Annotated in this window: 179 protein-coding genes and 1 pseudogene; 102 read left to right on the top strand and 78 right to left on the bottom strand. The window is 71.8% G+C overall.

Features of this window, described 5'->3' with window-relative positions; all coding sequences use genetic code 11:
• From ACR3IO_RS15895 to ACR3IO_RS15880, 4 genes and pseudogenes are all read right to left on the bottom strand, one after another.
• Nucleotides 1–543 (bottom strand): annotated as a pseudogene (locus ACR3IO_RS15895) (hypothetical protein); the annotation flags it as partial.
• A gap of 126 nt (nt 544–669) precedes the next feature.
• Nucleotides 670–3921, bottom strand: coding sequence for a GH32 C-terminal domain-containing protein (locus ACR3IO_RS15890; protein WP_434072195.1), 3252 nt, complete (start codon nt 3919–3921; stop codon nt 670–672).
• A gap of 142 nt (nt 3922–4063) precedes the next feature.
• Complete coding sequence (locus ACR3IO_RS15885) at nt 4064–5011, bottom strand: PfkB family carbohydrate kinase (RefSeq protein WP_434072194.1); 948 nt, start codon at nt 5009–5011, stop codon at nt 4064–4066.
• The gene (locus ACR3IO_RS15880; protein WP_434072200.1) at nt 5008–6015 is read right to left on the bottom strand and encodes a LacI family DNA-binding transcriptional regulator; all 1008 of its coding nucleotides are present in this window, start codon (nt 6013–6015) and stop codon (nt 5008–5010) included. The genes ACR3IO_RS15885 and ACR3IO_RS15880 overlap by 4 nt, the downstream gene beginning before the upstream one ends.
• A gap of 219 nt (nt 6016–6234) precedes the next feature.
• Between ACR3IO_RS15880 and ACR3IO_RS15875 the strand changes: the two genes are divergently transcribed.
• From ACR3IO_RS15875 to ACR3IO_RS15855, 5 genes are all read left to right on the top strand, one after another.
• A complete protein-coding gene (locus tag ACR3IO_RS15875; protein ID WP_434072193.1) occupies nt 6235–7335 on the top strand; it encodes a substrate-binding domain-containing protein in 1101 nt (366 codons plus the stop codon).
• A 185-nt stretch (nt 7336–7520) separates the two neighbouring features.
• Nucleotides 7521–8519 (top strand): ABC transporter permease, encoded by a 999-nt coding sequence (locus ACR3IO_RS15870; RefSeq protein WP_434072199.1) that lies wholly within the window; start codon nt 7521–7523, stop codon nt 8517–8519.
• A complete protein-coding gene (locus ACR3IO_RS15865) occupies nt 8516–9412 on the top strand; it encodes an ATP-binding cassette domain-containing protein (RefSeq protein ID WP_434072192.1) in 897 nt (298 codons plus the stop codon). The genes ACR3IO_RS15870 and ACR3IO_RS15865 overlap by 4 nt, the downstream gene beginning before the upstream one ends.
• A complete protein-coding gene (locus ACR3IO_RS15860) occupies nt 9409–9771 on the top strand; it encodes a putative quinol monooxygenase (RefSeq protein WP_434072191.1) in 363 nt (120 codons plus the stop codon). The genes ACR3IO_RS15865 and ACR3IO_RS15860 overlap by 4 nt, the downstream gene beginning before the upstream one ends.
• 95 nt (nt 9772–9866) lie before the next feature.
• Complete coding sequence (locus tag ACR3IO_RS15855; protein ID WP_434072190.1) at nt 9867–10499, top strand: TetR/AcrR family transcriptional regulator; 633 nt, start codon at nt 9867–9869, stop codon at nt 10497–10499.
• Nucleotides 10500–10651: 152 nt separating this feature from the next.
• Here ACR3IO_RS15855 and ACR3IO_RS15850 read toward each other — a convergent pair whose 3' ends face one another.
• From ACR3IO_RS15850 to ACR3IO_RS15830, 5 genes are all read right to left on the bottom strand, one after another.
• A complete protein-coding gene (locus ACR3IO_RS15850; RefSeq protein WP_434072189.1) occupies nt 10652–13333 on the bottom strand; it encodes an immune inhibitor A domain-containing protein in 2682 nt (893 codons plus the stop codon).
• A 464-nt stretch (nt 13334–13797) separates the two neighbouring features.
• The gene (locus tag ACR3IO_RS15845; protein ID WP_434072188.1) at nt 13798–14484 is read right to left on the bottom strand and encodes an HAD hydrolase-like protein; all 687 of its coding nucleotides are present in this window, start codon (nt 14482–14484) and stop codon (nt 13798–13800) included.
• A 90-nt stretch (nt 14485–14574) separates the two neighbouring features.
• Nucleotides 14575–14964 carry a VOC family protein gene (locus ACR3IO_RS15840; protein ID WP_434072187.1) on the bottom strand — a complete coding sequence of 130 codons (390 nt, stop codon included), beginning with the start codon at nt 14962–14964 and terminating at the stop codon, nt 14575–14577.
• Between the two features lie 102 nt (nt 14965–15066).
• Nucleotides 15067–15762, bottom strand: coding sequence for an endonuclease NucS (gene nucS, locus ACR3IO_RS15835; RefSeq protein ID WP_434072186.1), 696 nt, complete (start codon nt 15760–15762; stop codon nt 15067–15069).
• A 9-nt stretch (nt 15763–15771) separates the two neighbouring features.
• Nucleotides 15772–17091 (bottom strand): MFS transporter, encoded by a 1320-nt coding sequence (locus tag ACR3IO_RS15830; RefSeq protein ID WP_434072185.1) that lies wholly within the window; start codon nt 17089–17091, stop codon nt 15772–15774.
• A 413-nt stretch (nt 17092–17504) separates the two neighbouring features.
• On the opposite strand from ACR3IO_RS15830, the gene ACR3IO_RS15825 reads away from it, so the two are divergent.
• The 7 genes from ACR3IO_RS15825 to ACR3IO_RS15795 all read left to right on the top strand — a co-directional run bounded on the left by ACR3IO_RS15825 (nt 17505) and on the right by ACR3IO_RS15795 (nt 25477).
• The gene (locus ACR3IO_RS15825; RefSeq protein WP_434072184.1) at nt 17505–18776 is read left to right on the top strand and encodes an ABC transporter substrate-binding protein; all 1272 of its coding nucleotides are present in this window, start codon (nt 17505–17507) and stop codon (nt 18774–18776) included.
• A 161-nt stretch (nt 18777–18937) separates the two neighbouring features.
• The gene (locus ACR3IO_RS15820) at nt 18938–19762 is read left to right on the top strand and encodes a carbohydrate ABC transporter permease (protein WP_434072183.1); all 825 of its coding nucleotides are present in this window, start codon (nt 18938–18940) and stop codon (nt 19760–19762) included.
• Nucleotides 19755–20663 (top strand): carbohydrate ABC transporter permease, encoded by a 909-nt coding sequence (locus tag ACR3IO_RS15815; protein ID WP_434072182.1) that lies wholly within the window; start codon nt 19755–19757, stop codon nt 20661–20663. Before ACR3IO_RS15820 ends, ACR3IO_RS15815 begins: the two co-directional genes overlap by 8 nt.
• A gap of 3 nt (nt 20664–20666) precedes the next feature.
• Nucleotides 20667–21731 (top strand): LacI family DNA-binding transcriptional regulator, encoded by a 1065-nt coding sequence (locus tag ACR3IO_RS15810; RefSeq protein ID WP_434072181.1) that lies wholly within the window; start codon nt 20667–20669, stop codon nt 21729–21731.
• Nucleotides 21732–21824: 93 nt separating this feature from the next.
• The gene (locus ACR3IO_RS15805; RefSeq protein WP_434072180.1) at nt 21825–23033 is read left to right on the top strand and encodes a Gfo/Idh/MocA family protein; all 1209 of its coding nucleotides are present in this window, start codon (nt 21825–21827) and stop codon (nt 23031–23033) included.
• A gap of 222 nt (nt 23034–23255) precedes the next feature.
• On the top strand, nt 23256–24299 hold the full coding sequence (tdh, locus tag ACR3IO_RS15800) for an L-threonine 3-dehydrogenase (RefSeq protein ID WP_434072179.1): 1044 nt from the start codon (nt 23256–23258) through the stop codon (nt 24297–24299).
• Between the two features lie 2 nt (nt 24300–24301).
• Nucleotides 24302–25477, top strand: coding sequence for a glycine C-acetyltransferase (locus ACR3IO_RS15795; protein ID WP_434072178.1), 1176 nt, complete (start codon nt 24302–24304; stop codon nt 25475–25477).
• A gap of 152 nt (nt 25478–25629) precedes the next feature.
• Here ACR3IO_RS15795 and ACR3IO_RS15790 read toward each other — a convergent pair whose 3' ends face one another.
• The gene (locus ACR3IO_RS15790) at nt 25630–26394 is read right to left on the bottom strand and encodes an SDR family NAD(P)-dependent oxidoreductase (protein ID WP_434072177.1); all 765 of its coding nucleotides are present in this window, start codon (nt 26392–26394) and stop codon (nt 25630–25632) included.
• Nucleotides 26395–26540: 146 nt separating this feature from the next.
• Here ACR3IO_RS15790 and ACR3IO_RS15785 point away from each other — a divergent pair, with 146 nt between their 5' ends.
• On the top strand, nt 26541–27596 hold the full coding sequence (locus ACR3IO_RS15785) for a LacI family DNA-binding transcriptional regulator (protein WP_434072176.1): 1056 nt from the start codon (nt 26541–26543) through the stop codon (nt 27594–27596).
• Nucleotides 27597–27671: 75 nt separating this feature from the next.
• On the opposite strand, the gene ACR3IO_RS15780 is transcribed toward ACR3IO_RS15785, so the two are convergent.
• The 5 genes from ACR3IO_RS15780 to ACR3IO_RS15760 all read right to left on the bottom strand — a co-directional run bounded on the left by ACR3IO_RS15780 (nt 27672) and on the right by ACR3IO_RS15760 (nt 35127).
• The gene (locus tag ACR3IO_RS15780; RefSeq protein WP_434072175.1) at nt 27672–29036 is read right to left on the bottom strand and encodes an MATE family efflux transporter; all 1365 of its coding nucleotides are present in this window, start codon (nt 29034–29036) and stop codon (nt 27672–27674) included.
• Between the two features lie 119 nt (nt 29037–29155).
• The gene (locus tag ACR3IO_RS15775) at nt 29156–29527 is read right to left on the bottom strand and encodes a YccF domain-containing protein (RefSeq protein ID WP_434072174.1); all 372 of its coding nucleotides are present in this window, start codon (nt 29525–29527) and stop codon (nt 29156–29158) included.
• Nucleotides 29528–29614: 87 nt separating this feature from the next.
• Nucleotides 29615–30652, bottom strand: a complete 1038-nt coding sequence (locus ACR3IO_RS15770) for a hypothetical protein (RefSeq protein ID WP_434072173.1) — start codon at nt 30650–30652, stop codon at nt 29615–29617.
• Between the two features lie 10 nt (nt 30653–30662).
• Nucleotides 30663–32534: a substrate-binding and vWA domain-containing protein gene (locus tag ACR3IO_RS15765; RefSeq protein ID WP_434072172.1), complete on the bottom strand. Its 1872-nt coding sequence runs from the start codon at nt 32532–32534 to the stop codon at nt 30663–30665.
• A 76-nt stretch (nt 32535–32610) separates the two neighbouring features.
• On the bottom strand, nt 32611–35127 hold the full coding sequence (locus ACR3IO_RS15760) for a sunset domain-containing protein (protein ID WP_434072171.1): 2517 nt from the start codon (nt 35125–35127) through the stop codon (nt 32611–32613).
• 257 nt (nt 35128–35384) lie between these two features.
• Here ACR3IO_RS15760 and ACR3IO_RS15755 point away from each other — a divergent pair, with 257 nt between their 5' ends.
• From ACR3IO_RS15755 to ACR3IO_RS15745, 3 genes are all read left to right on the top strand, one after another.
• Nucleotides 35385–37430 (top strand): M13 family metallopeptidase, encoded by a 2046-nt coding sequence (locus ACR3IO_RS15755; RefSeq protein WP_434072170.1) that lies wholly within the window; start codon nt 35385–35387, stop codon nt 37428–37430.
• A gap of 106 nt (nt 37431–37536) precedes the next feature.
• Nucleotides 37537–38445: a serine hydrolase gene (locus ACR3IO_RS15750; RefSeq protein WP_434072169.1), complete on the top strand. Its 909-nt coding sequence runs from the start codon at nt 37537–37539 to the stop codon at nt 38443–38445.
• A gap of 181 nt (nt 38446–38626) precedes the next feature.
• Complete coding sequence (locus tag ACR3IO_RS15745; RefSeq protein ID WP_434072168.1) at nt 38627–39352, top strand: hypothetical protein; 726 nt, start codon at nt 38627–38629, stop codon at nt 39350–39352.
• Between the two features lie 32 nt (nt 39353–39384).
• Here ACR3IO_RS15745 and ACR3IO_RS15740 read toward each other — a convergent pair whose 3' ends face one another.
• The 4 genes from ACR3IO_RS15740 to ACR3IO_RS15725 all read right to left on the bottom strand — a co-directional run bounded on the left by ACR3IO_RS15740 (nt 39385) and on the right by ACR3IO_RS15725 (nt 44692).
• Nucleotides 39385–40254 carry a hypothetical protein gene (locus ACR3IO_RS15740; protein ID WP_434072167.1) on the bottom strand — a complete coding sequence of 290 codons (870 nt, stop codon included), beginning with the start codon at nt 40252–40254 and terminating at the stop codon, nt 39385–39387.
• The gene (locus ACR3IO_RS15735) at nt 40254–40658 is read right to left on the bottom strand and encodes an NUDIX hydrolase (protein WP_116080218.1); all 405 of its coding nucleotides are present in this window, start codon (nt 40656–40658) and stop codon (nt 40254–40256) included. Before ACR3IO_RS15735 ends, ACR3IO_RS15740 begins: the two co-directional genes overlap by 1 nt.
• A 111-nt stretch (nt 40659–40769) precedes the next feature.
• Nucleotides 40770–43334, bottom strand: a complete 2565-nt coding sequence (locus ACR3IO_RS15730) for a phosphatidylglycerol lysyltransferase domain-containing protein (protein WP_434072166.1) — start codon at nt 43332–43334, stop codon at nt 40770–40772.
• Between the two features lie 44 nt (nt 43335–43378).
• A complete protein-coding gene (locus ACR3IO_RS15725) occupies nt 43379–44692 on the bottom strand; it encodes an alpha/beta hydrolase (protein WP_434072165.1) in 1314 nt (437 codons plus the stop codon).
• A gap of 148 nt (nt 44693–44840) precedes the next feature.
• Between ACR3IO_RS15725 and ACR3IO_RS15720 the strand changes: the two genes are divergently transcribed.
• Complete coding sequence (locus ACR3IO_RS15720; RefSeq protein WP_434072164.1) at nt 44841–46226, top strand: glycine--tRNA ligase; 1386 nt, start codon at nt 44841–44843, stop codon at nt 46224–46226.
• Nucleotides 46227–46260: 34 nt separating this feature from the next.
• Here ACR3IO_RS15720 and ACR3IO_RS15715 read toward each other — a convergent pair whose 3' ends face one another.
• The 3 genes from ACR3IO_RS15715 to ACR3IO_RS15705 all read right to left on the bottom strand — a co-directional run bounded on the left by ACR3IO_RS15715 (nt 46261) and on the right by ACR3IO_RS15705 (nt 49200).
• Nucleotides 46261–46959 carry a GNAT family N-acetyltransferase gene (locus ACR3IO_RS15715; protein WP_434072163.1) on the bottom strand — a complete coding sequence of 233 codons (699 nt, stop codon included), beginning with the start codon at nt 46957–46959 and terminating at the stop codon, nt 46261–46263.
• 58 nt (nt 46960–47017) lie between these two features.
• Nucleotides 47018–48388, bottom strand: a complete 1371-nt coding sequence (locus ACR3IO_RS15710; protein WP_434072162.1) for a glutamyl-tRNA reductase — start codon at nt 48386–48388, stop codon at nt 47018–47020.
• 62 nt (nt 48389–48450) lie between these two features.
• The gene (locus tag ACR3IO_RS15705; RefSeq protein WP_434072161.1) at nt 48451–49200 is read right to left on the bottom strand and encodes a hypothetical protein; all 750 of its coding nucleotides are present in this window, start codon (nt 49198–49200) and stop codon (nt 48451–48453) included.
• Nucleotides 49201–49555: 355 nt separating this feature from the next.
• On the opposite strand from ACR3IO_RS15705, the gene hemE reads away from it, so the two are divergent.
• From hemE to ACR3IO_RS15595, 22 genes are all read left to right on the top strand, one after another.
• Nucleotides 49556–50704, top strand: coding sequence for a uroporphyrinogen decarboxylase (gene hemE, locus ACR3IO_RS15700; protein WP_434072160.1), 1149 nt, complete (start codon nt 49556–49558; stop codon nt 50702–50704).
• Entirely contained in the window at nt 50701–52212 is a 1512-nt protein-coding gene (hemG, locus tag ACR3IO_RS15695; protein WP_434072159.1) for a protoporphyrinogen oxidase, read from the top strand. The genes hemE and hemG overlap by 4 nt, the downstream gene beginning before the upstream one ends.
• A gap of 100 nt (nt 52213–52312) precedes the next feature.
• A complete protein-coding gene (locus ACR3IO_RS15690; RefSeq protein WP_434072158.1) occupies nt 52313–52753 on the top strand; it encodes a hypothetical protein in 441 nt (146 codons plus the stop codon).
• Nucleotides 52754–52764: 11 nt separating this feature from the next.
• Entirely contained in the window at nt 52765–53169 is a 405-nt protein-coding gene (locus ACR3IO_RS15685; protein ID WP_434072157.1) for a phage holin family protein, read from the top strand.
• The gene (locus ACR3IO_RS15680) at nt 53156–53464 is read left to right on the top strand and encodes a hypothetical protein (RefSeq protein WP_434072156.1); all 309 of its coding nucleotides are present in this window, start codon (nt 53156–53158) and stop codon (nt 53462–53464) included. The genes ACR3IO_RS15685 and ACR3IO_RS15680 overlap by 14 nt, the downstream gene beginning before the upstream one ends.
• 51 nt (nt 53465–53515) lie before the next feature.
• The gene (locus tag ACR3IO_RS15675) at nt 53516–54154 is read left to right on the top strand and encodes a GntR family transcriptional regulator (protein ID WP_434072155.1); all 639 of its coding nucleotides are present in this window, start codon (nt 53516–53518) and stop codon (nt 54152–54154) included.
• 41 nt (nt 54155–54195) lie between these two features.
• On the top strand, nt 54196–54933 hold the full coding sequence (gene hemQ, locus ACR3IO_RS15670; protein ID WP_434072154.1) for a hydrogen peroxide-dependent heme synthase: 738 nt from the start codon (nt 54196–54198) through the stop codon (nt 54931–54933).
• On the top strand, nt 54933–56204 hold the full coding sequence (locus ACR3IO_RS15665) for a ferrochelatase (protein WP_434072153.1): 1272 nt from the start codon (nt 54933–54935) through the stop codon (nt 56202–56204). The genes hemQ and ACR3IO_RS15665 overlap by 1 nt, the downstream gene beginning before the upstream one ends.
• Nucleotides 56201–57169: a hydroxymethylbilane synthase gene (gene hemC, locus ACR3IO_RS15660; protein WP_434072152.1), complete on the top strand. Its 969-nt coding sequence runs from the start codon at nt 56201–56203 to the stop codon at nt 57167–57169. Before ACR3IO_RS15665 ends, hemC begins: the two co-directional genes overlap by 4 nt.
• A gap of 32 nt (nt 57170–57201) precedes the next feature.
• Complete coding sequence (locus ACR3IO_RS15655; protein ID WP_434072198.1) at nt 57202–57978, top strand: uroporphyrinogen-III synthase; 777 nt, start codon at nt 57202–57204, stop codon at nt 57976–57978.
• 190 nt (nt 57979–58168) lie between these two features.
• Nucleotides 58169–59167, top strand: a complete 999-nt coding sequence (gene hemB / locus ACR3IO_RS15650) for a porphobilinogen synthase (RefSeq protein WP_434072151.1) — start codon at nt 58169–58171, stop codon at nt 59165–59167.
• A complete protein-coding gene (gene hemL, locus ACR3IO_RS15645) occupies nt 59164–60510 on the top strand; it encodes a glutamate-1-semialdehyde 2,1-aminomutase (protein WP_434072150.1) in 1347 nt (448 codons plus the stop codon). Before hemB ends, hemL begins: the two co-directional genes overlap by 4 nt.
• A gap of 95 nt (nt 60511–60605) precedes the next feature.
• Complete coding sequence (locus ACR3IO_RS15640; protein ID WP_434072149.1) at nt 60606–62279, top strand: cation:proton antiporter; 1674 nt, start codon at nt 60606–60608, stop codon at nt 62277–62279.
• Nucleotides 62280–62429: 150 nt separating this feature from the next.
• On the top strand, nt 62430–62798 hold the full coding sequence (locus ACR3IO_RS15635; RefSeq protein ID WP_434072148.1) for a hypothetical protein: 369 nt from the start codon (nt 62430–62432) through the stop codon (nt 62796–62798).
• Nucleotides 62799–62992: 194 nt separating this feature from the next.
• Complete coding sequence (locus ACR3IO_RS15630; RefSeq protein WP_434072147.1) at nt 62993–64135, top strand: serine/threonine-protein kinase; 1143 nt, start codon at nt 62993–62995, stop codon at nt 64133–64135.
• Nucleotides 64135–70200, top strand: a complete 6066-nt coding sequence (locus tag ACR3IO_RS15625; RefSeq protein ID WP_434072146.1) for an Ig-like domain-containing protein — start codon at nt 64135–64137, stop codon at nt 70198–70200. The genes ACR3IO_RS15630 and ACR3IO_RS15625 overlap by 1 nt, the downstream gene beginning before the upstream one ends.
• Before the next feature lie 78 nt (nt 70201–70278).
• On the top strand, nt 70279–71244 hold the full coding sequence (locus tag ACR3IO_RS15620) for an AAA family ATPase (protein WP_434072145.1): 966 nt from the start codon (nt 70279–70281) through the stop codon (nt 71242–71244).
• Nucleotides 71241–72629: a DUF58 domain-containing protein gene (locus ACR3IO_RS15615; protein ID WP_434072144.1), complete on the top strand. Its 1389-nt coding sequence runs from the start codon at nt 71241–71243 to the stop codon at nt 72627–72629. The genes ACR3IO_RS15620 and ACR3IO_RS15615 overlap by 4 nt, the downstream gene beginning before the upstream one ends.
• Complete coding sequence (locus ACR3IO_RS15610; protein ID WP_434072143.1) at nt 72626–75142, top strand: transglutaminase-like domain-containing protein; 2517 nt, start codon at nt 72626–72628, stop codon at nt 75140–75142. The genes ACR3IO_RS15615 and ACR3IO_RS15610 overlap by 4 nt, the downstream gene beginning before the upstream one ends.
• Nucleotides 75139–76569: a DUF5684 domain-containing protein gene (locus ACR3IO_RS15605; protein ID WP_434072142.1), complete on the top strand. Its 1431-nt coding sequence runs from the start codon at nt 75139–75141 to the stop codon at nt 76567–76569. Before ACR3IO_RS15610 ends, ACR3IO_RS15605 begins: the two co-directional genes overlap by 4 nt.
• Nucleotides 76569–77402: a PP2C family protein-serine/threonine phosphatase gene (locus tag ACR3IO_RS15600; RefSeq protein WP_434072141.1), complete on the top strand. Its 834-nt coding sequence runs from the start codon at nt 76569–76571 to the stop codon at nt 77400–77402. The genes ACR3IO_RS15605 and ACR3IO_RS15600 overlap by 1 nt, the downstream gene beginning before the upstream one ends.
• A complete protein-coding gene (locus ACR3IO_RS15595; protein WP_434072140.1) occupies nt 77399–78010 on the top strand; it encodes a hypothetical protein in 612 nt (203 codons plus the stop codon). The genes ACR3IO_RS15600 and ACR3IO_RS15595 overlap by 4 nt, the downstream gene beginning before the upstream one ends.
• A 3-nt stretch (nt 78011–78013) precedes the next feature.
• On the opposite strand, the gene ACR3IO_RS15590 is transcribed toward ACR3IO_RS15595, so the two are convergent.
• The 6 genes from ACR3IO_RS15590 to ACR3IO_RS15565 form a co-directional block, all read right to left on the bottom strand.
• Nucleotides 78014–78394 (bottom strand): DUF1304 domain-containing protein, encoded by a 381-nt coding sequence (locus ACR3IO_RS15590; RefSeq protein ID WP_434072139.1) that lies wholly within the window; start codon nt 78392–78394, stop codon nt 78014–78016.
• Nucleotides 78395–78426: 32 nt separating this feature from the next.
• Nucleotides 78427–79566 carry a winged helix DNA-binding domain-containing protein gene (locus ACR3IO_RS15585; RefSeq protein WP_434072138.1) on the bottom strand — a complete coding sequence of 380 codons (1140 nt, stop codon included), beginning with the start codon at nt 79564–79566 and terminating at the stop codon, nt 78427–78429.
• 2 nt (nt 79567–79568) lie between these two features.
• The gene (locus ACR3IO_RS15580; protein WP_434072137.1) at nt 79569–80387 is read right to left on the bottom strand and encodes an ABC transporter permease; all 819 of its coding nucleotides are present in this window, start codon (nt 80385–80387) and stop codon (nt 79569–79571) included.
• A gap of 4 nt (nt 80388–80391) precedes the next feature.
• Nucleotides 80392–81420 carry an ABC transporter ATP-binding protein gene (locus ACR3IO_RS15575; RefSeq protein WP_434072136.1) on the bottom strand — a complete coding sequence of 343 codons (1029 nt, stop codon included), beginning with the start codon at nt 81418–81420 and terminating at the stop codon, nt 80392–80394.
• Nucleotides 81421–81663: 243 nt separating this feature from the next.
• Nucleotides 81664–82437 (bottom strand): isocitrate lyase/PEP mutase family protein, encoded by a 774-nt coding sequence (locus ACR3IO_RS15570; RefSeq protein WP_434072135.1) that lies wholly within the window; start codon nt 82435–82437, stop codon nt 81664–81666.
• Between the two features lie 82 nt (nt 82438–82519).
• Nucleotides 82520–83764 carry a cysteine desulfurase-like protein gene (locus ACR3IO_RS15565; RefSeq protein ID WP_434072134.1) on the bottom strand — a complete coding sequence of 415 codons (1245 nt, stop codon included), beginning with the start codon at nt 83762–83764 and terminating at the stop codon, nt 82520–82522.
• A 40-nt stretch (nt 83765–83804) separates the two neighbouring features.
• Here ACR3IO_RS15565 and ACR3IO_RS15560 point away from each other — a divergent pair, with 40 nt between their 5' ends.
• Together ACR3IO_RS15560 and ACR3IO_RS15555 are read left to right on the top strand one after the other, a co-directional pair.
• Nucleotides 83805–84788 (top strand): LssY C-terminal domain-containing protein, encoded by a 984-nt coding sequence (locus ACR3IO_RS15560; protein ID WP_434072133.1) that lies wholly within the window; start codon nt 83805–83807, stop codon nt 84786–84788.
• Nucleotides 84785–85354, top strand: coding sequence for a hypothetical protein (locus tag ACR3IO_RS15555; protein WP_434072132.1), 570 nt, complete (start codon nt 84785–84787; stop codon nt 85352–85354). The genes ACR3IO_RS15560 and ACR3IO_RS15555 overlap by 4 nt, the downstream gene beginning before the upstream one ends.
• A 5-nt stretch (nt 85355–85359) precedes the next feature.
• On the opposite strand, the gene ACR3IO_RS15550 is transcribed toward ACR3IO_RS15555, so the two are convergent.
• Nucleotides 85360–86340 carry an SIS domain-containing protein gene (locus ACR3IO_RS15550; RefSeq protein WP_434072131.1) on the bottom strand — a complete coding sequence of 327 codons (981 nt, stop codon included), beginning with the start codon at nt 86338–86340 and terminating at the stop codon, nt 85360–85362.
• Nucleotides 86304–87479: a hypothetical protein gene (locus ACR3IO_RS15545; protein ID WP_434072130.1), complete on the bottom strand. Its 1176-nt coding sequence runs from the start codon at nt 87477–87479 to the stop codon at nt 86304–86306. The genes ACR3IO_RS15550 and ACR3IO_RS15545 overlap by 37 nt, the downstream gene beginning before the upstream one ends.
• A gap of 118 nt (nt 87480–87597) precedes the next feature.
• On the opposite strand from ACR3IO_RS15545, the gene ACR3IO_RS15540 reads away from it, so the two are divergent.
• Genes ACR3IO_RS15540 through ACR3IO_RS15525 form a run of 4 tightly spaced genes read left to right on the top strand, consistent with a single transcriptional unit; the run spans nt 87598 to nt 91609 of the window.
• A complete protein-coding gene (locus ACR3IO_RS15540) occupies nt 87598–88689 on the top strand; it encodes a polyamine ABC transporter substrate-binding protein (RefSeq protein ID WP_434072129.1) in 1092 nt (363 codons plus the stop codon).
• A 4-nt stretch (nt 88690–88693) separates the two neighbouring features.
• Entirely contained in the window at nt 88694–89596 is a 903-nt protein-coding gene (locus ACR3IO_RS15535; protein WP_434072128.1) for an ABC transporter permease, read from the top strand.
• The gene (locus ACR3IO_RS15530) at nt 89589–90458 is read left to right on the top strand and encodes an ABC transporter permease (protein ID WP_434072127.1); all 870 of its coding nucleotides are present in this window, start codon (nt 89589–89591) and stop codon (nt 90456–90458) included. The genes ACR3IO_RS15535 and ACR3IO_RS15530 overlap by 8 nt, the downstream gene beginning before the upstream one ends.
• Nucleotides 90455–91609: an ABC transporter ATP-binding protein gene (locus ACR3IO_RS15525; RefSeq protein WP_434072126.1), complete on the top strand. Its 1155-nt coding sequence runs from the start codon at nt 90455–90457 to the stop codon at nt 91607–91609. The genes ACR3IO_RS15530 and ACR3IO_RS15525 overlap by 4 nt, the downstream gene beginning before the upstream one ends.
• On the opposite strand, the gene ACR3IO_RS15520 is transcribed toward ACR3IO_RS15525, so the two are convergent.
• Nucleotides 91588–92199, bottom strand: coding sequence for a TetR/AcrR family transcriptional regulator (locus ACR3IO_RS15520; protein WP_434072125.1), 612 nt, complete (start codon nt 92197–92199; stop codon nt 91588–91590). The two genes, ACR3IO_RS15525 and ACR3IO_RS15520, sit on opposite strands and share 22 nt — an antisense overlap.
• 133 nt (nt 92200–92332) lie before the next feature.
• On the opposite strand from ACR3IO_RS15520, the gene ACR3IO_RS15515 reads away from it, so the two are divergent.
• The 3 genes from ACR3IO_RS15515 (at nt 92333) to ACR3IO_RS15505 (ending at nt 96619) form a co-directional block, all read left to right on the top strand.
• Nucleotides 92333–93667 (top strand): nucleotide disphospho-sugar-binding domain-containing protein, encoded by a 1335-nt coding sequence (locus ACR3IO_RS15515; RefSeq protein ID WP_434072124.1) that lies wholly within the window; start codon nt 92333–92335, stop codon nt 93665–93667.
• Nucleotides 93664–95082, top strand: a complete 1419-nt coding sequence (locus ACR3IO_RS15510) for an NAD(P)/FAD-dependent oxidoreductase (protein WP_434072123.1) — start codon at nt 93664–93666, stop codon at nt 95080–95082. The genes ACR3IO_RS15515 and ACR3IO_RS15510 overlap by 4 nt, the downstream gene beginning before the upstream one ends.
• Nucleotides 95083–95164: 82 nt before the next feature.
• Nucleotides 95165–96619 (top strand): aminobutyraldehyde dehydrogenase, encoded by a 1455-nt coding sequence (locus ACR3IO_RS15505; RefSeq protein ID WP_434072122.1) that lies wholly within the window; start codon nt 95165–95167, stop codon nt 96617–96619.
• Here ACR3IO_RS15505 and ACR3IO_RS15500 read toward each other — a convergent pair.
• The gene (locus tag ACR3IO_RS15500) at nt 96577–97905 is read right to left on the bottom strand and encodes an FAD-dependent monooxygenase (protein WP_434072121.1); all 1329 of its coding nucleotides are present in this window, start codon (nt 97903–97905) and stop codon (nt 96577–96579) included. The two genes, ACR3IO_RS15505 and ACR3IO_RS15500, sit on opposite strands and share 43 nt — an antisense overlap.
• Before the next feature lie 120 nt (nt 97906–98025).
• On the opposite strand from ACR3IO_RS15500, the gene ACR3IO_RS15495 reads away from it, so the two are divergent.
• From ACR3IO_RS15495 to ACR3IO_RS15485, 3 genes are all read left to right on the top strand, one after another.
• Entirely contained in the window at nt 98026–98658 is a 633-nt protein-coding gene (locus ACR3IO_RS15495; RefSeq protein WP_434072120.1) for a TetR family transcriptional regulator, read from the top strand.
• Nucleotides 98659–98706: 48 nt separating this feature from the next.
• A complete protein-coding gene (locus ACR3IO_RS15490; protein WP_434072119.1) occupies nt 98707–99759 on the top strand; it encodes a serine hydrolase domain-containing protein in 1053 nt (350 codons plus the stop codon).
• 117 nt (nt 99760–99876) lie between these two features.
• Nucleotides 99877–100983 (top strand): serine hydrolase domain-containing protein, encoded by a 1107-nt coding sequence (locus ACR3IO_RS15485; protein WP_434072118.1) that lies wholly within the window; start codon nt 99877–99879, stop codon nt 100981–100983.
• A 3-nt stretch (nt 100984–100986) separates the two neighbouring features.
• On the opposite strand, the gene ACR3IO_RS15480 is transcribed toward ACR3IO_RS15485, so the two are convergent.
• Nucleotides 100987–101889 (bottom strand): rhodanese-related sulfurtransferase, encoded by a 903-nt coding sequence (locus ACR3IO_RS15480; protein ID WP_434072117.1) that lies wholly within the window; start codon nt 101887–101889, stop codon nt 100987–100989.
• 156 nt (nt 101890–102045) lie between these two features.
• On the opposite strand from ACR3IO_RS15480, the gene ACR3IO_RS15475 reads away from it, so the two are divergent.
• The 7 genes from ACR3IO_RS15475 to ACR3IO_RS15445 all read left to right on the top strand — a co-directional run bounded on the left by ACR3IO_RS15475 (nt 102046) and on the right by ACR3IO_RS15445 (nt 110430).
• On the top strand, nt 102046–102804 hold the full coding sequence (locus ACR3IO_RS15475; protein WP_434072116.1) for an SDR family NAD(P)-dependent oxidoreductase: 759 nt from the start codon (nt 102046–102048) through the stop codon (nt 102802–102804).
• Nucleotides 102805–102880: 76 nt separating this feature from the next.
• Entirely contained in the window at nt 102881–103636 is a 756-nt protein-coding gene (locus ACR3IO_RS15470) for a TetR/AcrR family transcriptional regulator (RefSeq protein WP_434072115.1), read from the top strand.
• Nucleotides 103637–103686: 50 nt separating this feature from the next.
• Nucleotides 103687–105507, top strand: coding sequence for a glycoside hydrolase family 15 protein (locus ACR3IO_RS15465; RefSeq protein WP_434072114.1), 1821 nt, complete (start codon nt 103687–103689; stop codon nt 105505–105507).
• Between the two features lie 5 nt (nt 105508–105512).
• Complete coding sequence (locus ACR3IO_RS15460; protein ID WP_434072113.1) at nt 105513–106091, top strand: helix-turn-helix domain-containing protein; 579 nt, start codon at nt 105513–105515, stop codon at nt 106089–106091.
• 163 nt (nt 106092–106254) lie between these two features.
• The gene (gene speB, locus ACR3IO_RS15455) at nt 106255–107214 is read left to right on the top strand and encodes an agmatinase (RefSeq protein ID WP_434072112.1); all 960 of its coding nucleotides are present in this window, start codon (nt 106255–106257) and stop codon (nt 107212–107214) included.
• The gene (locus ACR3IO_RS15450) at nt 107207–108844 is read left to right on the top strand and encodes a thiamine pyrophosphate-binding protein (protein WP_434072111.1); all 1638 of its coding nucleotides are present in this window, start codon (nt 107207–107209) and stop codon (nt 108842–108844) included. The genes speB and ACR3IO_RS15450 overlap by 8 nt, the downstream gene beginning before the upstream one ends.
• 32 nt (nt 108845–108876) lie before the next feature.
• Entirely contained in the window at nt 108877–110430 is a 1554-nt protein-coding gene (locus ACR3IO_RS15445) for a sodium:solute symporter (RefSeq protein WP_434072110.1), read from the top strand.
• 115 nt (nt 110431–110545) lie between these two features.
• Here the strand turns inward: ACR3IO_RS15445 and ACR3IO_RS15440 are convergent, their stop codons facing one another.
• On the bottom strand, nt 110546–111184 hold the full coding sequence (locus ACR3IO_RS15440) for a LysE family translocator (protein WP_434072109.1): 639 nt from the start codon (nt 111182–111184) through the stop codon (nt 110546–110548).
• A gap of 54 nt (nt 111185–111238) precedes the next feature.
• Between ACR3IO_RS15440 and ACR3IO_RS15435 the strand changes: the two genes are divergently transcribed.
• From ACR3IO_RS15435 to ACR3IO_RS15415, 5 genes are all read left to right on the top strand, one after another.
• On the top strand, nt 111239–112285 hold the full coding sequence (locus tag ACR3IO_RS15435; protein ID WP_434072108.1) for an enoyl-CoA hydratase/isomerase family protein: 1047 nt from the start codon (nt 111239–111241) through the stop codon (nt 112283–112285).
• Nucleotides 112286–112365: 80 nt separating this feature from the next.
• The gene (locus ACR3IO_RS15430; RefSeq protein ID WP_434072107.1) at nt 112366–113904 is read left to right on the top strand and encodes an MmgE/PrpD family protein; all 1539 of its coding nucleotides are present in this window, start codon (nt 112366–112368) and stop codon (nt 113902–113904) included.
• A 178-nt stretch (nt 113905–114082) separates the two neighbouring features.
• On the top strand, nt 114083–115753 hold the full coding sequence (locus tag ACR3IO_RS15425; protein WP_434072106.1) for a hypothetical protein: 1671 nt from the start codon (nt 114083–114085) through the stop codon (nt 115751–115753).
• An 86-nt stretch (nt 115754–115839) separates the two neighbouring features.
• Nucleotides 115840–116994, top strand: coding sequence for a bifunctional 2-methylcitrate synthase/citrate synthase (locus ACR3IO_RS15420; RefSeq protein WP_434072105.1), 1155 nt, complete (start codon nt 115840–115842; stop codon nt 116992–116994).
• Nucleotides 116995–117153: 159 nt separating this feature from the next.
• A complete protein-coding gene (locus ACR3IO_RS15415; protein ID WP_434072104.1) occupies nt 117154–117717 on the top strand; it encodes an acyl-CoA thioesterase in 564 nt (187 codons plus the stop codon).
• 10 nt (nt 117718–117727) lie between these two features.
• On the opposite strand, the gene ACR3IO_RS15410 is transcribed toward ACR3IO_RS15415, so the two are convergent.
• Both ACR3IO_RS15410 and ACR3IO_RS15405 read right to left on the bottom strand, forming a co-directional pair.
• The gene (locus ACR3IO_RS15410; protein WP_434072103.1) at nt 117728–118822 is read right to left on the bottom strand and encodes an AI-2E family transporter; all 1095 of its coding nucleotides are present in this window, start codon (nt 118820–118822) and stop codon (nt 117728–117730) included.
• A 63-nt stretch (nt 118823–118885) separates the two neighbouring features.
• Nucleotides 118886–119506, bottom strand: a complete 621-nt coding sequence (locus ACR3IO_RS15405) for an SRPBCC domain-containing protein (RefSeq protein ID WP_434072102.1) — start codon at nt 119504–119506, stop codon at nt 118886–118888.
• Between the two features lie 67 nt (nt 119507–119573).
• Between ACR3IO_RS15405 and ACR3IO_RS15400 the strand changes: the two genes are divergently transcribed.
• Complete coding sequence (locus ACR3IO_RS15400; protein ID WP_434072101.1) at nt 119574–119936, top strand: hypothetical protein; 363 nt, start codon at nt 119574–119576, stop codon at nt 119934–119936.
• A 57-nt stretch (nt 119937–119993) separates the two neighbouring features.
• Here the strand turns inward: ACR3IO_RS15400 and ACR3IO_RS15395 are convergent, their stop codons facing one another.
• Entirely contained in the window at nt 119994–120422 is a 429-nt protein-coding gene (locus tag ACR3IO_RS15395) for a winged helix-turn-helix transcriptional regulator (protein ID WP_434072100.1), read from the bottom strand.
• Nucleotides 120423–120573: 151 nt separating this feature from the next.
• On the opposite strand from ACR3IO_RS15395, the gene ACR3IO_RS15390 reads away from it, so the two are divergent.
• A complete protein-coding gene (locus tag ACR3IO_RS15390) occupies nt 120574–120933 on the top strand; it encodes a DoxX family protein (RefSeq protein WP_434072099.1) in 360 nt (119 codons plus the stop codon).
• A 125-nt stretch (nt 120934–121058) separates the two neighbouring features.
• On the opposite strand, the gene ACR3IO_RS15385 is transcribed toward ACR3IO_RS15390, so the two are convergent.
• Nucleotides 121059–122774 carry a phytoene desaturase family protein gene (locus ACR3IO_RS15385; RefSeq protein WP_434072098.1) on the bottom strand — a complete coding sequence of 572 codons (1716 nt, stop codon included), beginning with the start codon at nt 122772–122774 and terminating at the stop codon, nt 121059–121061.
• Nucleotides 122775–123048: 274 nt separating this feature from the next.
• On the opposite strand from ACR3IO_RS15385, the gene ACR3IO_RS15380 reads away from it, so the two are divergent.
• Nucleotides 123049–125490 (top strand): adenylyl cyclase, encoded by a 2442-nt coding sequence (locus ACR3IO_RS15380; RefSeq protein ID WP_434072097.1) that lies wholly within the window; start codon nt 123049–123051, stop codon nt 125488–125490.
• A gap of 82 nt (nt 125491–125572) precedes the next feature.
• Here ACR3IO_RS15380 and ACR3IO_RS15375 read toward each other — a convergent pair whose 3' ends face one another.
• On the bottom strand, nt 125573–126358 hold the full coding sequence (locus tag ACR3IO_RS15375) for an ABC transporter permease (protein WP_434072096.1): 786 nt from the start codon (nt 126356–126358) through the stop codon (nt 125573–125575).
• Between the two features lie 61 nt (nt 126359–126419).
• Nucleotides 126420–127421 (bottom strand): ATP-binding cassette domain-containing protein, encoded by a 1002-nt coding sequence (locus ACR3IO_RS15370; protein WP_434072095.1) that lies wholly within the window; start codon nt 127419–127421, stop codon nt 126420–126422.
• Nucleotides 127422–127481: 60 nt separating this feature from the next.
• On the opposite strand from ACR3IO_RS15370, the gene ACR3IO_RS15365 reads away from it, so the two are divergent.
• Together ACR3IO_RS15365 and ACR3IO_RS15360 are read left to right on the top strand one after the other, a co-directional pair.
• Nucleotides 127482–128471, top strand: a complete 990-nt coding sequence (locus tag ACR3IO_RS15365) for a helix-turn-helix transcriptional regulator (protein WP_434072094.1) — start codon at nt 127482–127484, stop codon at nt 128469–128471.
• A gap of 58 nt (nt 128472–128529) precedes the next feature.
• Nucleotides 128530–128949 (top strand): VOC family protein, encoded by a 420-nt coding sequence (locus ACR3IO_RS15360; RefSeq protein WP_434072093.1) that lies wholly within the window; start codon nt 128530–128532, stop codon nt 128947–128949.
• Between the two features lie 46 nt (nt 128950–128995).
• Here the strand turns inward: ACR3IO_RS15360 and ACR3IO_RS15355 are convergent, their stop codons facing one another.
• On the bottom strand, nt 128996–129394 hold the full coding sequence (locus ACR3IO_RS15355; protein ID WP_434072092.1) for an META domain-containing protein: 399 nt from the start codon (nt 129392–129394) through the stop codon (nt 128996–128998).
• Nucleotides 129395–129439: 45 nt separating this feature from the next.
• Nucleotides 129440–130438 carry a LysR family transcriptional regulator gene (locus tag ACR3IO_RS15350; protein ID WP_434072091.1) on the bottom strand — a complete coding sequence of 333 codons (999 nt, stop codon included), beginning with the start codon at nt 130436–130438 and terminating at the stop codon, nt 129440–129442.
• 156 nt (nt 130439–130594) lie between these two features.
• On the opposite strand from ACR3IO_RS15350, the gene ACR3IO_RS15345 reads away from it, so the two are divergent.
• Together ACR3IO_RS15345 and ACR3IO_RS15340 are read left to right on the top strand one after the other, a co-directional pair.
• Nucleotides 130595–134227 (top strand): proline dehydrogenase family protein, encoded by a 3633-nt coding sequence (locus ACR3IO_RS15345; protein WP_434072090.1) that lies wholly within the window; start codon nt 130595–130597, stop codon nt 134225–134227.
• A gap of 47 nt (nt 134228–134274) precedes the next feature.
• Nucleotides 134275–135657 carry a hypothetical protein gene (locus ACR3IO_RS15340; RefSeq protein WP_434072089.1) on the top strand — a complete coding sequence of 461 codons (1383 nt, stop codon included), beginning with the start codon at nt 134275–134277 and terminating at the stop codon, nt 135655–135657.
• Nucleotides 135658–135741: 84 nt separating this feature from the next.
• Here the strand turns inward: ACR3IO_RS15340 and ACR3IO_RS15335 are convergent, their stop codons facing one another.
• A complete protein-coding gene (locus ACR3IO_RS15335) occupies nt 135742–136227 on the bottom strand; it encodes an ATP-dependent zinc protease family protein (RefSeq protein ID WP_434072088.1) in 486 nt (161 codons plus the stop codon).
• Between the two features lie 17 nt (nt 136228–136244).
• Here ACR3IO_RS15335 and ACR3IO_RS15330 point away from each other — a divergent pair, with 17 nt between their 5' ends.
• Entirely contained in the window at nt 136245–137435 is a 1191-nt protein-coding gene (locus tag ACR3IO_RS15330) for a RimK family alpha-L-glutamate ligase (RefSeq protein WP_434072087.1), read from the top strand.
• Nucleotides 137436–137496: 61 nt separating this feature from the next.
• Complete coding sequence (locus ACR3IO_RS15325) at nt 137497–138648, top strand: SLC13 family permease (RefSeq protein ID WP_434072086.1); 1152 nt, start codon at nt 137497–137499, stop codon at nt 138646–138648.
• 40 nt (nt 138649–138688) lie between these two features.
• Here the strand turns inward: ACR3IO_RS15325 and ACR3IO_RS15320 are convergent, their stop codons facing one another.
• Nucleotides 138689–139075: a GntR family transcriptional regulator gene (locus ACR3IO_RS15320; RefSeq protein WP_434072085.1), complete on the bottom strand. Its 387-nt coding sequence runs from the start codon at nt 139073–139075 to the stop codon at nt 138689–138691.
• 2 nt (nt 139076–139077) lie between these two features.
• Nucleotides 139078–139515: an Lrp/AsnC family transcriptional regulator gene (locus tag ACR3IO_RS15315; RefSeq protein WP_434072084.1), complete on the bottom strand. Its 438-nt coding sequence runs from the start codon at nt 139513–139515 to the stop codon at nt 139078–139080.
• Between the two features lie 229 nt (nt 139516–139744).
• On the opposite strand from ACR3IO_RS15315, the gene ggt reads away from it, so the two are divergent.
• The 6 genes from ggt (at nt 139745) to lepB (ending at nt 146649) form a co-directional block, all read left to right on the top strand.
• On the top strand, nt 139745–141643 hold the full coding sequence (ggt, locus tag ACR3IO_RS15310; RefSeq protein ID WP_434072083.1) for a gamma-glutamyltransferase: 1899 nt from the start codon (nt 139745–139747) through the stop codon (nt 141641–141643).
• A 100-nt stretch (nt 141644–141743) separates the two neighbouring features.
• Nucleotides 141744–142544, top strand: a complete 801-nt coding sequence (locus ACR3IO_RS15305) for an LLM class F420-dependent oxidoreductase (protein WP_434072082.1) — start codon at nt 141744–141746, stop codon at nt 142542–142544.
• Between the two features lie 138 nt (nt 142545–142682).
• Nucleotides 142683–143432 (top strand): hypothetical protein, encoded by a 750-nt coding sequence (locus tag ACR3IO_RS15300; RefSeq protein WP_434072081.1) that lies wholly within the window; start codon nt 142683–142685, stop codon nt 143430–143432.
• An 11-nt stretch (nt 143433–143443) separates the two neighbouring features.
• Nucleotides 143444–145381, top strand: a complete 1938-nt coding sequence (locus tag ACR3IO_RS15295) for a hypothetical protein (RefSeq protein WP_434072080.1) — start codon at nt 143444–143446, stop codon at nt 145379–145381.
• Between the two features lie 63 nt (nt 145382–145444).
• Nucleotides 145445–146110, top strand: a complete 666-nt coding sequence (locus ACR3IO_RS15290; RefSeq protein WP_434072079.1) for a DUF305 domain-containing protein — start codon at nt 145445–145447, stop codon at nt 146108–146110.
• Nucleotides 146107–146649 (top strand): signal peptidase I, encoded by a 543-nt coding sequence (lepB, locus tag ACR3IO_RS15285; protein WP_434072078.1) that lies wholly within the window; start codon nt 146107–146109, stop codon nt 146647–146649. The genes ACR3IO_RS15290 and lepB overlap by 4 nt, the downstream gene beginning before the upstream one ends.
• A gap of 22 nt (nt 146650–146671) precedes the next feature.
• Here lepB and ACR3IO_RS15280 read toward each other — a convergent pair whose 3' ends face one another.
• The 5 genes from ACR3IO_RS15280 to ACR3IO_RS15260 form a co-directional block, all read right to left on the bottom strand.
• On the bottom strand, nt 146672–147430 hold the full coding sequence (locus ACR3IO_RS15280) for an IclR family transcriptional regulator (RefSeq protein ID WP_434072077.1): 759 nt from the start codon (nt 147428–147430) through the stop codon (nt 146672–146674).
• The gene (locus ACR3IO_RS15275) at nt 147427–148902 is read right to left on the bottom strand and encodes an APC family permease (protein ID WP_434072076.1); all 1476 of its coding nucleotides are present in this window, start codon (nt 148900–148902) and stop codon (nt 147427–147429) included. The genes ACR3IO_RS15280 and ACR3IO_RS15275 overlap by 4 nt, the downstream gene beginning before the upstream one ends.
• Before the next feature lie 101 nt (nt 148903–149003).
• Nucleotides 149004–149795 carry a hypothetical protein gene (locus ACR3IO_RS15270; RefSeq protein WP_434072075.1) on the bottom strand — a complete coding sequence of 264 codons (792 nt, stop codon included), beginning with the start codon at nt 149793–149795 and terminating at the stop codon, nt 149004–149006.
• Nucleotides 149796–149911: 116 nt separating this feature from the next.
• Nucleotides 149912–150652, bottom strand: coding sequence for a DUF4097 family beta strand repeat-containing protein (locus ACR3IO_RS15265; protein ID WP_434072074.1), 741 nt, complete (start codon nt 150650–150652; stop codon nt 149912–149914).
• 234 nt (nt 150653–150886) lie between these two features.
• Nucleotides 150887–151720: an alpha/beta fold hydrolase gene (locus tag ACR3IO_RS15260; RefSeq protein ID WP_434072073.1), complete on the bottom strand. Its 834-nt coding sequence runs from the start codon at nt 151718–151720 to the stop codon at nt 150887–150889.
• A gap of 128 nt (nt 151721–151848) precedes the next feature.
• On the opposite strand from ACR3IO_RS15260, the gene ACR3IO_RS15255 reads away from it, so the two are divergent.
• From ACR3IO_RS15255 to ACR3IO_RS15240, 4 genes are all read left to right on the top strand, one after another.
• Complete coding sequence (locus ACR3IO_RS15255) at nt 151849–152346, top strand: CGNR zinc finger domain-containing protein (RefSeq protein ID WP_434072072.1); 498 nt, start codon at nt 151849–151851, stop codon at nt 152344–152346.
• An 85-nt stretch (nt 152347–152431) separates the two neighbouring features.
• Complete coding sequence (locus ACR3IO_RS15250; RefSeq protein WP_434072071.1) at nt 152432–153949, top strand: peptide MFS transporter; 1518 nt, start codon at nt 152432–152434, stop codon at nt 153947–153949.
• Between the two features lie 61 nt (nt 153950–154010).
• Nucleotides 154011–154778: a polyprenol monophosphomannose synthase gene (locus tag ACR3IO_RS15245; RefSeq protein ID WP_434072070.1), complete on the top strand. Its 768-nt coding sequence runs from the start codon at nt 154011–154013 to the stop codon at nt 154776–154778.
• A 121-nt stretch (nt 154779–154899) separates the two neighbouring features.
• Nucleotides 154900–156120: an MFS transporter gene (locus ACR3IO_RS15240; protein WP_434072069.1), complete on the top strand. Its 1221-nt coding sequence runs from the start codon at nt 154900–154902 to the stop codon at nt 156118–156120.
• Between the two features lie 12 nt (nt 156121–156132).
• Here the strand turns inward: ACR3IO_RS15240 and ACR3IO_RS15235 are convergent, their stop codons facing one another.
• From ACR3IO_RS15235 to ACR3IO_RS15225, 3 genes are read right to left on the bottom strand one after another with little or no spacing between them, the layout of a single operon-like run.
• Nucleotides 156133–156681, bottom strand: a complete 549-nt coding sequence (locus tag ACR3IO_RS15235; protein ID WP_434072068.1) for an AraC family transcriptional regulator — start codon at nt 156679–156681, stop codon at nt 156133–156135.
• Nucleotides 156678–156992 (bottom strand): cupin domain-containing protein, encoded by a 315-nt coding sequence (locus ACR3IO_RS15230; RefSeq protein ID WP_434072067.1) that lies wholly within the window; start codon nt 156990–156992, stop codon nt 156678–156680. Before ACR3IO_RS15230 ends, ACR3IO_RS15235 begins: the two co-directional genes overlap by 4 nt.
• A gap of 46 nt (nt 156993–157038) precedes the next feature.
• A complete protein-coding gene (locus tag ACR3IO_RS15225; protein ID WP_434072066.1) occupies nt 157039–157596 on the bottom strand; it encodes a TetR/AcrR family transcriptional regulator in 558 nt (185 codons plus the stop codon).
• A gap of 53 nt (nt 157597–157649) precedes the next feature.
• Between ACR3IO_RS15225 and ACR3IO_RS15220 the strand changes: the two genes are divergently transcribed.
• Together ACR3IO_RS15220 and ACR3IO_RS15215 are read left to right on the top strand one after the other, a co-directional pair.
• Nucleotides 157650–158627 (top strand): SDR family NAD(P)-dependent oxidoreductase, encoded by a 978-nt coding sequence (locus tag ACR3IO_RS15220; protein ID WP_434072065.1) that lies wholly within the window; start codon nt 157650–157652, stop codon nt 158625–158627.
• A 49-nt stretch (nt 158628–158676) separates the two neighbouring features.
• Nucleotides 158677–159189, top strand: coding sequence for an N-acetyltransferase family protein (locus tag ACR3IO_RS15215; protein WP_434072064.1), 513 nt, complete (start codon nt 158677–158679; stop codon nt 159187–159189).
• A gap of 11 nt (nt 159190–159200) precedes the next feature.
• Here ACR3IO_RS15215 and ACR3IO_RS15210 read toward each other — a convergent pair whose 3' ends face one another.
• From ACR3IO_RS15210 to ACR3IO_RS15180, 7 genes are all read right to left on the bottom strand, one after another.
• Nucleotides 159201–159836 (bottom strand): class I SAM-dependent methyltransferase, encoded by a 636-nt coding sequence (locus ACR3IO_RS15210; RefSeq protein WP_434072063.1) that lies wholly within the window; start codon nt 159834–159836, stop codon nt 159201–159203.
• Between the two features lie 22 nt (nt 159837–159858).
• Nucleotides 159859–161106 (bottom strand): ROK family protein, encoded by a 1248-nt coding sequence (locus tag ACR3IO_RS15205; protein ID WP_434072062.1) that lies wholly within the window; start codon nt 161104–161106, stop codon nt 159859–159861.
• A 57-nt stretch (nt 161107–161163) separates the two neighbouring features.
• On the bottom strand, nt 161164–162666 hold the full coding sequence (locus tag ACR3IO_RS15200) for a carboxylesterase/lipase family protein (RefSeq protein ID WP_434072061.1): 1503 nt from the start codon (nt 162664–162666) through the stop codon (nt 161164–161166).
• A gap of 10 nt (nt 162667–162676) precedes the next feature.
• Entirely contained in the window at nt 162677–163993 is a 1317-nt protein-coding gene (locus tag ACR3IO_RS15195; RefSeq protein WP_434072060.1) for an MFS transporter, read from the bottom strand.
• Between the two features lie 158 nt (nt 163994–164151).
• Nucleotides 164152–164670: a DUF805 domain-containing protein gene (locus ACR3IO_RS15190; protein ID WP_434072059.1), complete on the bottom strand. Its 519-nt coding sequence runs from the start codon at nt 164668–164670 to the stop codon at nt 164152–164154.
• Between the two features lie 43 nt (nt 164671–164713).
• Entirely contained in the window at nt 164714–165925 is a 1212-nt protein-coding gene (locus ACR3IO_RS15185) for an ROK family protein (protein WP_434072058.1), read from the bottom strand.
• Nucleotides 165926–165929: 4 nt separating this feature from the next.
• On the bottom strand, nt 165930–166508 hold the full coding sequence (locus ACR3IO_RS15180) for a TetR/AcrR family transcriptional regulator (protein WP_434072057.1): 579 nt from the start codon (nt 166506–166508) through the stop codon (nt 165930–165932).
• Nucleotides 166509–166608: 100 nt separating this feature from the next.
• On the opposite strand from ACR3IO_RS15180, the gene ACR3IO_RS15175 reads away from it, so the two are divergent.
• From ACR3IO_RS15175 to ACR3IO_RS15155, 5 genes are all read left to right on the top strand, one after another.
• Entirely contained in the window at nt 166609–167919 is a 1311-nt protein-coding gene (locus ACR3IO_RS15175; RefSeq protein ID WP_434072056.1) for an MFS transporter, read from the top strand.
• Complete coding sequence (locus ACR3IO_RS15170; protein ID WP_434072055.1) at nt 167919–168704, top strand: phosphatase PAP2 family protein; 786 nt, start codon at nt 167919–167921, stop codon at nt 168702–168704. Before ACR3IO_RS15175 ends, ACR3IO_RS15170 begins: the two co-directional genes overlap by 1 nt.
• 50 nt (nt 168705–168754) lie before the next feature.
• A complete protein-coding gene (locus ACR3IO_RS15165) occupies nt 168755–171037 on the top strand; it encodes a glycoside hydrolase family 3 C-terminal domain-containing protein (protein WP_434072054.1) in 2283 nt (760 codons plus the stop codon).
• Nucleotides 171038–171280: 243 nt separating this feature from the next.
• The gene (locus ACR3IO_RS15160) at nt 171281–171721 is read left to right on the top strand and encodes a hypothetical protein (RefSeq protein ID WP_434072053.1); all 441 of its coding nucleotides are present in this window, start codon (nt 171281–171283) and stop codon (nt 171719–171721) included.
• A gap of 19 nt (nt 171722–171740) precedes the next feature.
• Entirely contained in the window at nt 171741–172088 is a 348-nt protein-coding gene (locus ACR3IO_RS15155) for a hypothetical protein (RefSeq protein ID WP_434072052.1), read from the top strand.
• A gap of 76 nt (nt 172089–172164) precedes the next feature.
• On the opposite strand, the gene ACR3IO_RS15150 is transcribed toward ACR3IO_RS15155, so the two are convergent.
• Nucleotides 172165–172764 carry a TetR/AcrR family transcriptional regulator gene (locus tag ACR3IO_RS15150; protein WP_434072051.1) on the bottom strand — a complete coding sequence of 200 codons (600 nt, stop codon included), beginning with the start codon at nt 172762–172764 and terminating at the stop codon, nt 172165–172167.
• A gap of 75 nt (nt 172765–172839) precedes the next feature.
• Between ACR3IO_RS15150 and ACR3IO_RS15145 the strand changes: the two genes are divergently transcribed.
• Complete coding sequence (locus ACR3IO_RS15145) at nt 172840–173421, top strand: dihydrofolate reductase family protein (protein WP_434072050.1); 582 nt, start codon at nt 172840–172842, stop codon at nt 173419–173421.
• A 163-nt stretch (nt 173422–173584) separates the two neighbouring features.
• Here the strand turns inward: ACR3IO_RS15145 and ACR3IO_RS15140 are convergent, their stop codons facing one another.
• The 4 genes from ACR3IO_RS15140 to ACR3IO_RS15125 all read right to left on the bottom strand — a co-directional run bounded on the left by ACR3IO_RS15140 (nt 173585) and on the right by ACR3IO_RS15125 (nt 180645).
• A complete protein-coding gene (locus tag ACR3IO_RS15140; RefSeq protein ID WP_434072049.1) occupies nt 173585–174979 on the bottom strand; it encodes an alpha-hydroxy acid oxidase in 1395 nt (464 codons plus the stop codon).
• Between the two features lie 32 nt (nt 174980–175011).
• Nucleotides 175012–175797, bottom strand: coding sequence for a FadR/GntR family transcriptional regulator (locus ACR3IO_RS15135; protein WP_434072048.1), 786 nt, complete (start codon nt 175795–175797; stop codon nt 175012–175014).
• A gap of 139 nt (nt 175798–175936) precedes the next feature.
• Nucleotides 175937–179230 (bottom strand): discoidin domain-containing protein, encoded by a 3294-nt coding sequence (locus ACR3IO_RS15130; protein ID WP_434072047.1) that lies wholly within the window; start codon nt 179228–179230, stop codon nt 175937–175939.
• Between the two features lie 281 nt (nt 179231–179511).
• A complete protein-coding gene (locus ACR3IO_RS15125) occupies nt 179512–180645 on the bottom strand; it encodes an NYN domain-containing protein (RefSeq protein WP_434072046.1) in 1134 nt (377 codons plus the stop codon).
• Between the two features lie 134 nt (nt 180646–180779).
• Here ACR3IO_RS15125 and ACR3IO_RS15120 point away from each other — a divergent pair, with 134 nt between their 5' ends.
• Nucleotides 180780–181274 (top strand): DUF1707 SHOCT-like domain-containing protein, encoded by a 495-nt coding sequence (locus ACR3IO_RS15120; RefSeq protein WP_434072045.1) that lies wholly within the window; start codon nt 180780–180782, stop codon nt 181272–181274.
• Between the two features lie 37 nt (nt 181275–181311).
• Here the strand turns inward: ACR3IO_RS15120 and ACR3IO_RS15115 are convergent, their stop codons facing one another.
• Entirely contained in the window at nt 181312–181902 is a 591-nt protein-coding gene (locus tag ACR3IO_RS15115) for a DJ-1/PfpI family protein (RefSeq protein WP_434072044.1), read from the bottom strand.
• Nucleotides 181903–182130: 228 nt separating this feature from the next.
• Here ACR3IO_RS15115 and ACR3IO_RS15110 point away from each other — a divergent pair, with 228 nt between their 5' ends.
• The 3 genes from ACR3IO_RS15110 (at nt 182131) to ACR3IO_RS15100 (ending at nt 185788) form a co-directional block, all read left to right on the top strand.
• Nucleotides 182131–182907: an IclR family transcriptional regulator gene (locus tag ACR3IO_RS15110; RefSeq protein ID WP_434072043.1), complete on the top strand. Its 777-nt coding sequence runs from the start codon at nt 182131–182133 to the stop codon at nt 182905–182907.
• A gap of 132 nt (nt 182908–183039) precedes the next feature.
• Nucleotides 183040–184011, top strand: coding sequence for an aldo/keto reductase (locus ACR3IO_RS15105; protein ID WP_434072042.1), 972 nt, complete (start codon nt 183040–183042; stop codon nt 184009–184011).
• A 100-nt stretch (nt 184012–184111) separates the two neighbouring features.
• Nucleotides 184112–185788, top strand: a complete 1677-nt coding sequence (locus ACR3IO_RS15100; RefSeq protein ID WP_434072041.1) for an alpha/beta hydrolase — start codon at nt 184112–184114, stop codon at nt 185786–185788.
• A 4-nt stretch (nt 185789–185792) separates the two neighbouring features.
• Here the strand turns inward: ACR3IO_RS15100 and ACR3IO_RS15095 are convergent, their stop codons facing one another.
• From ACR3IO_RS15095 to ACR3IO_RS15085, 3 genes are all read right to left on the bottom strand, one after another.
• On the bottom strand, nt 185793–186764 hold the full coding sequence (locus ACR3IO_RS15095) for a serine hydrolase domain-containing protein (RefSeq protein WP_434072040.1): 972 nt from the start codon (nt 186762–186764) through the stop codon (nt 185793–185795).
• 157 nt (nt 186765–186921) lie between these two features.
• Nucleotides 186922–187845, bottom strand: a complete 924-nt coding sequence (locus ACR3IO_RS15090; protein WP_434072039.1) for a 2-hydroxyacid dehydrogenase — start codon at nt 187843–187845, stop codon at nt 186922–186924.
• Nucleotides 187846–188029: 184 nt separating this feature from the next.
• Nucleotides 188030–188638: a TetR/AcrR family transcriptional regulator gene (locus ACR3IO_RS15085; RefSeq protein ID WP_434072038.1), complete on the bottom strand. Its 609-nt coding sequence runs from the start codon at nt 188636–188638 to the stop codon at nt 188030–188032.
• A gap of 127 nt (nt 188639–188765) precedes the next feature.
• On the opposite strand from ACR3IO_RS15085, the gene ACR3IO_RS15080 reads away from it, so the two are divergent.
• Complete coding sequence (locus tag ACR3IO_RS15080) at nt 188766–189260, top strand: pyridoxamine 5'-phosphate oxidase family protein (protein WP_434072037.1); 495 nt, start codon at nt 188766–188768, stop codon at nt 189258–189260.
• 96 nt (nt 189261–189356) lie between these two features.
• Nucleotides 189357–189866 carry a hypothetical protein gene (locus ACR3IO_RS15075; protein WP_434072036.1) on the top strand — a complete coding sequence of 170 codons (510 nt, stop codon included), beginning with the start codon at nt 189357–189359 and terminating at the stop codon, nt 189864–189866.
• Nucleotides 189867–189988: 122 nt separating this feature from the next.
• On the opposite strand, the gene ACR3IO_RS15070 is transcribed toward ACR3IO_RS15075, so the two are convergent.
• The 9 genes from ACR3IO_RS15070 to ACR3IO_RS15030 all read right to left on the bottom strand — a co-directional run bounded on the left by ACR3IO_RS15070 (nt 189989) and on the right by ACR3IO_RS15030 (nt 201006).
• The gene (locus ACR3IO_RS15070; RefSeq protein ID WP_434072035.1) at nt 189989–191443 is read right to left on the bottom strand and encodes a rhamnulokinase; all 1455 of its coding nucleotides are present in this window, start codon (nt 191441–191443) and stop codon (nt 189989–189991) included.
• Nucleotides 191440–193476 (bottom strand): bifunctional aldolase/short-chain dehydrogenase, encoded by a 2037-nt coding sequence (locus ACR3IO_RS15065; protein ID WP_434072034.1) that lies wholly within the window; start codon nt 193474–193476, stop codon nt 191440–191442. Before ACR3IO_RS15065 ends, ACR3IO_RS15070 begins: the two co-directional genes overlap by 4 nt.
• Before the next feature lie 30 nt (nt 193477–193506).
• Nucleotides 193507–194469 carry an alpha/beta hydrolase gene (locus ACR3IO_RS15060; protein WP_434072033.1) on the bottom strand — a complete coding sequence of 321 codons (963 nt, stop codon included), beginning with the start codon at nt 194467–194469 and terminating at the stop codon, nt 193507–193509.
• Nucleotides 194470–194473: 4 nt separating this feature from the next.
• Entirely contained in the window at nt 194474–195640 is a 1167-nt protein-coding gene (gene rhaI / locus ACR3IO_RS15055) for an L-rhamnose isomerase (protein WP_434072032.1), read from the bottom strand.
• Nucleotides 195637–196098: an L-rhamnose mutarotase gene (locus ACR3IO_RS15050; RefSeq protein WP_434072031.1), complete on the bottom strand. Its 462-nt coding sequence runs from the start codon at nt 196096–196098 to the stop codon at nt 195637–195639. The genes rhaI and ACR3IO_RS15050 overlap by 4 nt, the downstream gene beginning before the upstream one ends.
• Nucleotides 196099–196322: 224 nt before the next feature.
• Nucleotides 196323–197312, bottom strand: coding sequence for a rhamnose ABC transporter substrate-binding protein (gene rhaS / locus ACR3IO_RS15045; RefSeq protein ID WP_434072030.1), 990 nt, complete (start codon nt 197310–197312; stop codon nt 196323–196325).
• Between the two features lie 108 nt (nt 197313–197420).
• On the bottom strand, nt 197421–198479 hold the full coding sequence (locus tag ACR3IO_RS15040) for an ABC transporter permease (RefSeq protein WP_434072029.1): 1059 nt from the start codon (nt 198477–198479) through the stop codon (nt 197421–197423).
• Nucleotides 198479–199486: an ABC transporter permease gene (locus ACR3IO_RS15035; protein ID WP_434072197.1), complete on the bottom strand. Its 1008-nt coding sequence runs from the start codon at nt 199484–199486 to the stop codon at nt 198479–198481. Before ACR3IO_RS15035 ends, ACR3IO_RS15040 begins: the two co-directional genes overlap by 1 nt.
• Nucleotides 199487–199515: 29 nt before the next feature.
• On the bottom strand, nt 199516–201006 hold the full coding sequence (locus ACR3IO_RS15030; RefSeq protein ID WP_434072196.1) for a sugar ABC transporter ATP-binding protein: 1491 nt from the start codon (nt 201004–201006) through the stop codon (nt 199516–199518).
• Nucleotides 201007–201173: 167 nt separating this feature from the next.
• Here ACR3IO_RS15030 and ACR3IO_RS15025 point away from each other — a divergent pair, with 167 nt between their 5' ends.
• The 6 genes from ACR3IO_RS15025 to ACR3IO_RS15000 all read left to right on the top strand — a co-directional run bounded on the left by ACR3IO_RS15025 (nt 201174) and on the right by ACR3IO_RS15000 (nt 209821).
• On the top strand, nt 201174–202223 hold the full coding sequence (locus ACR3IO_RS15025) for a LacI family DNA-binding transcriptional regulator (RefSeq protein WP_434072028.1): 1050 nt from the start codon (nt 201174–201176) through the stop codon (nt 202221–202223).
• A 97-nt stretch (nt 202224–202320) separates the two neighbouring features.
• A complete protein-coding gene (locus ACR3IO_RS15020; protein WP_434072027.1) occupies nt 202321–203172 on the top strand; it encodes an urea amidolyase associated protein UAAP1 in 852 nt (283 codons plus the stop codon).
• A 14-nt stretch (nt 203173–203186) separates the two neighbouring features.
• Nucleotides 203187–203885 carry an urea amidolyase associated protein UAAP2 gene (locus tag ACR3IO_RS15015; protein WP_434072026.1) on the top strand — a complete coding sequence of 233 codons (699 nt, stop codon included), beginning with the start codon at nt 203187–203189 and terminating at the stop codon, nt 203883–203885.
• A complete protein-coding gene (gene uca, locus ACR3IO_RS15010) occupies nt 203882–207523 on the top strand; it encodes an urea carboxylase (RefSeq protein ID WP_434072025.1) in 3642 nt (1213 codons plus the stop codon). The genes ACR3IO_RS15015 and uca overlap by 4 nt, the downstream gene beginning before the upstream one ends.
• Nucleotides 207520–209193 (top strand): allophanate hydrolase, encoded by a 1674-nt coding sequence (locus ACR3IO_RS15005; RefSeq protein ID WP_434072024.1) that lies wholly within the window; start codon nt 207520–207522, stop codon nt 209191–209193. The genes uca and ACR3IO_RS15005 overlap by 4 nt, the downstream gene beginning before the upstream one ends.
• Before the next feature lie 4 nt (nt 209194–209197).
• A complete protein-coding gene (locus ACR3IO_RS15000) occupies nt 209198–209821 on the top strand; it encodes a TetR/AcrR family transcriptional regulator (RefSeq protein ID WP_434072023.1) in 624 nt (207 codons plus the stop codon).
• The last annotated feature ends 147 nt before the right edge of the window (nt 209822–209968 follow it).

The raw sequence follows: 209968 nt of genomic DNA, 5'->3' as shown, positions 1-209968 counted from the left end.
GTCGCCGTGCGCGGCGAGCAGGTGCTCGACCGCCGTCAGGATCGCGGCAACGCCCGCCTTGTCGTCGGCGCCGAGCAGGGTGTCGCCCGAGCTCGTGACGAGGTCGTGGCCGACGTGGTCGAGCAGGTCGGGCATGTGCTCGGGGTCGAGGGTCGTGCCGCCGCGAGGCAGCTCGATGACGGCGCCGTCGTACTCGCGGTGCACGATCGGCTCGACGGCGTCGCCGGGCGCGTCGGGGCTCGTGTCCATGTGCGCGATGAGGCCGATGACGGGCACGGGACCGGATGCCTCGTCGATCGTCGCGGGCAGCGTGGCGTAGACGTACCCGTCGCCGTCGAGCACCGCGTCGTCGAGTCCGAGCGCGAGCAGGTCCTCCACGAGCACGCGCCCGAGGTCGAGCTGGCGGGCGGAGCTCGGGCTGCCCTCGCCGTCGCGATCGGACTGCGTGCCGACGCGCACGTAGCGACCGAAGCGTTCGAGCAGCGCGGGCGCGAGCGACTCGGCGAGGGGAGAGGTGAACGGGGCGGGGGATGCGGCGGCCATCCCTCCAGCGTGCCACAGGGCACGGCGAGCACGACGGCGGATGCCTCGGGGCGCGAGCACCCCGAGGCATCCGGTTCTCCGTGATCGCAGCGGTCAGCAGCGCTGCGACCCGGTCTCAACCGCAGATCACTTGGTGACCTTGACCGTGATCGGCGCGCTGGTCGTGACCCCGGCGGCGTTGCGGAACTCGACCGCGTACTCGTAGGTGCCCTTCGGCTTGCCGGTGACCTCGAGCGCTGCGCGCTGCGCACTCGGGGTGGAGGCCGCAAGCTCGCCCTGCTCGACCACCACGCCGTCCTCGAGGAAGGCGTAGGAGGTCGCGTTCTGGCCCCACCAGAGGTTCGCCGTGACGGTGTAGCGGCCGTCGCGGTCGCGGTTGTCGTGGCTGAGCACCGGCTTGGACGGGTTGGCGTCGCGCACCTTCACGGTGAGGGGCTTCGTCGAGGTCGTGCCCTTGGAGTTCAGGAGCTCTCCGACGAAGACGTACTCGCCGTTGCCGAGGCCCTGCACCGGCACGACCACGCGTTGCGCCTTGGGCGTGTGCGGCTCCAGCCGTGCTGTGTGCACGAGTTCGCCGTCGCGGTACAGCTTGAACAGGCTCGCGTTCTCGCCCCACCACAGGTTCATCGTGACGTCGAAGTCGCCGTCGTGCAGTCCGGTGTCCCACCCGTTGTCCGAGGAGAGCGCGCCGGCGCCCGGTGCGGCAGTGGCACCGTCGTCGGTGGGCACCTCGGGCTCGGCCGGGAACATGGCCGTGGCCAGCGGCGTCACCGTGAGGGAGACGAGACCCGCGGTGCCGCCCTCGGCCCAGAGGCCGAGCTCATCGGCGCCCGTGTTCGGGAACACCTGGTCGGTGATGGTCGTGCGGCCGTCGGCCGAGAAGACCTCGACGGAGGAGCGATCGACGTAGACCGTGACGGCGAGCCGGCCGTCGTCGAGCGCAACCGGCGCGTCGTCGAGCGACGCGAACGCGGGATGGAAGTCGGTGTTCCCCGACTGCCGCCGGTCGACGAAGAGCCGGCCGGCGTCGGTGTCGTACCCGATGCGGGTCGACGCCTCGCCGTCGCCCAGCACGCTGAATCCGAACGACTCGGCGTCGCCCGGTTCGAACACCGCGTCGACCTTCAGCACGTCGCCCGCGATCTCGTCGAGCGTCGTGGCACCCGCCTCGATATCGCGCGGGCCGACGGTCACCGCGTCATCCGCTCGCTCGAGGCCCTCGAGCTCGGGCGCGACCCGCTGCACGAGACGCGGCCCGCGGTCGGTCGACGCGAGGGAGACCTCGCGTGGCAGCGCCATGGCGCTGCGCCACGAACCCGTGGGGATGTCGTTCGCGTAGTCCCAGTTGTTCATCCAGCCGAGCATCACCCGTCGGTCGTCGGGGGCGTTCGAGAACGAGACGGTCGCGTAGTAGTCCTTGCCCCAGTCGAGCCAGTCGTAGCCCTCGATGCGCGGCGCGGCCGCGGCATCCGAGAACATCACCTGGTCGACGAGTACGTGCCCCCATCCGAAGCGGTTGTTGTCGACGATGCGAACGGATGCCTCGCGGCCCGCGTACTCCGCGACGTCCCAGCTCACCCAGTCGAGGTTCTCGCTGTTGCGTCCGGTCGCCGTGCGCACGACCTCGCCATCGACGACGAGGTTGACGGAGGTCTCCTCGGATCGGGGCAGCGCCGCTTCGGCGCCGAGCACGAGGTGGTCGATCGTGAGGTGGCCCCAGCCACCGTTCGTGCCATCGTGCACCTGGAACTGCGCGTCGCGGCCGGCGAACTCGGAGACGTCCCACGCCTGCCAGTTGAGGGCGCCGCCGTCGGCGCCGGTGGCCGTGCGCACGACCTCGCCATCGACGACGAGTCGAGCCTCGAGCGTGCCGTCGAGCCGCTTGCCGCCGCCCAGGAGGAACGAGAGGTGGTCTTCGCCCGGCTGCACGGTGAACGCGGGCGAGGTGAGGTCGCCGAGGTTGTCGTCGCCCCTAGGACCCGACTCGAAGGTGTTGATCCGCTTCGCACCGAGGTAGTAGTCGCCGCCCTGCGTGGAGGGGCTGCGGGTCGGGTCGGTCGCGAAGTCGCCGGTAGCCGTCCAGCCGGTGTCGGCGAGCGTCGTGCCGTCGGGGAACTCGAAGCCGTCGAAGAGCAGACGTCCGGCGGGTGCCTCGTTGCCCAGCCGGGTGCCGTCGACGTGGGGGTGGTTGCCGCCGCCGACGAGCAGGTTCACGAAGGGATCCTCGATCGTGAGGGTCGGGGACTCCACGGTGCCGACCGGCCAGTCGAAGTCGTTGAATCCGTTGACCAGCCCGGCGCCGACGTACCCGCTCACCGCGTTCTGGCCGGGCAGGGTTCCGGCCGCCGGGGTGTCCGCGAACGGGCCGTTCTTCCAGTTGCCCGGTTCGTTGGCCACGGTCCAGCCGTCGTAGGTGCCGTCGTCGAACCCGGCGAAGACCTCGCCGGCGGGCAGTGCGTCATCGGTGACGGTGCTCTCGGACGTGAAGGTGGTGCCGTCGAAGTCGCCCACGAAGTACTGGCCGCCGGAGCCGCCGGCGACGCTGCCGGGGTTGAGGTTCACGACGAGCACCCACTTGGTGTTCGCCGGGTCGCCGTCGACCGCGAGTGGGAAGAGGTCCGGGCACTCCCAGATGCCGCCGGTCGCGTTGGCCGGTCCGAAGTCGCTGAGATGGGTCCAGGTCTTCAGGTCGTCGCTGCGCGAGAGCACCACCTGGTACTGCAGCGCCTCGACGGCCGCCATGACCCAGTAGGACTCGCCCGTCCCGGGGTTCGTGTAGCGGAAGACCTTCGGGTCGCGAAAGTTCGCCGACCCGCGGTCGTACACCGGGTTGCCGTCGTACTTCGTCCAGGTCTGGCCGTGGTCGGTGCTGTACGCGAGCGATTGCGCCTGCCGGCCCGCGAGCGTCGGATGCGCCGCCGTGTAGGCGCTCGTGTAGACGGCCACCATGGGCGGGTTCTCGGCGGTGCCGAAGCCGCTCGTGTTCTGCTCGTCGACCACGATCGAACCGGAGAAGATGTCCTCGATGGCGACGCCGTCGGCGTCGAAGGTCTGGGGGATCGCGAGCGGCTGCTCCTCCCAGTGCGCGAGGTCGTCGCTGGTGGCGTGGCCCCAGCTCATGTTGCCCCACCGCGTGCCGGACGGGTTGTGCTGGAAGAACAGGTGCCAGGTGCCGTCCTCGTAGACGAGCCCGTTCGGGTCGTTCATCCAGTTGCGCTCAGGTGAGAAGTGCACCGCCGGCCGGTACTGCTCGGTCGCCGGGTCGGGTGCCGCGTCGTCGCCGGATGCCGCCGCAGCCGGTCCTCCGAGGAGGGAGGCGGTGAGTGCGGCGATCGCGGCGATCGCCGCTGCCAGCCCGCGCGTTGATATCGTCGTCATCGATCGATTCGCCTTTCATCACGTGGCTCTCAAGCGAGCCATGACATCGTTGTCAATTGACGAGCGCGACACTACGCAGTGTCCGGCGGACATTGCAAGCCTTCGGTCAGCTCGCGATCGGCGGCCGGCCGACTGCCGGCGGTCAGCTGGTGAAGGCGGGCCCCGCCGACGGGCGGCGCAGCAGTGCGCCCTCCCGCCGCACAGTCGCGGCGGCGATCGCCATGGCGTCGGCGAGTGCGGCGGACCACGCGGCATCCGACTGCGGCATGCCATCGACCGCGATGCGGTGCACGACGGCCGAGAGCGTCGCGTCGCCGGCTCCCATCGTGTCGACGACCGGGCCGGGGAGGTCGACGATGCCGGCGCGGACCTCGATGGCCCCATGGTGCACGCGGGCTCCGTCGCTGCCCGCCGTCGCCAGGACGGCCGGTCCGGATGCCGTGGTGTCGGCGCCCGATCGGAGGCGCCCGACGAACTCGTCCAGCGGTGCCTCGAGCAGGAGTGCCGCGTCCTCGTCGCCGACCTTGACGAGCAGCGCGTGGCTCGCGAGCCGCTCGAATCCGGCCAGGAACCCGGCACGGTCGTGCATCATGCCGTCACGCGGATTCGCGTCGATGACGAGCCGCTCGTGCGGGCGAGCAACGGCTGCGCGGAGCTCCGCCGCCTGATCGGCGTCGTCGAACGGGAAGCAGCTGACGACGACCAGGTCGGCCGCGTCCAGCGCTGCACGGGACTCCTCGCCGAACGAGATGCGCCTCGCCCGGGCGGCGTCGTTGAACTCGTACCGCGGTTCGCCGCCGGCCGTGCGGTCGGACACCGCCCGAGACGTGCCCGATGGCGACGGACTCGCGACCAGTCGCACCCGGTGATCGGCGAGGTACTGGCGGATGCGGCGACCGGGCTCGTCGTCGCCGACCATGGCGAGCAGCGTGACGTCCTCTCCGAGGAGGGAGAGGCCGACGGCCACGTTGAGTGCGGCCCCGCCGACGAACTCGCGGGTGCCCGACGGGCCGCGGAGTTCATCGATGAGGGCGTCGCCGATCACGACGACGCGGGGTGTGCGGGTGTCGGCCGTCGCCTCGGGCGTCATCGGGCGCTCGCCCGCGGCGGCAGTTCGCCGCTTCCGCGCTCGATCAGCCGAGTGGGGACGATCGTGCGTTCGGCGGGGGACTCGTCGCCGTCGAGGCGCGCGAAGATGCGCTCGGCGGCGATGCGGCCGATGGCGTGCGGATCCTGGGCGACGACGGTGATTCCGGGCACGATCAGGTCGCCGAGCGGCACGTCGTCGAAGCCGACGAGCGCGGTGTCGAGGTGGCGGTCCAGCTCGCGCAGCGCCCGGATCACGCCGATCGTGACGAGGTTCTGCGCACTGAAGATCGCGGTGGGCGGTTCGTCGGCATCGAACAGCGCGAGCGTCGCCCGCCTCGCGGTCTCCTCGTCGTGGAGGCCCTCGATGACGGGGGCGTCGCCGGTCGCGATGCCCGCGCGACCGAGCTCGTCGAGGAACCCGCGCCGGCGCTCCTGCGCGGTGCGGATGTCGTGCCGGTCGCCGAGGTAGGCGAGGCGCCGATGCCCGTGGGCGATGAGGTGACGGGTCGCCAGCGCAGCGCCGGCCGTGTTGTCGCTCACCACGGAGTCGGAGGCGATGCCCGCGGGCTGCCGGTCGACGAAGACCACCGGCGTGCCGCGCCGGAGCTCGGGGGCGAGGTAGGCCTGGTCCTCGGAGACGGTGGTGAGGATGAGCCCGTCGACCCGGCGGCGCAGGAATGCCGAGACGGCGGCCTGCTCGCGTTCGGGGTCGTCGTCGAGGCTCGAGGCGAAGACCGCGACGCCGCGGGCGAGTGCGGCATCTTCGACCGCCCGGTGCACGGCGCCCGCGAACGGGTTGTCGACGCTGCCGACGAGCAGCCCGAGCGTGCGCGTGCGGCCGTCGGCGCGCCGGAGGTTGCCGGCGTGCAGGTCGGGTTCGTAGTCGAGCGACCGTGCCGCCTTCAGCACTCGCTCGATGGTCGCCGCCGAGACGTTGGGCTCGCCGTTGATCACGCGAGAGACGGTCTTCACCCCGACGCCCGCCAGCGTGGCGACGTGGCGCATCGTCGGCCGGGCCCGGGAACGCGCGTCGGCCGGGAGGGACTCGTCCGTGCGCCCGGCGCCGCGCTCGGCTGACGTCGGATCCACGTTTGACAACGGTGTCACGATTTGATCTCCAATGTGCGGTGTCGGCTTGACTATACACACGGGGATGGGCTAGACCTAACGCTGACATCGTTGTCAATTGGGCAACGGTTCCCAGACACCAGAGGAGATTCACCGATGAATCACGCAGCATCCGTCGCACTCCGGCGCCGCCTCATCGTCGCCGGTTCGCTCACGGCGGCCGCGGCGCTCGCCTTCACCGGTTGCGCCACGTCGGGCGACAGCGCCGATGGCGGCTCGGGCGGCGACGAGGCGATCGGCGTCTCGCTCATCGTCAAGACGACCACCAACCCCTTCTTCGTCGCCATGCAGGAGGGCGCCCAGACGGCCGCCGAGAAGCTCGGCGTCGAGCTCACGCTCGCCGCAGGCAAGGAGGACGGCGACGAGGACACGCAGATCCAGGCCGTCGAGAACGCCATCTCGAAGGGCGACGCGGGCATCCTGATCACCCCGAACGGCCCCGGTGTCGAGGACGCGCTCGTCAAGGCCCGCGACGCCGGCCTCTACGTGATCGCCCTCGACACGCCGCCCGCCGACCCGGAGGCCGTCGACATCACCTTCGCGACCGACAACTTCGAGGCCGGCCAGGAGATCGGCGCGTGGACCGCCGCCAAGCTCGGAGGCGAGAAGGCCACGATCGCGATGATCGACCTCTTCGACGACAAGATCGTCTCGGTCGACGTGCAGCGCGACCAGGGCTTCCTCGACGGCATGGGCATCGACCTCGGTGACGACGCCGCCAACGGCGACGAGGACCCGACCGGCAGCTACAGCGGCGGCGACTACGAGATCGTCGGCAACGAGGCGTCGCAGGGCGCCGAGGACGGCGGCCGCACCGCAGCAGAGACGCTGCTCTCGAAGAACCCCGACATCAACGTCGTCTACACGATCAACGAGCCGGCGGCCTACGGGGCCTACGAGGCCTTCAAGGCGGCGGGCAAGACCGACGGGCTCATCGTGGTCTCGGTCGACGGCGGCTGCGCGGGCATCGACGCCGTCGAGCAGGGCATGATCGGCGCGACGAGCCAGCAGTACCCCGTCAAGATGGCCGAGCTCGGCGTGCAGGCGATCTTCGACCTCGTCGACACCGGCACCACGCCGGAGGTCTCCGAGGGGCTGGACTTCTTCAACACCGGAGTCGCCCTCGTCACCGACGACCCCCAGGACGGCGTCGAGTCGATCGACACGGCCGAGGGCGCAGAGATCTGCTGGGGCTGATCGCCGCAGGCCGCATCGCGCGGTGATTCCGGGAGGGCGGATGCCTCGATCGGGGCATCCGCTCTCCTGAACCTCCATCCCGCCCCACGAAATCGGAGCACAACGTGAGTCAGCACACGACCCCTTCGCCGGCAGCGCCGGCGAATCGCACCCCAGAGGGCGAGCCGCCGACGTCGGCCCTCGACCTGGCCGAGGAGTTCCTCGACCGCACGACCCCGCTCAGCCGCATCCGGAACACCCTGCATCGCTACCCGGCCATCAGCCCGGCCATCGTGCTCACGCTGTCGATCATCGTCTTCGGCCTGCTCAACGACCGGTTCCTGAACCCGGCGAACCTCTCGCTCATCACGCAGCAGGTCGCCGTGGTCGGCACGCTCGCCGTCGCGCAGACGCTCATCATCCTCACGGCGGGCATCGACCTGTCGGTCGGCGCCGTCATGGTGCTGAGCTCCATGGTCACCGCGCAGACGACCGTGCACCTCGGCGTGCCGGCCGTGATCGGGCTCCTGCTCGGCCTCATCGTCGGGCTCGGTGCCGGAGCCCTCAACGGACTGCTCGTCACCAGGCTGAAGCTGCCACCGTTCATCGTGACGCTCGGCACGCTCAACATCTTCATCGCGCTCACCCTGCTCTACTCGAGCGGCGCCACGGTGCGCGGCGGCGAGATGCCGCCGCTGCTCACCTGGACCGGCTCCGTGATCGCCCTCGGCGGCGTCAACATCACGGTCGGCGTGCTCATGATGCTGCTGCTCTACGTCGTGATCGCGTTCATCCTGCAGAAGACGGCCTGGGGCCGTCACGTGTACGCGGTCGGCGACGACCCCGAGGCGGCCCGCCTCGCCGGCATCAGCGTGAACCGCGTGCTCATGAGCGTCTACCTCGCCGCCGGGGCGATCCTCGCGCTCGGCGCCTGGATCCAGATCGGACGCACGAACGCGGCCTCGCCGAACGCCGGCGCCGACCTCAACCTCGACTCGATCACGGCCGTCGTCATCGGCGGCACGAGTCTCTTCGGCGGTCGCGGCACCGTCTGGGGCACCCTGCTCGGCGCGCTCATCGTCGGGGTCTTCCGCAACGGGCTCTCGCTCGCCGGACTCGACGTCCTGTGGCAGACCTTCGCCGTGGGCGTGCTCATCATCGTCGCCGTCTCCGTCGACCAGTGGATCAGGAAGGTGCGGAAATGACCACCGAAGACCAGGGCGCGGTGCGCCCCGACCAGCCCTCGCACGCCGGACACCCCGACCCGTCGGCCATCGGCGCGCTCGCGGACGGCACGGCACCAGGGCGCGACGCGACATCCGCTCGCGCCGCGGTCGCGGAACGCGAACCGATCCTCAGGGCGCGACGGCTCGTGAAGACGTTCGGCCGCGTCGTCGGCCTCGACGGCGTGAGCCTCGAGCTGTACCCGGGCGAGGTCCTCGCGATCATCGGCGACAACGGCGCCGGAAAGTCCACGCTCATCAAGTGCCTCACCGGCGCGGAGATCCCCGACGAGGGGGAGATGTGGCTCGAGGGCAGGCCGGTGAGCTTCAAGCGTCCGCAGGACGCCCGTGACGCGGGCATCGAGACGGTGTACCAGAACCTCGCCGTCTCACCCGCGCTCGACGTCGCCTCGAACCTCTTCCTGGGGCGCGAGCTGCGAAAGAAGGGCGTCCTCGGCTCGGTGTTCCGGATCGTCGACCAGAAGGGCATGCGACAGCGCGCTCGCGAGGAGCTGCGTGCACTCGGGATCTCGACGCTGCAGGACGTCACGGTACCCGTCGAGAACCTCTCGGGCGGTCAGCGCCAGGCGGTCGCGGTCGCGCGCGCCGCGGCCTTCGGATCGCGCGTGGTCGTGCTCGACGAGCCGACCGCCGCGCTGGGCGTTCGCGAGTCGAACCAGGTGCTCGAGCTGATCCGTCAGCTTCGGGAGCGCGGGATCCCGGTCATCCTCATCTCGCACAACATGCCGCACGTCTTCGACGTCGCCGATCGCATCCACATCCAGCGGCTCGGCAAGCGGGCGGCGACGATCACCCCGCAGTCGCACTCCATGACCGACGCCGTCGCGATCATGACGGGTGCGGCGACCGGATGAGCGAGACCGTGCGAGCGGATGACCCGCAGCAGGTCGTGCGGCTCGTCGCCGAGTTCACGGCTCGTTCGGGTCGCGAGGAGGAGGTCGCGCGCCTCCTCCTCGCGCTCGCCGACGACGTGCGACGCGAACCCGGATGCCTCGAGTTCGCCACGCATCGCGTCGTCGCGCCGCCGGCCTCGATCGACATCGCCCACGGGCCGGCGCCGATCGGTGCGCGCTTCATCGTGACCGAGGCCTACCGCGACGAGGCGGCGTTCGCAGCGCACCTCGCGGCGCCGTACGGCGCGACCTTCAACGCGGCGCTCGGCCCGCTCATCGTCGAGGACGGGTCTGTGCTCACGTTCCTCGCGCGCGACTGAGCGAACCCACCGGCACGGAGGCCGTGCGCCGGCCGCGCGCGGCCTCCGCGGCGCGGGGCGGGTAGCGTTGTCGCGACCCCGAGGAGCACCACCGCATGAAGCCCGGACCCAGGCGCAGCATCAGCCAGGCCGACATCGTCGACGCCGCATTCGAGATCTTCGAGGAGAAGGGCGGCGACGCCGTCTCGATCCGCGGCGTGGCGGCGCGCCTCGGACTCACGCCGACGGCCATGTACACGTACTTCACCTCGAAGAACGCCCTGCAGCGAGCCATGGTCGAGCAGGTGTTCTCGGGGGTCGACCTCGCCGGGGCGTCCGACCCGTCGCTGCCGTGGCGCGCCCGCGTGCAGCGTCTCGCCGCCGATGTCCGTGCGCGCTTCGCGGAGCATCCCGGCGCGATCGTGCTCGTCGCGAGCGGCCCGCTCGACGGACGGAACGCCCTGTCGTTCGGGGAAACCCTGCTGGAGGGTTTCACAAGCGGTGGGATGCCGCTCGCCGACGCCGCCCGTGCAACGGCCGTCGTGCGCGCCTACGTGCTCGGCGCCGTGACGCTCGACGCCTCCGATGCGGGTCGCGACACGGATGCCGCCGACGCGCCGGCCCCGCTCTGGACCGAGGCCACGCAGCATCCGCTCACCGAAGCCGCCCGGTTGCTCGACGCAGACAGCGCCGGCGACCCGTTCGCGACGGGCCTCGACCGCCTGCTCGACGGCTGGTCGGTCGCGTAGGTCACCATCGCGCCCCATCCGGCATCCGGCGAGACCGCGGCGACCGGCGGCCCGCTCGCCCGCTCGCCCGCACGCCCGCTGGAACGACACCGTGACATGCGACGAGGCGCCGACCCCGAAGGGTCGACGCCTCGCCGTGGCATCCGCTCGGATCAGCCCTGGGGAGGAGTGATCTTCACGAGTGCCGCGCGGTTGCCGAGAAGCGGCAGCTGCACGTCCATTCCTGTGCCGTACGCGACGCCGGAGTCGGCCGGGTTGCCGGTGCCGAGCACCGAGAATCCGAGGTCCGTCCCGTAGACATCGGTGGCGGGGGTGCCATCGGGGTTCACGACGCGCGTCGTGTACGGAGCGCCGGCCACCGAGGGCACGACGACCGAACCGTTGGCGTAGCGCCAGAACAGGCCGCCGTCACGGAACTCGAGACCCGGCACCCAGCCCTGCTTGTCGGTGAAGGACTTCACCGCGGGCAGTGCCGGCACGTCGGTGCAGTACTCCGTGTAGGCCGCGTCGGTGATGCACTCCTTGAAGGGGTACGTCTTCACCACGCCGAATGCCGCGTTGGAGGACTGCGTCCGCGACGGCATGTTCTTCAGCCTCGTCGGGTCGACCGTGGCGGCTTCACCGGTGCGACGCAGCGGGTCGAAGTGGCTGTCGACGATCAGCAGGCCGCCCTTGGCGCCACCGCTGGGCAGTGCCGTGAGGTTGGTCTGCACCTGGTTCGAGTCACCGTAGGTGGTGTCGCGGTACCAGACCAGCGCGCCGGGGGCGTTGTACTTGATCTTGTCGACCTTCCACGCGCCCTCCTCGTCCTGGTAGACCGTGTCGTACGCGTACTTCAGGCCCTCGTCGAAGCCGTCGAAGTTGCGCCACTCGACCAGGTAGTACTGCGCCTGCGTCGAGGTGCCCGAGTCGATGCGCCAGCCGGGACCGGTCGTTCCGGCCCACGAGGCCACGGTCTTCGTCCAGCCGTTCTCGCCGGCCTCGACGTCGTCACTCCACGGAGTGGCGCCGTCGGCGACGAGCGAGAAGTCGTCGGCGAACCAGCCGCGGTCCTGGTAGGCCGCATCGGTCGCGAGACGCAGGCGCACGCCGATCGTCTGCCCGGCGTAGGCCGAGACGTCGATGTAGTCGTGACGCCATCCGTCGGACGAGCCGGTGAGGCCGTACTTCTTGCCGCCGAAGGTCGCGAGGTTGCCGTTCGGGTCGGGGTAGCCGTCGGGCGTCGTCACTTCGCCGCCCGCCTCGGTGAACACCTTCTGGTCGGTCCAGGTGGTGCCGCCGTCGGTCGAGACCTCGACGAAGCCGAAGTCCCAGTCCTCCTCGATGATGTAGTCGTTCCACATCCAGAACTTCGCGTCGGTCGCGCCGGCCGGCACGTCGACATTGCGCGAGAGGCGGATGTCGCCCCAGTCCTGGTCGGCGCCCGTGTACCAGGCGTTCTCACCGCTGTGCGGCTCGGACAGCACGGTCACCTTGTCGGGCAGGTTGATCTTGACGCCGTCTTCAGTGCCCTTCAGCGGACGCGAGTTCTGTCCGAGCAGCACGGACTTCGCCTTGTCGCCCGGGTTGAACTCGACCGGGTCGGCCCAGCCGAGCACCCACTTGTCCCAGAGGCCCATGTGCGTCGGCATCGACTGGAAGATCGGTCCGGAGTGCGAACCCGAGGACATGAGGTCCCAGAAGTCGACGTCGGAGTCGCCGACACCCGAGGTGTCGTAGAGGTCGGGCAGGCCGAGGTCGTGGCCGTACTCGTGCGCGAACACGCCGACGCCCGAGTCCTCGGGCTGCACGATGTAGTTCGACAGCTTGAGGTCGGTGCCGGGGATGGCCGCGCCGCCTGCGACAGCGGAGGAGTGCGCCCAGATGGCGTACGTGCCCTCGTCGCCGCCGCCGCCGGACTTGTCGGCACCGGCGTGCACGAGCACGACGTGGTCGATCACGCCGTCGGGCTCGCTGTAGTTGCCGTCGCCGTCGCGGTCGCCCTGGTCCTCGATGTCGTAGTCGGCCCACGGGAAGTCGGGCTGAGCGGAAGCGAGCGCCTGGACCGCGTCGATCGGCAGCTGGCCGGGGCCGAGCGGGTTGTCGGGGTGGCCCTGCATGTCCTGGACCGCGCCGGCCTCGTAGACGCCTTCGTCGTTGAGGTGGCAGACGCTCGCGCCGTAATAGGCCTCGGAGTGCGGGACGGTGACCCACGGGGTCGCCGTGCCGGTGACCGTGTAGGCCCCCTGCGACATCTCCTCGTACATGGCCTTCATCGTGTAGCCCGAGATGTCGACGCCCTTCTTGCCGTCGGGGCCCTTGAGATCCTTGCGGACCCGCTCGGTGATGCCCTTCTTCGAGAAGAGCATGTCGTTGTAGTGCTTCGGCGAGAAGTCGGGCACCCACATCGAGTTGTTGTCGGCCCGCGACAGCGTCGCCGGGTCGGGGAGGCCGTTGTGCAGCGGGCCGCTCTGGACGTCGCCGGGCTTGCAGTCGGCGGCGCCGAAGGCCGTCGGGACCTGCACGTCGGAGAAGTCGTCGGTCGCGTTCGGGTCGAACTCGACGAGGATCGTGAGCAGCTTCGCGGTCTGCGTCTCCTTCGCCGACTTGTAGAGGCTCTTGAGCCACTTGGGGCTCTTGCCGGTCTGGATCGACTTCGACTCGAGCTTCGCCAACCCGTTCGCGGCGACCGGGTTGCCCGAGGTGAACTTGCGTTCGAGCGCGTCGGCCTTGATGAGCGCGGCCTGCTGCTGCTGGGCGGCGACGGCATCTTCGGAGACCTGCAGATCCGTGCCGAACGCCGCTTCCGCGCGGGGTTCGACGTAGTTCATGTAGTACTCGGAATCGCTGATCACGGGTGGTTCGTACTTCGGTGCTGCTGTGGCCGCGCCCACCGTTCCCGTTGCCGCCAATGTGGCTGCAGCGAGAGCGAGGATTGGAACGACCGCCAATGCGCGCCGCCTGGCGCGCTTGGAGATTCCAGACATGCTTCTCCCCTCGATGCGACCGCGGGGGGTGCCGTCGGTCGCGACGTCGCCCGTCGGGTGGACGGACGTAAGGGGGAATCTAGCCGTGCCCCGAATGAGGGGTAAACCCTCCACCTATGAATTCGCAGAATATTTGCGTGGAAGGCCCTGTGGCGTTGATCGTGCGCGTGAAATCGTGTGCCCACGCACGACCCATGTTGTGATACGGGCAGATCGAACATGCCGCGACATCCGCTCGCCCGCGGATGCCGCGATGGCGGGCGCGACGGGGTGCGGATGCCGCGATCAGCGGAGGCGGCCGCCCGCGGATGCCGCGGGTCGGCCGGCGCGCGTCAGCCGACGAGCAGCGTGCGCAGCTGGTCTGCGCTGTGCACGACCGCGATGGCGCCGTCGGCCTCGGCGGGGGAGCCGTAGCCCCACTCGACGAGGATCGTCGGCACGCCGTTGGCCTCGGCGCCGAGGGTGTCGTACCCGCGGTCGCCCACCATGACGGCGTGGGTCGTGTCGACGCCCTCGGCCTGCAGGCGGCGCAGCGCCTCGGCGACGACGTCGGCCTTGGTGCTGCGGACCTCGTCTTCGCTGGCGCCCGCGATGACCGTGAAGTACTGGGAGAGTCCGGCGTGGTCGAGCACGATGCGCGCCATCGACTCGGGCTTCGAGGTGGCCAGGGCGATGGGGATGCCGGCGGAGTGCACGCGCTCGAGCACTCCCGCGACGCCCGGGAACACCGGCGACTGGGTGAGTCGCACGGCGTAGTCCTCGCGGTAGACCGAGAGGGCGTGCTCGGCGCCGGCGTCGTCGAAGCCGGCGAGGAGGCGCAGGCTGTCGAGCAGCGGCGGGCCGACGTACGCGAGCAGCTGGTCGCGGGTCGGAACCTCGAGGCCGAGCGACGCGAACATGTGCGCGAGCGAGTCGGTGATGTCGGCGGCCGAGTCGACGATAGTGCCGTCGAGGTCGAAGAGTACGGCGGCCCACGTCCTCGTGGGCGCGATGGTGCTGGTGTGGCTGGGGGAGATCACCGTGACATCATATGGCCCGATAATCCGAGTGCCACTCAGGTTTCGCTGAGGTCGCTCGGGCCCCGGGTTGCGCCGCCGCCCGCGACGGGCTCAGGACTCGGCGGGCGCGAGGATCTCGACCCGGTTGCCGAAGCCGTCCCTGGCGTGGAACCGGACGTACCCCTCGAACGTGTCGCGGTCCTCCCAGGACACGTCGAATCCCGCGTCGGCGACGCGGCGGCCGACCTCCTCCAGCTCTCGAACCGAGTCGAGGAGCAGGGCGGGGTGGGCCTTCCTCGCCGGGACGAATGGATCGTCGACGCCCACGTGGATCTCGGCGGTGATCACCTCGCCCGTGAAGGACCGGAACCAGCATCCGCCGCGGCCGGCCAGCGACGGCGCCTTCGGCACCTCGACCATGCCGAGGGCCTCGCCGTAGAAGCGCCGCGCCTCCTCCTCCTGGCCGCGCGGCATCGAGACCTGGACGTGATGAAGGCGCACGTTACTCTCCCTTGGAACTCGCAGTCGCGCCGACCGCGACCGCGACCACAAGATATCGCGCGTCCGCTGCCTCGAAGGGTGCCGTCGCCGCCCGCGGGCGCATCAGAACAGGCGCGAGTCGCTGTCGTCGAGGCCGCGCATCGCGTCGTAGTCGAGCACGACGCAGCGGATGCCGCGGTCCTCGGCGAGCGTGCGCGCCTGGGGCTTGATCTCCTGCGCCGCGAAGATGCCGGTCACGGGCGCGAGCAGCGGATCGCGGTTCATGAGCTCGAGGTAGCGCGTGAGCTGCTCGACGCCGTCGATGTCGCCGCGACGCTTCAGCTCGACCGCGACCGACGCGCCCGCGGCATCCGTCGCGAGGATGTCGACCGGGCCGATCGCGGTCATGTACTCGCGGCGCACGAGCCGGTGGCCCTCGCCGAGGAGCTCGATCTGCTCGGCGAGCAGCTTCTGCAGGTGCGCCTCGACGCCGTCCTTCTGCAGGCCGGGGTCGATGCCGAGCTCGTGATTGGAGTCGTGCAGCACCTCGTGGATCGAGACGATGAGCTGGTCGGCGGTCTTCTTGTGCGTGACCTTCCAGACCTCGGTGACGCCCGCGGCGGCCTGGGCCTCATCGGGGAGGACGGTCTCGAGCACGCACGGCGGGCTCATCCAGTTGAGCGGTTTGTAGCTGCCGCCGTCGGAGTGCACGAGCAGCGAGCCGTCGCCCTTGACCATGAGCAGGCGCTGGGCGAGAGGGAGATGGGCCGAGAGCCGCCCCGCGTAGTCGACGGAGCAGCGGGCGATGACGAGACGCACCCGTCGAGTTTAGGCGTCGGATGCCGCGGCGGACGCCCCGCCCGACGTGCCCGTCGCATCGGGGTGGTCCTCGACGCCCGTCGCACCCGGCTTGTTCGACCGCTCGCGCGCCGCGGGGGCCGCGAGTCCGGCGATGACCATGAGCACGAGGACCACGAGCAGCGCGTTCAGCAGCCCGAACTGCTCGCCGAGGAACCCGATGAAGGGCGGCCCGACGAGGAACGCGCAATAGCCGATGATCGCGACGGCGCTCACGCGAGCCGCGGCCCGGGCGCGGTCGGGAACATCGGCCGCGGCGGACATGCCGACCGGGAAGCCCATCGATGCGCCGATGCCCCAGAGCACGGTGCCGATGATGATGACCCAGAGCTCGCTGCCGAAGATGAACATGCTGAGGCCGATGACCCCGGTCGCGGCGAGCACGCGCAGCGTGAGCACGCGCCCGAAGCGGTCGATGAGCGGCCCGCCGAGCACGCGTGCCGTGGTCATCGACACCGCGAAGACCGTGAAGATCGCGGCGCCCGCTGCGGGCTCGAGGCCGTGCCCGTCGACGGCGGCGAGCGTGAGCCAGTCGTTCGCCGATCCTTCGGCGAACGACATGCCGAGCATGATGACGCCGATGAGGAGCAGCTGCACGTCGCCCCACACCTTCAGGCTGTCGCGGAGGCGCTCGGTCCAGGGGCGAGCCGGTGCGGCATCCGCTCGCCCTGCTGCGGCCGCGTCGGCCGGGTCGCCGAGTTCGGTGCGATGCGGCACGAACCGCACCGCGACCACGGCGCCGACGGCGATGAGGGCGGCGATGACGCCCAGGTGGGCGAAGACGACGATGTCGAGGGCCGCCGCGGCGGCCGCGATGCCGGCGCCGGCGACCGTGCCGAACGAGAAGAACGCGTGCATGAGCGGCATGACCGTGCGGCCGATCTCGCGCTCGGCCTCGGCGCCCTCGACGTTCATCATCACGTCGACCGCGCCGTTGCCGAAGCCGGCGAACGCGAGGCCGATCGCGATGAGCGGCACCGAGGGGGCGAGCGACCCGCCGATGCCGATGAGCACGAGGCCCGTCGAGACGGCGATGAGCGTGCCCGCCATGCCGATGCGGGCGCCGAAGCGGGCCATCAGCGGGGGAGCGGCGATGAGGCCGATGACCGAGGCGATGGAGCCCGAGAGGATGACGAGGCCGACGCCCTGGGTGCTGAGCCCGGTCTCGTCGCGCACCTCGGGAAGCCTGGCGACCCAGCTCGCGAGGCTGAGCCCCGAGAGGAAGAAGATCGCGAAGACGGCGTTGCGCCACGCGGTGAGGCCACGGCGGGTCGTGGTGGGTGCGGTCATGGTGCTCGGCTTCATCGTCGGGGTGGGGCTGGGAGTCCTGCGCGTGTGTGGGTCGCCCCTGTGCGCGGACGGGTCGAATCGATTCGACCCGGCTTCAGAAACCCTACCCACCGGCTCCGGATGCTGCAACACGAGGGGGACGGCGAGCCGGTCGTCCCGATTTCGGATCGAGCGGATGCCGCGGCCCGCGGAAACGCGCAGGCGGGCTGCGCGCGGTGACGCCCCGTGTTCCCGGCCCGAGGCGGCGTCGACGGGTGATCGCGAGCAGGAAAACGCGCAGCCGGAGTGCGCGAAACTGCGGTTTTCCCGCAGTTGCACGCAGCGCCGAACCGTGGGTATGGTCCCCTGCTAAACGATTAACAATCCGGGTGAAAGCCCTGACCGCTCGATCGAACCGCGTCCAAAGGAGGACCATGCGTCACGTCCCGAAGTCCCGCATCACGGTGTCACTCGCCGTCACGGCCACCGCGCTCGTCGCGCTCGCGGGGTGCTCCGCCCCGTCCGGATCGGCCGACGCCGACGGTGACGTCACCCTCACCTACGCGATCTGGGACCAGAACCAGCAGCCCGCGATGGAGCAGATCGCCGACGCGTTCACGGAGGAGCACCCGAACGTCGACGTCGAGATCCAGCTCACGCCCTACAAGGAGTACTTCACCAAGCTCCAGACCGCGGTCTCCGGCGGGGCGGCCGCCGACGTCTTCTGGATGAACGGCCCGAACTTCCAGCTCTACGCCGGCAACGGCGTGCTCGCGCCCCTCGATGGCGACGGTCTCGACCCGGCCGACTACCCCGAGGGCCTCATCGACCTCTACAGCTACGAGGGCGACCTCTACGGCGCACCCAAGGACTTCGACACCGTCGCCCTCTGGTACAACAAGGCCCTCTTCGACGCAGCCGGCGTCGAGTACCCGAACGCCGACTGGACCTGGGACGACCTGAAGGCCGCCTCCGCGAAGCTCACCGACCCGGCCAAGGGCCAGTACGGCATCGCGGCGAGCCAGTACGGCCAGGAGAACTACTACAACTCCATCGCGCAGGCCGGCGGCGAGGTCATCTCGGCCGACGGCACGACGACGGGCTACGACACCCCCGAGGCGCTCGCCGGCATCGAGCTCTGGACCGACCTCATCGCCGACGGCTCCTCGCCGACCGCGCAGCAGATGACCGACACGAACCCCGAGGACTTCTTCCTCTCGGGCAAGGTCGCCATGTTCCAGAACGGCTCGTGGGCCGCCATCGCCTACGCCGACAACCCCGACATCGCCGACACGGTCGACGTCGCGCCCCTGCCCGCCGGCGCCACCGGCAACCAGAGCGTGATCCACGGCGTCGCGAACGTCGCCAACGCCAAGAGCGCGCACGTGGACCTCGCCAAGGAGTTCGCCGAATTCGCGAGCTCGAAGGCCGCCGCCGACATCCAGGCCGACTCGGGCACCGTGATCCCCGCGTTCAACGGCACCCAGCAGGCCTGGGTCGACGCCCTGCCGCAGTTCGACCTGCAGGTGTACATCGACGCCCTCGAGACGGCCGTGCCCTACCCGGTCTCGAAGAACACGGCCGCCTGGACCTCCATCGAGAGCGAGGTGCTCTCGCAGGTCTGGGCCGGCAGCGTCACGCCGGAGGACGGCCTCGCGCAGCTCGCCGAGCAGATGCAGGCCGCACTGGACGCAGAGTCGGAGTGACCCGATGACCGACCTGATCGCGCAGCGCACCGCGGCGCCGATCTCCGAGCTCGACCGGGGCGGTCCGCCGCCCCGGCGGGCCAGCCGCCCCGCGCTCCGGCCGCCGTCGCGGCCCCGCCCAGTCGGCCTGGTGGGCGCTGCTCTTCATCGGCCCGACGGCCGTGGGCCTCCTCGCCTTCTACATCTGGCCCACCATCCGCACGTTCATCCTGTCGTTCACGGAGTCGGGTCCCTTCGGCGGCTCCGAGTTCGTCGGGCTCGACAACTACGTGCGCCTGTTCCAGGACCCCGAGCTGCTCGGCGCGCTCCGCAACACCGCCCTCTACACGGTGATCGCCCTCGTCGGCATCCCGATCGCGGTCGCCATCGCGGCCCTGCTCAACACGGCGGGCCTGCGCGGCCGCAGCGTGTACCGCACCCTCTACTTCATCCCGGTCGTGACGATGCCGGCCGCGATCGCGCTCGTCTGGCGCATGATCTACAACGGCGACTACGGCGTGCTGAACGAGATGCTGGCCGTCTTCGGCATCGACGGCCGCTCGTGGCTGACCGACCCGAGCACCGCGCTCGTCGCCATCGCCGTCGTCGGCATCTGGGCGGGCCTCGGCACCAACATCGTGATCTTCCTCGCGGGCCTGCAGGGCATTCCCGACACGATCATGGAGGCGGCCGACCTCGACGGCGCCGGTCCGGTGCGCAAGTTCTTCTCGATCACCATCCCGCTGCTGAGCCCGAGCATCTTCTTCGTGAGCGTCATCAGCGTGATCGGCGCGCTGCAGGTGTTCGACCTCATCTACATGATGCTCGGCGTCAGCAACCCCGCCATGCCGAACACCCGCACCATCGTCTACCTGTTCTACGAGGCCGGGTTCATCGACAACGAGCGCGGCTACGCGGCCGCCATCGCGTTCCTCCTGCTGATCATCATCCTGCTGCTCACGGTCGTGCAGTTCCGGCTCCAGAAGAAGTGGGTGCACTATGAGTGACCTCTCGCTCGACACGAGGGCGATGACGGGCGCGGATGTCGAGCTCGAGACATCCGCGGACCTCCGACGCCCAGCGGGGCGGGGCAAGCGCCGTGGTCACTGGCTCGTGCACCTGCTCCTGGCACTGGGGGCGATCGTCATGGTCTTCCCGTTCGTCTGGCAGACCCTGACCGCGTTCAAGACGTTCCAGGACTCGGTGCAGGTGCCCCCGGTCGTGATCCCCGACCCATGGGTGTTCACGAACTTCGCCGAGGTCTTCGACTCGATGCCGTTCGGGCAGATGTTCCTGAACTCGGTGCTGCTCACGGTGGGCCGTACGGTCGGCCAGGTCGTGCTCTGCACGATGGCCGGCTACGCGTTCGCCCGCATCCCGTTCCGGGGCCGCAACGTGCTGTTCGTCGTGTTCCTCTCCGTGCTGATGGTGCCCTCGCAGCTCTACCTGCTGCCGCAGTACGAGATCATCCAGACGCTCGGATGGCTGAACACCCTGCAGGCGCTCATCGTGCCCGGGCTCTTCAGCGCCTTCGGCACCTTCCTCATGCGCCAGTTCTTCATGTCGATGCCGTCGGAGCTCGAGGAGGCCGCGCGCATCGACGGCGCCAACCCGTGGCAGACGTTCTGGCGCATCATGGTGCCGCTCGCGAAGCCCGGCATCATCGCGCTGACGGTGTTCACGGTGCTGTGGTCGTGGAACGACCTGCTGTGGCCGCTCGTGGTCACGACCGACCCCGAGAAGATGCCGCTCTCGGTGGGCCTGTCGCAGCTCGTCGGGCTGCACGGCACTGACTACCCTGTGCTCATGGCGGGCGCCCTGCTCGCGACGCTGCCGATGCTCGTCACGTTCATGATCCTGCAGAAGCAGTTCATCCAGGGCATCGCATTCTCCGGGTCGAAGGGGTGACGGATGCCGCAGACAGCTGACTCCGGCGCGGCGAAGCGCCGCCCCACCCTCCGCATGGTCGCCGACCTCGCGGGCGTCTCGACCGCGACCGTCTCGTACGTGTTCTCGGGGCGCTCGGGAGCGAACGGCTCCGGCGTCGCCGAGGACACCGCGCGGCGCGTCCACGAGGCCGCCGACGAGCTGAACTACCGTCCGAACCGGTCGGCGCGGGCCATGCGCACCGGGCGCACGGGCATGATCCAGCTCTCGCTGCACATGCTGAGCGACCCGTGGTCGCTCGCCGTCGCCGACGCGGTCAACACGGAGGCGAACCGGCACGGCCTGACCACGCTGATCCTCGCGGACGGCGACTGGCACACCGCGCTCGACCGGGTCGAGAGCGACGTCGCGTACCTCGACGGCGCGGGGCACGACGACCTCTCCCGGCGTCACCTCGCCGACCTGGTCGGCCACGGCCAGCGGCTCATCGTGTTCTCGGAGCACCTCGAGCCCGAGGGCTTCGACGTGGTGCGCTCCGACGCGATCCCCGGGTGCCACCTCGCGATGGAGCACCTGCTCGAACGGCACACGGACATCGGATGCCTCGTGGCGGAGTCCGCGATCGCCGGCGCCGAGCACGGGGTCACGAGATACACGCCGTACCTCGAGCGCCTGCGCGCGCACGGCATCGAGCCCGACCCGGCGTTCACGGCGCCGTTCGCCGACACGCAGGCCAGCGCGTTCCAGGCGGCCGTGCGGCTGCTCTCGGGCGGACGACGGCCGACGGCGATCTACGCGTCGACGGACTTCGCGGCGATCGCGGCGATCAACGCGGCGCACATGCTCGGGCTGCGGGTTCCGCACGACGTCGCCGTCGTCGGCGTCGGGAACACGCCCGACGCGCAGCTCGTCGCGCCGACGCTGACCACGGTCGGCCCGACCGACTTCTACGAGCGCCAGGCGGAGCTCATCGTCGCCCGGGCGCTCTCGCCCGAGCCCGCACCGGGCGAGCTCCACGAGTTCCCGTGGTCGCTGTTCCCGGGCGGATCGACCGACCTCGACGCGCCCGCGGTGCGACCCGTCGCCTGAGCCCGGGCCTCGCAGCACCGGCGCTCGCCGCGCGGCATCCGCCCGCGGCATCCGCGTCTTCACCTCAATCACGACCTGTAAGGAGCACCACCCGTGGATCTCAAGATCGGCATCGTCGGCTTCGGCGCCCGCGCCACCCTCCGGCACGAGGCGCATCGCCCCGGTGAGGGCAGCCGCGTCACCGCGGTCTGCGACCTCTCCGAACGCGCGCGTGCCGCCGCGCACGCCGAGTTCCCCGACGCCCTCGTCACCGACTCGCTCGACGAGCTGCTCGCATCCGGCATCGACGCCGTGATGGTGCTGACGCCCGACGACCGGCACGCGAGCATCGCCATCCCGGCCCTCGAAGCCGGGGTCGCGGTCTTCTGCGAGAAGCCCCTGGCGATCGACCTCGCCGACGCCGACGCCGTGCTCGAGACGGCGCGCCGCACCGGCACGCGCCTCTACGTCGGCCACAACATGCGCCACATGCCCGTCATCGCGCTCCTGCGCCGCCTCATCCTCGACGGACGCATCGGCGAGGTGAAGGCGATCTGGTGCCGGCACTTCGTGGGCAACGGCGGCGACTACTACTTCAAGGACTGGCACGCCGACCGCCGGCGCACCACGGGCCTGCTGCTGCAGAAGGGCGCGCACGACCTCGACGTCATCCACTGGCTCGCGGGCGCCTACGCCGACCGGGTCGCCGCGATGGGTTCGCTCAGCGTCTACGGCGACATCGACGACCGCCGCGACCGATCGGGCGAGCGGATGCCGGACTGGTTCAGCCTCGACAACTGGCCCCCGGCCTCCCTCACCGGGCTGAACCCGGTGGTCGACGTCGAGGACGTGTCGATGGTGAACCTGCACCTGTCGAACGGGGTGCTCGCCTCGTACCAGCAGTGCCACTTCGCGCCCGACTACTGGCGCAACTACACCGTCATCGGCACCGAGGGGCGCATCGAGAACCTCGGCGACACCGCCGGCTCGACCGTCGCGCTCTGGAACCGTCGCCACCAGGGCGCGGCCGAGCCCGACGAGTCCTTCGTCGTGCCCGAGGTGGCCGACGCCGGGCACGAGGGCGCCGACGCGCTGCTCATCGCCGAGTTCCTGCGCTTCGTGCGCGACGGCGGCCTCACCGAGACGTCGCCCGTCGCGGCCCGCGAGGCGGTCGCCGCCGGCATCCTCGCGACCGAGTCGCTCCGCGGCGACGGCTCGGCGCTCGCCGTGCCGGCCCTCGACGACGACCTCGTCGCGTACTTCGAGCGCGGGCAGGTCGAGGCCGACGCCGAGGCCCCGGCGGAGGCATCCGTCACCGTCTGACCGCGTGCAGGAGATTCGGCTGCGTCCCCGCCCACAGCGGGGATGCGGCCTGATCTCCTGCACGGCGAACCGGCCCCGGGCGGAAGGCGTCGGGCCGGCGCCGGCAGGCCGCACACGCCCACCCGCGCCCGATACGATGGCTCTGCCATCCGGCGCACCCACCGGACCACTTCGCAGTGGCCGCCGCACCCAGCGGCCCCTGCACCGAACAACGAGGTATCGATGAAGGCCCTCTTCAAGCGCGCTCCCGGCGCAGGTTTCGAGTACACCGACCGTCCCGAGCCCGAGCCGGGCCCCGCAGACGTGAAGATCCGGGTGCTCCGCACCGGCATCTGCGGCACCGACCTCCACATCGAGGCATGGGACGACTGGGCGGCGTCGAACATCGCCACCCCGCTCGTACCCGGACACGAGTTCTACGGCGAGGTCGTCGAGGTCGGCGAGCTCGTGCACGACGTCGCCGTCGGCGACAAGGTGTCGGGCGAGGGGCACGTGGTGTGCGGCATGTGCCGCAACTGCCGGGCCGGTCGTCGCCAGATGTGCATCCGCACGCTCGGCGTCGGGCTCCACCGCGACGGCGCCTTCGCCGAGTACATCGTGATCCCCGGCGAGAACGTCTGGGTGCACCACTCGCCCGTCGTGCCCGAGGTCGGTGCGATCTTCGACCCGTTCGGCAACGCCGTGCACACGGCGCTCGCGTTCTCGGTCATCGGCGAAGACGTGCTCGTCACGGGCTGCGGCCCCATCGGCCTCATGTCGATCGCGGTCGCCCGTCACGTCGGCGCCCGCTACATCGTGGCGACGGATGTCTCGCCCGCGCGCCTCGAGCTCGCGGTGTCCATGGGAGCCGATGCCGTCGTCGACGTGTCGAAGGAGCGCGTGGCCGAGGTGCAGGGACGGCTCGGTATGCGCGAGGGCTTCGACGTCGGCTTCGAGATGTCGGGCTCGCCCCGTGCGCTGCCAGAGATGATCGAGAACATGAACCACGGCGGCCGCATCGCGATGCTCGGGCTGCCGAGCGAGCCGTACGCGATCGACTGGGGCAAGGTCGTGACCCACATGCTCACCGTGAAGGGCATCTACGGGCGCGAGATGTTCGAGACGTGGAACTCGATGAGCGCGATGCTGCAGACGAGCCCGGTGCTCGGCGAGCGGGTCGCGTCGATCATCTCGGAGCGGTACCCCGCGCACGAATGGCGGGCGGCGTTCGACACGGCCAGGTCGGCCGGCGTCGGCAAGGTCATCCTCGATTGGACGGAGGCGTAGGCATGTACGCATCGATGAAGGAGCAGCTGCGAGCCGAGCTCGACGAGATCGAGCAGGCGGGGCTCACGAAGCGGGAGCGCGGCATCCGCGGCCCGCAGTCGTCGGAGGTGTCGGTCGGCGGCGCAGAGGTGCTGAACTTCTGCGCCAACAACTACCTCGGCCTCGCGAACGACCCGCGCATCGTCGCGGCCGCGCACCGCGGGCTCGACGAGTGGGGCTACGGACTCGCGAGCGTGCGGTTCATCTGCGGCACGCAGGAGCAGCACCTCGAGCTCGAGCGCCGCGTCTCCGAGTTCCTGGGGTACGACGACACGATCCTCTTCTCGTCGTGCTTCGACGCGAACGGCGGCGTCTTCGAGACCCTCTTCGGGCCGGATGACGCGATCATCTCCGACGAGCTCAACCACGCGTCGATCATCGACGGTATCCGCCTCTCCAAGGCGAGCCGGTACCGCTACAGGAACCGCGACATGGCCGACCTCGAGGCGCAGCTCGTCGCCGCAGCGGATGCGCGTCGACGCGTGATCGTGACCGACGGCGTCTTCTCGATGGACGGCTACATCGCGCCGCTCGCCGAGATCTGCGACCTCGCCGACCGCTACGACGCGCTCGTCTTCGTCGACGACTCGCACGCCGTCGGGTTCGTCGGCACGCACGGGCGGGGAACGCCCGAGCTCTGCGGCGTCGAGGGCCGGGTCGACATCACGACCGGCACGTTCGGCAAGGCGCTCGGCGGGGCATCCGGAGGGTACGTCGCGGCACGCCGGGAGATCGTCGACCTGCTGCGCCAGCGCGCGCGCCCGTACCTGTTCTCGAACACGCTCGCGCCGGCCATCGTCGCCGGCACGCTCGAGGCGCTCACGCTCGTCGGCGAGTCGGGCGAGCTGCGCGAGCGGCTCAACGCGAACGCCGCGCTGTTCCGCACGCTGATGGCGGATGCCGGGTTCGACCTGCTGCCCGGCGAGCACGCGATCGTGCCCGTCATGTTCGGCGACGCGGTCGTCACGGCGCGCATGGCCGAGGCCCTGCAGGAGCGCAGCGTCTACGTGACCGCGTTCTCGTTCCCGGTCGTGCCCCGCGGGGCCGCCCGCATCCGCGTGCAGCTCTCGGCCGCGCACTCCGAGGACGAGATCCGTCGATGCGTCGAGGCCTTCGTGGGGGCGCGCGCCGCGATCTGAGCGGATGCCGCGAGGCGCTGCTGGCGCCCCTGGTTCAGCGGGCGCTGGTCAACGTGCCGAGGTGCAGGAGATTGGGCTCGATGTGCCGCCACAGCCCGGATGACGCCTGATCTCCTGCATTTCGACGGGCGGTCGCGGTCGGCGGGCCCGGGTCAGCGCCCGCGCTCGCCGAACCGGATCGCGACGGACGCCGGCACCAGCCGGGTGAGGGCGATCAGCGCGCGATAGCGCAGCGACGGCACCGAGACGGCCTTGCCGTGCGCTGCGTCGCGGAGCCCCTCGGCGACGACCGTGCGCGCGTCGAGCCACATCCAGGCGGGAACGCCCTCCTTGCCGGGCGCGAGTCCCATGCGCTGGTGGAAGTTCGTGTGCGTGTATCCCGGGCACACCGCCGTCGTCGTGACGCCCCGCGCCGCGTACCGGTCGTTCGCCCAGCGACTGAAGCTGATGAGCCAGCCCTTGCACGCGCCGTACGTCGCCCGGGGGATGAACCCCGCGACCGAGGCCACGTTGATGATACGCCCGCGGCCGCGCGGGAGCATCTGTCCGAGCGCCGCATGGCTCAGCCGCATGGGCACCTCGACGTGCAGGTGCAGGTGCTTCACCTCGTCCTCGATGTCGTTCGCGGCGAAGTCGAGCCGCAGCCCGAAGCCCGCGTTGTTCACGAGCAGGTCGATCGGACGCTCGGCGTCGGACACCCGGGCCACGACCCTGGCGAGGTGGCGGCGCTTCAGCAGGTCGGCCGGCAGCACCTCGACGGCGACGCCGTACCTGGCGCGCACCTTCGCGGCGACGCGGTCGAGCGCCTCGCGATCGCGGGCGACGAGCACGAGGTCGGCTCCGGTGGCGGCGAGCTGGCGGGCGAACTCGGCGCCGAGCCCCGAGCTCGCGCCGGTGATGAGTGCGGTCTTCGGCATGCGGCCAGCCTAGGCGGACGTGCGCCGGGAGCGCTGCGCCGCGGCATCCGCGGCTCTCGAATCGATTCGAGATCGATGATCTATGATCGGGCGTGTCGGTGACCCCTGCCGACGAGCCCGACCGCCCCACCTGAGGACCGATCCGCATGACCGAGACCGCGCGACCCACTCTCGCCGACGTCGCCGCACGCGCCGGCGTCTCGGCGTCGACCGCGTCGCTCGCCTTCAGCGGCTCGGGCCCCGTGTCGGATGCCACGAAGCAGAAGGTGCACGCCGCCGCGGCCGAGCTCGGGTACGCCGGCCCCGACCCGCGGGCGCAGTCGCTGCGCCGCGGTCGCTCCGGCATCGTGGGCGTCGTGCTCGAGGAGCGGGTCCGTGCGGCCTTCCTCGACCCCGTGAAGATCCAGATGCTCGACGGCATTACCGAGGGCATCGGCTCGCTCGGCGCCGGACTGCTGCTGCTCACCGACACCGGCGAGGCCGGCGGTCACGCCGTGGGCATCGAGAGCGCGCCCGTCGACGCCGTCGTGCTCGTCGGATGCAGCCCGAGGCTCGGCCAGTCGGTCGAGGTGCTCCGACGACGCGGCATCCCGGCGGTCGCCATCGAGGGCGATGCGGGCGACGGCATCCCGAAGATCTCGATCGACAACCGCGAGGCGACCCGCCGAGGCGCCGAGTACCTGCGCGAGCTCGGCCACGCCGACGTCCAGGTCGTCACGCTGCCGTTCGACCCCGCCCGCACGCGCGGCCCGCTCACGCCCGAACTCGAGCACGGCAGCGCCTCCGACACCGCGAGCGAGCGCCTCGCCGGCGCCCGCGACGTGTTCCCTCACGTCACCGGCCGCGTGGCCGGCGCGAGCTCGATCGAGGAAGGGCTCGAGGCGGGGCGCGCGCTGCTCGCCGACCCGGCGCGGCGCCCCACGGCCGTCATCGCGCAGAGCGACCTGCTCGCCGCCGGCGTCATCCAGGCGGCCGACGAGCTCGGCATCGCGGTGCCCGCAGAGCTCAGCGTGCTCGGCTTCGACGGCATCCGCGTCGACGGGCTGCAGCACGACCTCACGACGCTCGTGCAGCCGTCGGTCGCGAAGGGCCGCGCCGCCGGCGAGGCCGTCGTGAGCCTGCTCGCCGGCGATTCGCCCCGCTCGGTGTGCTTCACGAGCGTGCTGCACGTCGGCGACACGACGGCGCCGCCGCGCGCCTGATCCGCGTCGCTCGCGATCACGCGCGACGACACGGCCGTGCGAACGCACTTCGGGATTCAGGCATTCGCCCGCGCGTCAGGCCGGGGCGCCGGTCACCATCCACGTCGCGCCCCGGGCACGCAGCGACAGCGTCACCGCACGGGCGGCGAGGTAGCCGATCGCGAACGCGCCGGTGAGCAGCGCGAGCGAGGTCGCGCTCGGCAGGCCCGCGGCATCCGACCACCACACCGTGCCGAGCGCCAGCGGAACGAAGACGACGAGGTTCACGAGGCCCGTCCAGGCGAGGTAACGCGCATCGCCGGCGCCGATGAGCACCCCGTCGAGTACGAACACGAGGCCGCCGAGCGGGGCCGAGAGTCCGAGCACCACGAGCGAGGGCGGCAGCAGCGCCGCGACCGCCGCAGAGGATGTGAACAGCGCGGGGAGCACCCAGGCCGTCGCGATGATCAGGCCGCCGAGCACGACGCCCGACCAGATGCCCCACTGCACGCAGCGGCGCAGCACGGCGCGCACCTGCTCGACGTCGCCCTCGCCGAGGCCCTTGCCGATGAGGGCCTGCGCGGCGATCGCGAGCGCGTCGAGGGCGAACCCCAGCGTGAAGTAGACCGTGATGGCCACCTGGTAGGCCGCGAGCTCGTCGGGGCCGAGCGAGGTCGCCGCCCAGGTCGCGAGCAGCAGCGCGGCGCGGAGGCTCGCCGTGCGCAGGAACAGCCAGCCGCCCGACACCGCCCCGCGGAGCACGCCCGCATGGTGCGGCCACGGGCTCGCGCCGGCGCGCGCCGCGTGGCGGGCGACCACCACGAGGTAGACGAGCACCATGCCCCACTGGGCGATGACCGTGCCGACCGCGGACCCCGCGATGCCCCAGCCGAGGCCGTAGATGAACACGAAGTTCAGGCCGATGTTGGCCGCGAACCCGATGCCGGCGACCCAGAGCGGGGTGGTCGTGTCCTGCAGGCCGCGCAGCAGTCCCGTGGCCGCGAACACGAGCAGCATGGCCGGGAGCCCGGCCATCGAGATCGACAGATAGATCGACGCCTGCTCGGTGACCTCCGGCGAGGCGCCGAACACGCCCACGAGCCACGGCGTGGCCAACCACCCCAGCAGGGCGAGCACGGTGCCGAGCCCGAGTGCGAGCCACAGCCCGTCGACGCCGGATGCCACGGCACCGCGCTCGTCGCCCGCGCCGAGTCGCCGCGCGACGGTCGGTGTCGTGGCGTACGCGAGGAACACCATGAGCCCGATGATCGTCTGCAGCACGGCGCTGGCGAGCCCGAGACCGGCGAGCGGCGTCGCCCCGAGGTGCCCGACCATGGCCGTGTCGGCCAGCAGGAACAGCGGCTCGGCGATGAGCGCGCCGAGCGCGGGCACCGCGAGGCGCAGGATGTCGCGGTCGACGGTGCGGGCCGGGGGAGCTGGGGGCGGGGTTACGGCGTCCATGTGCGGACTCGAGCCTATGCCGGACGGCCGACGCGGCATCCGCTCGCTCGTGGACCCCGATCTTCGGTCGGCATCGGCGTGCGGCTCGCGCTCGACGCCGGCCCGCGGCATCCGCTTCGTCAGATGTCGACGATCTCCTTGCCGAGCGGGGCGAGTGAGACGGGGATGAGCTTGAAGTCGGCGATGCCGAGGGGGATGCCGATGATGGTGATGCAGAGCAGCACGCCCGAGATCAGGTGGGCGATCGCGAGCCAGATGCCGGCCAGCAGGAACCAGATGACGTTGCCGATGAACGACCACGCGCCGCTCGTCGGCTTGGCGACCACCGTGCGGCCGAACGGCCAGAGCGCGTAGAGGCCGATGCGGAACGACGCGATGCCCCACGGGATCGTCACGATGAGCACGCACATGATCACCCCGGCCGCCAGGTACCCCAGGAACAGCCAGAAGCCCGAGAGCACGAGCCAGATGATGTTGAGCACGGTGTTCATGCGTCGATTCAATCAAGTCCGGCCGTGCCACCGCCATCCGCGCGTCGGCGACGCCTGTCGTTCACGCCTGTCGTTCACGCCCGTCGTTCACGCGGGCGGGCGCTCGCCCTCGTCGGCCGCACGCTCGAACGCGCGTTCCCACTCCTGCAGCTCCGAGCGCTTGCCGATGAGGCCGTCGAGCGAGACCTGGAAGTGCAGCCCGCGACGGGCGTTCACCTGCCTGATGTTCTGCACGAGGTCCGCCGACACCGCGGTGACGGCGTTGCGCACCTCGCGGATGCGCTCGTCGGGGTCGTCCCAGAGGTGCGGGTGGGTGAGGATGTCGAGCAGGTAGTCGCGGTCGAGTGCCGCCGTGAGCTTGCGGAGCGTGGCGTCGAGCTCGATCGCGGCGAGCCCGCGCTGGTCGGCGCCGCTGCGCTGGTCGAGTCGGGCGAAGAGCTCCTCGACGTTGACTGCGATGCCCGCGACGTCGGTCGCGGTCTGCGCGGCCACCGCGTTGCCGGTGGCGCCGACCTGCGCGTAGGCGGAGCTCAGCGAGCGCAGCGTCGCGACGTGCCGCCGGATCGGGTCGGGCAACCGTGCGTCGATCGAGCCCCGGCGACGTCGCGCGCGGATCACGCCGACTGCGGCCGCGGCGCCGGCGACGATCACGGCCGCCCCGATCGCGAGCCCGAGGACCAGCGAGCCGCCGCCGTCGGCTCCGCCCGCACCGGATGCCGCCGGCTCGGCCGCTTGCACGTCCTGAACCGTCGTGGTGAGCGCCGCCTCTACGCTGTCGGAGTTCTCCTGGGCCACGTTCGCGATACGCATCGCCTCACCGCCAGCCAGGGGGCTGACCTTCGACGCGGCTGAAAGGTCGTCGCCGATAGCCACGATGATCGTGTCGTAGCCCGTTTCCTGACCCAGCTGGATGGCGATGTTCAGCCCGGTGTCCTCCAGCTCGGCGTTCGGGGAGAGCACAGCGATCCCGATCGAGTCGCTCCCGATCTGGCCGACGAGCCGTGCCTGAAGCGCCTGCGCGTCGATGCCGGTCGCGTCTGGTGCGACATAGACCGTCGAGGTCTGCAGTGCCTCCACGGCATCGTCGACGTACCCGCCGTCGGATGCGGAGAGCGAGACATCCATCCGTCGCCCCTTAGAAGTTGTTGATGACCGACGCGAACACGAGGTCGATCTTCGCGGGGTCGGAGGCGTCGAACCACTGGCCGCCCGTCGCCTCGGCGATGCGCTGCAGCGCCCCGGTGTCGGCGCCCTCGCCGTACGCGATCGGGAAGATGCGCACGGGCGCGTCGTCGCCGCCCTCGCCGCTCGCCTCGCCGATCTTCGCGATGAGCGAGTCGATCGAGATCGACGAGTCGGTGTCCTGCCCGTCGGAGAGCACGACGACCGCGTTGATGCGGCCCGGTTCGGCGCGCGCGGTCATCTCCTCGTACGTGGCGGCGACCGCGTCGTAGAGGGGCGTGCCCTGCCGGTTCGCGTAACGCAGGTCGGCGATCGAGGAGCGCAGCGTCTCGCCGTCGGAGCCGAGCGGCGAGACTCCCCGCAGGTCGATGAGGTTCTTCCCGGCGGCGGATTCGACGTCGGTCGTGAACGCCCAGACGCCGACCTCGTCGGTCGGCCGGAAGTGGCCGAGCGTCGCCTGGGCGCCTTCGATCGCGCCGTCGAGCTTGGATCGGCCGTCGCCGATCGGGTCGTCCATCGACCCCGAGATGTCGATGACCTCGAGCACCGAGGAGGGCTTGCGGATCTGTGTCCACTGGTCGAGCGCCGCCGAGACGACGTCGACGCCGGGTCGCGGCAGCGTGGTCGCCGGGCCGGCCGGGTCGACGCCGTACTCTGCGGTGAACAGGTCGCCGAGCGGCACGGACTCGTCGAGCGGTCGGAACCCGTACTCGGGCAGGATCTGCTGCGCCTTCGCGGTGGCGAGGAAGGCGATGAACGCCTCACCCGCGGTCGCCTGCGCCTCGGTCACCCAGTCGGCGCCGAGCACGGTCACCGGGTTGTCCGACCAGATCGAGCCGCCTGACGGGTACACCGCGACGAGCTTCTCCTTCGGCGGGGTCAGCGTCTCACCGGGCTGCACGGTGTGCGAGTCGGGGTTGCCCTGGTTGTAGTTCAGCAGCGAGGTCTCCTCGAGCGCCACGGCCGAGACGTAGCCCGAGCCGCCCGAACCGTGCTGCGTCTCGTCGTAGAGGGTCGTGAGCACCTTGCCCGTGGTGTCTCCGTAGTGGATCACGCACTCTTCGAACACCCGCGAGAACTCCTCGGCCGCGGCGACGTCGTCGGCCGAGAGGTCGGCGGTCTTGCCGGATGCCTCGTACGACTGCATCAGGATCGCCGACAGCCCCGTGGTCGACGTGTTCGGGTTCGTCTTCGAGATCTTGAACGAGCCCCAGATGGGCTTGCCGACGCTGCCCCATCCTGCGGGATCGGCGCACAGCTTCTCGAAGTCGGCGATGCCGATCTCGGCGTCGGGCCAGCCGAGCGCCTTCGCCATGGTCTCGGGCACGCCGAACACGACGGGCGTGTGCGTGAACGACACCGGCTCCCCGACGAGCGAGGCGGATGCCGCGGCCGCGACGCGCTCGGTCCACACCGTGGATGCCGGCGACCACAGGGTCGGCCAGCGCCGCGGGTCTTCGTCGGGCCAGTCGCCGCCCGCCGTGAGGAAGCGGGTCGCGTCACCCGAGGACACGTTCACGGGCCGCACCGTCGCGCACTCGTCGAGCGCCTCGTGCTCGGGCGACTGCTTGAACGCGTCGGCCAGCGCCTCCAGCATGTTGACCTTCTCCGATGACGTCGCGACGACGACGCTCGTGCAGCCGTCGTCGGCGAAGTCGCCCCCGTCGACGGGCGACCCGTCGACCGTGTTCTCGCCGAACGTGCACGCGCTCAGGGCCACCGCGGCCACCGCGACGATCGAGATCGCGAGCGACGCGCGCACACCCCGCCTCGAGGTCGTCGGGAACGGGGAGCGGGCGGCCGTGCGCCGCGGAACGGGTGCCATGGGAACAGGGTACGTCTCCGGCTCGCGCCGTGGGGACGCTCGGATCCGGACGGGACGGGGAATGCTCGGCGACGCCCTAGAGCTTCGACTTCCGATACCCGGCATTCACAGCCGCAGACTCCGAGGAGAAGCATTCCTCTGGGTTCGTCCGGGTGTAGTAGGCGCCACTGGGCACGTGGTAAATCATCGAGTCGGCATTGCCCTTGATCGGTGCCCAGCTCGGGCAGTTCCACGTCCCGCTGATCGGCGGGGCGCTGTCGGGCGGGCGCACGGCGGCCGTGGCACCGGAGCGGGCCGTCAGCGTTGCGTACCCCGCCTTGCGGGCCGTGATGGCGACGGCGAGGGTCTTGCCGATGTCGGAGTTCGACGGGTTGTAGGTTCGCCCGGTCGCGCCACTGATCAACACGCCGCTGCGGTACCACTGGTACGACAACGTCGCCCCGGACGCTGCCGTGGCCGTCGCGGCGACGGTGTAGCCGACCTTCGCCGTGCCGCTGACGCCTGCCGTCAAGGACATGGTTCCGGCGACGACGTTCGTGATGGCGCCGGAGGTCTTGGTGAGGGCGTTGTAGCCCGCCTTCTTGCCGGTGACGATCACGGTCAGGGACTTGCCGAGGTCGGACGCGGTGAGCACGTAGGTCGACTTGGTCGCCCCGGTGATCGCGATGCCGGCGCGCTTCCATTGGTAGGTGAGTGCGACACCGGACGGGCTCCAGGTTCCCGGGGCGGCGGTGAGGGTCTTGCCCACTGTGCGGGTGCCCGAGATCGTGGGCGTGGAGGCTGCGAGCGTTCCTGCGGCGACAGCGGTCGTCGCGACTGAGGTCTTCGCGAGGGTCGAGTAGGCGGCCTTCTTGCCCGTCGTGGTGACGGTCAGGGTCTTGCCGAGGTCGGCTGCGGTGAGCACGTAGGTCGACGCGGTCGCTCCGGTGATCGAGACGCCCGCGCGCTTCCACTGGTAGGTGAATGCGACGCCGGAGGGGCTCCAGGTTCCGGGGGCCGCGGTGAGGGTGCGACCGACCGCGCGGATGCCCGCGATGGTGGGCGTGGGTGCGGTCAGGGTGCCGGCGGCGACGGTGACCGGGGTCGAGGTCTTGGAAGCGGTCGTATAGGCGGTCGCGGTGCCGGTGACGGTCACGGTGAGGGCCTTGCCGAGGTCGGTCGCCGTGATCGGGTAGGTCGATTTCGTCGCGCCGGTGATCGGCACGCCGGCGCGCTTCCACACGTAGGTGAAGGATGCGCCGGGCTTCCACGTGCCGGGCACGGCCGTGACGGTGCGGCCGACCGCGACCGTGCCCGACACGGTCGGGACGGGAGCGACGAACGTGCCGACGGCCACAGTTGCGGTCGAGGCCGACGTGAGGGTGACGGCCGTGTAGCCAGTGAGAGCGCCCCTGACGGTGACGGTGAGCTTCGCGCCGAGGTCGGCAGAGGTCGGCGTGTAGGTCACCTTGGTCGCACCGGTGATCGCGGTACCGTTGCGCTTCCACGTATACGTGTAGGCGATGTTCGAGGGCGTCCATCCGGGCGCTGCCGTGAGGATGGATCCGACCTTCACAGCGCCGGTGATCTTCGGCGTCGCCGTCGTCAACGTGCCGCTCGCGACGAGCGCGGTTGCCGCCGAAGTCTGCGTGGTCGTGGTGTGGCCTGCGAGCGCGCCGGTTGCGCGCACCGAGATGGCCGTTCCGAGATCGGCTGCCGTCAGGGTGTAGGTCGACGCGACTGCGCCGCTGATCACGTCGCCATTCCGCAGCCACTCGAACGACAGGACCGTCTCGACGGGCGACCATGCGCCGCCGGCGGCCGTGAGCTGCTGGCCGACCTTCGCCGTGCCGGAAATGGTCGGAGTGTTCGACGTGATCGGGAGCGCGGTCACTGGCGCGCTCTCGACGGACGTGGCCGTGGCAGCCTCCCATCCGATTCGGGACGCGGTGACGGCGACGGAGAGTGTCGCGTCGATATCCTCCGCGGTGACGACGTACGTGTCGCCCTTCGCGCCGACGATGGGCGCGCCGTCGCGAAGCCACTGGTACGTGAACTCCAGGTCCTTCACGCTCCAGATGCCGTGGTCGGCAGTAAGCGTCGCCCCGAACTGCGCGCCGCCCGAGATGGTCGGGGCAGCGAGTGCTTCGACCGCCGCCGGCAGCACTTGGATGTCGGCCGTGGTGGTCGAGTCCGCCGAGACGACGATGCCGTCGGCGGCGACCGTGCCGTCGCTGATCGCAGGCTGTGCCGCGAGCGACGGGGCCCAGGTGCGGAGCGTTTCAGTGGAAGCGGTGCACGAGTCGGCGCTGACGGCGTACGTGCCGGTGCCGAGTCCGGTAAGGATGTACGCGCCCGTGGCATCCGTGCGCACCTCGACGCCGAGGTCGACGGGTGCCCATGCAGCGTCGTCGAACACCTCCGCGGTGATGCAGAGGGCTTCGGCTGGAGCACCGGCGGGATCGGTGACGACGCCGGCGATGGAGCCGACGGGCGTCGTCGGATCGTCTTCATCGGCGAACGCGGGCGACGCCGGGATGAGCGCGGCGATGACGAGGGCAGCGGCGGCGGTCGCGACGAGCGAGAGCCCTCGAGATCTGAGCAGTGTGTTCAACGTTCTCCAATTCCGGGCGGACCGATCGAGCCTAGGCGGAACACCTGATGAAGTGCCGGAAACACGCCTCCCCAGAACGGGGGTGGTGTCCTGCAATGCGCACCATCGGATCGGGTCACCAGTTCAGAGGTCATGAGCATCTCGGACTGGGGAGTGGGCGCTGGACATCGGTGCCCGTACGGGCCACGCTGCGAGTGCGCCATGAGACCGGCCCCGGGGCATCCGCTCGGTCGGCGGGCACGCATAGGGTGGGACGCATGACCGACGTCTCGCTCACCTCCGGCATCGCGCACGACGAACTCGACGATGCGGTGCGACCGCAGGACGACCTGTTCCGTCATGTCAACGGCAAGTGGATCGAACGCACCGAGATCCCGGCCGACAAGGCGCGATTCGGGTCGTTCATCGAACTGCACGAAGAGGCCGAGAAGGCCGTGCGCGAGATCATCGAGGAGTCGCAGGTCGCCGAGCCCGGCACCGAGGCGCGCAAGGTCGGCGACCTGTACGCGACCTTCCTCAACGAGGAGCGGGCGAACATGCTGGGCGCCACGCCGATCGCCGGCCAGCTCGTCGAGGTCTCGCTCATCAACGACGTGCCGTCCTTCCTCGACGCGCTCGGCCGCCTCGAGCGCCAGGGTGTCGCGGGGCTGCTGCAGCTCTTCGTCGACAACGACCCGGGCGACCCCGAGCGCTACCTCGTCTTCTTCGAGCAGGGCGGCATCGGCCTGCCCGACGAGAGCTACTTCCGCGAAGAGCGCTTCGCGCCGATCCGCGAGGCCTACCGGGCGCACCTCGAGCGCATGTTCGGGCTCGCCCGGCTCGACGACCCCGCCGGTCGCGCGCAGCGGGTCTACGACCTCGAGACCGCGATCGCGGCCGCGCACTGGAGCAACGTCGAGACGCGCGACAGCGAGAAGACGTACAACCTCACGAGCTGGGCGGATGCCGCGGCCGCCGCATCCGGCCCCTCGTCGTCCGTCGACCTCGACGTCTGGCGCGACGCCATGGGCGTGCCCGCGAGTGCCTTCGACGAGGTCGTGCTGCGCGAGCCGTCGTTCGTCGAGGCGATCGGCACCCTCCTCACGGCCGACTCGCTCGACGCCTGGAAGGACTGGCTCGCGTGGCAGGTCATCCGCTCGAGCGCGGCCTACCTCTCGAACGACTTCGTCGAGGCGAACTTCGACTTCTACGGCCGCACCCTGAGCGGCACGCCGCAGCTGCGCGAGCGGTGGAAGCGCGGCGTCTCGCTCGTCGAGGGCGCCATGGGCGAGGCCGTCGGCCGCATCTACGTCGAGCGGCACTTCCCGCCGACCGCGAAGGAGGCGATGGACGACCTCGTCGCCAACCTCGTCGAGGCGTACCGGCAGTCGATCGACGCCCTCGAGTGGATGGGCGACGAGACGCGGGCGAAGGCCCTCGAGAAGCTCGCGAAGTTCACGCCGAAGATCGGGTTCCCGGTGAAGTGGCGCGACTACTCCTCGCTCGAGATCGTCGCCGACGACCTCGTGAGCAACGTGCGTGCGACCGCCGAGTTCACCTTCAACCGCGAGCTGGGCAAGATCGGCCGGCCGATCGATCGCGACGAGTGGTTCATGACCCCGCAGACGATCAACGCCTACTACAACCCGGGCTTCAACGAGATCGTGTTCCCCGCGGCGATCCTGCAGTACCCGTTCTTCGACGAGTCGCGCGACGCCGCGGCGAACTACGGCGCCATCGGCGCCGTGATCGGGCACGAGATCGGCCACGGATTCGACGACCAGGGCTCCAAGTACGACGGCGACGGCCGCCTCACCGACTGGTGGACCGAGGCCGATCGCGCCGCCTTCGAGCAGCGCACCAAGGCGCTCATCGCGCAGTACGACGCGCTCGTGCCCGCCCAACTGGTCGGCGTGACGGTCACCGACGCCGACGCCGACAGCGTTGCCGAGGCCGAAGACGACGACCAGGCCGCCGATGCGAACCACGTCAACGGCGCGCTCACGATCGGCGAGAACATCGGCGACCTCGGCGGTCTCGCCATCGCCTGGCGTGCCTATGTCATCTCGCTCGCGGGCGAGGAGCCGCCGGTCATCGACGGGCTCACCGGCGTCCAGCGGTTCTTCCTCTCGTGGGCGCAGGCCTGGCAGATGAAGGGCCGCGATGCTGAGGTCATCCGGTTGCTGGCGATCGACCCGCACTCGCCCAACGAGTTCCGGTGCAACCAGATCGTGCGCAACATCGACGAGTTCTACACTGGATTCGAAGTGACCCCGAATGACGCGCTCTGGCTCGACCCGGCCGACCGCGTCACGATCTGGTAGCCCCGGCCGCCGACGACCCGCTTCATCCGACCCGTCCGACCCACCCGAGCGTGCCGACCGCCGTGGCCCAGCACGCCGACCAGCCCAGAGAGTTCGTGCAAGCACCGTGGTGACGCCGTCGCAGGGATCGGAGCGCCGAGCGCGCCATTCCAACGTGCACCGCGGCAAGCACCGCGGCGAAGAGGTCAACGAGAACTTCGCGCGCGGGTTCCAAGCGCTGAGCGACCTCGCACTCGCGGGCGTGCAGGTCTCGGCCCGCGCGACCGACCTGGCGACAGGCAAGGAGCTGTTCTCGGTCGACGACCACGTGGTCATGCCCACGGCCTCGATCGGCAAGGTGCTGCTGCTCGTCGAGGTCGCGTCCCGGCTCACGGGCACGAGCGCCGAGACGTTCACGGTGCTCGATCGCGCACCGCGCGACGCCGTGGGCGACTCGGGCATCTGGCAGCACCTGCAGTCGCCGTCGCTGCCGCTGGCCGACCTGGCGGCCATGATCGGTGCGACGAGCGACAACCTGGCCACCAACGTGCTGCTCCGGCATGTGGGACTCGAGTCCGTTCGTGCGCGTACCGAGGCGCTGGGGCTCACCCGCACGGCCCTGCTCGATCTCGTGCGCGACCACCGCGGTCCCGACGACGCACCGCAGCTCTCGATCGGCTCGGCCAAGGAGCTCACCTGGCTGTTCGCGTCGCTCGCGCGCGGCGAGATCGTGAGCCCCGAGGTCTCGCAGCGGGTCATCGGATGGCTCTCCCTGAACTCCGACCTCTCGATGGTCGCCAGCGCGTTCGGCCTCGACCCGCTCGCGCACCGCACGCCCGATCACGGTGTGCTGCTCGTGAACAAGACGGGCACCGACGGCGGCGTGCGCAGCGAGGTGGGCGTGCTTCGCGGGCCGCGCGCGAGCGTGTCCTACGCGGTGTCGACCTACTTCGCCGACACCGGCCTGTCGTCGCGCCTCGCGGTGCTCGACGGCATGCGGCAGCTCGGCATGGACCTGCTCGAGTACGTGCACTGACGCGCGGCTCGGCGTGCCGGTCGCGTTCGCGACCGTCCGCCTCGCGACCGACCGTCCGCGACCTGAGAACACCGTTCTCGAATCGTGATCGGGCGGGTTCGGAAGGGTTCCTTTCGTGTCTTAGAGTCTTCATCGTCCTGCCCCTCGGCGGACGATGGCGTCCGACCCGAAGGAACTCCCCGTGCGTGTGAACCCCTCCCGACTCGGTGCCGGCGCGCTCGCCCTCACCGCCGGCCTCATGCTCGTCGCACTCTCGTCCGCTCCGGCGACGGCCGACGAGCAGGTCGTGCCCGCGACGGGCCCGGCGGTCTCCGAAACCGACCCCGCGCTCGACCCGAGCGCCTTGCCCGAGGCCGAGGCCGAGACCGAGGCCGATGCGCCGGCGTCGCCGGCTGCTGCCGAGGTCTTCGAGCCGGTCATCCAGGTCGAGAACACCGTCTACCCCGAGGGTGACTGGCTCGACGGCATCCACGTGACCGGCTCGGGATTCGTCACCGACGCCCCGCTCACTGGCATCGGCGTCCGGGCCGGGCAGGGAACGGTGGGCTGGGAGCTCATCGACGTCGCACCCGACGGCACGATCGACGCCGTGATGACGCCCGGCGACTTCGCCGCCGCGGATTCCCCCGACCGGCTTCCCTTCACGGTGAAGGTCACGCAGGGCCTGGCCGACGGCTCGAACGTGTTCTCGAACGAGGTGCAGCTGACCATCACGGCCGCCGTCCCTGCGGAGCCGGTCGATGGCCCCCCGGTCGTGGCGCCGTCAGCAGAGACCGAGAGCGAGGCGGGGCCCCGGCTCGCCGAGACCGGAGTCGAAGGCGGCATCCTCACTGCTGCGCTCGCGCTGGTGGCCGGCGGACTCCTCGTGACGATGGTGGGTGCGCGCCGCCGCCTCGCCGCCGACTGACGAGCCGACGCGCAGCGCGCCGCCTCGGCCGCCTATCCCTCGGGCAGCGCTCGCTCGGCGAGCAGGGCGATGCCGTCGCGCACCGCGGCGAACGTCTCGGGCGCCCGCAGGATGCGGAAGTGCCCGGCGACCGGCACCTGCACGTTGGTCGCGCCGATGAGCTCGCTGCCCTCGGGCACGTGCGGATCGAAGATCCCCGAGATCGAGACGATGCGACCGTTGACGGATGCCGCTGCGGCGAGCCGCACGATGGTCTCGTCGCGGGGCATGAGCGCCCGGATGGTCGGGTCGACGAACAGCCTGGCGTAGCGGGACCCGGCGAACGGCGTGCAGATCGCGACGAGCCCGAGCACTCCGGGGCCCTCCGTGCCGTCGATCACGTCGGCGGCTCCGGCGGTGTCGGCGATCCCGGGGGCCACGGCGGTGTCGGCGACCTCGGTCGAGGCCCCCGTGACCCCGCCGCCGGCGGTCGAGTCCGAGAGTGCCGGCGACGCCAGCAGCTCGGCATCCCGGTCCATGAGCAGGTGCTTGCCGACGAGCCCGCCCTTGCTGTGCGCCACGATCACGAACCCCGAGGCCGGGGCGGTGACCTCCGCGAGGGCGAGGGCGGCGCGCCGGGCGGTCTCCGCGATCGGGATGCGGTTGGTGCCGAGGCCGCGCACCACGCGCACGCGGTGGCCGGCCGCGTTCATCGCGTTGCCGAGCGGCCGCAGGAACGTCCAGTGCTCGTAGACGCCGGGCAGCAGGACGACCTCGGGCAGTGCATCGTCGCCCTCGCGCCACGCCTTCGGCCGGCGATTGCCGCCGAGCAGCGCGAGCTGGCGCCACCCGGCGTAGAGCTCGTCGGCCAGGGTCCACCCGATGAGTCGGAGGATCGACGGCCGCCGGGCGGGCTCGGACATCAGTCGATGGTTCCGGATGCCGCGAGGAGCCGGAGCACCTCTGCGCCCGCGGGCGGGCATCGGTGGGTGTCGGCCGAGGTGACCCAGTGCAGGGCGCCGACCTCGGCGGATGCGACGGGCGCGGCATCCGTCTCGGCCCGGAAGACGCGCATGCGCACCAGGCGGCCGTCGGGTTCGCCGTGGGCCTGGGTGACGACCTCGAAGAGTTCGACGAGGCCGTCGGGGTCGAGGTCGAGGGCGACCTCCTCGAACGCCTCGCGGGCGGCGGCCTGCGCGGGCGTCTCGCCCGGATCGATCTTGCCGCCGGGCATGTAGTGCACGTCGCGGCCGCGCGCCGTCACCATGAGGACTCGGCGGTCGCGCACGAGCGCGATCGCGGCGACGAGCAGGTCTGGCAGCGGCATCCGTTCCACCCTATGTCTCAGGTCGTCGCCCTTGAGCGCGCGGCGCGCAATGCGGCGTCGGCCGAGATCGGTCGCGACTCGCTCGCCCCGGCCGGGTAGGCGCGTTGCCGGCTACTTCGTCAGCGTGCGCACGAGCGCGACGGCCTCCTTCGGCGAGACCTCGGGCAGGTACGCCCGGCCGATCGCGAGGCCGATCGTCGGCAGGGCCAGCGGATCGGGGTAGGCCATCGAGATGGTCTCGTAGTCGGGGTTGAACTTCGCCTTGAAGCGGAAGAGCGACGAGAACCCGTAGGCGGGCTCGAGGGTGCGCGCGAGGAACTCGAGCAGGCGCGACATGACCGTCGGCTCGGGAGCCTCGGCGCCCGGCGCCAGCGGCTTCGTCGCGAGCGGTGCCCCCGAGAGGCTCAGCACCTCGGCGCCCTCGTCCTTCATGCGGAGCGCGGCCGAGGCGATGAGGAACTCCATGATGCCGTTCATGCTGTCGTCGGCCCGTCGCATGAAGTCGATGGTCCACCCGATGACGGCGCCGTCGCGGTACACGGGCAGCCAGCTCGTCACCGCCTGCAGGCGCCCGTCGGGCCCGACCGCCAGCATGAGCCGCACGTCGGGGTCCTTCAGCTCCTCCATGCCGCCGAGGGTGAAGCCCATCTCGGGCATCTCCTTCTCGGCGACCCATTCCTCCGAGATCGCGTTGATCTCGGCCACCGTCGCGCGGGGCAGCTCGTCCCAGCTCGCCCAGACCGTGGTCATGCCCTCCTTGACACCCCGGTTCAGGGCCTGGCGCACCTTCTGCCACGGCTTGCCGGTGAGCTCGAGGCCCTTCGTGCGCACGATCGTCTCCTCGCCGACCGACATGTGCTGCCAGCCGAGCTCCTCGAAGATCGGCAGGTACTGCGGGTGCACGCTGTAGAAGACCGGCACCCAGCTGTTCGTGTCGCAGAAGGCGGTGAACTCGCGGATGACGCGGTCGGCGTCCTCGTCGCGGCAGATCGGGTCCGACAGGGTGATCGCGATGCCGTTGATCACGCGGTACGCCACGGCGGCGTCGGCCGTGGGCGAGGTCCAGATCACGTTGCCGGGCCAGGTGGCCATGAACCCGAGGGTGCCGCCGCCGTTGCGTCGGAGGAGCTCGCGCAGGCGCGCGGCATCCGCCCCCGCCCCGACCTCGGTGCGGGTCATGAGCCAGACGGCCGCGACGATGAAGACCAGCCAGAAGACGACGCCGACGCCCTGCCAGAGCACGCTCGTCAGGTCGTGGCCCGGCACCACGATCGGGTCAACCACCGCGAGGAAGTGCGGGGGCACGAAGCGCTTGAGCGTGTCGACGACGAGGTCGACTTGCGTCGTCGCGGGCCAGAACTCGTCGATGGTGGCGAGGGCGACCACGAAGTAGACGCCCGCGAGCACGACGAACGTGCCGGCGACGACCGCGAGGAACCTCCGGAACGCCCGTCGGGGGGAGCGGATCCCGAAGTGGCGGCGGGTGACCGTCAACAGGACGATGAGCCCGATCGGCAGCGCGAAGGCCGCGACCACCCAGACGAGCAGTTCGCCGATGTCGAACGCCGACCAGTCGTCGTCGATGTCGTTGGCGGTGAACGTGGCGTCGAGCGAGGTGCGGGCGAACAGGATGATCGCCAGGTTCACGGCGATCGCGAGCCACCGGGCGAATCGACGTCCGCGGTGCAGCCCCCACGAGGCGAGCAGCAGGAGCACCACGGGCACGAACGAGAGCAGGAACATGCCGAAGCCCTGCGACGTGAGCACGGCGAGGTCGCCGAGGCACGCGGCGCTCAGGGACGACGCCGTGTCGCCGCATCGCGAGACGAGGTCGTCGAGCGAGACCGGCTGCTCGGTGAAGAGGTACGAGCTGAAGGCGAACGGGGTCAGCTCGGTCGCGTTGACGAGGGCGACCACCGGGCCGACGGCCGTGACCGCGACGACGGCCGCGACGAGCGTGCGGGTCTCGGCGTGGGAGCTGCGCCGCACCGAGAGCTTGGACGCGTCGCCGGCCAGGAGGGCGCCGAGCAGGTACCCGGCGACGGCCGCGATCAGGCGGTACGCGTTCGAGGAGTCGCCGTCGTAGAGCACGAACGTGAGGATCGCGGCGAGCGTCACGAGGCGCACGCGTCGGCGCCACAACGCGCCCATGAACGACGTCGACGCGATGAGCGCCCCGACGATGCCCGCGAGCGGATCGAGCGTCAGGTCGGCGGACGTGCCGGTGGCCCACCACTCGCCGACCTCGGCGCCGAACCACTGGAGCCACGCGCCGAGCGCGGTGCCGATCACGCCGGTCACCGTGAACGCCACGATCGCGCGCCAGGTTCCCATGCGGCGTTCGGCAACGCCCAGGAGCGTGAGTGCGGCGAGCACGCCGAAGACGAGCTGGAACGGGTCCTGCGGAATCACCACCGAGGTGCCGACCGTCCACCACTGCGCGCCGTCGAAGGTGCTGATGACGCCGGCCGCCCAGAACAGGAGCGTGTCCTGCCCGGCGGGTCCGAACATCGTGCCCGTCACAGCGGAGGTGACGACGAGCAGAACCGCGACCACGATGCTGAAGGGGATGCGCCGCACGAACGCGCCGAGGAGTTCGCCCGTCGTGCGCAGGCGTCCCTTCGGCTCCACGTCGCCTGGGGCCTGCGGGTCGGCGGGGGCCGTGTTCTCGGTCATCGTCGCTCCATGAGGTCTGGGGTGAGGGCCGTCGTCATCCGGGGTCAGTTCTCGGGAGGGGGCGCGAGTCCGAGTCGCGGGTACAGCGCCTCGAATCCCGCCTCGAGTCCGGCGGTCAACGTGGACGCGCCGTGGTCGCCGTCCGGCACCTCGACGTAGGTCGCGGCCATCCCGGCGGCCGTCGCGGCCTCGGCCAGGCGCTCCGTGCCGGGCGCGAAGGCATGGTCGTCCTCGCCGACGGCGAAGATCGCGGCCGAGTCGGCGTACGGTGCCTTCGCGTCCATGATGGTCGCGGGCTTCACCGCGTCGTAGGCCGCCTGGTCGCCCTTGAAGACCGTCGTGAGCACCTCGCCGCGGTGCTCGACCCCGGCGTACTCGGTCGGCGCGATCGCGATGATGTTGCCGAAGGTCTCGGGGTACTTCGCACCGAAGTAGGCCGCGCATCCGCCCCCGTTCGAGTACCCGGCGACCGTCGTCGACGTCGCGCCCTGCAGCACGTTCAGGTGCAGCTTCGCCCACGGCACCACGTCCTGCATCACGTAGGTCTCGACCATGCCGAGGTCGGTGTCGAGGCAGAGCGGGTCCTCGGAGGGGTCGCCCAGCTGGTCGATCACGAGGGCGATGGGCGCGAGGCCGTCGTGCTCCGCGGCGAACCCGTCGAGCACCTGGGCGATGAAGGTCGCATCGGGATGCCCCGGCTGGCCCATCATCATGATCACGAGCGGGAGGCGCGGCGGGTCCTCGACGAGCGCCGCCGGCGGCAGGTAGAGCTCGGCCTGTCGCGCGGGGAAGCCGGAGATCGTGTTCGGCACGGCCGGGACGGGTGTTCCGATCAGCCCGGTCTCCGGCATCCCAGCCGGGGCCTTCCACGTGGCGTACAGCGCCTCCGCGGGGTCCGCGGGAGGCGGATCGACGCCGGGGTCGCGGATGTCGAGGTCCTTCGCCGTCGAGATGCCGAGCACATCGCCGACCGTGCGATCGATGCCGTACGCGGCGTTGACGCCGAGCACGGCCGTGAGCACGAAGACGGGGATCGCGAGCACCGCGATGAGCTTGCGCCACCACCGCGAATGCCACAGGTTCCACACCGCGAGCGTGATCGCGGCGAACGCTGCGGGCACCCACAGCCAGGCCTCGTCGGCCACCGGCCCGCCGAAGAGGTCCAGCACGTGCACCGCCGCCCAGAGCGCCGCGCCGCCCACCATCGCGCCGACCACCAGCACCACGATCGCGGTGAGGGCCCATCCGCCCGATCCGCCGCGGAAGAGCAGGTACACGAACAGGACGGCCGCGATCACGTACACCGTGAGGAGCGCCGGCCCCTCGACGATCACGACGTCGAGCACTGCATCGGGCATCCGCCACCTCCGCCCCCGGCCGCCGATGGGCACAGCGTAGCGCCCGTGCGGGCGTTCGCGCGGATGGCGCACCCGATCGCCGCACGTAGGATGGAGGCACCGTTTCTTCCGGGCCGATCGGCCCGAACTCTCGACCATTGGAGCCACCGTGGCCGCTGCCAGCCGTCTCGAATCCGTCATCGCCCTCGCTCAGCACCGGGGCTTCGTCTTCCAGGCGGGGGAGATCTACGGCGGATCCCGGTCCGCGTGGGACTACGGCCCCCTCGGCGTCGAGCTCAAGGAGAACATCAAGCGCCAGTGGTGGCGCTACATGGTGCAGAGCCGCGACGACGTCGTCGGCCTCGACTCGAGCGTCATCCTCCCGAAGGCGGTGTGGGAGGCATCCGGCCACGTCGACGTCTTCACCGACCCGCTCATCGAGTGCCTGAACTGCCACAAGCGCTACCGCGAGGACCACCTCATCGAGGCCTACGAGGCGAAGAAGGGCCGCGCCCCCGAGAACGGCCTCGCCGACATCGTGTGCGCCAACTGCGGCACGCGCGGCCAGTGGACCGAGCCGCGCGCGTTCTCGGGCCTGCTGAAGACCTACCTCGGCGTGCTCGACGACGAGTCGGGCCTGCACTACCTGCGTCCCGAGACCGCGCAGGGCATCTTCGTGAACTTCGCGAACGTGCTGCAGGCGGCCCGCATGAAGCCGCCGTTCGGCATCGGCCAGATCGGCAAGAGCTTCCGCAACGAGATCACGCCGGGCAACTTCATCTTCCGCACCCGCGAGTTCGAGCAGATGGAGATGGAGTTCTTCGTCGAGCCCGGCACCGACGAGCAGTGGTTCGAGTACTGGCTCGACCAGCGCTGGAACTGGTACGTCGACCTCGGCATCGACCCCGAGAACATCCGCCGCTTCGAGCACGCGCAGGAGAAGCTGTCGCACTACTCCAAGCGCACCGTCGACATCGAGTACCGCTTCGGGTTCACGGGCGGCGAGTGGGGCGAGCTCGAGGGCGTCGCGAACCGCACCGACTTCGACCTGTCGACGCACACCAAGCACTCCGGCAAGGACCTCTCGTTCTTCGACCAGTCCAAGAACGAGCGGTGGACGCCGTACGTCATCGAGCCCGCGGCGGGCCTCACGCGGTCGCTCATGGCGTTCCTCGTCGACGCCTACCACGTCGAAGAGGTGCCCAACGCGAAGGGCGGCGTCGACAGCCGCACGGTGCTCCGCCTCGACTCGCGCCTCGCGCCGGTCAAGGTGGCGGTGCTGCCGCTCTCCCGCAACGAGAAGCTCTCCCCGCTCGCCCGCGAGGTCGCCTCGAACCTGCGCAAGAACTGGAACGTCGACTTCGACGACGCGGGCGCCATCGGTCGCCGGTACCGCCGCCAAGACGAGATCGGCACCCCGTTCTGCATCACGGTCGACTTCGACTCGCTCGACGACGACGCGGTGACCGTGCGCGAGCGCGACACCATGGCGCAGGAGCGCGTGCCGCTCGCCGAGCTGCAGGCCTACCTGGGCGCTCGGCTCGTCGGCGCCTGACGCCCACCGCGTTCGCGACAGCCCCGTCGCCGGCTCAGCCGGCGGTGGGGCTGTTCCGTTGCGCCCACTCGCGGTGCAGGATGCCGTACATCGCGGTGTCCTGCCACTCGCCGTCGTCGTACTGCTCCTCGAGGATCGTCGCCTCTCGGCGCATCCCGAGTCGCTCGCAGAGCGCGGCGGATGCCGCGTTGCGGGCGTCGAGCAGGGCGTGCACCCGGTGTGCGCGGAGCGTGTCGAACGCGAGGCCCATGACGGCGGCGGCCGCCTCGCGCGCGAAGCCGCGCCCCTGGAAGTCGGGGTGCACGACCCACCCGATCTCGAGCCGGCCGTGCTCGATGCGGTCGGTGCGCAGCATGACGTCGCCGATCACGCGTCCGCCGGCGGCATCCGCTCGCCCCGCGGCATCCGCTCGCGCGTCGGCGGCCGGGGCGACGCGGGGCTCGCCGACGAGCTCGATCGCGAGGATGATCGCGTCCTCGTCCTTCTCGAGTCGGCGCAGTCGTGACCGCTTCACGGTGTGCGCCCGGCCCTCCTCGTACGTTCGCTCTGGCCACGGGATGTAGCGCAGCACCTCGGGGAGGCGCTGGTACTCCCACACATCGTCGGTGTCGGATGCCTCGAGCGGGCGCAGCACGAGGCGATCGGTCTCGACGGGTGCGAACGGCGGGTCGTCGAGGTCGAACGGGAGGGCGAGCTGCGGGGGCCCGTCGAACGGGAGCGGCGCGTCGGTCATCCTCCGACGCTATCGCGCCGAGCGCTCGACCTGGAGAGGTGCCCGCCGTGCCCCGGTGTCAGCCGGCCGAGCGGGCGTCGCGCGCGACATCCGCAGATGCGGGGTCGACCGCGGACGCGCCGGCGGCCTCGTCGACGGGGGTGATGCCGAAGATGGCCTCGAGCCCGTCGATCCAGGACTGCTGGTCGCCGGAGCGGGCGAGCTCGCGCGAGCGGACCATCGGGGTGTGCAGGAGGACGCCGGCCATGTGCCGCAGCGCGGCCTCGGCGCGGCCGTCGTCGTCGCCTCGGGAGGCGGCGCGCTCGATCTCGGCGTCGAGGATGTCGAACACGTGCTTGCGCAGGGCGACGACGGCAGGCGCGAGCCGCTGCTCCTCACCGGACTCGCCGAACGCGCGGGCGTCGCGCAGCACGATGGCACGGGCGGCGTCGGTGGCCCCGAACTCCTCGAGCGGCGCGTGGATCTTGATGGTCTCGAGGTCGAGCAGTTCGACGCCGGGGACCTCGATGACATCGGGCGCCACGTTGCGCGGCAGGCCGAGGTCGATGACGAGCTGGCGGCGCTCGGGCTCCGCGGGCTCGGGCACGAGTCCGATCGTCGGCAGGGCCTCCGCGGCCGCGAGCGTCGCACGCCCGGTGAGCAGCAGGTCGCGGTCGACGACCTGCCGGTCGGCGGTGGTGCACGTGACGATGAGGTCGACGGATGCCGCGACGCTCGCGTATGCGGCGGGCGCGACCGGTTCGAGGTCGTGGCCGACCGCGAACTTCTCGGCGCGACCGGAGGGTGAGTGCACGACGACGTCGGTGACGCCGCGGTCGCGGAGCGCCGCGAGGGACGCGCCGGCGAAGCGGCCGGTGCCCACGAGGAGCACGCGGGTCTGCGCCCAGTCGGTGATGCGGCTCTCGGCGAGGTCGAGCGCGAGGCGCACGAGCGACCGCCCCTCGCCGCCGAGCTCGGTCTCGTTCTTGACGCGGCGCGAGGTCTGCGACGCCCGCTGGAAGAGCCGCTCGAGTTCGGGGGTGGTGGTGCCGTCGGCGCGGGCCTGCTCGAGCGAGCGACGGACCTGGCCGGCGATCTCGCCCTCGCCGACGACGACGGACTCGAGGCCGGATGCCACGGAGAACAGGTGCCCCGCCACGGCGTTGCCGTGCACGAAGCCGAAGGTCTGGCGGAGCTCGGCCGCGTCGAGGTCGGCGACGGCGCCGACGGCGCGGACCGCCTCGTGCACGACCTCGACCGGCGACGTGTCGTCGGGCGCGTCGAGGTCGAGGTAGGCCTCGAAGCGGTTGCAGGTGGCGACGACGACGGCACCCTTCACGGCGTCGTGGCCTTCGAGGATGCGCGGTGCCGCTTGGTTCGCGTTCGCCGAAAGACGCTCGAGCATGTCGAACCCGGCGTTCTTGTGACTCGCGGAGAAGCAGATGAGCACGGAGAGATTCTACCCGCCGCCGGAGGAGGTCCTGATCAGCGCTGGCACTGAGGCCCCTTCGGCTACCGCGAGGCGAGTGCGAGGGCGCGCGCTTCGGCGTCTTCGCGGGCCATCGCGGCGGTGATCACGGGGATCGGCGCGGTCAGCGGCGGCACCTCGAGGCCTTCGGCCGCGAGGGCGACGCGGTGCTTCGCCTTCCAGTCGCGCACGACCGCGAAGAACGCGGCATCCGACATCGCGTAGCGTCCGGGGCGACCTGACGCGAGCACGACCGGCAGTTCGACGCTGTTCTTGTGGCGGCGCACCCGCAGCACCAGCACGCAGAGCACCGTGGTGCCGGCGATCATGGAGTCGGCACGGATGTTGCGCACCTCGCGCCACGGGTAGGCGTCGACCCGTCGTGGGCGGCGACCGCCGTCCCAGAAGGTGACGCCGTGCTCGTCGGCCACGATCGAGTAGCGGCGGCTGAGCCGCAGCCGCTCGGCGTCGTCGAGCCGGAGTTCGTTCATCTGCCGCGCCATCGGGCCGACGCGGATGGCGCAGGCGAGCCCTTCGGGGTGCAGTCGGAGGAGTGCGGTGCGGCGTGCCCGGATGCGCGCGTCGCGCACGAGCAGGGTGATCGCCGACACCACGGCGCCGACGAGGCAGACGACGGCGACCACCGACGCCATCGCCTCGGACGGCACCGACGGGAGTCGGGACACGAGTCGGTGGATGACCGGTGACCCGGCGATGAGCGCTGCCACCACGAGGGTGGCGGCGACGGCGACGAGCACGGTCAGGACCGTGCGGTGCCGCACATCAGCGCTCATCGCCGAGCTCCGCTCGCGTCGAGGCGGACTGCAGGCGAACGCCTGCCCGGTTCGGAGGACCCTGCTTCGATCGAGTGCGCGCGCGCGGCGGAACGGCCACGGCTCGCACGGTCGAACATCGGCGAGGGGGACAGAGGGGGACACACGAACCAGGACACGTCGTCAGTTTCTCCGGGGGGACGGAGGCACGCCGCCTTCGGCGCGTCGTCGTGCGAGGGGGGCGCACAACGTGTCCGACTGTAGACCCTTCGCGCGGTCCTCGACAAGCGCGGTCCTGTGCTTTGCTCATGTGCGCATGGGGTCGCCGCGACGGCCGGCCGGAACGCCGCGAGGCCTCCCAGCCCGATGCGGGAGAATGGCCCGCGTGATCCTCTCCTCGCAGCATCCCCTCTCCGCCGGCCTCACGGGTGACTCGCGCCTCGTGCGCGCATATAGAGGAGAGCGCGCCGACACGACGCCGGTGTGGTTCATGCGCCAGGCCGGTCGCTCGCTGCCCGAGTACCGCGACCTGCGTGTGGGCACCCGCATGCTCGACGCGTGCCTCGATCCGGCCATGGCGAGCGAGATCACGCTGCAGCCGGTGCGTCGGCACAAGGTCGACGCGGGCATCTTCTTCAGCGACATCGTCGTGCCCCTGAAGCTCGTGGGCGTCGACGTCGAGATCCAGCCGGGCCGCGGTCCCGTCTTCGGCAGGGGCTACGCGGATGCCGCGGGCGTCGCCGAGCTGACCGCCATCGATCCCGCACGGCTCGACGAGGCATCCGCCCCCATCGCCGAGGCGGTGGCGCTCACGATCGCGGAGCTGAACCGCACCGACAACGGATCCGGCACCGCAACCCCCTTGATCGGTTTCGCCGGCGCCCCGTTCACGCTCGCCGCGTACCTGGCCGAGGGCGGCCCGTCGAAGGACCACCTCGCGGCCCGCACGCTCATGCACGCCGACCCCGGCGCGTGGCGCGCCCTCATGGACTGGACGGCCGAGCTGACCGGGCGCTTCCTGCGCGCACAGGTGCTGGCCGGGGCATCCGCCGCACAGCTCTTCGACTCGTGGGCGGGCGCGCTGTCGCTGGCCGACTACGAGACGCACGTCGCGCCGGCCTCGGCGAACGCGCTCAGCCACGTGCACGACCTCGAGTACGAGACGACGGATGCCGCGGGCGCGTCGGTGACCCGAGCGGTGCCGGTCGTGCACTTCGGCGTCGGCACGGGCGAACTGCTCGGCGCGATGCACGCCATCGGCGTGGACGCGGTCGGCGTCGACTACCGGGTGCCGCTCGACGTGGCTGCCGAGCGCATCGGCGAGGGCGTGCCCCTGCAGGGCAACCTCGACCCGGCGCTGCTCAGCGCGCCGTTGCCGGTGCTCGAGTCCGCGGTGCGCGAGGTGCTGCGCCGCGGCGACGCCGCCCCGGCGCACGTGTTCAACCTCGGTCACGGGGTGCCGCCCGAGACCGATCCGACGGTGCTGACCCGCGTCGTCGAGCTCGTGCACGAGGCGGGCGCATGACCGAACGGCCGACCGCGTCGCCTGCGGACGCCTCCGCCCCGAGCGAGCACCGCACGACCGACGTCGTCGTGGTCGGCGGCGGCGTCGCGGGGCTGGTCGCCGCGCTCGAGTGCGCGAGGATCGGCCTGGGCGTCACGGTGCTCGAGCGCCGAGAGCAGCCCGGCGGATGCGTCGGGCGCATCGAGCTCGCCGGCATCACGCTCGACTCGGGGGCGGAGTCCTTCGCGACGCGCGGGGGCGCGGTCGCCGACCTGCTCGACGGGCTGGGCCTCGCCGACGCGGTCGAGAAGCCGAACCCCGCAGGAGCCTGGCTCGTCTGGCCCACCGGCCGCGGCGGTGCCGGGCTCGACGCCGCACCGCTCCCGCGCACCGGCGTGCTCGGCATCCCGGCCAATCCGCTCGGCGATGACGTGCGCCGCATCATCGGCTGGAGCGGGGCCTCGCGCGCCTACCTCGACCGGCTGAAGCCGATCCTCAGCATCGGCCGGGCGCACAGCCTCGGCAAGCTCGTCCGCGATCGCATGGGCGACCTCGTGCTCGACCGGCTCGTCGCACCCATCTCCTCGGGCGTCTACTCGACCAACCCCGACGACCTCGACCTCGACGTCGTCGCGCCCGGCCTCAACGAGGCCATGACGCGCACCGGATCGCTGTCGGGCGGGGTCGGCCAGCTGCTCGAGGAGCGCAAGGCCGGCGGCGCCGTGCTCGGGCTCGACGGCGGCATGCACCGCCTCGTCGACGCGCTGCTCGCCGAGCTCGCGCGCTTCGGCGCCGAGGTCGTGACGGATGCCGCGGTCGACTCGCTCGTGCGCCCCGACGCCGACGGCGGCGACGCCGGATGGCGGGCGACGGCCCTGCGCGACGGATCCGAGCTCGTCGTCGACGCCCGGTTCGCGATCATCGCCGCCCCGGCCGAGGCCGCCCGCGGCCTCCTGTCCGGCGCCGTCGACGGATGGGTCGACGACCTGGCCGGCGGCCCGTCCGCGGCCTCCGTCGAGATCGTGACCCTGGTGCTCGACGCGCCGGCACTCGACGCGGCCCCTCGCGGCACGGGCGTGCTCGTCGCGACCGGGGCACCCGGGGTGACCGCGAAGGCGCTCACGCACTCGACCGCGAAGTGGCCGTGGCTGGCACGACGCACCGACGGACGCCACGTCGTGCGCCTGTCCTACGGTCGGGCGGGCGAGGCGAACCCGCTCGACGGCCTCGACGAGGACGCGGTCCGCGAGACCGCGCTCGCCGACGCATCCGCCCTGCTCGGGGTCGACGTGCCCACCACCGCCCTGCTCGACCTCGGGCGGGCGAGCTGGCGCGACGCCCTCTCGCAGGCCACGATCGGGCAGCGCGAGCGCGTGCAGGAGCTCGAGGCCGCGCTCGCCGCGGAGCCCGGGCTCGAGGTCACGGGTTCCTGGGTCGCCGGTACCGGGCTCGCCTCGGTCGTGCCGCACGCGACCGAGGCCGCGGCGCGCATCCGGCACCTCGTCGTGAACCCGGGCGCCGACGCATAGCCGGAACGGCATACTTTCTGCGCAACCCCCTTGCGCGAACCTTCACGGGGTCTACGCTGGAATGACGTCGCGCTCTCGCGCAGTGGGGAATGGGGTGCACATGAAGGGCAAGGTCCTTTTCGTCGTCGGTCTCGGCGTCGGCTACGTGCTCGGCACTCGTGCCGGCCGGCAGCGCTACGAGCAGATCAAGGGTGCCGCCGAGAGCGTGTGGAACACGCCGACGGTGCAGAACGGCGTCTCCACCGTGAAGGACTTCGCCATGGCCCGCGTCGGAGACGTGAGCGACTCGGTGCTCGACGGCGTCAAGTCCCTCATCGGCAACGCCACCAAGGGGTCGGGCGCCACCAAGCAGGACGTCCGGTCGTCGGCGCAGTCGGCGAAGTCGAACGTGTCCAAGGCGGCCGATGCCGCGCGCGACGTGATCGACGACACCGCCTCCAAGCTCGAGGAGGCCATCGACGACGCAGCCGATGTCGCCGCGAAGTCGGCCCCGGCCAAGAAGTCCGCGAGCAAGCCGCGCACGGCGAAGTCCGGTTCCTGAGGGGAGCGATCATGGCTGTCCCCACGAACGACGACCGCTCGCTCTTCCAGCTGATCGGCGAACTGCCCGACACGGTCTCCACGCTGATCAAGGCCGAGATCGACCAGATCAAGGCCGAGATCTCCTACAAGATCAAGCACTTCGGCATCGGGTCCGGCCTCGTCGCCGGGGCGCTCGTCGTCGCGGTGTTCCTACTCTTCACGCTCATCACCGCGGCGATCTTCGCGCTCGCGCTCGTGATGCCGGCCTGGGCGGCCGCGCTCACGGTGTCGGGCATCCTGCTGCTCATCATCGCGGTGCTGCTCTGGATCGCCTACGTCAACTTCAAGCGAGGCGCGCAACCGCTCGAGTCCGTCGAGAGCCTCAAGGCCGACCTCGACGCGCTGAAGGGAACCGGTGACTATGACCGCCGCTGACGCCGCGCAGATCTCCAAGCGCACCGAGAAGGAGCGCGAGCGCAACCTCACCCGCGTGCAGGCTCGCGTCGCGTCCGAGCGCGCACGGGCCGACTTCGCCGAGACCCTGAACGCCCTCGAAGACAAGCTCAACCTGCCCAAGCAGGCCAAGCGCAAGGCGGGCCAGCTGAAGGTGAAGCTGCGCCGACTCGCCGACGAGCAGCCGGGCACGGTCGTCGGCGGTGCCATCGGTGCGGTCGCCGTGGTCGGCGTCGTCGTGTGGCTCATCGTCCGGTCGGCGGCATCCGACGACTGACCCCGAACGTCACGCCGAGCGCATGCACGCCGCCATGGTGAGCGACGCCGCATGAGGAATGCGGATGCCGCGCCCAACGCCACGGCCGTCGAGCGGGTGGCCGGAGCGCTGCGCGACGAGATCCTGAGCGGACGTCTCGCGGCCGGGTCCCCCCTGCGCGAGGAGCCCGCGGCCGCGCGCTTCGGGGTCTCGCGACACACCGTGCGAGCCGCGTTCCAGCGCCTCGCGGCCGACCGCCTGGCCGTGGCCGCCCCGTATCGCGGCGTCCGCGTCGCCGCGTTCGACCGCGATGCGATCACCGCCATGCAGCAGTACCGGTCCGCGCTCGAGGTCGAGGCGGTCCGCCTCGCGCACCTGCGGTACGGCACGGGCTGGCCGGCCGAGGTGCTCGCCCCGGCGCTCGATGCGCTCGACCGTCTCGCGGCATCCGAAGACTGGCTCGAGGCCGAGCGCGTGCACCTCGAGCTGCACCGGGCCCTCGTCGCGGCATCCGAGAGCCCCCGCATCATCGAGGCGCACGCCGCCATCGGCAGCGAGATGCTGCTGTTCGTGCTGCACATCCGCCCCCACTACACGGTCGAGAGCCTGGTGGCCGAGCACCGCGAACTCGTCGAGCAGGTGCAGGCCCGGGGGCCCGATGCGATCCGCGAGCACCTCGCGCACTCCCTGGCGCTGCTGGTCGACGACTGAGTACTTTTGGCCGTTCGCCGCGAAAGGGGGAGACTAGGAGCATGTCTTCCCCCGCTGCCGAGGCGGCAGCCGACGCGCTCCAGACCGAATCCGACGCCGAGCAGTCTCCCGAGGGTTACACGGTGTTCGCGGTGCTCCGCCGCGACCCCGCCCGCCCCGACGACCTCGACGGCCACGACGTGCCCCGTTTCGTCGAAGAACTCGACGGGATGATCGCCCTCGTCGAAGAGGAGGGCGTGACCCTCCGCGGCATCTACGACGTCTCCGGCCTCCGCGCCGACGCCGACGTGATGCTGTGGCTGCACGGCGACACCGCCGAGGGCCTGCAGTGGGCGTTGCGCGAGCTCCGCCGCGCGCGACTGCTCCGTGCGCTGCTGCCCACGTGGAACGCCATGGGCGTGCACCGCGACGCCGAGTTCAACAAGGCGCACGTGCCGGGGTTCCTCCGCGGCATCGAGCCCAAGGAGTGGCTCACGATCTACCCGTTCGTGCGCAGCTACGAGTGGTACCTGCTCGACCCGGCCGAGCGCGGGCGCATGCTCGCCGAGCACGGCCGCAAGGGCGCCTCGTTCCGCGGCGTCGTCGCCAACACGGTCTCGGCGTTCGCGCTCGGCGACTACGAGTGGCTGCTCCCGATGGAGGCCGACGAGCTCACCGACCTCGTCGACATGATGCGCGAGCTCCGCGCCACCGACGCCCGCCGCCACGTGCGCGACGAGCTGCCGTTCTACACGGGCCGCCGCATCTCGACCGCCGAGCTCGTGGAGGTGCTGCAGTAATGGCTGCCGTGAACCTCGGTTCGACGGGCGCGGATGCCGCGGGCACGACGCCGCGCGGCCGCAAGCCGGCGCCCGCGGCATCCGCACCGTGCGTGGCGGGTGCGATCGTGCCGGGCGCGACGCCGGCCGCGCAGGGCGGCGCCGAGCACGTGACCGAGCCCGTCGCGTACGACGCGATCCTGCTCGCCGGGTTCGGCGGGCCCGAGGGCCAAGACGACGTGATCCCGTTCCTCCGCAACGTCACGAGCGGGCGCGGCATCCCCGACGAGCGCCTCGAGGAGGTCGCGCACCACTACCGGCACTTCGACGGCACCAGCCCGATCAACGAGCAGAACCGCCGGCTGAAGGCGGCCCTCGAGGCCGAGCTCGCGGGTCGCGGCATCGACCTGCCCGTGCTGTGGGGCAACCGCAACTGGGATCCGTACCTCAACGACGCGCTCGACGAGGCGAAGACGGCGGGCTACACGAAGCTCATCGCCATCGCGACGAGCGCCTACAGCTCGTACTCGAGCTGCCGCCAGTACCGCGAGGACTTCGCCGACGCGCTCGCCGACACCGGCACGGGCGAGGGCGAGCACGTGATCCAGATCGACAAGGTGCGCCAGTTCTTCGACCACCCCGGCTTCGTCGCCCCCTTCATCGAGGGTGTGCGCGACGGCATCGCCGGCCTCGTGGCCGACGCGCCGGGGCTGAACCCCGCGACCGACGTCGAGGTGCTGTTCGCGACCCACTCGATCCCGTCGACCGACGCCGCGAAGTCCGGCCCCGCCGAGCGCGGGTTCGGCGAGGGCGGCGCGTACGCGGCCCAGCACCGGGCCGTGGCCGAGGTCGTCATGCGCGAAGCGGGCGCATCCGACGTGCCGTGGCAGCTCGTCTACCAGTCGCGCAGCGGCCCGCCCTCGATGCCGTGGCTCGAGCCCGACATCAACGACGCGATCGCCGAACTGCCCGCAGCCGGCCGCAAGGCGGTCGTGATCGTGCCGCTCGGATTCGTGAGCGACCACATGGAGGTGCTCTGGGACCTCGACAACGAGGCGCTCGAGAGCGCCGCCGAGCACGGGCTCGCCGCAGTGCGCGTGCCCACCCCCGGCACCCACCCGGCCTACGTGGCGGGTCTCGTCGACCTGGTGCTCGAGCGCGTCGACGGCACGCCGGTGGCCGAGCGGCCCGCGATGACCGACCTCGGCCCGTGGTACGACGTCTGCCGTCCCGGATGCTGCGAGAACGTGCGCCTCGGCTTCCGCCCGGCGCTGGCCGGGATCGCGCCGTGAGTGCCCAGGGCGGTTCCGTCATCCGCGTCGGCACGCGGGCGAGCGCGCTGGCGATGGCCCAGACCCGGCAGATCGCCGATCGCATCGCGACCGCCGCGAAGGCGGAGGTCGAACTCGTTCCGGTCACGACCGAGGGTGACATCTCCCGGGCGTCGCTCGCCTCGCTCGGCGGCACCGGCGTGTTCGTCACCGCCCTGCGCGAGGCGCTCCTCGACGGCCGCTGCGACCTCGTCGTGCACTCCATGAAGGACCTGCCGACCGCGGAGCACGAGGGGCTGCGCCTCGGCGCCGTGCCCAAGCGCGCCGACGCCCGCGACGCGCTCTGCGCCCGTGACGGCCTCACGCTCGCGACGCTGCCCGAGGGTGCTCGCGTCGGCACCGGGTCACCGCGTCGCATCGCCCAGGTGCGTGCCGTGCGACCCGACCTCGAGGTGCTCGACATCCGCGGCAACATCGACACCCGGCTCGGCAAGGTCGAGTCCGGCGAGCTCGACGCGGTGCTGCTCGCGGCCGCGGGCCTCGGCCGCCTCGGACGAACGGATGCCGTCACCGAACTGCTCCCGCTCGACGAGTGGCCGACGGCCGCGGCCCAGGGCGCGCTCGCGATCGAGGTGCGACGGGCGCGCGGCGACCGGGCGCTCGAGCAGGCGCTCGAGGCGGTCGACCACCGTTCGAGCCGGGCCGCCGCGCTCGCCGAGCGGCTCGTGCTCGCCGGCCTCGAGGCCGGATGCGCGGCCCCGGTCGGCGTGACGGCGTTCCTCGACGACGAACTTCTGTTCCTGAGCGCGAGCGTGTACAGTGCCGACGGGACGCGGCGCATCACCAGTTCGCATGCCGCGACCCCCGAGAGTCGCTCAGCCGCCGATCTGGCGGAAGCGGCTCGTGATGTCGCCGATCGCGCCGTCGCAGAACTCCTCGGCAATGGTGCCGCTGAACTCGCTGCCGCCATTGAGGAGACGCCGTGACAGAATTCGAACCGGTCACCGGGGCCATCGGCCTGCCGTCGCATGCGGGCAAGCCGCTGGCCGGATGGCGCGTGCTCGTGCCGCGCGGCGGGCCCTGGGGAGACGGCGTCGCCGGCGCGCTCCGCGCTCGGGGGGCGACCCCGATCATCGCCCCGCTCATCAACTTCGCGCCGACCGACGACCAGCCGGCCCTCGAAGCCGCGCTGGCCAGGCTCGCCGCCGGCGCATTCGACTGGCTGACCATCACGAGCGCCACCACGGTCGACGTGCTCTCGTCGTACAACGCCGTGATCCCGGAGACCACGAAGGTCGCCGCCGTCGGTGAGACGACCGCGGCCGCCCTCGTGGCCGCCGGATACCACGCCGACATCGTGCCGTCCGAGGAGAACTCCGCCAGGGGCCTGCTCGAGGAGTGGGATGCCGCGACCGGCGGCGCTCGCGGGCTCCGCGTCCTCGCACTGCGCTCGGCCATCGCCAAGCAGGTGCTGTCGATCGGCCTCGCCGAGGCGGGCCACACCGTCGAGGCGGTCGTCGCCTACCGCACGGTGGGCGTACCGGTCGAGCAGAAGGTCGTCGACGACGTGCGATCCGGTCGGGTCAACGCCGTGCTCGTCACCTCCGGCAGCGTCGCGGAGCAGGTGCAGGAGCAGCTCGGCCCGATCCCCGAGTCGATCCTCGTGGCCGCCATCGGCCCGCAGACCCAGCGCGATGCCGGCGAGCTCGGGCTCCGCGTCGACGTCGTGGCGCGCGAACGCAGTGCGGAGTCGCTCATCGACGCCGTCGTCGACGCGGCCATCGCCCACGCCTGATCCGCTCCGCCGCGTCCCGGCCACCTGGGCGGCCGCTGCCATTCGTGCTGCAGGAGATCAGCCGGCATCCTCGCTGAGCGCGGGCATCGGAGCCGAATCTCCTGCACGGGCCGAGGTGTCAGGCCGTCGTGAAGCCCCGCCTTCACGCGCTCCCGGCGCCTCCCCAACCGGGGCGACGTAGGCTTGTGCGGTGACTTCCACGCCTGCCCCCCGCATCCGCCCGCGACGCCTCCGCGAGACCCCGGCGCTCCGCCGCCTCGTCTCCGAGACGCGCCTCGACCCGGCCGAGCTCGTGCTGCCCGTGTTCGTGCGCGAGGGGGCGAGCGCGCCCCTGCCGATCGCCTCGATGCCGGGCGTCGTGCAGCATTCCCTCGAGAGCCTCCCGCAGGCCGTGGCCGAGGCCGCTGACGCGGGTCTCGGCGGCGTGATGCTCTTCGGCGTGCCCCAGGAGCGCGATGCGCGCGGATCGGGCGCGACCGACCCCGACGGCATCCTCAACGTGGCCACGCGCGTCGCGGTCGAGGCATCCGCCGGCTCGCTCGTGGTGCAGACCGACCTCTGCCTCGACGAGTTCACCGACCACGGGCACTGCGGCGTGCTCGACGACCGGGGCCGCGTCGACAACGACGCGACGCTGCAGCGCTATACGGCCATGGCCCTCGAGCAGGCGCGGGCGGGCTCGCAGCTCCTCGGGCTCTCGGGCATGATGGACGGCCAGGTCGCCGCGGTGCGCGACGCACTCGACGCCGGCGGCCACGAGGACGTCGTGCTCATGGCGTACTCGGCGAAGTACGCCTCGGCGTTCTACGGCCCCTTCCGCGACGCGGTCGAGTCCACGCTCGAGGGCGATCGCCGGTCGTACCAGCTCGATCCCGGCAACCGCCGCGAGGGGCTGCGCGAGGCGATGATCGACATCGACGAGGGCGCCGACATCGTCATGGTCAAGCCCGCCGGCAGCTACCTCGACGTGCTGGCCGACGTCGCCGCCGCATCCGACGTCCCGGTCTGGGCGTACCAGGTGTCGGGCGAGTACGCGATGATCGAGGCCGCCGCCGCCCACGGCTGGATCGACCGCAAGCGCGCGGTGATCGAGTCGGTCCGCGGCATCCGCCGTGCCGGCGCCGACGCCGTCCTCACGTACTGGGCCGTCGAACTGGCCGAGTGGATCCGCAAGGGGGACCTCGCATGACCGCCCGCCACGCCGAGGAGTCGGTCGCCTCCGGCAACGCCGAGGCCTTCGCCCGCGCGCAGGCCGCGATCCCGGGCGGCGTCAACTCGCCCGTGCGCGCGTTCCGCTCGGTGGGCGGCACGCCCCGCTTCCTCGTTTCGGCACGCGGCGCGTACGTCACCGACGTCGAGGGTCGCGAGTACGTCGACCTCGTCGCCGGCTGGGGCCCCGCGATCCTCGGGCATGCCGACCCACGCGTCATCAGGGCGGTGACGGATGCCGCAGCTCGCGGCCTCTCGTTCGGCTCGTCCACGCCCGCCGAGACCGAGCTCGCCGAACTCGTCGAGGCGCGCGTGGCCCCGGTCGAGAAGCTCCGACTCGTGAGCACCGGCACCGAGGCGACCATGAGCGCCATCCGCCTCGCCCGCGGATTCACGGGCCGCGACCTGCTCGTGAAGTTCGCCGGGCACTACCACGGCCACTCCGACGGCCTGCTCGCCGAGGCCGGTTCCGGCCTCGCGACGTTCGCGCTGCCAGGCTCGGCCGGCGTGCCCGCCGACATCGCGGCGCTCACGCTCGTGCTGCCCTACAACGACCTCGACGCGCTGCGTGCGGCGTTCGCCGAGCACGGCGACCGCATCGCGGCCGTCATCGTCGAGGCCGCCGCCGCGAACATGGGCGTCGTGCCGCCGCTGCCCGGCTTCAACGCCGCGCTCGTCGAGCTCGCCCACGCGAACGGCTCGCTCGTCATCAGCGACGAGGTGCTCACGGGCTTCCGGGTGTCGGAGGCCGGGTGGTGGGGCCTCGAGTCGGGCACCGAGCACGCGTACACGCCCGACCTGCTCACGTTCGGCAAGGTCATCGGCGGCGGCATGCCCGTCGCCGCGCTCGGCGGCCGCGCCGAGATCATGGAGCAGCTCGCCCCGCTCGGCCCCGTCTACCAGGCGGGCACGCTCTCGGGCAATCCGGTCGCGGTCGCCGCGGGCGTCGCCACGCTCCGGGCCGCGGATGCCTCGGTGTACGCGCACCTCGACGAGGCCGCCGCGACGATCAGCGGCGCCGTCTCCGAGGCGCTCGCCGCCGAGGGCGTCGCGCACGGGGTGCAGCGGGCGGGCAACCTCTTCAGCTTCGTGTTCGGCGAGGAGGTCGCCGGCGGCGTTCGCGACTACGCGAGCGTGCAGCGCCAGGAGGCCTTCCGGTACGCGCCGTTCTTCCACGCGATGCTCGACGCGGGCGTCTCGCTCCCGCCGTCGGTGTTCGAGGCGTGGTTCGTCACGGCCTCGCACGACGAGGCGGCGATCGCCCGCATCGTCGACGCGCTGCCCGCGGCGGCGCGCGCTGCGGCATCCGCTCATCCTGGCTGAGCCGGTGTAACCGGCATCACCGGAATCAGCTGGACGACGGCGTGGCCGAGCCGCGGTGCTCGTCAATGCGGCGGACTTGCTGACAGTCTGGACGCATGGACGAACTGATCATCCTGGGCGTGATCGCGTTCGTGGTGATCGCCGCCGCGACCGTCCTCGGCCCCAGGCTCGGCATCGCATCACCGCTCGTCCTCGTCGCGATCGGCATCGCGGCGAGTTTCCTGCCGATGTTCGACTCGATCGAGATCAATCCCGAGCTGATCCTGGCGGGCGTCCTGCCGCTGCTGCTCTACTCGTCGGCCGTGTCGATGCCGACGATGAACTTCCGGCGGGAGTTCGGCGCGATCAGCGGGCTCTCGGTGATCCTCGTCGTCGCGAGCTCACTCGTGCTCGGCGTGTTCTTCATGCTCGTCATCCCCGACCTCGGGTTCGCGTGGGGCGTCGCGCTCGGCGCGATCGTCAGCCCGACCGACGCCGTGGCGACCTCGATCATCAAGCAGACGCCCGTGTCCAAGCGCGTCGTGGCGATGCTCGACGGCGAGAGCCTGCTGAACGACGCGACCGCGCTCGTGCTGCTGCGCACCGCGATCGTCGCGACCGCCGCATCGTTCTCGTTCTGGGGCACGGTCGGCACCTTCGCGTACTCGGTCGTCGTCGCGGTCGTCATCGGGTGGCTCGTCGGCTGGCTGAACCTCGTCGTCCGAAAGCGGGTCACGAACCCTGCCGTGAACACCGTGCTCTCGTTCACGGTGCCGTTCTTCGCGTCGGTGCCGGCCGAGCTGCTGCAGGCGTCGGGGCTCGTCGCCGCCGTCGTGGCGGGGCTGGTCACCGGCATCCTCGCGCCGCGCCGGCTCTCGCCGCAGAACCGACTGTCGGACTCGCAGAACTGGCGCACGGTCGAGCTCGTGCTCGAGGGCGCGGTGTTCCTGACGATGGGCCTGCAGATCCAGGCGATCGTCGCCGACGTGCAGCGCGACCATGCCGGTGTCGCCCCGGCGATGCTCGTCGCCGCCGGCGCCCTCCTGCTGACGATCCTCGTGCGGGCGGCGTACGTCGCGCCGCTGCTCGGCGTGCTCGGCCGGCGTGCTCGCCGCAACGAGCGGATGCAGGAGCGGCTCGAGGGCATGCAGGAGAAGATGACCACGCCCGAGGGTCAGCAGGAGTTCCTCGAGCGGGCGAACACCGGGCGCGGTCGGTCGGTCACGACCCGCGACCTCGATCGCTTCGCCCGCCGGGTCACCCACGCCCTCGGCGACATCGAGTACTTCCGGCGGCAGCCGCTCGGCTGGCGCGAGGGCGTCGTCGTCGTGTGGGCCGGCATGCGCGGCGCGGTGACCGTCGCCGCGGCGCAGACCCTGCCCGAGGACACGCCCCAGCGCTCGGTGCTCGTGTTCATCGCGTTCGCCGTCGCGGTGATGTCGCTGCTGCTGCAGGGCGGCACGATCGGCCCGCTCGTGCGGCGCATCGCGCCGAAGGTCGACCAGGCCGTGCTCGACGCGCAGGCCCTCGACGAACGAAGGCGGCTCATGATGACCCTGCGCGAGAGCGCTGAGGGAATCACGCAGCCCGAGCGCACCGAGGGCGAGCCGCGCATGGAGGCGTTCCTCGCCGAGCGGCGATACCGGCTCGACGTCATCTCCGAGCAGCGGTCGGCCCTGCTCGATGCCCGCGACAACGGCACGTTCGACGCCGACGTGCTCGCCGACGAACTGGCGAACCTCGATGCCGCGCAGATCGCGCTCGAGATGCGCGCCAAGACGGCCGACTGACGGGGCGACGGCTGCCGCGGCATCCGCTCGCCCGTCCTGAGGTCGGTGTAACCGCGATCACCGGTTACGGAAGGATAACGGTATCGAACCGTTTCCTCCTTGTGGAGCGTCGGCACCCATCGGGCGAGACGACTCGGGCAGGATGGATGCATGGCTCAGCTTCGCGTGCACCCCGACCGGATCGAGGTTCACCTGACCCCGGCCGAGAAGGCGCTCGCCCTGCGTGCCGACGACATCGTGGTGCAGCGCGACGACATCCGCTCGGCGACCATCACCGATGACCCGTGGGTCTGGATCCGCGGCATCCGCACCCGGGGCAGCGAGCTGCCGCTCGTGGTCGCCGTCGGCGCCTGGAAGTACCACGGCGGGCTCGACTTCGTCATCGTCAAGGGCAAGCGGCAGGCCGTCGTGCTCGAGCTGGCAGGCGGCGAGTTCGCCCGCATCATCCTGAGCACCAACCACGCGGCCGCCCTCATCGACCGGCTGAAGCTCGGCGAGACCCCGGTCGACGCCGACTAGGCGTGCGAGCGTCCGCCCGCGGCTGATTCGGACCAGCGCGCGGCGTCGCTTAGGATATCCGCGGATGCCGCGGCGCGGCCGTTCTCCGCTCGACCGGGTCGCACCCGGGCCCCGCGATCGCACGCATCCGGTATTCCGAATCGAACCGCTTCGCCGGTGACTCGACGCAACACCGGCAGAAGGGGGCCACGTCCGTGCCGAAACGCCTGCCGTCCGCGCCGCCGGTGATCGCCGGCTACAGCTACGTGCGCCCGCTCGGGGCCGGCGGATTCGCCGACGTCTTCCTCTACGAGCAAGATCTGCCGAGGCGGGTCACCGCGGTCAAGGTGCTGCTCGTCGACGTCGTCGACCCGGCGGCGCGCCGCGCCTTCACGGTCGAGGCCGACGCGATGGCGAGGGTCAGCGCGCACCCCTCGATCGTGACGATCCACCAGGCGTCGATCTCCTCCGACGGCCGCCCGTACCTGGTCATGGAGTACTGCCCCGAATCGCTCGGCGCGCGCGTCAAGCGCGGGCCCATGCCGGCCGGCGAGGTGCTCGACATCGGCGTCCGCATGGCCGGCGCCCTCGAGACGGCCCATCGCTCGGGCCTGCTGCACCGCGACATCAAGCCGTCCAACCTCCTCGTCAACTCGCTCGGAGCCCCCGTGCTCGCCGACTTCGGCATCGCGGGCGCGATCGCCGACGGCGGCGACGGCGGCGACACGTTCGCCATGTCCATCCCGTGGAGCGCCCCCGAGGTCCTCGGCGAACGCACGACCGGCACCGTCGCGACCGAGGTGTGGAGCCTCGGAGCGACGCTGTACACGCTGCTCGCCGGCCACAGCCCGTTCGAGCTCGCCGACCGCAGCCGCAACTCGGTCGACCAGCTCTCGCGCCGCGTGCTCGGGGCCAAGTACACGCCGCTCGCACCGCGCGGCGTTCCCGCCCGCATCGACACCGTGCTCTCGACGGCGATGCAGCGCGACCCGGCCCGGCGGTACGCGTCGATGGCCGAGTTCGGCGAGCAGCTGCGGTGGGCGCAGTACGAGCTCGGCGTCGCCCCGACCAGCCTCGAGGTCGCGTCCCCCGAGTGGGCCTCCGCGGCGCACATCTCGTTCGGCGACGCATCCGACCGCGGGCCGATCGTCACCACCGTGAACGCCGATTCGCGTCGCGCAGGGCGCGCTGCCGCCCGGGCCGAGGCCCGCCCGAGCGCACCGGTGGTCGACGCCGGCGGCCTCGCGCCGGCGCGGAGCCGGAGCGGATGGGTCGCGCCGGTGCTCATCGGCGTGGGGTCCGCCGTCGTCGTGCTCGCCGCGGGCGCCGGCGCACTCCTGCTCGCGGGCGGGATCTGATGGCCGAGCGCAGGCCCGCGGCGCGCACTGGCCGCCGGAGCGCGATCATCGCGTCCGTCGCCGGGGTCGCCGCCGTCGCGGTCGTGGCCACGCTCGCGGTCACCGCGAACGGCTACGAGGCGCAGGAGGTTCCCCGTGTCGAGACCTCGGTGTGGGTCACGCGCGACTCCGGCCAGTACGCGCGGGTCAACACCGACCTCGCCGAGATCGACGTGGTGCGCGACGTCGACGACCCGAGCACGGTCGTGCAGGCGGGCGCCGAGGCATCCGTCTACAACCAGGGGGCGCGCCAGCGCTGGCCGATCGACCCCGCCGACCCCGCCGACCTCGTCTCCGACGACGGCGGCGGATCCCTGCCGACCCCGGCGGGCACGCGCGACGTCGTCACCGCCGGCGAATGGATCGCGTATCGCACCGACACCGGATCGGTGCACACGGGCCGACTCGACGGCGACGACGTGGCGCCCGTGGACCCGTACGCGGAGGACGCCCCTTCTGACGGCGACGAGGAGGGCGACGACGGCGGCGACCAGACGTACGCGGCCGCGGCGGTCGGCGTCTCACCCGACGGGCTCCTCGCGCTGTACTCGGCCCGTGAAGAGGCCGTGCGGCTGTACGACGCCGCGACCGGCGAGTTCGAGGGCGACGCGGAGGGCATCTCCGACGCTCCCGCGGCGGACGCCCGCCTCGACCTGACGGTGGTCGGCGGGCGATGGGTGCTGCTGGATGCCGCCGACGGCCGCGTCTGGATCGCGGGCTCGTCCGAGCCGGTCCCCGTCGACGTCGCGGCCGACGCCCGACTGCAGCAGGGCGCCGGCACCGCGGCATCCGTGGTCATCGCCGACTCCGACGGCCTCGTCGAGCTCGCGGTCGACGGCAGCACCGCGGCCGAGCGCATCGTCGACGCCGTCGGCACCCCGGCGCAGCCGATCGTCGTCGACGGCGCGGTCCTGGCCGCCTGGCTCTCGCCCGACGGCGGCACGGCCTGGTCGAGCCGCACCGGTGACACGGTGCCGCTCGAGCTCCCGGCGGGCGACCGCGACCAGGACGGCGCGCAGTCGCTCACGCCGGTGCTGCGCGGCAACGGCGATCGTGCGGTGCTCAACGAGACCTCGACGGGCGTGGTCTGGACGGTGCCCGACGGCCGGCTCGTCCCCATCGAGCAGTGGGAGCTCGACGACGAGGTCCAGGACCGCGTCGGCACGGAGGAGGTCGAGGACCTCGCCCGCCAGGAGCCGCCGGTCGCGGTCGCCGACAGCTTCGGCGTGCGGGCGGGCCAGCAGGTGGAGCTCCCCGTGCTCCTGAACGACCACGACCCGAACGCGAAGGACGTGCTCACCGTCGACCCCGCGTCGATCACCGGCGGGCTCGCCGACCCGGCGTTCGGCGAGCTCGCCCTCGTCTCGAACGACCAGACGCCGACCGTCCGCGTGCGGGCGACGTCGGGATCGACGACCTTCAGCTACGCGGTGACGGATGGCGCCGCGAGCTCGGCGACCGCCACCGTGACGCTCACCGTGATCCCCGACGACGTGAACAGTGCGCCCGCGTGGTGCGGCGTCGCCGACTGCGTGCAGCGCTGGCCCGCGCCCGAGCTCATGCCCGGCGGCACCGCGCTCGTCTCGGTGCTCAACGGGTGGGTCGACCCCGAGGGCGACGCGTTCGTCCTGGCCGATGCGCAGCCGGTCGACCCCGCGGCACCCATCTCGGTCGTGCCCATGGCCGACGGCCGCGTCGCGGTGCGCCACACCGATCCGAACGCTGCCGCCGAGAAGGTCCAGGTCCGCCTCACCGTCGCCGACGAGCGCGGGGCGACCGCCGAGGCCACGCTCGACCTCAGGGTCACCTCCAGCGCGGCCCTCGACCTCGCTCCCGTCGCGGTCACCACCGGTGCCGGCGAGGCGGCGACCGTGCAGATCGCCGACCACGTGAGCGGCGGCTCGGGATCCCTCCGACTCGTCGACGCGGTGCCGACCGCGGCGGCCGCGAGCGGCGGCCTCTCCGTCGTCCCGAACGCCTCGTCGGGCGAGATCGAGCTCTCGGCCGAGGCGCCGGGCGCCTACCTCGCCACGTTCACCGTGCAGGACCTCGTGACCAGGGCCGAGCAGACGGCCTCGATCCGGGTCACGGTCGCGGCGGCCGGCGCGCCGCTCGGCATCGCGCCCATCACGGCGTTCGTCCGTGCGGGCGAGGACGCGCTGATCGACATCCTCGACGCGGCGCAGAACACGACCGGCCGGGTCCTCATCGTCACGGGTGCGGTGTCGACGACGCCCGAACTCGGCGTCGGCGTCGTCTCGCAGTCGCTGGTGCGCGCCACCGGCACGACCGCCGACGGGCAGCCCGGACTGGTCGGGCGGGCCAAGGTCACCGTCGCCGACGGCTCGGGCGGCACCGCCGTCGGAGATCTCGCGGTGTTCCTCGTCGCCCCGTCGGTCGGTCTCAGCCCCATCGCGATGCCAGACACGGTCACCGTGCGCGTCGGCGAGCTCGTCGACATCCCCGTCACCGCCAACGACGTGAGCCCGCGCGGTGAACGCCTCGTGGTGCATCCCGAGGTCAGCTCCTCCGGCGCCGACGGCGAGCTCGCGTTCGCCTCCGGCGACCGGGTCCGCTACCTCGCCCCCTCGACGCCCGGCACCTACGAGCTCGGCTACGCCGTGGGCCTCGAGCAGGCGCCCGAGCGGCTCGACCACAGCACGGTCACCGTGACCGTCCTCCCCGACGGGGCGAATCGGGCGCCCGAGCCGCGACTGCTCCTCGCGCGCGTCCTCAGCGGGCAGAGCGTGCACGTGCCGGTCCCCTCGGTGGGCATGGACCCCGACGGCGACCGCACGGTGCTCACCTCGGTGACCCAGCCCGCGGCCGGGCTCGGCATCGCCACGATCTCCGCCGAGGGCGACGAGATCGTCTACACGGCGCCCGAGAACGGCACGGGCGCCGAGCAGCCCGCCTTCGAGTACACGGTGCGCGACGCCTCGGGAGACGAGGGCACCGCGCGGGTCCGCATCGGCGTGCTCACGGCCGCGGTGACGGATGCCGCACCGGTGACCTTCAGCGACTACGTGCGCGCGCAGCAGTCGGCCGCCTCGCCGGTGACGGTGCAGCCGGCCGGCAACGACGTGGACCCGGCGCAGGGCGAGCTCGCGCTCGTGGGCCTCGTGCCGAACGCCCCCGAGGGCAGCACGGAGTACGCGCGGCTCGAGGCGCTGGTCGATGCCTCGACCTCGCTCGACGAGGGCCGCGTGGTCCTGCATCCGGGCGACGTCGCCGGCACGAACTCGTACCGGTACACCGTGAAGTCCGCGCGCACGTCGAGCACGGCTGAGGGCCTGGTCGTCGTGAACGTCACCGAGGCCGAGTCGCCCGACGCCCCGGTCGTGTCCGACACGATCGTCACCGCGCGCACGCGCGCACAGCTCCCCGACGGCGGACTCGACGTCGTCGCGGGGCATGTCGAGTGGGCGTCGGGCGAGCTCGGCGAGCTCGAGGTCGAGATCTGGGGCGACGGCTCCGCCGACTACCGCGTCTCGGGGCAGCGCATCGTCGGTCCGACGCCGGCCGCCGGGGCGCTCGTCCCGTTCCGGGTGCACGGGACCGATCGGGCCGGTCGCGACGCGGAGGCGTTCGGGTTCCTCGTGGTCCCGGCGTCCGACGACCTGCGCGTCCAGCTGCGCCCCGACGTCGAGCCGATCGAGGTCGGCGAGGAGCAGTCGGCGACGTTCGACGTGCGGGACCTGCTCGACCTCCCCTCCGGCGACGCGGTCGAGGTCGATGCCGCAGACCAGTACGCCGTGCAGCGTGCGGCGGCGACCTGCCGCCCGGCCACCGGCGACGAGGTCGAGTACGCCGCCGGGCGCGAGGCGCCGTGGAGCGACCACTGCCTGGTCCCGGTGCGCCTCGACGGCCAGAAGCGCTGGTCGTGGGTCGGCGTGCCGATCGCGATCATCCCGAAGGATCCGCAGGCCATCCTCTCTGCCGTGAGCCGCACGATCGCGCCCGGGGCATCCGAGTCGGTCGCGCTCTACGACGAGATGACCACCTGGGAGGGCGGCCGTGAAGGCGACCCCGGGAAGCTCGACTACTCGGTCTCCTACTCGGGCACCGCGTTCACCGTCGAGCAGGCCGGCGACCACGTGACCATCGCGGCCCGCGCCGACGCCCGGCCCGGCACCCGGGAGACCGCGACGGTCGCCGTCGGCGCGTTCGGCGGGCTGACCTCGGCCATCTCGCTCGTCGTCGGCTCCGCGCCGGCGGATGCCCCGCGCGGTGCCGTGCTCACGCAGCAGTGCTCGGTCGGCGACGGCACCTCGTGCTCGGTCGCCGTGGTCGGGGTCGGCGGGGAGTACGACCCCTTCGCGGGCAAGACCGGGTCCGGCCTCAAGCTGACCGGCCTCGGGGCGGGTGCCTCGTCGTGCCAGGTCGCGAGCGTCCGCGCCGCCGACGACCGGTCGATCGTGGTCACCTGGCCGAGTGGACAGGACGCCTTCGGCGGCGAATGCGTCGTGCCGTTCACCGTGGCCGACGCGCAGGGGCGCACCGGCACGGGTCGCCTCACGGTCGACCTGCTCGGCCTTCCGCAGGCACCGGCGGCCGTGTCCACGGCCGACTACACGGCCTCCAGCGTGACCCTCGAGGTGTCGCTCGGCGAGGCGCTGCGCGCCCACCCGGCGATCACGGGCCTCGAGGTCCTCGAGGGCGGGCGCACGGTGCCGGCCGACTGCGGGCCGCGTGGCCCGGGCGCCTGGTGGTGCACCGTCTCCGGCCTCACGCCCGGCGACCGGCACGACCTCGCGGTGCGCGCCGTCAACAGCGTCGGCGTCTCGACGAGCACGAACGCGGTGACGACCTGGAGCTACGAGGCGCCCGACATCGCCTCCGCCTCCGCCGAGCCCGTGTACCGCCAGGGCACGACCTCGCCGAGCAGCGGCGTCGCCCTGCTCAGCATCACGGCCGACCGCGATGCGCGGTCGTTCCGCGTGCTCGAGACCGGACAGGTCATCGACCGCCGCGGTGTCACGACGACGGCCGAGCTCACGCTCGCGCCCGGACCCCAGATGCTGACCCTCGTGCCCGTCAGCATCTTCGACCCGCCCACGGGTCGCGGCGGCAACGAGGGCGGGGCGACGTCCGTCCCGGTCACGGTCGCGGGCGCACCGACGTTCAGCCCCGACGCGATCACCGCGGCCTCCGCCTCGAACACCTCGATCTTCGTGTCGGGCATCGGGCTCGACCCGAACTCCAGCGCGCGCGCATCCGACGTGCGCTACCTCGCGTGGCGCAACGGCGACGTCCGGTGCTGGGCCGACGGCGACGGCGGGCTGCAGACCTCGGGCGCCGACATCGAGTCGACGTCGGCGACGATCTCGGGGCTCACCGAGCGCGAGCGGTACTACGTCAAGGTCTGCGCGTCGAACGGCTTCGGCGTGGTGGAGTCCGGCACGGTGCGCGCCGACACCATCCACGACGTCGACCTGCCGAGCGGCACCCTGAGCTACACGGTGGCCACCACGCCGTCCGGGGGCGGCAGCCACTTCGAGTACCGCCTGCAGCAGGCGCCCGTCGTCCAGGCGAGCGGCGGGTTCAGCCCCGTCTACTGGATGTACGGCGACTGGCGCGGCGACTTCGTGCTGCAGACCGGGGACTCGCCGGGCGACGTGCGGGTGAAGACCTGCAAGCAGTCGTGGTTCAGCACGAAGTGCTCCGACGAGGTCGCCGTCACGGCGGCCACCGCCCCGACCGAGGTCACCGTCGACTTCGCCGAGCAGTGCCTCGCCCAGCCGGCGAACACGGCGGCGCCGTCGCTCGACGAGGTCTTCGCGACCGTGTCGCCTGCGGCGGCGGGCTCGGCCGAGATCCGCAACTGGCGGGTGCCCGACGCCGTGAACGCGCCGCTCGCCGTCGCGTACGACCTCGTGTTCACCGGCGACTACGTCGACCTCGCGCCGATCGCGCGCACCGGCTCGCTCTGCCCGCCGCCCGAGCCGACCGACCCGCCCGAGTCGACCGACCCGCCGACCGAGTCGCCCGACCCGACGGACCCGGCCGCCCCGCCCGGCGGCTAGCCGGTGGGCCGACACCGGCCCGCGGCATCCGCCCATCGCCCTGAACCCACCGCAGACCCCTTCCGAGAGGAACACCCCGTGACGATCGCACCGGAGCAAGCCGCCTGGTTCGCCGAGACGTTCTCGCTCATCGCCGACAACATCGAGCAGGCCGTGCTCGGCAAGCGGCACGTCGTCGAGCTCGTGCTCGCCACGGCCGTGAGCGGCGGCCACGTGCTGCTCGAGGATGCGCCGGGAACGGGCAAGACCGCGCTCGCGCGCGCGATGGCCGAGACGATCCACGGCACGTCCTCGCGCATCCAGTTCACGCCCGACCTGCTGCCCGGCGACGTCACCGGCATCACGGTGTACGACCAGAAGGCGGGGCGCTTCGAGTTCCACGCCGGGCCCGTGTTCGCGAACATCGTGCTCGCCGACGAGATCAACCGCGCGAGCCCGAAGACGCAGTCCTCGCTGCTCGAGGTCATGGAGGAGGGCAACGTCACGATCGACGGCGTCACGCGTCCCGTCGGCAACCCGTTCCTCGTGATCGCGACCCAGAACCCGATCGAGCAGGCGGGCACCTACCGCCTGCCCGAGGCCCAGCTCGACCGCTTCTCGGTGAAGACCACCATCGGATACCCCGACGAGGCCGCGACCATGCGCATCCTCCAGGCGGTCGGCGCGCCGAAGCCGAAGCTCGAGGCGATCGTGGGCACCGACACGATCGTCGCGATGAACGAGCTCTCGCGCGGGGTCTACGTCAACCCGCTCGTGTCCGACTACATCATGCGGCTCGTCGACGCCACGCGCCGCGCGTCCGAGGTGCGCCTCGGCGTCAGCGTGCGCGGGGCGATCGCCCTGTCGCGCCTGGCCATGACGTGGGCCGCGGCCGCGGGCCGCACGTACGCCACGCCCGACGACGTGCGCTCGCTCGCCGTGGCGGCGCTCGCGCACCGCCTCGTGCTGGAGCCCGAGGCCGAGTTCGACGGGGTGACCGCCGTCGCCGTGATCAACCAGATCCTGCTCGACGTGGCCGCGCCTCGGGAGAACGGCGTGGCGTGACCCCTCAGAACGCCCTCCTCCGCGAACCCGCGACCACCGACACGGTCACCTCGACCCGTGGCGCGACGGTCACGCGTCTCGCGCGCACGCGCCGCGGCCCGGTGGCCGCGGGCGCCGCACGGCTGCGCCGCACCGCGCGCGTCGCCGGCGGCCTCGCCGCGCGCGCGGGCGCCTGGGTGCGGGAGACCGTCTCGCCGGCGGGCATGCTGCTCGTCGGGGTGATGGTCGGCGGCGCCGTCGCGGGGGCCGCGTTCGGGTGGTTCGAGGCCTGGGTCGTCGCCGCCATGGCGGCGGCGCTGCTCCTCGTCTGCGTGCCGTTCCTGCTGGGGTCGCACGAGTACCGCGTGCGGCTGGAGCTGGACCGCGAGCGCGTCGTCGCCGGGTCCGAGATCCGCGCGACCCTCGACATCGTCAACGACGGCTCGCGCCCCTCGCTGCCGGGCGTCGTCGACATCCCGGTCGGCCCGGGCCTCGTCGAAGCGCACGTGCCGCTGCTTCGCGGCGGCGGCCACCACCGCGAGGAGCTCGTCATCGCCGCGCATCGGCGCGGGGTGATCGACGTCGGCCCGATGACCGTCTCGCGCGGCGACCCGCTGCGCGTGCTCCGGCGCGCGATGAGCTGGCCCGAGGTGCAGCGGGTGCACGTGCACCCCGTGACCACCGCCCTGCCGTCCTCGAGCGCCGGCCTCATCCGCGACCTCGAGGGCGCCCCGTCGAACCGGCTCGTCGACGCGGACCTCTCGTTCCACGCCGTTCGCGACTACGTGCACGGCGACTCGCAGCGCCACGTGCACTGGAAGTCGACCGCGCGCACCGGCAAGCTCATGGTGCGCCAGTACGAGGAGTCCAGGCACGCCCGCATCGCGGTGCTGCTCGACCTCGACCTCGAGGGCTATTCCGGCGACGACGAGTTCGAGGCCGCGGTGAGCGCTGCGGCATCCCTCGGCGTGCGGGGCGTGACCGAGGGCCGCGACGTGCTCGTGGCCGTGAGCGCGAGCCTCGACACCGCCGATCGCGGTGCCGTGCAGTCGATGCGGTCGCTCCCGACGATCACGCCGAGGACCCTGCTCGACGCCGTCTCGGCGCTCGAGGGCGGGCCGGCGTCGGGCACGGAGGCGCGCGTCATCCGCCTCGAGTCGGTCGCCGCCCTCGTGGCCCAGTCCTTCGGCGACCTCTCGATCGCCTACCTCGTCACCGGGTCGCTCGTGCCCCTGCAGCGGCTGCGGAGGGCCGCCATCGCCCTGCCGCTCGGCATCGCCGTCGTCGCCGTTCGCGTCGAGCCCGGAGCGGAGCCAGGCGTGCGGCGTTCCGACGACCTCACCGTGCTCACGCTCGGCGAGCTCTCAGACCTCCCGCAGCTGCTCGCCCGCGGAGCCGCACGATGAGCGCCGCCCGCCGCCGAAGCGACCGGGCCGCGTCGGCACCGGACGGAGACCTGCGCCGCACGGCGCTCGGCATCGGCTACGTCGTCGTCGCCGGCGTGCTCGCCACGGTCGCCGCGTGGCCGATCTACGGCTCGGCCCGCACGCTCCTGGTCGCGGCGGTCGGCATCCTCGCCGGCCTCGGCCTGGTCGCGATGTCCCGCGCCCTCCCGTTCCGGGGCGTGCTGCGCTGGCTGACCGTCGTCGTGGCCGCCGCAGCGGCGTACCTCCTGCTCGTCGTGCCGATCGCGATCCCCAGCGCCATGGCGAGCCCGCAGGCGTGGCTGCGCGGCATCCGCGACGGGGCCGTGGGCATCGTGGTCGGCTGGAAGCAGGTGCTCACGCTGTCCCTGCCGCTCGGCGAGTACCAGGCCGTGCTCGTGCCCTTCCTGCTCGTGATCCTCGTCGGCACCCTCGTGGCCGGGCTGCTCGTCGTCCCCGATCGCCGGTCCTCGCCGGCGGCCGTCGTGGTCGGCCTCGCGATGTCGGGGTACGGCCTCGCGTTCGGCTCGAGCGCGGTGAGCGGATCGCTGGCGGTCGGACCGGTGGTCGTCCCGGCCCCGCGCGAGCTCCTGGTCGCCGTCGGGGGACTGGTGGCGGCGCTCGCCTGGCTGCTGCTGCGATCGCGCTCGAGCAGGGCCACGGCACTGCGACGGGCGACCGCAGGCACCGTGCAGCGTGCGGGCCTCGCGGGCTGGCCCGCACTCCGCAGGCGCTCGCTGGCCGCCGTGCTCGTGGCCGTCGCCCTCGTCGTGGGCGCCGTGGTCGCGCCCGCCGCGGCCGGCATCGTCGACCGGTCGGCGCTCCGAGACGCCGTGGCGCCCGAGGTCGTGCTCCGGCAGACGCCGACGCCGCTCGCGAGCTACCGCGGGGCCTTCTCGGCCGAGCGCATCGACGAGACCTGGTTCGCCATCGAGGGCGACACCGAGGGCGTCGAGCGACTGCGGCTGGCCACCCTCGACGCGTACGACGGCGAGACCTTCCACGTGGCGGCCGCCGAGGACCCCGAGGGCGTCGCCCGCTTCAGCCGGCTGCCTCGCGCCGCGGTCCGAGCGCCGGGCGACTCCGCATTCGCGCTCCGGGTCGGCGACGGGTACGCCGGGATCTGGGTGCCGGTGCCGCTCGGCCTGCGCGCCGCGCCCGACTTCTCCGGTTCGCGTTCCGCCGCCCTCGACGACGGGTTCCACCGGGCGGCCGACGATGCAACCTCGATCGACATCGCCGCGATCCCGGATGCCTCGGGCGATGCCCACGGCCTGGTCGCGGGCGACGAGTACGCCGTCGTCGCGGCGCCCGACGAGGCGCAGGACCTCGACGAACCCGGCACCTCCGTGCTGCTGGATCCCGAGGAGTACCCGGCGCTCACCGCCTGGCTCGACCTCCAGGGGCAGCCGCGGACGGCGGCGGGGTTCCAGGAGCTCGTCGAACGACTGCGGACCCGGGGGTACCTCAGCCACGCGGCCGCCGACGGACCCGACGCGGCGGGGTGGATCGGTCGCCTCGGCGGCGGGTACGCCTTCCTCCCGAGCTACTCCGGGCACTCGAAGGCGCGCATCGAGGCCCTGTTCACCCAACTCGCCGACCAGCAGCGACTGGCCGGCCCCGAGGCATCCGATGCCGCGCTCGTGGCCGGGATCGGCGACGACGAGCAGTTCGCGGTCGCGGTCGCGCTGATCGCCCGCTCGCTGGGATACGAGTCGCGGGTCGTGCTCGGGTTCCGCCTGCCCGGCGCACCCGACCTGCCCGGCGTGGAGACCTGCTCCGACGTGTGCACGGGCGGGGCGCTGACCGCGTGGACCGAGGTGTCCGGCGAGGCCGACGTGTGGGTGCCGGTCGACGCGACCCCGCAGTTCGCGGTGGCGCCGAGCCTCATCCAGCAGGGCGAGCAGCTGCCCGAGCACCCGACGACGCCGGAGCGCCCCGACGCCCCGGTCGTCGATCCGCCGTCCGCGCAGAGCGAGTCGAACGACGCCGCTGCATCGCCCGAGAGCGACGGCGCCGCGATCCCGCCGACCGTTGCCAACTGGCTGCGCTGGGCGGGCCTCGGCACCGCGACGGTGCTGCTGCTGGTGCTGCCGCTGGTCGTGCTGCTGGTCGCGAAGGCGCTGCGGTCCCGTCGTCGCCGCCGCGACCCGTCGCCCGAGGTCCGCATCGTCGGCGCGTGGGAGGAACTCGTCGACCTCTACGCCGACCACGGCCTGCTCGCCGCCGAGCCGGTCGCGCGGGCCGACACCGCGCGCACGGTCGCACGCCCGGCCGCCGCCGCGCTCGCGGCGCTCGTCGATCGCGCCGTCTTCGCGGGCGACCCGCCGACGTCCGACGCGGCGGATGCCGCATGGCGGCTCGTCGACGACGAACGCGCCGCACTCCGGGCCGAGGTTCGTGCGCGCCGCCGACTCGCCGCGCGACTCTCGTTCGCCTCGCTCGCCCGATCCTTCCGCCCCGCACGCGCATCACTCGAGGAGCCCGCACGATGACCCCCGACGAAGCCCAGCAGATCGCAGCTGCCTCCCTCATGGTGACCGGGGTGAGCCTCCTCGTCGCCATCGGCGTGTACGTCTGGTACGCGCTGATGCTCGCGAAGGTGTTCGCCCAGTTCGGGCAGCCCGCCTGGTCGGCGTGGGTCCCCGTGTACAACGAGATGCAGGTGTTCCGGATCGGCGGGCAGCAGCCGTGGCTCGCCCTCCTGCTCTACGTGCCGCTCGCGCAGGTCGTCGGGCTCGTCTTCAAGGTGTTCGCGCTGCACCGCATCAGCAAGCAGAGCTGGCGAGGCGTCGGCACGACGGTGCTCGGCGTGCTGCTGCCGGCGGTCTGGGCCACGGTGCTCGCGCTCGGCCCCTCGCCCGACCCCGAACGAGGGCGGATGCCGCGGGGGCCCGTCACGGGTCCCATCCCGCCCGTGCAGCCGGGCGGACCGCTGGCGAACCCGTATGCGGCAGCCCAGCCCGCAGCGCCGGGGGCGACCCCGCTCCCGGGCTGGCTGGTGCCGGGCGCCGCGGCGGTCGCCGCGCCGGCCGCCGCAGTGGCGGAACCCGTCGCGCCCCCCGCTCCCGTCCAGTCCGTCCAGGCGGCGCCCGCTCCTACGGCGAACGCCCAGGCGACGCCGCTGCCCGCGGCCCCGGATCCCGCCTCCTCGCCGTTCGCACCGCCGTCGGCATTCGCCGCGGCGGAGCCCCAGCGGGTCCCGGGTCGCATCGAGCCGCTCCCGCCGATGCCGGGTTCCGCGCCCACCCCGACGCCCGCTCCGGAACCGGACCAGCACTGGGTGCAGGCCCAGCAGCCGGTGCCGGCCCAGCCGCTGGCGCCCGCCCAGCCCGTGGCCCCCGCCACGCCGCGGGCCCCCGTGTACGGAACCGTGCCGAACCCGTTCATCGCGCCCCAGCACACCGAGGCATCCGTCCCGCAGCCGCTCGTCCCCGCGTCGTTCGCCCCGGCTCCGCCCGGCGCGCAGGCGGTCGCGACGCCGCTCGGCGCGTTCGAGGTCGACTCCGACGAGACCGTCGTCACGGGTAACGACGATCCGTTCGATCGCACGGTCGTGGTCGATCGGCGGCCGGCGTTCGAGTGGCGACTCCTGCTCGGCGACGGCACCGCGTTGCCGCTCGAGGCGCCGACGATGCTGCTCGGACGCAACCCGCGGTCCGGCGATGCGGGCGAGCGCTCACTCGTCGTGCCCGACCCGAGCCGCACGCTGTCGAAGACGCACGCGATGATCCACTTCGACGGCCAGCAGTGGTGGATCACCGACCTCGACTCGACGAACGGCGTGCTGCTGGCCGACGGGTCCGGCACCGATCACTTCGTCGAGGTCGGCGTGCCCACGCCGTTCTCGGGCCGCTTCGTGCTCGGCACGCTCGAGGTGCGGATCGAACCCGATCCGCACGCCGCGGAGGCGCTGCGCTGATGTCCCATCCCCGTGTGCAGCTCACGGCCGCGGTCGCGACCGACGTCGGCCTCGTCCGCCAGGCGAACGAGGACTCGGCGCTGGCGGAGTGGCCGGTGTTCGTCGTGGCCGACGGCATGGGCGGCTACGAGGCCGGCGATCGGGCGAGCGCCGCGGTCGTCGCCGCGTTCCGCGAGCACGTCGCGGGGGCGGATGTCGCGAGCGTGAGCCACGTGCGCACGGCGCTCGCCGCCGCGGGCACCGCGGTCGCGGCCGTCGCCGCGAGCACGGATCGGGGCGCCGGCAGCACGGTCGCCGGGATCGCGCTCGTCGAGGACGAGGACGGGCCCGCGTGGCTGGTCTTCAATGTCGGCGACTCGCGGGTGTACCGCCATCACGGCATCGAGCTCGAGCAGCTCACGGTCGACCACTCGCTCGGGCAGGAGCTGGTCGAGCGCGGCGAGCTGCGTCCCGACGAGCTCGCCACGTTCACGCGCCGCAACGTGATCACGCGCGCGATCGGCGCACCCGACAGCACCGCCGACAGCTGGCTGCTGCCCGTCGTGAACGGCGAGCGGCTGCTGATCTGCAGCGACGGCCTGACCTCCGAGGTCAGCGACGAGGGCATCCGGGCGACGCTGACGATGAGCGGCCGGCCGGAGTCCGCCGCGGCGGCGCTCGTGCAGCGCGCAGTGCAGGCCGGCGGGCGCGACAACGTCACGGTCGTCGTCGTCGACGTGATCGCCGGCGGCATCGACGACCAGTCGGATGCCACGACGGGCGTCCCCTCGCTGGTCGGCGTCGCCGACGTCGAGGACTCGACGACGATCCCGGTGCCGGGGAGGACCCGATGAGCGAGCCCGACCGCGCCGTGCTGGATTCCCTGGCGGAGTTCGACGACCCGGATGAGGCGACCGTGGTCGTCGATCGCGGCCGCGACGCCGATGCCGACGCAGGCACCGACGTCGATGCGACGGTCGTCGTCGACCGGGCCGGAAGCCGGAGCGAGCCCTCCGACGTCGATGCGACGATCGTCGTCGCGCGTCTCGAGGACGCCGACGACGACGAGGCCACTCGCGTCGTCGCCCGCGAGGCGTCCGCGCCGGCGCTGACCCACGCCGCGGAGCAGATCATGAAGGCGCCGACGCGGCGCGACCGCCGCCGGCCGGCCCCGGCCCCGGTGTCCGACGACGTGCTCCGCACGGCCGAGCCGGGCATCGGCCCGGGCCTGGCCGACCACTACGCCGCGCGCGAGGTCGCGGTCGCACGACCTGCGCCGCAGCCGGTCCTGCCCGCCGGTCCGCCGCCCACGCGCGACACCGCCGCCGGCCTGCCTTCGGTCGCGCGGCGTTCGCGACGGTCGGCCGCCGTGGTGCTCGCGGCGTTCGTCACCGCGTGCTCGGTCACGGTCGTCGGCCTCGCGGTCGTCGTCGTGGCGGCGGTCGCCGCGCTGCTCGGATAGCCGTCAGGCGAAGAGGAAGAGCACGAAGCCGATGAGCGGCAGCGTGCCCTGGGTGAGGGCGGCCCGCAGGTAGCCGCGCCCCGTCGTCGTCAGCACGGCCGCGGCGAGGAACATGCAGGCCGTGCTGAAGAGCACGAGCGCCCGCCCGGCCTCGTCGACGCCGGTCCAGACGAGCACCAGGCCGATCGCGGCGCCGATGCCGAGGAACAGGTTGTAGAAGCCCTGGTTGTACGCCATCGGCCGCGTCGTGTCGGCGGCGGCCTGATCGGCGACGCCGAAGCGCTTCCACGTCGCGGGCCTGGTCCACCAGACGCTCTCCATGAGGAAGATGTAGCCGTGCAGCAGGGCTGCGAGGGCGACGAAGACGCTGGCGATGACGAGCATGCCGTGATCGTATCGCGCGCCTGTCGGGTCGCTCAGCCCGGCGCGGATTCGGGTTCGACGGCGACGGCGAGGTCGGTGCCGAGGAACCGCTCCAGTTCGACGACGGATGCCGCGAGCGCGGCCTCCTCGTCGGGCGTGGACGCGACCCAGGGGACGATCCGCACCGTCGGCGTGCCCGATGCGACGGGCGGCGCCCATCGGCCGACCATGACGCCGTCGAGCATGAGCGCGTGCAGGGGGAACTCCGCGTGGACGACCTCGTCGCCGGTCCGGTGCAGGTACGTCCGGGGTGACGCGTAGCCCATGATGTACTCGTCGTACGCCTGCAGGAGGTCCACGCGCGGCGACGGGTCGGGGTGGCTCGGGTCGGATGCCGGCGCTTCGAGCGCGGCCGCCTCGACGAGGTGGTCGACGCCGTCGACGTCGACGGTCGCGAGGGGACGGCCCGCGGCATCCGCTCGCTCGATCGCGTCGGCGAAGGCGCGTCGCGTGTCCGTGAGCGTGAAGCCCGACCATGCGGCGAAGTCGCGATCGGTCACGGGGCCGCGCGAGGCGATGAACCGCATCGCCAGTTCGACGAGCGCGTCGGCGCGGTCCCGGGGCGGCGACGGTGGAACGCGTTCGTCGAACGCGGCGTACGTGCGCTGCTTCCCGGCGTTCGCGCCGCTGATGACGACGCGTTCGAGCTCGGCGCGCATCACCACGTAGGCCATCGGCACGCCCGTCGACGGCAGGCCGGCGGCGGCGAGGGCGACGCTGAGCTCCGCCCTCGTGCGGTGGCCGCCCTCGACCGCCCCGGCCACGACGTCGAGGGCCCTCGCGGCGACGTCGCCCTCGACGCCGGTCGTCCGGTACATCGAGCCGCTCGCCCGGTGCACCCGCTCGGCCGAGAGCTCGAGCACCCACCTGGCGTCGTCGGGGTGCAGGAAGTGCCACGTCGGCCGCAGCACGTGCGTGCGGAGGATGCGGCCCGCGTCGAGGTCTGCGAGGGTCGACGCGGCATCCGGCCGGCGCTCGGCGGGCACCCGCTGCGCGAGCCCCCACTGCGCGGGCAGGAACTCCTGCGCCTGCACGGCGACGAAGCGCCGTACCGACTCGGGGGCGGATGCGTCGAACGGATGCCGCAGCCCCTGCACGCGCAGCCGCAGGTCGCGCAGCGCCGCGAGGTCCATCGCTACGAGACGTCCCGCCGCCAGGTGGTCGCGCCACCGATGAGCGTCGTGACCACGCCGATGCCGAGCAGCACGAGCCCGCCCTGCCACCACTCGAGCATCGTCGAGGAGCCGATCGCGGCGACGCTGTAGAACGACGCGCCCACGAGCGCGTCGCTCGCCGCACCGGGGAGGAACCGGCCGATGTTCGCCGTGACGTCGTTGAGCGAGGCGGCCAGGCGCAGGATCGGCTCGACGAACTGGGTGAACGCGATCACGATGACGATCGCCGCGACCTGGTTCGGCACCAGCGACCCGAGGCCGACGCCGATCGTGCCCCAGAGGGCCATGGCCAGCACGCCGCGGCCGATGAGCGCCCACGTGTCGGAGGAGTCGAGTTCGGTGTCGATGCCGAATGCCGCGAGCGCGCCGGCGCCCGCGGCCACGGACGTCGCGAACGCGGCGACGCCGAGGCCCGCGCCGAACAGCAGCTGCGAGACGAACTTCGCGCTCAGCACACTCGTGCGGTGCGGTTCGGCGAGGAACGTCGGTGTGAGCGTCTTGTGCCGGAACTCGGTGGTGACGGCGAGGGCGCCGAAGAGCACCGGGAACACGTAGCCGATCGAGGACGCGAAGCTGTAGACGAGCGGGGCGAGTCCCTCGGTGGGAAGCGGGGTCCCGGACGAGGCGGCGGCGGCATCCGGATTGTCGATGGACCAGCCGAGGAACGCGCCGAAGCCGCCCGCGAGGAACGCGACGTACCCGACGAGCAGGAGCGTGAGCAGCCACCACATGCGGGTGGTGAAGACCTTCTGGAACTCGGAGCCGAGTGCGCGCATCATGCCATCACTCCTTGGCTCCGTCGGTGGGCGCATCCGGCGCATCGGGGGCGGGTTCCGCCGATGGCGTGTCCGCCGTCGGGCCACCGGGCGGGGCATCGTCGTCGGGCACACCGCCGGCCTCGGGCTCGATCTCGTGGTGGTCGACCTCGCCGTTCACGAGGGCGAGGAAGGACTCCTCGAGTCCCGACTTGAGACGGTGCAGCGACTTCAGCTCGACGCCACCGACGAAGGCCGCGTGGCCGACCAGCCCCGGGTCGGACTCGGCCACGATGAATCCGTTGCGCCCCTCGGTGTACTCCAGCCCCGCCTGCGCGAGGGCCGCGGCGAGCTTCTGGCGGTCGGGGGAGTCTGCGATCGTGCGCGGGGCCGACTCGAGCTCGAGGCTCGAGAGGGTGCCCGTCTTGGCCAGTCGCCCGCGGGAGATGATGACCACGTCGTCGACGCTCTGCTGCACCTCGCTCAGCAGGTGCGAGCTCACGAGCACGGTGCGCCCGTCCTGGGCGAGGCGCTGCAGGAACAGGCGGATCCACTTGATGCCCTCGGGGTCGAGGCCGTTGATGGGCTCGTCGAGCACGAAGACCGCGGGATCGCCGAGCAGCGTGAACGCGAGCGCGAGCCGCTGGCGCATGCCGAGCGAGAAGCCGCCGACGCGACGGTCGGCGAACTCGGCGAGCCCGACCTGCTCGAGCACGACCGGCACCCGCGCCGAGGGGATGCCCGCCGCGGTCGCCGTGATCCTGAGGTGGTTGCGGGCGGTGCGCCCGGGATGGAAGTTCGCGTCGAGCGCGGCGCCGACCGTCTCGAGCGGCTTCTTCAGCGCGTGGTACGGGGTGCCCCCGAAGGTCGCCGTGCCGCTCGAGGCCTTGACCAGGCCGAGCAGCACGCGCAGCGTGGTCGTCTTGCCGGCACCGTTCGGGCCCAGGAACCCGGTGACCCTTCCGGGCTGCACGGTGAAGCTGAGGTCCTCGACCGCGGTGACGCTGCCGAAGTGCTTGCTGAGCCCCGTGATCTCGATGGGGATGCCGCTGTCCATGCGTTCTCCTCGTACCCGGGGGCGTACGGGCCGCGCTTGACCGCACCCCCGTACGGCCCGGCGACGAGTCGCCACACGCTCACCCTAGCGAGGGACGGTCGCGCGCGGCATCCGTCACGCGGGGGATTCGCGAGATCCCGCGCCGGTCGAGTCGGCGCGCAGCGCCGTACCGAGACCTCGATGCGAACGCCGATGGGTCTCGATACGCTTCGCTACTCGACCGGCTACTCGACCGTCGTCGCGTCAGTTCAGCGGCCGGATGCCGTCGGGCAGCACGCCCCCGAGGTAGAGGTCGGTCGCGAGGTCCTGCAGGGCGCCGAGCGCCACGCGCTGCGTGGTCGGGCCGTACGAGAGGCGGGCGACGCCGAGCTCCTGCAGGCGTGCGGGCGCGGGCACGCCGGGCAGGCCGATGAGCGAGACCTTCAGGTGTCCGATGCCCTCCACGAGCTGGGACACGACCTCCTCGCCGAACATGCCGGGCACGAACACGCTCGTGGCACCGGCGTCGAGGAAGGCGCGGCCGCGCGCGATCGCGTCGGCGATGTTGGCCTCGAGCGAGCGCTCGCGCCCGCGGACGAAGGCGTCGGTGCGGGCGTTCAGCGCGAACGGCACGCCCTCTGCCTCTGCAGCGGCGACGGCGGCGCTCACGGCCGCGACCGACTCGTCGAGCGGCTTCAGCTGGTCTTCGATGTTGGCGCCCGAGACGCCCTCGCCGATCGCGCGCCGCACGGTCTCGCCCGCATCGCCGTACCCGGCGTCGAGGTCGGCGCTCACGGGCACGTCGACGGCGCGGGCGATGCGGCCGACCATGTCGAGCATGAGGTCGAGGGGGATCTGCTCGCCGTCGGGGTACCCGAAGCTCGCGGCGATCGAGTGGCCCGCGGTCGCGAGGGCGCGGGTGCCCGGCACGGCGGCGACGGCCTTGGCGGAGACGACGTCCCAGACGTTCACCACCTGGAGCAGTTCGGGGGCGGCGTGCAGGCGGCGGAGTTCGGAAGCGCGTTCGGCGGTGGTCATCGTCCCAGCGTATGGCCGCCGGGAGGGGTGCCGGGCCGGTCGCGCGGATGAGGTCCGGAACTCACAGGTCTCGTCGGTCGCGTCAGGCGAGGGCCGCGGCCAGGCCGGCGAGCAGCCGCTCGACGTCGTCGTCGTCGGTGTACGGCGCGAGCCCGACCCGCAGGCCGCCCTCGTCGCCGAGCCCGAGCCGGCGCGACGCCTCGAGCGCGTAGAAGTGGCTGCTCGGCGCGAGCACCCGCTCCTCGGCGAGCCTCGCCGTGACGTCGGATGCCGCGCGCCCGGCGAACGTCAGCAGCAGGGTCGGGGTGCGGCGTGCCGCCCGCGAGTGCACGGTGACGCCCGGCAGGTCGGCGAGGCCGCCCTCGAGGCGCGCGAGCAGGCGTCGTTCGTGCGCATGCAGGGCCCGATAGGAGGCCACGAGCCGCGCACGGCGCGAGCCCGCGGCATCCGCGTGCAGGGCGTCGATCGACGCGATGCCCGTGCTCGACGGCGCGACGAACGCGGCGAGCACCTCGACCGCGGCCGTCACCCCGGCGAGCTGCTCGTACGGCAGCGTGCCGAACTCGAAGCGCTCTGGCACCGCGTTCGTCGACGCGAGCAGCTTGTCGGGCGAGATCGACTCGAGCAGGTCGGGTCGTGCGGCGAGGACCCCGCAGTGCGGGCCGAGGAACTTGTACGGCGAGCACGAGAAGAAGTCCGCCCCCAGCGACGCGAGATCGGGCAGCTCGTGGGCCGTGGCGTGCACGCCGTCGGCGTAGACGAGCGCGCCGGCATCGTGCGCGGCGGAGGCGATGGCCGCGACATCCGGAATCGTGCCGATGAGGTTCGACGCCGCGGTGACCGCGACGAGCCGGGTGCGCTCGGTGAGCAGCCCGGCCACGGCCTCGACCGGCAGCTCGCCCGTATCGGGGTCGAAGTCGGCCCAGCGCACGGTCGCCCCGACCCGTTCGGCCGCCTGCACCCAGGGGCGGATGTTGGAGTCGTGATCGAGGCGCGTGACGATGACCTCGTCGCCCGGGCCCCAGTCCTTGGCGAGGTGCCGGGAGAAGTCGTATGCCAGCTGCGTCGCGCTGCGGCCGTGCACGATGCCGCGTGGATGCACGTTCAGGAGCTCGCCCATCGCCGTGCGGAACCCGTGCACCGCGGCCTCGGCATTCCGTTCGGATTCGCCCGTCGAGCCCCGGTTCGAGAGCGGACCCGTGAGCACGGCCGCGATGGCGTCGCCGACCGCTCGGGGCGTCTGCGTGCCGCCCGGTCCGTCGAAGTGCGCCCAGCCGCTCGCGAGCGACGGGAAACCGGAACGGATGCGCGCGACGTCGTAGCCCATGCCGTGAGCCTACGGCGAAGGCCGCCGCTACGATGCACTCATGAGCGGGGAGGGCTCCGAGACATCCGGAGCGGGGAGCGAACCGGCGCCGCGTCCGCGTCGGTTCTCCGTCAACGCGCTGCTCGACGGGTTCTTCTTCGTGTACGCCGGCCTCGCCGCGGTCTGGCTCGCATGGCTGGTGTTCACCGAGTCGTTCACGTTCGGCTGGTGGGGCATCGCGTTCTTCCTCGCCTTCTGGCTGCTGCTCGCCTACCTCGTGCTGCCGCGACTGCACCGCATCCTCACCACGATCTACGTGCCCGACTACTTCATGGGGCGGGCTCGCACGAGCGACGGCCTGCTCGGCGACCCCGTGAACCTCGCGATCGACGGGTCCGAGGAGGCGCTGCACGCCGCCATGCTGCGGGCCGGGTGGACGCGCGCCGACGACATCACCCTCGCGACCAGCCGGCGCATCATCACCTCGACGATCACCCGCCGCAGTTACGACGAGGCGCCCGTGAGCCCGCTCTTCCTCTTCGGCCGGCAGCAGGACTCGGCCTACCAGCAGGAGGTCGAGGGCAACCCCGCGAGGCGCCATCACGTGCGGTTCTGGCGCACGCCCGACGGCTGGCTCCTGCCCGGCGGACGCCGCGTCGACTGGCTGGCCGCCGGCACCTTCGACCGCGCGGTCGGCTTCTCGCTCTTCACCCTGCAGATCACGCACAAGATCGACGCCGACACCGACGTCGAGCGCGACCACATCGTCGCGACCGTGCTCGCGGCCAATCCCGCGGCGCGCGTCGACGTGCTGCGCGACTTCTCGACCGGCTACCACTCCCGCAACGGCGGCGGCGACTCGATCACGACCGACGGCGACCTCCCGGTGCTCGAGCTCGATGCGGTTCCGGATGCCGCGATCCCGGCGACCCCGGGGGCGCCTGGCGCCGTGGCCCGCCCCGACGCCGCGGTCGCCGCCGGCCCCGACGCCTCGGCCGTCGAGCCCGCGGGCGCGACGTCGGCGGACCCGGGGGAGGCGACATGACCGGGGAGCCGGAGTCCGTCCCGCGCAAGCGCTCGGCGTTCGAGTCGCCGGCCGTGCTCGCCCGGCGCGAGCCGACGGCGCCCCCGACGATGCGCCGCCCGGTGGCGACCTCGCTCGGCGCGGTGCTCGTGATGCTCCGCGTGCTCGCGGGCGTCATCTGGCTGACCGCGCTCGCGGTCTCATGGCGGCAGGTGATCGGCGAGGAACTGGGGCTCGACTACCCCGCGGGCAGTGCGGAGGACCAGGCGTTCACGTTCGTGCTCGTGCTGATCCTCGTGGTGGGCAGCCTCGGACTGCTCGTCGTCGCACTCTTCGGCTTCGCGGTGTACCGCGGCAGCAACGTCGCGCGCCTGCTCGTGATGACGTTCACCACGTTCAGCATCACGGCGGCGGCGATCGACTACTTCGCCGGCGGCGAGGAGATCACGGTGCGCACGACGCTGCTCACGCTCTCGCTCGACATCCTCGTCATGCTCGCCCTGTCGAGCCGCGCGGCGCGGGCGTACGCGCGGCGCCCCAGGCCGAAGCGCGCGGCGCGGCGCCGCCGTCCCGCGCCGGTCGAGTAGCTTCGCTACCCGACTGGCGGCTCGCGCAGCCAGTGGTCGGCGACGAGCTCGGCGACCAGCAGCTCGGTGAGCGCGGCGATCGAGTCGTCGTCGTCGCCCGCGAACCGCACGGTGCGCTCGGCGCCCGGCAGGTCGCGTCCGATCGACGCGAAGCGGGACCCGCGCTGCGCCATCCAGTCGAGCGCCTGGGCGTCCCATGCCGAGCCGCCGAAGACGAGGGCGCGGTAGTCCTGCGTCTTCGTAAGGTAGACGTCGACGTGCGACCAGTCGCCGGTCTCCGACGCGAAGGCGCTGCGCCGCGGCACCTCGCGCAGCATGAGCGCCGACTGCTGGGCGCTCGACGCGCGTTCGGCGGGCGCGAGCGCCCAGGTGCCCATCGGGCCCGCGAGCAGGTCGGCGAGGGGCGGCATCCATTCGCCGGATGTCGCGAGCAGCTCGGCGTTCGCCGCGGCGGCCGCCCGCACGGCCCTCGCGTCGAACCGCGCCGCCGGCGCCGTGCCGAGCAGTTCCTCGAGCACGGCGTCGAGCACCGCGAACGTCGCGCGGAACGTGCGACATGCGACGCCGGATGCCTCGACGCCCGCGAGCAGCGGCACGACGACGTCGGCGAGGCGACCGAGTTCGGAATCGGGTCGGTTCGTCACGGCGATGAGCCGCCCGGTGCCGCGGTAGCGCCCGACGGCGCGCAGCACCTCGACGCTGCCGCCCGTGGCCGAGACGGCGACGACCGCGAGGTCGGGCGCTGCGGGAGGCAGCAGCTCGGCGCTCGCGAGCTCGACCACGACGTTCGCGCCGACGCTGCGGTAGCGGCGCGCGACGACGTCGGCGGCGTAGCGGCTCGAGCCCATGCCGAGCACGAGCACGCGCGCGGCGCCGAGCATCGGCAGGCGCTCGAGCCCGGGAAGGCCCTGCTCGAGCGCGTCGGCGATTCGCTCGAGCGTCGTGGGGATCAGGTCGAGGTCGGCTCGAAAGGCGGCGGTGTCCACGGGTCCTCCGGGGTCTCGTTCGTCGAAGCGTAGCGGTGCGCGATCGCCGCGTCGGGGGCGTAGCGCCACCCCGGGAGGAACCCGGCCGCGTAGTGCAGTTCGGCGGCGAGCTGCTCGGCCTCGAAGCCCGGCAGTAGGTGCGGGTCGAAGAGCTCGGCCCGCGCGAGCGCGGCGAGGTACGCGTCGAGCAGGGCGGCACGCGCGCGGTCCGCCCACGCGAACGCCGCGGGGTCGGCCCGGCCCAGGCGCTTCTGCGCCACGGCGGCGACGAGGTCGAGCGAGACGAGCAGGTGCGCCACGTCGCGGGCCGCGGCATCCGCTCGCTCCCGGTCGGCCGCGTCGAGCTGGGGGTCGCCGTCGAAGTCGATGATCGTGTAGCGGCGGCCGTCCGGGGCCGCAGCGTCGGGGGAGGCGAGCACCTGCCCGAGGTGCAGGTCGCCGTGGATCGGGAACTCGAGGCCCGGCCGTGTCTTCGGGAGCGAGCGGATGTCACGCGCCAGTGCCTCGCGGCGGTTGCGCAGTCGCACGCCGGTGGGTCCGTCGGTCGTCGCGATCGCCCGGGTCAGGGCGTCGTCGGCTCGGGCGAGGCGTGCCGTCGCGGCATCCGCACCCGCACTCGAGGCGGCGTCGCCGAGCACGTCGTGCATGCGCGCCACCTTGGTGCCGAGCTCGGCCGGCCAGGCGGGGTCGGGTGCGCCCGCGACGGCGGCGACCACGTCGTCGACCGCCCAGGTCCAGCCATCCTCGGCGCCGGGGAGGTACTCGGTGACGATCGCGAGCGTCGAGTCGCCGAGCTGCGGATGCCGCCAGCCCACGCGCCCGTGCAGCCGCGCCACGTCGTGGGAGCCGCCCGCGGCCAGCCGCTCGAGCAGGAGCCCGGCGCGGTCGGCCGCGGCCCAGCGGCCCACGATCTTCACGACGAGGCGTTCGTCGACGATCACGGACGTGTTGGTCTGGTCGACGGCGATGGCGCGCTCGGGGGCGTCGGCCGGCAGGTCGCCGACCACGAGGGCGGCGATGGCGCGGGCGACCCCGTCGCCGGCCGCGGGCCGGGCGCCGTCGACGAGCACGCGACCGTCGTCGGCGACGGACACGCGTCGTCCGCCGACGACCGGATGGGAGCCGTCGAATGAGTTCATTGAATTCGGATTGTAACTATTGTGCAAACTCCTCGCCAGTATGTCCGCACATCCATTGCGGTTTCTTCAGTGCCGGTGCAACAATCGCTCAACCTTTCGACGCCCCAGGAGGAACAGCATGCCCACCACACGACGCATCGTCGCCGTCGCGGCCGGCACCATCGCCGTCGCACTCGCCGCAACATCCTGCTCCACCGGCGGCGGAGAGGTCGATCCGTCCGCCGACATCTCCGAGCAGACGCTCACCGTCTCGATCTGGTCGGACTACTACCCCGAGGACCTCGCCGAGCAGTTCGAGGAGGCGACCGGCGTCAAGACGACGATCGTGAACCACACCACGAACGAGGACATCGTCGCCAAGCTCACCGCGAGCGCCGACTCCGGCATCGACGTCGCGTTCGTGTCCGGCCAGTACGCCCAGGCGCTCGGCGAGCAGGGCCTGCTCGCGAAGCTCGACAAGTCGCTCATCCCGAACGAGGAGAACCTCTACCCCGAGGCGCTCGAGCTCGACTACGACGAGGGCAACGTCTATTCCGAGCCCTACGCCTGGGGCACGACGGGCCTCTGCTACCGCCCGGACCTCACGGGCTACGACCCCACGTCGTGGAACGACCTGCTCACCCCGAAGCCCGAGCTCGAGGGCAAGACCACGATGCTCTCGACCGACCGCTGGCTCGCGATGCCCGCGCTGAAGGCCGAGGGGTACTCGCTCAACACGACCGACGACGCCGAGCTCGACGAGGCGAAGGCGCAGCTGCTCGAGACCAAGCCGACGCTGCTCGCGTACGACGACACGACCTTCTACTCCAAGCTCGTCTCGGGCGAGGCAGCCCTGGTCGAGGCGTGGGACGGGTGGTGCAACTACGGCATCGCCGAGGACCCCACGATCAAGTTCGTGGTGCCCGAAGAGGGCTCCGACCTCTGGGTCGACACCATGACCGTGCTCGAGTCGTCGGAGAACAAGGAGGCCGCCATGGCCTTCATCAACTACATCCTCGACCCCGAGGTGCAGACCTGGGTCGCCGAGAACATCCTCTACAAGGTGCCGAACCAGAAGGCGATGGAGGCGCTCGACCCGTCGCTCATCGAGTCCTACCCGACGCTCGGCATCACGGTCGACGAGCTCTTCGACCAGGAGGTCATCGTCGACCTCGGCGAGGACTCGCTGAAGTACGTCGACCTGAACGCCGAAGTCCTGGCCACCAACTGACGCCGTGACCTCGACGTCCCACCCGACGACCCCCGTCGTGCGCGCGAGCCGCGCGCGACGGGGGTTGGCCCCCGTTCCGTTCCTCGCCCCGGGGATGGCCTTCCTCATCGTCTTCATGGCGATCCCGGTGGGGCTGCTCGCGTTCTACACGTTCTTCAAGCGCGGCCGCTTCGGCGGCCTCGTGTTCGAGTTCACGCTCGACAACTGGGTCAAGCTGTTCGAGCCGCTCTACCTCGGCGTCATCGCCCAGTCGATCGGCATGGCGCTCGTGGTCACGCTGCTCGCCCTGCTGCTCGGCTACCCGATGGCGTACGCCATCGCGGGCCTGTCGCCCAAGTGGCGCACGGTCGCGCTCGTCGCCGTCGTGCTGCCGTTCTGGACGAACTTCCTCATCCGCACCTACGCGTGGATCCTGCTGCTGAACAACGCCGGCTGGGTGAACCAGTTCCTCCAGGGCATCGGCGTCATCGACGATCCGATCAGCATGCTCTACACGCCGCAGGCCATCATCGTCGGCCTGCTGTACATGTACCTGCCCCTCATGGTGCTGCCGCTCTACGCCTCGCTGCAGCAGCTCGACCCGTCGCTCCGCGAGGCGGCGACGAACCTCGGTGCGACGCCGTGGCGGGCCTTCCGCACGGTGACCCTGCCGCTCTCGGTGCCCGGCGCGCTCACCGGCTGCGTCTTCGTGTTCGTGCCCGCGATGTCGAACTTCGTGATCCCCGAGCTCATCGGCGGCGGCAAGACGATCATGGTCGGCAACCTCGTGCGCGACCAGTTCTTCGAGGCGCGCGACTGGCCCTTCGGGGCGACGCTCGCGCTGCTCCTCACGATCATCCTCGTCGTCGTGATCGTGCTGCAGTCCGCGGTCTCGCGCCGCATCACGGAAGGACCCCGCCGTGGCTGACCCCGCCGTCGTCGCGAATCCGGATGCCGCGGCGAACCCGAGCACGACCGCGATGCGCGAGCTCGAGCCGTCGATCCGCCCGCGGCCGGTGCGCCGGCCCCGCGGCATCCTCGTGCCCCTCTGGCTCGGGTACGTCTTCCTCTACCTGCCGATCCTCGTCGTCGTGATCATGAGCTTCAACGACTCCGAGAACCTCTTCATCTGGCGCGGCTTCTCGCTGCGCTGGTACCCCGAGGTCTTCGCCGACGAGAAGCTCATGCAGGGCCTCGGCAACACGCTCATCGTCGCGACCGGTGCGACGGCGATCGCGACCGTGCTCGGCACGCTGCTCGCGTACGGCATCGCCCACTACACGCGCGGCGGGTTCGTGCGGGCGTTCGCGATCGCCCCGGCGATCCTGCCCGACCTGCTGCTCGGCATCGGCCTGCTGACGTTCTTCTCGCTGCTCGGCATCACGCTCGGGCTGCACTCGGTGATCCTGGCGCACTCGGTCTTCGCGACGGCGTTCGTGACCGCGATCGTGCTCGCCCGCATGGCGAGCCTCGACCCGAGCCTCGAGGAGGCCTCCCGCGACCTGGGGGCGAGTCCGACCCGCACGTTCCTCCGGGTCACGCTCCCGCAGCTCGCACCCGGCATCGTGGCCGGCGCCCTGCTCGCCTTCACGCTCTCGCTCGACGAGTTCGTCATCGCCTTCTTCACGACGGCGCCCACCCAGCCCACGCTGCCGATCGTCATCTACTCGATGGTGCGGTTCGGCGTGACGCCCGAGGTGAACGCCCTCGCCACCCTGCTCCTGTTCGTGAGCGTCGTGACCGTGATCGCGGCGCAGAGACTGACCCGACTGACTGGATCCTCGAAATGACCACTGCCCCACTGCTCCGGGTCGAGGGCGTTCGCGCCGTCTACGGCGACACCGTCGCCCTGCACGACGTGTCGCTCGACATCGGCGACAACGAGTTCTTCGCCCTGCTCGGTCCGTCGGGCTGCGGCAAGACCACCCTGCTGCGCTCGATCGCGGGCTTCGAGACGCCCGCCGCGGGGCGCATCGAGGTCGACGGCCAGGACCTGCTCCGGATGCCGCCGCACAAGCGCCCCGTCAACATGATGTTCCAGAGCTATGCGCTCTTCCCGCACATGAGCATCGAGAAGAACATCTCGTACGGGCTCGAGGCCGAGGGGCTCGGCCGAGCCGAGATCCGGCGACGAGTCGACGAGGTGGTCGAGGTGGTCGGCCTGGGGCAGCTCGCGAAGCGCCGGCCGTCGCAGCTCTCCGGCGGCCAGCGCCAGCGGGTCGCCCTCGCCCGCGCGATCGTGAAGCGCCCGCGCCTGCTGCTGCTCGACGAGCCGCTCTCGGCGCTCGACCGCCAGGTGCGCGCGTCGATGCAGCTCGAGCTGAAGCGCCTGCAGCACGAGGTCGGCCTCACCTTCGTGGTCGTGACGCACGACCAGGAGGAGGCCATGTCGATGGCCGACCGCATCGCGGTGCTCCGCGACGGCCGGCTCGAGCAGCTCGCGACCCCGCAGGAGCTCTACGCGAATCCGGCGTCGCGGTTCGTGGCCTCGTTCATCGGCTCGGCCAACCTGCTCGACGGCATCGCCACCGCGACCGGGCTCGACGTGCCCGGCGTCGGCTCGCTCGACGTGTCGCACGCGCTCGCCGCGGGCACGCCAGCGACTGCCGTCGTGCGACCTGAAGACGTGGAGCTGACGGATGCCGCGACCGCGGCACGGCTGCGCGGCACGATCATCGACACGTACTTCCTGGGCGGCGCCTCGACGATCTCCGTCGAGGTCCCGGGCATCGCGGCGCCGATCCTCGCGACCGTGCACGGCGCGAGCCGGCTGGGCCGTGGCGACGCGGTCGGCCTGCGCTTCGGTCGCGTCGCGGTGGTCGGGGCGGATGCGCCCGCGGCATCCGTCGACGAGGGCGGCGCGCCCGCGGCATCCGCAGCCTCTGCCGGGCCGACGGCCGGGCAGGCCGCCGACCAGTCTCAGGAGGGGGTCAGCGCGTGACCCGTGGCGAGCCGCGCGTAGGCCACGATGAGTTGGAAGGCTCCCTCGTGGTCGATCGTCGGGTGCCCCGCGATGATGCGGTAGCCGTAGGCGTCCTCGAGGGCGACGAGGTTGCGGGCCGTCACGAGCGACGGCTGGGCGAGGGTGAACAGGCCGCGCGCGGCGCCCTGCTCGAGCACGACCTGGTACATGCCGACCTGGCGGTCGTAGAGCGTCGTCAGGAGCGAGGCCATGAGCGGGTTGCGGCCGGCCGAACCGCCGAGCTCGCAGAGCAGGCGCACCTCGGTGTCGCCGGGGCCGCTCGGCAGGCCCGACCTCGCGAGGGCGAGCAGGCGCGTCACGGGGTCGTCGTCGAGCTGCTCGAGCATGCGCACGCGCCCCTCGTAGAAGCGCTCCATGCCGGCCCGGTTGGCCTCGAACATCAGCTCGTCGACATCGGGGTAGTAGTAGAGCACCGCGCCCGACGTGAGGCCGGCCTCTTCGGCCACCCGGTTCAGTCGCGCCCCCTCGGGGCCGTGCGCGGCGATCGCACGCTGGGCCGCCGCGACCAGCTGGCTGCGACGCTCCTCTTGACGCTTCGGCCTGGCCATGCGGCTCCTCTCGGCGGACAGATTGTCTGCAACTTCGCTCAATCTTAGGGCTTTGAAGCGAGTTATCGCATAAGTCTTGACCGATCAAATTCGCTATAGCAGTATTCAAAAAACTCAGACGAACGGAGCCAACATGACCGAGGAACGCCCAACCTTCCTCTTCATGCCCGAGAGCGCCTACGGCCCCACGAACAACTGCATCGGCATCGGCAACGAACTGCTGAAGCGCGGCCACCGCGTCGTGTTCGCGGCCGAGCGGTCCTGGCAGGGCAAGCTCGAGGCGCTCGGATTCGAGGAGGACCTCGTCGACCTCGCGCCCGCGCCCGAGCCCGACGAGGGCGAGGCCGGCGGCGACGGCGGAGGCGACGAGGAGCAGGACGCCGGAGCGTTCTGGAAGGAGTACATCAAGGCCGTCTCGCCCGAGTTCCGCAAGACCACGGCCGAGCAACTCGAGACCGTCACCCTGCCGATCTGGGAGGAGCTCGCCACCGGGGCGAAGTACTGCGAGCCCCAGCTGAAGGCGATCATCGAGCGCGTCGCCCCCGACGTGATCATCGAGGACAACGTCATCGCGTTCCCCGCCCTCGTCACGGCCGGCGTGCCGTTCGTGCGCATCACGAGCTGCAACCCGCTCGAGGTCCCGGGCGACGAGGTCGCCCCGGTGTTCTCCGGGCTCGCCAAGGACGACCGCGCCGCGTGGGCCGCGTTCCGCGCCGAGTACGAGCGCACCCACCGCCCGCTCTGGGAGTCCTACAACGCATGGGTGCAGGAGCAGGGCGCCCCCGCGCTGCCCGACCTCGAGTTCATCCACCGCGGCGACGAGAACCTCTACGTCTACCCCGAGGTGCTCGACTACGTCGACGAGCGGCCGCTCGACGAGACCTGGCACCGCCTCGACTCCTCGGTGCGCGAGACCGAGCAGGCGCCCGCCGACCTGCCCGCGTCGTTCACCGACGGCTCACGGCCCCTGATCTACTTCAGCCTCGGTTCCCTCGGATCCGCCGACGTCGAGCTCATGCAGCGCGTCATCGCCGCGCTCGCCGACCAGCCCGTGAACGTCATCGTCTCGAAGGGGCCGCTGCACGACGAGTTCGAGCTCGCCGACAACATGTGGGGCGCCGAGTTCCTCCCGCAAACCAAGATCCTCCCGCTCGTCGACCTCGTCATCACGCACGGCGGCAACAACACCACGACCGAGGCGCTGCACTTCGGCAAGCCGATGATCCTGCTGCCGCTGTTCTGGGACCAGTACGACAACGCCCAGCGCGTGCACGAGCAGGGGTACGGTCTCCGCCTGGCCACGTACGGGTTCACCGCGCCCGAACTGCAGCAGGCCGTGGCCGGGCTGCTTGCCGACACCGGCCTGCGCGAGCGCATCGCCGCCGTCGGCGCCGACATCCGCTCGCGCGACGGCGTCTCCGCGGCGGCCGACCTCATCGAGCGCGTGCGCTCCAGGGAGACCGTGTGAGCCACGACACCACGGTGGCGGATGCCGCGGTCGAGGCCCTGCGCGGCGCCGCGCCCACGGCGTACTGGACCGATCGCGTCGAGGCGCCGGGCGCCCGCGCGAGCCTCGACGGAACCATCGAGGTCGACCTCGTCGTCATCGGCGGCGGATTCACCGGACTCTGGGCGGCGTGGCAGGCGACCGAGCGCGACCCGTCCCGCTCGGTCGTGCTGCTCGAGGCCGAGCACATCGCGCACGGGGCGACCGGCCGCAACGGCGGCTTCGTCGCGGCCTCGCTCACGCACGGCCTGACGCACGGCGAGGCGATCTGGCCGACGCAGGTCGCGGCGCTGCAAAAGGAGGGCGACCGCAACCTCGCCGACCTCGTCTCGGCCATCGAGGGCGCGGGCATCGACTGCGACCTGCGCCGGGCCGGCAAGACGACGCTCGCCATCGAGCCGTGGCAGGTCGACGGCCTCCGCGACGCGCAGGCGCTCGGCGAGAAGTACGGGGTGCCGCTCGAACTGCTCTCGCGAGACGAGGTGCGGGCCGACGTGCACTCGCCCACCTACCTCGGCGGACTCCGCGACCGCACCGGCACCGTGCTCGTCGACCCCGCGAAGCTCGCGTGGGGCATGGCCGCCGAGCTCGAGCGCCGCGGGGTGCGCATCTTCGAGGCATCCGCCGCCACGGGCCTCGCGCGACGCGGCGCGGGCCTTCGCGTGTCGACCGAGCACGGCGGCGTCGACGCCCGCGACGTCGTCATCGCGACGGCCGCGTACCCGGCGCCCCTGAAGCGGCTGGGCAACTACATCATGCCGCTCTACGACCACGTGCTCATGACCGAGCCGCTCAGCGAGGCGCAGCGCGCATCCATCGGATGGGCCGACGGCCAGGGCCTGACCGACGCGGGCAACCAGTTCCACTACTACCGGCCCACGGCCGACGGGCGCATCCTGTTCGGCGGCTGGGACGCCGTGTACTACTTCGGCGGCAAGGTCGATGCGAGCCTCGAGCAGCGCGACAGCTCGCACGAACTGCTCGCCCGGCACTTCTTCGAGACCTTCCCGCAGCTCGCCGGGCTGCGGTTCGCGAACCGGTGGGCGGGGCCGATCGACTCGACCACGCGGTTCACCGCGGCCTACGGCACCGCGCTCGGCGGGCGGGTCGCCTACGCGGTCGGGCACACCGGCCTCGGCGTCGGCGCCTCCCGATTCTCGGCGGATGTCGCGCTCGACCTGCTCGCGGGCGAGCCGACCTCGCGGCTGCGCTACGACATCGTGCGCAAGCGGCCCTTCCCGATTCCGCCCGAGCCGTTCCGCAACCCGATCATCCAGTTCACGCGGCACTCGATCCTCGCCGCCGACGCCGATCAGGGCCGCCGCAACCTGTGGCTGCGCACCCTCGACCGCTTCGGCCTCGGCTTCAACTCCTAGCCCCGGGCGGCGCCCGCCGCCCCGACCGCACGACCGCGACGCGGCATCCGCCACCGGGCCCGTCACCTGAAAGGACCACCTCATGACCACCGGAACCTTCATCGGCGACTACCGCGCCGGCACGGGCGGCGACACCGTCATCACGAACCCGGCGACCGAGCAGGAGGTGGCGGCGTTCACGGCATCCGGCGTCGCCGACGTCGACGAGGCCGCCGCCGCAGCGCGTGCGGCCCAGCCCGAGTGGGCCGCGAAGACGCCGGGGGAGCGCTCGCTCGCCCTGCTGAAGCTCGCCGACGCCCTCGAGGCCGATGCCGAGAACCTCGCCCGCCTCGAGGTCGAGGACTCCGGCAAGCCGTGGACCACCGCCTACGACGGCGAACTGCCGTTCGGCATCGACAACCTGCGCTTCTTCGCGGGTGCTGCGCGTTCGCTCGACGGCACGGGAGCCGGCTCCTTCTCGAACGGCTACACGTCGATCCTCACGCGGCGCCCGGTCGGGGTCGTCGCGGGCATCACGCCGTGGAACTTCCCGCTCATCATGGCGATCTGGAAGGCCGGCCCCGCGCTCGCCGCGGGCAACGCGGTGATCGTGAAGCCCGCGCCCGCGACCCCGCGCACCACGCTGCGCTTCGCCGAGCTCGCGCTCCAGTCCGGCCTGCCCGCCGGGCTGTTCAACGTCGTGACCGGCGACGCGGAGGTCGGCCAGGCCCTCGTGACGCACCGCGAGGTGGACATGGTCAGCGTCACGGGCTCCACCCAGACCGGCAAGGCCGTCATGCGCGGCGCGGTCGAGGGCGTGAAGCGCGTGCACCTCGAGCTCGGCGGCAAGGCGCCGGTCATCGTGTTCAAGGACGCCGACCTGGGGGCCATGGCCCACGCGGTCGCCCTCGGCGCGACGTACAACACGGGCCAGGACTGCACGGCCGCGACGCGCGTGTACCTCGAGCGCTCGGTCTACGACGACGGCGTCGCCGCCCTGCGGCACGCGATCTCGCAGATCACGGCCGGCGACCCGATGGACGCCGAGACCCACATCGGGCCGCTCATCTCGCACGCGCACCGGTCGCGCGTCGAGGGCTTCGTCTCACGCGCCGTGTCGGAGGGGGCCGAGGCCCTCGTCGGCGGCCACGCCCTCGACCGCGTCGGCTCGTACTTCGCCCCGACCCTGCTCGTCGGTGCCGCCCAGTCGTCCGAGATCGTGCAGGGCGAGGTCTTCGGCCCGGTGCTCGTGGTGCTGCCCTTCGAGGGCGAGGCCGAGGGTATCGCCCTGGCGAACGACAACGCCTACGGCCTCGCCTCGTCGGTGTGGACCTCTGACGTCTCGCGCGCCCTGCGCGTCAGCCAGTCGCTCGACGTGGGCGTCACGTGGGTGAACGACCACCTGCCGATCGCCTCCGAGGCGCCGCACGGCGGGGTGAAGGGCTCGGGCTTCGGCAAGGACATGTCGATGGAGCCGCTGCTCGACTACTCGGTCACCCGCCACCTCATGATCCGTCACGCCGCTCCGCCTGAGACGACCGGCTTCCGTCCGGCCTGAGCCGGCGTCTCGGCCGGCAGGGGCAGCTCGTCGCCGTCGGGGCCGGCGAAGAGCTTCTTCGCGAGCGGCCGCATGGGCCGCGACAGCATGAGCCGCACGTTCAGGCGGGCGAGGGCCGACATGATCCGCGTGCGCGGAAGCATCATCGACACGCTGCCTCCGGGGATCTGCCGTGACCTCGCCGTGTGCGGCGAGAGCTGCTCCTCGAACCGGGCGAGGGCCGCCGCCAGCGCGACGGGGTCGCCGAGTCCGTCTTCGGACGACGACGAGGCGGCGGCCGCGGCATCCGCGATCTCCCGTGCGAGCAGGTACGCGGCGAGGATCGCCATCGCCGTGCCCATGCCGGTGAGCGGCGACCCGCAGGTGGCGGCGTCGCCGATGAGCACGACCCGGCCGTTCGACAGGCTCGGCATGTCGACGCGCGCGAGCTCGTCGAAGTAGAAGTCGTCGGCGCGCTCCATGGCGTCGAGGATGAGGCCGGCGTGCCATCCGCCGGCCTCGACGGCCGAACGGATGAGCGCCTGCTGCGCCGCGCGATCGCCGCGGAGTGCAGGGTCGGGCTCGGCGCGCAGGTTGATGATGGCCTTCGAGGTCGACGGGTCGCGGTCGGGTCGCACCCCGAACATCGCGCCGGGCACGAGCCGCATCGCGAACCAGCCGGGCTCGATGCCTGCGGGTGTCGGCATGGTGAAGAAGGCCGCGTAGCCGCCGATGTTCGTCACGAACTCCCCCTCGGGGCCGAAGGCGAGTCGCCTCGTCGCCGAGTGCACGCCGTCGGCGCCGACCACGAGGTCGTAGCGCTCGCGGCGGCCCGAGGCGAAGGTCGCGTCCACGCCGTCGGCGTCCTGCACGAGGGCGGTGAGGTGGTCGCCGTATCGGAGGTCGAGCAGGCCCTCGACCGGGCTCGATCCGGGTGCGGATGCCGCGGCCGCGCCGAGCGCGTCGAGCAGCACGTCGTTCAGGTCGCCGCGCGTGATCTCGACCTCGGCGACCGCGCCCTTGCCGTCGAAGTCCTCCATCGACATGCGACCGTAGACGCGCCCGCGGGCGTCGACGTAGTCCAGGCCGCGCTCGTTGAGCTGGTGGTGGCGGATGCCGGGCATGAGGCCCATGCGCTCGGCGGCCTCGCGGCTCGCACCTCGCAGGTCGACGGCCTGGCCGCCCGGTCGAGGTTCCGCCGCGCGTTCGACGACCGTGGTGCGGATGCCGGCCCGCACCAACTGGAGGGCGAGGGCGTTGCCGGCGATGCCGCCGCCGGAGATCAGGATGCGGGGTGACGTGCTCATGGGTTCGCCCTTCGTGGTGCGCGGAGTCAGAAGTAGTACAAACGTCTTACACGAATGTCTAACAAACGGTTGCACGAATGTCTAGTACATATGTCTCAGACGTTCGGCTATCGTGAGCGCATGGGTAATCGTGAGGACCTCCTGGCCGGCGCTCGCAAGGTGATCGTGGAGCAGGGGGTGGCCAAGGCGACCGCGCGCGACATCGCCGCCGCCGCCGGGGTGAGCCTCGCCGCGATCGGCTACCACTTCGGGTCGAAGGAGCAGCTCATCACCGAGGCGCTCATCGATGCGCTCGGCACGGCGATCGGCGACGGCATGGGCGACCTCATCAGTGCCGGCGCGGGGGAGTCGCCGCTCGACGCGTTCGTGCGCCTCTGGAACGGCATGCCCGAGATCTTCGCCGCGAACCGCGAGGCGCTGCTCGCGAGCCTCGAGAACACGCTGCGCATCGTGCGGAACCCCGCCGGACAGCAGCAGATGCAGGCCGCGGTCGACGGTGCGTTCGAGGGCATCGCCGAGGACTACACGGCCGCGCATCCGCAGCTCGACGACGAGCAGGCCAGGGCCCTGTCCGAGCTCAGCTTCGCGCTCGTGCAGGGCATCGCGATCATCTGGCTGCTGAACCCCGAGGGCACGCCGACGGGCGATCGGCTCGCCTCGGCGATCCGGGCGCTCGCGCCGGCTGCGCGGGTCGAGGTGGCGGGCGCCGCCCCTTCGGCGGACGACCTGACGGACGCGGGGTCATCGGCGTAGCATGCGGTCATGCCCGCGCGGCAGGTGTCGGCTCGAGACGCCCGGGGGATGGCAGCCCTCCTCGCTGGCCTCCTCGCGGTCTCGCTCACCGCCTGCGTCACCGGGGATGTCCTGGAGCTGGACGGCGCGACCCCCAGCCCTACCGAAACGGCACTCGAGCGTGACGTGCACCACGCGTTCTACAACGAGTACGAGCGCGCCGCGGTCGCCGTCATCGACGACGGCGACGTGGAGATCGTCTACCAACGCGCCGACGAGGACACCTTCTACGAGATCGCCTCCATCACGAAGGTCCTGACCGGCGAGCTCCTGGCGATCGCGATCGAGCGCGGCGAGGTCGGGCTCGACGACCCGCTCGGCGCCTACCTGCCGCTCGGTGACGCGCCCGCCGCATCCGTCACGCTCCGCTCGCTCGCCACGCACCGCAGCGGCCTGCCGTTCGAGCCGACCGACCCCGCCTGGGCCGCCGAGTCGGAGTCCGGCGGCAACCCGTACACCGCCACGCTCGACGAACTGCTCGCCTTCGCGCGGGTCGAACCCGTCGCACCGGCGCCGGAGTTCGCCTACAGCAACCTGGGTGCGGCGCTGCTCGGCCACGCATTGGCCGCCGCAGCCGGAACCGACTATCGCACCCTGCTCGAGGAGCGCGTGCTCGAGCCGATCGGCATGGACGACGCCGTGCTCGCCGAGACGCCGGAACAGGTTCCCGAAGGTCACGCGGGGGGTCACGACGTGTCAGGCGACCCCGTCGACCCGTGGTGGGGCGAGGGGTTCGGGCCGGCCGCGATGGTGCACACGACCCTCCCGGATCTCATCGCGCTGGCCGAGGCCGTGCTCGACGGGCCGCTCAGCGACAGCGTCGCCCTGGAGCCGATCGCACCGGGCACCAACCGCTTCGAGCAGATCGGCTACTTCTGGTGGATCATCGAGGAGCGCCCCCGCACGTTCACCGAGCATCCCGGGACCACCGACGGGTTCCGGAGCCACCTGCTCATCGATCGCGCCGCCGGCATCGCCTCGATCGTGCTCGTGAACTCGCAACGCGACATCTCCCCGCTCGCGTTGCGGTACCTCGTCGAGGCCGACACGCACGGAGACTGAGCCCGGACGGAGTGCGTGCACCGCTCGCGAGCCGACGACTCGCCTCGCCCTCAGTGGTTGCACTGAAATTCCCTCCGACCAGCGCATTCCGAGTTGGTTCGCTCGTATCCTGCTGGCATGTCGATCTCGAGGAGAAGCCGTTGGGCCGCGCCCGTCGCACTGGCCATGGGCGGATGCCTCGCGTTCGGCGTCGCGGGCTGCACAGTGCCGACTCACGCTGCCGTCGACGCGCCGACGGCGACTGCTGCGCAGCCCGGCGGCGCCTCGGGCGACGAGGCGCTCGCCAGGCTCATCCGCCCGTCGTTCACGGGTGACACCGACCGCGTGGCCGTGGCCGTGATCGAGGCCGACGGCGACGTGCGCACGGCGTTCCTCGACGCCGATGCGACCACCGCGTTCGAGATCGGGTCGATCACGAAGGCCTTCACCGGCGAGATGCTCGCCCAGGCGGTCGACCGCGGCGAGGTCGAGCTCGACGACCCGATCGGCGAGTACCTCGACCTCGGCGACTCGCCCGCGGCATCCGTCACGTTCGCCGCGCTCGCGAAGCACCGGTCGGGGCTGCCGACCTTCCCCGTCGACGACCCCGAGTGGGTCGACCGGGTGACCACCGCGGTGGAGGCCGGCGAGGACCCGTTCGACGAGACCCTCGACGAGCTGCTCGCCGAGGCGAGGTCGGTCGCCCTGGCGCCCGATCCGGGATTCGAGTACTCGAACATCGGAGCCGCCCTCACCGGCCAGGCGCTCGCTGCGGCGGCCGGCACCGACTACGCGAGCCTGCTTCAGCGGCGCCTGTTCGACCCGCTGGGCCTCGAGCACGCGATCCTGGCCCTCGACCCCGACGACGTGCCGGCGACGCACGCCGGCGGGCACGAGGCCGACGGGCGATCGGTCGAGCCGGCGACCCTCGCGGCCTACGCGCCGGCCGGAGGCATCCACGCGACCGTCGACGACCTCGTAGGCTTCGCGCAGGGCGTCATCGACGGCCCCATCGCCGACAGTGCCGCGCAGCAGGGCGTCGACGACATGGGCTACTTCTGGGGGGTCTCCGACCACGACGGCCGAACCGTGGTGTCGCACAGCGGCATGACCGCCGGGTTCTCCAGCAGCCTGCTCGTCGATCGCACCACGGGCACCGCGGCGGTCGTGCTGTGGAACGGCAACGGCGGGGTCGACGACGTCGGCGAGACGCTGCTCGAGTCGGTCGCGCCGCCCACGGACTAGGGGTTATCGGGCCGGCGTGCCGGCGTGCACGGCGCACTCCGTCGTGTCGCACGACTCGCAGACGACGAGCTGCGTGCGGCACGAGGCATCCGTGCAGTTGACGGTGCGCTTCGTCGCCGTGCCGCACACCGTGCACGTGCCGATCACGGCCGCGTGGTCGCTGAAGTCGATCGAGCCGCGCCCGTCGAACACGTAGAGCGACCCGTTCCAGAGTCCGTCGTCGCCGTAGCGCTCGCCGTAGCGCACGATGCCGCCCTCGAGTTGGTAGACCTCGCCGAAGCCGCGACTCGTCATGAGGCTCGAGAGCACCTCGCAGCGGATGCCGCCCGTGCAGTACGTGACGACGGGGCGCCCCTTGAGCTCGTCGTACTCGCCGGAGTCGAGCAGCTCGACGAAGTCGCGCGTCGTCTCGACGTCGGGCACCACGGCCCCGGCGAAGCGCCCGATCGCGGCCTCGAGCGCGTTGCGGCCGTCGAAGAAGACGACGTCGTCGCCACGCTCGGCCACGAGCTCGTGCAGCGCGTCGGGCGTGAGCCGAGTGCCGCCGCCGATGACACCCGCGTCGTCGACCTGCAGCTCGCCCGGCGCCCCGAACGAGACGATCTCGTCGCGCACCTTCACGCTGAGCTTCGGGAAGTCGAGCGTCGTGCCCTGCTCGTCGAGTCCGGTGCCCTCGCTCCACTTGAAGTCGATGTGCTTGAACGCCGGGTACTCGCGGGTCTTGCGCACGTACCGCTTCAGCGCGCCCATCTCGCCGCCGAGCGTGCCGTTGATGCCGTCCTTCGACAGCAGGATGCGCCCGCGCAGGCCGAGCGACTCCGCGAGGTCGCGCTGCCACAGGCGCACGGCATCGGGGTCGGCCAGGGGCGCGAAGGCGTAGTAGAGGAGGATCTTGGCGAGGGCCACCCGGAGATTCTACGAGCGGATGCCGGGAGCAGGCCGTGCGGGCGCCGTGGTGCTTGGGCGAGGGCGGCGACTCGGGGGTTGCTTAACTCGTAGCTTCATATACTGTTTATGACAGTACGAGTAATACTCCACGCATCACGACGAAGGTGAACCTCGATGACCGCACGCATTCCCGGTCGCTTCAGCGGCCGCACCGCCATCATCACGGGCGCCGGCTCCGGCATCGGCCGAGCCGTGACCCTGATCCTCGCCCGGGAGGGGGCGACCGTGGTCGCCTCCGACATCGCGGCCGACCGCTTGGGCGACCTCGCCGCCGAACTGCCGGGCCACGACCTGCGCGTCGTCGTCGGCGACGTCACCCGCGAGGACACCGTGCACGAGCTCGTCGACGCAGCGAGCGGCCGGATCGACGTGCTCGCCAACGTCGCCGGCGTCATGGACGGCGTGCTCCCCGCCGACGAGGTCGACGACGCGACCTGGCAGCGGGTGTTCGACATCAACGTCACCGCGGTGCTGCGCACCACCCGGGCCGTCGTCCCGCTGATGCGGGCGCGGGGCGCGGGCGTGATCGTCAACATCGCCTCCGAGGCCTCCTTCCGCGGATCGGTCGGCGGCGCCGCGTACACGGCTTCCAAGCACGCCGTCGCGGGGCTGACCAAGAGCACGGCCTTCATGTACGGCCCGCAGGGCATCCGCACGAACGCCGTCGCCCCGGGTGCCGTCGTCACGGGCCTCGATGTCTCGTGGCGATCCGAGTACGGTGCGGCGCGCACCGGCCCGGTCCTCCAGGCGACGATGTCGGCGCCCGCGACGGCCGACCAGATCGCCGGCACCGTGGCCTGGCTCGCGAGCGACGAGGCCGCGAACATCAACGGCGTCATCCTCGCCTCCGACGGCGGCTGGTCGGCGGCCTGAGCGGTCTGACGCGGCGTCACCCGCCCGCTCCGGCCCGCGCCCTAGGCTGGCGGGAGCGGATCGGAGAGGGGCGAGGGTGATCGACGACACGGCGCAACCCGACCTGCCGAGGGCGCTCGCACTGGCCTGGGGGGCGACGCCGTCGCCGCAGCGCGGGCCGAAGCGCGAGTTCAGCCTCGACCAGGTGCTCGACGCGGCCCTGGCGATCGCCGATGCCGACGGCCTCGACGCGGTGACCATGCCCGCCGTCGCCTCGGCGCTCGGACTCACGGCGATGTCGCTGTACCGGTACGTGGCCTCGAAGGACACGCTCGTGCTCCTCCTCCAGGAGCGCGGCATGGGCCTCCCGCCCGCCTCGATCGGCGCGGCGAACGGATGGCGGGCGGGGCTGGAGGCGTACGCCGAGGCATCCGGCGCCGTCTACCGACGCCACCCGTGGATGCTGGACATCCCGATCGAGGGCATCACGAGCACCCCGAACAACCTCGCGTGGCTCGAGGCCGGACTCGCCGCCCTCGCGGACACCGCGCTGACCCGGGCCGAACGCGTCGCCGTCGTGCTCCAGGTCAGCGGCCATGCGAGGTTCCGCGGCGTGGTCGAACGCGGATACGCCGTGCGCGCCGACGAGGCCGGAGCCGGGCTCTCGACGTTCGTGCTCGCCGAGGCGCGACTGCTCGACCGGCTCGTCACCGAGCAGCGCTTCCCCGAGTTGCACGCCACGCTCGGCAGCGGCGCCCTGACCGACGACCGCTTCGAGAACTTCGACTTCGGCCTTGCGCGCCTGCTCGAGGGCATCGCGCAGTACGAGGCCCGCGCCGCCGATCCGACCTGATCGGCTCGCGCCCCCGGCGTCGTGACGGTCGACGGGGGTAGCGTCCAAGCATGAGCGAGTTCCCCGCGATCGAGGAGTACGCGCTGCTCGCCGACGGCCGCACGGCGGCGCTCGTCTCGCGCGACGGCGGCATCGACTGGCTCTGCCTGCCGCGCTTCGACTCGCCGTCGGTCTTCGCCGCGCTCATCGGGGGTGAGGATGCCGGTCACTGGAGCCTGCGCCCCGCCGACGTGCAAGCGACGAGCAGTCGCGAGTACGACCGCGGCACGTTCGTGCTCCGCACCCGCTGGCGGAGCGCCGACGGCACGGCCGAGGCCGAGGTCGTCGAGTTCATGCCGCTGCGCGACCACGGCTCCGCGATCGTGCGCCGGGTCCGCGGCATCCGCGGTGAGATGGCGTTCCGCGAGACCGTGCGGTTCCGCTTCGACTACGGCTCGGTCGTGCCGTGGGTCCGCCGCGTGCACGACGATCGGCACGGCCACGGGCTCCTCGCGGTGGCCGGTCCCGACTCGGTCGTCCTGACCGGCCCGGGCCGCAGCGCCGACGACCGCTCGCACGTCGCGGAGTTCACGGTCGCCGAGGGGGCGACGATCGACCTCCGGCTCGCGTACGCGCGCTCGTGGCGGCATCCGTCCGCACCGGTCGACGTCGACGCCGAGCTCGAGGCGAGCATCGCCGGATGGCGGGACTGGGCCGAGCAGGCCTCGCTGCCGGCCGGGTTCGAGCGCGAGGTCGAGCGGTCGCTGCTCGTGCTGCGCGCGCTCACCCACGAGGACACCGGCGGCATCGTCGCCGCGGTCACGACCAGCCTGCCCGAGGTGATCGGCGGTGAGCGCAACTGGGACTACCGGTTCGTGTGGCTGCGCGACGCGGCCCTCACCGTGCAGGTGCTCGTCGACCACGGATACGTGGAGGAGGCCCAGGTCTGGCGGCGATGGCTGCTGCGGGCGATCGCGGGCGACCCGGCCGACCTCCAGATCATGTACGACGTCGGCGGTGGTCGACGGCTCGCCGAGGTCGAGCTGCCCGGCCTGTCGGGGCACCGCGGGTCCAAGCCGGTGCGCGTCGGCAACGCGGCATCCGAGCAGAGCCAGTGGGACATCTTCGGCGAGGTCATGGTGGCGCTCGACCATGCGCGCGAGGCCGGACTCGACGAGACGGCGTTCTCCTGGCCGCTGCAGCGCTCGCTGCTCGACTTCCTCGCCGAGAACCGGCGTCGCCCCGACCACGGCATCTGGGAGATCCGGGGGCCCGAGCGGGAGTTCACGCACTCGCGCGTCATGATCTGGGCGGCGTTCGACCGCGGCATCCGCGCCGTCGAGCGGCACGGCTTCGACGGCCCGGTCGAGCGGTGGCGCGGCATCCGCGACGAGGTCCGCGACGAGGTGCTCGCGCACGGCTTCGACGCGGACCGGAACACGTTCACCCAGTACTTCGGCGGCCACGAGACGGATGCCGCGCTGCTCCAGTTGCCCCAGGTCGGGTTCGTCGCGGCCGACGATCCGCGCATGCTCGGCACGGTCGCGGCGATCGAGGAGGACCTCCTGCGCGACGGGCTCCTGCTGCGCTACCGCACCGAGACCGGGGTCGACGGCCTCGACGGGGCGGAGCATCCGTTCCTCGCCTGCTCGTTCTGGCTCGTCGAGCAGTACGCGGCGACGGGTCGCCTCGACGAGGCGGAGGCGCTCATGGCGAGGCTGTGCTCGTTCGCGAACGACGTCGGCCTGCTGAGCGAGGAGTACGACGTGGCCGGGCGCACGCAGATGGGCAACACCCCGCAGGCGCTGTCGCACCTCTCGCTCGTGCGGGCGGCCGATGCGCTCGCGAAGGCCGGGTCGCCGGCCGACGTCCGGCGGTCGGGTAGCGTGTGAGCATCATGCGCCCGATGCCGCTCGAGCCCAACAGTCGCCGTGTCGCGATCGGCTCGCGCCTGCGCGCGGCGAGGCAGGCGCAGCAACTCACGATCGACGAGGTCGCCGGGGTCACGGGGCTCACGAAGGGGTTCCTCTCGCGGGTCGAGCGCGACATGACCTCGCCGAGCGTGTCGTCGCTCATCACGCTCTGCGACGTGCTGTCCATCTCGGTCGGGTCGTTGTTCGAGGCGCCCGATGTGCAGTTCGTGCCGGCCGGCACCGGCCCGCGCATCAATCTCGGCGGCATCGACACCGAGGAACGGCTGCTCTCCGCGCGAGGCGAATCGAGCGTGCAGGTGATCCGGTCGGTGATCCAGCCGGGTGGGCACGGCGGCGACGAGCTGTACGCGGTCGCCGCCGAGGTCGATGTGCTGCACGTGCTCTCGGGCGCGATGCTCGTGCGCTTCTCCGACCAGGACTGGGAGCTCGGCCCGGGCGACAGCCTGACGTTCAACGGCCATGAGCCGCACAGCTGGCGGGCCCTCGGCGACCACGGAGCCGAGGTCATCTGGGTGCTCGCGCCCGCGCTCTGGAGCGCGTGAGGCCGGTTCGCCCGTGAGGTGACGGATGTCGCCCGCCCGTGACATCCGCTCACGGATCACTTGACGCGCCCGCACGGCGCGGCTATCTTGGCTCCAGTCGCAGATGCCTGTGGCGAAACAAAAGATTCCCTGCAAGCAACACAAGCAACGAGGAGGTTGCGAGATGACGCAGCCGATCGGTCCCGTCGACAGCTCCAAGACGCCGCGCTACGCCGGCCCCGCGGGATTCGCGCGCCTGCCCCGCCTCGACCAGGTCGAGCACGCCGACATCGTCGTCGCGGGCGTCCCGTTCGACAGCGGCGTCTCGTACCGCTCGGGGGCGCGGTTCGGGCCGACGCACATCCGCGAGGCCTCGCGCCTCCTGCGTCCGTACAACCCGGCGCTCGACGTCTCGCCCTTCGAGGTCGCCCAGGTCGCCGACGCGGGTGACATCGCGGTGAACCCCTTCAACATCGGCGAGGCGATCGACTCGATCCAGGCCGCGGCCCTCGAGCTCACCGAGAACGGCACCCGCCTCGTCACCCTCGGCGGCGACCACACGATCGCCCTCCCGCTGCTGCGGGCGGCGGCCGAGCGCCACGGCCCGGTCGCGCTGCTCCACTTCGACGCGCACCTCGACACGTGGGACACCTACTTCGGCGCCGAGTACACGCACGGCACGCCGTTCCGCCGGGCCTTCGAAGAGGGCATCATCGACACCGAGGCGCTCAGCCACGTCGGCACCCGCGGCCCGCTCTACGGCAAGAAGGACCTCGAGGACGACCGCCGCTTCGGCTTCGGCATCGTCACGAGCGCCGATGTCTACCGGCAGGGCGTCGACGAGGTCGTCGCGAAGCTCCGCGACCGCATCGGCGACCGCCCCCTCTACATCTCCATCGACGTCGACGTCATGGACCCGGCGCACGCGCCCGGCACCGGAACCCCCGAGGCCGGGGGCATCACGAGCCGCGAGCTGCTCGAGATCCTGCGCGGCTTCGTCGGCCTGAACCTCATCGGCGCCGATGTCGTCGAGGTCTCGCCGCCCTACGACCACGCCGAGATCACCGGGGTCGCGGCATCGCACCTCGGGTACGACCTCGTGTCGCTGCTCGCCCTCCGCCACGAGGCATCCGCTCATGGCTGATCGCGAGCACGTCCGCAACGGCGGCGACGTCGTCGTCGAGACCCTCGAGGCGCTCGGCGTCGACCACGTCTTCGGCATCCCCGGCCAGCACGCGCTCGGCCTGTTCGACGCGATCCGCCGCAGCGGGCTCGAGTTCGTCAGCTCGCGCGTGGAGAACAACTCGGCGTTCGGCGCCGACGGGTACTCGCGCGCGACCGGCGAGGTCGGCGTGCTGTTCCTCTCCACCGGGCCGGGGGCGCTCACCGCGCTCGGCGCGCTGCAGGAGGCGTACGCGACGGGCGTGCCCCTGCTCGTCATCACGAGCCAGGTGCCGCGTCGCGGTCTCGGCGGTACGCGCAAGGGCCTGCTGCACCAGCTCGACGACCAGCAGCGCAGTGCGCAGAACGTGACGAAGAGCACCGCGGTCGTCCGCGAGGCGGCGCAGATCCCGTCGGCGCTCGCCGATGCCTGGGCGCTCGCGCAGGCTGCACCGGCCGGGCCGACGTGGGTGGAGATCCCCGAAGACGTGCTCCTCGAGGCCACTGACGTGCCGCCCGTGCGTTCGGCGGTCGTCTCGATCGCCGAGCGGATGCCGCGGGCCGAACTCGTCGACGAGGCGGCGGCGCTCCTCGCCGGGGCGCGCAGGCCGGTGATCCTCGCCGGAGGAGGTGTGCGTCGATCCGAGGGAGGACGTGCCGCCCTCCGGCGTCTCGCGGAGGCGCTCGATGCCCCGGTCGTGTCGACCGTGGGCGGAAAGGGGGCCATCGCCTTCGATCACCCGCTCTCCGCCGCATCCTGGATCGAGGATCGGCACACGACGGAGCTCCTCGAGGAGGCCGACGTGCTCCTCGCCGTCGGCACCGCGATCGGCGAGGTCACGAGCAACTACTTCACGCTCGCGCCGCGCGGCAGGCTCGTCCAGGTCGACGCGGAACCGCGGGTGCTCGGCTCGAACTTCCCGGGACTCGGCATCCACGCCGACGCCGCGCTCGCGCTCTCGGCCATCGCCGACCGGCTTCCTGCACGGCCGGCGGATGCCCCGGCGCGCGGCGCCGACATCGCCGCGCGACTCCGGGCCGACGTCGAGGCACGTCTCGCCGCGCAGGACCTCGGCCCCGAGCTCTCGCTCATGGCCGACGTGCGGGCGGCGGTGCCGGCCGACGCGCACACCTTCTGGGACATGACGATCGCCGGCTACTGGGCGTGGTCGGCGTGGGACCCGAAGGACGGCGAGTTCCACTCCGCGCAGGGATCGGGCGGCCTCGGCTTCGCGTTCCCGGCGGCGCTCGCGGCGGCGATCGGCTCCGGCCGTCGCACGCTCGCGGTCTCGGGCGACGGCGGGGCGATGTACTCCATCGCCGAGCTCGCCACCGCCCGCCAGCACGAGGCCGACGTGACCTGGCTCATCATCGACGACGGGGGATACGGCATCCTCCGCGAGTACATGACGGACGCGTTCGGACAGGCCACCGCCACCGAGCTCGCCCGTCCAGACTTCGGGGCCCTGGCGCGCTCATTCGGCGTGACGGCCCACGAGTCGACCCTCGAAGACGTGGGTGCGACCATCGCCCGCACCTTCACCGAGCCCGGCCCCGCCGTCGTGGTCGTGCCCGCCGTGCTGCGCATGTTCGCGCCGACGCACCTGCTGTAACCCGACCCTTCCCTGACGCAAAGGATCCAACGATGGATATCGCGATCATCATCATCTACCTCGCAGCGATGCTGCTGTTCGGCTGGTGGGGCAAGAGCCGCACCAAGAACTCGGCCGACTTCCTGGTCGCCGGCCGCCGCCTCGGCCCGGCGCTCTACACGGGCACCATGGCCGCGGTCGTGCTCGGCGGCGCCTCCACGGTCGGCGGAGTCGGCCTCGGCTACAAGTACGGCATCTCGGGCATGTGGCTGGTCGTCTCGATCGCCGTCGGCCTGTTCCTGCTCAGCATCCTGTTCGCCTCGCGCATCCAGAAGCTCAAGGTCTACACGGTGGCCCAGATGCTGAAGCTCCGGTACGGCGTGAACGCGACGAGCGCCTCGGGCATCGTCATGATGGCGTACACGCTCATGCTCTCGGTGACCTCGACGATCGCCTACGCGACGATCTTCAACGTGCTCTTCGGCACCGACCGCACGATCTCGGTCATCATCGGCGGCGGCATCGTCATGCTGTACTCCTCGATCGGCGGCATGTGGTCGATCACGCTCACCGACATGGTGCAGTTCGTGCTCAAGACGATCGGCGTCTTCTTCCTGCTGCTGCCGTTCGCCTGGGCCAACGCCGGTGGATACGAGGGCATCGTCGACCGCCTGGGCAGCGCGGCCTTCGACCTCGGCGCGATCGGCGTCGACACGATCATCACGTTCTTCGTCATCTACACGTTCGGCATGCTCATCGGCCAGGACATCTGGCAGCGCGTGTTCACCGCGCGCTCGCCGAAGGTCGCGAAGTGGGGCGGCACGGCGGCCGCGGCGTACTGCCTGCTCTACGGCGTCGCCGGCGCCCTGATCGGCATGTCGGCCGCGGCGTTCCTGCCCGGCATCGAGGCCAGCGACGACGTGTACGCCGCGATCACGCAGCAGATCCTCCCAGTGGGCCTCAGCGGCATCGTGCTCGCTGCGGCCGTCGCGGCGATGATGTCGACCGCGTCGGGTGCGCTCATCGCGACCGCCACCGTCGCCCGCGCCGACGTCATGCCGCTCGTGAAGCGCCTCTTCGGCCGCAGTGAAGCGGATGCCGCGGCGCACTCGAACCCCGAGCACGATGTGCGCTCGAACCGGCTCTACGTCGTGGTGCTCGGCATCGCCGTGATCATCGTCGCCGCGTTGCTCAACGACGTGGTCGCCGCGCTGACGGTCGCCTACGACATCCTGGTCGGCGGCCTGCTCGTCGCCATCCTCGGTGGATTCGTGTGGAAGCGCGCCACGGGAGCCGGAGCACTCTGGTCGATGGGCGTGGGCACGGTCGTGACGCTCGGCACCATGGCGGTCATGGGCAACGTGCTCGCGAACGAGCCGATCTACTTCGGCCTCGCTGCGAGCCTCCTCGTCTACGTCGTCGTCAGCCTGGTCACGCCCCGCACGCCGGCCTCGGTGCTGAAGATCTGGACCGACCGCCTCGCCGGCCGGGACGAGGTCGAGGATGCGGGGACCGCTGCTGCCGTGGAGCCCGCCGCGACGCCGGCCCCGGGGGAGGTTCCCGCTCGGGCCGGGACGCCGAGCGCGACGAACCCGACCGCGGAGTAGCGGCACCGAGCACCCGAGTGGGCCGCGAGGCGGCCGTATCGAGATCCCGTGGGGGCGGGCTCGGTACGGCGCCCTCGCGGCCCACTCCCGTGCGCCGGCCGAGTGGTCCCGACGGTCAGTGCTTGTTGCCGCTGAGCGCGAGCACGCCGCCGAGGCCGATGAGCATCACGCCGCCGCCGGCGGAGAGGTGCTCGATGCGTTTCGGGGAGCGGGCGAACCAGTCGCGGGCCGCGCTCGCCGCGATCGCCCACACCGAGTCGAACGCCAGCGCGAGCACGATGAACACGACGCCGAGCTCGAACAACTGGAGTGGGATCGACCCCGCGGGGAACGACACGAACTGCGGCAGCACGGCCACGAAGAACGCGATCGTCTTGGGGTTGGAGATGCCGACGATGAAGCCCTCGCCGAGCTGGCGCCAGTGCGAGCGGGGAGTCGCGCCGTCGGTCGCCGCGCTCGCGGCATCCGCTCGGTGTCGGATCGCCTGGATGCCGAGGTAGACGAGGTAGCCGGCGCCGGCGAACTTCACGATCGTGAAGACCACGACCGACTGGGCGACGATCGCGCCGACGCCGAGCGCCACGGCGATCACGAGCGGGATCATCCCGATGGCGTTGCCGAGCACGCTGAGCAGGCCGCCGATGCGGCCGAGCGCGAGTGAACGGCCGATCACGAAGAGTACGCTCGGGCCGGGGATCACGATCAGCACGATCGACGTGACGACGAACGCCCAGAGCGACTCGATGGGGACCATCCCCGGATGCTACCCCGTCGTCGTGATCGGCGGTCGGGCGGGTACGGTGGCACGGTGAGCGACCACATCTCCGCGAGCGTCGCCGACGGTGTCGGCCACGTCACGCTCAACCGTCCGAAGGCGCTCAACGCGCTGAGCTACGAGATGATCCTCGCGCTCACCGAGGTGTTCGACGCGTGGCGCGACGACTCCGAGGTCGCACTCGTCGTGCTCGACGGCGCGGGCGACCGCGGCCTCTGCGCCGGCGGCGACATCCGCGAGCTCTACGAGTTCGCGACGAGCGGGCGGGCCGCCGACGCGCGCACGTTCTTCCGCACCGAGTACCGGCTGAACGCGGCGATCGCCCGGTATCCCAAGCCGGTCGTGGCGATCATGGACGGCATCACGATGGGCGGCGGCATCGGCCTCGCCGGCCATGCCTCGATCCGCGTCGTCACCGAGCGCTCGCGCATCGCGATGCCCGAGACGCGCATCGGCTTCACGCCGGATGTCGGCGGTTCGTGGCTGCTCGCGAACGCGCCCGGCGAGCTCGGCGTGCACCTCGCGCTGAACTCCCGCACGATGGATGCCGCCGACGCGATCCACGCCGGATTCGCCGACGCGCTCGTGCCCTCCGAGAACCTCCCGCACCTGCTGCAGGCGCTCGCCGAGCGGGCCGACCCCGGCAGCCCGGCCGAGATCGTCATGCTCTTCGACGAGACGCCGGGAGCCTCGGCGCTCGCCGCGAGGCGCGAGTGGGTCGACGCCTGCTACTCGGCGCCGACCGCGGCCGAGATCATCGCGCGCCTGCGGGAGCGGCCCGAGCCCGATGCCGCGGCCGCCGCGGACGAACTCGAGGAGCTCTCGCCCACGGCGGTCTCCGTGACGCTCGACGCCGTGCGTCGGGCGCGCACGCTGCCGCGCCTCGAGGACGCGCTCGAACAGGAGTTCCGGCTCGTCTCGTGGTTCGTCGAGCAGCCCGACCTGCACGAGGGCATCCGGGCGCAGGTCATCGACAAGGACCGCGATCCGAAGTGGGATCCGGCGGTGCTGGCCGACGTCGAGCCGGGTCTCGCGGCGCGCGTGCTCGACGGGCCTGGCCCCGACCCGGTCTTCGCGTAGCCGGACTCGGCAGCGGTCGCGGGCGCGACGGGTATCGGAATGCCCCGGCATCCGTCAGCCGCATTCGATAGCGTTGCAGGATGAAGACCCACCACCTGCGCACGCACCGGAGCGACGAGAACCTCGCGCGTGAGGGCCAGCTCGCCTGGCAGCTCGCGGCGATCGCCACCGATCCGGTCGAACTCGACGACGACGTGGTCGACATGGTCGTCAACCGGGTCATCGACAACGCGGCCGTCGCCGCGGCATCCCTCGCGCGCGGGCCGGTCGTGTCCGCGCGCAGCCAGGCCCTCGCCCACCCGGTCTCGATCGGCGGCGACGGCGCCACCGTCTTCGGTGCCGATGCCGCGCGCCGCACGAGCCCCGAGTGGGCAGCGTGGGCCAACGGCGTCGCCGTGCGCGAGCTCGACTTCCACGACACCTTCCTCGCCGCGGAGTACTCGCACCCGGGCGACAACATCCCGCCCATCACGGCCGTGGCGCAGCACCTCGCCGCGACGCGCGGACTCACGGGTCGCGACGTCCTGCGGGGCATCGCCACGGGGTACGAGATCCAGATCGACCTCGCCAAGGCCATCTCGCTGCACGCGCACAAGATCGACCACGTCGCCCACCTCGGGCCGTCGGCGGCCGCGGGCATCGGCACGCTCCTCGGCCTCGACCAGGAGACGATCTTCCAGGCCATCGGCCAGGCGCTGCACACGACCACGGCGACGCGCCAGTCGCGCAAGGGCGAGATCTCGACGTGGAAGGCGCACGCCCCGGCGTTCGCCGGCAAGATGGCCGTCGAGGCGGTCGACCGCGCGATGCGCGGGCAGACCAGCCCCGTGCCCATCTACGAGGGTGAAGACGGCGTCATCGCGTGGCTCCTCGACGGGCCGGATGCCTCCTACGACGTGCCGCTGCCCGACGCCGGAGAGTCCAAGCGCGCCATCCTCGACTCGTACACGAAGGAGCACTCGGCCGAGTACCAGGCGCAGGCCTGGATCGACCTGGCCCGCAAGCTCCACGAGGAGTACCCGCTGATCCTCGACGAGCCCTCGCGCATCGAGTCGATCACGCTGCACACCTCGCACCACACGCACTATGTCATCGGCTCCGGGGCGAACGACCCGCAGAAGTACGACCCCGACGCCTCGCGCGAGACGCTCGACCACTCGATCCCGTACATCTTCACGGTCGCCCTGCAGGACGGCACGTTCGATCACGCCGAGTCGTACACGCCCGAGCGCGCGCACCGCGCCGACACCGTCGAGCTCTGGAAGAAGGTCTCGACCGTCGAAGACGAGGAGTGGACCCGCAGGTACCACTCGAACGACATCGCCGAGAAGGCGTTCGGCGGCCGCGTGGTCATCAAGCTCGCCGACGGCGGCGAGATCGTCGACGAGATCGCCGTGGCCGACGCGCACCCGCTCGGTGCCCGCCCGTTCGAGCGCGAGCACTACGTGGCGAAGTTCCGCACGCTCGCCGAGTGGGTGCTCGAGGAGGCCGAGATCGAGCGCTACCTCGACCTCGCCCAGCGACTGCCCGAGCTCGGCCCCGACGAACTCGGCGGCCTCACCATCACGGCGGCGCCCGGCTCGCTCGTCGGCGCGGAGATCCCCACGGGGCTGTTCTAGCCCGATGGCGGGACATCCGCCCGAAACCTGACGGAAGCTCAGAATTCACGTCGCATCGACGTGAAGGTCGATACCGTGGTCGCAGTCGAACCCGACTGCCGATCCGACCTCGACGACGTGGAGCGATCCCATGCCAGTTCAGCAGTCTCGTCGTCCGTCCCCCTTCCGGAGGAGCCGGATGCTCGGCATGGCGGTGGCGCTCGTCACGGTGCCGCTCGTCGCCGTGCTCGGGCTCGCATCGCCGGCCGCGGCGGCGGAGGCCGCGCACCTGCATGGCACGGTCACGGGAGTGCAGGCCGACTCCGACCTCGGTCTCGCGGCCGCGATCGTGGCGGCATACCGCTCCGACCAGCCGGCCTCGCCGGTCGCGATCGAGCTCACCTCGGCCGACGGCGCCTTCGACCTCGCGCTTCCGGCCGGCTCGTACCGCCTCTCGGCGGTGACCGAGTCGCGCGCCACCGAGTGGTCCGGGGGCGGCACGTCGTTCGCGTCCGCCGCCGTGGTCGAGGTGGGGGCCGGGGCGAGCTCCGTCGTCGACTTCGACCTCGACATCCCCGCGCTGTCCTTCACCGTCGACATCGACGATGCCCCGAGGGTGACCGGGCTGGGCGAGCAGGGGTCGATCTCCACCGTGCACCCCGGGTCGTGGTCGCCCGCACCCGACGCCTTCGCTTATCAGTGGCTCTTCGGCAGCGTGCCGATCCCGGGTGCGACCTCGGCGACGTACCGCCTGGGCGTGCCGCCGCAGTCGCTGCTCGTCGCCGTCATCCCGAAGAAGGCCGGCTACAGCGAGTGGCCGAGCATCGGCGGATACACCAGCAGCGAGCCTGTGGCGGGCATCGGAGCCCTGCTCGAGTCGATGGATCCCGACGACGAGACGCACATCAGCGACCGCCTCGACGGGTTCCTCCCGGTGCCGTTCGTGAAGCCCGAGGCGATCGCGGTCGGCACACGCCCGATCCGCGGCTTCCCGACGGCCGGCGACAGCTACGCCGTGCTCTCGACCGGCGTCGCGGCCGAGGCGATCGAACCGGGTGACGCCGCGATCGAGCTCTCGACCGACATCGACTCCGCCCCCTTCGAGTTCTTCGACCAGAGCGATGAGACGCGCCTCCGGTTGACGGTCGCGCCGCCTCCGGGTGCGGCGTGCCTCGCGCTCGACGTCATGTTCGGAACCGAGGACTACCCGAGCGCGCTCGACTACCCGTTCGAACCGGGCTCCATCGACTACTTCACCGTCGAGAGTCCCGTCTTCGACGACGCCGAAGACGGGAACCCGCCGAACAACCACGCCGCCAGCCCTGCAGGTCGCGTGATCGACGCCCGTACCCCGCTCGGGCTCTCGCCCGAACCCGGTTGGCGGGTGAACGGCTGGTCGCCGCCGCTCGAGGTGAACGTGCCGCTCAGTGGCGCCGGGTCGGTCGCGGGCGACGGGTACACCGACGTCATCGTGTCGGTGATGGACATCAGCGACGACTTCTTCGACTCCGTGCTGCTCGTCGACAACCTCCGGTTCATTGCCGCGGCGGAATGCCGCACCGACGGCGTCGCCGTGCCGATCGTCGACGAGTCGCCCGTCATCGAGGGCTCCGTTCCGGTGATCGCGGGCGCGGCCAGGTTCGGCGCACGGCTGACCGCCGACGCCGGAGCGTGGACTCCCGACGGGGTCTCGCTCTCCTACCAGTGGGAGCGCAACGGCAAGGCGATCCCCGGCGCGACGGCGTCGACCTACCGCCTCGGCATCCGCGACCTGTACTCGAAGATCTCGGTCCGCGTCACCGGAACCCTCAGCGGCGCCGACCCGGTCACCCTCGAGAGCGCCCCGACGGCGCGCGTGCGGCTCCGCTGACCATCGGCCCCCCGCGTCCCCGTGGTCGTAGGCTTGGGTGGCGTGCGCATCGTGGCGCCGCCCCGCCAGCACTCACGAGGAGCACGATGAGCGATCAGCAGCAGGCACCCGAGATCTACAAGGGACTCGCCGGAGTCCCCGTCGACTACACGGCGGTCTCGAAGGTGAACCCCGACACGAACTCGCTGCTGTACCGCGGGTACCCCGTGCAGGAGCTCGCGGCGTCCAGGACCTTCGAGGAGGTCGCCTACCTGCTCTGGCACGGCGAACTGCCCGACGAGCGCCAGCTCGCCGAGTTCGAGGAGCTCGAGCGCTCCCAGCGCGGACTCGACCACGCCATCAAGCGCGTCATCGATGAACTGCCCCTCACTGCGCACCCCATGGACGTCGTGCGCACGGCCGTGAGCGTCATCGGCGCCATCGACCCGCTGACCCCCGACGACTCGCGCGAGGCGAACCTCGAGAAGTCCATCCGCCTGTTCGCGAAGCTGCCCTCGATCGTGTCCTACGCCCAGCGGCGCCGGCACGAGCTGGAGTTTGTGGAGCCGCGCGGCGACCTTGGCTACTCGGCGAACTTCCTCTGGCAGACGTTCGGCGAGCTGCCCGAACTGCCCGTGGTCAGCGCATTCGACGTGTCGATGATCCTGTACGCCGAGCACTCGTTCAACGCGTCCACGTTCACGGCCCGAGTCATCGCATCGACGCTCGCCGACCTGTACTCGGCCGTCACCGGGGCGATCGGCGCGCTCAAGGGCCCGCTGCACGGAGGCGCGAACGAGGCCGTCATGCACGCGTTCGAGGAGATCGGCCCGGGCGAGGGCGGCGCCGACCGCGCCGTCGCCTGGCTCGACGCGGCCCTCGCCGAGAAGCGCAAGATCATGGGCTTCGGCCACCGCGTGTACAAGAACGGCGACTCGCGCGTGCCCACGATGCGCGACGCGCTCGAGCGCATGGTCGAGTACTACGACCGGCCCGACCTGCTCGAGCTCTACGTCGCCCTCGAGACGACGATGGGCGAGCGCAAGAACATCAAGCCGAACCTCGACTACCCGGCGGGCCCCACGTACCACCTCATGGGATTCGACACCGAGACGTTCACGCCGCTCTTCGTCGCCAGCCGGGTCACCGGGTGGACCGCGCACATCATGGAGCAGCTCGCGTCGAACGCGCTCATCCGCCCGCTCTCGGTCTACAACGGGCCCGACGAGCGGCACGTGCCCGCCTCGACCGACGACGCCTGACGGCCGCGAACCCGCCGGCCTCGGGCAGCTCGGGCCGGCGGGTTCGCGTCGCGGACGTTCCCAGATCCCACAAGCCGGGCGCGCGGCATCCGCTCACGCGCTGTGGCGACCCGCCAATGTCGGGGAATCGACCACGGAATCGTCGTACAGTCGTCGACCATGCACATGTTCTTCCGCACGCTGCTGCACGTGTTGTTCCTCTCGCGCCGCAAGTCCGACCTGGAGCACTACGAGGTCGCGCGCACGGACTTCATCACGCTGCCGACCGATCTCGACATCAACCGGCACATGAACAACGGCGTGTACTTCTCGATCATGGATGTCGCGCGGTTCGACATGCTCGTGCGCAACGGGGTCTGGCGCATCATGCGCGAGAAGGGCTGGTACCCCGTGGTCGCCAGCGAGACGATCACGTTCCGCAAGTCGCTGCAGCTCTGGCAGCGCTTCACGATCGAGTCGCGGATCCTCGGATTCGATGACAAGGCCGTCTACGTCGAGCAGCGCTTCGTGCGGCCCGGTGCCGACGGGACGCCCGAGATCTACGCGACCGGCTTCATCCGCGGGCGGTTCCTGCGCAAGTCCGGCGGGATCGTGCCGGTGCCGGAGCTCATCGAGGCCTTCGGCACCGTCGAGGGCGACGGGCTCCCCGAGTGGATCGAGCGATGGGGCGCGGATGTCGCGCTGCCGGCCACCCGCGCCGAGGCGCCGTCGACCTGGGCCTAGCGGGACCGGCCTAGAGCCGCTGCTGCTTCGGGATCACGATCTCGCGGATGATGAGCAGGATGCCCGCCGAGATCGGGATGGCGACGAGGGCGCCGAGCAGGCCGAGGAGCGTGCCGCCCGCGAGCGCCGAGATGAGCACGATCGTGCCCGGCACCTGCACGGCCTTGCCCATGACCTTCGGCGTGAGGATGTAGGCCTCGACCTGCATGTACACGAGCATGAAGATCAGGACGATGAGGCCGGCCGTCGGCGAGACGAACAGCGAGATGATCGTCATGAGGATCGTGGTGAGCACGGTACCGATGAGCGGGATGAGCGTGACGAAGAACGCGACGACGCCGATGACGAGGGCGTAGGGGACGCCCACGAGGACCAGCAGGATCGTCGAATAGGTCGCGTTCATGAACGCGAGGATGACCATGCCGCTGAGGTACTTGCCGACCGAGAGCATGATGCGTTCGGCGAGGTCGGAGATCTGCGCCCGGTTCGACTTGCGGATCAGCGTGTAGCAGGCCTGCTTCGTGGAGTCGAGCGTGGCGATGAAGTAGATCGACAGCACGAACACGAAGAAGCCGGTCGAGATCGCGCCGATGACCGAGGCGCCGAATGCGAGCGCGCCGCCGCCGATCGTGGCCCAGAGGTTCGGGTCGGACAGCGCGTCCTCGACGGCCTTCACCACGGTCGCCAGCACGCCGTTCGTCGCGTCGTTGACCTGGTCGTACCAGCCGGCGTCCTGCGCGTTCTTGACCATCGCGGGGATGTTCTTCACGAGGCTGACGGCCTGCTCGACGACCGGCGGCACCAGGATCCACACGATCGCGACGGCCACGCCGACGAAGAGCAGGATCACGACGAGGATCGCCATGCCGCGTTTCAGCCCGCGTCGCTCGAACCACCGGATGAGCGGGTCGAGGCCGAGCGCGACGAAGGCGGCGATGAACACCGAGAGCAACACGCTCTGCAGGTTCGAGATCGTGATGCCGAGCAGGAGCGCGAGCAGCACGCCGAGTGTGACGATGAAGCCCCACCTCAACGGATGGTTCGCGAAGAACGAACCGCTCGAGTCGGAAGGTTCGCGCCGCCGCATTCGCTCTACCGTGTTCACGGCGTCAGTTTAGGGGTGCGGATGCCGCGCGCGGCATGCCCCGCGCCGAACGGATTTCGGCGATCAGGCGTTGCCGACGGAGGCCGCCCCTTCGGCCTCGGCGACCGGCGACACGCCGGAGGCCTCGTCGCCGGCCACGTCCGGTGCGTCATCGGCGTCCGTGGCGCGTGGTGGATGCGGCACCGGCAGGTCGCGATAGTACGAGGTGAAGGCCGGATGGTAGGCCGACCAGTCGGGCATCGGCGCGCCGGTGCGCGCGGCGGTGAGCCGATCGAGGTAGTAGTCCCATCCCGGCCCGATGCTCGCGACATCCGTGTCGGGGTAGATGCGCTGGCCGAACGAGAGCGCGGTCATGCCGCCCCGCTCGGTGAGGTTCGAGAGGAGCCGCATGCGCTGCCCGGCCCCGCCGCCGCCGTCGACGACGAAGTGGTGGGGCGGGTCGCAGAAGAGGATGCTGACGGCCTCCCAGCCCTCGTCTTCGGCGTAGCCCTCCTCGGCGTTCATGCGGAACCGCACGGCGCCCGTGGCCGGGCTGCCCGTGTACGTACCGATCCACGCCTTCATCGCGGTGCGATTCGTGAGGCTGTACCAGACGTCTTCGATCGGGGCGTGGAACAACCGGTCGAACTCGATGTAGAGCCCGTCGCCCCTCAGCTGATAGTGGCCAGTCGGCTTCACGGTCATCTTCGCCCCCCGATACTCGGTGTTTTCAGGCTAAACCCGCGAGCCTCCTACTACTAGAGTTGGCGGCATGAGTTCGAAGACGCAGCACCACGAAGAGGCGATGCACGTCGACGAGGGCAAGTCGGGGCTGTGGGGGTTCCTTGCGGGGCTCGTCGTCGCGGCCTTCATCATGATCCCGCTCTCGGGTGCCTTCGCCTTCGCCACGCATCCCAGCACGCAGCAGCTGTTCTCCGGCCGGCTCGACGAGACGAGCCAGGGCGGGTACACCGCCTTCTGGTGGATCGTCACGATCTTCCTGGTGGCGCTGCCGTTCCTCGTCGGCTACGCCGTCGCGCACCTGTCGGTGAAGACGCTGTCGATCGTCGGCGGCATCATCGTCATCTTCATCATCGCGGCCCTCGTCTTCGGGCAGCTCTTCCTCGTCGTCTGATCTGGCTGGTCGCCGATGCGGCGCCGGTCTCGTCGGCGTCGCTCCCCGTGGCAGGCCTCAGTCGCGCGCCGCGTCGAACGCGTCACGTGCGGTCGTGATGCTCGCGTGGTTGCCCGAGGCCCACTCGACCAGTCCGAGCACGGGCAGCGCGAGCGAGCGGCCGAGCTCGGTCGCCGCGTACTCGACGCGCGGCGGGATCTCGGGGTAGCTCGTCCGCGACACGAGCCCGTCGCGCTCGAGGTTGCGCAGGGTCTGCGTGAGCATGCGGTGCGAGATGCCGTCGATGCTGCGCTGCAGCTGCGTGAAGCGCAGCGGCCCGTCGTGCAGCATCCGGATGACGAGCAGGCTCCACTTGTCGCCGACCCGCGAGAGCACGTCGCGGATGACGCGCGCCTCGCTGCTCTCGGCGCCGCACGGGTCGATCGGCGCGGTCGAGCAGGCGTCGAGGTCGGGGTCGAGGCGGAGCGCGGCATCCGTGATCGTCATGGGGGCCTTTCGGGTCGGGCGTCGGCGGGTGCCGCAGGGGGTCACGCACCTCGAGGTGCGTGACGCACGGTGAAGTGCGGGGCGGCGCTGGGTTAGAGTCACCGATCGTGCGTCACGCACTGATCGTAACCGACTTTCTTTGGAGAACCCCATGATCATCGCCCTCTGGATCGCCACCGGGCTGCTCGCCCTCGTCTTCCTCGCCGCCGGCACCATGAAGAGCCTCACCCCGCGCGAGAAGCTCGTCGAGAAGATGGGCTACATGGAGGACCTCTCCGACGGCCAGGCGCGCACGGTCGGCATCCTCGAGTTCCTCGGCGCGCTCGGGCTCATCCTGCCCGCCGCGACCGGCATCCTGCCGTGGCTGACCCCGGTCTCCGCGTTCGCCCTCGCCCTCACGATGGCGGTCGGCACCGGCATCCACGTGAAGCGCCACGAGACCGCCGTCCCGAGCATCGTGCTCGGCGTGTTCGCCCTCCTCGTCGGGCTCGGCTGGGTCTTCCTCGGCTGATCCGGCCGGTTGCGCGCGCCGGTGCAGGAGATCGGGCGATGTCCTCGCTCACAGGCGGGATGGCGCCTGATCTCCTGCAATCCGATGCACGCGGGCTGCGGATCAGCGCTTGAGCGGACGGTCGATCAGCCGGCGGACGCTTCGAGCACCGCCATGGCGGCGTTGTGCCCGCCGATGCCGCTCACGGCGCCGCCGCGCACGGCTCCCGAGCCGCAGACGAGCACGCGCGGATGCCGCGTCGCGACGCCCCACCGCTGCGCGGGCGTCGCGAGGGTGTCGCCCGGCTCGGCCCACGGCCACGACAACGGGCCGTGGAAGATGTTGCCGCCGGGCATGCCGAGCGCGTGCTCGAGGTCGAGCGTCGTCTTCGTCTCGATGCAGGGCCGGCCCGCGGCATCCGTCGCGATGAGCCCCTCGATGGGGTCGGCGAGCACCGAGTCCAGCGAGGCGAGCACCTCGCGCTGCAGCCGCTCCCGGAGCCGGTCGTTGCCGAGGCGCTCGACGAGCCGGTGCGGCACGTGCAGCCCGAAGACCGTGAGCGTGTGCCAGCCGGCCTCGGCGAGCTCGGGCGCGAGGATCGACGGATCGCTCAGCGTGTGGCAGTAGATCTCGCACGGCAGCGGAGAGGGCACCTCGCCGCGAGCCGCGGTGCGATACGCGGCGGCGAGCTGGCTCTCGAGCTCGTTGATGTGGAAGGTGCCCGCGAACGCGGCCTTGGGCGCGACCGACGCGTCGCGCAGGCGCGGCAGGCGGGTGAGCAGCAGGTTGACCTTCACCTGTGCTCCCTCGGGCTCGGCGAGGTGCCTGAGCCGCTCGCGCACGACCGCCGGCAGCCCGACGGGCACGTCGGGCACGAACGGGGACTGCACGGCGGGGGCGATCGCGGATGCCGCGAGCGTCGCCTGCGCCGCTGCGGCGGCGGCCGCGGCCGCCGCGTCGGCGCCCGCGTCGAGCAGGCGGTCGAGCACGGCGGGGGCGACGTTGGCGAGCACGGTGCCGGCCGTCGCCTCGTGGTCATCGCCGTCGAGCCGGTAGCGCACGACGCCGGCGTCGGCGTCGACCGCCGTCACCTCGGCGCCCGTGACGAGCTCGGCGCCCGCCGCGCGTGCGGCGCGTGCGAGCTCGCCCGTGACGGCGCCCATGCCGCCGACGGGCACGTCCCAGTCGCCGGTGCCGCCGCCGATCACGTGGTACAGGAAGCAGCGGTTCGCGTCGAGCGCCGGATCGTCGAGCTCGGTGAACGTGCCGATGAGGCCGTCGGTCGCGACGACGCCACGCACGAGGTCGTCGGCGAAGCGCGCGTCGATCGCGCCACTGAGCGGCTGCTCCACGAGCTCGGACCAGATGCGGTCGTCGTCGATGAGCGCACGGGCCTCCGTGCGCGTCGGCAGCGGTTCGGTCAGCGTGGGGAAGAGGCGCTCGGCGACCCGGGCGGTGTCGGCGTAGAACGACGCCCAGGCCGCGGCATCCGCTTCGGCCCCGACGCGTGCGAAGGCCTCGGCGGATGCCGCCGGGCCCGCGTCGGCGTCGATGAGCAGTCCGCGCGACGGATCGCGGGGGTCGGGGGTGTACGACGAGAAGCGGCGTCGCACGAGGCGGATGTCGAGGTCGAGGTCATCGATGACGCGCTGGGGGAGCAGGCTCACGAGGTACGAGTACCGCGAGAGGCGGGCGTCGACCCCGTCGAACGCCTGCGCCGACACGGCCGCGCCGCCGAGGTGGTCGTCGCGTTCGAGCAGCAGCACGCGCCGTCCGGCGCGGGCGAGGTAGGCGGCTGCGGTGAGGCCGTTGTGTCCGCCGCCGACGATCACGACGTCGTGCTCGGTGCTGGAGAGGGGCATCTCACGAGCGTAGGCGAAACGGGGGCGGCTGCTGCTGCGGCATCCGCTCCTGGTGGCGTCGAGACGTGCGCCCGCGGCATCCGGTGTCATGTTCCAAACTGCTTACTGACAGGTAAGTAACTTTTCGCTAGGGTGACGAATGCGACCGCGCCGACGACGGCGACGGCGTGCACCATCGCAAGAGATCCACCGGTCGACCGCGGGGCACCGCCGACCGCCGTTCAAGGGAGAACATGTGACGACGCAACGCACGCGTCATGCCGGGGTCGCCGGCATGACACGACGAATCGGATCGGGTGTCGCCATCGCGGCCCTGGTCGCAGGAGGAGTGACCGTGACGGCATCCGCCGCCGCCGCAGCAGAGCCCGACTTCGGGCCCAACGTGACGATCTTCGACGAGACCTGGTCGGTCGACGACATCAACGCGGCGCTCATGGCCGCCTCGCAGGAGGAGGAGTTCAGTGCCGACCGGCACCAGTTCTTCTTCAAGCCGGGAACGTACGGCAGCGCCGCGGGCCAGAACGATCCGTCCACCGCGACGGGCATCGTCAACTCCGAACTCGGGTACTACCAGGCCGTCGCCGGCCTCGGCGCCTCGCCCGACGACGTGACCATCAACGGCGCGATCCACGTCGAGCCCGTGCGCCAGTGCGAGGCGAACCCCTGGGACTGCCAGCAGCCCGGCTCGCTCACGCGGTTCTGGCGCTCGCTCAGCAACGTGAGCATCAACCCCATCCAGCGGCCCGTCGGCGTCGACGCCGACCGTCCGTTCCCGAGCGGCGTGACCGACCCGCACCAGATGCGGTTCGCGGTCTCGCAGGCGGCACCCCTGCGCCGCGTGCACATCCAGGGCGACCTGACGCTGTTCGGCCGCGTGGGCGAGTACGCCTCCGGCGGATACCTCGCCAACTCCAAGGTCGACGGCAAGATCGTCACCGGGTCGCAGCAGCAGTGGTTCACGCGCAACTCCACCGTCGGCACGTGGGACGGCGGCGTCTGGAACATGGTCTTCTCGGGCGTCGAGGGGGCCCCGGCCCAGGACTTCGGCCCCACGGCGAACGGCGGCACCGGCAACAAGACCGTCGTCGACGAGACGCCGATCAACCGCGAGTCGCCGTTCCTCTACCTCGACGGCGACGACTACAAGGTCTTCGTGCCCAAGGCGAAGGCCGACACCCGCGGCCACGACTGGTCGACGGATGCCGCGGCCGGCGACAGCCTCGACCTCTCCGACTTCTTCATCGCGAAGCCGGGCGACACCGCCGCCGACCTCAACGCGGCGCTCGCGAGCGGCCTCGACCTGCTCGTCACGCCGGGCGTCTACGAGCTCGACGAGGCCCTGCAGGTCGAGGACGCCGACACCGTCGTGCTCGGCCTCGGCTACGCCTCGCTCGTCCCGACCGCGGGCAACGCCGCCATCGAGGTCGCGGATGTCTCGGGCGTGAAGATCGCCGGCCTCACGGTCGACGCGGGCACCACGAACTCCGACGTCCTCGTGAAGGTCGGTCCCGACGGGGCATCCGTATCCGACGCGTCCGACCCGACCACGCTCACCGACGTGTTCATCCGCGTCGGCGGACCATGGGCTGGCAAGGCGACCACCTCGATCGAGGTCAACAGCCCGAACACGCTGCTCGACCACATCTGGGCCTGGCGCGCCGACCACGGCGACGGCGTCGCGTGGGACGCGAACACCGGCGACCACGGCGTGATCGTGAACGGCGACGACGTGACCGCACTCGGCCTGTTCGTCGAGCATTACCAGAAGAACCAGGTGATCTGGAACGGCGACGGCGGACGCACGATCTTCTACCAGAGCGAGATCCCGTACGACCCGCCGACCCAGGCGGCCTACATGGACGGCGACCGCAAGGGCTTCGCGTCGTACCGCGTCGCCGACGGGGTCACCTCGCACCTCGCACAGGGGCTCGGCGTCTACTCGTTCTTCGACCAGACGATCAACGGCGGCCAGGACATCCGCGTCGCGAGCGGCATCCAGACGCCGAAGTCGGCCGACGTGCGGTTCGAGTCGATGACGAGCGTGTTCCTGAACGGCACGGGCGGCATCGAGCACATCGTGAACGACGCCGGCGCTCCCGCGGTGGGCTCGTTCGCCTCGCCGCAGCTCGTGTCCTACCCGCCGGCCGACACCACGGCCCCGACGGTCGCGATCGCGGCGGACCCGGGTGCGCCCGGCCCGAACGGCACGTACTCGTCGAAGGTCGTGCTCACGATCACGGGCACCGACGACTACACGCCGCCGCCGTCGCTCGAGGTCAAGGTCGACGCCGCCGCGTGGCAGGCCGTGACCGGCCCGATCGAGGTCGGCAACGGCGCCCACACCGTGCTCGCACGGGCCACGGATGCCGCGGGCAACGTCTCGACCGAGGCGTCCTGGACCGGCACGGTCGCGATCGTGGTCGTGCCCGACGTGCCCCTCGACGTCGCGGCGCACACGCAGTGCCTCGACGAGAAGGCGTACATCGTCGTCTCGGCGGTGAATCGGGCGGCGCTCGCCGCGGACATCCGCCTCACCACCGACGAGGGCACCGTGAAGTTCACCAAGGTCGCACCCGGTGCGACGGTGACCTACCTGTGGAAGGTCGGCAAGAAGGTCGCCGACGGCAAGGCGACCGTCGCCGGCTACACGTGGAAGGACGGCGTGGGCAAGTACTCCACCTACCCCGCCCCGTACACGGGCAGCACCTGCAAGTAGTGCGCTGACCCCGACAGGGGCCCCGCACCGACGAGGGGCGAGCGGATGTCGCATCCGCTCGCCCCTCCGTCGTTCGCGCAGGTCAGCGCGCCCGGCGCATCGACCGCACGCCGACGAACACGCCGATCGCGCACGTCACGACGGCCGCGATCACGCCGCCGAGCACGTTCGGGTCGGTGAAGTCGCCGCTGAGCAGTGCGCGTTCGGCATCGACGAGGTAGCTCAGCGGGTTGATCGCCGCGGCGACCTGCATCCACTCGGGACCGTCCTCGAGCGGCAGGAGCATGCCCGACAGGATCATGAGCGGGAACAGCAGGGTCTGGTGCACCATCCAGAACATCCAGTCCCGGTTGCGGCACGCGAGGGCGAGCGCGTAGCTCAGCGCGCCGAAGCCGATGCCGAAGACCGCGAGCACGGCGAGGCCGGCGACGAGCCCCGGCACATTCAGGCTGAAGCCGAACGGCACGGCGACGAGCACCACGATCGTGCCCTGGATGACGAGCGGCACGACCTCCTTCAGGGCCCGGCCGACGAGCAGCGCACTCCGCGAGAGCGGGGCGACGAGCGTGCGCTCGTGCGATCCGGTCTGCATCTCGAAGAGCAGGTTCGCGCCGGTGGACGCCGTGCCGAACAGGGCGACCATGACGAGGATGCCCGGCACGAACCACTGCAGGGTGCCCGCGACGTCGCCGCCCGAGGCGCCGACCAGCAGCGGGCCGAACAGACCGAGGAAGACGAGCGGCTGCACGAGCGAGAACATCACGCTGAACGGGTCGCGCACGAGCGGACGCGTCTCGCGCACGTAGACCGCGGCGGTGTCGCGGAGGAAGCCCGTCGGGCGGGCGGTGGGATCGATGGTCGTGGTCATGAGACTGCTCCTTCGTGATTCGTCGGTCGAGTGGCGGCGCCGGAGGTGACGCGGCTGCGGTTCATGCGGCGACGGCCTCGGCCGATTCGGGCGCGGATGCCTCGGCGTGGGCCGCCTCCTCGCGGAGGCTCCGCCCCGTGAGGGCCAGGAACACGTCGTCGAGCGTCGGCTGCCGATGCGTCGCCGCGACGACCTCGAGGCCGGCGTCGTCGAGCTCGCGGATCCACGCGGGGAGCGCACGGTCCCCGCCCTGCGCGACGAGGGCGATCGTGCGCGGGTCGCCCGCCACGAGCTCGCCGCCGACGCGGGCGGCCGCCGCCGCGGCATCCGCCGTCGAGGGGAACGACAGGGTGACCCGGTCGCCCGCGAGGGACGCCTTCAGCGCGGTCGCGGTGTCGTCGGCGATCACGGCGCCGTGGTCCATGACCATGACGCGCTCGGCGAGCTGGTCGGCCTCGTCGAGGTAGTGCGTCGTCAGGAAGATGGTCGTGCCGGTCGAGCGCCGCAGGTCGACGATGTGCTCCCAGAGGTTGGCCCGGCTGTGCGGGTCGAGGCCCGTCGAGGGCTCGTCGAGGAAGAGCAGCGCCGGGCGGTGGATGAGCCCGAGCGCGATGTCGAGCCGGCGCTTCTGCCCTCCGGAGAGGGCCTGCACGGTGCGGCCCGCGACCTGGCCGAGCTCGAGCGACTCGATGAGCTCGTCGGCGCGGACCCGGGTCTCGCGGCGGCCGAGGCCGTAGAACGCGCCCTGCGCGAGCAGCTCGTCGCGCACGCGCTGGGTGTGCCCGCCGGAGTTGCCCTGCCCGACGTAGCCGATGCGGCGGCGCACGCCTGCGGCATCCGAGCGGATGTCGCAGCCGGCGACGGTCGCATCGCCCGACGTGGGCGGGAGCAGGGTCGTGAGCATGCGGAGCGTCGTGGACTTGCCGGCGCCGTTCGGGCCGAGGAACGCGACGAGCTCGCCCTCTCGCACGGAGAGGTCGAGCGGACGGACGGCCTCGACGGTGGCTCCCTTGGAGCGGAACGTCTTCGTGAGGCCCTGCGCGGTGATCATCTGGTTCGTCATACCTGCACTCTTCTCCGCAATGCGGTCACCTTCTGTCCGCATTGGCGAGATACTTCAGATATGGCCGCAACCACCTCGAGAACGCTCGAACTGCTCTCGCTCCTGCAGAGCCACCGGCACTGGACGGCGCGCGAACTCGTCGACCGGCTCGACGTGAGCGATCGCACGCTGCGCCGCGACGTCGAGCGGCTGCGCGTCCTCGGCTACGGCATCGAGTCGCTGCGGGGGAGCGCCGGGGGCTACCGGCTCGAGGCGGGCACCGGCCTGCCGCCCCTGCTGCTCACCGACGACGAGGGCGTGGCCATCGCGGTCGGCCTCCGGTCCCAGGCGACCGCGGGCCTCCGCGGCGCCGAGCACACGACGCTCAGCGCGCTCGCGAAGATCGAGCAGGTGCTCCCGGCGGCGCTCCGTCGTCGCATCGAGGCGCTGCAGTCGCACGCCGCGGTCGGCACCGGCGGCGTCGGGTCGGCGCGCTCGGCCCGCCCCGCGCCCGAGGTCGACTCCGAACTGCTCGGGCTGCTCGCGCTCGCGTGCCGTGACGCCGAGCGGCTCCGGTTCCGGTACACGGATGCCGCGGGCGAGGCATCCGCCCGGGTGGTGGAGCCGTACCGCCTCGTTCCCGTCGCCCGGCGCTGGTACCTGCTCGCATTCGACCGCGACCGCGACGATTGGCGCACCTTCCGACTGGATCGCATGAGCGACGTCTTCCAGACCCGCGTGCACTTCGACGCGAGGCCGATGACCGACGAGGCCGCGCGCGAGCGCGTCGAGCGGGCGCTGCGCTGGCGCGTGCGGAGCGTGTCGGCGACCGTGGTGGCCGAGTTGCCGAAGGAGGAGCTCGTCGCGCACCTCGGCTGGTACGGCCGCGACGTCGTGGCCGTCGACGCCTCGACCTGCGCGTGGCCGCTCGAGGCGGACTCGGTCGAGAACCTCGTCATGGCCCTCATGTGGATGCCGCGCGGCGTCGCCTACCGGGTCGAGGGGTCGCCCGAGGTGCAGGCGTTCCTCGCCGAGCAGGCCGGGCGCTTCGCCGCGGCCGCCCGGTCGTGAGCCCGGCGTCCGATCGGGACGGGTGGCGGATGTCGGCGGGCCGGGGTTTCATGGCCGCATGGACATCTCGTTCGTCGCGGGCTTCGGCCCCATCGGCACGGCCGACTCGGCATCGCTCGACTTCTGGCGCGGTGCGCTCGGCATCGGCTTCCACGAGAACGCGCCCGGCTACTTCCACACCGAAGACCTGCCGGGCGTCAAGGCCTTCGCGATCTGGCCGCTGAGCCAGGCCGCCGAGGCGACGTTCGGCACCACCGAGTGGCCGGCGTCGCTGCCGACGCCGCAGGCGTGGGTCGAGTTCGACGTCGCCTCGCCGGCCGCGGTCGCCGAGGCGGTCGACGAACTGCGCGCGGCCGGACACGAGATCCTGGTCGGCGCGCACGACGAGCCGTGGGGGCAGACCACGTCCCGCCTGATGAGCCCCGAGGGGCTGCTGGTGGGCGTCAGCTACACCCCGTGGATGCACGAACAGGCGTGACGGTTCGCCCCGGCGACCGCCATTGCCGGGTCAGGAGCCGGCGAGGTCAGTCGTCGTCGGTGCGCTGCAGGGTGCCGATCTCGGAGCCGTCCTGGCCGAGCACGGTCATCGTGTCGTCGGAGACCGTCGCCTGGCTCAGCCCGACGAGCCAGGTGTCGACGCCGTCGCACGCCATCATCGTCGAGGAGACATCCTCGAACTGCACGTGATCGGCCTCGTCGACGCTCCACGAGCCGTTCAGCTGGTTGCACCCGTCGGTGCCGCTGAAGCTGCCGTCGTCCTCGAGCTCGAGCGACGGCGCCGTCGTGTCGGACGTGTCTCCCCAGGTGCCGGCCGGGTCGATCGACCCGCCCCTGGCCGAACCGTCCTCACCCGCGCATCCCGACAAGAGGAGCAGCCCCAGAACCGCACCCGCGGCGATCGTGATCTTTCGCATCCCACCCATGATCGGAGGGTAGACCCGATGGTCGGCGCGGCGCCAGCGTTCCGGTCAGCGGGCGGCCGGCGTCGCGGTCGCGGCGGCCGCCCGGGTCAGGGCGTCGCGGCACGCGACCACGGCCGGTCGGGCGGCGGCGGCCAGCCTGGTCGACGTGAAGACCTCGCGCTGCGGATGCCCCGGCAGGTCGACGAGCGCGACGCTCGGCGCCTCGCCCGCCCAGACCAGGTCGGGCAGGAGGCCGACCGCGTTGCCCGTGCGGATGAGGCGGATGTGCGCCATGAGGTCGGCCGTCTCGAAGCGCACGTCGGGTTCGAACCCGGCCTCCCGGCAGAGCTGCTCGGCCCAGTCCCGTGAGGCCGTGCCCTTCGGCTCGAGCACCCACGGCATGCCGCTGGCCGCCGCGAGGGCCGCGCGCGGTTCATGAGGTCGCGCGAACCGCTCGCTCGAGCCGTCGGAGGCGTCGCTCCGCGTGACCTCGCGCGTGCCGGGGGACGGGGCGCCCGACGGGTGGGACGGGTGCGGCGGCAGCGCGAGGCGGATCGCATCGGCGGCGAGGTGCACCCGGTCGAGGTCGTCGCGGTGCGCGCGGGTGTGCGCGGGGTACTGCTCGGCGATGACGAGGTCGAAGTCGCGCGCGGCCACCTCGAACAGGCCGGCGTCGGGTTCGCGCTCCGTCACCTCGACGCGCAGGCTCGGGTGCTCGGCGCGCAGCAGCGTGAGCGTCTGCGGCACCATGGCGTGGGCGGCCGACTGGAAGACCGCGATGCGCACGGTTCCGCCGACGTCGGTGAGCGAGCGCGCGACATCCGCCTCGGCCTCCTCGAGCCGGTCGAGCACGGCCCTCGCGTGCCCGACGAGGAGTTCGGCCTGCGGGGTGAGCTGCACGCGCCGCCCGACCTGCACGAGCAGCGGCACCCCGGCCTCGCGCTCGAGCTGGCTGAGCTGCTGCGACACCGACGAGGGGCTGTAGGCGAGCGCCTCGGCGACCGCGGCGAGGGTGCCGCGCTGGCTCAGCTCGACGAGCAGGCGCAGGCGTCGCACATCGAGCATCGGCGGCCTCCGGCATCCATTCGATCATTCGGTTCTGCTGAACAGTATCCGTCAGATTCATTCGCTTTACCGAATGGATGTCGCCAGCGCACACTTAACCCGACAGGCGCAGCGATCCCCGGAGCGCCCGAAGAAAAGGACACTACCCTCGTGACCATGCCGGACCCCGTCACGCTCGCCGCGCCCACCACCGATCGGGTCGTCGCCCTCGTGCGACGCTGGCTCGCCGAGAGCGCCGAGCACCCCGCCGAAGTCTCGGCCGAGCGCCTCGCCGGCGTGCTGAAGGACCCGAACGGCCTCGCCTTCACCGTCGGATTCGTCGACGGCGTCATGCGTCCCGAAGACCTCGGCGTGGCCGGACGCAACCTCGCGCAGGTCGCGAAGCTCACCCCGGCGTTCCTGCCCTGGTACCTGCGCGCGGCGATCCGCGTCGGCGGCGTCGTCGCCCCCGTGCTGCCGTGGGTCGTCGTGCCCATCGCGCGCCGGGTGCTCCGCGCCATGGTCGGCCACCTCGTGCTCGACGCCACGCCCGCCAAGCTCGGGCCCGCGATCTCGCACCTGCGCGAGTCGGGCAACCGCCTGAACCTCAACCTCCTCGGCGAGGCCGTGCTCGGCGAGGACGAGGCCGATCGGCGCCTGCGCGGAACCACCGAGTTCCTCGCCCGCGACGACGTCGACTACGTCTCCATCAAGGTGTCGAGCGTCGTCAGTCAGCTCTCGATGTGGTCCTTCGACGAGGCCGTCGCCAAGGTCGTGGCCAAGCTCACGCCGCTCTACGAGCTCGCGGCGCAGAACGAGGCCAGGGGCAAGGCCAAGTTCATCAACCTCGACATGGAGGAGTACCGCGACCTCGACCTGACGATCGCCGTCTTCACCGCGCTGCTCGACCAGCCGCAGCTGAAGGGCCTCGAGGCCGGCATCGTGCTGCAGACCTACCTGCCCGACGCGCTCGGCGCGATGCAGCACCTCAACGCCTGGGCGACCGAGCGGCGCGCGCAGGGCGGCGCCCCGATCAAGGTCCGCGTCGTCAAGGGCGCGAACCTCGCCATGGAGCACGTCGACGCCGCGGTCCACGGCTGGCCCCTCGCCACGTACGGCACCAAGCAGGACTCCGACACCAACTACAAGCGCGTCCTGCGCTGGGCGATGACGCCCGAGCGCACCGACGCCGTGAAGCTCGGCATCGCCGGGCACAACCTGTTCGACGTGGCCGACGCCTGGGTCACCGCCGTCGATCGCGGCGTCACCGGCCGCATCGAGTTCGAGATGCTGCTCGGCATGGCGACCGGCCAGGCCGAGGCCGTGCGCGGCGACGTCGGCAACCTGCTCCTCTACACGCCCGTCGTGAACCCGAGCGAGTTCGACGTCGCGATCGCCTACCTCGTGCGCCGCCTCGAGGAGAACGCCAGCCAGGACAACTTCATGTCGGCGGTGTTCGACCTCGCCGCGAGCGAGCCGCTCTTCGACCGCGAGATGCGCCGCTACCTCGCGTCGCTCGCCGCCCTCGAGGCCGACCCGACCCCGCCGGCCCCCAACCGCACGCAGAACCGCCGCACCGAGTGGACCGAGGAGTCCTACGCCGCGGCCATGGAGCCCAAGGACGCGCCCGCGCCCGGCAGCGAGCACGGGGGCGACGAGTCGCTCACGAGCGTCGTGCTCGGCATCCGTCGCGGGAGCCTCGGCGACGGCACCGACCTGTTCGACGGCGCCACGGCACTCGACAGCGCCCCGGCGCCCGCGGGCTCCGGGGTGACCCCCGGCTTCCGCAACGAGCCCGACACCGACCCGGCCCTCGCCGCGAACCGCGACTGGGGCCGCCGCATCCTCGCCAGGGTGCCCGACTCGAGGCTCGGCATCGACACCGTCGCGGCCGCCGCGATCTCCGACGCCGCGACCCTCGACCACGTGATCGCCGTCGCCGCCGAACGCGGACGCGCCTGGGGCGAGCGCTCCGGCGACGAGCGCGCCGCCGTGCTGCACCGCGCGGGCCTCGCGCTCGCCGCGAACCGCGACCGCCTCATCGAGGTGATGGCGGCCGAGACCGGCAAGACCATCGCCGAGGCCGACCCCGAGATCAGCGAGGCCATCGACTTCGCGCACTACTACGCCGAGCGCGCCCGCGAGCTCGACCACGTGCAGGGCGCCGAGTTCGTCCCGTCCAGGGTCACCGTCGTCACCCCGCCGTGGAACTTCCCGGTGGCGATCCCCGCGGGCGGCGTGCTCGCCGCGCTCGCCGCGGGTTCGGCCGTCATCATCAAGCCGGCCAAGCTCGCCCAGCGCTCCGGCGCGGTCATGGTCGAGGCACTGTGGGAGGCCGGCATCCCGCGCGACCTGCTCGTGCTCGTCGACCTCACCCAGCGCGAGCTCGGCAGCCGCCTCGTCAGCCACCAGGCGGTCGACCGGGTCATCCTGACCGGTGCGTACGAGACGGCGCAGCTCTTCCGCTCGTTCCGCCCCGACCTGCCGCTGCTCGCCGAGACGAGCGGCAAGAACGCGATCATCGTGACGCCGTCGGCCGACCTCGACCTCGCGGCATCCGACGTCGTGAAGAGCGCGTTCGGGCACGCCGGGCAGAAGTGCTCTGCCGCCTCGCTCGTGATCCTCGTGGGCTCGGTCGCGAAGTCCGAGCGGTTCATGCGACAGCTCGTCGACGCGACGATGTCGCTCAAGGTCGGCTACCCCGAGGACGCCACCAGCCAGATGGGCCCGCTCGTCGAGCCCGCCGGCGGCAAGCTCGAGCACGCCCTCACGCAGCTCGGCATCGGCGAGGAATGGCTCGTCGAGCCCAAGCGCCTCGACGGCACCGGCCGGCTCTGGTCGCCCGGCGTGCGCACCGGCGTCACTGCTGGGTCGTACTTCCACCTGACCGAGTTCTTCGGCCCGGTGCTCGGCGTCATGCACGCCAAGGACCTCGATGAGGCGATCCGCATGCAGAACGCCGTCGACTACGGCCTCACGGCCGGCCTGCACTCGCTCGACTCCGACGAGGTCGCGCTCTGGCTCGACCACGTCGAGGCGGGCAACCTCTACGTCAACCGGGGCATCACGGGGGCCATCGTGCAGCGCCAGCCGTTCGGCGGCTGGAAGCGGTCGGCGGTCGGCGCGGGCTCCAAGGCCGGCGGTCCCAACTACCTGTTCGGCCTCGGTGACTGGATGCCGCGCCACGACGTCACCTCGGAGTCGCTGCACCTGCGCGGGCTCGAGAAGCGCGTCTCCGATCTCATCGAGGCGTCGCAGTCCTCGATCGGGTTCGAGGCGTTCGAGGTGCTGCGCCGCTCGGCGCTGTCCGACCAGATCGCGTGGGCCGAGGAGTACGGCACGGTCAAGGACGTGTCGGGCGTGGGCGCCGAGCGCAACGTGTTCCGCTACCGTGCGCTGCCCGTGACGGTGCGCATCGGGGAGGCGGCGACGCTCGCCGAGGGCATCCGCGTGATCGCCGCCGGCCTGCTCGCCAACGCGCCGCTCACCATCTCGACCGCGCACGAGCTTCCGAAGCGGGCGCGTCAGCTGCTCGCGACCAAGGGTGTCGACATCGTCCGCGAGGGTGACGCGACCTGGCTCTCCCGGGTGTCCAAGCAGGGCGTGGGCGCCTCGCGCGTGCGTCTCGTGGGCGGCGAGCCGTCGGGCCTCGCCGTCGCACTCGACGGGACCCCGGATGTCGCGGTGTGGTCGCACCCCGTGACCCCGTCGGGCCGGGTCGAGCTGCTCCCGTTCCTGCACGAGCAGGCGATCTCGATCACGAACCACCGGTTCGGCAACCCGACGACGATCACCGACGGCGTCATCTGACGCGTCGGGCGGCCAGGCGGCCGGGCGCGCTGGGGCAGAATGGGCCGATGCCCGTCACCATCCAGCGCCTCGGCGCCCCCGTGCGGCGTTCACCGCGCACGCTCCTGCTCATGTCGGTGCTCGTCGGCCTTCCGGCGACGGGCCTCGTCGTCTGGGTCTTCCCCGAGTCGTTCGCGTGGCGCTTCGTCGCCGCCTGGGTGCTGATGGCCGTCGCCACGGCCGTGATCGTGTCCGTCGTGATGCTCCTCATGTTCCCGGGGGTCGTCGTCGACGTCGAGCGGGGCACCGTGCGCATCCGTTCGACGGAGGTGCCGCTCACGAGCATCGCGCGAGTGACGCGATCGATCTCGGACAACGGCGCGGCGCAGGCCCTGCTGTACCGTCTCGTCTCCGACGCAGGCCCGTCGGCTCGGCTGCTCGTGGTCAGTCGGCCGTTCCGGGGCCTCTCCCTCGACGAGGTGCGCGCGCTGCGAGTCCTCGTCGAGCGATCCGGCCTGCCCTCCACCGAATCCGGCGGCAGCGCGCAGGCGGAGCTGCTGCGCGGAGACACGCACGCGAACCTCGCTGCGGCCGCGGTCGGACGCGAGGCGCTGCTCATCGAGCTCGGCCACATCATCGAGGCGCTCGAGGACGTGTCCACCGGAGCCGTCGTCGCCGAGCGCGAGGGTGTCGAGCCTCATGCCGCCGCGACCCCCGCGTCAGCCTCCGCCGCCGCGCCTGCCGAGCCGGGCTCGCGGTCCGTGGTGGCCGCCGCCGTCCTCGACGCGGACACCGGCGCCCCCGAGACCGACGACGGACGGCGCCTGCTGGCCCTCGTGTCCGCGCTGGATGCCGACGACGAGGACGCGCGCCGCGTGATCGCGGATGCACCGGATGCTGCCGGGCGGGTCGCCGTGACGGCGGTGCTCGTGCTCGTGCTGGCCGTCGTTGCCTTCGCCGTCGCGTGCGTCTGGGCGGTGGTCGGTGCCTTCTCCGGCCCGCCGGTCGGCGCGCTCTCGCTCATGGGCTGGTCGCTGCTCATCGGATTCGCCGCGCTCCTCGTGTGGGCGGCGGCAGCCGACCGACGGGTCCGGCGGTTGAGCGAGCTCGGTGCACGCTGGCTCGACGCCGATCCGGCACGGCGACCGCGGGGGCTGGCCGCTCCATTCCTCGAACTCGCCCTCGACCCGTCGAATCGGCTGCTGATGATCGGGGCATTCACGGGGTCGACGCTCGGCGGCATGGGGCTGCTCCTCGGTGTCGCGATGATCGCGACCGAAGCCGAGGCCGGCCTGATCCCGTTCGCCACGACGATCGCGGTGGTCGGCGCGGTCGCCCTGGGCCTCTCGATCTGGGGCTTCGTCGCCGCGCGGCGGCGCCGGATGCGGCTGGTCGCCCGGTTCGCCGAGCTCGCGGGCCAGCGGGGCGAACTGGCCTACGGCCGCTTCTGACGGCTTCGGATGCCGCGGGCCTCGCATGAGCGTCCGGCGTGCGCCGCAGGCCGCTGCACCCACCGGGCCGGGGCTCTCGAACGGTCAGCGGCCGCGGTTCTGACGGCGGATGACGCGGGGTGCGCGCCCGCCGAGGAAGGACTCGCCCGCCGCGACGAGGAAGCCGTGCTGCAGCGCCTCGCGGCCGATGAGCATGCGGAAGCCCATCTCGTCGCGGTTGCTGAGGGTCACCTCGGATTCGACCTTGCGCCCCAGCAGGACGAGGTCGAGCAGCACCACGATGCGCTCCTCGGAGTGACCCGACGAGCTGCGCACCTGCCGCCGGTCGTGCACCCTCGACTCGACGACGACCCCGTCGTCGTCGGAGTTCTGCCACGGGCGCACGCCGAAGCGGACCCAGGCCTCGCCGTCGCGCTCGAACTCCTCGACGTCGAAGGCGTGCAGCGAGGACGTTCGCGCTCCCGTGTCGAGCTTCACCTTGATCCAGTCGACGCCGATCTCGGGAAGGCTCGCCCACTCGCGCCATCCTGCGATGGTGCTTGAATGGTCTGGCTCTCTCACTCGAACCATCATGGCAGGGGCTGACCTTGAAACTGGCGATTCTCTCGCGTGCCCCGCAGGCGTACTCGACCCAACGACTCCGCGCTGCGGCCGTGCAGCGCGGGCACCGGGTCAAGGTGCTGAACACGCTGCGGTTCGCGATCGACCTCACCGGCACCGACCCCGACCTGCAGTATCGCGGCCGCCAGCTGAGCGACTACGACGCGATCCTGCCCCGCATCGGCAACTCCATCACCTACTTCGGCACCGCCGTGGTGCGCCAGTTCGAGCAGATGGACGTCTACACGCCGAACACCGCCAACGGCATCACGAACGCGCGCGACAAGCTCCGCGCGAACCAGATCCTCTCGCGCCACAACATCGGCATGCCCGCGACCGCGTTCGTGCGCGACCGTGCCGATGTGCGCCCCGCGATCGAGCGCGTCGGCGGCGCGCCCGTCGTGATCAAGCTCCTCGAGGGCACCCAGGGCATCGGCGTGATCCTCGCCCCGCAGGTCAAGGTCGCCGAGGCGATCATCGAGACGTTGCACTCGACGAAGCAGAACGTGCTGATCCAGCGGTTCATCGCCGAGAGCCGTGGCCGCGACATCCGCGCCCTCGTCGTCGGCGACCGCGTGGTCGCGGCCATGCGCCGGGTCGCCAGCGGCGACGAGTTCCGCTCGAACGTGCACCGCGGCGGCACGGTCGAGCCCGTCGAGCTCGACCCCGAGTACGAGCTCGCGGCGGTGCGCTCGGCGCAGATCATGGGTCTCAAGGTCGCGGGCGTCGACATGCTCGAGGGCAACGACGGCCCGCTCGTCATGGAGGTCAACTCCTCGCCGGGCCTGCAGGGCATCGAGACGGCGACGAACCTCGACGTCGCCGGCGCGATCATCGACTACATGGCCAACCAGGTCGCGTTCCCCGAGATCGACGTGCGCCAGCGCCTCACGGTCTCGACCGGCTACGGCGTGGCCGAGCTCCTCGTGCACGGCAACGCCGACCTCGTGGGCAAGCCGTTGCGCGAGTCCGGCCTCGCCGACCGCGACATCAGCGTGCTCACGCTGCACCGCGGCGCCAACGTGATCCCGAACCCGCGCGGCAGCGTCGTGCTCGAGTCGGGCGACCGCCTGCTGTGCTTCGGCCGGCTCGAGGAGATGCGCTCGATGATCCCCGAGCGCCGCAAGCGCCGCGCGAAGGTGCGTCGCCTGCCCAAGGAACCGATCCCCGAGAGCTGAGCGGATGCCGCGACCCGGCGACCCGTCCTCGACGCACGCCGGCACGGGGTAACGTCGTCCGGTGCGCATCGCGATCGTCGGCGGAGTGCTGCTGGCGGTCGGAGCCGCGGCGGCGATCCTCGGCGTCCTCACGCCCGAGGCCCTGGCCGAGCTCGCCGGTCGGGTGCTGCCGATCCTCGGGTTCGTGGTCGCCGTCACGATCGTGGCCGAGCTCGCGGCCGAAGCCGGGCTGTTCCGGGTGATCGCCGAGCGCCTGGCGGCCCTGGCGCGCGGACGCGCGATCGTGCTCTGGCTGCTCGTGCTCGTGCTGGCGACGGCGTCGACGATCTTCCTCTCGCTCGACACGACGGCCGTGCTGCTCACGCCCGTGGTCGTGGCGCTCGCGGCGCACGCGCGCATCTCGCCGATCCCGTTCGCGCTCACGACGGTGTGGATCGCGAACACGGGTTCGCTCCTGCTTCCCGTGTCGAACCTCACGAACCTGCTCGCCGCGGAGCGGCTCGACCTGCATCCGCTGCAGTTCGCCGCCCTGGCCGCGGCGCCGGCCGTCGTCGCGATCGCGGTGACGGCGGTCGTGATCTTCGTCACGCGCCCGCGGCAGCTGCTCGCCCGGTTCGAGCCCGAGACGGCGCATCCGCCCGAGGACCGGGTGCTCTTCGGGGTCGCCGCGGTCACCCTCCTGCTGCTCGTGCCCCTGCTCGTCTCGGGCATCGAGGTGTGGATCCCCGCGTCCGTCGCGGCGGTCGTGCTCGTGCTCGCGTTCGCGGTGCGCCGCCCGGAGGTGCTGAACGTCGGGCTCGTGCCGTGGCAGCTCGTGGTGTTCGCGTCCGGGCTGTTCCTCGCGGTCGAGGCGCTGCACGCCGTACGCGCGACCGACGTGCTCGCCGCCATCGCGGGCACCGGCGAGGGACCGCTCGACCTCCTCCGCCTCGCGGGGGCGGGGGCGGTCTCGGCGAACCTCGTCAACAACCTGCCCGCCTACCTCGCCTTGGAGCCCTTCGCCGAGGACCCCGTGCGCATGATCGCGCTGCTCATCGGCGTGAACGCCGGGGCGATCGTCACGCCGTGGGGCTCGCTGGCGACGCTGCTCTGGCACTCGCGACTCGTGTCGACGGGCGTCGAGATCTCGTGGCCGAAGTTCATGCTGCTGGGCCTCGTGGTCGCACCCCTCGTCGTCACGTCGGCGACGCTGGCGCTCGCGTTCACGTCGTGACGCGGGGCGCCGTCGGTCGTGCCCGCGGTCTCAGCCGCGGTCAGCGCTTCGCGCGGAGGGCCGCCTCGACGAGTGCGAGCGCGTCGGCGTCGTCGAGCCCGAGGTGGTGCACGCGGTCGGCGTAGGCGATCGCGGCGAGCTGGGCCTCGCGTGTGGCGGGGTCGCCGGTGGCCGAGATGAAGGTTCCGGCGCGGCCGCGGGTCTCGATGACGTGGTCGGCCTCGAGCGCCCGATACGCCTTGGCGACGGTGTTCACGGCGAGCCCGAGGTCGGCGGCCAGGGCGCGGACGGTCGGCATCCGAGTGCCTGGGGTGAGGGAGCCGTCGGCGACGGCGTCGACGACCTGGCGCCGCACCTGCTCGAAGGGCGGTGCGGATGCCTCGGCGTCGATCGTGACGGCGAGGCGGCCGCCCGCGGCATCCGTCATGCTCAGTCCCGGTTGCGGTTGACGAGTCGCGACAGCACGATCGCGCTGCGGGTGTGGTCGACGTTGGGCGCGACGCGCACACGTTCGAGCGCGTCCTCGAGGGAGGCGATGTCGCGCGCACGGATCTGCACGATCGCGTCGGCGCTGCCCGTGACGGTGCCCGCGTAGACGACCTCGGGAACGCCCTGCAGGATGCGCTGCAGCTCGTCGGGTGCGACCGTGCCGCGGCAGAACAGCTCGACGTACGCCTCGGTGGACATGCCGTCGACCGCCGGGTCGACCTGGATCGTGAACGAGCGGATGACGCCGTCGGCGACGAGCCGGTCGACCCGGCGCTTGACCGCACTCGCGGAGAGTCCGACGGAGGACCCGATGTCGCCGTAGCCCGCACGCGCGTTCTGGCGGAGCAGGTCGAGGATGGCGCGATCGAGGTTGTCCATCCTCGGAGTGTACGACGATCGGTTGCGCGGGAACAGGCCTTGACGCGGGAATGTTGCGTGCGATTTGCCGCGGGTCCGTGGGCCCGGCCGGCGCGCCCCAGATGGTCGCCCGATTGCCGAACGGCGAAGCCTTCCACGGCCGTGCCCGAGCGGCAACCCCTCGCGGTCCGCGGTCGCCGGCCGTAGCGTGACCGCATCGGCCAGTGTCGTGTGAATCGAGGGGGACTCCATGCACCAGGTGACGGCGCGACGCGCGCTCACGTTCTCGATCGTGGGGGTCGCCGTCGGCGGCCTCCTCGCGGTCGGGACTCCGGCCACCGCGGCCATCCAGCCCGTGTCCGCCCCGGCGATCGGAGCCGATGCCGGCGCTGCCGGCGTGCCGGTAGCCGGCTCCCCGCGGTGGTCGCCGCAACCGCAGGCGACCTCGGTGGGATCCGGCGGCGCGGTGTCCTCCGTCGACGCCGTCGCCAGCCGCATCGGCGTCGAGGTGCTGCGCCTCGGCGGCAACGCGGCCGATGCCGCCGTCGCGACCGCGGCCGCGCTCGGGGTCACGGAGCCGTACAGCGCGGGCATCGGCGGCGGCGGGTACTTCGTCCACTTCGATGCGGCGACCGGCGAGGTGACCACCATCGACGGACGCGAGACCGCGCCCGCCGAGATGCCGACCGATGCGTTCATCGACCCGGCCACCGGCCAGCCCTACCGATTCACGCCCGAGCTCGTGTCATCCGGTGTCTCCGTGGGCGTGCCCGGCACGCTCGCGACCTGGGAGGCGGCGCTCGACCGGTTCGGCACGAAGCGGCTCTCGACGATGCTCGCCCCCGCGATCGCGGTCGCGGCGACCGGGTTCACGGTCGACGAGACGTTCCGCAGCCAGACCCTCGACAACAAGGCGCGGTTCGCCGCCTTCCCCGACACCGCGAAGCTGTTCCTCCCGAAGGGCGATGCCCCCGTCGTCGGCTCGACCTTCCGCAACCCCGACCTCGCGAAGACGCTCGGGCTCATCGCCCTGCGGGGAACCGACGCCTTCTACGAGGGGCGCCTCGCCCGCGAGATCGCCGACGTCGTGCAGCATCCGCGCAAGGACCCGGCGTCGCCGCTGCCGGCCCCGCCCGGTTCCCTCACGGCGGCCGACCTCGACGCGTATGAGGTGGTCGAGCAGGCCCCGACCCATGTCGAGTACCGCGGGCTCGACGTCTACGGCATGGCGCCGAGCTCGTCGGGCGGCACGACCGTCGGCGAGTCGCTGAACATCCTCGAGAACCACGACCTGTCCGGCGACACCCCCGAGGCCACGGCGCAGAGCCTGCACCTGTTCCTCGAGGCCACCGCCCGCGCGTTCGCCGACCGCAACGCCTACGTCGGCGACCCGGCCTTCGTCGACGTGCCCACCGAGACGCTCCTGAGCCAGGGCTTCGCCGACGCCCGCGACTGCACGATCGACCCGTCCGCCGCCTCCGCGCGTCCGGTCGCGCCCGGCGCGCTGGATGCCGTCGGCTGCACGACGGCGGATGCCGCGGAGCCGGCCGACACCGAGAACGTGTCGACCACCCACCTCTCCGTCGTCGACCGGTGGGGCAACGCGGTCGCGTACACGCTCACGATCGAGCAGACCGGCGGATCCGCGATGACGGTGCCCGGTCGGGGGTTCCTGCTCAACAACGAGCTGACCGACTTCTCGACCGTCTACAGCGAGACCGACCCGAATCGCATCCAGCCGGGCAAGCGACCGCGGTCGTCCATGTCGCCGACCATCGTGCTCGACGGCGGCGACGTGCGGTACGTGCTGGGTTCCCCGGGCGGCGCGACGATCATCACGACCGTCACGCAGATCCTGCTCAACCGCATCGACCTCGGGATGACCCTCCCCGAGGCCGTGGCCGCACCACGCGCCTCGCAGCGCAACGCCGCGGTGACGCCGGCCGAGCCGGAGTTCATCGACGCCTACGGCGCGGCGCTGGGCGCGTACGGCCAGACGTTCACGCCGTCGGGCGATCGGTTCACGTCGGCCGCGCAGATCGGCGCCGCCGCGGCGATCGAGGTCGCTCCCGACGGCACGATGACGGCGGCCGCGGAGCCCGTGCGCCGCGGCGGCGGGACCGCGCTGGTGGTGAGGCCGCGCCGGTGAGGGCGAACCGCTGAGGGGCGTGCCACGCGGCATCCGGTCGGGCGCACCTGATCGGCTCCAACCGGGTGGTCGCCGTCGCACGCGGACCTAGGCTTGGAGGATGAGCCCTACCTCTCCCGTGCGCCTCGGCATCCAGGTGCAGCCCCAGCATGCCCAGTACACCGCGATCCGCGACACGGTGCTCCGCCTCGAGGAGCTCGGCGCCGACGTCGTCTTCAACTGGGACCACTTCTTCCCGCTCAGCGGCGACCGCGAGGGCCTGCACTTCGAGGCCTGGACCATGCTCGGCGCCTGGGCCGAGCAGACCGAGCGCATCGAGTTCGGCACGCTCGTGAACTGCAACTCGTACCGCAACGCCGACCTGCAGGCCGATATGGCCCGCACGCTCGACCACATCAGCTCCAAGGGCGGCGCGGGCCGGTTCATCTTCGGCACGGGGTCCGGATGGTTCGAGCGCGACTACGACGAGTACGGCTACGAGTTCGGCACGGTCGGCGGGCGACTGAACGCCCTCGCCGACGCGCTGCCGCGCATCGAGGCGCGCTGGGCGAAGCTCAACCCGGCGCCGACCCGGAAGATCCCCGTCATGATCGGCGGCAAGGGCGAGCAGAAGACCCTCCGCATCGTCGCGCAGCACGCCGACATCTGGCACTCGTTCGTCGCGCCCGACGAGCTCGGTCGCAAGCTCGACGTGCTGAAGCGCTGGGGCGACGAGGTCGGCCGCGACATCTCCGAGATCACCGTGTCGAACGAGTTGCACCGCGGCACCGCCGACCTCGAGCAGGCCGACGCGCTGTACGAGGCCGGCGTGCGCCTCTTCACGCTCGGCATCAGCGGCCCCGACTACGACCTCACGGCGGTGCGCGAGTACCTGGCCTGGCGCGACGCGAAGAACGGCTGAGCGCTCGGCCCACCAGCTCCGCTGCGGTGTCCCAACGCGATTCACGCCGACGAAACACACCGCTCCGAACCGCTGAAACACGGACTTCCTAGGTTCGCGCTGTTCGCATTTCGCGAATGACAGTGTCCAGGAGGTTCGATGCAATCACCACCGAGCAACACCCGAACGAGACGACTGCCGTACCTGATCCTCGGGGGCGGCGTCGTCGCCGCGGCCGCGGTCGTGGGCGGCTTCATGGCGATCCCCGCGGTCAGTGGCGCGTCCGGCGCCGACAACTCCGAGACCCGCGAGCTCGAGGCCGTCACCGCGAAGCCCGAGCTCGGGGAGCCTCGCGACCCGCTCAGCCCCGACGAGCTCAGCTACGCGATCCACCTCGCGAGCACCGATGCGAGCGTTCCTGAAGACGTCACCTCGGTCGACGGCTCGTCGGCGCCGCAGGTGCTCTCCGTCGACATCTCGACCCGCGACGTCGACGCCGCCGACCGGCTGGTCGACGTCTTCCTGTTCGACTACACGTCGAACCAGACGTTCCTGCAGACCGTCGACCTCACCGACGGCAGCGTCGAGAGCACGGCCAAGGGCGGCGTGCAGCCGCCGACGAGCCCCGACGAGGTCGACTACGCCTTCGGCGTGTTCCTCGGCGACCCTGCCGCCAGCGCCGCGGTGCGCGCCGAGTTCGCGGCCGTGACGGGCGACGAGCTCGATTCCATCGACCAGCTCGCCGTCACCGGCGGCGCGTTCGTCCCCGACGCCGGAACCCTCGGCGCCGAGGCCTGCAGCATCGACCGGTGCGTGGAGATGCAGTTCCGCGTGCCGGGCGGCGGATACCTCGACACGACGGCATTCGTCGTCGACCTGTCCACCGAGTCCGTGATCGGCATCAAGTGAGGGGCGCGACCATGAAGAGGATCTCCCGCGCGATGGCCGTCGGAGTGGCGGCCGTCGCCGTCGCCGCGGGCCTCGCCGTCATCCCGGTGACGTGGGCCACGGCTGCGGCGCCGACCGTCAACTGCTCGGGCGACGCCCGCATCGAGAAGTCGTTCGACAACGGCACCGAGTGGCAGATGTGCTGGCGCATCGACAGCAAGCACGGACTCATGCTCGAGCAGGTGGCCGTGAAGGCGCCCGGCGAGGACTCGTTCCGCCGCGTGCTCGACTCGGTGAGCCTCGGCCAGCTCAACGTGCCGTACGACACGGGCAAGAACGTGTGGAACGACATCACCTCGTACGGCTTCGGCAACCAGTACCTGCAGAAGCTCAGCGCGGCCGAGTGCAGCACCGGCACGCTCCGCGACTACGGGCAGGCGTGGAGCATCACGCGCCGCGGCGAGACGACGAACTACCTGCGCACCATCCCGGCGCTCTGCATCACGGACACCACGCGCGACCTGGCGTACCGCTCGCACGAGCAGACGTGGGGCTCGATCGAGGATGCTCCGCTGTTCACGACGACGGGCCAGGCGTTCAACCTCAGCATCATCTCGAAGGTCGACTGGTACGAGTACGCTACCAAGGTCGAGTTCACCGATGATGGCGCCATCTCGTTCAACCTGGGCGCGACGGGCGACATCTCGTACGAGGACTTCGACGCCGACGCCACGACGGGCTGGCCCGTCGGGACGGATGCCGCGAACTACGCGGCCTCGCACTGGCACAACGCCTTCTGGCGCCTGGACTTCGGGCTCGACGGCCAGGCCCTGCAGCAGGTCGAGCAGTACGACTCGACGCTCGGCGAGGCGGGCGAGAAGGCCCCGCTGATGCACACGACCGCCACGACGATCGAGCACCCGGCGAACCTCGTGCCCGCCGCCGACACGACCTGGTGGCGCGTCGTCGCACCCGAGAGCCGCAACGCCGACAACCACGCGCGCTCCTACGAGTTCGTGTTCCCGGGCTCGCAGCTCTACCAGGGCAACCCGATCACGCAGCCGCTCATCAGCGTGACGAACTACGCCGCCTGCGAGGAGTACGCGAGCAACAACCTCAACCCCGCGTGCCCCAACCTGAGCGTGCTCGACTACGTCGCGAACAGTGCGGATGCCGCGTTGACCGACCCGGTCGCGTGGGTCAACAGCGGGTTCCACCACGTCGTGCGCGACGAGGACCAGAGCCCGATGCAGACGCACTGGCAGTCGTTCTCGATCATGCCGCGCGACTGGACGGCGCAGTCGATGAGCACGCCCGAGGGCCGCTCGTGCATCGACGGCGACCCGGGCGGGGAGATCCACAGCGACGAGTCGCCGTGCGAGGTCGTCGTGCCGACCGATCCCGAGCCGACGGAGACCGCCGAGCCGACGGAGCCGCCCGCGACGACCACGCCGACCGACCCGCCCGTCACGACCGAGCCGACCGACTCCCCGGAGCCGACCGACCCGGCCGAGCCCGGCGAGGGCGGGGACCCGGATGCGCCGAGCCTCACGATCTCGTCGACGGAGCTCTCGCCCGGCGAGGGCTTCGAGCTCGAGGGCGCGGGCTTCGCCGCGGGCGAGCAGGTCGAGGTCGTGCTGCACTCGGACCCGATCACGGTGGGAACCCTCGCCGCCGACGAGGACGGCGCGATCGCGGGCACGCTCGAGGTGCCCGCGACGGCACCGTCGGGTGCGCACACGATCGTCGTCACGGGCGTCGATTCGGGCCTGAGCGCCGAGGTCGAGGTCACCGTGGCGGCCACGCCGGCGGCAGCGCCCGCGGCCGCGTCGGGCGATGACGGCGGCATGCTCGCCTTCACCGGAACGGCGCTCCCGATCGGCGCGGCCTCGGCGGCCGTCGTGCTGCTGGCGGCCGGCGGACTGCTGCTGGCCAGGCGCCGGCGACGCGCGGGCGTCGCGTCGGCCTGATCCACCGGGCGGCGGTCCGGCATCCGCCGGGCCGCCGCCTCCGATCCACCCCGAAGGAGCGCCATGCGACGACCTGTCGCCACGACCATCGCCCTCGCCGCGATCCTCATGAGCGGCGCCGCCGTGCTCGGACCGTGGCTCGCGGCATCCGATCGCGCCCGGGCCGAGGAGCTGGTCGACCGCGCACCGGGCAGCACCGTGATGGCGGCATCCGCGCGTGAGGACGGGAGCGTGCAGCCCGTGCTCGGCGAGCGGGCGTCGGGCGTCGACGACGTCCCGAACGACGCGGACATGCTGTTCGCGATGATGATGATCCCGCATCACGAGCAGGCGGTCGAGCTCTCCCGGATCCTCGCGGCGACGCCCGGCATCGACGGGTTCTCGCGGTCGCTCGCCGATTTCATCGAGACCGACCAGACCCGGGAGATCACGGCCATGCAGGCCTGGATCGACGCATGGCACGGGGTCGGCGTCATGCACCACGGCGGCGGCCTGATGTCGGGCATGGCGACGCCGGAGCAGATCGCCGAGTTCGACGCGCTCTCGGGTGCGGAGGCGGAGGCGCGCTTCCTCGACCTCATGATCGCCCACCACCGCGGCGCGCTCGAGATGGCCGACGCGGCGATCGCGGACGGCGCCAACAGCTACATCCGCACCCTCGCCAAGCACATCGCCGCCGAGCAGGAACGCGAGATCGAGGCCATGATCCTGCGGCGCGGCGACCTGTGAGGCGCCGCACGTTCGTCCCGCTCGCGTCCGCGGTGCTCGCGGTCGGCCTCGCGGCCGGCGCGGCGGTCGTGGCGAGCGGCGCGGCGGCGTACCGGGCGGACTCGGACTCCATGTCGCCGACGATCGACGTCGGCGACCTCGTCGTCGCCGCGGGGCAGCGCGGAGGAGACCTGCACCGCGGCGACGTCGTCGTCTTCGCCGACCCGGGCGGATGGGGCGACCGCGTCGCCCGACTCCTCGGCCGGGGCGAGGCCTCGACGACCTTCGTCAAGCGCGTGGTCGGTCTTCCGGGCGAGCGCATCGCCTGCTGCACTGCGGGCGGCGAGCTCACGGTCGACGGCGTGCCGCTCGAGGAGGACTACCGGGTTCCCCACGAGGGGCTCGCGAGCGTGCTCGCGTTCGACGAGACGGTGCCCGACGACGCCGTGTTCGTGCTCGGCGACGCCCGGGCCGCGTCGATCGACTCCCGCTACCTCGGCAGCGTCCCGGTGGGGTCGGTGCTCGGCACGGTGCGGTTCGTCGTTCCGTTCGGCGGCTGAGCCGCGGCATCCGCCCGCAGGCTCAGCCGGCGGTCGAGCCCACCGGGTACGCGATCGCGGCGAGTTCGCCGCACGCGGCCTGCAGCGCGGCGAGGTGGCGCTCGGCGAGCGAGAGGTCGTCGCCCGCGATCGTGAGGGCCACCGCGGCGACGAGGTCGCCGTCGGGCGAGCGCACCGGCACCGCGATGCATGCGCGGGCCACGGGCTCGGGCTCGGTGCTGCGGGCGTAGCCGAGCCGCGCGACCTCCACGGCGATGCGCCGTCGCTCCTCGATCGAGATGCCCGACGCGCGTGCGGACTCGGCGACCGCCTTCGCCGCCGTCGGGTCCGACGTCGGCTCGAGCGGCGGGAACTCGGCGATGAGCAGCCGGCCGATCGCGGTCGCACCGAGCTGGCGACGGGTGCGGTCGATCGAGGTGAGCGGGAGGTCGGGGTCCTCGTCGACGATCGTCACCCGGCCGCCGGCGTACCGCACGAAGTGCACGGCCTCCCCGGTGCGCTCGCGGAGCCCCGCGATCACCTCGGGCAGGGGATCGGCCCGGCGAGGGGCGATCAGGTGCGCGAGCTCGACCACGCGCACGCCGAGCACGAAGCCGTCGAGCGTCGGATGCCGCAGCAGGTACTCCTCGCTCGTGAGCGAGTTGATCAGGCGGTAGGCGCTCGCCCGCGGCATCCCGAGCAGCTGGGCGATGCGGTTCGCGGACAGGGTCGGCCCGCCGCGGGCGACCTCCTCGAGCACGGCCAGCGCGAGGGCGACGCCGCCGCCCGACGTCCCGCTCACGAGCGCGGGGGTGGTGCGACCGGGGAGGAGATGGCGTCGGATGCCACGGGCGTGTCGTACGCCCCCACCCGCGCCGCGAGCACCGAGCCCGACCGCACGCGGAGCAGGTGCGCGAGCGTCGCGACGGCGATGACCGCCAGGAGGACGCAGAGCGCCGTCGGGTCCTCGCTCGCCTCGGCGAGGACCTCGGTGCCCGCGACGCCCGCGAGCGCCAGGGTCCCGAGCACGGCGGGCCAGGCCTCCCGGAGGCTGAACTCCCCGATGCGCACGAGGTACGGGACGGCCGCGGCGCAGACGGCGAGGTAGGCGATGATGAACGCCATGCTCTGGGAGAGGTGCACGACGTCGCGGTAGAGCGATTCCCGGCCCGCCCAGACGAGCAGCAGCGTGCCGGCGATGATCACCGTGCCGACGGCGAGGGCGGCCACGTGCGGTGTCGCGAACCTGGCGGACGTGCGTCCGAGCGCCGTGGGCAGCACACCCTCGCGGGCCATCGTGAACACGAGCCGCACGAGCGCGTTCGTGCAGGCCAGGGTGCAGGCGATCCAGGATGCCGCGACGACGGCCTCGATCAGGGAGCCCAACCAGGGGCTCGCGACGAGGTCCGCATCCGTCAGCAGTGCGGCATCCCTCCCGTCGGCGACGGCGGAGAGCTGGGCGAGCATCCCGAACAGGTAGACGGCGGCGACGGCCGCGATCGTCCAGACGAGCGCCCGGGGCACGGTGGCGAGCGGGCGGCGGCTCTCGGGGCCGAGCGCCGCCCCGCTCTCGAAGCCCACGAAGCAGATGAGGGCGAAGCCGATGCCCTCCGCGAACGAGGAGAGCGACGGTGCGGCCGCGAGGTCGGGCAGCACGTCGGGCGCCTTCCAGCCGGTCGACGCGAGCACCGCGACCGACAGCCCGACGAGCGCCGTGACCACGACGGCCTCGACCACGAGCATGACGCGCGTCGACGTCTTCGCGCCGAGGCCGATGATCGCGGTGATCGCCGCGCCGATGCCGACGACCAGCACGACGGTCGCGACGCTCCCGGACGCCCACTGCCCGTCGTCGCCGAACGCGACGCCGAGCCGGCGCACCGCGCTCCGCAGCGTGTCCATCGAGACCCCCGCGTAGCCGAGCAGCAGGGCCACGCCCGCGATCATCCCGGCGACCGGCCCGAGGCCGCGCGTGACGAACGTGTAGATGCCGCCCGCCGCGGAGATCCGCCGGGCGAACACCGACATCGACAGCGCCACGAGGATCACGGCCGCGGCCGTCAGCAGCAGCGTCACGAACGCGAAGGATCCCGTGCGGTCCACGAGCCCGCCGGTCAGGATGAGCAGGCCGCCGGCGGGGGCGACGGCGGCGACGGACTGCGCGACGAGGTCGAGGGTCGTCACCGAGCCGCGTCGCAGGCCGTGCAGCGGCGACACCTGGCCGAGGCTCGAGTCGGGCATGCGCCGCGCGATCGCGTCGCTCAGTGCGCTCATCGGTGCCTCCTCGGTGACAGAACGGTATTCTGCGGCCGTTTCACCGTGGTCAGCGCCGTGTTACGCCGATGTGACCCGCACTGAGACGTCGAGCGCCGAGCTCATCGGGTGTCCGACGTGACGGAGACGGTGCCGTCGGGCGCCCACGTGACGTCGAACCAGCCCTCGCCCTGCATCGAGATGACCCGGATCCCCGTCTCGGGGAATCGACCGTTCTCCGTGCACCGGCTCTGGCCGCCCTCGGAGGCGGAGGCGACGATCAGGCACACCTCCGCCTCGCGCCGTGCGGCGAAGACGCCGGTGCCGTCGGGAAGGGCGACCAGGAGGCGCGCCTGGAAGAAGCCGTCGCGGACCCATGACGCAGGGAGCTGATCGCTCGGGACCGCCACGCGGGCGAAGGCCTCCGACGCCTCCGCGTCGGCGACGAGCGGGAGGGTCTCGAGGTACTCCGCGTACGTGAGCTCCTGCTCGGCCGATCCCGTGGGGAGGAGCGCGGCCGGTTCGAGGGCGGGCTCGCGCGTGTCCAGCTGCCAACCGATGAGCAGGCCCGCGGCCAGCGCGATCGCGCCGGCGATGATCGCCCACCGGATCCGCGTCGGGGCCTGTTCGGCGACCGCGGATGCGGCGGCGACCGGGGCCGCGCCGGCGGATGAGGCGTCCTCCGCCGATCGGGCCATCGTGGGTCCTGCCGATCGGGGCACGGCGAGCATCGGCGAGCCGTCGGGCGAACCCGCCTCGGCGAGCTCGCGGACCGCGGCCTCGCGCTCCGCATCCGTCGCTCCGGAGCCGAAGGCGATGCGCTGCAGGCGGGCGATCTCGGCATCGTGCTCGTCGAAGGCATCCGGAAGCGAGTCGTCGTCCTGACCGCCGGTGCCCACCATGACGTCCTCCATGCCGGTCGTCTGTGGGGCGGCGACCGTCGCGGTGTCGGGTCCCCTTCAGGATCCCGCACCGGTCGGGCTGCGGCAACCTTCTGGGCGCGGCACCTCGGTGCCCGAGGAGCCGGCCGTCAGCGACCGGTGACGGTGATCGACCCGTTCGACGTGGCGAGGTCGAGCGCGAACTCGCCATCGGAGTCCTCGTCGATGTCGACGTCGACCGACCCGTTCGACGTCTCGGTCGTGACCCGGTAGCCGGTGCCCTCGGTCGGGACCACGAGGTCGATCGCCCCGTTCGAGGTGCGTGCCTCGACATCCTGAGCGGCGGAGAGCCGCAGGTCGATCGCCCCGTTCGAGGTCGACGCCCGGATGCCGGTTCCGGCGAGGCCGCGCCCCTCGATGCGGCCGTTGCTCGTCTCGACCTCGATCGCGCCGGTGACGTCGTCGAGTTCGATCCGCCCGTTGTTCGTCGAGACGTCGACCTCGTTCACCCCGGTGAGCTCGATCGCGCCGTTCGAGGTCGCCCCGCGCACGTCGACGCCCGCCGGCAGTTCGATCGTGTAGTCGACGACGCAGTTGCGGCCGCATCCGCTCAACACGAGCACGCCGTCGTCGACCTCGAAGGTCGCCCCGACGGTTCGCTCGCCCCGGTAGGAGACCGTGCGCTCGACCTCGAGGTCGGCGCCCTCGCCGGAGCCCTTCACGATGACGCTGCCGGCAGGCTCGTCGATCTCGACCGTGTGCACCTGGGCGTCGAGGGTCTCGTCATCGCTGAACCGTTCGGGCGGGGCCAGGAGCCCGCATCCGCTGAACGTCAGGGCCGCGGCGACGGCGACGGCGCCGATCGCGATCGTGCGTGCTGTGCGAATCATCGTCGTCCCCCTCGTGGGCTTCCCGCCCTGTCTCAGACCATAACGAGGCCTCCGTCCCACCCGCACGGGGGCATGCCCCCGGAGTCCGCAGTGGGGGAGCACCCGCCGGAGCGAGGCTCGCGACATCCGACCGCCCGGGTCGAGGCCGACCCGCATGGGCGAGGTCACCGAACCTGCCCGGGCACGCCCCGGACATGCCGGGACGTGCTCCGTGGCGAGGGCCGGCCGGCCCGACTACTTGGCGAGGAAGGCCAGGAGCGCCTCGCTGACCTCGGCGCCGTGGGTCCAGAGCAGACCGTGCGGCGCGCCCTCGATCTCGACGTAGTCGGCCGAGGGGAGGCGCTTGACGAACTCGCGGGCGGTCGCGTCGATCGGGAGGATGCGGTCGGCCGTGCCGTGCAGGATGAGCGCCGGCACGTCGATCTTCTCGATGTCGCCGCGGAAGTCGGTCAGCCAGGACTGCACGACGGCCGAGGAGGCGAACCAGGAGGCGCTCGCCGCGACGTTCCAGCTGGCGCGTACGGCGGCCTCGCTGATGCGGCTGCCGAGGGTCTCGTCGAGGTTGTAGAAGTTCTGGTAGAAGTCGTCGAACCACGCGTAGCGATCGGTGGTGGCGGCTTCGAAGATGCCGTCGAAGACCGACGCCGGCACGCCCGTGGGGTTGTCGTCGGTCTGGAGGAGGAACGGCTCGAGCGACGCGAGGAAGCCCGCCTTGGCGACGCGCTCGCTGCCGTACGTGCTGAGGTAGCGGCCGACCTCGCCGGTGCCCATCGAGAACCCGACGAGCACCGCGTCGCGGAGGTCGAGGGTCTCCATGATGACGTTGAGGTCGGCGGCGAAGGTGTCGTAGTCGTACCCGGTCGTCGGCTGGCTCGAGAGCCCGAAGCCGCGGCGGTCGTAGGTGATGACGCGGTAGCCGGCCGAGAGGAGCGCCGCAGCCTGCTTCTCCCACGAGCGCCCGTTGAGCGGGTAGCCGTGGATGAGCACGACGGGCTGGCCGCTGCCGTGGTCTTCGTAGAAGAGCTCGATGGGAGTGCTGTTCTCGGTTCCGACGGTGATGGTCGACATGTGCTGCTCCTCGTTCGTTCTAACCGGTTTCTCCGGCTGAAGTGGTTATGACGAAACCATAGCGCCAAGATTCCAACTTGTCTAGTGCGCTGATATGGTTAGAACGAACAGATTCGAATCGAGACCCCATGACCGACTCCCTGCTCCTCGACCTCGTCAACTCGCGCCTCCTCTACCCCGATGGCGTGCGCGATGAGCTCGGCGACGACGCCGCGGCATCCGAGTGGCTGCGATCGCGCGGGCTCCGCGGCACGGCCGACGAGGTGCGCGACGCGCGCGCGGCCAGGGCGGCATTCGTCGGGTTCCTCAGGGGTGAGACGGATGCCGCGCAGCTCGAGCCGTGGGCCGGCGCCATGCGCAAGCGCGCCCGGCTCCGGGCCGACGGCCTCGACTGGGTCGACGAGGTCGACCCCGCTCGCGCCGTCGGCGCCAGGGCGATCGCCGAGTGGGCTTCGCTGCAGACCGAGCAGGGCTCCCGCATCCGGGCGTGCGCGGCATCCGACTGCCAGCACTTCCTCATCGACGAGAGTCGTGCGAACGCCCGCAAGTGGCACTCGATGGAGCTCTGCGGCAACCGCGAGAAGGCCCGTCGGCACTACGCCAAGTCGAAGCTCGCCGCCGGCTGATCGTCGCGGCCCGTGCTCGACGCGGGTGGCCCCCGCGTGCAACGCTGCTCGCGACATCCGACCGCCCGGGTCTAGGCTGACCCGCATGGGCAAGGTCACCGAACCTGCCCCGGGGGAGTACGGTCCGCCCGAGCCTGCCAGTGGGGGCGCGAGCGAGCACGACACCCGGGGGGACCACGGCTTCTTCGGGCAGCCGCGACCACTCGTGCACATCTTCGGCGTCGAGATGTGGGAGCGGTTCAGCTTCTACGGCATGCAGGGCATCCTGCTGCTGTACCTGTACTACACGGTCGCCGACGGCGGCCTCGGCATGGACCAGGCCGCCGCGGCCGGCATCGTCGGCGCGTACGGCGGGGCCGTCTACCTCTCGACGATCCTCGGCGCGTGGATCGCCGACCGACTGCTCGGCTCCGAGCGCGTGCTCTTCTACAGCGCCATCGTGATCATGGGCGGGCACATCGCGCTCGCCGCGCTGCCCGGATTCCTCGGCGTCGGCGTCGGCCTCGTGCTGGTGGCGTTCGGCTCGGGCGGGCTCAAGGCCAACGCCACGAGCGTGGTCGGCACGCTCTACTCCGAGCGCGACCCTCGCCGCGACGCCGGATTCTCGCTGTTCTACCTCGGCATCAACCTCGGCGCCTTCCTCGGCCCGCTCATCACGGGCCTCGTGCAGGACACCTGGGGATTCCACTGGGGCTTCGCCGTCGCCGCGGTCGGCATGGCGCTCGGCCTCATCCAGTACGCGTTCGGACGCAAGGGGCTGCCGGCCGTGGCATCCGTCGTGCCGAACCCGCTGCCCAAATCGCGGCGGGGGCTCGTGATCGGCGTCGCCATCGCCGCGGTGCTGCTCATCGCGGTGCTCGTGCTCACCGGACTCGTGAACGCCGGCAACCTCGTGACGTGGGTCATCGGGGCCACGGTGGTCGCCGCGATCTCGTACTTCGTGGTGATCCTGCGCAGCCACCGCATCACGGCGACCGAGCGCAGCCGGGTCTACGGGTTCATCCCGCTCTTCATCGCGAGCGTCGCGTTCTGGTCGCTGTACCAGCAGCAGTTCACGGTGCTCACCATCTACTCCGACGAGCAGCTGAACCGCAGCATCTTCGGCTGGGTGATGCCGGTGCCGTGGGTGCAGTCGATCAACCCGGTCTTCATCATCGTGCTCTCGGGGGTGTTCGCCGCGATCTGGACGAAGCTCGGCGATCGCCAGCCGTCGACGCCCATCAAGTTCGCGTTCGGCACGGTGCTCATGGGCGTCGCGTTCCTGCTGTTCCTGCCGTTCGCCGACGGCGGGCCGAACTCGACGCCGCTGCTGTGGATGGTGCTCATCCTGTTCGTGTTCACCGTCGCCGAGCTGTTGCTCTCGCCGGTGGGCCTGTCGGTCGCGACCAAGCTCGCGCCCGGGGTGTTCCACACCCAGATGGTCGCGCTGTTCTTCCTCTCGGTCGCACTCGGCTCGTCGATCGCAGGACTGCTGGCGGGCTTCTACACGGTGGTGAACGAGGCGACGTACTTCGGCGTGCTCGGCGCCATCGCGATCGTGCTGGGCATCGCGCTCTGGCTCGGTCGCAAGCCCGTGCTGCGACTCATGGCGGGCGTGCGCTGACGCGGCGAAACCGTTCTCCTCGTCCGGATACGATTGGCGGGCACGCACGAGGGGAGTTCGGATGTCGCGCGCCCTCGTCGTGATCCCGACGTACAACGAACGCGAGAGCATCGCCGAGACCGTCGCACGGGTCAGGGCCGCCGTGCCCGAGGCCGCCGTGGTGGTCGTCGACGACAGCTCGCCCGACGGCACCGGATACATCGCCGAGGGCCTCGCCGCCGATGACGGTGCCGTGCACGTGCTGCACCGCACCGCGAAGGAGGGGCTCGGAGCCGCCTACCTCGACGCCTTCGGCTGGGCGCTCGACCGGGGCTTCGATCCGATCGTGCAGATGGACGCCGACGGCTCCCACCTGCCCGAGCAGCTGCCGTCGCTGCTGGCCGCGCTCGAGGCGCCCGATCCCGCGGGCCGTCGGGTCGACGTCGTCATCGGTTCGCGGTGGATCCCGGGCGGTGCGATCGAGAACTGGCCGCGTCACCGCGAGCTCCTCTCGAGGTGGGGCAGCGCGTACGCCCGCCGGATGCTGCGCCTGTCCACGCGCGACGCGACGGCCGGGTACCGGGTGTTCCGGGCATCGGCGCTGCGGGCCATCCGCCTCGACGACGTGCACACGCGCGGCTACGGGTTCCAGGTGGACATGCTGTGGCATGCGAGCCAGGCCGGCCTCGTCGTGGTGGAGGTGCCGATCACGTTCGTCGAGCGCGCACTTGGCCGATCGAAGATGAGCCCCGTCATCGTCGTCGAGGCGATGATGAAGGTCACCGGGTGGGGCATCGCGGGGCTGTTCCGTCGCTCGCCGCGGACCGGAGCCGACGCGCGCACGTCCTGACGACGGGTGCGACATGGGCCGCCCGCGTCGGCTGTCAGACGAACCGTCGGGTACCGACGACGAACGGTCGGGCGCGCGCGCGGGCGCTCCGCGAGGGTGGAGATCCACCTGAAGGAGCGACATGTCCACGAACACCGCGAGCACCAGCGCCATCACCCGATCACCCGCCGGGTCGCCTCCCGCCTCGGGAGCGCAAGGCCCGCGCCGGGCCGCATGGGCCGGCGTCGTCTCGCTCGGCCTCGGCATCTTCACGCTCGTGGCGAGCGAGTTCCTGCCGGCGAGCCTGCTCTCGCCGATCGCGGCGGACCTCGGCATCACCGAGGGCGTCGCCGGGCAGCTCGTGACGGCCACGAGCCTCATCGGCATCATCGGCGGTCCGCTGGTCGTGTCGGCGCTGCCGCGCGTCGACCGGCGCACGGTCATGGTGGGGCTCACGACGCTCGCCGTGATCTCGAACGTGCTCGTCGCCATCGCGCCGGTGTTCGGGCTCATGCTGGCCTCGCGGCTCCTGCTGGGCCTCGCGATCTCGGGGTTCTGGGCCATGTCGCTCGCCGTGACCTCGCAGCTCGTGCCGGCCGATCGGCTGGGCCGCGCGATGACGATCGTGAACACGGGACTCTCGCTCGCGACGATCGCCGCCGTGCCCGCGGGCGCCGTCCTCGGCGACCTCGTGGGCTGGCGCACGGTGTTCCTCGGCGCCGCGGCGGTCGGGGTCATCGCCCTGACCGTGCAGATGGTGACCCTGCCGTCGGTGCCGCCGACCGGAGCGCCGGGCTTCCGCACCCTCGTGCGGACCGCCGCCCGACCGGTGGTCGCGCTCGGGATCCTCTCGGTCGTGCTCATCTCGGGCGGGCACTTCGCCGGCTTCACCTACCTGCGCCCCGCCTTCGAGTCGATCGGCGCGGTCACACCCGCGACGCTCGCCCTGCTGCTGGCCGTCTTCGGCCTCGCGTCGTTCGCCGGCAACCTGGCCGCGGGCCCGCTGGCCGATCGCCGCTTGGGCGTGCTGCTCGTCGCGGCGCCGACCGCGATCGGCGCCTCGATGGTGCTCTACGCACTGTGGGGCGCGAACCCCGTCGTCGCGGTCGGCGTCGTGGGCGTGTGGGGCGCCGGGTTCGGGGCGGTCCCGACGATGATCCAGACGTGGATGGCGCGCGTCGCCCCCGACCGCCTCGAGAGCGCGGGCGGACTCATCGTCGCCGCCTTCCAGACCGCGATCACGATCGGCGCGGCCGTCGGCGGACTGCTCGTGGACTCGGTGGGCGTGCAGGTGGCGTTCCTCGGCGGCGGCGTCGCCGCCGTCATCGGCGGCATGGTGCTCGTCTCGGCGAGGGGCCGGTGACGGGTCGCGCGGTCAGGCGACGGGCTGCAGGGTGGTCCGTCGCCAGAGGCTCGGCGCGACGCCGCTGTGGCGGCGGAACGCGCGGCTGAACCCGTCTTCGCTGTCGTAGCCGAGGCGGTAGGCGATGACCGCGACGGGATCGCCGCTGCGGAGCATCCGCTCGGCCTGCGCCATCCGGATGCGGGTCACGTAGCGTGCGGGGGTGTCGCCGACGGTCTCGCGGAACTGCTCGGAGAACTGCGAACGCGACGCGCGGGCGATGCGGGCGAGCGACTCGACCGTCCACGGCGTGCCGGGGCTCTCGTGGATCGCCGCGAGGGCGTCGCCCACGTTCGGATCCTGCGCGGCGGCCAGCCAGGCTCGCGCGGTGCCGCAGCCGTGCTCGAGCCAGAAACGCACCGCGGCCGAGATGACCACGTCGGTGAGCCCCGCGAGCACGGTGCCGGAGCCCGGCCTGGTGCCGGAGGCCTCGCGGTGCATCGTGTCGAGCAGGCTCGAGAAGCCGGGTTCGCTGCGTCCGAACCCGCGGGCGGCCAGCACCGGCGGCATCGCACGGGTCATGGTCGGGTGGGGTCCACGAGCGCCACCGTCGCGCTGAGCAGCCGCGCGTCGTCGGAGGCGCTGAGCCGGGTCGGACCGCCCTGCGGCAGCAGTGCGACGTCACCTCGGTCGAGTTCGACCACCTCGTCGCCGTGCGAGAGCCAGATGGTCCCGGAGAGCACCACGTGGAGGCGCGTGCGGTCGTGCTCCTCGTGTCGTGCGTCGCCCGCGGCGAGATCGCGCCCCGCGGTGTCGATCACCGACCACCTCAGGTGCTCGAGGAACCGGCCGATCGTGCCCGCGTCGTCGACGAGGCCGGTGGCCTGCGGCAACGGCGTGATCCTGCACATGAGAGGTGCAATCGCCGAGCGGCGCCGATCATTCCCGGATGCCGCGACGCGCCGGGCGGACGCCCGCCAGGAGGACGTCGAGGAAAACCTGGCGATCGGCCGGATCACCGACGCGGACGGCGTGCTCGATGCCGCACACCAGGTGCTCGAGTTGCGCGATCGACAGGTCCGTGCGCACGAGGCCGGCAGTGCGGGCGCGTTCGAGGATGCCCTCGAACGCGGCGAAGACCTCGGCCTTCATGGCCCGCACCGACTCGTCTTCGTCATCGGGTGAGAGCAGCACGGACTGGAGTCCGCCGTCTTGGAGTTGCAGGGCCAGTGCGCCGTCGAGGAAGTCGACGAACGCGGTCTCGTCATCGACCTCGCTCATCGCGGCCTGTGCGATCGACCTCATCCGCTCGAGCGTGTGCAGCGAGAGCGCCTCGACGAGCGAATGCACCGTGGGGAAGTGGCGGTACACCGTGCCGACCCCGAGGCCGGCATCGCGGGCGACGTCGTTCAGGCGCAGGGCGCGGGCGTCGTGCCCGCGGGCGGCTTCGATGATCCGGGTCCGGCTGCGCAACGCATCGGCGCGGAGTGGTCGCATGGCTCCATCGTAGCCGAAACGGATGAGTCATCCGAATGTGCTACTTTAACCGGATGAGTCATCCACTTAGCGACCTGACAGGTCAACCCCTGGCCTGGGATCCCGAACGCCTTCCCGATCAGACGGGACGGACGATCGTCGTCACCGGGGCGACCGCCGGCATCGGCTACTTCGCGGCCGAGCAGCTCGCCGCCGCGGGAGCCGACGTGGTGCTCGCCTCCCGATCCGAGGCGAAGCTGCGCCTCGCCGAGGCATCGATCCGGCGGGAGGTCGCCGGCGCCGCCGTGCGGAGCGTGCTGATCGACCTGGCCTCCCTCGACTCGGTGTCCCGCGCCGCCGACGAGGTGCAGGCGCTCCCTCGCCTCGACGGCATCCTCCTCAACGGCGGAGCGATGGCCTTGAGCCGTAGCGAGACCACGGTCGATGGACTCCCGCTCCTCGTGGGAACGCACGCGGTCGCGAACGTCCGCCTGCTCGCCGGGCTGCTCCCCGCCCTCGTCGACACCGGCACGCGATCCGGGACGCCGACTCGAGTCGTGCACACCTCGACGGGATTCGTGAAGCAGTTCCCGATCCGCGTCGATGATGTCCTGCGCACTCCCGCGTCGGCGATCGGGGCGTACACGAAGGCGAAGACCGTGACCGAGGTGTTCGCGTTCGAGCTGGATCGCCGGCTGCGGGCGAGTCGCCGACCGGTCGCCTCCCTCGTGGTCCGACCCGGCGTGGGCGTGGACGCGAAGACCCCGGAGCGGCGCGGTGTCCGAGACTCCTCGACGCCGTACCAGCGCAACCCGTACACGCCGTGGGCGCAGGGCAAGGACACCGCCGCGTGGTCCGCCGTGCGCGCCCTGACCGATCCCGACGCCCAGGGCGGCGAGTACTACGCGCCGGCCGGCAGGCTGCGGGGCCTGCCCGTTCGCGTCGACCCGCTCGCCCGCACGCAGGCGCCCTCCGCCGACACGGCCGCCGAGGTCTGGCGCCAACTCGAGGAGCTCGCCGGGGCACGCCTGCCGTTGCCCGAGACCGCATGAGTGCGCCCGGAGCTCGCCGGGCCTCTCCGGGCTGGATAGGGTTTCGCCCATGGATGCTCCGGTCACGGTTCGCGCAGCCCGGGTCGAGGACGTCCCCGCGATGGCGCGCGTGCTCGTCCGCTCGTGGCAGGAGACGTATCGTGGCCTGATGCCCGACCGGGTGCTCGACGACCCGGGGTTCGTCGGCGCTCGCGAGCGGTTCTGGACCGCCGCCCTCGTCGACGAGCGCTACCGAGCGAACACGGTCGCGGTGGCCGAACGTGATGGCGCGGTGATCGGGGTCGCGATGGCGGGCCCGCCCGAGACTCCCGGGCCCGCATCGGACCTGCACCTGTTCGTGCTGTACGTCCTCGCGGAAGCCCACGGAACCGGTGCCGGCGCGGCCCTCCTGAACGCGGTCATCGGCACCGACCGGTCGGCGTCGCTGTGGGTCGCCGATCCCAACCCGCGGGCGCAGGCGTTCTACCGGAAGAACGGATTCGTCCCCGACGGCACCGTGCAGGTCGACGATGGCGTGCGCGAGATCCGCATGGTGCGGATCTCCCGCGACCAGATCTCCTGATCGCCGGGCCGTCAGCGGGCGGCGGGCGTTCGTTCGACGTTCATCGGGTCTGTGCCCCGTCGGGCGATGACGGCGGCCTGCGGCCGCTGGCCGACGGTCTTCCTGACGTGGGACTCGACCACGTCGAAGCCGACGGCCTGGAGTTCTGCGCTGAGGTCCTCCACCGGCCAGCGGTATGCCGGGGCGACGGCGTGATCGAACTGCTCGACCTCGGCGCCCTCGAAGAACCCGATGAGCAGCGTGCCGCCCGGGCTGAGCGCGCGATGGAACTCGGCCAGGGGAACCCCGATCGTGCCGGGCTCATGGTGGATGAGGGAGTACCACGAGAGGATGCCGCCGATCGTTCCGGTCTCGCAGTCGAGCGTGTTCAGGTCGCCGACCGCGAAGGGCACGCTCGGGTATTCGCGGCGGGCACGTTCGATGAACTCGGGCACCAGGTCCACGCCGCGGGCATCGAGCCCGTGTTCCGTGAGGAAGTCGGTCCAGTGGCCGGGGCCGCAGCCGGCGTCGATCGCCCCGCCGTCGATGCCGCGCGCCCACGTCGAGACGAGCTGGCGGTCCGAGGGGTGCGCGGCGCCCACCCACCCGAACAGCTCGATGTACTCCGCCGCCCGCCGCGAGTACGCATCGCCGACCCTGCTGTTCACGCGGTCGAGTCCAGGGAAACGGTCATCCCACGAGCAGGAGGGGGTCGGCGACGAGTCGTTCGCGCGCGAGCCGTCGCGCACCGACGAGTGCGGCATCCGCCCCTCCGGATGCCGGTGAGAAGACCGGGATCGCGCTGATCGCGCCGTTGCCGACCGTGGGCCGATTGCCCTGCATGGCGCTGCGGATGTCGCCGGCGAGGCCGGACCAGTAGCCGCCGACGACCACGACGGCCGGGTCGATCGTGGGAACCACGATCTGCAGGGTTCGACCGATCCAGTGCGCGGCGTCGAGCCAGGCCCACCGCGCCCGGTCCTCGGCCTCGGCGATGCGCAGGACGAGCTCGTCGAGGGCGTCGGAGCGGCCGTCCGACTCGGCGAGTGCGGCGAGCCCGGCGCGTTCGAGGACCACCTCGGGGGCCGCGACCGTCGCGAGGCAGCCCTGCTGGCCGCACCGGCATCGCAGCCCGCCGGGCACGATCGGCAGGTGGCCGAAGGTCGCGCCGAGTCCGTGCGCCCCGCGCAGCGGATGGCCGGCGGCCACCGCGGCCGCCGAGACCGCGGTGTCGCCCTCGAGGTAGAGCACGTCGGCGATGCCGGGCAGGGCGTCCAGCTCGACGCTCGCGGCCGCGCTCGCCGCCGGCACGACGCGCATGGGCAGCGGCAGGGAGGCCTCGACCTCGGCGAGGGCGGGGATCATCGCCCGCAGTTCGCCGAGCACGTCGACGGGCTCCGCGCCGAACCGGGCATCCATGATGACGACCGCGGGCGAGCCGACCACGGCTCCGTCCACGAGCACGGTGATGTCGGCGATGCGATGGCCCGAACGCGAGGTGCGGGCGATCGCCCGCGAGATCACCACGGCGAGCGGCGTGACGGGGTTCGCCGCGAGTTCCGAGCCGGGGATCGCCGCCTTCGTCGCGATCCGCTCGCTGAAGCGCGCCTCCTCCTCGCCGCCGAGGGTGGCGATCGTCGCCACGGCCTCGTCGAGCGCCAGCCGCGCCGTGACGAGCACGCGGTCGCCGCCGGCGAGCGTGAGCGGCGTGGACCTGCCGTCGCCGTGCGCGTCGCCGGACTCGCGGATCACGCCCGCGTCGAGCAGGCGTGCCGTGAGCCCGGCGATGGTGCCGCGCCCCAGGCCGGTGGCGTTCACGAGCTCGCTCCGGGTCGCCGTGCCGTGCGTCACGAGATGCTCGACGACGAGGGCGGACTGTTCGCGATGGGTGTCGAGGGGGCCGGTGATGGTCGGGACCGTCGTATCGCCGGGTGTCATGTCGCAAGCATGCTGCCCGAACGTCCCGCGGTCACGTACCCCAACCGGGGGGTCGTGTCATCCCGCCGTCGTGAGCAGCGGGCGCACGGACGCGTAGCCGTCCTGCACCACGGTCGACGGGGTGTCGTAGACGCGGGTCTGACGCGCGGCATCCGTGTACCGGGGCCATCCGGGGTCGCCCGTCGCGATGAAGGTCACGGCGCCGCCGTGCACCTCGTCGGCGAGCGCCTGCGGGGGATTGGCGCCGGCGAGCGGCTCGATCGCGATGGAGTCGAGGCAGTCGAAGAAGAACGGGACGTCGAGGCAGTGCTCGGCGAAGCCGAACGTGCCCGACGGCCACGAGAACCGGTACACCCAGGTGGGCGCGTCGCCGCGCAGGGCGACGATGCCGACCAGCGCGGTGCGGAACATCCGGTCGGTGAGGAACCGGCCCGCGATGCGCGCGGTGCCCTTGCGGGCGACCTCGGCGTTCGCCGCGAGGTAGGGCTTCAGCTGCGGCTTCTGCATGCCGAGCTTCTTCAGCATCAGGGACTTCGGGATCCAGCGGAGCTTCTTCTCGACCTCGGCGAAGGCCATCGTGAACTCGTCGTCGGTGGCGCCGATGACGAGCGGCTTGTCGGCGCCGACGCCGGCCGCGAGCGACTCCCTGGTCGAGCGGAGCAGCAGTTCGCCGTCGATGCTCGGCCCGAGGGCGAGCCCGTTGTCGATCATGCTCTCGAGGGAGTCGGGGCCGAGCTCGGTCGCCTTCTTCTGCAGCTCGAGGATGCGGTCCTCGCTCAGGCTCGAGAAGCCGGCGCGAGTGGGCTCGACGCCCGCGGCAGCGGCCAGCTCGCGGCCGAACGCCTCCCCGCGCTCGGGCGTCACGTCGGCGAGAGCACCGGAGATCGCGTAGACACCCTGGAAGAGGTGCTGCGCGCGCTCCATGCCGAGCAGGGTGAGCACGGCGCCGCCGCCGGCCGACTGACCGGCGATGGTCACGCGCGACGGGTCGCCGCCGAACGCGGCGATGTTCTGCTGCACCCACTCGAGGGCGAGCAGCCAGTCGCGCACGCCGCGGTTCGACGGGGCATCCGAGATCCAGCCGAAGCCGTCGAAGCCGAGGCGGTACGAGATCGTCACGGTCACGACGCCGTCGCGGTTGAAGCGGCCGCCGTCGTACCAGAGGCTCGCCGGCGAGCCGGCGAAGAAGCCGCCGCCGTGGATCCAGACCAGCACCGGCAGGCCGGCATCCGTGGCGGGCCCGGCCGTTACCGGGTTCGGCGTGAACACGTTCACGTTGAGCGTCGACTCGCCGGGCACGCTCGGCTCGGGGATGAGGGTCACGCCGGGGTCGCCGCGCTGCGCGGTCGCACCGAACTCGAGCGCGTCGCGCACGCCCTCCCACGGCGCCTTCGGCACGGGGGCGGCGAACCGGAGCTCGCCGACCGGTGCCTCGGCGAAGGGAATGCCGAGGAAGGCGGCGGATGCCTCGGGCGTGCCGGGTTCGCCGCGCCAGGCGCCGCGGACGCGGCCCGCGGCGGTGTCGACCTCGACGAGGGTGCCGGTGGTGGTCTGGGTCATGCTGGAGCTCCTATCGAACGCTCTTGATGGGGATGAGGACGAACGCGGCGGCGACCACGGCGACGATGCCGAAGACGAAGAGCATCGGGTATCCGCCGAAGACGCCGATGATCACGCCCGCGATCGCCGGGCTCAGCGCCTGCGGGATGTTCGTCGCGATGTTCAGGATGCCGAGGTCCTTTCCGGCGCCGGCGCCGCCGCCGGGCAGCACCTCGGTCATGAGGGCCGCGTCGACCGACATGTACACGCCGAATCCCACGCCGTTGATGATGCTCATGACGATCATGCCGGTCATGTTCGGCATGATCACGGGTGCGAGCAGGCCGAGCACCATGATGGCGGATGCCGCGTAGATGAACACCTTGCGACGGCCGATGCGGTCGCTCCACCAGCCCGAGACCCCGATCGCGATGAGGGTCGGCACGAAGGCCGCGAGCGTCAGCGTGAGCACGGCGCCCGGGGCCTCGGCGACCGGGATCCGGATGTAGTCGGTGAGGATGTACAGCTGGAACGCGGTGACGACGAAGTAGCCGAGCACGAGCAGGAACCGGGCCGCGAACGCCCAGGCGAAGTCGGGGTTCTTCCGCGGGTCGATCCAGAAGCCGGCGAGGAACTCCTTCCAGCGCCACGCGGGCACGACGGCCGCCTTCGACGACCAGTCGCGGTTGACGAGCACGAAGAGCAGGGTGACCACGATCACGGCGATGCCGAACACCGAGTAGCCGATGCCGATGTTCGCGGCGAAGATGCTCGCGACCATGATGCCGAGGGTCATGCCGACCTGGGTGCCGATGCCGAACATCGCACTCGCGACGCCGCGCTTCTCGCGGGGGAAGCGGTCGGGGGTGAGCGCGGTGAGCGGACCCTGGAGCCCGTTCAGGGCGACCTGGATGACAACCCAGAACACGGTGATCCAGAGCAGCGAGGTGAGCGAGCCGAGCCCGAGCAGGAAGATGCCGCCGATGAGCGCGCCGCCGACCATCCACGGGGTGCGCCGGCCGAAGCGGGAGCGGGTGCGGTCGCTGAACGCCCCGACGATGGGCTGTGCGAAGAGCGTGAAGACGAACGAGACCGTCGTGACGATCGCGAGGTTCGCGACCTTGTTCTCCTCGTCGAGGAGGGCGATCTGGGTCGGCAGCAGGATCGCGATGAGTCCGCCGTAGGTGGCGAACAGGGTGAGGGCCGTGACGAGGATGCCGGGCAGGAGCGCCCGCGTGGGCGGCGGGCTCTGGGGCGGTTCACCGGCGACGGGCGCGTCCGCGGAGATGGCGCCGGTGGGCGCGACGAGGGCGGCGGGGTCGCCGGAGGCGGCGGGTTGGATCGACATTGGGGCTCCTCTTCGTTGAGAACGACCTGGGGGAGGGAGGGTGAGCGCGGTCGATGAAAACCGAACAACGCTCGGCGATGAGTATGCGCTGTTTCGGGAAAGAATTCAACCGTTGAACTAAATGGGAGCGCTTCCCCGCGCATCGCGGACCGCGACGGTCATCGCGCGTCGAACCGCGCGCCGTCCGGGTCGGACTCGAGGATCGTGAACACCAGGACCACGTACCCGGCCATCGGAATCAGCGAGAGCAGGTACCACCATCCGGATCGGTTCGTGTCGTGCAGTCGGCGCACGGTGACCGCGATCCACGGCAGGAGCAGCGGAAGCGAGAGCAGGAGACTGACGAGGATCGGCGCGCCGACGGCGACCACCAGGTCGGTGGCCAGGGCCGGCACGCCGAACGGGCCCGGGGCCTCGCTGTCGCCCTGGACGGCGGCCGCGAGCACGGCCGCGAGCCCGAAGACGAGCGCGATGCCGAGCACGAACCCCAGCACCCCGCCGAGGAGCGACAGGAACAGGTACGCCCACCAGAACTCCGACCTGCTCGCCCGGCCGGAGAACCGCGCGTAATTGCGGAAGAACCTCGAGACGGACTGCCCGAACGTCGCGCCGTACAGCGGGCGGTCGAGGGGAGCGGCTTCCGCGGCCAGAGGCTGGGATGGTGCGAGGGTGGTCAAGCGTGCTCCTGGTCGTCGTGCTGCGCGGGCGGGGGTGAGTGGTTCAGACGCCGAGGCGTGCCGGGTCGGCGAGGAGTCGGTCGCGAGCGGCCCAGGCGGCGCCGAGCAGGGCGGCGTCGGCGCCCAGCCGTCCGGCCGAGACGCGCGGCACCTCGGATGCCGCACCGAGCGCAGCTGCGACCGTCGGGCGATTCGCGCGGAACGCCCGCTCGATCGAGGTCGTGTGCGCCGCCCAGAATCCGCCGATGACGATCGCCGACGGGTCGGTCGCGAGCGACGTCACCTGGAGGGCCCTGGCGATCCACGGCAGCGCGGCGGCCCACGCCGCGGTCGCGGCGGGCTCGCCCGTCTCGATGCGACGCGAGAGCTCCTGCAGGGCGCCGGCCAGGCCGCGCTCGCCGACGAGGCCGGTGAGACCGGCGCGTTCGAGCAGTGCGTCGGGGCCGGCGATCGTGACGAGGCATCCGCGCTGCCCGCATTCGCACGGCGGCCCGTCGGGGATGAGCGCGAGATGGCCGAGCGCGGCGCCCACTCCGTGCGCCCCCTCGACGACGCGTCCGTTGGCGATGATCGCGCCGCCGATGCCCGAGTTGGACTTGAGGTACACGAGGTCGTCGACGCCGTCGAGGAGCGATCGCTCGGCGCGGGCGGCCAGCCAGCCGTCGGAGGCGAGGGTCATGTTCGCGGGCAGCTCGGGCATCCGCGCGCGGAGTCCGCCGAGCACGTCGACGACGCCCCATCCGAGGTCGGTGTCGGCGAGCACGACCGGCGGCTCGTCCCCGACCGGGGCGAAGACGACCACCGGCAGCTCGAGCACGCGGCGTCCGAGTCGGGCCGCGGCGTCGAGCGCGTCGCGGGTCACGTCGGCGAGCACGTCGAGCACGGCGTCGGGGTCGCCCATCGGGCGCCCGTGCCGGCGCTCCACCCGATGCAACTCCTCGCCGGCGAGGTTCGCGAGCAGGGCGGTCGCGGCATCCGCGTCGACCTGCGCGACGAGGACGGCGATATCGTCGGCCGCCAGCTCGAGGCGGGTGATCGGTCGGCCACGGCCGGTCTGCGTCGGCTCCGTCGCGCGCACCACGCCCGCCTCCGAGAGTGCGGTCGCAAGCGCCGTCACCGCGCCGCGCGTGAGTCCCGTCGCCCCGGCGATCTCGCTGCGCGCGCTCGCGCCGGAGCGCACGAGGTGGTCGAGCACGAGGTTCAGGTTGTGCCGCCTGACGTCGCCGGAGACGAGGGAACGCGGCTGGCGGGGCATCCGCTCAGGCCTTGCGGGTGAGGAGCTGCCAGAGGTAGCGGACGTGGTCGGCCATGTCGATCTGCGGATCGAGCATCCACTGGGTCTGCATGCCGTCGGAGACGGCGAGGAACAGGTTCGCGACGCGTTCGACGTCGAGCTCGGGGTCGAGGTTGCCGGCCGCCTGCTCCTCGCGCAGCATCGAGCCGAACAGTGCCCGGAACTGCTCGTAGCGCTCGATGAAGAACTCGCGTGCGGGGTGGTCGGGGTCGCCGGCCGCGGTCGAGAGCTGGGCGTAGAGCTGCACCAGTCCCGGAACGTCGGTGTTGTGCCGCACCACGTCGAAGAACGATTCGATCGGTCGGTCGCGTTCGAGCAGGAACGTCGCGCTGTCGACCTCGTCGCGCTTGCGGAGCACCTCCTGGAACAGCTCCTCCTTCGAGCTGAAGTAGTGCAGCAGTCCGGCCTGGCTGAGGCCCACGGCGTCGGCGAGTTCCTTCACGCTGGTGCGGCGGTACCCGTTTCGGGCGATCACCTCGAGCGCGGTCGTGAGGATCTCCTCGCGCTTGGCGATGCCCTTCGCATACGAACCCCTTGGTGCCATAAGGGGAATGCTACGGACTCGGTGTTGCAAACCAAAACCGAGCGATGTATGGTTTTGCGATCAGCCTCGACGGAGAGGCTCCGAAAGGACCCCACAGCACATGACGATGGCGTCGACCCCCGCAGCAGATCATCGCCCAGACGAACCCGAAGAGCCCCTCGCCTTCATCGAGGAGGCCGCCGGCAACGAGGACCCGCCCGCCCCGATCAAGGGCGTGCGCCGGCTCCTCGGCTGGATCATCCCCGCCAACCTCGGCATCTTCCTCATCTGGGGAGCCGTGCCCGGCATCCTCCTGCCCGCGCAGATCACCGCGCAGTTCGGCGAGGCCGACAAGGTCGCCAACCTCGCGATCGTGATGACGATCGGCGCGTTCTTCTCGATGCTCGCGCAGCCGATCGCCGGCCAGATCTCCGACCGCACGCGCTCGCGGTTCGGGCGTCGCGCACCCTGGATCTTCATCGGATCGCTCGCCGGCGGCCTCTCCCTGGTCGGCCTCGCCTTCGCGAACAGCCTCGTCGGCGTCGTCATCGCCTGGACCCTCGTGCAGATCACGTACAACTTCGCGCAGGGCCCCCTCAGCGCCGTCATGCCCGATCGCGTGCCGGTCAAGCGCCGCGGCACGTTCGCCACGCTCTCGGGCATCGGCCTCATGGTCGGCGCGCTCGGCGGGCAGATCATCGGCTCGGTCTTCTACGGCAGCATCGCGGCCGGGTACGTGACGTTCGCGGTGTTCTCGCTCGTCATGCTCACGCTGTTCATCGTCTTCAACCCCGACCACTCCTCGAAGGAGCTCGAGCCCGAGCCCTTCAAGTTCGCCGACTTCCTGCGCACCTTCTGGGTCAGCCCGATCAAGCACCCCGACTTCTTCTGGGCGTTCACCGGCCGGCTCCTGCTCTACACCGGCTACTTCGCCGTCACCGGGTACCAGCTCTACCTCCTCACCGATTACTTCGGCATCGAGCGGCCGCAGGACGTCATCCCGGTGCTCGGGCTCATCAGCCTCGCCGGCATCCTGATCGCGACCATCGTGTCGGGCCCGCTGTCCGACAAGCTCGGCCGCCGCAAGATCTTCGTCTTCGTCTCGTCGGCTGTGACCGGCCTGGCCTTCCTGCTGCCGTGGATCTGGCCGGACATCACCGCGTGGATGGTCATGACCTTCATCGCGGGCCTCGGCTTCGGCATGTTCCAAGCCGTCGACACCGCGCTCATGAGCGAGGTGCTGCCGTCGGCGAAGTCCTTCGCGAAGGACCTCGGCGTCGTCAACATCGCCGCCACGCTGCCCCAGACGCTCGCCCCCGGCGTCGCCGGCGTGATCGTGATCGCGTTCGGGTACGCAGGCCTGTTCCCGGTCGCGATCGTGCTCTCGGTCCTCGGCGCCTTCGCCGTCTGGCCGATCAAGGCGGTGAAGTGATGACGGATGCCGCAGCCGGCGCTCCCGGCGTCGCCACGTCCGCGCAGCCGGGGCCGGCGCCCCAGGCCGCCTCGAAGCGCCCGCGCGCGCTGCTCGTCATCGGCCTCATCGGACTCGCGCTCTTCGTCCTGTTCGGCGTCGCGGTGTTCCAGAACGTCGACGCCCCCCTCACGCAGCCGCTCGACGACGCCTGGCGTCGCCTCGTCGGCGCGAGCGCGGTCGAGAACGTCAGCTGGGTCGTGCCGATGTTCTTCCAGTACCTCGGCGAGCTGCCCGGCTTCGCGCTGACGATCCTGCTGATCCCGATCTGGCTGTTCGTCATCCGCCGCTGGCGCTCGGCGCTGTTCTGGATCACGGCCGAGCTCGTCGGCAACATGGTCGTGTCGCAGGTCACGAAGAACCTCGTCGACCGTCCCCGACCCGCCGAGGACCTGGTGAACGCCCTGTTCGGCCCGCTCTTCCGGGTCGACCACGGATCCTTCCCCTCCGGCCACGCCGTGAGCGCGGGCATCCTGATCATCGCGGTCGCCGCGGTGCTGCCTCCCGCCAAGCGCCGCGTGTGGTGGTTCATCGGCGCCCTCATCGGCCTTGGCATGATCTGGCAGCGCACCCTCATCAACGCCCACTGGTTCTCGGACGCCGTGTTCGGCGTCCTCGGAGGCGCCAGTGCCACGCTCATCATCTGGTGGGCGTTCTCGACCCTCCTCGCGAAGGACTACGGCAAGCCGCTGTTCCGACGCGCGGACCCGACCACGGGTGCGCCGCAGGCGCTGCCCGCCTCGTAGACCTCAACCCAGAGAGGCCGGCGCCGAACGCCGGCACGTGAAGGAGCACCATGACCGACACCCTGAACACCGCCACCGAGGCGTCCGCGGCGGAGGTCGTCGCCGGCCTCACCCTCGAGGAGAAGGCGTCGCTCACGAGCGGCGCCGACTTCTGGACCACGAAGTCGATCGACCGGGTGGGACTCCCGTCGATCCTGATGACCGACGGCCCGCACGGCGTGCGCCTGCAGGCCGCCGACAGCGACCACCTCGGCATCGGCGACAGCGTGCCGGCCACCTGCTTCCCGCCCGCCGTGGCGCTCGGGTCCTCGTTCGACCCCGAGCTGCTCGAGCGGGTCGGAGCGGCGCTCGGCGAGGAGGCGCAGGCCGAAGGCGTCGGCGTGCTGCTCGGCCCGGGCATCAACATCAAGCGCTCGCCGCTCTGCGGCCGCAACTTCGAGTACCTCTCCGAGGACCCGATCGTCTCGGGCGTGCTCGGCTCGGCGCTCGTGCGCGGCCTGCAGTCGCAGGGCGTCGGCGCTTCGCTGAAGCACTTCGCGGCCAACAACCAGGAGGCCGACCGCATGCGCGTCTCGGCCGACATCGACGAGCGACCGCTGCGCGAGATCTACCTGCGCGGCTTCCAGCGCGTCGTCGAGGACGAGCAGCCGTGGACCGTCATGTGCTCGTACAACCGCCTCAACGGCGTCTACACCTCCGAGGACCCGTGGCTGCTCACGAAGGTGCTCCGCGACGAGTGGGGCTTCGAGGGCCTCGTCGTCTCCGACTGGGGCGCCGTCAACGACCGCGTCACCGGGCTCGTCGCCGGCCTCGACCTCGAGATGCCCGCGAGCGGCGGTCGCACCGACGCGCAGCTCGTCGCCGCCGTGCATGGCGGCTCGCTCGCCGAGTCCGACCTCGACCTCGGGGCCCGTCGCAACGTCGACCTCGTGCAGAAGGTCGTGCGCAACGCCAAGGCGGATGCCGCGTACGACGTCGACGCCCACCACGCACTCGCCCGCGAGGTCGCCGCCGCGTCGATCGTGCTGCTGAAGAACGAGGGCGGCGTGCTGCCGGTCGCGTCCGGCGCATCCGTCGCCGTGATCGGCGAGCTCGCCCGCACCCCGCGCTACCAGGGAGCCGGCTCGTCGCAGATCAACCCGACGAAGCTCGACAACGCGCTCGACGAGATCCGCCTGCTCGCGGGCGCCGAGGTGCCGTTCGCCGCGGGCTACGCCGCCGATGCGACGACCTCCGCCGAGCTGACCGCCGAGGCCGTCGCCGTGGCATCCGCCGCCTCGACCGTGCTGCTCTTCCTCGGCGTGCCCGCCGAGCAGGAGTCCGAGGGCTTCGACCGCGACGACCTCGAGCTGCCCGCCGGGCAGACCGAGCTGCTCGACGCGGTGCTCGCCGCCAACGCGAACGTCGTCGTCGTGCTCTCCAACGGCGGCGTCGTGCGCCTGTCGGGCTTCGCCGACCGCGTGCCCGCGATCGTCGAGGGCTGGCTGCTCGGCCAGGCCGGCGGCGGAGCGGTGGCCGACGTGCTCTACGGCGTCGTGAACCCCTCGGCACGACTCACCGAGACGGTGCCCGTGCGCCTCGCCGACAGCCCCGCGTACCTCGACTTCCCGGGCGAGTTCGGTCACGTGCGCTACGGCGAGGGCCTCTTCGTCGGCTACCGCTGGTACGACGCCCGCGAGCTCGAGGTCAGCTACCCGTTCGGCCACGGCCTCTCGTACACGAGCTTCTCGTACGCGGATGCCGCGGTGTCGTCGGATGCCACGGGTCTCACGGTGCGCGTCACGGTGACGAACACGGGCGACCGCGACGGCGCTGAGATCGTGCAGGTCTACACCTCGCTCGCCGGCTCGGCCGTCGTGCGGGCGCCGCGCGAGCTCAAGGCGTTCGCCAAGGTCGCACTGGCCGCGGGCGAGTCCCGCGTCGTCGAGGTGCCCGTGCGCCGCGAGGACCTCGCGTACTGGGACACCCGCGTCGACCAGTGGGTCGTCGAGGGCGGCGAGTACGCCGTCGAGGTCGGAGCGTCGAGCCGCGACATCCGCTCGGTCGTGACCGTCGCCGTCGAGGGTGACGCCGTGAACGTGCCGCTCACGGCGAACTCGTCGATCGGCGAGCTCATCGCGCACCCCGTCGCGGGCCCCATCATCATGCAGGCGCTCACCGCCGGCAACCAGGGCGACGGACCCGATGTCGGAGGGGCGCTCCTCGCAGACCCGTCGATGTTCAAGATGATGGCGTCGTTCCCGATCGGCCGACTCGCGTCGTTCCCGGGCATGCCGATCGGCGCCGAGCAGGTCGAGCAGCTCATCGCGGTCTCGAACGGACAGGGCGCCTAGCCCAGGCTCGCACGATCCGACGCCCCGTCTCCCCTTCGAGGGAGGCGGGGCGTCGTCGCGCGGTCCCGCCCTGCATCCGCGGATGCAGGAGATCAGGCGGCATCCTCGCTGGTGAGCAGGATGGAGCCGAATCTCCTGCAACGCGGTCGGCAGACCGGGTGTGCCGAGCCCGCGTCGCGCAACCCCCTGTCGCGATGGGCCGACCGGGTGCGAGACTGGCGGGACAGACGGAGGGGGAACCGGATGTCGCTGAAGTCGTCAGCCGAGAGGGCCCGCGCCGAGGCGCGGCACGAAGCGAAGCGGGCCGTGCGCGAGGCGCGTCGCGCGGCGAAGCACGCCCGCAAGGTGGGCGCGAGCCTGACCCGCGCGGGTGCTCAGCGGTTCGCGGCGATCACCGCCGATGCGCAGGCCGACGTGCGCCTCGCCCGCGAGCTGCGCAAGAGCCGCCCGCACGAGTCGCTGCGCCTCGCGCACCGCGCCACCCGGCGGTTGGTCGGGGCCTCGATACGTGCGGAGGCATCCGGCGACGCCGACGATCGCAAGCGGGCGGATGCCACGGCGAAACGCACCCAGGCTGCGCTCGTGCTCGCGACCAGGCAGCGCCGCGATGCCTCCAAGAAGATCGGGAAATGGGCGGACACGGCCGCGAAGTCCTGGGAGAAGCACGCCGCCGCCGCCAAGTGATGCGGAACGGAGGAGGACCATGGCGACGAGGCTCAACGAGACGGCACTGCGTCACGCGCGCTCGCTCGTGCGCGACGGCGACGTGAGGCGCGACGAACGCGACGACTGGAGCGAGCATGCGCCGACCGCCGACGAGGAGAACGCCTTCATCGAGGAGCACGGCTGGACCGAGTACCGGCACTGGCACCTCGGGTTCGACGACGACGCGAACCCCGAGACAAAGGAGGCGTACTCGTTCCCCTATGGCGACTTCCGCGCGGTGCACCGGTGCGCGGTGATCTCGCTCGAGAGCCGGGCCGGCCAGCACGATCACGACGACATCCGCGATGCGTCGAAGAAGCTGCTGGAGCTGGTCGACGCCGACTGAGCGTGCCGCCGGCCCGCCGTGCCGCCAGCCCGCCGTCCGTCGCCGGTCACGCCTCGGGTCGACGAGGCGGCCGGGCTCAGGCCAGAGGGGTACCTGGTGCGTCGGATGCGTCGGCCAGGAGGCCGTTCACGAGCGCGTCGACGATCTCGTCGGTGGAGGTCTCGGGGTCGATCGACGTCGTGAGCCGGTCGAGCATGAGTCCGTCGATGGCGTAGTGGAGGAGCGCGATCTCACGGGCGCCTCCGGGAAGGCCGGCCGACTCGTTGAACGCGACATCGGCCGCGAACCCGGCGCGCTGCCACGTGCCGAGCACCTCGGCGAGTTCGGGGCGGCGGCTCGCCTCGAGGCGGAGCTCGAGGAGCGCGATCGTGACCTCCCGGTGCTCGCTGAGCCGGCGGACGATGTCGCGCACGTAGTCGGCGAAGAGATCGCGGCTGGGTGGCTGTGAGGCGCGGCGCTCGAGATCGTCGGGGGCGGGCGCGAGGCGTTCGCCGATGCGATCGACGAGCCCCGCGATGAGCGCGTCCCGGGTGCGGAAGTAGTTCGACGTGGTGCCGGGCGGCACGCCCGCCGCCTCGTCGACGGCGCGATGCGTGAGCCCCCGGGAGCCGACCTGCGCGAGCACGGCGAGACCGGCGTCGCTGATCGCCCGACGGCGCGTCTCGTTCCTGGCCATGCGAGCAAGGCTAGCGCATTCACTACACCTGTTGTAGATTCTCAATCACTACAGATGTTGTGAACAAGGAGCACCATGCGAGAACTCGTGTACTACGTCGCCGTCACGCTCGACGGATTCATCGCCGGCCCGAACGGCGAGTTCGACGCGTTCCCGATCGAGGGCGACCACGTGGACGCCATCAACGAACGGTTCGCCGACACCATCCCGACCGACCTCGCCGCCGCGCTCGGAATCCGCCAGGACGGCACGCGGTTCGACACCGTGCTCATGGGGTGGAACACCTACGCCGTCGGCCTGCCGATGGGGGCGACGAGTCCCTACCGGCACCTCCAGCAGGTCGTCTTCTCGGCCTCGAACGAGGCCGAGGGCGAGAACCTCGAGGTCACGTCCGAAGACCCCGTCGACGTCGTGCGGCGGCTCAAGGCGCAGCCGGGCGCATCGATCTGGCTCTGCGGCGGAGGTGCGCTCGCCGCGACCCTCGCCGGCGAGATCGACCGGCTCGTGCTGAAGCGCTACCCGCTGCTGTTCGGCGCCGGCATCCCGCTCTTCGGCGCGCGACCGTATGCGCCCGAGCAGTTCGACGAGGTGTCGACGACGGCGTTCGAGACCGGCGTGGTGTTCTCGGAGTACGTGCGCCGGCCCGCGATCGGGTAGCGCCCGCGACCGAACGCCGGAGGGGCGTCGCCGGGATCTCCTTGCGACGCCCCTCCCGCGCCTGCGGCTGCTGGGCTCCGGCCCTTGCAGCGCCCGCGGAACGCTGGAGGGGCGTCGCCGGGATCTCCTGGCGACGCCCCTCCGGCGCTTGCGGCTGCTGGGCTCAGGCCTTCGCAGCGCCCGCGGTCGAGCGCGGCTTCGTGGCCGAGGACTTCGGCTTCGCGGCGGCGCCGGTCGCGGCGGACGGCTTCGGCGTGGTGGCGCGCGGGTTGCGCACGGTCTTCGGCTTTGCCGCGACCGCCTGCTCGGCGGCATCCGCCAGCGGCCGGGCGATCGGCACCATGCGCGTGAGCTGCGTGACGTGCTGGGGGCCGAGCTCGTCGAGCGTGGCGACCTCGAGCAGCTTCATCGTGCGCTCGACCTCGCCCTTCAGGATCGCGATGGTCCGGTCGACGCCGCGGCGTCCGCCGGCCATGAGGCCGTAGAGGTAGGCGCGGCCGATGAGCGTGAAGCGCGCGCCGAGCGCGATGGAGGCCACGATGTCGGCGCCGTTCATGATGCCGGTGTCGACGTGCACCTCCATGTCGGCGCCGACCTCGCGCACGACGTGCGGGAGCAGGTGGAAGGGGATCGGCGCTCGGTCGAGCTGGCGCCCGCCGTGGTTGGAGAGCACGACGCCGTCGACGCCGCGGTCGGCGAGGAGCTTCGCGTCCTCGACGGTCTGCACGCCCTTGACGACGATCTTGCCCGGCCACATCGAGCGGATGATGTCGAGGTCGTCGAATGAGATCGTCGGGTCCATGGCCGAGTCGAGCAGCTCGCCGACGGTGCCGCCGGTGGTGCTCAGCGAGGCGAACTCGAGCGGCGGCGTGGTGAGGAAGTTGATCCACCAGGCGGGCCGGGGGATCGCGTTGATGATGGTGCCGGGCGTCAGCTGCGGCGGGATGGAGAAGCCGTTGCGCTTGTCGCGCAGGCGCGCGCCGGCGACGGGCGTGTCGACCGTGAAGAAGATGGTGTCGAATCCGGCCGCGGCCGCGCGGCGGGTCAGCTCGTAGGAGATCTCGCGCTCGCGCATGACGTAGAGCTGGAACCAGTTGCGTCCGGTCGGGTTCGCGGCCTTCACGGCCTCGATCGACGTGGTGCCGAGCGTGGACAGCGTGAAGGGGATGCCGGCCGCACCGGCAGCGCCGGCGCCCGCGATCTCGCCCTCGGTCTGCATGAGCCGGGTGAAGCCGGTCGGTGCGATGCCGAACGGCAGCGCGCTCGTGCCGCCGAGCACCTCGCGGGTGGTGTCGACCACGGGCACGCTGCGCAGGATCGACGGGTGGAACTCCACGTCCTGGAAGGCCTGGCGCGCTCGCGCAAGCGACAGCTCACCCTCGGCGGCGCCCTCGGTGTAGTCGAAGGCCGCCTTCGGAGTGCGCCGCTTCGCGATCGTGCGCAGGTCGGCGATCGTGAGCGCCTTCTCGAGCCGACGATCGGTCGGGTCGAGGGTCGGCGTCTTGAACCGCATGAGCTGGGCGAGCTCCTTGGGATTCGGGAACTGGCGCTGGACCATCTTCGGTTCTCGCTTTCTGGTGGTTCCGGTCGTCAGGCGGTGACGACGTCGGTGAGCTGGGCGGTGGGTCGTCGAGTCGGAGGCGTCTGCGAGGGCGCCGCCGACTCGGGGAACGTCTCGGCGTAGTACCCCGAGATGTGATCGTGGATTCGGGTGCGGGCGGATGCGGCATCCGCAGCCCTGATGGCCTCGACGACGCCGCGGTGCTCGCTGCGCAGGCGAGCGGATGTCGCGCGCCAGTCGTCGATGCGCGCGAGGCCGTCGAGCGCGTAGCCCTCGATGCCGCTGCGGAGGCCGGCCATGGTCGCGGTGACGACCTGGTTGCCGGATGCCTCGGCCAGCGCGAGGTGGAACGCGGCGTCGAGCGCGAGGAACTCGGCGGGCGCGAGGTCGGGGGAGTCCATGGCGTCGAGGAGGCGCTCGGCGGCGGCGAGGTCGGGTTCGGCGGCGGATGTCGCGTCGGCGAGCTCGACCGCGACCGCGGACTCGAGGATGAGCCGGGTGCGCACGATGTCGGCGACCGGGAAGCCGTGGGCCGCGACCTGCAGGCGCATGAGCGCGCTCATGGCGCCGCCGGGGGTGGCGACGATGATCGCGCCGGCGTTCGGGCCCGAGCCCGACGCGGTGCGGATGAGGCCCATCGCCTCGAGCACGCGCAGGGCCTCGCGCACGCTCGAGCGGCCCACGCCGAGATCGGCCGCGAGGGCGCGCTCGCCCGGCAGGCGCTCGCCGGGGAGCAGGTCGCCGTCGAGCAGGCGCCGTTCGACGTGCTCGAGCACGGCGCGCCAGGCGCGGGGGCTCTCGGCCTCGATCGTCACGCCGGCTCCTTCCGCGCTGCATGTGGTCTGACCACAGTAGCAGGTGTGGTCAGACCACATGGAGAAGGGCCTCCGCGCCCGATCGGACCACTCGTCCGATCGCGCGCAGAGGCCCGATGATGTGCCGAGACGCAGACAGCTACCGCAGCACGAACTCGACCCGGGTCGTGTTGCCTGCGACATCGTGAACGATGAGCACGTTGGCGCCGGCCACCGCGCCGAAGACGCCGGGCTTCACGAAGTTCAGGTCCGACCACGGGTTATCGGTCAGGTCCTTCACGACGCCGTTGAGCTCGACGCGGTCGACCTTGCCCGGGTCGGCGAGCTTGAAGCTGACCTTCTCGTAGCCCGCCGTCGCGTCGCCGCTCGTGAACGAGGCGCCGTCCTTGACCGTCACCGTCGGCGCGGTGGCGTCGACCGTGAAGTCGAACGTCGAGGTCTTCGAGATGTTGCCGGCAGCATCCTGCGCGTTGTAGCGCAGCGTGTACGCGCCGTCGGGGAGCGTGAGGGTCGCCGTGTGCGATCCGCTCCTGCCCGTGGCCGGCGACTGCGTGCTCTTGACGAGCTTGCCGTCGCGGTAGACGTTCGCGACGATGCGGGCGAGCCCGACCTCGTCGGTCGCGTCGACCTGCACGGCGACCTCGGGCGACGGCCCTGCCGTGGTCGGGCTGACCAGCGTCACCTGCGGACGCGTCGTGTCGGGCGCCGGCGCGGTGGCCGCGTCGTAGCCGGCGACCACGTTCCGCGTCACCGATTCGCCCCCGATCGACGCCGTGAGCTCGGCGACCGCCACGCCGGCGTCGACGGTCGACTCCCCGGTCGGGAACGGGTGCGAGACCGACTTGCCCGGCTGAACGTCGTCGAACTCCTGCACGCCGAAGGCGGTGAGCAGCTTCACGTCGGCCGGGACGGTGTCGTGGTTGGTCGCGGCGACCGTCAGCGTCAGCTTTCCCGCCGATGCGGCCGTGGTGGCCGTGACCTCCACGTCGGGCTGCTGCGAGGCGAGGTGCCCCAACGGTGCCAATTCGGCTGCCGCACCGAACTGGAGTCCGTTCTGCGCATTCAGGCCGGTCAGTCGGATGTAGCGCCCCTTCGTCTCCGTGAAGTCGACCTGCTTCCAGTCGATGCCGCTGGAGAACGAGCCCGTTGCGACGGGGTCGCCCCACTCGGTGCCGTTGCTCGACACGTGGATCGAGTAGGCCTTGAGATTGCCGTTGGTGCCGACCTGGCGAGGCAGGTAGCGGTAGCCGTCGAGCAGGTACTCGGAGCCGAGATCCAGCGTGATCCAGTGCGGGAAGGACGCTGCCGGCGTGATCGCGTACTGGCTGTGCCACAGCGACTGCGGGTCGCCGTCGATCGCGTTCGTCGCTGCCTCCGACGCGTCGGCACCCTGGCTGGAGACGCCGGCGATCGAGAGCCGCGAGCGCGGAATCGTGCCCTCGGGGATCGTCGTCAGCGTCGTACCGCGGCTGATCGAGCCCGGTCCGTCAGCCGAGGTGAAGGTCGCCTCGGCGGTCACCGAGTGGGCGCCGGCCTCGGTGCCGGCCGGTGGCACGACGACCCAGTCCGTCGTGCGCACGTCACCGGCGGCGATCTCCGCGAACTGCGAGCCGGTCGCGGCGAATGCGTGCCAGCCATCGGGAGCGTTCAGCGAGACGGATGCCCCGGTCATCGGCGCGTCCGTCTGGTTGGTGAAGGTCGTGGTGACCGTGGTCGCCTCGCCGGGAATCACCTCGGGTGCCCTGGTCGACAGCTTCAGGCGCCCGGGCAGCGCCGCGGCATCCTCTCCACCGACGAACTCCACCGACTTCGTCTGCGACCGGTTGCCGTACATGTCGACGGCGGTGACCTCGGCGACGTACTCCGTGCCCTCCGTCAGGGTGACCAGCGGCGCGTCGGCCTGACGCCCGTTGCGGATCGCGAGCGGGATGTCCAGGATGCTGGGGCGCGGCGCGACCTGGAAATCGGAGAGTACCTTCTTGCCGGCGGCGATGGGGAGCGCGAGCGCGCCGGTCGCGGCATCCTTCACCCGTACGTCGTAGCCGTAGACCGACTCGTCGTCGCTCGCGGCGGGAACGCGGAGGATGTCCTCGCCGTCGACCACGAGGTGCTCGGGCGTCCCGTCGAAGGTCGGCGCCACGTTGTCGCGCGCTGCCGAGGTGAAGTCGTAGTTCGAGCGCACCTCGGCAGGCGTGCTGCCGTCGAGTCGGACCGTCCACGTCGGACCGGCGAGCGTGCCCGCGCTGTCGAACGGATAGCCCGACTGGTACGTGCCCCACTGGGCATTGGTGTACGTTCGCTCGTTCTCGGCGGCGTAGTTGACGCGGTCGATCTCGGTGCGGTCGGCGTAGACCTCGACGTAGAGCGACTGCGCGGTGGCGATCGTGGCCTCTTCCCACAGGGCGTTGCCGAAGACCTGGTACGCGTCGTGCGGGATCTCGGTGTACGACATGGAGCCGTCGTTGACCGCAGTGAAACCGCCCTGCCAGATCGACCGCTCGTCGTTCAGGTTCAGGTGCGAATGACCCGAGAAGTACACGGCCTGCGGGTACGCGGAGAGGTCGGTCGTGAGCGTCGCGTTGGAGGCCTGGGCGCCGTCGTGCACCGTGTTCGTCGCGGGCCGGTGGCCGACGACGAAGATCGGCCGGTTGAGCGAGTCCGGCTCTGCAGACAAGGCGGCCAAGCGCCCCTGCAGCCAGGTGCGCTGCGCACCCGAGTAGGCCTCGGTGTCGATCACGAGGAACGTGCTGTCACCGAACTTCCTCTCGTAGTACCCGCCGGTCGCGTTGGGGAACCAGTCGCCGTAGTACTTCGCCATGTCGGCATTGCCGACGTCGTGGTTGCCGTGCGTCATCATCACCGGGGTGTCCTGGATGCCGAGGCGGTCCAGGTTCTCGTCGAAGAGGGTCTTGACGACCTGGTGGTCGGACGCGGTGTTCCAGTTGTTGTCGTTGATCTGGTCGCCGTTGGAGATGATCAGGTCGGGCGACGGGTTGATCGTCGCCATCGTGTCGAAGTGGCTCTTCCAGATGCCGCGGTTCTTCTCGTCGAGCACCGACGTGTGCACGTCGCTCATCATGAAGAACGACAGCAGCGGCTTCTCCTCGGTCTTGATGAGGTAGCCCTCGATCTCGGCCGGCGAGGCCACGCCGTCGACGATGGACACCGCCGCGAGGTTCGTGGTCTCGTCGATGGTGATCGGGCCCGTGTACTCGGCGCTCGCATCGGTCGGCACTGAGCCGTCGAGCGTGTAGCGGATCTCCGCTCCGGGGTCCGCCGTGAGTTCGACGGTCGTGGCGCCGATGTAGCGCCCGCCGGGCTGGCTGAACGCGGGCGCGTCGGGTCCTTCGTCGGCTTGTGCGGCAGTGGTGGGCAGGGCCACTCCCGCCACGACCGCAAGCAGCGCGCAGGCGCTGGCGATCCTCGTTCTCATCTCAACTCGCTTTCGGTTCCGTATGCATCCATCTGCTCCGGTGGAACGGAGCAGTCGGAGGCAAGTAGACCGACGCGACGGGTATGGCTCGGGGCGATCACCCGAAGTTCCCGTGAACGGCGCACGAGAGGCGCCGCCGCTTGTCCGGACAACTCGGCAGGGAGCGCTGCCGGGGACGCGTGTTGCGACCGCACGGCACGCGGGGTCGCAACACGCGTCCCCGCTGCGGGATGCTTCGGCTCCGGTATGCGGCGCGGCGCGGGTGGCGCGGTGCGGCGGACTCAGTCCTTCTCGGGCCGGATGCGGATGCGGTTCGAGTCGCCCTCTTCGAGCTCGACGACGCCGCCGCGGGACTTCACGAAGTCGGTGAACGAGCTGAAGCCGAGGCGCCGCTCCTGGAACGACGGGTCCATGCGCATCATCTGGTTCTTCACGGCGCCCGACGACTGCCATTCGTCGTCGTTCTTCGAGCGCAGCAGCTCGAGCGCCTTCACGAGCAGGCGCCCGGGGTTGCGCGTCGGAGGGGCCGCCTCGGGCGGCATGAACGCCACCGTGGGCACACCGCGGGGGCCGGAAGCCACCGGCTCGATGACCTCGTCGTCTTCGGGCGCGGATGCCGCGGCCGCCGCCTTCGCGGTGCCGCCCGACTTCGCCCGGCGGTTCGTGCGCCTCGGCGCGGTCGTCGCAGCCTCGGCACCGGCCTCGGCGCCGCCGTCTCCAGCAGCGTCGTCTGCGGCATCCGCTGCGGTCGGCTCGTCGACGGACTCCTTGGCGGGAGCCGCCCTCCTCGAGCCACGGCGCCCGGACGTCGCCTGCGCGACCGGCGGCGTCGCGGTATCGGCCTCGTCGTCGACCGTGTCGTCGGTCGAGAGCAGCGCGTCGTAGTCGGCGTACTCGTCGCAGGCCGCGGTGAGGGCCCGGCTCGTGCCACCCGCGACGCCGATGCCGACGACGTAGCGGCCGAGGCGCTTGGCCTTCTGCGCCAGGGCGACGTAGTCGGAGTCGCCGGCGACGATGACGATGTGCGTGAGGTCGTCGATGCGGAACATGTCCTCGATGGCATCGACGGCGAGGCGGATGTCGGCGCCGTTCTTCGTCGCCGAGAGCGGGAACAGTTGCACGAGGTCGACCGCCCGGTCGATGAGCTGGCCGCGGTAGCTCGCGTTCACGGGCGTCGACCAGTCCGCATAGGCGCGCGCGATGGCGATGGTGCCGAAGGTCGCCGCGAAGTCGAGCACGGCGTCGACGTCGACCGTGGCCTGCGCGAGGCGCTCGGCGATGTCGGGCGTCACCGTCTTGCGGCGCGACGTGTCGCGTCGGTACTGGCTGTCGCCGTGCAGCTGGTCGTAGCGCGAGATCACGATGTTGTCGAAGTCGAAGTACAGGGCCACGCGGGGTTCTGCCGAGATGGGCATGAAGACCTTCCATCGGGGGTGTGCCTCCGATGCTACGCCCGTGACCTGTGCAGGCACCGGATGCCGCTGTCCGGGCGGGCTCTCGGCGGCACGCGGGTCTGGTCTGCGACGGGAGGCTCGGCCACACTGGGCGTATGACCGATCACGCCCACCCCGATCGTCCGGAGCTCCGCCTGAGCGACGCCGAGCGCGATGCCGCCGTCGCGGCCCTCGCGGAGGCGCACTCGGCCGGTCGGCTCACGGCGGCCGAATACAGCGAACGGGTGATCGCCACGCGCGCGGCCGTCACGCGGGGCGACCTCGTTCCGCTGTTCGCCGACCTCCCGGCGGCCGAGACGCCCGCGGCGGCCTATGACGCGAGCTCGCTCACCCCGCCCGCGGCGGCGGGCACGGGCTACGAGGGCTACGCCGCGCCGCGCCGACGGGGTGACGGCACCGGCGGGGCGCTCGGCGGTGCGGCGGGCGCGACGATCATGGCGCTCGTGCCGTTCGTCGCCCTCATCCTCTTCCTCGTGAGCGGATTCAGCGGCGGGTGGGCGTGGGCCTGGGCCTGGTTCCTGCTCGTGCCCATCGCGGGCATCATCATCTACGGTCCCGGCTCCGACGAGCGTCGCCGCCGCGGGCGCTGAGGCCGCGACGGTGACGCCGTTCGTCGTCGAGTCTCCGTCAGGCGGATGCCGCGGCGAGCTCGCCCTCGGCGCGCACCCCGGCGGTCGCCAGCACGCCGAGGAACGCCTTCATCCACGTGCCGTTGTCGGGCCACGCCCGTGAGGTGACGAGGTTGCCGTCGACCACGCCGCCGCCGTTCTCGAAGATGCCGCCGACGACCTCGACGTCGATCGCGAGCTCGGGGTAGATCGACGACGTTCGCCCGGCGAGCACGCCGGCGGCCGCGAGCAGCAGCGGGCCGTGGCAGGTGGCCGCGACCGGGGCATCCGCCTCGAAGAAGTGGCGCACGATGCGCTTCGCGTCCTCGTTGTTGCGCAGGTACTCGGGCGCGCGGCCGCCGGGGATCACGATCGCGGCGTAGTCGGCCGGGTCGACGTCGGCGAGCGCGACATCCGCGGGCCAGGTGTGGCCGAGCTTCTCGGTGTAGGTGTCGAAGCCGTCGACGAAGTCGTGCACGACGAACTGCAGCTTGCGCACCTCGGGCGCGCCGATGTGCACCTCGAAGCCCTCCTCCTTCAGCCGCTCGTACGGGTAGAGCACCTCGAGCGTCTCAGCGGCGTCGCCGGTGATGATGAGGATCTTGGTCATGAGGGGTACCTCCGGGGGTTGCACGTCGCTGTACAGGCGAGCTGTTCGGATGCCGCGGGTCGGAGACTCGGGCGGCCGCCGCGGTCGGCGGCGACGGGGCCAACTCTGCGCCGCCGCGGCATCCGTGTCACCCGTCGTTCGCACTATGTGCGAAACGCCCCGCGATCCGTCGCGCTCGCCGCCGTGCAGCCGTTCCGCGGGCCCGAGGCCGGGCGTAGCATCGGGGGCATGAGCGCAGAGGAGCGCCACGGCGGCGCGGGCATCCAGTCGGCCGAGCGCGTGCTGCGCATCCTCGAGCTCGTGGGCGCGGCGCCCACCGGCCTCACCGCCGCCGAGATCGCACGGCGGCTCGGCCTCGGCCAGTCGACCACGTACCGCCTGCTCGCGACCCTGCAGAAGCAGGACTACCTCGCGCGTCAGTCCGGCGAGCACCGCTACATCCTCGGCCGCACGGTCGACCAGCTCGGGCGCGCGCTGCAGTACCAGCTCGTCGCGACCGATCCGGTGCGCCAGGTGCTGCGGGCCATGCACGACGCCGTCGGCGCGCCGGCGTACCTCACGGTGTTCCGGGGCGACGACATCGCCGTCGCGCACATCGAGGACTCGGCCGCGCATCCGCGCATCGGGCAGCTGCACGTCGGATTCTCCGAGGCGTCGCACACGACCGCGTTCGGCAAGCTCATGCTCGCCTCGCGCGACGACGCGGCGGTCGCGCGGTTCCTCGAGCGGCACTCACCCGGCCGCCTCACGGCCTCGAGCATCACGGATGCCGCGGCGCTGAACGACCAGCTCGACGAGATCCGCGCGCAGCAGATCGCCGTCGAGATCGAGGAGTACCTGCCGAAGCTCGCGTGCATCGCGGCGCCCGTGCGCTCGGCCGCGGGCCGCACGGTGGGGGCGGTGTCGGTCTCCGTGCAGGCGAAGGACTTCGCAGCACGGTCCACGCAGCTCGAGCGCGCGGTGCGCCGGGGCGCGTGGCAGGTGTCGGCGCGCCTCGCCGGCTGAACCTCACGTCACACGCGGTGATCTCGCGTCATCCGGGAACACCCGTGCGCTGGGTGCGGTTGGCTTCGGATGTCGGCCGCAGGCGTACGCCCGCACCGAGCCCAGCATCCGAGAACCCTGCGAGGAGCCACCATGACCGAAGCCGCCCAGACCGCCGACCGCGCCCGCATCGGCGCATCCGACCTCGAGATCGCGCCGCTGTCGCTCGGCACCAACGTCTTCGGCTGGACCGCCGACCGCGACGCCACGTTCGCCGTGCTCGACGCGTTCACGGCCGGCGGCGGCAACTTCGTCGACACCGCCGACGGCTACTCGGCCTGGGTGCCCGGCAACACGGGCGGCGACAGCGAGCGCCTCATCGGCGAGTGGATCGCGTCGCGCGGCTCGCGCGACGACGTCGTCATCGCCACGAAGGTGAGTACGCACCCCGACTTCACGGGCCTCTCGGCCGCGAACATCCGCGCGGCGGCGGATGCGTCGCTCCAGCGTCTCGGCACCGACGTCATCGACCTCTACTACGCCCACTTCGATGACGCCGAGGTGCCGCTCGAGGAGACCGTCGCGGCCTTCTCGTCGCTGGTCGACGCCGGCAAGGTGCGCGCGATCGGCATCTCGAACTACACGCCCGAGCGCATCGACGAGTGGTTCGGGGTGACCGAGGCGAACGGCCTGCACCGCGCGGTCGCCCTGCAGCCGCACTACAACCTCGTCGAGCGCGACTTCGAGACCAACGGCCCGCGCGAGCGCGCCGAGCGCGAGGGGCTCGCGGTCTTCCCGTACTTCTCGCTCGCGAAGGGCTTCCTCGCCGGCAAGTACCGCTCCCAGGCGGATGTCGCCGCCGAGGGCGCGAGCGTGCGCGCCGGCGGTGCGGCGCCGTACCTCGGGGAGCGCGGCGACCGGGTGCTCTCCGCGCTCGACGAGGTCGCCGCCGCGCACGGGGCATCCGTCGCCTCGGTCTCGCTCGCGTGGCTCCGACAGCAGCCGACGGTCGTCGCGCCCATCGCCAGCGCCCGCAGCGTCGACCAGTTGGGCGACCTGCTCGCGTCGATCACGCTCGAGCTGACGGGCGAGGAGCTCGCCGCGCTCGCGGCCGCCTCGGCCTGAGTCGATCGCGGGTGACCCCGGGCGAACGTGGCGACGCGGCGACACGGCACGCGGAGGGCGGTGTCGCCGCGGTCCGGCGTCGGCCGCGTGCCATGATGCGGTGACGTCGCCCGAGCGCGACGGCGGGATGGGGGTCTGCGTGCACGCTCGCTGGTGGAGGCTCGACCCGGGAGGCGCTCTCGTCGGACTGCTCGCGGCCGCACTCTCGATGACCCCTTCGCTGCTGCCGCGTCCGGCGCTGTTCCAAGGGATCATCACCGCGTTCGCGTTCCTCATCGGGTACGGGGTCGGGGTCGGCGTGTGGTGGCTGGTGCTCCGCTTCGTGCGATGGCGTCCGACGCCCGAGGGGCGACGCATCGCCTGGTGGGTGTACATCGGGGTCGCCGTGCTGCTCACGATCGTGCTCGGCTTCGCCTCGGTCGGATGGCAGAACGAGGTGCGCACCACGGTCGAGCTTCCCGAGATCGACGGGTTCGACGGCCTGCTCTTCTTCGCCGGCTTCGTGCCGGTCGTGCTCATCGGCCTCGCCCTCGCCCGCGCCGTGCGGCGGCTCGGCACCCGCCTCTCGGCCCGGCTCGGCCGGGGATGGGGCTCGACGATCGCCACCGCGATCGTCGTCGGCTCGACGGTCGTGGTCGTCTCCGTCGTGATGTTCGGCCTCGACCGCCTCTACCTCGCGAACAACGGCCCGGCCGCGCCGTGGGTCACCGAGCCGATGAGCGCCTTCCGCTCGGCGGGACCCGACTCCGAGGTCGAATGGGATCTCGTGGGTCGGCACGGCACCGCCTTCCTCGGCGGCGGTCCGAAGGCCGCCGACATCGAGGAGCTCACCGGCAGGCCCGCGCTGGAGCCCGTGCGGGTCTACGTCGGCCAGGCGAACGCACCGACCGTCGAGGAACGCGCCGCCATCGCGGTGCGCGAACTCGAGCGCACCGGCGCGTTCGAGCGCGACGTGCTCGTGGTCGCCACGACGACCGGCTCCGGGTGGCTGGAGCCCCAGGCCGTCGACGCCGTCGAGTACCTCCACGGCGGCGACACCGCGATCGTGTCGATGCAGTACGCGTACACGCCGAGCTGGGTGTCGTTCGTCTTCGACCCCGATGCGCCGGTCGCGTCATCCGTCGCGCTGTTCGACGCCGTGCAGGCGAAGTGGGAGACCCTGCCAGAGGCGACGCGTCCGCAGCTCGTGGTCTACGGCCTGAGCCTCGGCGCGCACGGCACGCAGGAGGCGTTCGACGGCCTCGACGACCTGCGCGCGAACACCGGGGGCGCGCTCCTCGTCGGCAGTCCGAACGGCGCGACGATGTGGCGCGAGCTCACCGAGGGGCGCGACGCGGGCAGCCCGCAGTGGCAGCCCGTCGTCGACGGCGGCCGCGAGGTGCGCTGGCTGTCGGTGCCCGGCGACTTCCACGCGCTCGGACCGGACTGGGCCGCACCCCGCGTCGCGTACCTGCAGCACGCGAACGACCCGGTCACCTGGCTCGGCCTCGAGCTGATCTGGGCCGAGCCCGATTGGCTGACGCCCGAGGAGCGCGCCGATGAGGTCAGCGACTCGATGCGGTGGATTCCCGCCGTGACCGCACTGCAGGTCGTCATCGACATGTTCATGGGTGAGAGCGTGCCCGCCAGCCACGGCCACAACTACGGCGACGTGGTGCTCGACGGCTGGCAGGCGATCACCGGCGACGGCGGCCTCGACGACGCGGCGCTCGCGCGCGTCCAGGGCGTGCTCGAGGGGTACGCGGAGGTGCAGCCCGTCGGCAGCGTCAGCGAGTAGCCGCTCAGGCTCCCGCGGCCACGGCGTTGTGCAGTTCGTCGACGTCGACGCCGTAGCGCCCGATGCCGCCTCCGACGTTCGTGAGCAGCACGAAGCAGATGCCGAGCGAGGGCGTGATCCCGAACTCGGTGCCGGCCCAGCCGCCGTGGCCGAACGTGTCGCTCGCGAGCAGCCCGGGCGCCGAGTGCCGCAGGTTCCACGTGAAGCCCCAGTCCTGGCCGCGCGACGCAGTGTAGGGCTCCAGCTTCGGCAACCCCGCGGTGAGCGGCCGCAGCATGGCCGCCGTCGTGACGCGGGAGACGAGCGACCCGTCGTCGCGGAGCAGCGCGCTGCCGACGGCCAGCAGGTCTTCTGCACGACCCAGGAGACCGGCGCCCGGATGCCGCTGGGCGGCGAACCTCGCGTAGTCGAGGCCCTGCTCGGCGGCCTCGATGGGATCGTGCGGGCTGGCGTCGGCGTCGAACGTGAAGCCCGTGGCGCCGACGCGCTCGCCGACCTTCGCGACGGAGTGCTCCCACGGCGCGCCCGAGGCGTGCTCGATGAGCGCCGCGACGCCCTCGAACGCGATCGTCGAGTACCGGCTGGCCGTGCCCGCGGCGAAGTCGCGGCCGGGCTCGAGCAGGCCGCGACGCAGGCCCTGCGGGTCGTCCATGGCCGGCTCGACGATGCCCGACGTGTGGCTGACGAGGTGCCGCAGCCGCACGACGTCGTCGCGCCCGGCGCCGAACTCCGGCACCGCGTCGGTCAGCGGGGTGTCGGGCGTGAGCCGCCCCTGCTCGACCTGGTGCAGGGCCGCCAGCCCGACGATCGGCTTCGTCACCGAGAACAGCGGGTAGTGGTCGTCGACGGATGCCGCGCCGAACGCCTCGAGCACGACGGTGCCGTCGGCGGTGGCGATGCCCAGCACGGCCGAAGGCATCGGGCCCTGCTCGACGTGGCGGCGGGTCCAGGCGAGGGCGTGGTCGAAGTAGGACATGCGATCCTTCCGGGGTGTGCGAGCAGGTGGGTGCGGGTGGGGGTGCGGGTGCGGGTGCGGGTGATCCGGAATGCAGGAGATCGGGAGGCCTGTGCCGCACAGGCGGGGATGCCGCCCGATCTCCTGCACCGGCATCGCGGCGGGCCGGCCGCGGGGCTCAGCTGCGCAGCACGACGTTGCGCGGTTCGTCGCCGCGGAGCATCCGCTCGACCTGGTCGCGCACGAGGCGGGCCATGCGGGGCATCATCGCGGTCGAGGCGCCGCCGACGTGGGGCGAGACGAGCACGTTCGGCAGGGCGAAGAGCGGATGTCCGTCGGGCAGCGGCTCGGGCTCGGTGACGTCGAGGGCGAAGCGGAGGCGCCCCCGGCTCGCGTGGTCGAGGATCGCGTCGGTGTCGGCCACCCGGCCGCGCGCGATGTTCACGACGAGCGCACCGTCGGGCAGCGCCGACAGGAACGCATCGTCGACGAGCTCCGTCGTGTCGTCGGTCAGCGGCACGCCGACGATGACGATGTCGGCGTCGGGCAGCAGGTCGGGCAGCTCGTCGATGCCGTGGATACGGCCGCGCTCGTCGTCGCGCGCGCGGCTCGCGACGCGGGTGACCTCGACCTCGAACGGCAGCAGGCGCTCCTCGATGGCCTGGCCCACGCCGCCGTAGCCGACGAGCAGCACGCGGCGGTCGGCGAGGCTCGCGTGGCGGGCGGGCGCCCACCGGCCCTCGCTCGCCGCGCGCACGAAGTCGGGGATGCCGCGCTGGGCCGCGAGCACGAGGGCGAGCGTGAGTTCGGCGGTCGAGGTCTCGTGCACGGATGCCGCGTTCGCATAGACGTGGCCGGGCGGCAGCGCCGCCGCGACGTCGTCGTACCCGATCGACTGCGACTGCACGAGGCGCGTGGTGACGCCCGCGAGCGCGCCGAGCTTCGCCGAGGCGCCCATGTACGGCGGCACGACGAGGTCGAGGTGGTCGGCGGGTGCCGGGCCGGTCAGGTCCCACAGCACGACGTCGACGCCCTCGGGCAGTTCGCCGACCGCGTCGCGGAGGGTAGCGCCGGGCAGGGACACGAGCAGTCGGTCGGTCATCCTTCGATCCTCTCAGAGCGCTCGCGCGCGGCATCCGTCACGTCGTGGTCAGCTCCCACGTGGTGCAGGAGATCAGGTGGCATCCCGGCTGTGAGCGGGGATGGGGCCCGATCTCCTGCACGACGGAGGGGTCGTCGGGGCGTGACGCCCACGGCAGCCCTCACAGGGGCCCTCACGCCAGCCCTCACGGGAGCTGCTCGACCTGGGCGCGGATGATGCGCTCGGCGACGTCCATGGCGCCGTCGCTCGGCGCGAGCTCGTCGAAGCCGTGCAGCAGGCCGTCGACCGCGAGCGAGGCGATGCCGTGGCTCATGGCGCAGAGCTGCAGGAACGTGGTCTCGACGTCGCCCGTGATGTCGCCGGCCGCATGCACCTCGACGACGAGCGCGCGCAGGCCGCCGAGGGCCGCGAGCCTGGCCCGGTCGAGGGTGTCGTCGCCGTGCGCGATGCTCGGCGTGCGGAACATCGCGTCGAAGTGGGCCGGGTTGCGCTGGGCGAACGCCACGAACTCGAGCGAGTCCTGGACGAGTCGTTCGCGCCCGGGCAGGTGCGCGGCGCGTTCCTGGGCGGTGCAGAGCTCGTCGTCGAGCAGCGCGAGGCCCTCGAGCGCGAGCGCGCGGATCATGCCCTCGCGGCTGCCGAAGAAGTGCGTCGGGGCGGCGTGCGACAGGCCGGCCCGGCGGGCGACCTCGCGGAGGCCGACGCCGTTGACCCCCTGCTCGCGTGCGAGCTCCTCCATGGCGCGGAGCAGGGCTGCGCGCCCAGGCGCCCCCGTGGGGATGGTGTCCGTCATCGTGGTTCCCATCGTCGTTCTCGAACGGGCTTCGGGCAAGTGCCGCACGTGCTGCGAACGGATGCTTGACATTGTAAAGTCCTCGCTCGTACACTCGCTTTGCATTGTAAAGCGATGGAGGTTCGACATGGTCGACATCACCCGCGGCGACGTCTGGAAGGCGATCACCGCCGAGAACTTCATGGTCATCGGCATGGTGACCGCGCGCGGCGAGGCGCGCACCGCCGGCGTCATGCACGCCGTGCACGACGAGCGGCTCTGGTTCACCACCCACGACCGGGCGTGGAAGACGAGGCACATCTCCGCCAACCCGGCGGTCGGCGTGACGGTGCCCATCGCGAAGCGGGTGCCGCTCCTGCCGTGGATCAAGATCCCGGCCGCGACCGTCACGTTCGCCGGCGAGGCCGAGGTCGTGTCGCTCGCCGAGATGCCCGAGCACGTGCGCGACGCATTGCTGCACGGCCTCGACGTGTCCGACGGCGAGGAGCACGGCCGAATCGTCGGCATCGGCGTTCGCCCGACGGGCGACTTCGTCACGTACGGCGTCGGCGTCTCGGCGATGGGCATGCGCGACACCGAGCAGGCCCAGGGGCGCGTGCGCGCGGCATCCGTCTACGCCTGACCTCGCGGCGCACTGGCTGATACCGTAGCGCTCATGGATGACGCGGGGGCCGGATCCAGTTCCGGAGGCCAGCACGACGCAAGCGTCGGGGGCGCAGTGGACGACCATCGGGTGAAGCCCGAGAACGTGCGCGCCGAGGCGCTGAAGGAGCGCGTCTACGCGACCTTCACGGGCCTCGCCATCGTGCTCGTGCAGGTCACGAACGTCGATCACCTCGTCGCCGGTCGCGTCGCGATCGAACTCGTCGTCGGCATCCTCGCGATCACGGCCGCCGGCCTGGCCGCCGACGTCATCTCGTTCCTCTCCGTGCACGCGAGGTTCCCCGACGGCCACGAGGTGCGCGTCATGCTGCGCATCGCTGCCTCGGCGCTCGCCTCGGCCGGCGTGCCCGTGGTCGTGCTCGTGCTCGCGGCCATCGGCCTCGTCGAACTCGAGACGGCGCTGCGCATCGTCTCGATCGTGTACGTCGTGACGCTCGGCGTGATCGCCTACCTCGGCGTGCGACGCACGCATGCGCCGTGGTGGAAGCAGTTCGTCGCGCTCGTCGCGCTCATGGCGGTCGGGCTCAGCGTCGTGCTGATCCAGCTCGCCGCGCACGGCCACTGACCCGAGCCCGGCCGCCGACCCGAGCCCGGCCGCCGACGCGAGCCCGGCCGCCGACCCGAGCCGGTCACGGACCAGACCGCGCGACCTCGACGCGCACTGAACCCGCGCGCGCCGACGCCGGATCAGCGGGCGCGCGGCTCGAACCGGCGCGGCTCGAACGCCGCGGCGACGAGTTCGCGCAGGTCCTCGAGCGATCCCTGCGCGAGGCCCTGCGCCCTCGCCTGCACGAGCACGTTGCCGATCGCGGTCGCCTCGACGGGTCCCGCGAGCACGGGCAGGCCCGAGCGGTCGGCCGTGCGCTGGCAGAGCAGCGAGTTGAGCGCCCCGCCGCCGACGACGTGGATCGTCGCGACGTCGACGCCCGAGAGCACCGATGCCTGCCGCACGGCCCCGGCGAACGCCTCGGCGAGCGATTCGATGATCGAGCGGGCGAACTCTGCGCGGCTCTGCGGCGCGGGCACGCCGTGCTCGGCGCACCACTCCGCGATGCGGCCGGGCAGGTCGCCGGGCGACATGAACCTCGCGTCGTCGGCGTCGAACACCGCGACGGGTCCGGTGACGGATGCCGCGGCCGCGAGCAGCTCGGACAGCACGATCGTCTCGCCGTCCCGCTCCCACCACCGCACCGACTCCGACAGGAGCCAGAGGCCCATGACGTTGTGCAGGAACCGCACGCGCCCGTCGACGCCGCCCTCGTTCGTGAAGTTCGCCTCGCGCGCGGCATCCGTCGTCACCGGGTGCTCGAGTTCGACGCCCACGAGCCCCCACGTGCCGCACGAGATGTAGGCCGCGGACTCGGCCAGCATCGGCACGGCCACGACCGCCGACGCGGTGTCGTGCGAGCCCACGGCGACGACCTCGACACCGGCCGGCGCCCCGAGCTCGTCGGCGACCGAGGGGCGCAGCGCGCCCAGCGACTCGCCGGGCGCCACGATCGGGGCGAAGACGGATGCCGGGAGCCCGAGCTGCTCGATGAGCTCGTCGTCCCACTCGCCCGAGTGCACCCCGAGCAGCCCGGTCGTCGAGGCGTTCGTGCGCTCGGCGACGCGGCGCCCCGTGAGCTCGAACCCGATGAGGTCGGGCACGAGCAGCAGGGAGTCGGCGAGGGCCAGGCATCCGTTCGGCTCGTCGCGCTCGGCGGCGAGCTGGTACAGCGTGTTGAACGGTAGGAACTGCAAGCCGTTTCGCCGGTAGAGCTCGGCGAACGGCACGACGTCGTGCACCCGGTCGACGGCGCGCGCGTTGCGCTCGTCGCGGTAGTGGAACGGCTGGCCCAGCAGGCGGTCGCCGCGGAGCAGCCCGTAGTCGACGGCCCACGAGTCGACGCCGATCGACGCGACCGCCGGATCGCGGCGGAACGCGTCGGCGAGGCCGCGCGTCAGGTCGCGGTAGAGACCGGTGAAGTCCCAGTGCAGGCCGGACGCGAGGCGCACCGGCCCGTTCGGGAAGCGCGCCACGTGATCGAGCTCGAGCCGGCCCGCCGCCTGGTCGACGTGCCCCAGGATGACCCGGCCGCTGGTGGCGCCGAGGTCGACCGCGGCGACCGTGCCCGCGCGTCGCGCGCTCCCCGTGCTCATCGCAGGAATGCGGCCGCGACGCCGGCGTCGACCGGGATGTGCAGGCCGGTCGTGTGGCTGAGCTCGGGACCGGTGAGCACGATCACCGCGTTCGCGACGTGCTCGGGCAGCACCTCGCGCTTCAGGATGGTGCGCTGGGCGTAGAACTTGCCCAGGTCCTCCTCCTCGATGCCGTAGGTCTTGGCGCGGTTGGCACCCCAGCCCGAGGCGAAGATGCCGGAGCCGCGCACGACGCCGTCGGGGTTGATGCCGTTGACCTTGATGCCGTACTCGCCGAGCTCGACCGCGAGCAGGCGAACCTGGTGGGCCTGGTCGGCCTTCGTCGCCGAGTAGGCGATGTTGTTGGGGCCCGCGAAGACCGAGTTCTTCGACGAGATGTAGATGATGTCGCCGCCGAGGCCCTGGTCGATGAGCACGCGCGCGGCGGCCTTCGACACGAGGAACGAGCCCTTGGCCATGACGTCGTGCTGGAGGTCCCAGTCGGCCTCGGTCGTCTCGAGCAGGGGCTTGGACAGCGAGAGTCCGGCGTTGTTCACGACGAGGTCGAGGCCGCCGAAGGCGAGCACGGCGTCGTCGATCGCGCGCTGGATCGCCGAGCCATCCGTCACGTTCGCCTGCACGCCGATCGCGACATCCGCGGTGCCGAGCTCTGCGGCCGCCGCCTGCGCCTTCTCGAGGTCGAGGTCGGCGATGACGACGCACGCGCCCTCGGCCGCGAGCCGGGTCGCGATGGCCTTGCCGATGCCGGACGCGGCGCCCGTCACGAGGGCGATGCGGCCCGCGTGCGGCTTCGGCTTCGGCATGCGCTGGAGCTTGGCCTCCTCGAGTGCCCAGTACTCGATCGCGAACTTCTCGGCGTCGCTGATGGGGGAGTAGGTCGAGAGCGCCTCGGCGCCGCGCATGACGTTGATCGCGTTGACGTAGAACTCGCCGGCGACGCGCGCGGTCTGCTTGTTCGCGCCGTAGCTGAACATGCCGACGCCGGGCACGAGCACGATGAGCGGGTCGGCGCCGCGGATCGCGGGGCTCTCGGAGGTCGCGTGCGCGTCGTAGTACGCCTGGTAGTCGGCGCGGTACGCCTCGTGCAGTTCCTGCAGGCGGGCGACGGAGTCCTCGATGCTGGCGGATGCCGGCAGGTCGAGCACCATCGGCTTGACCTTCGTGCGCAGGAAGTGGTCGGGGCAGCTCGTGCCGAGGGCCGCGAGCGGGGCGAGCTTCTCGCGCGAGAGGAAGTCGAGCACCTCGGGGGCGTCGGTGAAGTGGCCGACCATGGGCTTGTCGTGGCTCGCGAGACCGCGGACGGTCGCGGCGAGGGCGGCGGCCTTCGCGCGGCGCTCGCCGGGCTCGAGGGGCTCGAAGCCCTCGACCACGGGGCCGAACGGCTCGGCCGCGCCGTGCTCGGCGATGTACGCCGCGGCGGTGTCGATGATCCAGAGCGAGTTCGCCTCGGTCTCCTCGGACGTGTCGCCCCAGGCGGTGATGCCGTGCCCGCCGAGGATGCAGCCGATCGCGGCGGGGTTCGCCGCCTTGATCGCCGCGATGTCGAGGCCGAGCTGGAAGCCGGGCCGGCGCCACGGCACCCAGACGACCTTGTCGCCGAAGATCTTCGCCGTGAGCTCCTCGCCGGCGGCGGCGGTCGCGATCGCGATGCCCGAGTCGGGGTGCAGGTGGTCGACGTGCGCCGCGTCGACGAGGCCGTGCATCGCGGTGTCGATCGACGGCGCCGCGCCGCCCTTGCCGTGCAGCGTGTAGTCGAACGCGGCGACCATCTCGTCTTCGCGCTCGAGGCCCGGGTACACGTCGACGAGCGCGCGCAGCCGGTCGAGGCGCAGCACCGCGAGGCCCTGCTCGGTGAGGGTGCCGAGGTCGCCGCCCGAGCCCTTGACCCACATGAGCTCGACGGGCTCGCCCGTGACCGGGTCGGTCTCGGTGCCCTTCGCCGACGTGTTGCCGCCGGCGTAGTTCGTGTTCTTGGGGTCGGCGCCGAGGCGGTTCGACCGCGCGATGAGGTCGGCTGCTGCCTGGTTCGTCATGGGAGATGTCCTTCGGTGGTGGGTCTGCGGTCAGTCGGTGATGGTCTGGAGGAGTTCGGTCGCCGGTCGAGCAGGGCGATCCGCGCCCGACTCGAGTCCCCGGATCCACCGCGCGAGGCGATCGATCGAGGCGGATGCCGCGGCCTCGTCGGGTCGGTTCAGGTGGCCGTGCTCGGTGCCGGGCTCGAGGTGCAGCTCGAGGTCGACGCCTGCGGCGGCGAGCGTGGCCGCGTAGGCCTCGCCCGAGACGCGGAGCTCGTCGGCCTCGCCGTTGATCATGAGCACGGGCGGATGGCCGGCGAGGTCGTGCGTCGTCGCGAGGCCGGGAACCGCCGCGAGCGGCGGGGCGTCGACCGGTGCGCCGAGGTAGCCCTCGTACATCGCCAGGACCTGCGCCGGGCCGAACCGGTCGGCGCCCGGATTCGCGTCGAGCAGCGCCCGCAGCGCGGCATCCGGGGCCGGCTGCACGGCGAGGAGCGTCGGATACGCGAGGAAGAGCCCCGCGGGCAGGGGTGCGGAGGGGCCCGTCGGCGGCGCGAGTTCATCGGGAGCGGCCCCCACCGCATCACCGGATTCAGCGCCGCCGACGGGGTCTGGGGTGCTCCGGACGGCGAGCATCCGCAGCACCGCGCCCGCGACGAGGTTGCCGCCGGCGCTCGCGCCGCCGAGCGCCGTGCGGGCCGGGTCGATGCCGAGCTCGGACGCGTGGTCGATCGTCCACCGCCACGCGGCGAGCACGTCGTCGGATGCCGCCGGGTAGACGTGCCCCGCGCTCGCGAGCCGGTAGTCGACCGAGATCACGGCGATGCCGCGGTCCGCGAGCGAGCGGGCCACCCAGTCGGCCTCGGGCATGTCGAGGTCTCCGGCGACGAATCCGCCGCCGTGCGCCCAGACGAGCGCGGGCGTCGGACGGCGCGTCGCGGCATCCGCCGTGCTCGCCGGGTAGACCCGGACGAGCCAGTCGGCTGCGCTGTACGCCGTCAGGTGCGACATCCGCTCAGGCTCCCCAGCCGGCCTGCACGCCGCCGACGCGGTCGGCCGCGATCTGCTGCAGGTAGCCGGATGCCGCGAAGGCGGCCATCGGGTCGGCGGGGAGTCCGCGCGACTCGCGCCATTCGGCGAGGGCCGGGCGAACGTCGGTGTAGAACGCGTCCATGAAGACGCGGTTGGCCTCGAGCACGTCGCCCGACAGCTGCGCCGCGCGCAGCGCCTCGGCGTCGACGAGCAGGGCGCGCGCGGTCATCTCCTGCACGTTCAGCACCGAGCGGATCTGGCCGGGCACCTTGTCTTCCACGTTGTGGCACTGGTCGAGCATGAACGCGACGTCGGGGTTGTTCAGGCCGCCGCCGCGGATCACCTCGAAGAGGATGCGGAACAGCTGGAACGGGTCGGCGGCGCCCACGATGAGGTCGTCGTCGGCGTAGAAGCGCGAGTTGAAGTCGAACGAGCCGAGCTTGCCGAGGCGCAGCAGCTGCATGACGATGAACTCGATGTTCGTGCCGGGCGCGTGGTGGCCGGTGTCGAGGCAGACCATGGCCTTGTCGCCGAGGGCGGCCACCTGCGCGTACGAGGTGCCCCAGTCGGGAACGTCGGTGTGGTAGAACGCCGGCTCGAAGAACTTGTACTCGAGCACGAGGCGCTGCTCGTCGCCGAGGCGCGCGTAGATCTCCTGGAGCGAGTCCTGCAGGCGGTCCTGGCGGCCGCGCAGGTCGGCCTGGCCGGGGTAGTTCGAGCCCTCGGCGAGCCAGATCTTGAGGTCGCGCGAGCCGGTCGCGTGCATGATGTCGATGCACTCGAGGTGGTGGTCGATGGCCTTGCGGCGCACCGCGGCGTCCTCGTGGGTGAGGGCGCCGAACTTGTAGTCGTCGTCCTGGAAAGTGTTCGAGTTGATCGTGCCGAGCTGCACCCCGAGGCCCTCGGCGTGCGCGCGCAGGTCGTCGTAGGAGTCGACCTTGTCCCACGGGATGTGCAGCGCGACGGTCGGCGCGAGCGCCGTGAACTTCTGCACCTGCGCGGCATCCGCGATCTTCTCGTAGGGGTCGCGGGGCGTGCCCGGCGTCGCGAACACCTTGAAGCGGGTGCCCGAGTTGCCGAACGCCCAGCTCGGGAGTTCGATGGCCTGCTGCTCGAGCTGGGCGAGCTGGTCTGCGGAGAAGATGCTCACGAGTGGCTGCTTTCTGCGGTCGGGGCGGTGGCGGATGCCGCTCGCCGGTCGTTCTCGGCGGCGGATGCCGCGTGGTCGGTGGGCTCGGGGGCGAGGCCCGCGAGCTGGTCTTCGAGGTTGAACACCTCGTCGAGGCGCGGTGCGCCCTGGTCGGGGCGGGAGCCGTCGAGTGCGACGAAGAACTCCGCCATCTCGGCCTCCCACGCGGCGGTGCGGGGGTCGACCTCGAGGGCGCGCTGGGCGGCCTCGTCGTCGTCGGTCTCGTAGTAGCCGATGAGCAGGCCGTCGGCCCGCAGGAAGAGCGAGTAGTTGCGTCGTCCGGATGCCTCGATCGCGCGGAGCATCTCGGGCCAGACGGCCGCATGGCGCTCGCGGTACTCCTCGAGGCGGGCGGGGTCGACCTGCAGTTGGAAGCAGACGCGCTGCGTGGCCGTGGCCGCGCCGGTGTGGCTCGTCATCGAGCTCGCCGTCCTCTCTGGGTGGTGCGTGGGGGTCCATTCGCAGACCCGTTCATGAATCGTTTCAATACTCTACATCGAACCGAGGGATCGCGCAACGGGAATGCGCTTTCCGTGGGTTCAGCCTATGCGGCGTCCCGTCCGAGCGGAAGGGCGGCGGCGGCGGGAAGGGCAGGGGCCCGGACCGGCATGACTGCCGACCCGGGCCCCGTGGCGGCATCCGATCAGAAGTCGAAGTCGCCGATGTTGTCCGCGTTGAACTCGAACGGGTCGCCGAGGAGCACGACGCCGTCGGCGCCGACCGTGTACTCGCCGAGCTTGCCCGCGTCGAAGGTGTCGCCCTCGGCACCGGTGATGTCGCCCTCGATGAGCGCCTTCGCCCCGTAGGAGGCGAGGTAGCCGAGGTCGGCCGGGTTCCAGAGCGCGAACGCGGTGACGGTGCCGTCCTCGACGTACTCGCGCATCTGGTTCGGGGTGCCGAGGCCGGTCAGCGCGACCTTGCCCTTGTACTCCGAGGTGGAGAGGTAGCGGGCCGCGGCCGAGATGCCGACCGTCGTGGGCGAGATGATGCCCTTCAGGTCGGGGTGGGTCTGCAGCAGCGCCGCGGTCTTATCGAACGAGGTCTGGTCGTCGTCGTCGCCGTAGACCGTCTCGACGAGCGTGATGTCGGGGTAGTCGCTCGCGAGGTACTCCTCCATCATCTCGATCCAGGCGTTCTGGTTCGTCGCGTTGGCGGATGCCGAGAGGATCGCGATCTCGCCGGCGCCGCCGATCTGGTCGGCGATCAGGTCGACCTGGACCTTGGCGATGCCCTCCGCGTCGGCCTGGTTGATGAACAGGTCGCGGCAGTCGGCGTTCGTGTCGGAGTCGAAGGTGACGACCTTCACGCCCGCGTCGCGAGCCTCGTTCAGCGCGTCGCAGATGGCCTCGGGGTCGTTCGCCGAGACGGCGATCGCGCCCACGCCCTGCTGCGTGAGGGTGTTGATGTAGCTGACCTGCGCGTCGGGCGTCGCCTCGGCGGGGCCGACCTCGGCGAACGTGCCGTCGAACTCGCCGATGGCCTCCTTCGCACCGGCCGACGAGGTGTCGAAGTACGGGTTGCCGAGGTTCTTCGGCAGGAACGTGATGGCGAGGTTGCCGCTGTCGCCGCCCTCGCCTCCGCCCGAACCGGAGTCGCCTGCGGCGCAGCCGGTCGCGAGGAGTGCGACGCTCATCGCGACGGCGGCTACGGCCGCGACGCGGGACTTCTTGTGAAACATCGTTGTTTTCCCTTCATCGGTTTCGGTCGATGGGTGATCGCATCGACACGCGTGCGCGGGCGGTCACCCTGCTGCGGAAGCCTTCGCGCGCGCGGTTCCCCCTGGTGCCCTGCGCTTCGTGCGCAGCCAGGCCAGGAAGCTGTTGGACACCACGGAAGCCACGAGCAGCACTCCGGTGATGATGTTGATGACGTCGGAGGTGACGTTCGCCAGGCGCAGGGCGCTCGCGAGGATGCCGATCAGCAGCACGCCGGCGATGACGCCGTGGATCGCACCGCGGCCGCCGAACACCGAGACGCCGCCGAGCACGACCGCCGCGATGACCTGCAGTTCGAGGCCGGTCGCGTTGTCGCCGCGGGCGCTGCCGAAGCGGAGCGTGTAGTAGACGCCGGCGAGCGCCGCGATGGTGCCCGAGAGCACGAACAGCACGAGCTTCGTGCGCTCCACGTGCACGCCGGAGAAGCGCGCAGCCGACTTCGAGAGGCCGATCGCGTAGATGCCGCGGCCGAACGGCGTGAAGTGCAGCAGCACGACGAAGACCACGAGCAGCACGAGGAAGAGCAGCAGCACGGCCGGCACGTTCGAGCCGCCGAGCTTCATCTTCGCGAGGTCGGTCCAGAAGTCGGGGAAGTCGGTCACGGCGGTCGTGCCGAGCAGGCCGACGGCGAGTCCGCGGTAGAGCGCGAGCGTGCCGATCGTGACCGCGAGCGAGGGCAGGCCCACGACGGTGACGAGGAACCCGTTGATCGCACCGGCGACGGCGCCCGCGACGAGCGCCACGACGATCGCGAGCTCGAACGGCGCGCCGGCCTGGGTCAGCACGCCGATGAGCACGCTCGACAGGCCGACGATGCTCGCGACCGAGAGGTCGATCTCGCCGGTGATCATGATGAGCGTCATCGGCAGGGCGATCAGGAGGATCGGCGTGACGTCGAGGATCAGGTAGGTCAGCGTGATCGGCTGCCCGAAGCCGCGCACGCTCAGCGAGGCGACGACGGCGACGACGACGAGCAGGCCGACGATGGCCATTTCACGGGTGAGCAGCAGGCGCTGCCAGAGCGGGCGGTCGTAGTCGCGGTAGGTGCGCGCGGGGGCGGCGGTGGAGGCGGTTGCGGTGGTCATCAGTCGTCCTCCCTGGCCGCGATGAGCTTGCGTTTCTGGCGAACGGCCAGCACACGGTCGAGCACGATGGCGCCGATGATGAGCACGCCGACCACGGCGCGCTGCCAGAAGTCGGGGATGCCGAGGATCGGCAGGGCGCGGTTGATCGTGAGCAGCAGCACGGCGCCGATGGCCGCGCCCCACACCGACCCGACGCCGCCGGTGATGGCCACGCCGCCGATGACGGCCGCGCCGACCGCGTCGAGCTCCCAGCCCGAACCGGCCTGCGAGTTCACCGTTCCGTACCGGGCGGTGTAGAGCACGCCGGCCAGGCCGGCGAGGGCGCCCGACGAGACGAAGGCGATGAGCAGGCGACGCGTGACCCGCAGGCCGTAGAGCTCGGCGGCCGCGGGGTCGGAGCCGATCGCGTAGAACTCGCGGCCGCCGCGGGTGTTCTTCATGATCCAGCCGATCACGACGAGCACGACGAGGGCGATGAGCGTGAGGATCGGGATCCACAGCACCTGGCCCGTTCCGAGGGCGAGGAAGTCCTTCGGCAGGTCGGACGCGTTCACGCGGTCGCTGCCGGTCCAGAGCACGTTGATGCCGCGGTAGGCGTAGAGCGTGCCGAGCGTGATGACCATCGCGGGCACCTTGGCGTACGCGACGAGCGCGCCGTTGATGAGCCCGAGCAGTCCGCCGAACACGATCGCGGCCGCGAAGACGGCGAGGATCGGGATGCCGGGGATGTCGATGAACAGCCGCCCCGTCAGGTACGCCGAGAGGCCGAGGATCGAGCCGACCGACAGGTCGACGTTGCGCGTGATGAGCACGATCGCCTGGCCGATCGCCACGAGCACGAGGATCGACGGGGTCAGCAGCAGGTCGCGCCATCCGTCGGCGCTGAACAGGAAGTTCGGGTTCGCGACGGTCGCCGCGATCACGACGATGACGAGGGCGAGCAGGATGCCGAACTCGCGCGCGGCGCCGACGGCCTGCAGCCGCTTGGTGACGGCGGTCTTCTCGATCGCGGGGGCGGGGGTCGGTGCCGGCGCGGTCACGAGTGGGCTCCCTGTGCGTGGGTCGCGGCGAACATGACGTTCTCGCTGGTGGCGTCGGATCGGTCGATCTCGGCGGTGATGCGCCCCTCGCGCATGACGAGCACGCGGTCGGCCATGCCGAGCACCTCGGGCAGCTCCGACGAGATCATGAGGATGCCCATGCCCTTGCCGGCGAGTTCGGAGAGCAGGCGGTGCACCTCGGCCTTGGTGCCCACGTCGATGCCGCGGGTGGGCTCGTCGATGATCAGCACGGTCGGTTCGGTGGCGAGCCACTTGCCGAGCACGACCTTCTGCTGGTTGCCGCCCGAGAGGGTCCCGGCGATCGTGCTGAGCGCGTTCGTCTTGACCTCGAGGCGGCTGGCCCAGACCTTCGCGGCCCGGTTCTCGAAGCCGTTGGTGATGATGCCGGCCTTGGCGAGCTGGTTCCGGATGACGAGCGAGAGGTTGCGGGCGACGGATGACTCGAGCACGAGTCCCTCCTTGCGGCGGTCCTCGGGCACGAGGGCGAGTCCGGCCCCGATCGCGCGGTCGGGTCGGTTGCGCGGCAGCGTGCGCCCGGTGAGCCGGACGGAGCCGGATTCGTACGGGTCGACGCCGAACACGGCGCGGGCGACCTCGCTGCGGCCGGCGCCCACGAGTCCGGCGAGTCCGACGATCTCGCCGGCGCGCACCGAGAAGGTGATGTCGTGGAAGACGCCCGTGCGGGTCAGTCCCTCGACCTCGAGCAGCGGCTCGCCGATCGTGGCCGGCGTCTTCGGGAAGAGCTCGGTCACGTCGCGGCCGACCATCTGGCGCACCATCTCGTCGACGGTCGTCTCGATGATGGGCGTGGTGGCGACGTAGGAGCCGTCGCGCATGACGGTCACGGTGTCGCAGAGCGCGAAGATCTCGTCGAAGCGGTGCGAGATGAAGAGGAGTGCGCGGCCCTCGTCGCGAAGGCTCCGCGCGACGGCGAACAGGCGGTCGACCTCGACGCCCGAGAGGGCGGCGGTCGGCTCGTCCATGATGAGCACGCGGGCGTCGAGCGAGACGGCCTTCGCGATCTCGATGACCTGCTGGTCGGCGATCGAGAGGCCCTCGGCGGGGCGGTCGGGGTCGATGCGCACGCCGAGCCGCTGGAACAGCGCCTCGGCCTCGAGGCGCATGGCCTTGCGGTCGATGCGCCCGAAGCGGTTCACGGGCTGGCGGCCCATGAAGATGTTCTCGGTGACGGTGAGGTCGGGGAACAGCGTCGGCTCCTGGTAGATGACCGCGATGCCCGCGGCCTTCGACTGGGCGGTCGACGTGAAGTCGACGTCTTCGCCGCGAAGGCGGAACTCGCCGGCGTCGCGGCGGTAGAGCCCGGCGATGATCTTCACGAGCGTCGACTTGCCGGCGCCGTTCTCGCCGACGAGCGCGTGGATGGAGCCGGACTGGAGTCGCAGGCTTCCGGAGCGGAGGGCGACCACCGGTCCGAACGACTTGACGACTCGCGAGAGCTCAAGCATGGGCGGCGCCGGCGTCTGCGGCGTGTCCGTCTGCACGATGGCCTCCTCATCGAGGTGAATCTGGATGAATCGATTCATGTACGATTCAGGGACACTGTATGGAACGATTCACTGGCGGTCAAGTTCGCCGGGTGGATGACCGGCACGACATCGGCGAGGGAGCTGGAATGACTGGGGTGCGCATCCGCGACGTCGCGCAGCACGCCGGTGTCTCCGTGGGCACGGTGTCCAACGTGCTGAACCGTCCGGGCGACGTCTCGCCCGACTCGGTCGACCGCGTCAACCGGGCCATCGAGCAGCTCGGCTACGTGCGCAACGACGCCGCCCGCAAGCTGCGCGCCGGCGTCAGCACCACCGTCGGGTTCGTCGTGCTCGACGGCCAGAACCCGTTCTTCACCGACGTCGTGCGCGGCGCCGAAGACGAGGCGAGCAGTCACAACCTCGCGATCCTCTACGGCAACACCGACGAGGACGTCGGCCGCGAGCGCATGTACCTCGACCTGTTCGAGGAGCAGCAGGTGCGCGGCGTCCTCATCTCACCGTACGGCGACATCCACGCGCGCCTCGAGCGCCTGCGCGCCCGCGGCATCCCCGCCGTGCTCGTCGACCGCTTCAGCGGCGACGGGCGCTTCAGCTCCGTCTCGGTCGACAGCGTCGCGGGCGGCCGCATGGCCGTCGAGCACCTCATCGGCGCGGGGCGACGGCGCATCGCATTCGTGGGCGGGCCGTTCGAGATCCAGCAGGTGCGCGATCGCCTGGCCGGCGCGCGCGTCGCCGCCGAGAACGCCGTCTCGCCCGTCGAGATCGAGGTCGTCGCGACCGAGGCCACCACGGTCGCCGACGGCGTCGCGGCCGGCGCACGCATCCTCGCCAGGCCGCGCGGCGACCGCCCCGACGCCCTGTTCGCGGCGAACGACCTCGTCGCGCTCGGCCTCCTGCAGGCGCTCGTCGTCGACGGCCGCATGCTGGTCCCCGACGAGATCGCGATCATCGGGTTCGATGACATCCCGTTCGCGGCCGCGGCGGCCGTGCCGCTCTCGTCCATGCGCCAGCCCAGCCGCATGATCGGGCGCACCGCACTGCGCATCCTCCTCGAGGAGACCGCAGACCCCGACCTCATCCCGCGGCAGACGGTGTTCCTCCCTGAATTGGTGGTGCGGCGGTCCACCGCGGCACCCGTCGCCTCCGCCGCGGCGCCCGGGGGCAGGGCGCGCTGACGCCGAAGTCGTGCGCGGTTGTTTCGTCCTCGAAACACCGGCGAAACGAGCCGCTGGTCTGATTTCTGTCAACTGACAGAAATACGGAGGCCGGACGATGACCATCGACAGCTCGGCACGGATGGCGACCCTGGACAGCGTCGGGGCGGCACGCTCGGACGCCCGCGCCCGAGGCAGCCGCTCGCCCTGGATGCCGGACCTGCCGGCAGCCTCGACCCCGAACCCGCCGGAGGGCGTCCCGGCGACGGAGCTGCTCTGGTCGGAGACCGTCGCTCCGGGGGGCTACACGCACCTGCGTGTCGCCCGCGGCACCCGCATCCGCTTCGAGGACACCGACGGCGACGCCTCGGCGAGCGTCGTCGTGCTGAATGCGCTGAACCCCGCCGAACGGCTGAACGTCGCCGACACCCAGAAGATCCCGTGGCAGGCCTACCTCGGGGCGGGGCATCCGCTGCTCTCCGGCGACGGACGCGTGCTCGCGACCGTGGTCGAGGACACGTCGGGCCACCATGACGCGCTCTGCGGCGCCTCCGGCGACGCCTGGAACGTCCGCAAGTTCGGCGACGCGACGCCCGAGGGCCCGACGCCGTCGGGTCACGCGCTCCTCCGCATGGCCGCGTCCAAGCACGGCCTCACGCGACGTGATATCCCTCCCGCCGTCTCGTTCTTCAAGGGCGTGCGGGTCGCCGCCGACGGGGCGCTCGACTGGATCGGGTCGGCCGGCGCGGGCACGCAGGTCGACCTCGTCGCCGAGCTGCCGCTGATCGTGCTCGTCGCGAACGCGCCGCACCCGCTCGACCCCCGCTCCGACTACGTCGCCGGCCCGCTGCGGGTGCACGCGTGGCGGAGCCGGCCGACCTGCAGCGACGACCCGCGCGCCGCCACGACTCCCGAACGGGAGCGCGCCTACCTCAACACCATCGCGTACGCCGAGCTCGCAGGCCTCTGAGAGGAAGAACCGTCATGGTCACCACCACCGTCCCGCCCCGCCCCGTCTACGCGGCCGGCTCCGTCCTCGACTGGTCGGAGCCGTTCGTCCCCGGTGCCGTCATCGTCGACGAACCCATCGCACCCCGCGCCTCCTGGTCGGCGCTCGTGCGCGCCGGCGACGTGTTCACGCTCGTCGACGTCGGGGGCAACCAGTCCGGCGACTGCCTGATCTTCGCCGCCGACGACACGTCGGAGCGGTACAGCGCACCCGACACGATCGCCTGGCAGGCCAACGCCTACGTCACGACGGGCACCGTGCTGCGCTCCAACCTCGGCGAACCCCTGATGACGGTGGTGGGCAACGAGATCGACCGGCAGGACACGATCGGCGGCGCCTGCAGCAAGGAGTCGAACACGCTGCGCTACGGACACCACACCGCCTACCAGCACGCCTGCCGCGAGAACTTCCTCTTCGAGGGTGCGACGTGGGGGCTCACGGCCCGCGACCTCGTCTCGAACCTCAACTGGTTCATGAACGTCCCGGTCGAGGCCGACGGCTCGCTCGGCATCGTCGACGGGATGAGCGCACCCGGCCGCCGGGTCGCATGCCGCGCAGAGCGCGACGTGATCGTCGTCATCTCCAACTGCCCGCAGATGAACAACCCATGCAACGACTTCAACGTGACGCCGCTCCGCGCGATCGTCACCCGTCCGGAACGAGGCACCCGATGACCTTCGACACCGTCCTCATCGCCAATCGCGGCGAGATCGCGCGCCGCATCATCCGCTCGGCGAAGCAGCTGGGGCTGCGCACCGTCGCCGTCTACTCGGATGCCGACCGCGCGGCGCCCCACGTCCGCGAGGCGGACGTCGCCGTGAGGCTCGGCCCGGCGCCGGCCGCCGAGTCCTACCTGCGGATCGACGCCATCCTCGACGCGGCCCGCGCGACCGGCGCCGGTGCCGTCCACCCGGGCTACGGCTTCCTCTCCGAGAATGTCGAGGCGGCCCGGGCCGTCGAGGCGGCGGGGCTCGCCTGGATCGGGCCGACGCCCCACCAGATCGAGACGTTCGGCCTCAAGCACACCGCGCGCGACCGTGCCGAGGCGGCCGACGTGCCGCTGCTGCCCGGCACCGGCCTCCTGGGCTCGGCGGAGGAGGCCATCGTCGCGGCGCAGCGCATCGGCCTGCCGGTGATGCTCAAGGCCACGAGCGGCGGTGGCGGCATCGGCATGCGGGTGTGCCGCACCCTCGACGATGTGCGAGAGGGGTACGTCGCGGTCGCATCGATGGCGGCGCGCAGCTTCGGTTCGGGCGGCGTCTTCCTCGAGCGCCTCGTGACGAGCGCTCGGCACGTCGAGGTGCAGGTCTTCGGAGACGGCGAAGGCCGGGTCGCCGTCTTCGGCGACCGGGACTGCTCGCTGCAGCGCCGCAACCAGAAGGTGATCGAGGAGGCGCCCGCGCCCGGACTCGGCGACGCCGTGCGCCGCGAACTGCACGCCGCGGCCAGGAGGCTCGCGGCCACCGTCGCGTATCGCTCGGCGGGCACCGTGGAGTTCATCTACGACGTCGAGCGCGGCGAGGTCTCGTTCCTCGAGATGAACACCCGACTGCAGGTCGAGCACCCCGTGACCGAGGCGGTCTTCGGCATCGATCTCGTCGCCCTCATGCTGCGCCTCGCGCGCGACGGGGCCGCGTCGATGGAGGACGGCCTCTTCGAGGAGCAGGTCCCCGTCGGCCACGCGCTCGAGGCGCGCGTCTACGCGGAGGATCCCGCCAGGGGCTTCGCGCCCTCTCCCGGACTGGTGACCAGGGCCGAGTTCCCCGAGGGCGACGGCGTGCGCGTCGACTCGTGGATCGAGACCGGCCTCCGGGTCACGCCCGACTACGACCCCATGCTCGCCAAGGTGATCGTGCACGCCGCCGATCGCGACGCCGCGCTCGACCGGCTCGGCGCCGCGCTCGCCGCGACCCGTGTCGACGGCATCGTGACCGGTCTCGGCATGCTCCGCGCGCTCTGCGACGATCCGACGGTGCGCGCCGTGCGCCACGACACCGGCACGCTCGGCGATCCTGTGGATCCGGATGCCCGCATCGACGTGCTGTCGCCGGGCCTCATGACCACCGTGCAGGACCTGCCCGGCCGGGTGGGTCACTGGAAGGTCGGCGTGCCGCCGTCGGGCCCGATGGACCCGGTCTCCTTCCGGGAGGCGAACCTCGCGGTCGGCAACCCTGCGACGGCGCCCGCGCTGGAGATCACGATGTCCGGCCCGCGCCTCCGCTTCTCGGACGCGACCGTCGTCTGCGTCACCGGGGCGGAGGTCGCCGTCACGGTCGACGGCTCGCCCGTCGACCGGTGGACGCCGGTCGAGGTCCCCGCGGGCGGCGTGCTCGCGATCGGGGCGACGACCCTCGGCATGCGCGCGTACCTCGCGGTGCAGGGGGGCCTCGACGTCCCCGAATACCTCGGCAGCGCGTCCACCTTCACGCTCGGAGGCTTCGGCGGGCACGGTGGGCGGGCGCTCGTCGCCGGCGACGTGCTGCGGCCCTGCGACGTCGGCGTCGTCGCGGCCGGTGGGCCGACCCCGTCCGCTCGTCATCCGCGACTGACCCGCGAGTGGGCCATCGGCGTGACCGAGGGGCCGCACGCCGCTCCCGAGTTCTTCACGCGGGAGGACATCGACGAGCTGTACCGGGCCGTCTACGAGGTCGACGTGCAGTCGGCCCGCACCGGCGTGCGCCTGCGTGGGCCGAAGCCGGCATGGGCTCGGGAGGATGGCGGCGAGGCGGGCCTGCACCCGTCGAACATCCACGACACCGCCTACGCGATCGGCGCCCTCGACTTCACGGGCGACACCCCCATCATCCTCGGCCCGGACGGGCCGAGCCTGGGCGGCTTCGTCTGCCCCGCCGTCGTCGCCAGCGGCGAGTTCTGGAAGGTCGGCCAGCTTCGTCCGGGCGACACCGTGCGATTCGTGCCGGTGCGCGACGACGAGGCCCACCGCTTCCAGCCCGACCTGGAGCACGGCCGCCCGGCCGGCGACGGCGACGACGGCGTCCTCGCCCGCCGCGAGCCCGTCCTCGACGGCGACTCCGTGCTCGCCCCGGCGGTCACCTACCGCCGCGACGGCGACGCGAACCTCCTCGTCGAGTACGGCGAGAACGTGCTCGACCTCGGTCTGCGCATGCGGGTCCACGCGCTCGAGCAGGCGGTCATCGCCCGCGACATACCCGGGGTGCGCGACATCACGGCCGGCATCCGCTCGTTGCAGATCCAGACCGACCCCCTGGTGCTGCGCGCGTCGACGCTGCTCGACGAGCTGCAGCGCATCGAGGCCGAGCTGCCCGCGACGCAGGAGCTCGTGGTGCCGTCGCGCACCGTGCACCTGCCCCTCTCCTGGGACGACCCCGCGACCCGCGTCGCGATCGAGCGCTACATGTCGAGTGTCCGCGACGACGCGCCGTGGACGCCGTGGAACATCGAGTTCATCCGGCGGGTGAACGGGCTGGAGACCGTCGACGAGGTCCAGCGGATCGTCTTCGACGCGGACTACCTGGTGCTCGGGCTCGGCGATGTCTACCTCGGTGCCCCGGTCGCGACGCCGGTCGACCCGCGCCACCGGCTCGTGACCACCAAGTACAACCCCGCACGCACGTGGACGGCCGAGAACTCGGTCGGCATCGGAGGTGCCTACATGTGCATCTACGGCATGGAGGGCCCCGGCGGATACCAGTTCGTCGGTCGCACGGTGCAGATCTGGAACACCTTCCGCCGCGGTGGGCTGATCGAGGAGAACCCGTGGGCGCTGCGCCCGTTCGACCGCATCAAGTGGTACCCCGTGTCCGCCGAGGAACTGCTCGAGCTCCGCGCCGAGGTCGACGCGGGGCGAGGTTCGTTCCGCACCGAGGAGGGGACCTTCTCGCTGGCCGAGTACGAGGCGTTCCTCGACCGGGAGCACGAGTCGATCGCGGCGTTCCAATCCACGCAGCGGAGGGCATTCGACGAGGAGAAGGAGCGCTGGCGACAGGCCGGCGAGTTCGACCGCGTCTACGACGAGCCCGTGGTCGCCGCAGCCGAGACGCAGGTACCCGACGGTTGCGTGCCGGTGACCTCGCCCTTCGCAGCGAGCGTGTGGCGGGTCGACGTGGAGGCGGGCGCTTCGGCGGAGGTGGACGATCGTCTGCTCGTACTGGAGGCGATGAAGATGGAGAACGAGGTGCTCGCACCCGCGTCGGGCGTCGTGGTCGAGGTCTACGTCAAGCCCGGGGATCAGGTCGCCGCGGGCCAACTGCTCGCCGCCGTGCGTGCGGGTGCCTCTCCATCGCCCACGCTGCCGTCGACCGAGCTCGCCGCCGCCGGAGCGAACTCGTGAGCGCCGCGGACCGGGTGCGCGAGGCGTACCGCCGCATGGCCGCAGCGGACCGGCCGGAGGTGTGGATCACCCTCCGGGCCGAGGAGGACGTCGTCTCGGAGGCGGAGCGCGTCGACGCGCGCCGCGCCGCGGGGGAGCGCCTCCGGCTCGCCGGCATCCTCGTGGCCGTCAAGGACAACATCGACGTCGAGGGCCTGCCCACGACCGCCGGCAGCGTGGCGTACGCCTACGAGCCCGAGGCGGATGCCACGGCCGTCGCACGCCTGCGGGAGGCGGGCGCCATCGTGGTCGGCAAGACGAACCTCGACCAGTTCGCGACCGGACTCGTCGGCACCCGGAGCCCGTTCGGCGCCGTGCGCAATGCGTGGCGACCCGATCGCATCTCGGGCGGCTCGAGCTCGGGATCGGCCGTCGCGGTGGCCCTCGGGTTCGTCGACCTGGCGCTCGGCACCGATACGGCCGGTTCCGGCCGCGTCCCCGCCGCCCTCAACGGCATCTACGGGGTGAAGCCGAGCGTCGGCCTGATCCCGGCGACGGGGGTCGTGCCCGCATGCCGGTCGATCGACGTGGTGACCGTCTTCGGACGGGACCTCGGGCTCGCGCGCCGGGCCGCCGAGCTCATGGAGGGGCCCGACGGCGTCGACCCGCTCGCGCGGCCACGGCCGGTGCTGCCGGGGCTCGCGGCGGTGCCGCGCATCGCGATCCCCACGCCGGAGCACCTCGAGGGGCTCGCCGACGGGTGGGCGGAGGAGTTCGCCCGCGTGGTCGACCGCCTCGGGCGCTCGGGCGTCGAGATCGTCGAGGTGGACATCGCGCCGCTGCTCGATGCGGCGAGCCTGCTGTACGGCGGGTCGTTCGTCGCGGAGCGCACGGCCGCGGTCGGCGACTTCATCCGCGAGCACCCGGAACTCGTCGGCACCGACCTCGATCCGACGGTGGCGAAGATCGTTCTGGGCGGCGACGCGAGCAGTGCGGTCGACGTCTTCCGCGACCGCGACCTGCTCGCACGGCTCGGCCTCGAGGGCGCCAAGCGGCTGGAGGGCACCGCGGCCCTGCTCACCCCGACCACGACGTGGCATCCGACGCTCGCCGAGGTCGCGGCGGACCCCCTGGGCGCCAACGCGCGCATGGGACGGTTCACCAACTTCGCGAACCTGCTCGACTACGCCTCGCTCGCGGTGCCGGCGGGCGCCGTCGACGGCGTGCCGTACGGGGTGATGCTGACCGGCGCCGCGGGCTCTGACCGGCAGCTCGCCGAGCTCGCCCGCCTGATCGCGGATGCGCCGCTCGACCTGCTCGTGGTCGGCGCGCACCTGGAGGGGCAGCCGCTCAACCACCAGCTCGTCGCCGCGGGCGGACGGTTGAAGGCACGCGTGCGCACGGCGGCCGAGTACCGCCTCCATGCGCTCGACACCGTGCCGCCGAAGCCCGGCCTGCGCCGGGTCGGGCACGGCGGGGAAGGGATCGAGGGCGAGGTCTGGACCCTCCCGGCATCCGGGTTCGGCGCGTTCGTCGCGGGACTCCCGCAGCCGATGACCATCGGACGGGTGACGCTCGAGGACGGTTCGTCGGTCGCGGGTTTCCACGCCGAACACGTCGCCGTGGACGGCGCGCGCGATATCACCCGGTTCGGCGGATGGCGTCGCTACCTGGAGCTGCAGGCACAATAGGGGGATGGCATCATCGACCGTCGGGCGGCCGCGGATCACTCCCGGCCGGCCCGAGGTCGACCCTCGCACCGAGATCCTCGACGCGGCGGCATCCCTGTTCGCCGAGCTCGGCTACGCCGGCACGAGTACGCGTCGCATCGCCGAGCGTGCGGGAATGCGGCAGGCGAGCATGTACTACCACTTCGCGGGCAAGGAGGACATCCTGCTCGCGCTCCTGGAGCCGTCGGTGGCGCCGACGCTCGAACGTGCGGCCGACTGCCTCGAGGCCGAGGACCCCGTCGCGGCCCTCTACGACCTCGCGCGTGCCGACGTGACCACGCTGCTCGATGAACCTCACAACATCGGCACCATGTACCTCGCTCCGGAGGTCGCCGCAGAGGCCTTCGCGCCGTTCCGTCGTGCCCGTGCCGAACTGGCGGGCGTGTACGGCGCGCTCGCGCACCGCATCGATCCGACGCAGGATGAGGCCTTCGCCGGCGCCTGCTGCATGCAGCTCGTCGAGCTCGTGATCCCGCTGCGTCGCGAGGGCGAGGTGCCCGATGGCCTGCCCGAGCGCATCGCCGAGGCCTGCCTGAGGGTCGCGCGGGTCGCGGAGACGGATGTCGCACGCGTGCGAGCCAGGAGCTGAACGACGAGGCGGGCCGGGGCGAAAACTCGTCCCCGCCCCCCCCCCGTCGCGCGGGGCCGGCCGGCGCCGGGACCCCCGCGCGGCCGCCCGGGGCCCCCGCCCCCTCCCCGGGCCGCCGCCCCGAGGGCCCCGGCCCGGCGGCGGGGT

The sequence above is a fragment of the Agromyces sp. Marseille-Q5079 genome, assembly GCF_051016555.1.
Classification (GTDB): domain Bacteria; phylum Actinomycetota; class Actinomycetes; order Actinomycetales; family Microbacteriaceae; genus Agromyces.
The sequence above is the reverse complement of the archived record's forward strand: the minus strand, read 5'-3'. Positions and strand labels throughout refer to the sequence as shown.

Coding starts and splice junctions, on each gene's coding strand:
- ACR3IO_RS15015 (WP_434072026.1), top strand. CDS start 203,187: ATGGTCACCACCACCGTCCCGCCCCGCCCCGTCTACGCGGCCGGCTCC.
- ACR3IO_RS15250 (WP_434072071.1), top strand. CDS start 152,432: ATGGGCAAGGTCACCGAACCTGCCCCGGGGGAGTACGGTCCGCCCGAG.
- ACR3IO_RS15520 (WP_434072125.1), bottom strand. CDS start 92,199: ATGGCCAGGCCGAAGCGTCAAGAGGAGCGTCGCAGCCAGCTGGTCGCG.
- ACR3IO_RS15420 (WP_434072105.1), top strand. CDS start 115,840: ATGAGCGATCAGCAGCAGGCACCCGAGATCTACAAGGGACTCGCCGGA.
- ACR3IO_RS15260 (WP_434072073.1), bottom strand. CDS start 151,720: ATGTCGACCATCACCGTCGGAACCGAGAACAGCACTCCCATCGAGCTC.
- ACR3IO_RS15545 (WP_434072130.1), bottom strand. CDS start 87,479: ATGAACTCATTCGACGGCTCCCATCCGGTCGTCGGCGGACGACGCGTG.
- ACR3IO_RS15780 (WP_434072175.1), bottom strand. CDS start 29,036: ATGGACGCCGTAACCCCGCCCCCAGCTCCCCCGGCCCGCACCGTCGAC.
- ACR3IO_RS15205 (WP_434072062.1), bottom strand. CDS start 161,106: ATGACACCCGGCGATACGACGGTCCCGACCATCACCGGCCCCCTCGAC.
- ACR3IO_RS15475 (WP_434072116.1), top strand. CDS start 102,046: ATGACCGCACGCATTCCCGGTCGCTTCAGCGGCCGCACCGCCATCATC.
- ACR3IO_RS15465 (WP_434072114.1), top strand. CDS start 103,687: ATGAGCGAGTTCCCCGCGATCGAGGAGTACGCGCTGCTCGCCGACGGC.
- ACR3IO_RS15370 (WP_434072095.1), bottom strand. CDS start 127,421: ATGACGAACCAGATGATCACCGCGCAGGGCCTCACGAAGACGTTCCGC.
- ACR3IO_RS15160 (WP_434072053.1), top strand. CDS start 171,281: ATGTCGCTGAAGTCGTCAGCCGAGAGGGCCCGCGCCGAGGCGCGGCAC.
- ACR3IO_RS15815 (WP_434072182.1), top strand. CDS start 19,755: ATGAGTGACCTCTCGCTCGACACGAGGGCGATGACGGGCGCGGATGTC.
- ACR3IO_RS15775 (WP_434072174.1), bottom strand. CDS start 29,527: ATGAACACCGTGCTCAACATCATCTGGCTCGTGCTCTCGGGCTTCTGG.
- ACR3IO_RS15690 (WP_434072158.1), top strand. CDS start 52,313: ATGAAGGGCAAGGTCCTTTTCGTCGTCGGTCTCGGCGTCGGCTACGTG.
- ACR3IO_RS15065 (WP_434072034.1), bottom strand. CDS start 193,476: ATGACGAACCAGGCAGCAGCCGACCTCATCGCGCGGTCGAACCGCCTC.
- ACR3IO_RS15515 (WP_434072124.1), top strand. CDS start 92,333: ATGACCGAGGAACGCCCAACCTTCCTCTTCATGCCCGAGAGCGCCTAC.
- ACR3IO_RS15725 (WP_434072165.1), bottom strand. CDS start 44,692: ATGCCCGATGCAGTGCTCGACGTCGTGATCGTCGAGGGGCCGGCGCTC.
- ACR3IO_RS15395 (WP_434072100.1), bottom strand. CDS start 120,422: ATGACGATCACGGATGCCGCGCTCCGCCTCGACCCCGACCTCGACGCC.
- ACR3IO_RS15020 (WP_434072027.1), top strand. CDS start 202,321: ATGACCATCGACAGCTCGGCACGGATGGCGACCCTGGACAGCGTCGGG.
- ACR3IO_RS15685 (WP_434072157.1), top strand. CDS start 52,765: ATGGCTGTCCCCACGAACGACGACCGCTCGCTCTTCCAGCTGATCGGC.
- ACR3IO_RS15770 (WP_434072173.1), bottom strand. CDS start 30,652: ATGGATGTCTCGCTCTCCGCATCCGACGGCGGGTACGTCGACGATGCC.
- ACR3IO_RS15490 (WP_434072119.1), top strand. CDS start 98,707: ATGGCAGCCCTCCTCGCTGGCCTCCTCGCGGTCTCGCTCACCGCCTGC.
- ACR3IO_RS15120 (WP_434072045.1), top strand. CDS start 180,780: ATGACCGATCACGCCCACCCCGATCGTCCGGAGCTCCGCCTGAGCGAC.
- ACR3IO_RS15350 (WP_434072091.1), bottom strand. CDS start 130,438: ATGCTCGATGTGCGACGCCTGCGCCTGCTCGTCGAGCTGAGCCAGCGC.
- ACR3IO_RS15300 (WP_434072081.1), top strand. CDS start 142,683: ATGCAATCACCACCGAGCAACACCCGAACGAGACGACTGCCGTACCTG.
- ACR3IO_RS15880 (WP_434072200.1), bottom strand. CDS start 6,015: ATGCGCCACGTCGCCACGCTGGCGGGCGTCGGGGTGAAGACCGTCTCT.
- ACR3IO_RS15580 (WP_434072137.1), bottom strand. CDS start 80,387: ATGATGCGCGCACTCGGCTCCGAGTTCCAGAAGGTCTTCACCACCCGC.
- ACR3IO_RS15625 (WP_434072146.1), top strand. CDS start 64,135: ATGGCCGAGCGCAGGCCCGCGGCGCGCACTGGCCGCCGGAGCGCGATC.
- ACR3IO_RS15440 (WP_434072109.1), bottom strand. CDS start 111,184: ATGGTCCCCATCGAGTCGCTCTGGGCGTTCGTCGTCACGTCGATCGTG.
- ACR3IO_RS15560 (WP_434072133.1), top strand. CDS start 83,805: ATGAGCGGGGAGGGCTCCGAGACATCCGGAGCGGGGAGCGAACCGGCG.
- ACR3IO_RS15345 (WP_434072090.1), top strand. CDS start 130,595: ATGCCGGACCCCGTCACGCTCGCCGCGCCCACCACCGATCGGGTCGTC.
- ACR3IO_RS15305 (WP_434072082.1), top strand. CDS start 141,744: ATGAGCCCTACCTCTCCCGTGCGCCTCGGCATCCAGGTGCAGCCCCAG.
- ACR3IO_RS15050 (WP_434072031.1), bottom strand. CDS start 196,098: ATGACGAGCCACACCGGCGCGGCCACGGCCACGCAGCGCGTCTGCTTC.
- ACR3IO_RS15275 (WP_434072076.1), bottom strand. CDS start 148,902: ATGAGCGCACTGAGCGACGCGATCGCGCGGCGCATGCCCGACTCGAGC.
- ACR3IO_RS15165 (WP_434072054.1), top strand. CDS start 168,755: ATGACCGACACCCTGAACACCGCCACCGAGGCGTCCGCGGCGGAGGTC.
- ACR3IO_RS15340 (WP_434072089.1), top strand. CDS start 134,275: ATGCCCGTCACCATCCAGCGCCTCGGCGCCCCCGTGCGGCGTTCACCG.
- uca (WP_434072025.1), top strand. CDS start 203,882: ATGACCTTCGACACCGTCCTCATCGCCAATCGCGGCGAGATCGCGCGC.
- ACR3IO_RS15665 (WP_434072153.1), top strand. CDS start 54,933: ATGGCTGCCGTGAACCTCGGTTCGACGGGCGCGGATGCCGCGGGCACG.
- ACR3IO_RS15755 (WP_434072170.1), top strand. CDS start 35,385: ATGACCGACGTCTCGCTCACCTCCGGCATCGCGCACGACGAACTCGAC.
- ACR3IO_RS15185 (WP_434072058.1), bottom strand. CDS start 165,925: ATGCCCCGCCAGCCGCGTTCCCTCGTCTCCGGCGACGTCAGGCGGCAC.
- ACR3IO_RS15090 (WP_434072039.1), bottom strand. CDS start 187,845: ATGACCGACCGACTGCTCGTGTCCCTGCCCGGCGCTACCCTCCGCGAC.
- ACR3IO_RS15485 (WP_434072118.1), top strand. CDS start 99,877: ATGTCGATCTCGAGGAGAAGCCGTTGGGCCGCGCCCGTCGCACTGGCC.
- ACR3IO_RS15355 (WP_434072092.1), bottom strand. CDS start 129,394: ATGGGTGGGATGCGAAAGATCACGATCGCCGCGGGTGCGGTTCTGGGG.
- ACR3IO_RS15540 (WP_434072129.1), top strand. CDS start 87,598: ATGCCCACCACACGACGCATCGTCGCCGTCGCGGCCGGCACCATCGCC.
- ACR3IO_RS15255 (WP_434072072.1), top strand. CDS start 151,849: ATGACCGACTCCCTGCTCCTCGACCTCGTCAACTCGCGCCTCCTCTAC.
- ACR3IO_RS15195 (WP_434072060.1), bottom strand. CDS start 163,993: ATGTCGATCCAACCCGCCGCCTCCGGCGACCCCGCCGCCCTCGTCGCG.
- ACR3IO_RS15105 (WP_434072042.1), top strand. CDS start 183,040: ATGACCGAAGCCGCCCAGACCGCCGACCGCGCCCGCATCGGCGCATCC.
- ACR3IO_RS15610 (WP_434072143.1), top strand. CDS start 72,626: ATGAGCGCCGCCCGCCGCCGAAGCGACCGGGCCGCGTCGGCACCGGAC.
- ACR3IO_RS15790 (WP_434072177.1), bottom strand. CDS start 26,394: ATGCCGAAGACCGCACTCATCACCGGCGCGAGCTCGGGGCTCGGCGCC.
- ACR3IO_RS15635 (WP_434072148.1), top strand. CDS start 62,430: ATGGCTCAGCTTCGCGTGCACCCCGACCGGATCGAGGTTCACCTGACC.
- ACR3IO_RS15425 (WP_434072106.1), top strand. CDS start 114,083: ATGCTCGGCATGGCGGTGGCGCTCGTCACGGTGCCGCTCGTCGCCGTG.
- ACR3IO_RS15825 (WP_434072184.1), top strand. CDS start 17,505: ATGCGTCACGTCCCGAAGTCCCGCATCACGGTGTCACTCGCCGTCACG.
- ACR3IO_RS15740 (WP_434072167.1), bottom strand. CDS start 40,254: ATGTCCGAGCCCGCCCGGCGGCCGTCGATCCTCCGACTCATCGGGTGG.
- ACR3IO_RS15145 (WP_434072050.1), top strand. CDS start 172,840: ATGCGAGAACTCGTGTACTACGTCGCCGTCACGCTCGACGGATTCATC.
- ACR3IO_RS15810 (WP_434072181.1), top strand. CDS start 20,667: ATGCCGCAGACAGCTGACTCCGGCGCGGCGAAGCGCCGCCCCACCCTC.
- ACR3IO_RS15245 (WP_434072070.1), top strand. CDS start 154,011: ATGTCGCGCGCCCTCGTCGTGATCCCGACGTACAACGAACGCGAGAGC.
- ACR3IO_RS15500 (WP_434072121.1), bottom strand. CDS start 97,905: ATGAGCACGTCACCCCGCATCCTGATCTCCGGCGGCGGCATCGCCGGC.
- ACR3IO_RS15865 (WP_434072192.1), top strand. CDS start 8,516: ATGACCACCGAAGACCAGGGCGCGGTGCGCCCCGACCAGCCCTCGCAC.
- ACR3IO_RS15040 (WP_434072029.1), bottom strand. CDS start 198,479: ATGACCACCGCAACCGCCTCCACCGCCGCCCCCGCGCGCACCTACCGC.
- ACR3IO_RS15070 (WP_434072035.1), bottom strand. CDS start 191,443: ATGAGCACGGGGAGCGCGCGACGCGCGGGCACGGTCGCCGCGGTCGAC.
- ACR3IO_RS15080 (WP_434072037.1), top strand. CDS start 188,766: ATGGTCGACATCACCCGCGGCGACGTCTGGAAGGCGATCACCGCCGAG.
- ACR3IO_RS15525 (WP_434072126.1), top strand. CDS start 90,455: ATGACCACTGCCCCACTGCTCCGGGTCGAGGGCGTTCGCGCCGTCTAC.
- ACR3IO_RS15085 (WP_434072038.1), bottom strand. CDS start 188,638: ATGACGGACACCATCCCCACGGGGGCGCCTGGGCGCGCAGCCCTGCTC.
- ACR3IO_RS15375 (WP_434072096.1), bottom strand. CDS start 126,358: ATGACCACGACCATCGATCCCACCGCCCGCCCGACGGGCTTCCTCCGC.
- ACR3IO_RS15415 (WP_434072104.1), top strand. CDS start 117,154: ATGCACATGTTCTTCCGCACGCTGCTGCACGTGTTGTTCCTCTCGCGC.
- ACR3IO_RS15590 (WP_434072139.1), bottom strand. CDS start 78,394: ATGCTCGTCATCGCCAGCGTCTTCGTCGCCCTCGCAGCCCTGCTGCAC.
- ACR3IO_RS15385 (WP_434072098.1), bottom strand. CDS start 122,774: ATGCCCCTCTCCAGCACCGAGCACGACGTCGTGATCGTCGGCGGCGGA.
- ACR3IO_RS15025 (WP_434072028.1), top strand. CDS start 201,174: ATGACTGGGGTGCGCATCCGCGACGTCGCGCAGCACGCCGGTGTCTCC.
- ACR3IO_RS15860 (WP_434072191.1), top strand. CDS start 9,409: ATGAGCGAGACCGTGCGAGCGGATGACCCGCAGCAGGTCGTGCGGCTC.
- ACR3IO_RS15605 (WP_434072142.1), top strand. CDS start 75,139: ATGACCCCCGACGAAGCCCAGCAGATCGCAGCTGCCTCCCTCATGGTG.
- ACR3IO_RS15095 (WP_434072040.1), bottom strand. CDS start 186,764: ATGTCCTACTTCGACCACGCCCTCGCCTGGACCCGCCGCCACGTCGAG.
- hemG (WP_434072159.1), top strand. CDS start 50,701: ATGACCGAACGGCCGACCGCGTCGCCTGCGGACGCCTCCGCCCCGAGC.
- ACR3IO_RS15360 (WP_434072093.1), top strand. CDS start 128,530: ATGGACATCTCGTTCGTCGCGGGCTTCGGCCCCATCGGCACGGCCGAC.
- ACR3IO_RS15320 (WP_434072085.1), bottom strand. CDS start 139,075: ATGACGGATGCCGCGGGCGGCCGCCTCGCCGTCACGATCGACGCCGAG.
- ACR3IO_RS15640 (WP_434072149.1), top strand. CDS start 60,606: ATGGACGAACTGATCATCCTGGGCGTGATCGCGTTCGTGGTGATCGCC.
- ACR3IO_RS15220 (WP_434072065.1), top strand. CDS start 157,650: ATGAGTCATCCACTTAGCGACCTGACAGGTCAACCCCTGGCCTGGGAT.
- hemQ (WP_434072154.1), top strand. CDS start 54,196: ATGTCTTCCCCCGCTGCCGAGGCGGCAGCCGACGCGCTCCAGACCGAA.
- ACR3IO_RS15180 (WP_434072057.1), bottom strand. CDS start 166,508: ATGGCACCAAGGGGTTCGTATGCGAAGGGCATCGCCAAGCGCGAGGAG.
- ACR3IO_RS15175 (WP_434072056.1), top strand. CDS start 166,609: ATGACGATGGCGTCGACCCCCGCAGCAGATCATCGCCCAGACGAACCC.
- ACR3IO_RS15265 (WP_434072074.1), bottom strand. CDS start 150,652: ATGATTCGCACAGCACGCACGATCGCGATCGGCGCCGTCGCCGTCGCC.
- ggt (WP_434072083.1), top strand. CDS start 139,745: ATGCACCAGGTGACGGCGCGACGCGCGCTCACGTTCTCGATCGTGGGG.
- rhaS (WP_434072030.1), bottom strand. CDS start 197,312: ATGAGCGTCGCACTCCTCGCGACCGGCTGCGCCGCAGGCGACTCCGGT.
- ACR3IO_RS15405 (WP_434072102.1), bottom strand. CDS start 119,506: ATGACCGTGAAGCCGACTGGCCACTATCAGCTGAGGGGCGACGGGCTC.
- ACR3IO_RS15730 (WP_434072166.1), bottom strand. CDS start 43,334: ATGACCGAGAACACGGCCCCCGCCGACCCGCAGGCCCCAGGCGACGTG.
- ACR3IO_RS15890 (WP_434072195.1), bottom strand. CDS start 3,921: ATGACGACGATATCAACGCGCGGGCTGGCAGCGGCGATCGCCGCGATC.
- speB (WP_434072112.1), top strand. CDS start 106,255: ATGACGCAGCCGATCGGTCCCGTCGACAGCTCCAAGACGCCGCGCTAC.
- ACR3IO_RS15765 (WP_434072172.1), bottom strand. CDS start 32,534: ATGGCACCCGTTCCGCGGCGCACGGCCGCCCGCTCCCCGTTCCCGACG.
- ACR3IO_RS15430 (WP_434072107.1), top strand. CDS start 112,366: ATGAAGACCCACCACCTGCGCACGCACCGGAGCGACGAGAACCTCGCG.
- tdh (WP_434072179.1), top strand. CDS start 23,256: ATGAAGGCCCTCTTCAAGCGCGCTCCCGGCGCAGGTTTCGAGTACACC.
- ACR3IO_RS15125 (WP_434072046.1), bottom strand. CDS start 180,645: ATGCCCATCTCGGCAGAACCCCGCGTGGCCCTGTACTTCGACTTCGAC.
- ACR3IO_RS15565 (WP_434072134.1), bottom strand. CDS start 83,764: ATGGGCTACGACGTCGCGCGCATCCGTTCCGGTTTCCCGTCGCTCGCG.
- ACR3IO_RS15555 (WP_434072132.1), top strand. CDS start 84,785: ATGACCGGGGAGCCGGAGTCCGTCCCGCGCAAGCGCTCGGCGTTCGAG.
- ACR3IO_RS15295 (WP_434072080.1), top strand. CDS start 143,444: ATGAAGAGGATCTCCCGCGCGATGGCCGTCGGAGTGGCGGCCGTCGCC.
- ACR3IO_RS15235 (WP_434072068.1), bottom strand. CDS start 156,681: ATGACCCGTGCGATGCCGCCGGTGCTGGCCGCCCGCGGGTTCGGACGC.
- ACR3IO_RS15110 (WP_434072043.1), top strand. CDS start 182,131: ATGAGCGCAGAGGAGCGCCACGGCGGCGCGGGCATCCAGTCGGCCGAG.
- ACR3IO_RS15875 (WP_434072193.1), top strand. CDS start 6,235: ATGAATCACGCAGCATCCGTCGCACTCCGGCGCCGCCTCATCGTCGCC.
- ACR3IO_RS15600 (WP_434072141.1), top strand. CDS start 76,569: ATGTCCCATCCCCGTGTGCAGCTCACGGCCGCGGTCGCGACCGACGTC.
- ACR3IO_RS15855 (WP_434072190.1), top strand. CDS start 9,867: ATGAAGCCCGGACCCAGGCGCAGCATCAGCCAGGCCGACATCGTCGAC.
- ACR3IO_RS15885 (WP_434072194.1), bottom strand. CDS start 5,011: ATGACGCCCGAGGCGACGGCCGACACCCGCACACCCCGCGTCGTCGTG.
- ACR3IO_RS15505 (WP_434072122.1), top strand. CDS start 95,165: ATGACCACCGGAACCTTCATCGGCGACTACCGCGCCGGCACGGGCGGC.
- ACR3IO_RS15215 (WP_434072064.1), top strand. CDS start 158,677: ATGGATGCTCCGGTCACGGTTCGCGCAGCCCGGGTCGAGGACGTCCCC.
- ACR3IO_RS15460 (WP_434072113.1), top strand. CDS start 105,513: ATGCGCCCGATGCCGCTCGAGCCCAACAGTCGCCGTGTCGCGATCGGC.
- ACR3IO_RS15315 (WP_434072084.1), bottom strand. CDS start 139,515: ATGGACAACCTCGATCGCGCCATCCTCGACCTGCTCCGCCAGAACGCG.
- hemL (WP_434072150.1), top strand. CDS start 59,164: ATGACCGCCCGCCACGCCGAGGAGTCGGTCGCCTCCGGCAACGCCGAG.
- ACR3IO_RS15445 (WP_434072110.1), top strand. CDS start 108,877: ATGGATATCGCGATCATCATCATCTACCTCGCAGCGATGCTGCTGTTC.
- ACR3IO_RS15150 (WP_434072051.1), bottom strand. CDS start 172,764: ATGGCCAGGAACGAGACGCGCCGTCGGGCGATCAGCGACGCCGGTCTC.
- ACR3IO_RS15575 (WP_434072136.1), bottom strand. CDS start 81,420: ATGGACAGCGGCATCCCCATCGAGATCACGGGGCTCAGCAAGCACTTC.
- ACR3IO_RS15200 (WP_434072061.1), bottom strand. CDS start 162,666: ATGACCCAGACCACCACCGGCACCCTCGTCGAGGTCGACACCGCCGCG.
- ACR3IO_RS15785 (WP_434072176.1), top strand. CDS start 26,541: ATGACCGAGACCGCGCGACCCACTCTCGCCGACGTCGCCGCACGCGCC.
- ACR3IO_RS15705 (WP_434072161.1), bottom strand. CDS start 49,200: ATGAGCGCTGATGTGCGGCACCGCACGGTCCTGACCGTGCTCGTCGCC.
- ACR3IO_RS15000 (WP_434072023.1), top strand. CDS start 209,198: ATGGCATCATCGACCGTCGGGCGGCCGCGGATCACTCCCGGCCGGCCC.
- ACR3IO_RS15400 (WP_434072101.1), top strand. CDS start 119,574: ATGAGTTCGAAGACGCAGCACCACGAAGAGGCGATGCACGTCGACGAG.
- ACR3IO_RS15365 (WP_434072094.1), top strand. CDS start 127,482: ATGGCCGCAACCACCTCGAGAACGCTCGAACTGCTCTCGCTCCTGCAG.
- ACR3IO_RS15130 (WP_434072047.1), bottom strand. CDS start 179,230: ATGAGAACGAGGATCGCCAGCGCCTGCGCGCTGCTTGCGGTCGTGGCG.
- ACR3IO_RS15795 (WP_434072178.1), top strand. CDS start 24,302: ATGTACGCATCGATGAAGGAGCAGCTGCGAGCCGAGCTCGACGAGATC.
- ACR3IO_RS15595 (WP_434072140.1), top strand. CDS start 77,399: ATGAGCGAGCCCGACCGCGCCGTGCTGGATTCCCTGGCGGAGTTCGAC.
- ACR3IO_RS15270 (WP_434072075.1), bottom strand. CDS start 149,795: ATGGAGGACGTCATGGTGGGCACCGGCGGTCAGGACGACGACTCGCTT.
- ACR3IO_RS15450 (WP_434072111.1), top strand. CDS start 107,207: ATGGCTGATCGCGAGCACGTCCGCAACGGCGGCGACGTCGTCGTCGAG.
- ACR3IO_RS15140 (WP_434072049.1), bottom strand. CDS start 174,979: ATGGTCCAGCGCCAGTTCCCGAATCCCAAGGAGCTCGCCCAGCTCATG.
- ACR3IO_RS15240 (WP_434072069.1), top strand. CDS start 154,900: ATGTCCACGAACACCGCGAGCACCAGCGCCATCACCCGATCACCCGCC.
- ACR3IO_RS15335 (WP_434072088.1), bottom strand. CDS start 136,227: ATGGTTCGAGTGAGAGAGCCAGACCATTCAAGCACCATCGCAGGATGG.
- ACR3IO_RS15380 (WP_434072097.1), top strand. CDS start 123,049: ATGACACGACGAATCGGATCGGGTGTCGCCATCGCGGCCCTGGTCGCA.
- ACR3IO_RS15680 (WP_434072156.1), top strand. CDS start 53,156: ATGACCGCCGCTGACGCCGCGCAGATCTCCAAGCGCACCGAGAAGGAG.
- ACR3IO_RS15715 (WP_434072163.1), bottom strand. CDS start 46,959: ATGACCGACGCGCCGCTCCCGTTCGACGGGCCCCCGCAGCTCGCCCTC.
- ACR3IO_RS15495 (WP_434072120.1), top strand. CDS start 98,026: ATGGGTAATCGTGAGGACCTCCTGGCCGGCGCTCGCAAGGTGATCGTG.
- ACR3IO_RS15675 (WP_434072155.1), top strand. CDS start 53,516: ATGAGGAATGCGGATGCCGCGCCCAACGCCACGGCCGTCGAGCGGGTG.
- ACR3IO_RS15170 (WP_434072055.1), top strand. CDS start 167,919: ATGACGGATGCCGCAGCCGGCGCTCCCGGCGTCGCCACGTCCGCGCAG.
- ACR3IO_RS15570 (WP_434072135.1), bottom strand. CDS start 82,437: ATGACCACCGCCGAACGCGCTTCCGAACTCCGCCGCCTGCACGCCGCC.
- ACR3IO_RS15830 (WP_434072185.1), bottom strand. CDS start 17,091: ATGACCGCACCCACCACGACCCGCCGTGGCCTCACCGCGTGGCGCAAC.
- ACR3IO_RS15735 (WP_116080218.1), bottom strand. CDS start 40,658: ATGCCGCTGCCAGACCTGCTCGTCGCCGCGATCGCGCTCGTGCGCGAC.
- ACR3IO_RS15115 (WP_434072044.1), bottom strand. CDS start 181,902: ATGACCAAGATCCTCATCATCACCGGCGACGCCGCTGAGACGCTCGAG.
- hemE (WP_434072160.1), top strand. CDS start 49,556: ATGGCCCGCGTGATCCTCTCCTCGCAGCATCCCCTCTCCGCCGGCCTC.
- ACR3IO_RS15030 (WP_434072196.1), bottom strand. CDS start 201,006: ATGCTTGAGCTCTCGCGAGTCGTCAAGTCGTTCGGACCGGTGGTCGCC.
- ACR3IO_RS15585 (WP_434072138.1), bottom strand. CDS start 79,566: ATGGACCTCGCGGCGCTGCGCGACCTGCGGCTGCGCGTGCAGGGGCTG.
- ACR3IO_RS15390 (WP_434072099.1), top strand. CDS start 120,574: ATGATCATCGCCCTCTGGATCGCCACCGGGCTGCTCGCCCTCGTCTTC.
- ACR3IO_RS15060 (WP_434072033.1), bottom strand. CDS start 194,469: ATGTCGCACCTGACGGCGTACAGCGCAGCCGACTGGCTCGTCCGGGTC.
- ACR3IO_RS15155 (WP_434072052.1), top strand. CDS start 171,741: ATGGCGACGAGGCTCAACGAGACGGCACTGCGTCACGCGCGCTCGCTC.
- ACR3IO_RS15290 (WP_434072079.1), top strand. CDS start 145,445: ATGCGACGACCTGTCGCCACGACCATCGCCCTCGCCGCGATCCTCATG.
- ACR3IO_RS15225 (WP_434072066.1), bottom strand. CDS start 157,596: ATGCGACCACTCCGCGCCGATGCGTTGCGCAGCCGGACCCGGATCATC.